At 65.0% G+C, this 226,338-nt stretch carries 198 protein-coding genes, 5 tRNA genes, 3 rRNA genes and 1 pseudogene (2 of these 207 running past the window's edge); 123 read left to right on the top strand and 84 right to left on the bottom strand.

Annotation, left to right across the window (positions count from 1 at the left end):
• On the bottom strand, positions 1-440 hold the 5' portion of the coding sequence (locus CupriaWKF_RS23055; RefSeq protein WP_276103049.1) for a DUF1772 domain-containing protein. Its footprint begins 10 nt before the window's first position; the window shows 440 of its 450 coding nt (coding positions 1-440); its start codon is at positions 438-440; the stop codon falls past the left edge of the window.
• 220 nt (positions 441-660) lie between these two features.
• On the opposite strand from CupriaWKF_RS23055, the gene CupriaWKF_RS23060 reads away from it, so the two are divergent.
• On the top strand, positions 661-1,968 hold the full coding sequence (locus CupriaWKF_RS23060; protein ID WP_276103177.1) for a cobyrinate a,c-diamide synthase: 1,308 nt from the start codon (positions 661-663) through the stop codon (positions 1,966-1,968).
• A 342-nt stretch (positions 1,969-2,310) separates the two neighbouring features.
• On the opposite strand, the gene CupriaWKF_RS23065 is transcribed toward CupriaWKF_RS23060, so the two are convergent.
• From CupriaWKF_RS23065 to CupriaWKF_RS23085, 5 genes are all read right to left on the bottom strand, one after another.
• Positions 2,311-2,598, bottom strand: a complete 288-nt coding sequence (locus CupriaWKF_RS23065; RefSeq protein WP_276103050.1) for a GYD domain-containing protein — start codon at positions 2,596-2,598, stop codon at positions 2,311-2,313.
• A gap of 153 nt (positions 2,599-2,751) precedes the next feature.
• The gene (locus CupriaWKF_RS23070) at positions 2,752-3,078 is read right to left on the bottom strand and encodes a hypothetical protein (protein ID WP_276103051.1); all 327 of its coding nucleotides are present in this window, start codon (positions 3,076-3,078) and stop codon (positions 2,752-2,754) included.
• 265 nt (positions 3,079-3,343) lie between these two features.
• Positions 3,344-3,922 (bottom strand): elongation factor P, encoded by a 579-nt coding sequence (locus CupriaWKF_RS23075; protein WP_276103052.1) that lies wholly within the window; start codon positions 3,920-3,922, stop codon positions 3,344-3,346.
• Positions 3,923-4,068: 146 nt separating this feature from the next.
• Positions 4,069-5,169, bottom strand: coding sequence for an AmmeMemoRadiSam system radical SAM enzyme (gene amrS, locus CupriaWKF_RS23080; RefSeq protein WP_276103053.1), 1,101 nt, complete (start codon positions 5,167-5,169; stop codon positions 4,069-4,071).
• A 175-nt stretch (positions 5,170-5,344) separates the two neighbouring features.
• Positions 5,345-6,418 (bottom strand): helix-turn-helix domain-containing protein, encoded by a 1,074-nt coding sequence (locus CupriaWKF_RS23085; protein WP_276103054.1) that lies wholly within the window; start codon positions 6,416-6,418, stop codon positions 5,345-5,347.
• Between the two features lie 156 nt (positions 6,419-6,574).
• Here CupriaWKF_RS23085 and CupriaWKF_RS23090 point away from each other — a divergent pair, with 156 nt between their 5' ends.
• On the top strand, positions 6,575-7,837 hold the full coding sequence (locus tag CupriaWKF_RS23090; protein ID WP_276103055.1) for a glutamate carboxypeptidase: 1,263 nt from the start codon (positions 6,575-6,577) through the stop codon (positions 7,835-7,837).
• A gap of 161 nt (positions 7,838-7,998) precedes the next feature.
• Here the strand turns inward: CupriaWKF_RS23090 and CupriaWKF_RS23095 are convergent, their stop codons facing one another.
• The 3 genes from CupriaWKF_RS23095 to CupriaWKF_RS23105 form a co-directional block, all read right to left on the bottom strand.
• The gene (locus tag CupriaWKF_RS23095) at positions 7,999-8,352 is read right to left on the bottom strand and encodes a hypothetical protein (RefSeq protein WP_276103056.1); all 354 of its coding nucleotides are present in this window, start codon (positions 8,350-8,352) and stop codon (positions 7,999-8,001) included.
• Between the two features lie 29 nt (positions 8,353-8,381).
• Positions 8,382-8,633, bottom strand: coding sequence for a DUF1488 domain-containing protein (locus CupriaWKF_RS23100; protein WP_276103057.1), 252 nt, complete (start codon positions 8,631-8,633; stop codon positions 8,382-8,384).
• A gap of 72 nt (positions 8,634-8,705) precedes the next feature.
• Complete coding sequence (locus tag CupriaWKF_RS23105; RefSeq protein ID WP_276103058.1) at positions 8,706-9,023, bottom strand: hypothetical protein; 318 nt, start codon at positions 9,021-9,023, stop codon at positions 8,706-8,708.
• Positions 9,024-9,396: 373 nt separating this feature from the next.
• Between CupriaWKF_RS23105 and CupriaWKF_RS23110 the strand changes: the two genes are divergently transcribed.
• The gene (locus tag CupriaWKF_RS23110) at positions 9,397-9,522 is read left to right on the top strand and encodes a hypothetical protein (RefSeq protein WP_276103059.1); all 126 of its coding nucleotides are present in this window, start codon (positions 9,397-9,399) and stop codon (positions 9,520-9,522) included.
• 80 nt (positions 9,523-9,602) lie between these two features.
• On the opposite strand, the gene CupriaWKF_RS23115 is transcribed toward CupriaWKF_RS23110, so the two are convergent.
• Both CupriaWKF_RS23115 and CupriaWKF_RS23120 read right to left on the bottom strand, forming a co-directional pair.
• Positions 9,603-9,794 (bottom strand): YjfB family protein, encoded by a 192-nt coding sequence (locus CupriaWKF_RS23115; RefSeq protein ID WP_276103060.1) that lies wholly within the window; start codon positions 9,792-9,794, stop codon positions 9,603-9,605.
• Positions 9,795-9,925: 131 nt separating this feature from the next.
• The gene (locus CupriaWKF_RS23120; RefSeq protein ID WP_276103061.1) at positions 9,926-10,351 is read right to left on the bottom strand and encodes a TOBE domain-containing protein; all 426 of its coding nucleotides are present in this window, start codon (positions 10,349-10,351) and stop codon (positions 9,926-9,928) included.
• Between the two features lie 203 nt (positions 10,352-10,554).
• Between CupriaWKF_RS23120 and CupriaWKF_RS23125 the strand changes: the two genes are divergently transcribed.
• Complete coding sequence (locus CupriaWKF_RS23125; RefSeq protein WP_276103062.1) at positions 10,555-10,932, top strand: cytochrome c family protein; 378 nt, start codon at positions 10,555-10,557, stop codon at positions 10,930-10,932.
• A 20-nt stretch (positions 10,933-10,952) separates the two neighbouring features.
• On the opposite strand, the gene CupriaWKF_RS23130 is transcribed toward CupriaWKF_RS23125, so the two are convergent.
• Positions 10,953-13,391: a DUF3772 domain-containing protein gene (locus CupriaWKF_RS23130; RefSeq protein WP_276103063.1), complete on the bottom strand. Its 2,439-nt coding sequence runs from the start codon at positions 13,389-13,391 to the stop codon at positions 10,953-10,955.
• 473 nt (positions 13,392-13,864) lie between these two features.
• On the opposite strand from CupriaWKF_RS23130, the gene CupriaWKF_RS23135 reads away from it, so the two are divergent.
• The gene (locus CupriaWKF_RS23135) at positions 13,865-14,227 is read left to right on the top strand and encodes a mechanosensitive ion channel protein MscS (protein ID WP_276103064.1); all 363 of its coding nucleotides are present in this window, start codon (positions 13,865-13,867) and stop codon (positions 14,225-14,227) included.
• A gap of 10 nt (positions 14,228-14,237) precedes the next feature.
• Here the strand turns inward: CupriaWKF_RS23135 and CupriaWKF_RS23140 are convergent, their stop codons facing one another.
• On the bottom strand, positions 14,238-15,215 hold the full coding sequence (locus CupriaWKF_RS23140) for an ABC transporter substrate-binding protein (protein WP_276103065.1): 978 nt from the start codon (positions 15,213-15,215) through the stop codon (positions 14,238-14,240).
• Between the two features lie 150 nt (positions 15,216-15,365).
• On the bottom strand, positions 15,366-16,109 hold the full coding sequence (locus tag CupriaWKF_RS23145) for an SDR family oxidoreductase (protein ID WP_276103066.1): 744 nt from the start codon (positions 16,107-16,109) through the stop codon (positions 15,366-15,368).
• 110 nt (positions 16,110-16,219) lie between these two features.
• On the opposite strand from CupriaWKF_RS23145, the gene CupriaWKF_RS23150 reads away from it, so the two are divergent.
• The 5 genes from CupriaWKF_RS23150 (at position 16,220) to CupriaWKF_RS23170 (ending at position 19,855) form a co-directional block, all read left to right on the top strand.
• Complete coding sequence (locus CupriaWKF_RS23150) at positions 16,220-17,143, top strand: LysR family transcriptional regulator (protein WP_276103178.1); 924 nt, start codon at positions 16,220-16,222, stop codon at positions 17,141-17,143.
• Between the two features lie 138 nt (positions 17,144-17,281).
• Positions 17,282-17,896 (top strand): TetR/AcrR family transcriptional regulator, encoded by a 615-nt coding sequence (locus CupriaWKF_RS23155; RefSeq protein WP_276103067.1) that lies wholly within the window; start codon positions 17,282-17,284, stop codon positions 17,894-17,896.
• Between the two features lie 2 nt (positions 17,897-17,898).
• Positions 17,899-18,627, top strand: coding sequence for an MBL fold metallo-hydrolase (locus CupriaWKF_RS23160; protein WP_276103068.1), 729 nt, complete (start codon positions 17,899-17,901; stop codon positions 18,625-18,627).
• Positions 18,628-18,684: 57 nt separating this feature from the next.
• Positions 18,685-19,176 carry an NAD(P)H-dependent oxidoreductase gene (locus CupriaWKF_RS23165; RefSeq protein ID WP_276103069.1) on the top strand — a complete coding sequence of 164 codons (492 nt, stop codon included), beginning with the start codon at positions 18,685-18,687 and terminating at the stop codon, positions 19,174-19,176.
• Between the two features lie 25 nt (positions 19,177-19,201).
• Positions 19,202-19,855, top strand: coding sequence for a glutathione S-transferase family protein (locus tag CupriaWKF_RS23170; protein ID WP_276103070.1), 654 nt, complete (start codon positions 19,202-19,204; stop codon positions 19,853-19,855).
• Between the two features lie 13 nt (positions 19,856-19,868).
• On the opposite strand, the gene pip is transcribed toward CupriaWKF_RS23170, so the two are convergent.
• Positions 19,869-20,822 (bottom strand): prolyl aminopeptidase, encoded by a 954-nt coding sequence (gene pip, locus CupriaWKF_RS23175; RefSeq protein ID WP_276103071.1) that lies wholly within the window; start codon positions 20,820-20,822, stop codon positions 19,869-19,871.
• A 523-nt stretch (positions 20,823-21,345) separates the two neighbouring features.
• Between pip and CupriaWKF_RS23180 the strand changes: the two genes are divergently transcribed.
• From CupriaWKF_RS23180 to CupriaWKF_RS23250, 15 genes are all read left to right on the top strand, one after another.
• A tRNA-Asn gene (locus CupriaWKF_RS23180) sits at positions 21,346-21,421 on the top strand.
• Positions 21,422-21,427: 6 nt separating this feature from the next.
• A tRNA-Gly gene (locus tag CupriaWKF_RS23185) sits at positions 21,428-21,503 on the top strand.
• A gap of 19 nt (positions 21,504-21,522) precedes the next feature.
• Positions 21,523-21,597: transfer RNA gene (locus CupriaWKF_RS23190), tRNA-Thr, on the top strand.
• 315 nt (positions 21,598-21,912) lie between these two features.
• Positions 21,913-22,617 carry a glutathione S-transferase N-terminal domain-containing protein gene (locus CupriaWKF_RS23195; protein ID WP_276103072.1) on the top strand — a complete coding sequence of 235 codons (705 nt, stop codon included), beginning with the start codon at positions 21,913-21,915 and terminating at the stop codon, positions 22,615-22,617.
• A 123-nt stretch (positions 22,618-22,740) separates the two neighbouring features.
• A complete protein-coding gene (locus CupriaWKF_RS23200; protein ID WP_276103073.1) occupies positions 22,741-24,081 on the top strand; it encodes a sorbosone dehydrogenase family protein in 1,341 nt (446 codons plus the stop codon).
• A 190-nt stretch (positions 24,082-24,271) separates the two neighbouring features.
• A complete protein-coding gene (locus tag CupriaWKF_RS23205; protein ID WP_276103074.1) occupies positions 24,272-25,099 on the top strand; it encodes a class I SAM-dependent methyltransferase in 828 nt (275 codons plus the stop codon).
• A gap of 144 nt (positions 25,100-25,243) precedes the next feature.
• Complete coding sequence (locus CupriaWKF_RS23210) at positions 25,244-26,626, top strand: DUF1214 domain-containing protein (RefSeq protein WP_276103075.1); 1,383 nt, start codon at positions 25,244-25,246, stop codon at positions 26,624-26,626.
• 204 nt (positions 26,627-26,830) lie between these two features.
• On the top strand, positions 26,831-27,199 hold the full coding sequence (locus CupriaWKF_RS23215; RefSeq protein ID WP_276103076.1) for a hypothetical protein: 369 nt from the start codon (positions 26,831-26,833) through the stop codon (positions 27,197-27,199).
• 358 nt (positions 27,200-27,557) lie between these two features.
• Complete coding sequence (locus CupriaWKF_RS23220; protein ID WP_276103077.1) at positions 27,558-28,709, top strand: acyl-CoA dehydrogenase family protein; 1,152 nt, start codon at positions 27,558-27,560, stop codon at positions 28,707-28,709.
• A 404-nt stretch (positions 28,710-29,113) separates the two neighbouring features.
• Positions 29,114-30,382, top strand: a complete 1,269-nt coding sequence (locus CupriaWKF_RS23225) for a TolC family protein (protein ID WP_276103078.1) — start codon at positions 29,114-29,116, stop codon at positions 30,380-30,382.
• Positions 30,366-31,574, top strand: a complete 1,209-nt coding sequence (locus CupriaWKF_RS23230) for an efflux RND transporter periplasmic adaptor subunit (protein ID WP_276103079.1) — start codon at positions 30,366-30,368, stop codon at positions 31,572-31,574. The genes CupriaWKF_RS23225 and CupriaWKF_RS23230 overlap by 17 nt, the downstream gene beginning before the upstream one ends.
• A 13-nt stretch (positions 31,575-31,587) precedes the next feature.
• Positions 31,588-34,707 (top strand): CusA/CzcA family heavy metal efflux RND transporter, encoded by a 3,120-nt coding sequence (locus CupriaWKF_RS23235; RefSeq protein ID WP_276103080.1) that lies wholly within the window; start codon positions 31,588-31,590, stop codon positions 34,705-34,707.
• A 276-nt stretch (positions 34,708-34,983) separates the two neighbouring features.
• Positions 34,984-35,565 carry a hypothetical protein gene (locus CupriaWKF_RS23240; protein ID WP_276103081.1) on the top strand — a complete coding sequence of 194 codons (582 nt, stop codon included), beginning with the start codon at positions 34,984-34,986 and terminating at the stop codon, positions 35,563-35,565.
• A 64-nt stretch (positions 35,566-35,629) separates the two neighbouring features.
• The gene (locus CupriaWKF_RS23245) at positions 35,630-35,833 is read left to right on the top strand and encodes a CsbD family protein (protein WP_276103082.1); all 204 of its coding nucleotides are present in this window, start codon (positions 35,630-35,632) and stop codon (positions 35,831-35,833) included.
• Between the two features lie 198 nt (positions 35,834-36,031).
• On the top strand, positions 36,032-37,450 hold the full coding sequence (locus CupriaWKF_RS23250) for a sensor histidine kinase (protein ID WP_276103083.1): 1,419 nt from the start codon (positions 36,032-36,034) through the stop codon (positions 37,448-37,450).
• 82 nt (positions 37,451-37,532) lie between these two features.
• On the opposite strand, the gene CupriaWKF_RS23255 is transcribed toward CupriaWKF_RS23250, so the two are convergent.
• Both CupriaWKF_RS23255 and CupriaWKF_RS23260 read right to left on the bottom strand, forming a co-directional pair.
• Entirely contained in the window at positions 37,533-38,030 is a 498-nt protein-coding gene (locus CupriaWKF_RS23255) for an acyl-CoA thioesterase (protein WP_276103084.1), read from the bottom strand.
• A gap of 354 nt (positions 38,031-38,384) precedes the next feature.
• Positions 38,385-39,950: a glycosyltransferase family 39 protein gene (locus CupriaWKF_RS23260; protein WP_276103085.1), complete on the bottom strand. Its 1,566-nt coding sequence runs from the start codon at positions 39,948-39,950 to the stop codon at positions 38,385-38,387.
• Between the two features lie 360 nt (positions 39,951-40,310).
• Between CupriaWKF_RS23260 and CupriaWKF_RS23265 the strand changes: the two genes are divergently transcribed.
• The 4 genes from CupriaWKF_RS23265 (at position 40,311) to CupriaWKF_RS23280 (ending at position 44,386) form a co-directional block, all read left to right on the top strand.
• Complete coding sequence (locus tag CupriaWKF_RS23265; RefSeq protein ID WP_276103086.1) at positions 40,311-41,090, top strand: GntR family transcriptional regulator; 780 nt, start codon at positions 40,311-40,313, stop codon at positions 41,088-41,090.
• 17 nt (positions 41,091-41,107) lie between these two features.
• Positions 41,108-42,670 carry an acetolactate synthase large subunit gene (locus CupriaWKF_RS23270; RefSeq protein ID WP_276103087.1) on the top strand — a complete coding sequence of 521 codons (1,563 nt, stop codon included), beginning with the start codon at positions 41,108-41,110 and terminating at the stop codon, positions 42,668-42,670.
• Between the two features lie 142 nt (positions 42,671-42,812).
• On the top strand, positions 42,813-43,217 hold the full coding sequence (locus tag CupriaWKF_RS23275; protein WP_276103088.1) for an OB-fold domain-containing protein: 405 nt from the start codon (positions 42,813-42,815) through the stop codon (positions 43,215-43,217).
• Positions 43,214-44,386, top strand: coding sequence for a thiolase (locus CupriaWKF_RS23280; RefSeq protein WP_276103089.1), 1,173 nt, complete (start codon positions 43,214-43,216; stop codon positions 44,384-44,386). Before CupriaWKF_RS23275 ends, CupriaWKF_RS23280 begins: the two co-directional genes overlap by 4 nt.
• Before the next feature lie 215 nt (positions 44,387-44,601).
• Here the strand turns inward: CupriaWKF_RS23280 and bcsS are convergent, their stop codons facing one another.
• Both bcsS and CupriaWKF_RS23290 read right to left on the bottom strand, forming a co-directional pair.
• Positions 44,602-45,270: a cellulose biosynthesis protein BcsS gene (gene bcsS, locus CupriaWKF_RS23285; protein ID WP_276103090.1), complete on the bottom strand. Its 669-nt coding sequence runs from the start codon at positions 45,268-45,270 to the stop codon at positions 44,602-44,604.
• Between the two features lie 92 nt (positions 45,271-45,362).
• Positions 45,363-47,522: a glycosyltransferase family 2 protein gene (locus CupriaWKF_RS23290; protein WP_276103091.1), complete on the bottom strand. Its 2,160-nt coding sequence runs from the start codon at positions 47,520-47,522 to the stop codon at positions 45,363-45,365.
• A 500-nt stretch (positions 47,523-48,022) separates the two neighbouring features.
• Between CupriaWKF_RS23290 and CupriaWKF_RS23295 the strand changes: the two genes are divergently transcribed.
• Together CupriaWKF_RS23295 and CupriaWKF_RS23300 are read left to right on the top strand one after the other, a co-directional pair.
• Positions 48,023-48,688 carry a TetR/AcrR family transcriptional regulator gene (locus CupriaWKF_RS23295; protein ID WP_276103092.1) on the top strand — a complete coding sequence of 222 codons (666 nt, stop codon included), beginning with the start codon at positions 48,023-48,025 and terminating at the stop codon, positions 48,686-48,688.
• A complete protein-coding gene (locus CupriaWKF_RS23300) occupies positions 48,681-49,640 on the top strand; it encodes a pirin family protein (RefSeq protein WP_276103094.1) in 960 nt (319 codons plus the stop codon). Before CupriaWKF_RS23295 ends, CupriaWKF_RS23300 begins: the two co-directional genes overlap by 8 nt.
• Positions 49,641-49,700: 60 nt before the next feature.
• On the opposite strand, the gene CupriaWKF_RS23305 is transcribed toward CupriaWKF_RS23300, so the two are convergent.
• Positions 49,701-50,834 (bottom strand): acyl-CoA dehydrogenase, encoded by a 1,134-nt coding sequence (locus CupriaWKF_RS23305; RefSeq protein ID WP_276103095.1) that lies wholly within the window; start codon positions 50,832-50,834, stop codon positions 49,701-49,703.
• Positions 50,835-50,847: 13 nt separating this feature from the next.
• The gene (locus CupriaWKF_RS23310; protein WP_276103096.1) at positions 50,848-52,041 is read right to left on the bottom strand and encodes an acyl-CoA dehydrogenase family protein; all 1,194 of its coding nucleotides are present in this window, start codon (positions 52,039-52,041) and stop codon (positions 50,848-50,850) included.
• 309 nt (positions 52,042-52,350) lie between these two features.
• Between CupriaWKF_RS23310 and CupriaWKF_RS23315 the strand changes: the two genes are divergently transcribed.
• Complete coding sequence (locus CupriaWKF_RS23315; protein WP_276103098.1) at positions 52,351-53,865, top strand: class I adenylate-forming enzyme family protein; 1,515 nt, start codon at positions 52,351-52,353, stop codon at positions 53,863-53,865.
• Between the two features lie 82 nt (positions 53,866-53,947).
• Positions 53,948-54,916, top strand: a complete 969-nt coding sequence (locus CupriaWKF_RS23320) for a tripartite tricarboxylate transporter substrate binding protein (protein WP_276103099.1) — start codon at positions 53,948-53,950, stop codon at positions 54,914-54,916.
• A gap of 765 nt (positions 54,917-55,681) precedes the next feature.
• On the opposite strand, the gene CupriaWKF_RS23325 is transcribed toward CupriaWKF_RS23320, so the two are convergent.
• From CupriaWKF_RS23325 to CupriaWKF_RS23345, 5 genes are all read right to left on the bottom strand, one after another.
• Positions 55,682-56,545 carry a MaoC family dehydratase N-terminal domain-containing protein gene (locus tag CupriaWKF_RS23325; protein WP_276103100.1) on the bottom strand — a complete coding sequence of 288 codons (864 nt, stop codon included), beginning with the start codon at positions 56,543-56,545 and terminating at the stop codon, positions 55,682-55,684.
• A gap of 17 nt (positions 56,546-56,562) precedes the next feature.
• The gene (locus CupriaWKF_RS23330; protein ID WP_276103101.1) at positions 56,563-57,399 is read right to left on the bottom strand and encodes a CoA ester lyase; all 837 of its coding nucleotides are present in this window, start codon (positions 57,397-57,399) and stop codon (positions 56,563-56,565) included.
• Between the two features lie 11 nt (positions 57,400-57,410).
• The gene (locus CupriaWKF_RS23335; RefSeq protein WP_276103102.1) at positions 57,411-58,793 is read right to left on the bottom strand and encodes an MmgE/PrpD family protein; all 1,383 of its coding nucleotides are present in this window, start codon (positions 58,791-58,793) and stop codon (positions 57,411-57,413) included.
• A 103-nt stretch (positions 58,794-58,896) separates the two neighbouring features.
• Positions 58,897-60,096: a CaiB/BaiF CoA-transferase family protein gene (locus CupriaWKF_RS23340; protein WP_276103103.1), complete on the bottom strand. Its 1,200-nt coding sequence runs from the start codon at positions 60,094-60,096 to the stop codon at positions 58,897-58,899.
• An 8-nt stretch (positions 60,097-60,104) separates the two neighbouring features.
• A complete protein-coding gene (locus CupriaWKF_RS23345) occupies positions 60,105-61,274 on the bottom strand; it encodes an acyl-CoA dehydrogenase family protein (protein WP_276103104.1) in 1,170 nt (389 codons plus the stop codon).
• A 919-nt stretch (positions 61,275-62,193) separates the two neighbouring features.
• Here CupriaWKF_RS23345 and CupriaWKF_RS23350 point away from each other — a divergent pair.
• On the top strand, positions 62,194-62,679 hold the full coding sequence (locus CupriaWKF_RS23350; protein WP_276103105.1) for a DUF2628 domain-containing protein: 486 nt from the start codon (positions 62,194-62,196) through the stop codon (positions 62,677-62,679).
• A gap of 33 nt (positions 62,680-62,712) precedes the next feature.
• Here CupriaWKF_RS23350 and CupriaWKF_RS23355 read toward each other — a convergent pair whose 3' ends face one another.
• Positions 62,713-63,615 (bottom strand): LysR family transcriptional regulator, encoded by a 903-nt coding sequence (locus tag CupriaWKF_RS23355; RefSeq protein WP_276103107.1) that lies wholly within the window; start codon positions 63,613-63,615, stop codon positions 62,713-62,715.
• Positions 63,616-63,808: 193 nt separating this feature from the next.
• Between CupriaWKF_RS23355 and CupriaWKF_RS23360 the strand changes: the two genes are divergently transcribed.
• Together CupriaWKF_RS23360 and CupriaWKF_RS23365 are read left to right on the top strand one after the other, a co-directional pair.
• Complete coding sequence (locus tag CupriaWKF_RS23360) at positions 63,809-64,723, top strand: SDR family NAD(P)-dependent oxidoreductase (RefSeq protein WP_276103108.1); 915 nt, start codon at positions 63,809-63,811, stop codon at positions 64,721-64,723.
• Between the two features lie 13 nt (positions 64,724-64,736).
• Complete coding sequence (locus CupriaWKF_RS23365) at positions 64,737-65,960, top strand: CaiB/BaiF CoA-transferase family protein (protein ID WP_276103109.1); 1,224 nt, start codon at positions 64,737-64,739, stop codon at positions 65,958-65,960.
• Between the two features lie 81 nt (positions 65,961-66,041).
• Here CupriaWKF_RS23365 and CupriaWKF_RS23370 read toward each other — a convergent pair whose 3' ends face one another.
• Positions 66,042-67,193: an AraC family transcriptional regulator gene (locus tag CupriaWKF_RS23370; RefSeq protein ID WP_276103110.1), complete on the bottom strand. Its 1,152-nt coding sequence runs from the start codon at positions 67,191-67,193 to the stop codon at positions 66,042-66,044.
• A gap of 367 nt (positions 67,194-67,560) precedes the next feature.
• On the opposite strand from CupriaWKF_RS23370, the gene CupriaWKF_RS23375 reads away from it, so the two are divergent.
• From CupriaWKF_RS23375 to CupriaWKF_RS23410, 8 genes are all read left to right on the top strand, one after another.
• The gene (locus CupriaWKF_RS23375; protein ID WP_276103111.1) at positions 67,561-68,565 is read left to right on the top strand and encodes a tripartite tricarboxylate transporter substrate binding protein; all 1,005 of its coding nucleotides are present in this window, start codon (positions 67,561-67,563) and stop codon (positions 68,563-68,565) included.
• A gap of 13 nt (positions 68,566-68,578) precedes the next feature.
• The gene (locus CupriaWKF_RS23380) at positions 68,579-70,303 is read left to right on the top strand and encodes a long-chain fatty acid--CoA ligase (protein ID WP_276103112.1); all 1,725 of its coding nucleotides are present in this window, start codon (positions 68,579-68,581) and stop codon (positions 70,301-70,303) included.
• A gap of 40 nt (positions 70,304-70,343) precedes the next feature.
• The gene (locus CupriaWKF_RS23385; protein WP_276103113.1) at positions 70,344-71,327 is read left to right on the top strand and encodes a tripartite tricarboxylate transporter substrate binding protein; all 984 of its coding nucleotides are present in this window, start codon (positions 70,344-70,346) and stop codon (positions 71,325-71,327) included.
• A 43-nt stretch (positions 71,328-71,370) separates the two neighbouring features.
• Complete coding sequence (locus CupriaWKF_RS23390; protein WP_276103114.1) at positions 71,371-72,150, top strand: enoyl-CoA hydratase/isomerase family protein; 780 nt, start codon at positions 71,371-71,373, stop codon at positions 72,148-72,150.
• A gap of 153 nt (positions 72,151-72,303) precedes the next feature.
• Positions 72,304-73,491, top strand: a complete 1,188-nt coding sequence (locus CupriaWKF_RS23395) for an acyl-CoA dehydrogenase family protein (RefSeq protein WP_276103115.1) — start codon at positions 72,304-72,306, stop codon at positions 73,489-73,491.
• Between the two features lie 401 nt (positions 73,492-73,892).
• The gene (locus CupriaWKF_RS23400; RefSeq protein WP_276103116.1) at positions 73,893-75,815 is read left to right on the top strand and encodes a PrkA family serine protein kinase; all 1,923 of its coding nucleotides are present in this window, start codon (positions 73,893-73,895) and stop codon (positions 75,813-75,815) included.
• Between the two features lie 37 nt (positions 75,816-75,852).
• Positions 75,853-77,115, top strand: a complete 1,263-nt coding sequence (locus CupriaWKF_RS23405; protein ID WP_276103117.1) for a YeaH/YhbH family protein — start codon at positions 75,853-75,855, stop codon at positions 77,113-77,115.
• A gap of 76 nt (positions 77,116-77,191) precedes the next feature.
• On the top strand, positions 77,192-78,745 hold the full coding sequence (locus tag CupriaWKF_RS23410; RefSeq protein ID WP_276103118.1) for a SpoVR family protein: 1,554 nt from the start codon (positions 77,192-77,194) through the stop codon (positions 78,743-78,745).
• Between the two features lie 66 nt (positions 78,746-78,811).
• Here the strand turns inward: CupriaWKF_RS23410 and CupriaWKF_RS23415 are convergent, their stop codons facing one another.
• The 5 genes and pseudogenes from CupriaWKF_RS23415 to CupriaWKF_RS23430 all read right to left on the bottom strand — a co-directional run bounded on the left by CupriaWKF_RS23415 (position 78,812) and on the right by CupriaWKF_RS23430 (position 82,959).
• Positions 78,812-79,804, bottom strand: a complete 993-nt coding sequence (locus CupriaWKF_RS23415; RefSeq protein ID WP_276103119.1) for an acyl-CoA dehydrogenase family protein — start codon at positions 79,802-79,804, stop codon at positions 78,812-78,814.
• A gap of 42 nt (positions 79,805-79,846) precedes the next feature.
• Positions 79,847-81,007, bottom strand: a complete 1,161-nt coding sequence (locus CupriaWKF_RS23420) for an acyl-CoA dehydrogenase family protein (RefSeq protein WP_276103121.1) — start codon at positions 81,005-81,007, stop codon at positions 79,847-79,849.
• Between the two features lie 68 nt (positions 81,008-81,075).
• Positions 81,076-81,252 (bottom strand): annotated as a pseudogene (locus tag CupriaWKF_RS34380) (tripartite tricarboxylate transporter substrate binding protein); the annotation flags it as partial.
• A 10-nt stretch (positions 81,253-81,262) separates the two neighbouring features.
• Complete coding sequence (locus CupriaWKF_RS23425; protein ID WP_276103122.1) at positions 81,263-81,730, bottom strand: MaoC family dehydratase; 468 nt, start codon at positions 81,728-81,730, stop codon at positions 81,263-81,265.
• Positions 81,727-82,959 carry a CoA transferase gene (locus CupriaWKF_RS23430; protein WP_276103123.1) on the bottom strand — a complete coding sequence of 411 codons (1,233 nt, stop codon included), beginning with the start codon at positions 82,957-82,959 and terminating at the stop codon, positions 81,727-81,729. The genes CupriaWKF_RS23425 and CupriaWKF_RS23430 overlap by 4 nt, the downstream gene beginning before the upstream one ends.
• A gap of 103 nt (positions 82,960-83,062) precedes the next feature.
• Between CupriaWKF_RS23430 and CupriaWKF_RS23435 the strand changes: the two genes are divergently transcribed.
• Positions 83,063-83,962 carry a LysR family transcriptional regulator gene (locus CupriaWKF_RS23435; RefSeq protein WP_276103124.1) on the top strand — a complete coding sequence of 300 codons (900 nt, stop codon included), beginning with the start codon at positions 83,063-83,065 and terminating at the stop codon, positions 83,960-83,962.
• A 63-nt stretch (positions 83,963-84,025) separates the two neighbouring features.
• Here CupriaWKF_RS23435 and CupriaWKF_RS23440 read toward each other — a convergent pair whose 3' ends face one another.
• The 3 genes from CupriaWKF_RS23440 to CupriaWKF_RS23450 form a co-directional block, all read right to left on the bottom strand.
• Complete coding sequence (locus CupriaWKF_RS23440) at positions 84,026-85,210, bottom strand: helix-turn-helix transcriptional regulator (protein WP_276103125.1); 1,185 nt, start codon at positions 85,208-85,210, stop codon at positions 84,026-84,028.
• A gap of 45 nt (positions 85,211-85,255) precedes the next feature.
• Entirely contained in the window at positions 85,256-85,396 is a 141-nt protein-coding gene (locus CupriaWKF_RS23445; protein WP_276103126.1) for a hypothetical protein, read from the bottom strand.
• 211 nt (positions 85,397-85,607) lie between these two features.
• Positions 85,608-87,908: a mechanosensitive ion channel family protein gene (locus CupriaWKF_RS23450; RefSeq protein ID WP_276103127.1), complete on the bottom strand. Its 2,301-nt coding sequence runs from the start codon at positions 87,906-87,908 to the stop codon at positions 85,608-85,610.
• 286 nt (positions 87,909-88,194) lie between these two features.
• Here CupriaWKF_RS23450 and CupriaWKF_RS23455 point away from each other — a divergent pair, with 286 nt between their 5' ends.
• Together CupriaWKF_RS23455 and CupriaWKF_RS23460 are read left to right on the top strand one after the other, a co-directional pair.
• Positions 88,195-88,980, top strand: a complete 786-nt coding sequence (locus CupriaWKF_RS23455; RefSeq protein ID WP_276103128.1) for an SDR family NAD(P)-dependent oxidoreductase — start codon at positions 88,195-88,197, stop codon at positions 88,978-88,980.
• Positions 88,981-89,063: 83 nt separating this feature from the next.
• Positions 89,064-90,644, top strand: a complete 1,581-nt coding sequence (locus CupriaWKF_RS23460) for a fatty acid--CoA ligase (protein WP_276103129.1) — start codon at positions 89,064-89,066, stop codon at positions 90,642-90,644.
• A 92-nt stretch (positions 90,645-90,736) separates the two neighbouring features.
• On the opposite strand, the gene CupriaWKF_RS23465 is transcribed toward CupriaWKF_RS23460, so the two are convergent.
• Together CupriaWKF_RS23465 and CupriaWKF_RS23470 are read right to left on the bottom strand one after the other, a co-directional pair.
• Positions 90,737-91,729 carry a tripartite tricarboxylate transporter substrate binding protein gene (locus CupriaWKF_RS23465; RefSeq protein ID WP_276103130.1) on the bottom strand — a complete coding sequence of 331 codons (993 nt, stop codon included), beginning with the start codon at positions 91,727-91,729 and terminating at the stop codon, positions 90,737-90,739.
• Between the two features lie 199 nt (positions 91,730-91,928).
• Positions 91,929-93,020: a porin gene (locus CupriaWKF_RS23470; protein ID WP_276103131.1), complete on the bottom strand. Its 1,092-nt coding sequence runs from the start codon at positions 93,018-93,020 to the stop codon at positions 91,929-91,931.
• Between the two features lie 548 nt (positions 93,021-93,568).
• Between CupriaWKF_RS23470 and CupriaWKF_RS23475 the strand changes: the two genes are divergently transcribed.
• The 13 genes from CupriaWKF_RS23475 to CupriaWKF_RS23535 all read left to right on the top strand — a co-directional run bounded on the left by CupriaWKF_RS23475 (position 93,569) and on the right by CupriaWKF_RS23535 (position 106,763).
• Complete coding sequence (locus CupriaWKF_RS23475) at positions 93,569-94,414, top strand: alpha/beta hydrolase (RefSeq protein WP_276103132.1); 846 nt, start codon at positions 93,569-93,571, stop codon at positions 94,412-94,414.
• Positions 94,415-94,628: 214 nt separating this feature from the next.
• On the top strand, positions 94,629-94,934 hold the full coding sequence (locus CupriaWKF_RS23480) for a recombinase-like helix-turn-helix domain-containing protein (protein WP_276103133.1): 306 nt from the start codon (positions 94,629-94,631) through the stop codon (positions 94,932-94,934).
• 46 nt (positions 94,935-94,980) lie between these two features.
• Positions 94,981-96,048 (top strand): aromatic ring-hydroxylating dioxygenase subunit alpha, encoded by a 1,068-nt coding sequence (locus tag CupriaWKF_RS23485; protein ID WP_276103134.1) that lies wholly within the window; start codon positions 94,981-94,983, stop codon positions 96,046-96,048.
• On the top strand, positions 96,041-96,811 hold the full coding sequence (locus CupriaWKF_RS23490) for an SDR family oxidoreductase (protein WP_276103135.1): 771 nt from the start codon (positions 96,041-96,043) through the stop codon (positions 96,809-96,811). Before CupriaWKF_RS23485 ends, CupriaWKF_RS23490 begins: the two co-directional genes overlap by 8 nt.
• A gap of 32 nt (positions 96,812-96,843) precedes the next feature.
• A complete protein-coding gene (locus CupriaWKF_RS23495; protein WP_276103136.1) occupies positions 96,844-97,380 on the top strand; it encodes a cupin domain-containing protein in 537 nt (178 codons plus the stop codon).
• 46 nt (positions 97,381-97,426) lie between these two features.
• Positions 97,427-98,284 (top strand): IclR family transcriptional regulator, encoded by an 858-nt coding sequence (locus CupriaWKF_RS23500; RefSeq protein ID WP_276103137.1) that lies wholly within the window; start codon positions 97,427-97,429, stop codon positions 98,282-98,284.
• A gap of 5 nt (positions 98,285-98,289) precedes the next feature.
• Positions 98,290-99,093: an SDR family oxidoreductase gene (locus CupriaWKF_RS23505; RefSeq protein ID WP_276103138.1), complete on the top strand. Its 804-nt coding sequence runs from the start codon at positions 98,290-98,292 to the stop codon at positions 99,091-99,093.
• On the top strand, positions 99,086-100,801 hold the full coding sequence (locus tag CupriaWKF_RS23510; protein WP_276103139.1) for a thiamine pyrophosphate-binding protein: 1,716 nt from the start codon (positions 99,086-99,088) through the stop codon (positions 100,799-100,801). The genes CupriaWKF_RS23505 and CupriaWKF_RS23510 overlap by 8 nt, the downstream gene beginning before the upstream one ends.
• Positions 100,802-100,813: 12 nt before the next feature.
• Positions 100,814-101,620 (top strand): aspartate dehydrogenase, encoded by an 807-nt coding sequence (locus CupriaWKF_RS23515; protein ID WP_276103140.1) that lies wholly within the window; start codon positions 100,814-100,816, stop codon positions 101,618-101,620.
• 41 nt (positions 101,621-101,661) lie between these two features.
• A complete protein-coding gene (locus tag CupriaWKF_RS23520; protein WP_276103141.1) occupies positions 101,662-103,137 on the top strand; it encodes an aldehyde dehydrogenase in 1,476 nt (491 codons plus the stop codon).
• Between the two features lie 22 nt (positions 103,138-103,159).
• Complete coding sequence (locus CupriaWKF_RS23525) at positions 103,160-104,128, top strand: VOC family protein (RefSeq protein ID WP_276103142.1); 969 nt, start codon at positions 103,160-103,162, stop codon at positions 104,126-104,128.
• A 78-nt stretch (positions 104,129-104,206) separates the two neighbouring features.
• Positions 104,207-105,163 (top strand): PDR/VanB family oxidoreductase, encoded by a 957-nt coding sequence (locus tag CupriaWKF_RS23530; RefSeq protein ID WP_276103143.1) that lies wholly within the window; start codon positions 104,207-104,209, stop codon positions 105,161-105,163.
• Positions 105,164-105,335: 172 nt separating this feature from the next.
• Positions 105,336-106,763 (top strand): MFS transporter, encoded by a 1,428-nt coding sequence (locus CupriaWKF_RS23535; RefSeq protein WP_276103179.1) that lies wholly within the window; start codon positions 105,336-105,338, stop codon positions 106,761-106,763.
• A gap of 15 nt (positions 106,764-106,778) precedes the next feature.
• Here the strand turns inward: CupriaWKF_RS23535 and CupriaWKF_RS23540 are convergent, their stop codons facing one another.
• From CupriaWKF_RS23540 to glnA, 6 genes are all read right to left on the bottom strand, one after another.
• A complete protein-coding gene (locus tag CupriaWKF_RS23540) occupies positions 106,779-106,925 on the bottom strand; it encodes a DUF3096 domain-containing protein (RefSeq protein WP_082016388.1) in 147 nt (48 codons plus the stop codon).
• A gap of 294 nt (positions 106,926-107,219) precedes the next feature.
• Complete coding sequence (locus CupriaWKF_RS23545; RefSeq protein ID WP_276103145.1) at positions 107,220-107,450, bottom strand: type II toxin-antitoxin system Phd/YefM family antitoxin; 231 nt, start codon at positions 107,448-107,450, stop codon at positions 107,220-107,222.
• Positions 107,451-107,612: 162 nt separating this feature from the next.
• Entirely contained in the window at positions 107,613-109,193 is a 1,581-nt protein-coding gene (locus CupriaWKF_RS23550) for an isocitrate lyase (RefSeq protein WP_276103146.1), read from the bottom strand.
• A gap of 723 nt (positions 109,194-109,916) precedes the next feature.
• Positions 109,917-110,207, bottom strand: coding sequence for a hypothetical protein (locus tag CupriaWKF_RS23555; protein WP_276103148.1), 291 nt, complete (start codon positions 110,205-110,207; stop codon positions 109,917-109,919).
• 420 nt (positions 110,208-110,627) lie between these two features.
• Positions 110,628-112,457, bottom strand: coding sequence for a multicopper oxidase domain-containing protein (locus CupriaWKF_RS23560; protein WP_276103149.1), 1,830 nt, complete (start codon positions 112,455-112,457; stop codon positions 110,628-110,630).
• Positions 112,458-112,635: 178 nt separating this feature from the next.
• On the bottom strand, positions 112,636-114,111 hold the full coding sequence (glnA, locus tag CupriaWKF_RS23565; RefSeq protein ID WP_276103150.1) for a type I glutamate--ammonia ligase: 1,476 nt from the start codon (positions 114,109-114,111) through the stop codon (positions 112,636-112,638).
• 166 nt (positions 114,112-114,277) lie between these two features.
• Between glnA and CupriaWKF_RS23570 the strand changes: the two genes are divergently transcribed.
• Entirely contained in the window at positions 114,278-114,544 is a 267-nt protein-coding gene (locus CupriaWKF_RS23570) for a hypothetical protein (protein WP_276103151.1), read from the top strand.
• Here CupriaWKF_RS23570 and CupriaWKF_RS23575 read toward each other — a convergent pair.
• The 4 genes from CupriaWKF_RS23575 to CupriaWKF_RS23590 form a co-directional block, all read right to left on the bottom strand.
• Positions 114,530-115,768, bottom strand: coding sequence for an MFS transporter (locus CupriaWKF_RS23575; RefSeq protein WP_276103152.1), 1,239 nt, complete (start codon positions 115,766-115,768; stop codon positions 114,530-114,532). The two genes, CupriaWKF_RS23570 and CupriaWKF_RS23575, sit on opposite strands and share 15 nt — an antisense overlap.
• A 162-nt stretch (positions 115,769-115,930) precedes the next feature.
• The gene (locus CupriaWKF_RS23580; protein WP_276103153.1) at positions 115,931-116,890 is read right to left on the bottom strand and encodes a PDR/VanB family oxidoreductase; all 960 of its coding nucleotides are present in this window, start codon (positions 116,888-116,890) and stop codon (positions 115,931-115,933) included.
• Positions 116,891-116,899: 9 nt separating this feature from the next.
• Positions 116,900-117,682 carry an SDR family NAD(P)-dependent oxidoreductase gene (locus CupriaWKF_RS23585; RefSeq protein ID WP_276103154.1) on the bottom strand — a complete coding sequence of 261 codons (783 nt, stop codon included), beginning with the start codon at positions 117,680-117,682 and terminating at the stop codon, positions 116,900-116,902.
• Between the two features lie 10 nt (positions 117,683-117,692).
• Positions 117,693-118,964 (bottom strand): aromatic ring-hydroxylating dioxygenase subunit alpha, encoded by a 1,272-nt coding sequence (locus CupriaWKF_RS23590; protein ID WP_276103155.1) that lies wholly within the window; start codon positions 118,962-118,964, stop codon positions 117,693-117,695.
• Between the two features lie 131 nt (positions 118,965-119,095).
• Here CupriaWKF_RS23590 and CupriaWKF_RS23595 point away from each other — a divergent pair, with 131 nt between their 5' ends.
• Complete coding sequence (locus CupriaWKF_RS23595; protein ID WP_276100881.1) at positions 119,096-119,821, top strand: IclR family transcriptional regulator; 726 nt, start codon at positions 119,096-119,098, stop codon at positions 119,819-119,821.
• Between the two features lie 88 nt (positions 119,822-119,909).
• On the opposite strand, the gene CupriaWKF_RS23600 is transcribed toward CupriaWKF_RS23595, so the two are convergent.
• The 3 genes from CupriaWKF_RS23600 to CupriaWKF_RS23610 form a co-directional block, all read right to left on the bottom strand.
• Positions 119,910-120,284 carry a cupin domain-containing protein gene (locus CupriaWKF_RS23600; protein ID WP_276100882.1) on the bottom strand — a complete coding sequence of 125 codons (375 nt, stop codon included), beginning with the start codon at positions 120,282-120,284 and terminating at the stop codon, positions 119,910-119,912.
• Positions 120,285-120,458: 174 nt separating this feature from the next.
• Positions 120,459-121,100, bottom strand: a complete 642-nt coding sequence (locus CupriaWKF_RS23605) for a DUF1109 domain-containing protein (protein WP_276100883.1) — start codon at positions 121,098-121,100, stop codon at positions 120,459-120,461.
• Positions 121,097-121,669: a sigma-70 family RNA polymerase sigma factor gene (locus CupriaWKF_RS23610; RefSeq protein ID WP_276100884.1), complete on the bottom strand. Its 573-nt coding sequence runs from the start codon at positions 121,667-121,669 to the stop codon at positions 121,097-121,099. Before CupriaWKF_RS23610 ends, CupriaWKF_RS23605 begins: the two co-directional genes overlap by 4 nt.
• A gap of 284 nt (positions 121,670-121,953) precedes the next feature.
• Between CupriaWKF_RS23610 and CupriaWKF_RS23615 the strand changes: the two genes are divergently transcribed.
• From CupriaWKF_RS23615 to CupriaWKF_RS23625, 3 genes are all read left to right on the top strand, one after another.
• Positions 121,954-122,253 carry a pentapeptide MXKDX repeat protein gene (locus CupriaWKF_RS23615; RefSeq protein WP_276100885.1) on the top strand — a complete coding sequence of 100 codons (300 nt, stop codon included), beginning with the start codon at positions 121,954-121,956 and terminating at the stop codon, positions 122,251-122,253.
• 76 nt (positions 122,254-122,329) lie between these two features.
• Complete coding sequence (locus CupriaWKF_RS23620) at positions 122,330-122,956, top strand: cytochrome b/b6 domain-containing protein (RefSeq protein ID WP_276100886.1); 627 nt, start codon at positions 122,330-122,332, stop codon at positions 122,954-122,956.
• Between the two features lie 44 nt (positions 122,957-123,000).
• Positions 123,001-123,753 (top strand): molybdopterin-dependent oxidoreductase, encoded by a 753-nt coding sequence (locus tag CupriaWKF_RS23625; protein WP_276103180.1) that lies wholly within the window; start codon positions 123,001-123,003, stop codon positions 123,751-123,753.
• A 42-nt stretch (positions 123,754-123,795) separates the two neighbouring features.
• Here CupriaWKF_RS23625 and CupriaWKF_RS23630 read toward each other — a convergent pair whose 3' ends face one another.
• Entirely contained in the window at positions 123,796-124,476 is a 681-nt protein-coding gene (locus CupriaWKF_RS23630; protein WP_276100887.1) for a glycine zipper 2TM domain-containing protein, read from the bottom strand.
• 403 nt (positions 124,477-124,879) lie between these two features.
• The gene (locus CupriaWKF_RS23635) at positions 124,880-125,308 is read right to left on the bottom strand and encodes a hypothetical protein (RefSeq protein ID WP_276100888.1); all 429 of its coding nucleotides are present in this window, start codon (positions 125,306-125,308) and stop codon (positions 124,880-124,882) included.
• 486 nt (positions 125,309-125,794) lie between these two features.
• On the opposite strand from CupriaWKF_RS23635, the gene CupriaWKF_RS23640 reads away from it, so the two are divergent.
• Complete coding sequence (locus CupriaWKF_RS23640; protein ID WP_276100889.1) at positions 125,795-126,289, top strand: Cache 3/Cache 2 fusion domain-containing protein; 495 nt, start codon at positions 125,795-125,797, stop codon at positions 126,287-126,289.
• Between the two features lie 17 nt (positions 126,290-126,306).
• Here the strand turns inward: CupriaWKF_RS23640 and CupriaWKF_RS23645 are convergent, their stop codons facing one another.
• Genes CupriaWKF_RS23645 through CupriaWKF_RS23655 form a run of 3 tightly spaced genes read right to left on the bottom strand, consistent with a single transcriptional unit; the run spans position 126,307 to position 128,759 of the window.
• Entirely contained in the window at positions 126,307-126,981 is a 675-nt protein-coding gene (locus tag CupriaWKF_RS23645; RefSeq protein ID WP_276100890.1) for a dihydrofolate reductase family protein, read from the bottom strand.
• 48 nt (positions 126,982-127,029) lie between these two features.
• On the bottom strand, positions 127,030-127,743 hold the full coding sequence (locus CupriaWKF_RS23650; protein ID WP_276100891.1) for a GntR family transcriptional regulator: 714 nt from the start codon (positions 127,741-127,743) through the stop codon (positions 127,030-127,032).
• A gap of 17 nt (positions 127,744-127,760) precedes the next feature.
• A complete protein-coding gene (locus tag CupriaWKF_RS23655) occupies positions 127,761-128,759 on the bottom strand; it encodes a tripartite tricarboxylate transporter substrate binding protein (protein ID WP_276100892.1) in 999 nt (332 codons plus the stop codon).
• Positions 128,760-128,884: 125 nt separating this feature from the next.
• Between CupriaWKF_RS23655 and CupriaWKF_RS23660 the strand changes: the two genes are divergently transcribed.
• From CupriaWKF_RS23660 to CupriaWKF_RS23675, 4 genes are read left to right on the top strand one after another with little or no spacing between them, the layout of a single operon-like run.
• Complete coding sequence (locus tag CupriaWKF_RS23660; RefSeq protein ID WP_276100893.1) at positions 128,885-129,778, top strand: isocitrate lyase/PEP mutase family protein; 894 nt, start codon at positions 128,885-128,887, stop codon at positions 129,776-129,778.
• Between the two features lie 10 nt (positions 129,779-129,788).
• Entirely contained in the window at positions 129,789-131,195 is a 1,407-nt protein-coding gene (locus tag CupriaWKF_RS23665; protein ID WP_276100894.1) for a 3-isopropylmalate dehydratase large subunit, read from the top strand.
• Between the two features lie 18 nt (positions 131,196-131,213).
• The gene (gene leuD, locus CupriaWKF_RS23670) at positions 131,214-131,849 is read left to right on the top strand and encodes a 3-isopropylmalate dehydratase small subunit (protein WP_276100895.1); all 636 of its coding nucleotides are present in this window, start codon (positions 131,214-131,216) and stop codon (positions 131,847-131,849) included.
• Between the two features lie 58 nt (positions 131,850-131,907).
• Complete coding sequence (locus CupriaWKF_RS23675) at positions 131,908-132,486, top strand: isochorismatase family cysteine hydrolase (RefSeq protein WP_276100896.1); 579 nt, start codon at positions 131,908-131,910, stop codon at positions 132,484-132,486.
• Positions 132,487-132,497: 11 nt separating this feature from the next.
• Here CupriaWKF_RS23675 and CupriaWKF_RS23680 read toward each other — a convergent pair whose 3' ends face one another.
• Both CupriaWKF_RS23680 and CupriaWKF_RS23685 read right to left on the bottom strand, forming a co-directional pair.
• Entirely contained in the window at positions 132,498-133,337 is an 840-nt protein-coding gene (locus CupriaWKF_RS23680; RefSeq protein WP_276100897.1) for a LysR family transcriptional regulator, read from the bottom strand.
• A 489-nt stretch (positions 133,338-133,826) separates the two neighbouring features.
• Positions 133,827-135,035, bottom strand: coding sequence for an alpha/beta fold hydrolase (locus CupriaWKF_RS23685; RefSeq protein WP_276100898.1), 1,209 nt, complete (start codon positions 135,033-135,035; stop codon positions 133,827-133,829).
• A 265-nt stretch (positions 135,036-135,300) separates the two neighbouring features.
• Here CupriaWKF_RS23685 and CupriaWKF_RS23690 point away from each other — a divergent pair, with 265 nt between their 5' ends.
• From CupriaWKF_RS23690 to CupriaWKF_RS23715, 6 genes are all read left to right on the top strand, one after another.
• Complete coding sequence (locus CupriaWKF_RS23690; protein ID WP_276100899.1) at positions 135,301-136,521, top strand: ABC transporter substrate-binding protein; 1,221 nt, start codon at positions 135,301-135,303, stop codon at positions 136,519-136,521.
• 17 nt (positions 136,522-136,538) lie between these two features.
• Positions 136,539-137,399, top strand: a complete 861-nt coding sequence (locus CupriaWKF_RS23695) for a branched-chain amino acid ABC transporter permease (protein ID WP_276100900.1) — start codon at positions 136,539-136,541, stop codon at positions 137,397-137,399.
• Positions 137,396-138,340: a branched-chain amino acid ABC transporter permease gene (locus CupriaWKF_RS23700; RefSeq protein WP_276100901.1), complete on the top strand. Its 945-nt coding sequence runs from the start codon at positions 137,396-137,398 to the stop codon at positions 138,338-138,340. The genes CupriaWKF_RS23695 and CupriaWKF_RS23700 overlap by 4 nt, the downstream gene beginning before the upstream one ends.
• Positions 138,337-139,146: an ABC transporter ATP-binding protein gene (locus CupriaWKF_RS23705; RefSeq protein WP_276100902.1), complete on the top strand. Its 810-nt coding sequence runs from the start codon at positions 138,337-138,339 to the stop codon at positions 139,144-139,146. The genes CupriaWKF_RS23700 and CupriaWKF_RS23705 overlap by 4 nt, the downstream gene beginning before the upstream one ends.
• Entirely contained in the window at positions 139,136-139,888 is a 753-nt protein-coding gene (locus tag CupriaWKF_RS23710) for an ABC transporter ATP-binding protein (RefSeq protein WP_276100903.1), read from the top strand. Before CupriaWKF_RS23705 ends, CupriaWKF_RS23710 begins: the two co-directional genes overlap by 11 nt.
• A gap of 87 nt (positions 139,889-139,975) precedes the next feature.
• Positions 139,976-141,199, top strand: coding sequence for a porin (locus CupriaWKF_RS23715; protein ID WP_276100904.1), 1,224 nt, complete (start codon positions 139,976-139,978; stop codon positions 141,197-141,199).
• An 89-nt stretch (positions 141,200-141,288) separates the two neighbouring features.
• Here CupriaWKF_RS23715 and CupriaWKF_RS23720 read toward each other — a convergent pair whose 3' ends face one another.
• Complete coding sequence (locus tag CupriaWKF_RS23720; RefSeq protein WP_276100905.1) at positions 141,289-141,765, bottom strand: Lrp/AsnC family transcriptional regulator; 477 nt, start codon at positions 141,763-141,765, stop codon at positions 141,289-141,291.
• A 142-nt stretch (positions 141,766-141,907) separates the two neighbouring features.
• Here CupriaWKF_RS23720 and CupriaWKF_RS23725 point away from each other — a divergent pair, with 142 nt between their 5' ends.
• From CupriaWKF_RS23725 to CupriaWKF_RS23735, 3 genes are all read left to right on the top strand, one after another.
• Positions 141,908-145,438 carry an indolepyruvate ferredoxin oxidoreductase family protein gene (locus tag CupriaWKF_RS23725; protein WP_276100906.1) on the top strand — a complete coding sequence of 1,177 codons (3,531 nt, stop codon included), beginning with the start codon at positions 141,908-141,910 and terminating at the stop codon, positions 145,436-145,438.
• 60 nt (positions 145,439-145,498) lie between these two features.
• A complete protein-coding gene (locus CupriaWKF_RS23730; RefSeq protein WP_276100907.1) occupies positions 145,499-146,584 on the top strand; it encodes a Glu/Leu/Phe/Val dehydrogenase dimerization domain-containing protein in 1,086 nt (361 codons plus the stop codon).
• 139 nt (positions 146,585-146,723) lie between these two features.
• Positions 146,724-147,524 carry a GntR family transcriptional regulator gene (locus CupriaWKF_RS23735; protein WP_276100908.1) on the top strand — a complete coding sequence of 267 codons (801 nt, stop codon included), beginning with the start codon at positions 146,724-146,726 and terminating at the stop codon, positions 147,522-147,524.
• A 57-nt stretch (positions 147,525-147,581) separates the two neighbouring features.
• On the opposite strand, the gene CupriaWKF_RS23740 is transcribed toward CupriaWKF_RS23735, so the two are convergent.
• The 3 genes from CupriaWKF_RS23740 to CupriaWKF_RS23750 are packed head-to-tail and all read right to left on the bottom strand — an operon-like array spanning position 147,582 to position 151,985.
• Positions 147,582-148,103, bottom strand: coding sequence for a gamma carbonic anhydrase family protein (locus tag CupriaWKF_RS23740; protein ID WP_276103182.1), 522 nt, complete (start codon positions 148,101-148,103; stop codon positions 147,582-147,584).
• Entirely contained in the window at positions 148,103-149,899 is a 1,797-nt protein-coding gene (locus CupriaWKF_RS23745) for a hydantoinase B/oxoprolinase family protein (protein WP_276100909.1), read from the bottom strand. The genes CupriaWKF_RS23740 and CupriaWKF_RS23745 overlap by 1 nt, the downstream gene beginning before the upstream one ends.
• 13 nt (positions 149,900-149,912) lie before the next feature.
• Positions 149,913-151,985, bottom strand: coding sequence for a hydantoinase/oxoprolinase family protein (locus tag CupriaWKF_RS23750; RefSeq protein ID WP_276100910.1), 2,073 nt, complete (start codon positions 151,983-151,985; stop codon positions 149,913-149,915).
• A gap of 217 nt (positions 151,986-152,202) precedes the next feature.
• Here CupriaWKF_RS23750 and CupriaWKF_RS23755 point away from each other — a divergent pair, with 217 nt between their 5' ends.
• The 3 genes from CupriaWKF_RS23755 to CupriaWKF_RS23765 all read left to right on the top strand — a co-directional run bounded on the left by CupriaWKF_RS23755 (position 152,203) and on the right by CupriaWKF_RS23765 (position 154,728).
• On the top strand, positions 152,203-153,024 hold the full coding sequence (locus CupriaWKF_RS23755) for an SDR family NAD(P)-dependent oxidoreductase (RefSeq protein WP_276100911.1): 822 nt from the start codon (positions 152,203-152,205) through the stop codon (positions 153,022-153,024).
• 64 nt (positions 153,025-153,088) lie between these two features.
• On the top strand, positions 153,089-153,832 hold the full coding sequence (locus tag CupriaWKF_RS23760; RefSeq protein WP_276100912.1) for an SDR family oxidoreductase: 744 nt from the start codon (positions 153,089-153,091) through the stop codon (positions 153,830-153,832).
• Between the two features lie 2 nt (positions 153,833-153,834).
• Positions 153,835-154,728, top strand: a complete 894-nt coding sequence (locus CupriaWKF_RS23765; protein ID WP_276100913.1) for a 3-keto-5-aminohexanoate cleavage protein — start codon at positions 153,835-153,837, stop codon at positions 154,726-154,728.
• Between the two features lie 91 nt (positions 154,729-154,819).
• Here CupriaWKF_RS23765 and hisN read toward each other — a convergent pair whose 3' ends face one another.
• A complete protein-coding gene (gene hisN / locus CupriaWKF_RS23770; RefSeq protein WP_276100914.1) occupies positions 154,820-155,611 on the bottom strand; it encodes a histidinol-phosphatase in 792 nt (263 codons plus the stop codon).
• 451 nt (positions 155,612-156,062) lie between these two features.
• A complete protein-coding gene (locus CupriaWKF_RS23775; protein WP_276100915.1) occupies positions 156,063-156,578 on the bottom strand; it encodes a MarR family transcriptional regulator in 516 nt (171 codons plus the stop codon).
• Between the two features lie 336 nt (positions 156,579-156,914).
• Here CupriaWKF_RS23775 and CupriaWKF_RS23780 point away from each other — a divergent pair, with 336 nt between their 5' ends.
• The 7 genes from CupriaWKF_RS23780 (at position 156,915) to CupriaWKF_RS23810 (ending at position 164,387) form a co-directional block, all read left to right on the top strand.
• Positions 156,915-157,901, top strand: a complete 987-nt coding sequence (locus CupriaWKF_RS23780) for a tripartite tricarboxylate transporter substrate binding protein (protein WP_276100916.1) — start codon at positions 156,915-156,917, stop codon at positions 157,899-157,901.
• 46 nt (positions 157,902-157,947) lie between these two features.
• The gene (locus CupriaWKF_RS23785) at positions 157,948-160,245 is read left to right on the top strand and encodes a xanthine dehydrogenase family protein molybdopterin-binding subunit (protein ID WP_276100917.1); all 2,298 of its coding nucleotides are present in this window, start codon (positions 157,948-157,950) and stop codon (positions 160,243-160,245) included.
• Positions 160,238-161,104 (top strand): xanthine dehydrogenase family protein subunit M, encoded by an 867-nt coding sequence (locus CupriaWKF_RS23790; protein WP_276100918.1) that lies wholly within the window; start codon positions 160,238-160,240, stop codon positions 161,102-161,104. Before CupriaWKF_RS23785 ends, CupriaWKF_RS23790 begins: the two co-directional genes overlap by 8 nt.
• Before the next feature lie 9 nt (positions 161,105-161,113).
• Positions 161,114-161,590 (top strand): (2Fe-2S)-binding protein, encoded by a 477-nt coding sequence (locus CupriaWKF_RS23795; RefSeq protein ID WP_276100919.1) that lies wholly within the window; start codon positions 161,114-161,116, stop codon positions 161,588-161,590.
• Positions 161,580-162,332, top strand: a complete 753-nt coding sequence (locus CupriaWKF_RS23800) for an SRPBCC family protein (RefSeq protein ID WP_276100920.1) — start codon at positions 161,580-161,582, stop codon at positions 162,330-162,332. Before CupriaWKF_RS23795 ends, CupriaWKF_RS23800 begins: the two co-directional genes overlap by 11 nt.
• Positions 162,333-162,519: 187 nt before the next feature.
• Positions 162,520-163,344 carry an IclR family transcriptional regulator gene (locus CupriaWKF_RS23805; protein ID WP_276100921.1) on the top strand — a complete coding sequence of 275 codons (825 nt, stop codon included), beginning with the start codon at positions 162,520-162,522 and terminating at the stop codon, positions 163,342-163,344.
• An 83-nt stretch (positions 163,345-163,427) separates the two neighbouring features.
• Positions 163,428-164,387: a tripartite tricarboxylate transporter substrate binding protein gene (locus CupriaWKF_RS23810; RefSeq protein WP_276103183.1), complete on the top strand. Its 960-nt coding sequence runs from the start codon at positions 163,428-163,430 to the stop codon at positions 164,385-164,387.
• 115 nt (positions 164,388-164,502) lie between these two features.
• Here CupriaWKF_RS23810 and CupriaWKF_RS23815 read toward each other — a convergent pair whose 3' ends face one another.
• Positions 164,503-165,264, bottom strand: coding sequence for an acyl-CoA dehydrogenase family protein (locus CupriaWKF_RS23815; RefSeq protein WP_276100922.1), 762 nt, complete (start codon positions 165,262-165,264; stop codon positions 164,503-164,505).
• A 163-nt stretch (positions 165,265-165,427) separates the two neighbouring features.
• On the opposite strand from CupriaWKF_RS23815, the gene CupriaWKF_RS23820 reads away from it, so the two are divergent.
• Both CupriaWKF_RS23820 and CupriaWKF_RS23825 read left to right on the top strand, forming a co-directional pair.
• Positions 165,428-166,972, top strand: a complete 1,545-nt coding sequence (locus CupriaWKF_RS23820) for an AMP-binding protein (RefSeq protein WP_276100923.1) — start codon at positions 165,428-165,430, stop codon at positions 166,970-166,972.
• A 165-nt stretch (positions 166,973-167,137) separates the two neighbouring features.
• Complete coding sequence (locus CupriaWKF_RS23825; RefSeq protein WP_276100924.1) at positions 167,138-169,921, top strand: LuxR C-terminal-related transcriptional regulator; 2,784 nt, start codon at positions 167,138-167,140, stop codon at positions 169,919-169,921.
• A gap of 33 nt (positions 169,922-169,954) precedes the next feature.
• On the opposite strand, the gene CupriaWKF_RS23830 is transcribed toward CupriaWKF_RS23825, so the two are convergent.
• Both CupriaWKF_RS23830 and CupriaWKF_RS23835 read right to left on the bottom strand, forming a co-directional pair.
• Complete coding sequence (locus CupriaWKF_RS23830) at positions 169,955-170,626, bottom strand: nitroreductase (protein ID WP_276100925.1); 672 nt, start codon at positions 170,624-170,626, stop codon at positions 169,955-169,957.
• A 12-nt stretch (positions 170,627-170,638) separates the two neighbouring features.
• Positions 170,639-171,514, bottom strand: coding sequence for a crotonase/enoyl-CoA hydratase family protein (locus tag CupriaWKF_RS23835; protein WP_276100926.1), 876 nt, complete (start codon positions 171,512-171,514; stop codon positions 170,639-170,641).
• Between the two features lie 165 nt (positions 171,515-171,679).
• Here CupriaWKF_RS23835 and CupriaWKF_RS23840 point away from each other — a divergent pair, with 165 nt between their 5' ends.
• The 3 genes from CupriaWKF_RS23840 to CupriaWKF_RS23850 all read left to right on the top strand — a co-directional run bounded on the left by CupriaWKF_RS23840 (position 171,680) and on the right by CupriaWKF_RS23850 (position 174,406).
• The gene (locus CupriaWKF_RS23840) at positions 171,680-172,651 is read left to right on the top strand and encodes a nitronate monooxygenase family protein (protein WP_276100927.1); all 972 of its coding nucleotides are present in this window, start codon (positions 171,680-171,682) and stop codon (positions 172,649-172,651) included.
• 4 nt (positions 172,652-172,655) lie between these two features.
• Positions 172,656-173,111, top strand: coding sequence for a PaaI family thioesterase (locus CupriaWKF_RS23845; protein ID WP_276100928.1), 456 nt, complete (start codon positions 172,656-172,658; stop codon positions 173,109-173,111).
• Positions 173,112-173,227: 116 nt separating this feature from the next.
• Entirely contained in the window at positions 173,228-174,406 is a 1,179-nt protein-coding gene (locus tag CupriaWKF_RS23850; RefSeq protein WP_276100929.1) for an acetyl-CoA C-acetyltransferase, read from the top strand.
• A gap of 169 nt (positions 174,407-174,575) precedes the next feature.
• Here CupriaWKF_RS23850 and CupriaWKF_RS23855 read toward each other — a convergent pair whose 3' ends face one another.
• The 4 genes from CupriaWKF_RS23855 to CupriaWKF_RS23870 form a co-directional block, all read right to left on the bottom strand.
• Complete coding sequence (locus CupriaWKF_RS23855; RefSeq protein ID WP_276100930.1) at positions 174,576-175,250, bottom strand: histidine phosphatase family protein; 675 nt, start codon at positions 175,248-175,250, stop codon at positions 174,576-174,578.
• A 202-nt stretch (positions 175,251-175,452) separates the two neighbouring features.
• Positions 175,453-176,139 (bottom strand): TetR/AcrR family transcriptional regulator, encoded by a 687-nt coding sequence (locus tag CupriaWKF_RS23860; protein WP_276100931.1) that lies wholly within the window; start codon positions 176,137-176,139, stop codon positions 175,453-175,455.
• 156 nt (positions 176,140-176,295) lie between these two features.
• The gene (locus CupriaWKF_RS23865; protein ID WP_276100932.1) at positions 176,296-177,024 is read right to left on the bottom strand and encodes a VIT1/CCC1 transporter family protein; all 729 of its coding nucleotides are present in this window, start codon (positions 177,022-177,024) and stop codon (positions 176,296-176,298) included.
• A 63-nt stretch (positions 177,025-177,087) separates the two neighbouring features.
• Positions 177,088-177,978 carry a LysR family transcriptional regulator gene (locus tag CupriaWKF_RS23870; RefSeq protein ID WP_276100933.1) on the bottom strand — a complete coding sequence of 297 codons (891 nt, stop codon included), beginning with the start codon at positions 177,976-177,978 and terminating at the stop codon, positions 177,088-177,090.
• Between the two features lie 112 nt (positions 177,979-178,090).
• On the opposite strand from CupriaWKF_RS23870, the gene CupriaWKF_RS23875 reads away from it, so the two are divergent.
• The 3 genes from CupriaWKF_RS23875 to CupriaWKF_RS23885 all read left to right on the top strand — a co-directional run bounded on the left by CupriaWKF_RS23875 (position 178,091) and on the right by CupriaWKF_RS23885 (position 180,941).
• On the top strand, positions 178,091-178,741 hold the full coding sequence (locus CupriaWKF_RS23875; RefSeq protein ID WP_276100934.1) for a glutathione S-transferase: 651 nt from the start codon (positions 178,091-178,093) through the stop codon (positions 178,739-178,741).
• A gap of 55 nt (positions 178,742-178,796) precedes the next feature.
• Positions 178,797-179,786, top strand: coding sequence for a pyridoxamine 5'-phosphate oxidase family protein (locus CupriaWKF_RS23880; protein ID WP_276100935.1), 990 nt, complete (start codon positions 178,797-178,799; stop codon positions 179,784-179,786).
• 147 nt (positions 179,787-179,933) lie between these two features.
• The gene (locus CupriaWKF_RS23885; protein ID WP_276100936.1) at positions 179,934-180,941 is read left to right on the top strand and encodes a tripartite tricarboxylate transporter substrate binding protein; all 1,008 of its coding nucleotides are present in this window, start codon (positions 179,934-179,936) and stop codon (positions 180,939-180,941) included.
• A gap of 36 nt (positions 180,942-180,977) precedes the next feature.
• Here CupriaWKF_RS23885 and CupriaWKF_RS23890 read toward each other — a convergent pair whose 3' ends face one another.
• Together CupriaWKF_RS23890 and CupriaWKF_RS23895 are read right to left on the bottom strand one after the other, a co-directional pair.
• A complete protein-coding gene (locus CupriaWKF_RS23890; protein ID WP_346348606.1) occupies positions 180,978-181,340 on the bottom strand; it encodes a hypothetical protein in 363 nt (120 codons plus the stop codon).
• Between the two features lie 211 nt (positions 181,341-181,551).
• Entirely contained in the window at positions 181,552-183,144 is a 1,593-nt protein-coding gene (locus tag CupriaWKF_RS23895) for a 3'-5' exonuclease family protein (protein WP_276100938.1), read from the bottom strand.
• Positions 183,145-183,627: 483 nt separating this feature from the next.
• Here CupriaWKF_RS23895 and CupriaWKF_RS23900 point away from each other — a divergent pair.
• The 9 genes from CupriaWKF_RS23900 to CupriaWKF_RS23940 all read left to right on the top strand — a co-directional run bounded on the left by CupriaWKF_RS23900 (position 183,628) and on the right by CupriaWKF_RS23940 (position 192,731).
• Positions 183,628-185,159, top strand: a 16S ribosomal RNA gene (locus CupriaWKF_RS23900).
• Between the two features lie 64 nt (positions 185,160-185,223).
• A tRNA-Ile gene (locus CupriaWKF_RS23905) sits at positions 185,224-185,300 on the top strand.
• A gap of 11 nt (positions 185,301-185,311) precedes the next feature.
• Positions 185,312-185,387: transfer RNA gene (locus CupriaWKF_RS23910), tRNA-Ala, on the top strand.
• A 304-nt stretch (positions 185,388-185,691) separates the two neighbouring features.
• Positions 185,692-188,572 (top strand): 23S ribosomal RNA (locus tag CupriaWKF_RS23915).
• A gap of 129 nt (positions 188,573-188,701) precedes the next feature.
• Positions 188,702-188,815 (top strand): 5S ribosomal RNA (gene rrf / locus CupriaWKF_RS23920).
• Together the 16S, 23S and 5S rRNA genes with 2 tRNA genes alongside form the textbook arrangement of a ribosomal RNA operon.
• Positions 188,816-189,063: 248 nt before the next feature.
• Positions 189,064-190,188 carry a diguanylate cyclase gene (locus tag CupriaWKF_RS23925; protein ID WP_276100939.1) on the top strand — a complete coding sequence of 375 codons (1,125 nt, stop codon included), beginning with the start codon at positions 189,064-189,066 and terminating at the stop codon, positions 190,186-190,188.
• 45 nt (positions 190,189-190,233) lie between these two features.
• Complete coding sequence (locus CupriaWKF_RS23930; protein ID WP_276100940.1) at positions 190,234-190,470, top strand: hypothetical protein; 237 nt, start codon at positions 190,234-190,236, stop codon at positions 190,468-190,470.
• 145 nt (positions 190,471-190,615) lie between these two features.
• On the top strand, positions 190,616-192,214 hold the full coding sequence (locus CupriaWKF_RS23935) for an MFS transporter (RefSeq protein ID WP_276100941.1): 1,599 nt from the start codon (positions 190,616-190,618) through the stop codon (positions 192,212-192,214).
• A 55-nt stretch (positions 192,215-192,269) separates the two neighbouring features.
• A complete protein-coding gene (locus CupriaWKF_RS23940) occupies positions 192,270-192,731 on the top strand; it encodes a MarR family transcriptional regulator (protein ID WP_276100942.1) in 462 nt (153 codons plus the stop codon).
• 22 nt (positions 192,732-192,753) lie between these two features.
• On the opposite strand, the gene CupriaWKF_RS23945 is transcribed toward CupriaWKF_RS23940, so the two are convergent.
• Both CupriaWKF_RS23945 and CupriaWKF_RS23950 read right to left on the bottom strand, forming a co-directional pair.
• Complete coding sequence (locus tag CupriaWKF_RS23945) at positions 192,754-193,413, bottom strand: response regulator (RefSeq protein ID WP_276100943.1); 660 nt, start codon at positions 193,411-193,413, stop codon at positions 192,754-192,756.
• Positions 193,414-193,791: 378 nt separating this feature from the next.
• Positions 193,792-194,748 (bottom strand): LysR family transcriptional regulator, encoded by a 957-nt coding sequence (locus tag CupriaWKF_RS23950; protein WP_276103184.1) that lies wholly within the window; start codon positions 194,746-194,748, stop codon positions 193,792-193,794.
• A gap of 889 nt (positions 194,749-195,637) precedes the next feature.
• Between CupriaWKF_RS23950 and CupriaWKF_RS23955 the strand changes: the two genes are divergently transcribed.
• Both CupriaWKF_RS23955 and CupriaWKF_RS23960 read left to right on the top strand, forming a co-directional pair.
• On the top strand, positions 195,638-195,925 hold the full coding sequence (locus tag CupriaWKF_RS23955; protein WP_224079167.1) for a transposase: 288 nt from the start codon (positions 195,638-195,640) through the stop codon (positions 195,923-195,925).
• A 118-nt stretch (positions 195,926-196,043) separates the two neighbouring features.
• Positions 196,044-196,379, top strand: a complete 336-nt coding sequence (locus CupriaWKF_RS23960) for a hypothetical protein (protein WP_276103186.1) — start codon at positions 196,044-196,046, stop codon at positions 196,377-196,379.
• A gap of 198 nt (positions 196,380-196,577) precedes the next feature.
• Here CupriaWKF_RS23960 and CupriaWKF_RS23965 read toward each other — a convergent pair whose 3' ends face one another.
• Entirely contained in the window at positions 196,578-197,345 is a 768-nt protein-coding gene (locus tag CupriaWKF_RS23965; RefSeq protein WP_276100944.1) for a helix-turn-helix domain-containing protein, read from the bottom strand.
• A gap of 262 nt (positions 197,346-197,607) precedes the next feature.
• Between CupriaWKF_RS23965 and CupriaWKF_RS23970 the strand changes: the two genes are divergently transcribed.
• Positions 197,608-198,696: a PHB depolymerase family esterase gene (locus CupriaWKF_RS23970; protein WP_276100946.1), complete on the top strand. Its 1,089-nt coding sequence runs from the start codon at positions 197,608-197,610 to the stop codon at positions 198,694-198,696.
• 65 nt (positions 198,697-198,761) lie between these two features.
• Here the strand turns inward: CupriaWKF_RS23970 and CupriaWKF_RS23975 are convergent, their stop codons facing one another.
• A complete protein-coding gene (locus tag CupriaWKF_RS23975) occupies positions 198,762-200,072 on the bottom strand; it encodes an MFS transporter (protein WP_276100947.1) in 1,311 nt (436 codons plus the stop codon).
• Positions 200,073-200,371: 299 nt separating this feature from the next.
• On the opposite strand from CupriaWKF_RS23975, the gene CupriaWKF_RS23980 reads away from it, so the two are divergent.
• Both CupriaWKF_RS23980 and CupriaWKF_RS23985 read left to right on the top strand, forming a co-directional pair.
• Positions 200,372-204,280, top strand: coding sequence for a DUF748 domain-containing protein (locus CupriaWKF_RS23980; RefSeq protein ID WP_276100948.1), 3,909 nt, complete (start codon positions 200,372-200,374; stop codon positions 204,278-204,280).
• A 127-nt stretch (positions 204,281-204,407) separates the two neighbouring features.
• On the top strand, positions 204,408-204,605 hold the full coding sequence (locus CupriaWKF_RS23985; protein WP_276100949.1) for a rubredoxin: 198 nt from the start codon (positions 204,408-204,410) through the stop codon (positions 204,603-204,605).
• Positions 204,606-204,841: 236 nt separating this feature from the next.
• On the opposite strand, the gene CupriaWKF_RS23990 is transcribed toward CupriaWKF_RS23985, so the two are convergent.
• The gene (locus tag CupriaWKF_RS23990) at positions 204,842-205,024 is read right to left on the bottom strand and encodes a hypothetical protein (RefSeq protein ID WP_276103187.1); all 183 of its coding nucleotides are present in this window, start codon (positions 205,022-205,024) and stop codon (positions 204,842-204,844) included.
• A 282-nt stretch (positions 205,025-205,306) separates the two neighbouring features.
• Here CupriaWKF_RS23990 and CupriaWKF_RS23995 point away from each other — a divergent pair, with 282 nt between their 5' ends.
• The 7 genes from CupriaWKF_RS23995 to CupriaWKF_RS24025 all read left to right on the top strand — a co-directional run bounded on the left by CupriaWKF_RS23995 (position 205,307) and on the right by CupriaWKF_RS24025 (position 212,178).
• The gene (locus tag CupriaWKF_RS23995) at positions 205,307-205,810 is read left to right on the top strand and encodes a hypothetical protein (RefSeq protein ID WP_276100950.1); all 504 of its coding nucleotides are present in this window, start codon (positions 205,307-205,309) and stop codon (positions 205,808-205,810) included.
• Between the two features lie 303 nt (positions 205,811-206,113).
• The gene (locus CupriaWKF_RS24000) at positions 206,114-207,439 is read left to right on the top strand and encodes a cytochrome c oxidase subunit II (RefSeq protein ID WP_276100951.1); all 1,326 of its coding nucleotides are present in this window, start codon (positions 206,114-206,116) and stop codon (positions 207,437-207,439) included.
• Between the two features lie 10 nt (positions 207,440-207,449).
• Positions 207,450-209,207: a cytochrome c oxidase subunit I gene (ctaD, locus tag CupriaWKF_RS24005; RefSeq protein ID WP_276100952.1), complete on the top strand. Its 1,758-nt coding sequence runs from the start codon at positions 207,450-207,452 to the stop codon at positions 209,205-209,207.
• Positions 209,204-209,851, top strand: a complete 648-nt coding sequence (locus CupriaWKF_RS24010) for a bb3-type cytochrome oxidase subunit III (protein WP_276100953.1) — start codon at positions 209,204-209,206, stop codon at positions 209,849-209,851. Before ctaD ends, CupriaWKF_RS24010 begins: the two co-directional genes overlap by 4 nt.
• 17 nt (positions 209,852-209,868) lie before the next feature.
• Positions 209,869-210,564 (top strand): heme-copper oxidase subunit III family protein, encoded by a 696-nt coding sequence (locus CupriaWKF_RS24015; protein WP_276100954.1) that lies wholly within the window; start codon positions 209,869-209,871, stop codon positions 210,562-210,564.
• An 8-nt stretch (positions 210,565-210,572) separates the two neighbouring features.
• Complete coding sequence (locus CupriaWKF_RS24020; RefSeq protein WP_276100955.1) at positions 210,573-210,938, top strand: cytochrome C oxidase subunit IV family protein; 366 nt, start codon at positions 210,573-210,575, stop codon at positions 210,936-210,938.
• 16 nt (positions 210,939-210,954) lie between these two features.
• Positions 210,955-212,178, top strand: coding sequence for a DUF2252 family protein (locus CupriaWKF_RS24025; protein WP_276100956.1), 1,224 nt, complete (start codon positions 210,955-210,957; stop codon positions 212,176-212,178).
• A 21-nt stretch (positions 212,179-212,199) separates the two neighbouring features.
• Here CupriaWKF_RS24025 and CupriaWKF_RS24030 read toward each other — a convergent pair whose 3' ends face one another.
• Positions 212,200-213,627 (bottom strand): NAD-dependent succinate-semialdehyde dehydrogenase, encoded by a 1,428-nt coding sequence (locus tag CupriaWKF_RS24030; protein ID WP_276100957.1) that lies wholly within the window; start codon positions 213,625-213,627, stop codon positions 212,200-212,202.
• A 312-nt stretch (positions 213,628-213,939) separates the two neighbouring features.
• Between CupriaWKF_RS24030 and CupriaWKF_RS24035 the strand changes: the two genes are divergently transcribed.
• The gene (locus CupriaWKF_RS24035) at positions 213,940-214,986 is read left to right on the top strand and encodes a patatin-like phospholipase family protein (protein WP_276100958.1); all 1,047 of its coding nucleotides are present in this window, start codon (positions 213,940-213,942) and stop codon (positions 214,984-214,986) included.
• 21 nt (positions 214,987-215,007) lie between these two features.
• On the opposite strand, the gene CupriaWKF_RS24040 is transcribed toward CupriaWKF_RS24035, so the two are convergent.
• Positions 215,008-215,622, bottom strand: a complete 615-nt coding sequence (locus CupriaWKF_RS24040) for a hypothetical protein (protein WP_276100959.1) — start codon at positions 215,620-215,622, stop codon at positions 215,008-215,010.
• A 25-nt stretch (positions 215,623-215,647) separates the two neighbouring features.
• On the bottom strand, positions 215,648-219,064 hold the full coding sequence (locus CupriaWKF_RS24045) for an adenylate/guanylate cyclase domain-containing protein (RefSeq protein ID WP_276100960.1): 3,417 nt from the start codon (positions 219,062-219,064) through the stop codon (positions 215,648-215,650).
• 173 nt (positions 219,065-219,237) lie between these two features.
• Between CupriaWKF_RS24045 and CupriaWKF_RS24050 the strand changes: the two genes are divergently transcribed.
• The 4 genes from CupriaWKF_RS24050 (at position 219,238) to CupriaWKF_RS24065 (ending at position 223,679) form a co-directional block, all read left to right on the top strand.
• Positions 219,238-220,737, top strand: coding sequence for an MATE family efflux transporter (locus tag CupriaWKF_RS24050; protein ID WP_276103188.1), 1,500 nt, complete (start codon positions 219,238-219,240; stop codon positions 220,735-220,737).
• 427 nt (positions 220,738-221,164) lie between these two features.
• Positions 221,165-221,626 carry a tripartite tricarboxylate transporter TctB family protein gene (locus tag CupriaWKF_RS24055; protein ID WP_276100961.1) on the top strand — a complete coding sequence of 154 codons (462 nt, stop codon included), beginning with the start codon at positions 221,165-221,167 and terminating at the stop codon, positions 221,624-221,626.
• A gap of 12 nt (positions 221,627-221,638) precedes the next feature.
• Positions 221,639-223,141, top strand: a complete 1,503-nt coding sequence (locus CupriaWKF_RS24060) for a tripartite tricarboxylate transporter permease (protein WP_276100962.1) — start codon at positions 221,639-221,641, stop codon at positions 223,139-223,141.
• Positions 223,142-223,382: 241 nt separating this feature from the next.
• On the top strand, positions 223,383-223,679 hold the full coding sequence (locus tag CupriaWKF_RS24065) for a helix-turn-helix transcriptional regulator (RefSeq protein ID WP_276100963.1): 297 nt from the start codon (positions 223,383-223,385) through the stop codon (positions 223,677-223,679).
• Between the two features lie 81 nt (positions 223,680-223,760).
• Here CupriaWKF_RS24065 and CupriaWKF_RS24070 read toward each other — a convergent pair whose 3' ends face one another.
• The 3 genes from CupriaWKF_RS24070 to CupriaWKF_RS24080 all read right to left on the bottom strand — a co-directional run.
• The gene (locus CupriaWKF_RS24070; RefSeq protein ID WP_276100964.1) at positions 223,761-224,549 is read right to left on the bottom strand and encodes a DUF4397 domain-containing protein; all 789 of its coding nucleotides are present in this window, start codon (positions 224,547-224,549) and stop codon (positions 223,761-223,763) included.
• A gap of 481 nt (positions 224,550-225,030) precedes the next feature.
• Positions 225,031-226,047: a PleD family two-component system response regulator gene (locus tag CupriaWKF_RS24075; RefSeq protein ID WP_276100965.1), complete on the bottom strand. Its 1,017-nt coding sequence runs from the start codon at positions 226,045-226,047 to the stop codon at positions 225,031-225,033.
• A 92-nt stretch (positions 226,048-226,139) separates the two neighbouring features.
• On the bottom strand, positions 226,140-226,338 hold the final stretch of the coding sequence (locus tag CupriaWKF_RS24080; RefSeq protein ID WP_276100966.1) for a chemotaxis response regulator protein-glutamate methylesterase. Its footprint extends 827 nt past the window's final position; the window shows 199 of its 1,026 coding nt (coding positions 828-1,026); the start codon falls outside the window, past its right edge; its stop codon occupies positions 226,140-226,142.

Raw genomic sequence — 226,338 nt, forward strand, 5'->3', positions numbered from 1 at the left:
CCATTTCCACCCAGTTGCCACACGTCGATGACGGACGCGAAAAGACTCAATGCCGTGCGCACTCCATGCAGTCTGGCCCATTTCTGCAGGAGTTCCCGTGTCTCCACCGACGACAGATCGCGATCCGGTTCAGGAATCCTGTGATTGACGGGCATGACGACGAGCAATGTATACGGCATGACAGATCCAATCAGCAGCGCGGCAGCAAGCCACAAGATATTGGCACCCAAAAGCCATGCCGTCGCTCCGCTCGGCAAGCTGAGCAGTGCCAATGGCGCCTGCATAAGCGTGGCGCGCTTGTAGCTGGGCGCCCACTGCTGCGCCGCAGACCTTGTTTCAAGCGCCATTCTGGCGGGATGCTCAGCCACATTGACATACAAGGCCGCCCCGGCGAAGAGCATCGCAGCGAATGCGGCAATCATCTGCAATGTGTGGCTCATCACATCCTCCGTGAAACCTACCTCCAATTATGGTGAAGAACTCAAGCAGTGCCCACAGGGCAGGAGGCGCTGTCGCCGCCATAGCTATAATCTGCCAGACGCGCCGCGTGCACATACGGGGCGCCTTGCTTCGCCTCATCCTGCTTCAATGCCGGTACGCCCGACTCCCTCCTCCAACACCTTGCCCGACACCTTACCCACCACCTTGCGTGTTCCGGCCCTGTTGATCGCAGCGCCCGCTTCGGGCCAGGGCAAGACCACCGTCACCGCGGGGCTGGCCCGCCTGCATAGCCGGCAGGGCCGCAAAGTACGCATCTTCAAGACGGGCCCCGATTTTCTCGATCCGGCGATCCTGGAAGCCGCCAGTGGTGCACCGGTCCATACCATCGATCTCTGGATGACTGGCGCCGACGATGCAAGCGCCCGCCTGGCCAGCGCTGCGTGCGAAGCAGACCTGATCCTGGTCGAAGGCGTGATGGGACTGCACGATGGCTCGCCGAGCAGCGCTGACTTGGCGCGCCGCTTCGGCCTGCCGGTGCTGAGTGTGATCCAGGCCGGAGCCATGGCACAGACCTTTGGCGCGCTGTCATACGGGCTGGCCAATTACGGCGGGGCACCGCTGCAAATGGATGTGCTCGCCAACGGTGTCGGCTCGGCGCGCCACGCAGGGATGCTGGAGGCGAGCCTGCCCACCGGCATTCGCTGGATGGGCGCCCTGCCAACAGATCCGTCGGTATCGCTGCCGGAACGGCATCTCGGCTTGCTCAGTGCCGACGAGTTGCCGGATTTGCCCGCACGCCTGGACCGGATCGCGGACCTGCTGGCGCCGCTGCCGGTGGCACGCCTGCCCGAGCCAATGGCCATGACCAATGCCGCAGCCGCCATCCCGCCGGCGCCGTTGCTTGCTGGCAAGACTATCGCGATCGCGCGGGACGCTGCGTTCCGCTTTATCTATCCGGCCAATCTCGAGACACTCCGCGCCATGGGCGCACAGCTCGCTTTCTTCTCGCCGCTGGCCGATACATGCCTGCCGGCCTGCGATGCCCTGTGGCTGCCTGGTGGCTATCCAGAACTGCATGCGGCCCAACTCGCCTCCAATCATGCGATGCGCACCGCATTGCGAGATGCGCATCGTGCTGGACTGCCGATTCTTGCCGAGTGTGGCGGCATGATGGCGCTGTTCGATACCCTTGTCGACAAGGGCGGCTCGGCACATGCCATGGCCGGGCTGCTGCCGGGCACGGTACTTATGCAGGGCCGCCTGGCAGCGATAGGGCATCAGGCCGTGAAACTGCCGGAAGGAGAGTTGCGAGGGCACACCTTCCACTACTCGAAGACGGAATCGCCGCTGGTGCCGCTCGACTACGCCACGTCGCCGCGGGAGGATCTCCCGGACACGGTGCGGGGCGAGGCGGTCTATCGCGAGGGCACGCTGACCGCATCCTACGTGCACCTCTACTTCCCGTCCAACCCGCGCGCGATAGCGGCAGTACTGACAACCCCGATGCAGGTGTCAGGCCGTGTCTAGTACTACATCGTCGATCACGCTCGCGAGCGTTTCGAAGGGCCGATTTCGTTCTCGGGTACGCAGGCGTTGCCAACAAACCGTCCCGAAGTGGCGAGTTCGATTACCATGCCGCACGCCGTTCCGGGAGGCTCTGCCACGAGGCCCCGGAACGCCTCGGTTGTTGGCCAGGCGCGAAGTGCGCCCGTGGCGAGCCCCCAATTGCAATTTTCTCCGGAAAGTAGATAAAGCGAACCTGGATGATGGTGGCTCCTGCGATCACTGCCAATTCGATAGGCAAGCGGCGGTGAGACGTAACAACAACCTCGCGAACTTCATTGTCTCGGGCCTATCCATCGATCTCCATTACAGCGCCGCGATGAACTCGCCCCACGGTGTGGCTTGCAGCGTTTCGGTTGCGGCGTGCCCATAGCCGCGGATGATCAACGCCGCCCGCTCGAGCTGTTTCAGATCGTTCGACTCGACAACATCCAGAACGTCGAAGCGCCCGAGTGTGAGATAGCTGTCCTTCCATGTGACGGCAGGGCATTCGGCCTTGATCTTCTCGGCCACCGTGGCGGCGAGTTGCTTGAGTTCCCCGGGATCCTTGAACGCGTCAGGGGAGAGACGACTGAGGATGACGTATGTAGCCATGGCATGTCTCCGTCGATTCAATTTGTGCTGCCACTCGGCTGCGCCAGTTACACGGGAGCGCCTGGCCGCACGCCGGAGGGAAGCGTTGCTGAGCGTCTGGCGACGCCGAAATGGAAACGGCGCCGGCGGGTTGGGCCGGCGCCGTCAGGTGGGTCAGTGCAATTGACGCTTCAGGTCGGATAGTTCCGAATGCATCGAAGTGACTGCGTCCTTGATCTTGGTGTCGAGCCCGCCGGCCTGCTGGCAAGCACGCTCGGCACGGTCGCCGATCCGTTCGAGATCATCGACGCACTGCCGGATGCGATCCTCGTCCTTGGAGGACATGGCCTTCGTTGCGGATTTGCATTCCTTATCGAGCTCGTCCATCCAGGTCATCAAATCCTTTGGAAGGGCCGAGTCGGCGTGGCACATCCGTGATGCCTCGCTGATGGTTTGCTGCAGATGAGTAAATCGCGTTTGGATTTCGCTGGCTTGTAACATGATGCCCCCTTTGAACATCAGTTCCAGATGAATTCAGGCAAAGGTGACGGTATGTTCCCGTGCTTCGTCATTCGCCTGCTTCGGTCGGCTGCCAGCGACGTTTACTTGCGTCAGAGCGGCACCCGAGCACGCGAAAGACGCCTTTTTAGTCTAGCTCATAATCTTTCGCCTGCCTCCGATGCGTCCTTGGGAAAGGTTTGCCGGGTGGGAGTGGCGACAGCAACGCGGGCCGGGCCAGCACTCTGGATTGCAAGGAACGCTGACGTCACGATTTTCGCGTCTCTCGCTTTACGCGCTCCAGGTATTTTCCTGAGGCGACCTCGATACGTACCGTGTCTCCTTCCTTGATGAATTGGGGAACCAGAACCTCCATGCCGTTCTCGAGCGTGGCAGTCTTAAAGCTGGAGGTTTGATGCTCGTGCAGGCCGGGCGGCGTGGATACGATGGTCAGTTCGACGGAAGCGGGGAAATCGATGGCTAGCGGCGCGCCCTCATAAAGCTGCATGGGAAATCGCATATTGGGCTGAAGGAATTTTTCGTATGCACCCATGGCTTCCGACGGCAGACTGATCTGTTCAAAGGTGTTGGGATCCATGAAATAGAAGGCAACACCATCCGTGTACAGGTACTCCATCTCCTTGTGATCAAGCGTGACCTCTTCGAGCTTGTCGCTCGGGTGGAACCGCAACTCCTTGACGTGACCAGTCTTCAGGTTCCTGACCTTGGCAAAGACCGCGCTCCCCTGCTGGCCCCCGCCAGCGTGGTACCCGGCGCTCGCGACACCATGAAGTTCGCCTTCAAGCATGATGACCATGCCCGACTTCAATCCGGAAGCTTCGACCATTTGCTTGCCTCCGCCTGGGTGGCAGGATGACGTCTCCAGCCTAGCACTGCCGCGGACAGCCAACAACGGTTCGGCGGCGGCCGCGCCAGATCACTTTCAGGCGAACCTGGCCAGGCCATTGCGTTGCTGTGCGGCGGACTATCGGCCTACAAGCCGATGTGTACAGGAATCCGTCGCTGCCCGAAGTGACGCTCGAAATGCCCGAAGCGACCTGCCACCGATGCAAAACAGTCGGGGCAGGCGCCGGTAGGCGTGAGGCGATAGTTTTCGATGGCGTGCCAGTCGCGCACAATCAGCGGAGTCCGGCAGGCAGGGCAGTAGGTGGTTGCGCCTGCGGTGTCGTGGACGTTGCCTGTGTACACATAGCGCAGACCCTCCTCGATTGCGAGCTTGCGGGCATGCGCAAGGGTGGAGATTGGCGTCGGTGGCACGTCGCGCATCTTGTAGTCGGGATGGAATCCCGTGAAGTGCAGCGGGATGTCGGTGCCCAGTTCTCTTGCAATCCACCGGGCTTCGGCGCGTATCTCCTCATCTGCGTCGTTCTTGCCCGGGATCAGCAGCGTCGTGATCTCGAGCCAGACATCGGTTTCGTGCTTCAGATACTGGAGCGTCTCCAGCACCGGCTGCAAGTGCGCGCCGGTGAATGCAATATAGAACGCATCGGTAAAGCCTTTCAGGTCGACATTCGCCGCGTCCATCTTGGCATAGAAATCGCGCCGGGCCTGCGCACCCATATACCCCGCGGTCACCGCCACCGCCATGATGCCGAGTTCGTGGCAGGCATCGGCAACGTCCATGGCGTACTCGGCAAAAATCACCGGGTCGTTGTAAGTGAACGCCACGCTCTTGCAGCCATGGGCTACTGCTGCATTGGCAATGGCATCGGGCATTGCCGCATCGGCGAGGGTCTCCATCTCCCGCGATTTGCTGATGTCCCAGTTCTGGCAAAACTTGCAGGCCAGGTTGCAGCCGGCCGTGCCGAACGACAGGACGGCGCTGCCCGGATAGAAGTGATTGAGCGGCTTCTTTTCGATCGGGTCGATGCAGAAGCCCGATGAGCGGCCATAGGCCGTCAGCAGCATCCGGGCGCCAAGCCGTTGGCGCACGAAGCAGGCACCGCGCTGCTCGTCATGCAGGCGGCAGTGGCGCGGGCAAAGGTCGCACTGCATGCGGCCGTCGTCCAGGAAATGCCAGTAGCGCCCAGGATACATTCCCGGATAGGGCGCTGGAGAGGGCGCATCGTTCATGGTTCCATCTCCGCACAGGGGCCATGCCCTGCATTGTCATTCCTCACCCGGCCGGGGCGCAAAATACTGCCAGCGCCACGACCGCCGGCGGGATCTTCAGTTCAAACGACTCCGTCTTGGCTGATGCGATGAGGCGGTTGGATCGGACTCGGTGATCCTCCATCATGCCTTAGTGTTATCCGATCTGCTCGGCGTTCTCTACACGCCAGTAGCGCCGCCGTGCGCGCAGCGTAAAGCGCGCGCGGTAGTCCGACATCGACATGCCCATCTTGCGCTGGAACAGGCGCCGCAATGCGGCCGCATCGCTGTAGCCACAAGCTTCGGCAATCGCCTGCGTGCCATGAAGCGTGACTTCCAGCAGCATGCGGGCGCGTTCGACGCGCAGGGTGTGCAAGTAGTCCAGTGGCGAGAGTCCGACTACCTGGCGGAAATGCCGTAGCAGCGTGCGTTCGCTGACCACGGCAGCACGGGCCACGGCGTCCAGCTGGTACGGCTCTCCCACATGGTTCTGCAGCCAGCTGATGGCGCGGTACACCGGGCTGTCGGCGGTGCCGCTCAGCCAGCGCTGCGACACCAGTTCTGGCACGCTGCGCTGGCGTTCCGGCTGGCAGAGCAACACCTGCGTGGCGGCCTGTGCGAGGTCGGGATCGTAGAGGTGGCCCAGCACGCGCAGCACGAATTCCACCTGCAGCGCGGGCGCCACGCAGGAAAAGACGCGCGCGTGCACACCCATCGGCTGCTCAGTGGCGAAATCGCAGGCCGGAAAGCGGCGTGTCATCCAGCCCTGGTAGACCCACGGCACACCCACGCGGGCCCCGTCGAGCAACCCCATCTGCAAGGGATAAGCCATGCCCGAGAACGTTGCGGCGATCCAGCCGCCGGCATCGACATGGCGCCGCAGCATGCGCAACGAAACGGCATCGCGCGAGAGTATCGCGTCCAGTTGCGGGGCGTTGCTGGCCAGGATGCCTGGAATGACCACGAGCGTGCGGGCATCGGCGGTGCGGGAGCGGGGCGGGGAGGATGCGAGGCCTGGCAAGCCCGGTGACACATTGCGTCCATTGCCGGTAATCAGCTGCCAACTCAGTGATGGCGCGTGGCCGGGCCGCTGCATCTGCGCCAGGCCGGCGACAGTGCGCAGCACGTCTAGCGTGGTGAAAAGCGTGCCGGGCATGGCTTGCGGCAGCCAGAGCAGGCGCACATGCAGCGGAGCAGGGCCGGAGGGCGCGGGTGTGGCGGGGGCTGACATGGCTTTGGGTGGGGCAGGCATCGGCTGATGGCGAAATCGTACCGGCGAATGGCGATATCGATCCGCTTCTCGGATCGCGCAAAGGCTACCATCTTCGCGATCACCCGTCTGCAAGACGTGGCCCACAACCATCACGAAGATCATCGAGGAGACATCATGCCGTTCCACCTTCGTCCGCTCGCCACGGCTGCTGCCGTTGCGCTGACGCTTGCCACATCCAGCGCGATGGCCGCCGGCACGGCGGATGCGAGCCTGCTGGCAGCCGCCCGCGCCGCACAGCCGGCGGTAGTGCAGTCGCTCAAGGAGATGGTCTCGATCGAGTCCGGCAGCACCAACGCGGCAGGCCTGGCACAGATGGCCGACTACACCGGGACGCGCCTGCAAGCGCTGGGCGCCCAGGTGGAGCGGCTGCCCGCCACGAAGGGCCCCGGTACCATCATCAAGGGCACGTTTACCGGAACGGGGAAGCGCCGCATCATGCTGATCGCTCACATGGACACGGTTTATCCGGCAAACACGCTGGCTACCCAGCCGATCCGTGAAGAAGGCAACCGGCTATATGGCCCGGGCATCGCCGATGACAAGGGGGGTATCGCGGTCATCCTGCATTCGCTGGAGATCCTGAAGGGTACGGGCTGGCGCGACTACGCGCAGGTCACCGTCCTGTTCAATCCCGACGAGGAGGTGGGCTCGGTGGGCTCCGGCGAGATCATTTCCGCGCTGGCCGACCAGCACGACGTCGTGCTGTCATGCGAGCCCACCGGCGCCAAGGCCGTGATGAAAACGGAGGCGGTGCTGCTGGGCGCGTCCGGCACGGCCACCGCCACCATGGAGGTCAAGGGCCGCTCTGCTCATGCCGGCGCGGCACCGGAACTCGGACGCAACGCTCTGCTTGAACTCGCCCACCAGTTGCAGCAGACGCGCGACGTGGCGAAACTCGTTCCGGGTTCCCAACTGAACTGGACCCAGGCCACCGCGGGGAAGGTACTTAACCAGATTCCCGAGAGCGCCGTTGCCTATGGCGACGTGCGTTTCACGGCCAACGGCACTGCCGAGAAGCTCAAGGTCGCGCTGCAGGACAAGGTCAATGCCGATCGCCTTATCCCAGACACACAGGTCACTGTCAGCCTGGGAGAGTCCCGCCCGGCATTCGTGGCGGATGCGCGCGGTCGCGCATTGGCCAGGCGCGCGCAGGAAATCTATGCAGAGCTCGAGGCACGCCAGCTGACGCTGATGGAAGGCACGGGCGGTGGCACCGACGCTGGCTTCGCTGGACGCTCGGGCAAGGCTGCGGTCCTGGAAAGCCTGGGGCTGGCCGGTTTCGGCTTTCACGCCCGTGATGAGTACATCGAACTCGATTCCATCGTGCCGCGGCTTTACCTGATGACGCGGATGCTGGGGGAAATTGCCCGCGACTGATGGGAGAGGTGCGAGACGCTCTGCGGAACCGGCTTTCAAGGAGGGCAACGCGGGCTTCGGATAAGTCATGTCGGGGCCTTCAAGGCCCCGGGGCCTCGCGTACTGCAGGTCCAAACGCTCGACTCACTCCGCAGGACAGCCGCGCGGCAAGCGTGGCGAGCCTATTGCGTACACTTTTCCTGATACACCCGCTGCAATTGCCTGCGCGTCCGGTCACGCACGACGGTGGAGATTTCATTGCCCTGGCTATTCTCGACTGGCGCGCCCGAGGGGCGGTAGCTGCGGCGCGGAGTCTCGCCGATCTGTTCGGCCAGCTGATTGCACTGCTCATCAAGGGAAGGCGGTTGCGTGGGGGTGGGCTGGAACCGGTATGACCCCTCACGCACGGCGTCAGAGATTGCGTCGTTGATCGTGGCGTCCGCCGGAGATGGCCGCTGTGTCTGCGCATGGCCATGGAACAGGGGCGTCAGACTGGCGAGTAAGGCGAGCAGGCATACATGGCGGCGCAGCAGCATGAATATCTCCCGGAGTACTGGCACACCTCCTAGTGCAGCAGGTAAAGAACCTGCGGCCCCTCGGCATAGAGGTCCATGGCCATCTTCAGGATCTCGTTGCGATGCCGGTCGAAGGAGGCCAGCACCCCGGCTTCGTCGGAACCGAGAGCCGAGTCGAATTTCATCAGTACGCGGTCGTCCACAATGAAGGCAATCTCGCGTGCGTTGTCATAGCCCCAGAACCATACGCCATGCCTGGCCCCGTCATAGCTGCGGCTGGGATTGGGAAAACTAAGTGCCATGTTTTCGTCCTACGTTCTATGCCTTTGACAGGCCGGATCGCTACGCACGCTGCCAGCGCAAAGTGCGCCCCGCTATTGCGTATCTCCTTTCATGCTCTCGGCTTCCATCGCGGCATGTAATTCCTCGTACGCCTCGATTGGCTCCATGTCCTGGTCGACGAACGCCGCGGCCCGCTCTGCGGCGGCAAACGCGTCGCGCGGGATGTCGCTCTCGCCGTCGTCCTCGGTACTGGGCGGCATCAGCATGTCCTCAAGCATCCCGCGCAGCTCTGGGGTATTCCATGGCCTGCCCAGCCTGGCCTTCCTGCGCAGGTAGTGACGAATTTCCGCGTCTTGCTCGGCGGAGAGCGGAAGTCCGCGAAAAGTTGGATCCGTATTGTGATGGATCATGATGCGCCTCCCGAAGCGGTCTGCGCTTTCAATGTAGAGATATCAGTTCCCTGAGGTGAGCGTTACAAGTTGCGTGTGATCACTGTGGCGCGTATCCGCGGCCAACCGGTTACGTCTTTTTCTTGGCGACACCTTCGTTTCCAACCCTCGAATGAACCGTGCTGAAGGGGGTTGCCGGCACTGACGGCTTCTTGGGCTGCTTGGGCTTCTTCGCTTCGCGAGTGCTGCGTAGTTGACTCTTGGCCATGGCTTGCTCCTGGTGCGTTGTTTGCCAAATGGCAACTTCAGCATACGCGCTTGGAAGCTCCAACCAAATGACTTTTCATGAGCCCGTGCGAAAAAGCGGCGCCCGCATGGTCAGTTCCCGACGCTTATGCGCTCGCGCAGCAAGGGAGAATCCGGACTGCATACGCGCTACGCCTACTTCAGCAATCCGCGCTGGCGGATGCTGCATGCGCTGCCGACCAGCGACGGGCCGGCGCCGCAATTCGATCCGTGAGACAAGCGATGAGGCCCCGCATTGGCGGGGCCTCATCATCATTGCCGCGGCGTCGCGTGCGACGCCGCGAGGCGGTCAGCTCAGACCTTCACGTCGATGTTCTGGCCAAGATGGGGTGGATTGCTGGCCACCGGTGCGGCCGCCGTGGCGGCCTGCACCAGGCTGGCCACGCCCTGGGCCTGCAGGTCCAGCGTTTTGCGCAGCATCAGCAGCGACACCGGATCTGCGCCCGTGTCCGCAGCGCTCACCGCGCTGACGAGGGAGGTACTCATATTGTTGGTCCCTGAAAGGATTGAACGGATACGGGGTCCCCGTCACGCATGGCTTCGGGGAATCCCGCATGCTGGTTGTCGTCAGAAATGGGGCAGGGCTTGAGCGGGCGGGCCATGCGCCACAGCCGGACTCAGCCCACCGCCACAATCACGCTCGAGGCCTTGAATACCGCCGCCGCGGGCTTGCCCACGGCCAGCCCGAGCCGGTCGGCGCTGCTGTTGGTGATGATGGCGGAAATCGCCAGGCCGGTGTCGTCGGTAATGGTCACGTCCGTGTTGACGGCGCCTTTCCTGATGTCCGACACCTTGCCGCTCACCGCGTTGCGGGCCGAGACCTTGCTGACATCCACGTCGACCATGACGATCACCGACGTCGCCTTGACCATCGCGGTGGCCTTCTTTCCGGCTGCCAGCCCGAGGCGCGACGCGCTCTCGCTGGTGACGGTGGCGACGATTTCCTGGCCGCCGTCCAGGCGCAGGATGACCTCGTCATTGACCGCGCCGTGGCGGGCCTGGGCGACTTCGCCGGAAAACTGGTTGCGTGCACTGGTGATCATGTTGTTCTTCTCCGATGAGCGAGCCCCGCTGTTCCGGCTCAGACGACCGCGCCGATGCGCGGCAAGCACCCTCCAAAGTATGTGCCGGCCTAGGCGGATTGCGAGTGGAATGTGGACCTGGAATGCAGCGCAAATGCCTATTGCATGGCTCGCGCTGCGCTATCATGCGGGGCTGCCCCCAGGGCGCTTTCCAAGCATGACCCATGCATCACGCTGTACCGCGCCTTGTCCTGGCGCTGACCTGCCTTGTCCTTGCCCATCCCGCCTTCGCCGCCGACGTCCAGGCTGGCAAGGAAGTGTTCTCCACCCGCTGCGCGTCCTGCCACAGCGTAGGACCGTCCGCGCGTGGCGGTTTCGGCCCGCAACTCAATGCCGTCGTCGGCCGGCGCGCGGGCAGCACTGCCGACTATCGCTATTCCCCGGAAATGACCGCTTCCGGCGTGGTGTGGACAGCCGATACCCTGCGCGCCTTCGTCAAATCGCCCGGCAAGGTCGTGCCGGGGACGCGCATGCGCTTCTGGGGCCTGGGCAATGACCAGCAGATCGACGACCTGCTGGCATACCTGCAGACCTACCGTTAGCCATAGCCGCTCGCCTTGCGCTAGGGCGCCGGCAGCAGCGTCTCCGCCGTCATCCCCGCCAGGTTTTCCACGCGCAGCGTCTGCGGCATGGTCAGCGGGATGCCGGCGGCGCGCAGCCGCTTGAGGATCTCGAACAGCAGGTCGCTCTTTGTGGATGCGGCAATGCGCGGGTTGGACACGTAGCCGGTCACGCTCAGCGTAATGCCGTTGGGCGCAAGCTGGCTGAACGTGACCGATGGCACGGGGTGGTCCAGGATCGTTTCGTTGTCGAGGTAGGCGTCGAGCAGCAGCTCGCGCACCTGCTCGGGATCGATGTTCAGCGGGAAGGTGAGCTGCAGCGTGGCCACGCCCTGCGTGCTGTGGCTCATGGTCACGTTGCGCACGTTCTGCGAGATCAGCTGCGAATTGGGCACGATCACGGTAGAGCGGTCGCCCAGCTGGATCTCGGTGGCACGCACGTTGATGCGGCGGATGTCGCCCTCCACGCCGGCGATGCTGACCATGTCGCCGACCTTCACCGGGCGTTCGGTCAGCAGGATCAGGCCCGACACGAAGTTCTTGACGATCTCCTGCAGGCCGAAGCCGATCCCCACCGACAGCGCGCTGACGATCCACGCCAGGTTCTCCCACCTCACGCCGAGCAGCGACAGCGTCAGCAGCACGATCAGCACATAGCCGACATTGCTGAATAGCGTGATGAGCGACGCGCGCAGGCCTGGCTCCATGCACATGCGCGGCAGCAGCTCGGCGTCCAGCCAGCGCCGCACCGAGCGCAGCAGCCAGATGCCGACCGACAGCGCGACCACGGCATTGACGATGCGCTCGGGCATGATGTTGTAGCTGCGCAGCTTGTCGCCGCCGAGCACGGTCAACAGGCTGTCGAGCAGTTCGGCCGGCGTGGTGCCGAAGCCGCCGGTCAGCAGCGCGATCACGGCGATGATCGTGAGCAAGCTCGTGCCGAGGCCCGACAGCAGCGTCGAAGACTGTTCCAGCCGGATGTCGTCGATGCCGAAGAGCTGCCGGATCACGCGGCCACTGGCGTGCTGCGGCGAGAGCAGGTTTTCAAACGTGTCGCGCGTGAGCTGCGTCAGCAGGTACAGCGTGCACAGCACGATGTCGAACCACACCAGCTCGTAGGTCACGAAGCGGGCAAAGCTGACATAGCCCGCGAGCAGCGCGATGAGCGCAATGATGACCGCGAGCGTGACGCCTGCGTGGATCATGCCCGCCAGCGTGGCGCGCGCCTCGGCGCGCTCGCCGGCCGCGGCCAGGCCGCTGCGCACGCGGTTGGCGCGCAGCAGCGCGGCGCCGATCGTGAACACCACCACCAGCGACACCAGGCCGCGGCCCAGCAGCGTGAAGGGCACGCTGGTGTCGGCGATGTGGTTCAGCAGTTCAAGCGTGCCCGCCAGCAGCAACAGCCCGGCCAGCGCGCGCGGGAACGGCTTGAGCGCGAGCGCGACCGGGTCGGCCAGCGCCGGCAGCCGCCACGACGGATGGTGCGTGCACAACAGCGCGCGGCCAAGCCCCGCGATCAGCGCACTGGTCAGCATCAGCCTGGCCATCTGGCTCAACAGGTCCTGCAGGTCCGCCGGTGGTTCGTAACTGCGCGTGAAGGCGTAGTAGACCAATTGCACGGCGAGCGCGGTCGTGACCACCGTGGTGAGTGCCGTGGCCAGCGCCAGCGCGCTGCGCCGCAAGCGGTTCTCGGGCAGGCAGGTCAGGCAGAACCACGCGGCGGCGCGCTCGGCCAGGCGCCGGCCCAGCGTCCAGATGGCGAGCGCCAGCACCAGCAGCAGGGCCGTGGCCGCGCGTTGCCCGGGCTCCCAGGCCGTCTCGATCAGCGGCACGACTTCATCCGCAAACGCCGCCATGCGCGCGCTGTCGTCGTCGGACGGCGTGAACAGCGGTGCCCAGAACTGCGGGTTCAGGATGCTCTCCGAGCGCAGCGCGAACTGGTCCTTCAGCCGGCTGCGCTGCAGCTTGGCGAGCTGGGCGTTCAGGTTCTCGATGTTCTCCTTGCCCTCGACCGTCTGCTTCAGCGCGTTGTCGAGCTGGATCTTGCGCGCGTTCAGCTCGGCGCGCTGCCGTGCCACCGCAGCCGTTTCAGGCGTGGTGCCGGGCGCGGGCGGCGGCCCCAGCACGTCGAGCTGCGCCTGGAGCTGCGCGCGCTGCGGTGTCAGCGCGGCCTTCAGCTTGTCGACGTCGGTCGCGAGCTGGTGCAGGGCCTCGTCCATCTCGCCGAGCCGCGTGTTGCCGTTGACGCTCGAGGCGGACTGCTTGATGCGGTCCTGCTCGGTCTGCAGGCGCTTGAGCTCGGCCATGGCCTCGGCGTGCGTCAGCGCCGGCGGCTGGTCCGCTTCTGGCGCGGACGCCGGGTCGGCGGCCATGGCGGCCGGCATCAGGTGGAACAGTGCTGTCAGCACAAGGCTCAGGGCGAGCCAGGATAGTCTGCGCATTGGCGGATTCACGTTGAGACGTGGCCGCCCGGAAATCGCTGTGAAGGCTCCGGCAAGTCCGGTATGCCGGACGGCGGGGAACAAGGGCCTGAGGGTGCGGATGGTTCCGGGGGCGCGGAAGACGAACACAGGAAGCGCTGCCGCATGGCGGGCAAGCCGCTTCCACGAAATTGACCAGCGCAGCGCGGCAAGCGCGCACGGGCCGCCGTCGGGCCTGTCTGGCGCGCGGCAAGCCGGCTGGAGCAGGGCGGCCAGTTGGCTGGGGATCTGGACGCCGAGCCGAGATTATACGAAAGCGTTCAGATCACACGGGCCCCTATGCGCAGTGCGGCGGCGAGAACAATGTAATTGTCCGTTACGAGGGGAAGCGCGCGTTACAACGCTAACAACTGCGGGCCTGCGCGGAAACACCTGAGCGCGGGTTTCCTGTGCATGATGGCATCACGACATCAGTACCTGAACAGGAGTCAGACATGCGCCCCTCAATCCGTATCGCTTCCGCTGCCGCCGTGTCTCTGGCCTTGCTGGCTGCCGGGCCGGCGTCGGCGCATGAACGCTATCACCATGGCGGCGGCTCTCAGGCCGGCGTGGCGCTGGCCCTTGGCGCGCTGGTCGGCCTGGCATTCGGCGCGGCGGTTGCCTCCGGGCCAGTCGTGGCCGCGCCGGTCGCTTATGCGCCGGCACCGGTTGCCTATGCGCCGCCGGCCCGCGTGAGCTATGCCGCGCCGGCCGTCCCGCCGGGCTACTGCTATCGCGACGATGTCGGCGGCTACGTGCCTTGCGCCCCGCAGCCGCACGGCTACTACTATGAAGCCCCGGTCAGCTACGGCTATTGACCATTGACCATCAGGCGATGGCGAAGCCCGTGTCGAAGGTTGCGCGTGCGTCGAGCCGCTGCTTGAGCAGGCCGGCCTTCAGGTAGAAGTCGGCAGTGCGCTGCTGCTCGGCGATGACGGCATCGTCGATCTTTTGCCACTGCGTCCGCCGGCGTTCGAACTGCAGGCGCGCAGCCTCCGGCGAAATGCCGATGATGCGCGCCAGCGTCGCCGAGAATTCGGGCACGTGCTGGTAGGACCAGGCCTGCGCGCGCACCACGCGCTGCAGGAAATCGGCCAGCACGGCGCGTTTTGCCGCCAGCGCAGCGTCGGTGGCGGCGAGATAGCTCAGGCCAGACCATAAGCCGCGCCCGCTGACCAGCACGCGCGCATGCCCGCTGGTTTCCGCCATGGCGGTATAGGGCTCCCACGTGGCCCACGCGTCGACGGAGCCGCTCGCCAGCGCCAGCTTGGTATCGGCGGGCGGCAGGAAGCGGATGTTGGCATCCTCCGGCCGCAGCCCGGCCGATTCCAGCGCCTTGAGCGCGACGAAATGCCCGATCGAGCCGCGGTTGGTGCCAATGCTCTTGCCCTTCAGGTCCGCCGCGGTCTTCAGCGCGGAGTCGGGCCGCACCAGGATCGCTGTGCCATAGGGGTCGGAGCGGTTGGCGCCGACCAGGCGGATGCGCGTGCCCGCGGCCAGCGCGAAAATGGCCGGCGCATCGCCGATCGGGCCGCAGTCGACCGCGCCCGCATTGAGCGCTTCAGCGAGCGGCGCGGCGGCGGGGAACTCGGTCCACTGGATGTCGTAGGACAGTCCGCGCAGGCCATCGGCGGATTCGAGCAGCGCGCGCAGGCCGCCTTTCTGGTCGCCTGCCTTCAGCAGCGGACGGCCCTGCGCGCGTGCGGACCCGGCGCCAGGGAAGGCGGCAAGCCGCAGGGTGTCGGTGGCGATGGCGGCGGTGGCCGCCGTGCCATAGCGGAGGAATTGTCGTCGGGATGCAGTCATCGGTGTGCGTGCCTGGGGATCATGGGGCTGGAGCCAGCCCGCTCAGCACGCAACCGTAACCCGGGCGCTGCCCTGCACTAACGAATATCTCCGCGCTTCCTTATGCGGCGGGCGGAGGACCCTTATCCCCGCGAAGGCAGTGGCGTGCCGTCAGGCGCTGAAGCCGCCGTCGATGTTCAGGCTGGCGCCGGTGACAAAGCCTGCTTCCGGGCTGGCGAGGTAGGCCACCATGCCGGCGATCTCGTCCGGATCCGCGTGGCGCTGCAAGGCCATCAGGCCGTGTAGCGAGCTGGCAAAGTCGGTGTGCTCGGGATTCATGTCGGTATTGGTCGGGCCGGGCTGCACGTTGTTCACGGTAATGCCCCTGGGCCCGAGATCACGCGACATGCCCTGCACCAGGCCCTTCAGTGCGGCCTTGCTCATGGCATACGCGCTGCCGCCGGCGAACGGAATCCGGTCCGCATTGCAGCTGCCGATGTTGATGATGCGGCCGCCTTCGCCCATGTGGGGCAGGGCTGCCCTGGCCGCCACGAACACCGCGCGCACGTTCACGGCCAGGGTCTTGTCGAAGTCCTCGAGCGGGAAGCTGTCGACCGGCCCCAGCAGCAGCACGCCGGCGTTGTTGACCAGGATGTCGATCTTGCCGAAATGGCTTGCCGCATCGTCGACAGCGCGCGCCAGCGAGGCCGCGTCCGCCGCGTCGGCATGGAAGGCTTTGACGCGTCCGCCGGCAGCCTGGATCGATTCCGCCAGCTCCTGCGCGCCGGCGCCCGAACTCTGATAGGTGAAGGCCACGTCCGCGCCTTCGCGTGCCAGGCGGCGAACTACCGCGGCGCCAATGCCACGTGCGCCGCCGGTAGCGAATGCAACCTTGCCGGAAAGAGGTGTGCTCATGATGTTTGTGCTCCTGAAAGGATCAAGGGGGTGGTGCACGGAAGTATGGCTAGTGCATTCCCCTACCAGTGCGGATCATGTTTTTCAACCACTGGTATAAGCTGGTGGGCATGGAAGCCCTCAACCTGCTTGAATCCTTCGTCCAGAGTGCCGAGACCGGCAGTTTTTCGGCGGCGGCGCGCCGGCTCGGGCTCACGCCGGCGGCCGTCAGCAAGAACGTGGCGCGCCTGGAGCGGCACCTGGGCCTGCGCCTGTTCCACCGCAGTACGCGGCGGCTGACGCTGACCACGGGCGGGGAGCAGTTCTTCACGCAGGTGTCCGACCCCTACTCGGCACTGCGCAATGCGTTTGCCGGAGCGGCCCAGGACGCCGGCAAGCCGGCTGGCGTGCTCAAGGTCAGCATGGCGCTGGCGTTCGGGCGCGAATACCTGGTGCCGCTGCTGGGCGAATTCCTTGCGCGGTATCCGGCCATCGTGCCCGACTGGCACTTTGAGAACCGGCCGACCGACCTGATTCGAGACGGCTTCGATGCGGCCATTGGCGGCGGCATCGAGCTGACCGAGGGCGTGGTCGCGCGCGAACTGGCGCACACCCACGTGGTAGCGGTGGCATCGCCGGCATACATGAAGGGACGGCCGTTGCCCCGGCACCCGTCCGACCTGGCCGCATTCGATGGCATTGTGCGGCGCTCGGGTGCCACCGGACGCCTGCGTGCGTGGACCTTGCGCAACCAGGTCGGCGAGCAGGCACCGGCCGAACACCGCGCGCGGCTGATCTTCGACGATCCGGAAGCCATGGCCCACGCCGCCATGCACGGGCTGGGCATTGCGCTGCTGCCCATGCCGCACGCGGCGCCGCGCCTGGAGAGCGGTGCGCTGATGCGGTTGCTGCCCGGCTGGTATGCCGACAATGGCCCGATCTCGCTCTACTATCCGAGCCGCACATTGCTGCCGGCCCGCACGCGCGTGTTCATCGAGTTCGTGGTCGACGCGTTTCGTACGAAGGGGCTGGCGGGGCGCTTCGACGGGCGCTGATGATTCACGCAAGCTGCGCGCCCATGCAATGAAGCGACACCGGGTGTCCGTGCGGCGCCCGGTGTCGTTTTTTCGCCTTGCCATTTGGGTATAGACCTTCTATATCCAATACCAGTCGAACCCGGTCAGCAAAGGCCCATGAGTCCGCGAGCCTACGACAACACTCTGCGCAAAGAGATGGAAGCCGACACTATCCGCAGGATTGTCACGGCCACGGTGGCGCTGCATGCCGAGAAGGGCGCGCTCGCGACCACGCATGCCGAGATCGCGCACGCGGCCGGCGTTTCGGTCGCTACCGTCTACAAGCACTTTCCCTCGCGCGAGGCCTTGCTGCCGCATTGCACGGGAATGGTGGCGGAGCAGGCGCCGCGCGTCGATGTGCAGGCATTGCTCGGCCTGCGCGACAGCAGCGCGCTGATGCAGGGGTTGGTCGACATGCTGCACGGCCAGTACGCGTACATGGACCCGTGGATGCGATGGATGCCGCGCGATGCGCAAATGCTGCCCGCGCTCGCGCAGATCGCGGAAGCCGGCCGCAGCCAGACCGGGGAGCTCGTGCGCCAGGTACTGGAGCGCGTTGCCGGCGCGCGCGTCGATGACAGGACGTTCGCGTTGGCCATGGTCATCCTCGACTACCCCGCGTGGCAGCGGCTGACCGGATTGCTGCATGACCCCGAGCGGGTCAGCGAAGCTGCAGGGCATGCCCTGCAATGCGTGATGGCCGGGTTGCCCCGGCGGAAAGAGCGGACGTGAACATGGAACACACCGGACCCGCCACCACCGTCGACGAGATTGCCGGCGGCATCTACCGCATCTCCACGCCCGTCCCGCCGCAGGACATGCCGGGCGGCTTTTCCTTCAACCAGTACCTGGTGGTGGATGACAGGCCATTGCTCTACCACACGGGTCCGCGCAAGCTGTTCGGGCAGGTTCGCGAGGCAATCGAACGCGTGATGCCGGTGTCGCGGCTGGCCTATGTCGGCTTCTCGCACGTCGAGTCCGACGAGTGCGGCACGCTCAACGACTTCCTGGCGCTGGCGCCGGATGCCGTGCCGCTGTGCGGGCAGATCGCCGCCATGGTGTCGGTCAACGATATCGCCATGCGGCCGGCCCGGGCCATGGCGGATGGCGAAGTCATCAGCCTGGGCTCGCACCGTATCCGCTGGCTGGCCACGCCGCATGTGCCGCATGGCTGGGAGTGCTCGATGGCTTTCGAAGAAACCACGCGCACGCTGCTGTGCGGTGACCTGTTCACGCAGCCCGGCGATGGCAACCCGCCGCTCACGGAAGAAGACATCCTCGAAGCGAGCGAGGCCTTCCGCCTGCAGATGGACTACTACGCGCACAGCCCGGACACCGGCATGCACCTGCGGCGCCTGGCCGACCTGCATCCTGCCACGCTGGCGTGCATGCATGGCAGCGCGTGGCGCGGCGATGGCGCGGCGCTGCTGGCACGCCTGTCCGAGCGGCTGGCGCAGCGGTAGGCGGCGCGCACGCGCGTGCTACAGTCGCCCCAACACGGCAAGCACGAGCGTGCACGAATGAAGACCCTGCTGATCGTCTACCACACCATGACTGGCGGCACCGGACAGATGGCCCGGGCCGCCGCCGACGCCGCGGCTCAGCAGGAGGGCGTCACGGTCAGCCTGCGGCGTGCGGTGGAGGCGGGGCCGGACGATGTGCTGGCCGCCGACGGCTACCTGTTCGCGACGCCGGAGAACCTGGCCGCCATGTCCGGCCTGATGAAGGATTTCTTCGATCGCTGCTACTACGCCGCGCTCGACCGCGTAAACGGCCGTCCTTACGCGGTCATGATCTGCGCGGGCAGCGACGGGCAGAACGCGCTGCGGCAGATCGAGCGCATCGCGACCGGCTGGCGCCTGAAAAGCGTGGTGCCGGGTTTGATCGTCTGCACGCACGCGCAGACGCCCGAACGCATCCTCGCGCCCAAGCAGATCGGCGCCGACGAGCTGGAGCGCTGCGCCGAGATGGGCGCCGGTCTCGCCGCCGGCCTTGCGCTAGGCGTGTTCTGATCGATCCATCACCCCGGAGACAACCATGCAGCTGTATGCGCACCCGTTTTCCTCGTACTGCCAGAAAGTCCTGATCGCGCTGTACGAGAACGGCATACCGTTCGAATGGCGCATGCTGTCGCCGGACCACGCCGACGTACTTGCCGAGCACGCCGAGCTCTGGCCGCTGCAGCGCATGCCCTTGCTGGTCGATGCCGGGCGCAGCGTCATGGAGTCGAGCATCATCATCGAGTATCTCGACACGCACCATCGCGGCCCCGTGCACTGGGTTCCGCAGGACCCGGATGCCGCGCTCGAAGTCCGCATGATGGACCGCTTCTTCGACAACTACGTCATGACGCCGATGCAGCGCATCGTGCTCGACTACCTCCGCGCGCCCGCGCAGCGCGATGCGTCGGGCGTCGCCGATGCCAGGAAGCTGCTCGACACCGCCTACCAGTGGCTGGACGGTGCGCTCGCGGGGCGCGAGTGGGCTGCCGGGGGCGCGTTCACGCTGGCCGATTGCGCCGCGGCGCCGTCGCTGTTTTATGCCGACTGGGTCCACCCGATCGGTCCCGCGCTCGCCAATGTGCGGGGCTATCGCAGCCGGCTGCTGGCCCGTCCGGCGTTCGCCCGCGTGGTGGACGAGGCGCGGCCCTACCGGAAGCTGTTTCCGCCGGGTGCGCCAGACCGCGACTGAGGCCGGGGGGATATCAGCACTGCGCGAAGCGGTCCGTTGCGCGGATAAGCTGGTCGAGGATGCCGGGCTCGGTCCACGCGTGCCCGGCGCCTTCGATCAGGTGAAAGTCGGCGTCGGGCCATGCCTGGTGCAGCGCAAACGCGTAGCGCGCGGGGCAGGGCATGTCGTAGCGGCCATGCACGATCGTGCCGGGGATGCCCGCCAATCGATGGGCGTCGCGCAACAGCTGTCCGTCTTCCAGCCAGGCGCGGTGCGTGAAGTAATGGTTCTCCAGCCGCGCGAACGCCAGCGCGAAATGCGCGTCGTCGTGCTTGGCGCTGTTGCCGGCGTCGGGTAGCAGGGTGATGGTCTCTCCTTCCCAGACGCTCCAGGCGCGTGCCGCCTCCAACTGCTTTTCATGGTCGTCGCCCGTCAGCAGCTTGCGATAGGCGGCCATCATGTTGCCGCGTTCCGCTTGCGGGACAGGCGCCTGGAAGCGCGCCCATTTCTCCGGGAACATCTCCGACACGCCAAACTGGTAGTACCAGTCCAGCTCGGCCTGTGACACGGTATAGACGCCGCGCAGCACCAGCTCGCTGGTGCGCTGCGGGTGCTTCTGCGCATAGGCCAGCGCCAGCGTGGAACCCCAGGACCCGCCGAACACCAGCCAGCGCCCGACGCCCGCGAGTTCGCGCAGGCGTTCGATATCGTCCACGAGATGCCATGTGGTATTCGCCTCCAGGCCAGCGTGCGGCGTGGAGCGGCCGCAGCCGCGCTGGTCGAACAGCAGTACGTCGTAGCGGGCGGGATCGAACAGCCGCCGGTGGTCGGCGCTGATGCCGCCGCCGGGGCCGCCGTGCAGGAACACCGCCGGCTTGGCGCCGGGCGTGCCGACGCGCTCGTAGTAGATGACATGGCCGTCGCCGACATCGAGCGTGCCGGTGGCGTAGGGTTCGATGGCGGGGTAGAGAGTGCGCAGGGTTGGCATGGGATGGGCTCCGGGTGCGTAGTGGGAGAGTGTAGCGCCGGATCGGGTGTGGTCATGAGGCTGCGCGGGCGCTCGTCCAAGGCCTGCGGCCTGTGTGCCCGGACCACTGAGCCGCGCGCAGCGCAGCCGAAGGCGATGATGCGATACCTGCAGCAGCAGGGGCCACGGACAGTTTCGGGGCTCGTTCAATCATTGTTCGAAAGCCTACCGACGCACGCGCACCACGCGGCAGGCAGCCAGGCACACTCTGAAGCCCATACCCGTACAGCACCGTCAGCACGCTACGATCAATATTCGCCCGTTAGGGCAAGTAAACGCGCTTCTTGCCTACTTCTTGTCGCTCGGACAAGAAGTAGGTCGCCGGCTACGCCGGCGAAACAGCAGCGCATGCCAAGCACGACAACCCCATCATTACCCATCCCCCGCAATCCGGCGAAGAACCAAAAAAATTGCGGCGCATCCCTTGACACCCTGCCGGTCCATCGTTGTACAATCCGGCCTCCTCTCAACGAGGAAGCGTTGTTCCCCGATAGCTCAGTCGGTAGAGCGCCGGACTGTTAATCCGTAGGTCCCTGGTTCGAGCCCAGGTCGGGGAGCCAAACAACGCGGGAGTAGCTCAGTTGGTAGAGCGCAACCTTGCCAAGGTTGAGGTCGCGAGTTCGAGACTCGTCTCCCGCTCCAGTGCCCTGCACCGGACGTCGCCCATGTGGCTCAGTGGTAGAGCACTCCCTTGGTAAGGGAGAGGTCGGCAGTTCGATCCTGCCCATGGGCACCACCTCCGCTATTCCGTTCGCCCGCTTTTCGTCTATTCGTCTTTCCGGTCTTCTGCCGGGTTTTCCGTTTTTCTTCTTCTGGTTTTCCTCTGACGCCTGGCGTTGACCGTTGACGCTTTCCGGCCAGCACGCCATGCCGTACGAGTCGCTGAAGTTCGTCGCGCGATGCAGCCTGACGCTGTCGTGTCGCAGAGCAAGCTCGGCAGCGGCAAGTGCAATACGATCGCGGTGCCGCCTGCACAGGCGGCAGGCGCGGTTTATCATCGGGACTTTAGGCGCGGCCGCGCACGCGGCGGCGTCATTCGCCAGGAGTCTACGTGTCCGACCTGTCCGCCTTCCCCATTACCCGCAAATGGCCCGCGCAGCATCCTGACCGCATCCAGCTCTATTCGCTGCCCACGCCCAACGGCGTGAAGGTGTCGACCATGCTGGAGGAAACCGGCCTGCCCTACGAGCCGCACCTGGTGCGCTTCGACCATAACGACCAGTTGTCGCCGGAGTTCCTTTCGCTCAATCCCAACAACAAGATCCCGGCCATCATCGATCCCGATGGCCCGGGCGGCAAGCCGCTGCCGTTGTGGGAATCGGGCGCCATCCTGCTGTACCTGGCCGACAAGTCCGGCAAGCTCATTCCCACCGATGCCGCGGGCCGGTACGAGACCATCCAGTGGGTGATGTTCCAGATGGGCGGCATCGGGCCCATGTTCGGCCAGGTGGGCTTCTTCAATCGATTTGCCGGCAAGGATTACGAGGACAAGCGCCCGCGCGACCGCTATGTGGCCGAAAGCCGCCGACTGCTCAACGTGCTGAACCAGCGGCTGGCCGACCGGCCGTGGATCATGGGCCAGGACTACACCATTGCCGATATCGCCACCTTCCCGTGGGTGCGCAACCTGCTCGGTTTCTACGAGGCCGGTGAGCTGGTGGGCATTGCCGATTTCCCGCACGTGACGCGCGCGCTGGAAGCATTCGTGGCCAGGCCGGCCGTGATCAAGGGCCTCGATACGCCGCATCGCGGCTGATGCTCGCGGTGCGCAGGCGCGCTTGTCGGGCAATGTCCTACAGCGCGATCCGCCTGCACTGACAGAGACGTTCCGGGGGCGCACCTATAGTCAAGGCAGACCGCTTTGACCGGAGGTGGCGCCATGCCGCAGCCACGCTATCCCGTGTTGCACTCACGTGCGCGCGCCATTGCCGCGTTCGCTGTTGCCGTGGTCCTTGCCGGGTGCGGTGAATCGGCGAAGCTTCCTTCGGAAGCGGGCTTCGGCCCCACGCCGCAATTGCCGCCACCGAACAAGACTGCCATTCCGACCATCCATATAGCACCGGCGAAGGGCTGGGCCGACGGCGCAAAGCCGACGGCCGCCGAGGGCCTGTCCGTGGTGGCCTTTGCCGGCAAGCTCGACCACCCGCGCTGGGTCTACGTGCTGCCCAACGGCGACGTGCTCGTCGCCGAGACCAACGCACCGCCCAAGCCCGACGACAGCAAGGGCATTCGCGGCTGGATCATGAAGAAGGTGCTGGCGCGCGCAGGGGCCGGCACGCCCAGCGCCAACCGCATCACGCTGCTGCGTGACACCAACGGCGACGGCGTGGCCGACGTGCGCTCGGTATTCCTGAAGGATCTGCACTCGCCGTTTGGCATGGTGCTGGTCGGCAATGACTTCTACGTGGCCGATACCGATGCCGTGCTGCGCTTTCCGTACCAGCCGGGGCAGACCAGCATCACGGCGCCGGCGCAGAAGGTGGTGGACTTGCCCGACGGTCCCATCAACCACCACTGGACCAAGAACATCATCGCCAGCCCTGATGGCAGCAAGCTGTATGTGACCGTGGGTTCGAACAGCAATGTTGGCGAGAACGGCATCGACAAGGAAGCGGGGCGCGCGGCCATCTGGGAAGTCGACCGCGCGACCGGGCAGCATCGCGTGTTCGCGAGCGGCCTGCGCAATCCCAGTGGCATGGCGTGGGAGCCCACGACCGGCGCGCTTTGGACCTCGGTCAACGAGCGCGACGAGATCGGCAGCGACCTGGTGCCGGACTACATCACCTCGGTCAGGGACGGCGGCTTCTATGGCTGGCCCTACAGCTACTACGGCCAGCATGTGGATGAGCGCGTCAAGCCCGCGGCGCCGGACATGGTCGCCAGGGCGATCGTGCCGGACTATGCGGTCGGCGCGCACACGGCCTCGCTGGGCATGACAGCGGCGTCTGGCAACAGCCTGCCTGCCCGGTTCCAGCACGGCATGTTCGTTAGCCAGCACGGTTCGTGGAACCGCAAGCCGCTGGCCGGCTACAAGGTGATCTTCGTGCCGTTTGACAACGGCCGTCCCAGTGGCGCGCCGTTCGACGTGCTGAGCGGCTTCATCGACCAGAGTGGCGATGCGCAGGGCCGCCCGGTCGGTGTCGCCATCGACAAGCGCGGCGGACTGCTGGTCGTGGACGATGTCGGCAATACCGTGTGGCGCGTGAGCGGAGCGCGCTGACGCTCCGTCTTGGCGTGCCATAACCAGCCCGGTGGTGTCCGCACCGGATGCCTTGCACACCCTGCTGACCGACGGGCCCGTGGTGACTATACTTCGCTTATCTGGCGATGACGCGCCCGGGAGGGCACGCGTTGCCAGAATGGGCGGCAGTCCAGCGCCCCGCAGCGACTTTTCGCCAAGGGAGGGTGCAATGGATCACACGGGGGAGAGTTTCCGTGATTTCGAGCTGGCCGGCTGGGAAGATCCCGGGGTTGTCAGCCGTTACCACGAGCAACTCACAGTCGTCACCACGCAATCGGTCGATGCCTTGCTGGACAGTGTCCAGGTTGCCAGCGGCCAGCACGTGCTGGACGTAGCCAGCGGCGCCGGCTACGTTGCGGCGGCAGCGGCGCGGCGCGGCGCGGACACCGTCGGCATTGATTTCTCCGCGGCCCAGGTGGAGCTGGCGCGCAAGACCCATCCCGGCTTGCGCTTCGAGCAAGCCGATGCACAGGACCTGCCCTTCGAGGCAGGCAGCTTCGATGCCGTAGTCAATGGCTTCGGCATGTGCCACCTCACCGATCCCGACCAGGCCCTGCGCGAAGCCTTTCGCGTGCTGCGTCCCGGCGGGCGCATTGGCTTCACGGTGTGGGACGCGCCGGAACGCGCCATTGGCTTCGGCGCGGTGTATGCCGCGATCCGGGCCTATGGTTCGATGGATGTGGGGCTGCCGGCCGGTCCCAATTTCTTCCAGTTCAGCGACCCGTCGCAATGCATCACCGCTTTGCAGGGCGCGGGCTTTACCGCGGCGGCTTGCCGCCAGGTGCCGCAGCAGTGGCGTTTCTCCACGCCGGACCAGCTCTTTGACGCGCTGGCGCAAGGCACGGTGCGCGCCGCGGCCACGCTGCGCGCGCAAAGTCCGAAGGCGCGCGACGAGATTCGCGCCGTGCTGCGCGGCACGGTAGCGGCCTATATGAAAGGCAATGACTTTGTCGTGCCCATGCCGGCCGTGCTGGCATGGGCGGTCAAGCCTGCGTAGGGCCGGGCGGCCGCACATGCGTGATGGCGGGCAGCGGCCGCGCGGTATTGTGTGTTAAGGCGCATATCCGGCGCAATCGGGCATTGCGCGGTGCCGTGAGCTGGCGCAATCTGTCGGGTTCCGAGCCATCGACCGGAGACGCGTATGCGACCTCACGCAGTCCTGTTGACCATCACGGTTGCCGCGCTGCTGTCAGCATGCGCTTGCAAGCAAGAGGCAGCACCGGTGCCCGATACCGCTGCCGCTGCCGCTGCCGCTGCCGCTGCCGCTGCCGCTGCCGCTGCCGCTGCCGACCAGGACGTGGCCGACGCCTATGTCTATCTGCTCGGACGGCTGCTGGTGCTGCGCCAGGAGCAGCTCGATTTCCAGAAGGAGGGTTTCCGCTGGAACGAGATGCTTCACCGCGACGTCGGCGGTGTGAGCTGGGCCAACCCGAACCTGGACGTGGTCTACAGCGAGGCATGGATCGGCGTGGACGAGCGTACCTGCATCGTCCTCAGCGTGCCGCTGATCAAGGGGCGCTACTACACCGTGCAGATCCTCAATGGCTGGGGCGAGACGGTTGCCAATATCAACGAGCGCAACTATCCGCAGCGGGCGGCAAGCCGTTATGGACTATGCCTGAAGGGGGCCGGCGTGCCATTGCAGCCCGACATTCGCCGCATCGACCTGCCGGGCAGGACGGCCAGGGTCCTGGCGCGTGTGGAGATCGGCAAGAACCGCAAGCAGGCAGTGCAGTTGCAGCGCCAGATCCAGATCCGCATGACGGGCACGCCGCGTATCGATCCGGTGCCGGCCACGCCGGTTTTTGCCAACACGCGGCTGCCTGGGGTGGAGGCGTTTGATGCGGCCGCCGCGGCGCTCGATTCTGAACCTGACATCAATCCCGGCATGGAACCGTTGCAGGCGCGCGTGCGGCAAATCGCGGCGGAGGTGGCAGCCGACCCGGCCGGGCGCGAACGCGTCGACCGCGTGATCCGGGACAAGGCAATCCCGCAGTTCATGCAGTCGATGACCACGGAACTCGGTGTCCGGCGCGATGGCTGGACGCGCCCGGCGGTCATCGGCCAGTATGGTGACGACTACAAGGCGAGGTCGCGCATCAACTTCGGCGGCATCTGGGCGAATACCGCGGAAGAGGTGGTGTATTTCCAGGGTGCCACGGATGGCGAGGGAAACCGCCTCAATGGCGCCAATGCCTACGCCATGACTTTCCCGAAGGCCGACCTCCCAGCTGGCCACGTTCGGTACTTCTGGTCCGTGATCGCGGTCGACGCCGTCAACTTCCGCGTGATGGAGAACCCGAAGAAGCGGTACCTGCTCAACAAGGAATCGAACCTGCAATATGGCAAGGACGGTTCGCTGACCCTGTACTTCGCGCCGACCAGGCCGGCCGGTGCGCCGGATGCCAACTGGCTGCCCACGCCGGGCGGGCAGGACTACCACCTGACCTTCCGTACCTATGGGCCGGATGCCGCCGTGGCCGGGGGCAACTGGTATCCGCCGCCCATGGTGCGCGCCCGCTAGCAGCCTCGCGTTCCGGTTGTTGGTTCAAGGCCAACACCGCAAACGGCGCCTGTTGGCGCCGTTCGTTCTTCCAGGTCCCGGCAAGTGGCGCAATGCACGCCACACGGGTGATCCGGCGCGTGGCACGGTCATTGCGGATCGAGCGTCGAGCGCAACGCCGTGCTCGATGTCCCAACCGGAGCAATGGCCCCCTGGAGAACCGTGATGACGACCCCTTCCGAATCCCGAGGCGAGCCGCCGGGCGCCCGTACTGTACTGCGCCAGGTACGGCGCGCCATCATCCTGCTGCGTGTGCTGGGGCTGTGCGCGAACAGCGTGGCGCTGGCACAAGGCACGTTGCCCGTGCCATCCGCCGTCACGCCGGAACAGAAGTTTCCGCCGGGCTACCTGGAGTCCGTGGCCACCGGCTACGACAACGGCCAGGCCCTGCATCCCGCCGAAGGCATGGCACCGATGCGGCCGTCACGCACGGGGATGACGCGAGTGGAGCTGCCAGGCACGTCGTTGCCGATGGGGCCTGTGCGTGCCGTGCCGGCAGCCATGCCCGCCGCCGCGGCGCCGAGGGGTAAGTGACGCACGCGATGCGCTGGGGCCATGGTATGGTTGGCAGCCACGCCGCCGCATGGCGCATGGCATCCCGCCGGTCCATCCCGCTTCGCTTCGCTCTTGGCTCGCGGCGGTGGATGGCCGCCGATATGGGCCGCCGCGGCGGCGCCAGTGCCAGCCCGGAGAAGGCAGCCGCCGCCAGGCGCAATGGCCGGCTGGGCGGGCGTCCGCGCAAGGTTGCCGCGCAAGCCTAGCGGTTGCAGCCTTTGCGGTTGCCGGCGCCACAACCCGCGCCAAAAATCATCCTTTCCGACGAACCTGACACCGGCCGCAAGGCCGACACTGGACCGATTCCGTCAGCAAAACCAAGAAAGGAGACAACCGCATGCAACGCCTTATCTTCGACGCCGAACACGAGAGCTTCCGCGAGTCCGCGCGCCGCTTCTACCAGCGCGAGGTCGCTCCGCACGGCGAGCGCTGGCGCGAGCAGGGCTGCGTGGATCGCGATGTGTTCCGCAAGGCCGGCGAGCAGGGCTACCTGCTGATGTGGGCGGACGAGCAGTACGGCGGCGCCGGCGTCGAGGACTTCCGCTATGAGCAGATCCTCATCGAAGAGAATGCGCGCCATGGCGACACGGGCTTCTTCGGCACGCTGCATTCGCGGCTGGTGGCGCCGTATGTCGGCCGCATCGGCAACGAAGAGCAGCGCCAGCGCTTCCTGCCCGGCGCGGCGCGCGGCGAGAAGATCTTCGCCATTGCCATGACCGAGCCCCAGACCGGTTCGGACCTGGCGGGCATCCGCACCCGCGCCGAAGACAAGGGCGACCACTGGCTGCTAAACGGCGCCAAGACCTATATCTCGAACGGGCAGCTTGCCGATTACGTGGTGGTGGTGGCGCGTACCGATCCCGAGCGCAGCCACGGGCTGGGCCTGTTCATCGTCGAGCGCGACATGCCCGGCTTCGAGCGCGGGCGCAAGCTGCGCAAGATGGGGCTGCACTCGCAGGACACCTCTGAACTCTTCTTTGACAACGTCAAGGTGCCCAAGGCCAACGTGCTGGGCGAGCCCGGCCAGGCCTTCCGCTACCTGACGCGGCACCTGGCCGAGGAACGACTGATCGGCGCCTGCGGCTACATGGCGTCGGCGCAGGTGGCGTTCGACATCACGCTGGACTACGTGAAGGAGCGCAAGGCGTTCGGTCGGGCCATCGGCACGTTCCAGGATTCGCGCTTCCGGCTGGCGGCGCTGCGTGCCCAGCTCGACGCCCTGCAGACGTTCGTCGACCAGTGCGTGCTGCAGCACAATGCCGGCACGCTGACCGTCGAGACCGCGGCTTCCGCCAAGCTGCTGACTTCCGAGTTGCAGGGTCGGGTGGTCGACGAGGGCGTGCAGTTCCACGGCGGCGCCGGCTACATGGAGGAGTACCGGATCTGCCGCATGTACACCGATGCCCGTATCTCGCGTATTTATGCCGGCAGCAGCGAGATCATGAAGGAAATTATCGGCAGAAGCCTGGGCCTGGATGATCGGGCCTAGACCTGACGATATTCCTAAGGCGAAATGCACTTATTTGGTGCATTTTGGGCACTGGGGTTTTCCCTCGATTCGGTGTTATCGCTGCAGTTAGCGCTTTTTTTTGCCAGGATGAAAGCGCTTTGTAATCCGATTCGGGTTGAATGCGGGCGGGAGATCGTGCGCAAGTACCGGACAAGGCAAAAAACGCCGCCAATGACGCGCCAGGCGACGAAATATCGTCAGTTCGGTGCACCAATCGGCGGGCACGGTCGTTTACCTCTGACTGTTGTCAAACCGAGCCAGACCGAATCGTGCATTTTCCTGCTTCAAGCGCTGCCGCCGCCGTCATCCTGGCGGCCGTAGCTGGCCTGACGGCCCCGCTGGCCCAAGCCGCCAGCCAGCCGCTTCCGCCCGACGGGCCTTGCATGCCGCCGCCTCCCAAGGCCAGCCTGACACTGGCCCAGGCGCGCCAGGACGCGTTGCGCTGCAACCGCGACATCATTGCAGCGCGCCGCGGCGAAGAAGCCAGCCAGGCGGACATCCAGATCGCATCGCAACGCCCGAACCCTGTGCTGAGCGTGGGCGTGCAGAACATCAACCCGCACGCCGGTGTCGGCTCGGGCAACTTGCGCAGCAAGACCGTCGATTCGACCTTCCGCATCGACCAGCTGGTCGAGACCGCCAACAAGGGCAATCTGCGCAAGGATGCCGCGCAGAAGGCCAGCGTGGCGGCCGGCGAGGCACTGCAGGCCGTGGTCGCGCAGCAGACCGGCGCGGTCGAGCAGGCGTTCTACGATGCCGTGGTCAGCCAGGAACGTGTCCAGGTGCTGACCGAGACGGTGGCGCTCTATACCCGCACGCAACAGGCCAACGAGACCCGGCTGAAGGCCGGTGATGTCTCGCGCGCCGACGTGACCAAGCTCCAGCTCGACAACCTGCGTGCGCAGAACGACATGCGGCAGGCCATGGCCGACCATATGCGCGACAAGGCGCAGCTGGCCCAGGCCATGGGGGTGCCGGGCACGCTGGCCGATAACCGCCTGGTGCCGGACTGGCCATCGCTCGACGAGCCGACGCCGCCGGTCGATCCGGATATCGCGCAGCGCCGTCCCGACGTGACCGCGGCCGAGGCCAGGCTGGCCGCCGCCGCCTCGGCGCGCGACCTGGCCCGCGCTGGCCGCGTGCCCGACGTGACCGTGGGCGCGCAATACGAGCACTACCCGGTTTCCGAGACCAACACGAACGGCAGCGGCAACAGCTACGGCGTCTTTGTCTCCATCCCGCTGTTCGTGCGCCACAGCAACGGCGGCGAAGCGCGCCGCGCCGAGGTCGACTACTACGCCGCGCTCGACGACCGCAACCGGGTGCTGCTCGAGGCCCAGAACGAAGTCGAGCGCCTGCGCAACCAGCTCGAAGCCGCGCGCCTGTCGCTCAGGCAGATGCGCGAATCGGTCGTGCCCGCCGCCGAATCCGTGGCCGGAAGCGCCGAGTTTTCCTATACCAAGGGCGCCACCGGCGTGCTCGACCTGCTCGATGCGCGCCGCGCGCTGCGCCAGACCCGGCTCGACGCCACCAATGCACAGGGCGACTATGCCAAAGCCTTGTCGGCATACCGCACGGCGTTGCAGTCCACCACCACTCCCGTCAGCTCCATCCCGAATTCCCAGGTCCGTACCGATGCGCCGCGTCCCTAATCTGCTGTCCGAAGTGTTCCAGTTTTCCCGCGCCGGCATGCCCGCGCGCGTGGCCGCCTTGTCCCTGTGCGCGCTCGCGCTTGCCGCGTGCGGCAAGGACGAAGCGCCCAAAGCCGATGACGAGCCCAAGGTGAGCGGCGAGACCGTCCAGTTCCCGGCCAGCGTGAAGGCGCTGCCAGGCATCGCGGGCGAGCCGGCCCATACCGGTGGCGAGCGCATGCTGAGCCTGCCGGGCCGCCTGGTCTGGAATGAGGATAAGACCGTGCGCGTGTCCACGCCGTTCGCGGGCCGCGTGACGGAAATCCTGGTGCAGCCCGGCACCACGGTGAAGGCTGGCCAGCCGCTGGCCAACCTGACTTCGTCGGACTTCGGCGTGGCCCAGGCCGACGCGCGCAAGGCCGCCGCCGACAACGCTGTGGCCTCCAAGGCGCTGGCTCGCCAACGTGAGCTGTACGCGGCCGGTGTGATCGCGCAGAAAGACCTGGAACAAGCCCAAGGTGAAGCAGCCCGCGCGACCGCCGACCTGCAGCGCACGCAGGCCGCGTTGCGCCAGTACGGTGCGATCGTGGGCGAGGGCGTCAACCGCTTTGCCCTGCGCAGCCCCATTGACGGCCTGGTGGTGGAACGCAACATCAACCCCGGCATGGAACTGCGCCCGGACCAGCCCACCACCGCGCCGCTGTTCCTGGTGACCGATCCCACCACGCTGTGGGCGCAGGTGGATGCCGCCGAGGCGGACATGGGCCTGTTCAAGGCCGGTGTGAACGTGCAACTGTCCACCGCCGCGTACCCGGGCGAAACCTTCACCGGTACCGTGGTGAAGATGGCCGACTATGTCGATCCCACCGCGCGCAGCATCAAGGTGCGCCTCACCGTTCCCAATCCCGATCGGCGCCTGAAGGCCGAGATGTTCGTCACGGCAAAACTGAAGGCCGCCTCGTTTACCGGCATCGCGGTGTCCTCCAAGGCCGTGTTCCTGGCTGATAACCGCAACTATGTGTTCGTGCGGACTGCCGCGAATACCTTCGTGCGGCGCCCGGTGAAAGTGGGCGTGTCGCTGCCCGGTATCACCGAAGTGCTCGACGGCATCAAGGACGGCGAAATCGTGGTGACCGAAGGCAACCTGTACCTGCAGGACATCCTGCGCGACGCCACCGCCGTCAACAAGGCGCGCGCTGCGGCCAAGCAATAAGGACGGCCGCCAGATGATTTCGCGTATCGTCAATTTTGCCCTGCACCAGAAGCTGTTCGTCTGGCTGGGCCTGCTGATCTTCGTGGGCGGCGGCCTGGCCGCGTTCAAGAACCTGCCGATCGAGGCCTTCCCGGATGTGTCCGACATCCAGGTCAACATCATCACGCTCTACCCCGGCCGCGCCGCGGAAGAAGTCGAGCGCCAGGTGACCATCCCGATCGAAACCGCGATGGCGGGCACGCCCAATTCGGTGCGCGTGTTCTCGCACACGCAGTTCGGCCTGTCGTTCATGATGGTGACCTTCAACGACAAGGCCACCGACGTGACCGCGCGCCAGCAGATCCTGGAGCGCCTGCGCGGCGTGGACCTGCCTGACGGCGTGCACCCGGACCTGGCGCCGCTGTCCACGGCAATCGGCGAGATCTACCGCTTCCGGCTGACGGGCAAGGGCTACACGCCGCAGGAACTGCGCACGCTGCAGGACTGGGTGGTAGAGAAGAACATGCGGCAGGTGCCCGGCGTGGCGGACGTGGTCACCATCGGCGGCACCACCAAGCAGTACGAGGTGAACCCGAACCTGGCACGCATGCGCGACGCCAAGATCTCGCTGTCGCAGCTGTTCACCGCGCTGCAGCGGGCCAATTCCAACGCCGGCGGCGGCGCCGTGGCGAACGGGCGCCAGCAGTTCCTGTTGCGCTCGCTGGGCAGCTTCCGGACTTCGGCCGACATCGCCAATGTGGTGGTGGCCGAGAACAACGGCACGCCGATCCTGGTCAAGGACATCGCCGAGGTGAAGATCGGCGCGGCGCCGCCGCAGGGCCTGATGGGACAGGACGACGAAGACGACATCGTCTCGGGCATCGTGGTGATGCGCAAGGGCGAGAACCCGTCGCTGGTGCTGGACGCGCTCAAGAAGAAGATCGATCTGCTCGACGACCAGATCCTGCCCAAGGGCGTGAAGATCGTGCCGTACTACGACCGTTCCACGCTGATCGACAAGACGCTGCACACGGTGTTCGGCAACCTGGTGGAAGGCGCGCTGCTGGTGATGGCGGTGCTCTACCTGTTCCTGGCCAACGTGCGCGCGGCGGCCATCGTGGCGCTGGTGATCCCGCTGGCGCTGCTGTCGACCTTCATCGGGCTGACCTGGGTCGGCATCCCGGCCAACCTGCTGTCTTTGGGCGCGATGGACTTCGGTATCATCGTCGACGGCGCGGTGATCGTGGTCGAGAACATCTTCAAGCGCCTGGGCGAGCTGAAGGAACAGCAGATCCAGGACAGCAAGGCGCGGCTCTACGCGATCCTGCAGGCCACCACGGAAGTCGGCCGGCCGACCGTGTTCTCGATGGTGATCATCATCGCCGCGCACATCCCGATCTTCACCTTGCAACGGCATGAAGGGAAGATCTTCGCGCCGATGGCCTATACCGTGACGGGCGCGCTGATCGGTTCGCTGATCATCTCGCTGACGCTGGTGCCGCTGCTGTGCCATCTGCTGCTGAAGAAGAACATTGCGCACGACGACAACTTCGTGGTGCGCTACTGCAAGCAGTTGTACGAGCCCATGCTGGCCTGGGCCCTCGACAACAAGAAGACGGTGGTGGGCGTGGCGCTGGGCCTGCTGGTGGCGACCGTCGGCGTGGGCAAGTTCCTGGGCAGCGAATTCCTGCCCGAACTCGACGAAGGCTCGATGTGGGTCAGCTTCGACCTGCCGGCCTCGGTTTCGATCGACGAGGCCCGCGGCCAGGCGCGCAAGCTGCGCGGCGTGATCCGCAAGACGCCGGAAGTCAACACGACCATCTCCAAGGTGGGCCGCCCCGACGACGGCACCGACCCGAAGCTGATCAACACCGTTGAAATCCTTGTCGACCTGAAGAACGACAAACAATGGCGCGCCGGCTACGACAAGCGCAAGATCATCGAGGAGATCAACCACAACCTGCGCCAGCTGCCGGGCATCGAGCCCAACTTCTCGCAGCCGGTGCGTGACAACATCCTGGAGTCGATCTCGCAGATCAAGGGCCAGATCGTCATCAAGGTGCAGAGCGACAGCCTGGAGCACAACAAGCAGGTGGCGGACCAGATCCTGGCCAATGTGCAGTCGGTCAAGGGCGTCATGCGCGCCTTTATCGACCGTGACGGCGAACTGCCGCAGTACGTGCTCGATTTCGACCGCGCCCAGGCCGCGCGCTACGGCATCAACGTGGCCGATGTGCAGGACCTGATGGAAACCGCGCTGGCCGGCAAGGCTGCCACGGAGCTGTGGGAAGGGGAAAAGCACTTCAGCGTGGCCGTGCGCCTGAAGCCGTCGGAGCGCGAGCTGCCGAACCTGCCGAACATCTTCATGCAGACCGCCGATGGCGCGCAGGTGCCGCTGTCGCAGCTGGTGACGTTCCGTGCTGCCTCGGGCGCGATGAACATCAGCCGCGAAAACGGCCAGCGCACCACCTCGATCGGCATCTTCATCCACGACCGCGACATGGGCAGCGTGGTGAAGGACATGCAGGCGCTGGTGGCGAAGAACGTGAAGGCGGACGACGTCAAGATCAGCTGGTCGGGCGAGTTCGAGAACCAGGAACGCGCCATGGCGCGGCTGTCGATCGTGGTGCCGCTGTCGGTGCTGGTGATCTTCCTGCTGCTGTTCAATGCGTTCAAGTCGTTCAAGAGCGCCACGCTGATCATCTCGAACATCCCGTTCGCACTGATCGGCGGCGTGTTCGCGCTGTTCCTGACGGGCATCCCGCTGTCGGTGTCGGCGGCCATCGGCTTCATCGCACTGTTCGGGCAGGCCGTGCTGAACGGCGTGGTGATGGTGACGTACTTCAACCAGCTGCGCGATGAAGGCATGCCGGTGCGCCAGGCCGTGCTGACCGGCTCGATGGACCGCCTGCGCACGGTGCTGATGACGGCGCTGCTGGCGATGCTGGGCCTGTTCCCGATGGCGATCTCGCGCGCCATCGGCTCCGAGACCCAGCGCCCGCTCGCCATCGTCATCATCGGCGGCCTGATCACCGCAACGATGCTGACGCTGATCGTGCTGCCCACGCTGTACGAGTGGATGGTGGGCCGCAACTGGCCCGACGAGGAAGTCGACGAGCCAAACAACCGGTTGTCGGACTCGCTGTCCTCCTGATGTAAGCCGTAACAAGGCCCGTCCCCCAGACGGGCCTTTTGTTTGCGGGGCACGGAATGGCCATGCCCGGCATCGCCCCTTCGCCTCGCAGGCGTCCCTTTTCCCTCGCCCGGCCATGGCTCTGTCGGAATCCTCTGACGCCGCTTTCGGAACGCTACTCCTGCAGGAGCGGCGGCTCAAAACCTACGCTGAACACATGCAGCAGGGCCGCCGGGGGAACCCGGCTGTCAGCTGCGACGGCAATCCCGCCAATCATTCACGTGGAAGGAGTCCGACATGATGAAGAAATGGCTGTCAGCAGCAGTGTGTTCGATGATGGTTGCCGTCCCGGCAAGCTATGTCATGGCCCAGACCCACCCAGCCGGGTCCAAGGCCGACTATGACACCGCAGTCAAGCAGGCCGACGACAATTACAAGGCAGCCAAGGGCAAGTGCGATGGCATGAGCGGGAACGCCAAGGACGTGTGCAAGGCCGAGGCCAAGCGCGACCGCGACGTCGCCAAGGCCGACGCCGAAGCCAAGCGCGACGGTACCGAAAAGGCGCGTGCCAAGGCCATGAAGACCAAGGCCGACCGCGACTACGACGTGGCCAAGGAAATGTGCGACGACAAGTCCGGCAACGACAAGGACGTGTGCAAGAAGGACGCCAAGACAGCCCATGAGAAGGCCCTGGGTGAGGCCAAGATCGAAAAGGCCGCCGCGACCGGTACGCGCACCGATGTCGCCGAAGCCCGTCGCGATGCACGCAAGGACACCATGGACGCCGCCTACAAGGCTGACAAGGAGCGTTGCGACGCGATGACAGGCGACAGCAAGGACAAGTGCGTGGCAGATGTGAAGGCCAAGTACGGCCGCTAAGCCGGCCGGTACCGAAGCCGGCATGCGCCGACCATCACGGAACATCGACGACAAGGAGCACCACATGAACTGGGAACAGATCGAAGGAAAGTGGGACCAGGCCAAGGGCAAGATCAAGGAAAAGTGGGGCAAGCTCACCGATGACGACATCACGCAGATCAAGGGCAAGCGCGACCAGCTTGCCGGTCGCATCCGCGAGCGCTACGGCTACACGAAGGAGCGTGTCGAGGAAGAAATGAAGCAGTGGGAGAACGACGCGCGCTGGTAAGCGTCGGCAGCCCGGAAGCGGGGCGGCGGCAGGGTGCGCAAGCACTCCGCCGCCGCCCTGGTGTTTCTGGAACCCCCAGCTAGTAGGGGATGCGTTAAGCGCAAGTTAGCTCAGAATGCAATCAAATGATGCACGCCGCAGGCTGCCCCGACTTAACATGTCGTGTTGCTTCGGGGACACCCACTCACCGCGCCACGCATGTACGCCGCCCTGCCAGCCTTCGTCTCGTCCACCTTTCTCGGTTACGGCCTCTATGTGCTGGTGACCAAGGGCGTGACGCGCGTGTCGGCGTCGTTCTTTCTGCTGTGCGTGACCACCTTCGCCTGGCAGGGGACGTGGGTCTTCCTGTTCCAGGCCCAGCATCCCGACGTGGCCACGCTGCTCGCGCGGCTCGGCTACCTGTTCATCCTGTTCCTGCCGACGACGTACTATCACTTCATCGCCGAGGTGACCGAGCGGCGCGATGAGCGGCCGATCCTGCTTGCCTCGTATGGCATGAGCGTGGTCCTGGCCATGCTGCTGCTGTCGAGCAACCAGGTGGTGGCGGGCTACTATACGTACTTCTTCGGTGACTACCCGAAGGCCGGCCCGCTGCATCCGCTGCATCTGTTGCAGACCGTGCTGGTGGCGATGCGCAGTGCCTGGATCCTGCTCGAAGCCCGCCGCAACGCGACCGCGGAACGCCGCAAGCGCTACAACCTGTGCCTCATGGCGGTGGTGCTGTACTCGCTGGCGGCCGTGGACTACGCGGCCAACTACGGTTATGCCTTCTACCCGCCCGGCGTGGTGTTCGTGGCCTTGAGCCTTGGCATGCTCGCGGTCAGCGTGGTGCGCTACGACCTGATGCATCCGTATTCGCTGGCCGCCACGGTGGCGCATGAAGTGCGCACGCCGCTCGCTTCCATCCGCATGCAGGCGCAGGAGATGGCGCGGACCTGGCCCGAGGTGCTGCAGGGCTACCGGCTGGCCGTGGAGCACGGGCTGTGCGAAGACCGCATGCGTCCCGGCCAGCTCGAGCGGGTGTCCAGCCTGGTGGGCGCGATTACCAGGGAGGTGGATGGCACCAGCACCGTCATCGACATGGCGCTGGCCTCGGTCACGCTGGAGCGACTGGACCGCAGCACCTTCGCGCCCCACGGCATCGGCGACTGCGTGCGCGCCGCACTCGAACGCTATCCGTTCCAGGGCGACGATCGTGCCCGCGTGCAGGTGCGCGGCATCGACGACGCCTGGCGCTTCGTGGGCTCGGACACGCTGCTGGTGTACGTGCTGTTCAACCTGCTGAAGAATGCGCTCCATGCGATCCGCGCGCGCGGCGACGGCGGTATCGACATTGTCGGCTCGGCCGAGGGCCCGTTTCACATCGTGCGCTTCCGCGACACCGGCTCCGGCATTCCGGCGAACGTCTTGCCGCGCATCTTCGATCCCTTCTTCTCCACCAAGGCGCATGGTACCGGCGCCGGGCTGGGGCTGGCGTTCTGCCGCCGGGCCATCGAGTCGTTCGGCGGGCGCATCGAGTGCGAGTCCGTGGCCGGCTCGCATACCACCTTCACGCTGCGGCTGCCGCGCTTCACGCCCATGGCGGACGGGCGCCTGCGCGCCAGCGTCGCCGGCTGACCCCGATCCGGCGGCGCCGGGCCTGCATCTCGGCCCGCGGTCTTGCCGGCCGCGGGCCGACGATTGCTAGCGCTACCTGGCCTTAGCTGGCCAGTGCCGGCAGGACCAGTTCATATTCCTTGACGCGCTCGATGATGCCGCGCGGGAAGCGGCTGATCCGCTTTTCCTTGTCGGCAAAAACGATCTGCTGGTACCCCAGCGACACCGGCTTGCCGCCGACGCAGAAGCGGAACAACAGATACGCCGAGCACTGCTTGACCTGGAACGTGTTCAGGTAGCAGTCCACGCGCTGGAATGGGAACGTCTCCTCGACATACTCCTGGTGTGCGCGCTTGGTCACGAAGACGCCGCCGGCTGCCAGCAGGTTGTCATGGATGCATTCGTGGAACCAGCGTTCCCGGCAGATGCCCTGCCATTCGAAATAGCGGGCGAAATAGGTATTCATGAAGGCATTGGAATCCTTGAGATAGATATCGATCGCGTGGTGGAACGTCTTCTGCGGGGGTGTCTCCAGCAGGTCCTGGGTCAGCATGGCAGTACCGCGGTTCAGCACTTGGGGGATCACGTCTCGCATCAACATGGATTGACTCCTGAGAATGACTGCGAAGCGGCAGTCGCGCAGGCCCCGGGGAAGTTGGGGCATAACGCATTCTGGCCGCTTGCTGCATGGCGTTGGCGCGAGGATGTGGTGCCGTTGGCACTGTGGCAACGCAGGCCGGGCGCGTGAAAGGCCTGGCCGTCGGGTGCCCGCCGACGCTGAAGCGGGCGCGAGCAGAGCGCCGCTCCCATAAGACGCGGGCGCATGATGGCGAGCAGCCGCGCTATTCGCCTTGGTCAGACGCTCGCCAACAACATCGCTGAAGGCTGGCAGCGCGCAACGGCATCCGTGCATTGTGCCTGCACCGGGAAGCCGTTGAATGACGGTGGGACTCGTTCACTCACCACGTTGGTTGGGGAAGAGTATTGCCATGCCCAGCTTATGGTCCGAAGCAGGGCCATGGAGAGTCACTGCTGACTGTATGGTTGCCCCAGGATAGTGTTCCGCAAAAAATGGCGGAATGCCTGCTCCCTCGTGTTCGGCATCCCAGACCAGCATTGCACCGGACTTGTCCAGGTCCTCAGGCGTCACCCAGGGGTTGAAGCGATAGCCGCCGTAGCCAAAAAAGGCCGTGGGGCGATCGTCAGAATAGAACGCGGCATTCCCCGCATACCATGTATCGCCAATCACGTACTTCAGCGGCTTGCCTGTCTCGGCTTGCCATCGGGTTGTCACTTCCGCGGCAAGTTCCCGACCCGGAAAATGCGTCCGGCTTTCCTTGCCGAGGAGGATTGGCCGGCCCAGTTGATCGAGCCCGAACAACAATGCGGGAAGTAGCAGGGCCACCATCCACGCGCGGCTGAAGGTACGGAGCCGCTCCGTCGTCAGCACCGGCCTGATCTCGGTAGCGATCAGCAACCCTACGAAGCACAGCAGCGGCGCCGCCCACATGACCCGCGGCGGTCTATGCGTGATGGCCGACAGGCCCAGCGAAAAGAGCAGCGGCCCCAGGGCCAGGGCGGCAAGATAGGCCCGGTCGAATTGACGCGGCTCCGAGGGCGTTGGCGCTGCGTTCTTGTCCTTCCAGCGCCACAGCATCATTGCGAGGAGCAGCATCGGAATGACCGCAGCCAGCTGCGCGCCGATAAACGAAACCAGCTTGATCAGGTAGGCGCCCCTGGCGGCCTCGGGCGCGCGCCGGGCAACATATTCGATAGACATGAAACCGGTATCGACGATCCAGAGCATATGCGGAAGGAACGTGAGCAGCGCGGTCGATACCAATACCCACGGACCCGGTTCGGCGAGACGACGGCGGGCCTGCGGGTGCGCCAGCACAAAGATGGCCATGGGGATGAGATAGGCCCCCATCGAATAGCGCGCCCATAGCCCAAGGCCGGCAACGAGTCCGCTCAGGCACCAGTCGCCGAGGCGATTGTCGGTCAGTGCGCGATGCAACAGCCAGCCAAACAGCGCGCCAAACGGCATCTGCAGGATGATGTCGTTGAACTCCGGGGTGGGGAAGTTGAAGTAATAGACGCCTTCCAGCAGAAGCACTCCGATGAGTGCTTCGCGCTTGGTTGTGATGCGGCGGCCCAACTGCCAGACCGCGACAAAGACCGTTCCGATACAGACTTGGGCGGCAAGATAGCAGGCCCAAAGATTCTTGCCTGGCCACATGGTCAGAACTTCTGTTACCCATGGCCAGAGCGGCGGATCCTTCTCATACCCGAGTTGCCATTCATGGCCCCAGCCCAGCGCCTCGATAATGTCGAGTGATGCATTCTGCAATAGCAGGCTTGGCAAAAGTGTCCAGAGAATGACATGAGCGAGGACTGCCAGGGCAAGGATCCGGCTCGCGCCCAGCCGTTGCAGGGTGCCGGACCATGTCTCTAGCGCGCCGGGAAGAATTGCGGGCGCCTGCGCTACTTCGCCACGCGAATAAGTTGATGATTTTTCCACTTTGATCTTGGAAATCCGTGCGCCGGGTCGGATGTCGGAAAAGATTTGAAAATCTTGCTCATTGAACTGCTGCGCTGGGAACCGCTAGGCGCGAACGAACGCCATTGTCGCTGTCGCAGGATTCGATTATCTCAAAGTGTTACGAAAAATTTCAAAATATGAATGTGCGAGTTGACACATTAATGGCCGGGTGATAGCGATCAAAAGAATGATGATTAATAACCACAAAGAGAGAGCCTTGATCGCGGTAAACCCTAGTAGTCTAGGTTTGTAGACCTTTATAAAGTCCGGCATGCCGTCTGATGCCGGGGTGCCCCACGCACGGTGATTGAACCGGGCAGAGCATCAGCCTGGCCAGCCATGCCGGACAAGCCATCGACAGAACTCCTTTCCCGTAGCCGCCAGCCCGTCTACCTGCAGCTCGCCACCATCTTCCGCCGCCAGATCGAAAGCGGGGCGTGGGGGCCCGGCGCGCAGATTCCGTCGCTGGAGGCGTTGTGCCGCCAGTACGGCGTGGCCCGCATGACCATGCACCAGGCCCTGTCGCTGCTGGACGAGGAAGGGTTGCTCGAGCGTTCGCGCGGACGCGGTACTTTCGTCAAGGCCGGCCAGCGGCCACAGCGGCGTGTGTCACTGTCCACGAGCTGGGACGAGGCCGTTGCCGTGGGCGATGCCATCGACACCGAGGCGCTGGTGGAGTCCGGGGGCAACGTGGCCTTGCCCGCCGACCTGGGCCTGCCGTGCAGCGGCCGGCGGGCCCCTGAATATCATTTCCTGCGCCGCCTGCACCGGGCGGAGGGGCGGCCTTTCGCCATCTGCGAGGTGTACATCGAGGCCGGCGTCTTTGCGCGCGAGCCGGAGGCCTTCCGGCATGGCGCCTCGGTTCAGGTGCTGGACCGCTTTCCCGGCCTGCAGGTCAGCGCCGCGCGCCAGCGGCTGACCATCGTCGCGGCCGGGGCGAAATCCGCTGTGGCGCTGGACCTTGCAGTCGGGGCCCCCGTGGCCGATCTGCGCCGCTACGCCTGCGTTGACGATGTGATCGTGTACTACGCCCGCATTGAATTCCCCACGGAATTCGTCTGTCTCGATTTCGACTTGCTGGCCGGGTTCCGGCCGCCGTCCGAAGCCAACCCGTCCTGAATCATGGAACCCGAACCATGGAAACCTCCCAAGCGTTGAATGGCGCTGAAAGCCTGGTCAAGACCCTGCTGGCCAGCGGTGTCGACACCTGTTTTGCCAACCCCGGCACGAGCGAGATGCACTTTGTGGCGGCGCTCGACCGCATTCCCGGCATGCGCTGCGTGCTGGGACTGTTCGAAGGTGTCGTCACCGGCGCCGCCGACGGCTACGCGCGCATGGCCGACAAGCCTGCCGCCACGCTGCTGCATTGCGGCCCCGGGTTGGCCAACGGCCTGGCCAACCTGCACAACGCGCGCCGCGCGCAGACGCCGGTGGTCAATATCATCGGCGACCAGGCCACCTACCATCGCCCGCTCGATGCGCCGCTCACCGCCGACACCGAGGGCTGGGCCCGCCCGGTGTCGGTGTGGACGCGCACGGCCACGCATGCCGCGTCGGTCAGCGCGGATGCCGCGGCGGCGGTGCAGGCCGCACGCGCCGCGCCGGGCGGCGTCGCCAGCCTGATCCTCCCTTCGGACGTTTGCTGGGATGCCGGCGGTGAAGTGGCCGCGCCACTGCCGCCGCTGTCCGTGCCCAAGGTCGCGCCGGACGCCGTGCAGAACGCCGCGCGCGTGCTGCGCTCCGGCCAGCCAACCCTGATCGTGCTGGCGGGCAGCGCGCTGCGCGAAGCGCCGCTCGCCGACGCACACCGCGTTGCCGCTACCACGCAGGCACGGCTGATCACGCCCATGTCGAACGCGCGCGTGTCGCGCGGACGCGGGCGGCTGGCGGTGGATCGCATTCCCTATTCCGGCGACGTCGCGCGTGACCGGCTGGCAGGCATCCGCAACGTGATCCTGGTCGGTGCGCAGGCGCCCGTGACGTTCTTCGCCTATCCGGGCAAGTCGCCGCGTCCGTATCCGGAAGATGCCGGGGTGCACGTGCTGGCGCGGCCCGAAGAGGATCTCGCCGATGCGCTGGCCCGGCTCGCCGACGAGGTTGGGGCAAGGAACGCGGCGCTGCCGCAATCAGCATCTGCGGCATCTGCCAACATCCCGCGCGGCGCGGTCACATCGGAAGCCGTGGCGAAGACGCTGACGGCGCTGTTGCCGGAACAGGCCATCGTCGTGGAGGAGAGCGTCAGCTTCGGGCGGGCCTTCTATCCGGGCACCGTGAACGCCGCGCCGCACGACTGGCTGCAGCTCACGGGCGGCGCCATCGGTGCCGGCCTGCCGCTGGCCACCGGCGCCGCCGTGGCCGCGCCGGGCCGCCGTGTGGTGGCCTTGCAGGCCGATGGCTCCGGCATGTACACGCTGCAGTCGCTGTGGACCATGGCACGCGAGCAACTCGACGTCACCGTGGTGCTGCTGGCCAACCGCAAATACGCCATCCTGCTGGGCGAGCTGGCCGGCGTGGGCGCCAACCCGGGCAAGACCGCGCTCGACATGCTCGACATCGGCAGCCCCGACCTGAACTGGGTGCAGATGGCCAATGGCATGGGCGTGGAGGGCGCAAGCGCGCACGACATGGAGACATTTGCCGACCTCTTCCGCATGGCCAACCAGCGCAAGGGTCCGTTCCTGATCGAGCTGGTCATCTGAGCATCGGCGTGCCCGAAGGGGGATTTCCGCATTCGGGAATCCTGCCTTTGGCAGATGCGAATTGCTGCACCGCGCATAGTGCGGCAATCTGGCAGCTGTGCCATGGAAGCCCCATGGCGGCATCATTTGTGAAGGAGACACCATGCCCCAACAAGGAGCGGCGGCGGGTCCGGACAAGGTCTACGCGGACATGCTCGCCGCCGGCCAGTTCCGCATCCAGCACTGCCAGGACTGCAAGCAGCACGTATTTTTCCCGCGCAACATCTGCCCGCACTGCGGCGGTGACGCGCTTGACTGGACCGAGCCGAAAGGCACCGGCACGGTCTACTCCACCAGCGTGATCCGCCGCAAGCCCGAAGCCGGCGGCGACTACAACATTGTGCTGGTCGACCTGGACGAAGGCGTGCGCTTGATGAGCCGGGTCGAGGGCATCGCCCCGGCGTCCGTGTGCATCGGCATGCGCGTCAAGGCGCGCGTGGCGCCTGGCAAGGCAGAAGGCGAGCCCGCTCTCGTCGTGTTCGATCCGGTGGAGGGCCAAGCAAAATGAGTCTGTCTTCTCTGCGCGGCAGCGTCGCCATCGTCGGCGTCGGCCAGGCCGGCCTGGGCGAAGCCCACGGCAAGACTGAAATGGAAATCCTGGTGGAAGCCGCCAAGGCAGCCGTGAAGGATGCCGGCATGTCGATGCGCGACATCGACGGCATCGCCACCGCCAGCGTCGGCGCCACCATGTGGGTGATGCCGGTGGCCGAGTACCTCGGCATCAAGCCGAAGTTCGTCGACAGCACCATGATCGGCGGCTCGAGCTTCGTTTCGCACATGCTGCCGGCCATGATGGCGCTTGAAGCTGGCCTGTGCGACGCGGTGCTGGTCTGCTACGGCAGCAACCAGCGCACCTCGACCGTGGGCCGCGCCGGCATCGGCAAGGTTCGCGCCGTGCTCGATCCGCAGCCGTACGAAAACCCGTACCAGCCGCTGAGCCCGATCACGTCGTACGCACTGGCCGCCGCGCGCCACATGCACCAGTACGGCACCACGCGCGAACACCTGGCCGAAGTGGCCGTGGCCGCGCGCAAGTGGGCGCAGCTCAATCCGGAAGCGCAGATGCGCGATCCGCTCAGCATCGACGACGTGCTCAATGCGCGCATGGTGTCTGACCCGCTGTCGGTGCGTGACTGCTGCCTGGTGACGGACGGTGCCGGCGCCTACGTGATGGTTCGTGCCGACCGTGCCAAGGACATGGCCAAGCCGCCGGTCTATGTGCTCGGCAACGCCACCGCGACATGGCACCGCCAGATCTCGTGCATGCCCGATCTCACCGTCACGGCAGCGAAGGAATCCGGCGAGCGCGCGTTCGCCATGGCCGGCCTCAAGCCGTCGGATGTCGACGTCGCTGAACTGTACGACGCGTTCACCATCAACACGCTGCTGTTCCTGGAAGACCTTGGCTTCTGTCCGAAGGGCGAGGGCGGTCACTTCGTCAGTGGCGGCGGGATTGCTCCGGGCGGTCGACTGCCGGTGAACACCAACGGTGGGGGGCTGTCATGCGTGCATCCGGGCATGTATGGGATGTTCATCACGATCGAAGCCGTGCGCCAGCTGCGTGGCGAATGCGGTGACCGTCAGGTCAAGGACGCGGAAGTCGCCGTGGTCCATGGCAACGGCGGTACGCTGTCCAGTCAGGCGACGGCGATCCTGGGGACGGCTGCCACGTTGTAAGGCGCTCCGGGTTTGAATGGAAGAAGGGAGGCGGCGGTGGAATCGGGATTCGGTTCCACCGCCGCTTTTTTCTTGGGCTTTGCCGGATTGCTGCTGCCGAGCGCGCCGGCACGAGCCAGGCAACGACGACGCGCCTGGTCTGTCATTGCGACGCGCGCGCGTGCGGCAACGTACGACATGACGGGTTCTGGTTTCCAGGGCGGGCGGCACGGCCTTCAGAAGGATTTGCTGATTTCCAGGCCGCCGTAAAAGGCGCGCGACACGCCGGATGTCTTCTTCACGCCGGTGAAGAAACCCAGGTTCAGGGTTTGCGTGAGCGGGATTCCCGTCAATACCAGGCCGCCTTGTGTGGAGTGGTAGAACGGGTCGCCATGCTTGATCAGTTCCACACCGGCCCAGGCCTTGCCGAACACTTTGTACATCACGCGCCCGCGTGCCCAGTAGGCCTGCGGGCCAAAGGTATATGAGGCGATGCCGTTGACAAGCCAGTGCTGTGCAAACTCCTGCTGTCCCAGCAGGGTCAGCGCCAGACCCCATTGGCCGCCGTCGTTTCTGTTGTCGGCGCCTTGCGGCGAGACACGGTTGTAGCGGTAGCGCGCGCCGGCGGTGGCTTCCAGCCAGCCGGTGTCCCATCCCTTCTGGAGCCCCAGTGCCGCCTCGGCGGCCTGGCCGTTCACCGACACGGATGTGCCGTTGGAGCCGTAGCTGTAGTGGTAATCGCTCACCACGAGCTTCTGCGTCAGGTAGGGTACGGGCAACCAGCCTGATGTCACGCCCACATATTCGCTACGCTCGCCGCCGCCGGCCAGGCTGGCGCCGCCGAACAGGGTTCCCGCCCGCGCCGGCAGCGGAGATAGCGCTGCCGCGCCGGCCAGCAGGGCCATGGCCAATGGAAGTGCCAGGGGCGCAAGAGGCGCCACTGCAGGGCGGACCTGATACGGTTTGGGCATGCACCGCGTCATGAAGCTTCCCTTTTTCAGACCGTGCTTGCGCACGGTGTAATGTTGTACAGGTGAAAATCGCCGGTGGGTGTGCTGAGCCGGCCGCTGGGCGTAAGGCTGACGGTCTGCTCGGTCAGCTTACCTGCAGTGGACTGACGCAGCGTGGTGCCGGCCCCCAGGTCCAGCTCAATGCTGCTGAACAGCAACGGTGCGGCACCTTCGATGGTGGCGATGGCAACCGGCAGCTTGCCCGGGCGCAGCGGCTGCATCAGTAGCCCGGCCGCCCAGTTCTGCGCGAACAAGGGACCGCTGCCTTGCCGGCGCAGCAGTTCGGCCAGCCGTGTCAGCGGCGGTGTCTCGGTCTCCGTCAGGTTCCCCATGTCGAGCTGCAGCCGACTGCCATACAGGAAGGTCTCCAGCGCGCCCGTATTGCCGCGGGCATCCCATTGGAAGCGCAGCCCGACCGTAGCGGCGCCGGCCGGGTCGCCGCGACGATGGCTGACAAAGGTGGCCACGGCCACGTCTTGCACGATCAGGCTGGGGAGGTGAATGAGCACGTCCACGGTACCGCCGCGCGACAGGCCGCCGACATGTTGTCCGACATAAAGCGCGCCATTCGGAGACAGGTCCGAGGTGAGCCCGAGGTAAGTCGCGCCATTCACTTCGAGCGTGATCGGCAAGCGCAGCGGAAACCTGTACTCGACGCGACGGTTGGCGGCATGGCGGCGGGCGAATGTAGCCACCGAAACGGCGGTGGCCAGCGTGACCAGCGTCCAGACCATGGTGACAACGCCCGCACCTACCGGAATACTGCCCGTGTACATGCGGTACACCCCCACGGGCACGCTGATGGCCGCGATGCCGGCAAGCACCAGCAGTGGCGACAGCCACAACCATACCTTGCCGGAATCGGACAACTGCTTATCGGTGACTGCGAAGGGGATATCGCGGCGAAACAGCCCCATGCTGGTAGACATGAAGGCGAAGAAGCGGGCCATTGCATACTGTTCGCTGAGGAACAGCGAGTTGTAGCCGCGCCCCAGTTCCAGGTGTACCAGCATGGACAGCAGGTAGTAGAGGCAGAACAGGAACAGGAATGTGTCCAGCGGAGCGACGATGGGCAATTGGCCGAACAGGAACACGGCCGGCGGCGTCAGGAAGAAAATGAGCTTCTGCCAGCCCTCGAAGAAGAACAGCGCCGAGGCGAAATAGTTCAGCCGCTGCCCCAGCGTGAGGCCGCGCCCGAACAGGATGTTCTCGCGCCGGAACACCTGCATGGAACCCATGCCCCAGCGCATGCGCTGCTTCAGGTAGGTGTCTATGCTGTGTGGCGCGAGGCCGAACGCCAGCGATTCGCCGTAATAGACCGACCGGTACCCGAGCTTGTGCAGCTTGATGGCGGTGTGCACGTCTTCGGTCACGGTTTCCGTGGCGAACCCGCCGATCTCGTTCAGCGCCGCGCGCCGGACCACTGCGCAGCTGCCGCAGAAGAAGGCGGCGTTGAGGACGTCCTTGCCGCGCTGGATGATTTTGAAAAACAGCGCCTGCTCGTCCCAGACGCGCTTCTTGCCAAGGCGGTGCCCGAATGAATCGATGTTGAAGAAATCCTGGGGTGTCTGGACGAATGCCACCTTTGGGTCGCGGAAGAACCCCAGCGTCTTCATCAGGAAATCCTTGCGCGGCGCGTGGTCGGCATCGAATATCGCGATGAATTCGCCGTCCGTGCGCGTCAGTGCCTGGTTCAGGTTGCCGGCCTTGGCGTGCAGGTTGTCTTCGCGCGACAGGTAGCGGCAGCCCAGCTCCGCGGCAAGCTTGCGCATGCTCTCGCGACGCCCGTCGTCGAGCAGCCAGGTCTCATGCGGGTAGTCCATCCATTTGGCCGCCAGCAGCGTGCGGCGCAGCAGGTCGACCGACTCGTTGTAGGTAGGAACGAAGACGTCGACCTTGAGCCCTTCCGGCGCGGGCGCCGGCTCACGCACGCTCAACCGGTACGTCATCAGAACGAACAGCAGCCCGCTCAGGTAGCCATAGATTTCGGCCGCGTAGAGCGGAAGGGAGAGCCACGCAGCTGCATGATTGATGGTACTGATGCGCCAGCCCATGTATATCAGACCGCAAAGCACATAAATCACGACAAGCCAGGTGATATAGGGCTTGGGCGGCTCGGTCTTCATGTCGTCGGCATCGGGGCGCATGGATCAAAGTCAGTTGGCAACCGCGGCAACTGCTGTCCCAAACGGCCATTGCCTGCCATCCGGAAGATGCGCGCTGCGCTCGATTCCGGTGGCACGCCAGGGCGGACAATGCCTTTGGGCTTCCTCCACCCAACTGCCGGCATCCTTCCGTTGCTTCGATCAGCCATGCCGCCCGGACCCATGGGCGTGCTGTCGCTGTCTGCAATCTGTTTTTCACGCGGCCCGACATCGTTCGCGATTGAGGGCGGATCAGGTCCGCCGCCTTTATGGCCACGATATGGGCAGAGAGAAAAGGCGCTTTGCAGTTGAGAATAGGCGACAATTTTGCCGGCCGGAAGCGATACTTTTTTTCAGCTGATCGTCTACACAATGCAGGATATTCCGCTTATCGCCTCCTTCAGTGGCTGATGCGGCATGTCAGGGTCTTGTCCGAGCCCTCGGTGGTGCGCCTGATAAGCTTGTCAACACTGGGGAAAACACGGACACGAATTCCGGCCACGATGAAACAAGCCCTGACGCCCCTGGAAGGACAGGAAGGATTCGCAGTACCGCGCTACTCGCGCGGCAAGAAGACGACGGAGCGGTTGCTGGAAGCCGGCCGCCGCCTGTTGCGCGACCGCACGCTGGACCAGGTCCCGATCCAGGACATCTGCGCCCATGCCGGCGTGACTACCGGGGCCTTCTACAGCCGCTTCGATGGCAAGGAGAGCTACTTCCGTGCCCTGCAGACCTTGCTGGTGGCGCAATTGCGCGAAGGGATGGCGCAGCGCGTCGCGCTGTTCGATGCCGGGCAGATGACCCTGCGCGAGGTGGTGGAATCGCTCGCGCGCAACAACCGCATGTGGGCGTACCGCAACGAGGGGGTGTTGCGCGCGTCGCTGATCGAGCGCGCCGTCACCGGCGAAGACCCGCTCAAGCGGATGAACCAGGACTACGTGGAGCTGGTGGTGCCGCGCCTGGCGCGGCTGCATCCGGCGGGCGCTTCGCCCGAACTGGAAACGCGTATCCGCTTTGCCTACCAGGCCATGGTGGGGACGCTGATCTATACGCTGGTCAACCGGTCCGGTACGTACCGCTTGTCAGACCGCACGCTGGAGACGGAGATGGCGCGGGCGTTTTTTCTCTACATTACGCAGGAACTTGGACAGGAGAATTCCCATGAGTGATGTCACAGCGGACCGGAGCGTGTCCCGCTCCACCGATTGCCCGCCGTGCCCTGGCAGCCCCGTGATGGAGCGCATTTCGACGCGCAAGGCCGAAGTCGGCGAACTGGCCATCCACCGCGCTCTGCCCAGTCGCCAGCGCCGCATGGTCGGCGCCTGGTGTTTCCTGGACCATGCGGGTCCCATCGTGTTCGGGCCCGGCGACGGCCTGCGCGTCGGGCCGCATCCGCATATCGGCTTGCAGACGTTCACGTGGATGATCGAAGGCGAGGTCATGCACCGGGACAGCCTGGGCTCCGAGCAGGTGATCCGGCCCGGGCAGGTCAACCTGATGACGGCGGCCCACGGCATCTCTCATGCGGAGGATTCCGTCACCCCGGAAGGCGGCGGCTTGCATGCGGCACAGCTGTGGATTGCACTGCCTGAAGCCGAACGCCATGGCAAGCCGGCGTTCAGGAACTATCCGGACCTGCCGGTCACCTCGCACGGAGGATTCCATGTCACGGTGCTGGTGGGGACGGCTTTCGGCGAAACCTCACCGGTCGAGGTGTATTCCCCGCTGATCGGGCTTGACCTCATGGCCGATCGAGCGGCGCAGGCGTCGTTGCCGCTCGATGCGGGTTTTGAGCACGCCGTGCTCGTATTGAGTGGCGAGGCGCAGATCGAAGGCGAAATGCTGGAGCCCGATACGCTGCTCTATTTGGGCACCGGGCGTTCGCAGCTCCACGTGCAATGCTCCGGGCCAGCGCGCTTGCTGGTGATCGGTGGCGCGCCGTTCGGCGAGGAGATCCTGGTGTGGTGGAACTTCGTTGCGCGCAACCAGGCGGAGATCGAGGCGGCTGCACGCGATTGGAACAGCGGCGATCAACGCTTCGGGAAGGTCTCGGGAAGTCCATCGCCGCAATTGCCGGCCCCGGACCTGACCGGTGTGCAAATCAGGCAGCCGGGTCGCTAGCGCGCGGGAGGGCGCTCCTGACGCTTTGCAGGAACGCCGCCGGCGCTGGCGACGCTGGCCTCAGGCAGCGGTTTCCATCACTTCGCCGAAGCGCTGCAGGTGGTGGTCGCTGTCGCCGAGTAGCTGGTCGAGCATGGTCAGGCGCTTGAAGTAATCGCCCACGGCAAGTTCGTCGGTCATGCCCATGCCGCCATGCAACTGAACGGCCTGCTGACCGACATAGCGGCCGGCGCGCGCCAGCGTGACCTTGGCGGCCGACAGCATGCGGCGGCGGCGTGCCGGATCGGTTTCGTCCAGCGCCTGGACTGCCACATAGGCCATCGACAGGGCCAGCTCCTTCTGCACCAGCATGTCTGCCATGCGGTGCTGCAGCGCCTGGAAGGCACCCAGCGGCTTGCCGAACTGCTGGCGCGTGCCCAGGTACTCGCCGGTGATCTCGATCAGCTTCTCCATCGCGCCCGCGCCTTCGGCGCACAGCGCGGCCACGCCGTGCTCCATGCCCAGGCCCAGCGCTGCCAGGCCGTCGGCCGGCTGGCCCACCAGGGCGTCGGCGCTCACGGTGACGTTCTGCAGCGACACGTCGGCGGCGCGCATGCCATCGATGGTCGGGTAGCCGGTCACGTTCAGGCCGGCGCTGTCACGCGGCACCAGGAACAGGGCGACGTCGTTGTTGCCGGCAATGCGTGCGCTCAGCAGGTAGGCATCGGCCGAGGCGCCGTGCCAGACCAGGCTCTTGGTGCCGTTCAGCACATAGCCGTTGCCGCTGCGTTCGGCGCTGGCGCGCGCGGTCTCGGGACGGTAGCGCGTGGTCGGCTCCAGGTACGCCAGCGTCACGATGCGCTCGCCGCTGGCAATCGCCGGCAGCCATTCTTCCTTCTGCTGCTGGCTGCCGTAGGCCGAGAGGATAGCCGCCGACATCACGCCGCTCGGCGTGACCGGTTCCAGCACCAGGCCGCGGCCCAGTTCGCGCTGCACCACGAGCTGGCTCGCGGCGCCTTCGCCGAAGCCGCCGAAGTCGGCCGGCACGGTCAGGCCCAGCACGCCCATTTCGGCCAGCTTGTTCCACACGCCGCGGTCCAGGGCCTCGCCGGCGCGCGAGCTCTTGCGGCGCGCGTCGAACGTGTATTCGGTATCGATGAAGCGGCGCAGGCTGTCCGCCAGCATCTGCTGCTCTTCGCTGTAGGTGAAGTCCATGTCTGCTATCCCTTCAGAAACCCAGGATCATCTTGGAGATGATGTTCTTCTGCACTTCGGTGGCACCACCGTAGATCGAGGTCTTGCGCATATCGTAGTAGGTCGACGACGCCGAGGCGGCCCAGTCCGGACCCGACACCGGCTGCACTGCGCCCGGTTCGAGCCAGTCCGGCGAGTACGGCCAGGCGTTGGGGCCGGCGACTTCCATCATCAGCATGGCCAGGTCCTGCTGGATCTCCGAGCCGCGGATCTTGACGATCGAGGCTTCGGGGCCGGGCTGGCCGCCCGATTGCGTGGCCACGCGCAGCAGCAGCATTTCGAGCGCCATGATGTCCATCTCGATGCGGGCGATCTTGTCACGCATGCGCACGTCTTCGATCAGCGGGCGGCCGGCGCCGTCGGTGGCCTGGCTGGCGTAGTGCTTGAGCTGGCGCAGTTCGCGGTGGCAGTGACCGATGCCGGCAATGCCGGTGCGCTCATGGCCAAGCAGGTACTTGGCGTAGGTCCAGGCCTTGTTCTCTTCGCCGAGCAGGTTTTCGACGGGCACTTCCACGTCTTCGAACCAGGTCTCGTTGACGTCGTGGCCGCCGTCCAGCGTCTTGATCGGACGCACGGTGACGCCAGGCGACTTCATGTCGATCAACAGCATCGAGATGCCTTCCTGGGCCTTGGCCTCGGGGTCGGTGCGCACCAGGCAGAAGATCCAGTCGGCGAAGTGAGCCATGGTGGTCCACGTCTTCTGGCCGTTGACGATGTACTTGTCGCCCTTGCGCACGGCGCGCGTCTTGAGCGAGGCCAGGTCCGAACCGGAGCCCGGCTCGGAATAGCCCTGGCACCAGAAGTCGTCGACGTTGGGAATGCGCGGCAGGAAGCGTTCCTTGTGCGCCTGGCTGGCGTACTTCATCAGCACCGGGCCGATCATGGTCAGGCCGAACGGCAGCATGCGCGGCGCGCCGGCGCGCAGGGTCTCGATCTCGAAGATCAGGCGCTGCAGCGCATTCCAGCCGGTGCCGCCCCATTCCTTGGGCCAGGTCGGCGCGCCCCAGCCGTGCGCGTTGAGGATACGGTGCCAGCGGACATAGTCGTCCTTCTCGACTCGCTGGTGGTTCAGCACCTTGTTGCGGATGTCCTCCGGCAGATTGGCCTGGACGAAAGTCCGGACTTCTTCGCGGAAGGCCTGTTCCTCAGCGGTAAAACGCAAATCCATCTGAATGTCCCCTGTGGTACGCGGGCCGCATGGCGTCTGCGCGGCGGCCCTTCACTGTGCCGGCCGATTGTATGAGGGGCTTGCCGTTCGGTTCTTCACCAATGGCAAAGGTGATCTTCGTACCGGCGGAACCGTTGCGCGGAGGACGTGGCGGCGCCGAACACGGCCTTAGCGAATTCGAAATGGCTTAGCCGGAATACATGGCGCAAACTCCCTGACCTGCAGCAAGTGCGTTGCCGTGCATTCTTCGACGCATCCGCCGTATTTGCCATATTCGCCGTATCCAATCCCGACCGAGCAGCGAGCATCATGTCTTCCTTCCGCCCCGAGTTTATCCATGACCTTCCACGCCACTGGGCCACGCAGACACCGCAAGCGCCGTGCCTCTATGAGAACGGCACCGTGATCCGTTACGGCGACCTGTGGCGCCGCATCGAGAGCACGCGGGACTGGCTGGCCGCGCAGGGCGTGGGCGAGGGCGACCGCGTGATCGTGGTCGGCGAGAACTGCAACGAGATGATCGTCACGATGTTTGCCTGCAGCACGCTGCACGCGTGGCCGATCCAGGTCAACGCACGCCTGTCGGCGCGCGAGATCGACAACATCCGCGACCACGCGCAGCCGCTGCTGGTCCTGTTCACGGGCCATGTTTCCGACGTCGCCGCCGCGCACGGCCGGCGGCTGGATGCCAGGGCGACAGGTTGCCCGGTCTATGCGGATGGCATGACCGTGGCGCGCGCTGCAACCACGCCGGAGCGCGTGCCGGCCGGGCAGGCGCGCAAGGTGGCCACGCTGATTTATACGTCGGGCACCACCGGTGCGCCCAAGGGCGTGATGGTGCCGCATGAAGGCCTCACGCACTTCGCCCGCATTTCCGCGACCTCGCGCAATATGGGGCCGGACGATGTCGCCTACGGTGCGCTGCCGATGTCGCACATCTTCGGCATCGCCACGGTGCTGCTGGCCACCTTGTATGGCGGTGCCAGCCTGTTCGTGCGTCCCCGCTTCGATGCGGACGAGGTCTTCGAGGCGCTGGACACTCCCGGGATCAGCATCCTGCAGGGCGTGCCGACCATGTTCACGCGCATCATGGCTGTGGCGCAGCAACGCGGGCGCAAGGCCTATCCGCGCCTGCGCTATCTCTATACCGGCGGCGCGCCGCTCGATCCGACCCTGAAGGGCGATGTGGAAGCGTATTTCGGCCAGCCGCTGCACCATGGCTACGGCATCACCGAATACGCCGGCTCGCTGTTCATCACGCGCATGGAAGCCCCGCGCGCCGATTGCTCGGCCGGCTACATCGTCGAAGGCGTGGAGATCAGCATCACCGACGGCGACGGCAATGCGCTGCCGGCCGGCGAGCGCGGGCAGATCCGCGTGCGCGGCCCGGGCGTGATGCTCGGCTACTACCGCAATCCGGAGCAGACCGCCGAGGCGCTGCTGCCCGGCGGCTGGCTCAATACCGGCGACCTTGGCTACCTGGGCGCTGACGGCGCGCTGTTCATCTCGGGTCGTTCCAAAGACCTGATTATCCGCTCCGGCTTCAACGTGTACCCGATCGAAGTGGAGTCCGTGATCAACGCGTTCCCGGGCGTGCGCCAGTCGGCCGTGGTCGGGCGCAACACCAGCGACGGCAACGAGGAGGTGGTGGCCTTCATCGAGATGCAGGACGGGGTCGAGCCCGATCGCGCCAAGCTCGATGCCTACCTGCGAGACAGCCTGGCACCGTACAAGCGCCCGGCAGAAGTGCGCGTGATCGACGTGATTCCCACGACGGCGAGCGGCAAGCTGCTCAAGCAGCCGCTGCGGGCGCTGCTGGGCTGACGGCCCGGCGCAGATTTTTCTTCCCGCCGGCCCGGCAGCCGGTGTCCGGTGGGGAACACAAAGCAATCCTGGAGGAGACAAGATGAAACGTTGGATGACCGTCGCCGCAATGATGGCGACACTGCTGCATGGGGCCGCATGGGCTGCGGAAGCGTATCCGTCGCGCCCGGTAAAGCTGATCGTAGGCTATGCGCCGGGTGGCCCGGTCGATACGGCCGCACGCATCTACGCCGAGCAGCTTGGCCGCGCGCTGCATCAGCCCGTGGTGGTGGACAACCGCGCTGGCGCGAGCGGTGCCATTGCCGCCGACCTGACGGCCAAGTCCGAGCCGGATGGCTACACCCTGTACTTCGTCGCCAGCCCGACCATGACCATGACGCCGCTGATCCAGCGCTCGGTCAAATTCAACCCGCTCAAGGACTTCACGTACATTGGCCTGATCACCGACTACACCAACGTGCTGCTGGTGAACAAGGACTTCCCGGCGAAGAACGTAGGGGAACTGGTCGATTACGCACGCAAGCATCCGGACGATGTGTCATTCGGCTCGGCGGGCGTTGGTGCGTCCAACCACCTGTCGGCCGAACTGCTCGCCCAGATGAGCCACGTCAAGATGCTGCACGTACCGTACAAGGGCAACTCGCCTGCCATGGCCGACGTGGTAAGCGGCAAGGTGACGTTCATGTTCGACATCACGGGTACGGCGATCGGCCATATCAATGGCGGCAAGGTGCGGGCGCTGGCCGTCACGTCGAAGACGCGCAATCCAGCGCTGCCGAATGTGCCGACCATGATCGAATCCGGTCTCAAGGACTATGACCTGACGGGCTGGTATGCGCTGATTGGCCCGCCGAAGCTGCCTGCCGATGTGGTCGACAAGCTGATCAAGGCACAGAAGACCATTGGCGATGATCCGGCGTTCAGGCAGCGCATGGTTGCCGGTGGCTATGACCTCAACATTTCCGGCCCCAAGCCGCTGGCTGATCGCATTCAGCGGGAGCTGACACTGTGGGGTGGGGTGGTCAGGACGGCGAAGATCCAGGCGGATTGAGGGGCCGGGGGGCTTTGTTGGCTCGTCGTTCTTGGCGGGCGCCGCTGTTTCGCCGGCGTAGCCGGCGACTTACTCTTTTGTCCGAGCGACAAAAGTAAGCAGAAAAGCGCGTCGCCTGGCGGCTGGCCATCAACGATACGCTTCTTGTGTTCAAGCGGCTTTGGTCTCGCGATGCCTGGTTGCCCGTTCGAGCATGCTACGCATAGTGATTCAGAACCAGTGCCTGCGATAACCTGCTCTTGTACGATCCCCATGTAGGGCTCGGGTACAGCGTTCCAATAGCGTCAGTGGTGGGACGCCTACGGCTGCGCTGCGCGCACGTCCTAGTCGGTATGCACGGGGCATCGTCGCTGTCTCCCCGTTCCCTTTTGGGTTTTCTCACTGAGCCGCGCGCAGCGCAGCCGTAGGCGTCCCACCGATGGCGTGGTTAGAAGGGGCCACCAAGTAATCCGGGTTCGCTCATCTGACGCGTCTATCCTGATCATCTACGCGGCAGGCAGTCTGGCTATGCCCTTTACCGTCTTCACCACCTTGGCCCGTTCGTCAGCCACGAAAACGCGTTTTTGGTTACTTTTGTCGGGAGACAAAAGTGACTCGCCGGCTACGCCGGCGAAACAGCAGCGCATGCCAAGCACGACGAGCCCCCCTCCCGCCACTCCCCCCAACCCCCAAGCAAAAAACGGCAAGCCCAAAGACTTGCCGTTCCTCAAACGCTTCGGCCGCTCCCGCGCAAAAGCCGCGGACGGGCCAGACGTCTTCCTGCAATCAGCCCTCGACCTCAGCCCATCCCTGCATAGCCTGACCACCAGCATCATCCCCGGTCCAGAGGATCAGCTTGCCGGCCTGCGCCGGATCCGCCGTGCCGCCAACGGTAATCATGTCCTGATCGAACAGCGGCGCCAGCCCGCGAAAACCGAAGCGTCGCACGCGCGCCTGCGGCTGCTCCCGCGCCACCAGGTCCAGCATCAGCATGGCCTGCATGGGCCCGTGCACCACCAGGCCCGGATAGCCCTCGACGTCGCGCGTGTAATCGCGATCGTAGTGAATCCGGTGGCCATTGAACGTCAGCGCGGAATAACGGAACAGCATCACCGGATCGGCGCGCAAGGTGCGCTGCCATTGCGCCGTGTGCTCCAGGCGCGGCCGCGGCGGCTGCGGTTTGCCCACTTCCGGCATGGCACGGTAGACGATGTCATGGCGCTCGCGCACCGCGACCTGTCCATCGACGGTCAGTTCATGGTCGACCGCCACAAACCAAAGCTCGCCGGTGCGGCCGGATTTATGCTGGACATCCTTGATGGTCGACGTGCGCGTCACCGTATCGCCGACGTGGATCGGACGCTCGAATGACAGCTCGCTGCCGGCCCACATGCGGCGCGGCAATGGCACGGGCGGCATGAAGCCGCCGAGAACCGGGTGGCCGTCGGCGCCAATGTCACGCTGCGGCGCGCGCGGCAGGAAGTAGAGCCAGTGCCACAGCGGCGGCAGCGGCCCGCGCACCACGGTTTCCGGATCCAGGTCGAAGGTGACGGCAAGGCCGGTCACGGGTTCCGGCGTCAGCGTCTCGGTGCGCGATTCGCTGCGTCCGATCCAGGTGCGCAGATGTTCGAGTTGGGAGTTCTGGGTCATGACAACTGCCTTTGTGTTCAGAGCGCCGACGGTTGCGCCAGCGCGATCAGGCGGCGGGCCAGCTCGATGACAGGGCGGTCCACCATCTTGCCATCGACTTGCACGGCGTGGCTGCCGCTGGCGGTCGCTTCCAGCACGCGCCGCGCCCAGTCGAGCTGTTCGGGCGAGGGCAGGAAGCCGGCGCGGACCGCACCGAGCTGGGCCGGGTGGATGCAAAGCTTGCCCGCAAAGCCGAGCGCGCGCGCATAGGCGACATCGTCGGCCAGTACGGACTCGTCCTTCAGCGCCGTGGTAACGCCGTCGACAGGCGGTGGCAGCCCGGCCACGCGCGATGCGAGCACGATGCGCGCTCGCGCATGCGCGAGTGCGTCGCGCGTGTGGCTGCAGCCGAGATCGACCGCACAGTCGAGCGAGCCGAACGCCAGCCGCGCAATGCCAGCGGCGGTGGCCACCGCGTCGACCTGGTGCAGGCCCAGCGCGGTCTCGATGATGGCGATCAGTTCGGCCTTCGGGTTGATGGCGCGCAGGACTTCGGCGATGGCTGCCAGCGCCGCCGGATCCTCCGCCTTGGGCACCATCAGGCCGGCCAACGGCGTTCCCTTTGGCAGAGTGCGCAGCCACGCCATGTCGGCAGCAAAGCCCGGGGCGGCGCTGTCGTTGATGCGCACATAAGCATTGGCGACGGGGCCGGCAGCGAGCCAGTCCGCGATGGCCTGGCGTGCAGCGGCTTTGGCATCCGGGTGCACGGCATCCTCGAGGTCGAGGATCATCACGTCCGGCCTGGCCGCGGCGGCCTTGTCGAAACGTTCGGGCCGGTCGCCCGGCACGAACAGGTAGGTAACAGCAGTGGACATGGTCGGATGCCTCAGCGAGCGGCCGGCAGCCAGTCGTTCACGTTCGGCGCATTTTCCAGGGCCCAGACACGCGCGATGATGGCGCGCATTTCGGCTTCGGTCGCACCGTGGCGGAAGGCACCGAGCTGCAGCGCCTTGGCTTCGAGTTCGTGGCGCGACAGCGTATTGTCCGGATCGCCCTTGGGCACGTCTACGCGCGCGGCCAGCGTGCGGCCGTCGGTGGTGCGCACCGTCACGCGGCCGATCCACTGGCGCGGGTAGGCGGCATTGATTTCGTCGTCGAGCCCCATCGCCACCTTGCCGCGGAAGTCCGCCACCTTGCCGTCTTGCAGCGCGTGCTGCTCGAACTCGGCCAGGCCGGCGTGGCCGTGCACGGCAACCAGGCCCAGCACGGTGCCCATCGAGAACTTGGCCTGGTGGATGGTGGTTGGGTTGACCACGGGGCCGAGCACGTCGATGGCGCCCTGGTGCACATGCGTGGTGACGCTGGCGATCTGGCCAGCAGTGACGCCCTCGCGCTGCATCAGCACCTTGAGCGCGTCGGCGGCCGGATGCGTGTGGCGGCACGAGGCGAAGAACTTGAACGAGGTCTCGGCGGTGGCCCAGCGCGTGCCCAGACCATCGGTCAGGCATGCCGGGTTAGCGTCGCTAGACATGCCCGCGGCCATGCCCTGGGCGCCTTCGAGGATCTGCCTGGCGCCGGTGAAGCCGGCGCGCGCCAGCCAGGCGGACTGCAGGCCGTCGGCGGCGGCCTTGGCGGTATGCAGCTGCTTGGAATCGGCAGCGTCGCGCAGGAATTCCCACAGGCCGGCGGCTTGCGTGCCGGCCGAACCCAGCGCCTGGTTGATGCCTTCGGCGTCAAGGTTGTACAGCTTGGCCACGGCGGCGGCGGCCGCCAGCGTGCCGACCGTGCCGGTGGTGTGGAAGATCCGGTAGTGCGACCGGCCCATGAATTCGCCGATGCGGATACCGGCTTCGTAACCGGCGATGGAGGCCAGCAGCACGTCGGCGCCGGTCTTGCCTTCGGCCTGCGCGGCGGCGACCACGGCCGGGAACACCACGGCGGCCGGGTGCAGCACCGAGCCGTTATGCACATCGTCCTGTTCGACCACGTGCGACGAAGCGCCGTTGATCAGTGCCGCGAAGTACGGCGAGGTGCGGCGGCGGTCCACGAGTACTTCGGCCGCGCCCTGCGTTGGCCCCATGGCCGCGGCGAACTCCTGGATGCGGCGTACGGCCGGGGCGTCCTTGCCGGCGATGGCCGAGGCGATCCAGTCGAGGAACAGGTCCTTGGTGCGCTCGATCACGGGTGCCGGCACGTCGGCCAGCGTGAAGCGGGCCAGGAATTCGCAAAGCTGGCGGGTCGGATAGGTTTGGTCTGCGGGTTGGCTCATGCCGTCTCCGGAGATGGTTGGCTTGGCCGTTCGCGGCCTCGCGGGAAATGGGTCCTCTCCCGGTATCGGGAGAGGAGGGGGAGCGGACGCCGTTCGGACGTCCTCAGACAGTCTTCCTGCTCACCAGTGCTTCGATATCGCCTTCGCCATAGCCCAGTTCCGACAGGATCTGGCGGCTGTGCGCGCCAAGCGCCGGCACGTCGCCCATCACAGGCTCGACGCCGGACAGGTTGGCGGGCGGCAGCAGCGCGTCGATCGGGCCGGCCGGCGTGGCGACTTCGCGCCAGCGCTGGCGCGCCTGCAGCTGCGGATGGTTCCACACGCCTTCGATATCGTTCATCGGGGCATTGGCGATCTGCGCCTCATCCAGCAGCGCTTCGGCCTGCGCCACCGTCAGCGACGCGAAGCGTTCCTCGATCAGCGCGGTGAGTTCGGGCCGGTTGCGCACGCGCGCGGTGTTGCTGGAGAAGCGCTCGTCCTGCGCCAGCGCGCGATTGCCGAGCACGATCTCGCAGAAGTTGGCGAATTCGCGCTCATTCTGCACGCTGAAGATCACGCTGCCATTGGCGGTGCGATGAATGCCATAGGGCGCGATGGTCGGGTGCGAGGCGCCAACGCGCGCCGGTGGCTTGCCGCCGTAGTGGCCGAAGTAGAGTACCTGGTTCATCCACTCGGCCATCGCCTCGAACATGGTCACCTGCACGCGCAGGCCCTTGCCGGTACGTCCGCGCTGCAACAGCGCCGAGAGGATGCCGCTGTAGGCGTACATGCCGGCCGAGATATCGGCGATCGAGACGCCGGCGCGCGACGGCTCGTTCGGGCCGCCGGTGAGGCCCACCAGGCCGGCGGCGGCCTGGATCAGCAGGTCGTAGGCCTTTTTGTCGCGATAGGGGCCGGAGTCGCCATAGCCCGAGATATCGCAGACGATCAGCTTCTCGTACTTGCCATGCAGGGTGTCGAAATCCAGGCCCATGCGGGCCGCGGCGCCAGGGGCGAGGTTCTGCACCAGTACGTCGGCATCGGCGAGCAAGCGGTGCAGGATGGTCTGTGCCTCTTCATCCTTCAGGTCCAGGGTCAGGCTTTCCTTGCCCCGGTTGAGCCAGACGAAGTACGAGGCCTGGCCGTGCACGGACTGGTCATAGCCGCGCGCGAAGTCGCCCACGCCCGGACGTTCGATCTTGATGACGCGGGCGCCGAGGTCGGCGAGCTGGCGGGTGGCGAAGGGCGCGGCCACCGCGTGTTCCAGCGAGACCACGCGGATGCCGTCGAGCGGGCGGATACCGTTGGACGTAGATGCAGTCATGCGCGGCCTCAGAACGAACGCGGCAGTTCGAGCACGTGCTCGGCCACGTAGGACAGGATCAGGTTGGTGGAGATCGGCGCGACCTGGTACAGGCGCGTTTCGCGGAACTTGCGCTCGATGTCGTATTCCGCCGCGAAGCCGAAGCCGCCGTGCGTCTGCAGGCAGACGTTGGCGGCTTCCCACGACGCGTCCGCGGCCAGCAGCTTGGAAATATTCGCTTCCTTGCCGCACGGCTTGCCGGCGTCGAACAGCGCGGCGGCCTTGTAGCGCATCAGGCTGGCGGCTTCGACGTTGACGTAGGAACGCGCGATCGGGAACTGGATACCCTGGTTCTGGCCGATCGGGCGGTCGAACACGATGCGCTCGCGCGCGTAATTGCTGGCGCGCTCGACGAACCAGTAGCCATCGCCGATGCACTCGGCGGCGATCAGGATACGCTCGGCGTTCATGCCGTCGAGGATGTACTTCAGGCCCTTGCCCTCTTCGCCGATCAGGTTTTCGGCCGGCACTTCCAGGTTGTCGAAGAACAGCTCGTTGGTCTCGTGGTTGACCATGTTGCGGATCGGACGGACCGTCAGGCCCTTGCCAATGGCTTCGCGCAGGTCCACGACGAATACGGACAGGCCTTCGGACTTGCGCTTGACCTGGTCCAGCGGCGTGGTGCGCGCCAGCAGCAGCATCAGATCCGAGTGCTGCACGCGCGAGATCCACACCTTCGAGCCGTTGACGACATACTTGTCGCCCTTGCGCACGGCGGTGGTCTTGAGCTTGGTGGTGTCGGTGCCGGTGGTCGGCTCGGTCACGGCCATCGACTGCATGCGCAGCTCGCCCGAGGCGATGCCCGGCAGCCAGCGCTTCTTCTGCTCGTCCGAACCATGGCGCAGCAGGCAGCCCATCACGTACATCTGTCCGTGGCAGGCGCCGGAATTGCCGCCGTTGCGGTTGATTTCTTCCATGATGACCGAGGCCGCCGTCAGCGACAGGCCCGAACCGCCGTAGGCCTCGGGAATCAGGGCCGACAGCCAGCCCGCCTGGGTCAGTGCCTGCACGAATTCCTCGGGGAAGCCGTTCTGTTCCTCTATGCGCTGCCAGTAGGCCGAATCGAAACCCGCGCAAAGGCCGCGTACGGCTTCGCGGATTTCCGGGTAAAGCTGGTCTTGATCCTGATCTGCAAACATGGGGTAGGCCCGGTCGATTTGAATGGGGCCATTATTCCCGACGGCCCATTGGGCCGAAATTCGGATTTGCGAAAGAGCGGCTTAGGTGCGGCTTAGGTACCGCCTGGATCGGCACTTGGGTGCTGCGCCCGGGCGCGCTGAAAGCCCTGAAAGCAAGACGCCCGGCGAGCCGGGCGTCCACACAGATATGGGCGAGCCGCGCTTTCGCTTTAGTGCATGAACAGCCAGATCAGGACCAGCACGAGAGCCGGGACGCCAAGAAGCCACGCAATGATGTACGGCATGATGGATGCTCCTTCCTTTTCCGCATGCCTCCAAGATATAAGGAGCGGCGGTCCGGCCCTGTCGGGACGAATCCGGTTGCACTGTAGGACGGCGCCCAATCCGGCGCCCGACAGGCTCCCTGCCCCCGGGCCATACCCAATTTTGATGATGATCCGGCATCGCCTGTCGGTCACAATGAAGACGCGGACGCAGTGGCGACGGGGAGGCGTCACACGCGATTCGCAAAAAGGGCAGGGAAGCGAAGACGGACCACGTCCCCGCCTGGCGCAAGGGGCCGACCGATGTCGGCGAGATGGGACGATGTCCGTGAGGGGCATAGACGGCGCGCCCGGCGGCACTTCGCGTGCCGCGAGGCAAAGCCGCGCAGCGTCAACCACCCTGCCGGATCCGGAGTAGCGGCCGCCAGCGCCGCGGCTGGACCGCCACGGACTTCCCGGCCGCCCATGGCCGCACGGTTCACGTCAATGATGGCTGCAATGTCCCGGTGCCGGACAATGCCCTGCCAGCTTGCTTACGCTGGTGCCTGCCACGTAAATCGCGCCATCTGCGCGCAACCGCACGCTTGCCGCGATGGCACGGGCCTATGCTCTGGGGCAGAGGTCCGACGTCGGGGCCCACCGTAGGGGAGCAATGCATGAAAGCAATCATCAGCGACGAAGCGGCGCTCGCCGTGTTCGTGGGGCCGCGGTTCGCGTACTACCGCAACAAGTGGCAGCTCGCCGCGTTGCGCAACGGCATGGCATGGAACTGGGCTGCCTTCTTCTTCGGGCCTTTCTGGATGGCCTACCGCCGCATGTATTGGCAGGTCGGCGTCTACGCCATCATCCTCTGCGCCGAACCGGTGCTGCATGCCCTGTTCCAGATCCGCATGCCGATCCTGTTCTCCAGGCCGCTGCTGTATGCCATGGAGCTGCTGCTCGGCTTCTATGGCAACCAGCTTTACCGGTGGCACGCGGAATCGACCATTCAACGGCTGCGCGAATACCACTGGTCGCCGGAGCTGGTCAACGACTCCCTGGCGCGTTGTGGCCAGACCAGCTGGCCGGGCGTGGCAGCCATGGCGTTGCTGATCGCGGTCATGGTCTTGTCGCTGCGGCCGCTCGCCGGGCTGGTGGCATAGGACCACACGGGGAGCGGTGATGCTCTGCCAACCCTACACGGGCTCGCGGGCGGCGTCGACGAGATACTGGATCAGGGTTTCGGCAAACTGCGGCAGTTCGCGGCCCGGGCGGCGGCACAGGCGCAACTCGCGGCGTGCCCACTCATCTTCCAGCGAGATAAAGCGCAGCACCTTGCGGCTGGCGTAGCGGCGCGCGCAGCTGTTGGGCACGATGGCGATGCCGGCTCCGGCCTCGACCATGCGGCAGACCGCGTCGAAACTGCCGACCTGGATGCGCAGGCTGATGCGCTTGCCCATGCCGCTGGCGATGCGGTCCAGGAACGACTGGATCGCGCTGAACTGGTTCAGGCCGACAAAGCGGCAGGTGTCCAGCAGGTCGGCGAAGTGCAGCCGCGTGAATTGCGGCAGCGGGTGGTTCACCGGCGCAATCACGATCAGTTCATCGCTGCACAAGTGCATCACATCGAGGTCCTGGGTCGCGACTTCACCCGCCACGATACCCAGGTCCGCCGCGCCGGCACTGATCGCGGAGACGATTTCCTGTGACAAGTGCTCCTCCAGCTCCACATCCACATCAGGGTTTTCACTTAGGAAGCGGGACAGCCCGGTCGCCAGGAAGGAGTTGGTGGCGGTGGTATTGGCCAGCAGGCGGACCTTGCCCTTGACGCCCTTGGCGTAGGGGCGCAGGTCGGAATGCAGGCATTCCAGCTCGCGGAACACCTCGCGCGCGTGGCGCAGCAGGGTGTCGCCGGCAGGGGTGAGCCTGACGCCCTTTACCTGGCGGATCAGCAGCTGGGTCTGGAATGCTTCTTCCAGTTGCTTGATGCGCGTGCTGGCCGCCGGCAGGGACAGGAAACTGCGTTCCGCCGCGCGTGTCAGGTTCTCCGTTTCACCGACGTTGAGGAAAAGGCGCAGGTCGGTCAGGTCGTAATGCATGGGGTTCCGTCAGGCCAAAGGCCACTTTTGCGATTCGTGAATTCCAATGTCTCAGCCGCCAATTTATCGTATCTCGCGTGGCAATAACATCTGAACATGATTGCCCGCGAGTGGCATGGCCGCCGCGGGCAAGCCGTTATTGTCGCCAGAAACGCGGTCCGGTGACCGGGAAAGCATTCAGAGGAGCAACGCAATGAGCGGTTTGATGGCAGGCAAGGTAGCGCTGGTGACGGGCGCTGGTGGTGGAATCGGGCGCGGTATCGCGCTGGCGATGGCAGCCGCCGGCGCCAAGGTCGTGGTCAACGACCTTGGCGTCTCGATGTCCGGCGAAGGCGGCGATGCCGGCCCCGCGCAGCGCGTGGTCGACGAGATCCGTGCGGCCGGCGGCCAGGCCGTGGCCAATACCGACAGCGTGTCGACCTGGAACGGCGCCAACAGCATCGTCCAGTGCGCGCTCGACAGCTTCGGCCGCATCGACGCCGTGGTCAACAACGCCGGCAACCTGCGCGACCGCATGTTCTTCAAGATGAATGAAGAAGAATGGCGTTCGGTGATCGACGTGCACCTGCATGGCACCTTCTTCGTGAGCCGTGCCGCGGCCAACTACTTCAAGGACCAGGAAGGCGGCGCCTTCGTCCACATGACGTCGACCTCGGGCCTGATCGGCAACCTGGGCCAGGCCAATTACTCGGCGGCCAAGCTGGGCATCGCCGCGCTGTCGAAGTCGATCGCGCTCGACATGCAGCGCTTCAACGTGCGCTCGAACTGCATCGCGCCGTTCGCGTGGAGCCGCATGACCAGCTCGATTCCGGCCGAGACGCCGGAAGAGAAGGCGCGCGTGGCCAAGCTGCAGAAGATGGAAGCCGGCAAGATCGGCCCGGTGGCGGTCTACCTGGCCAGCCCGGCTGCCGCCGAGGTCAACGGCCAGATCTTCGCGGTCCGCGCCAACGAGATCATCCTGATGAGCCAGCCGCGCCCGGTGCGCTCGGTGCATATGAGCGAAGGCTGGACGCCGGAAGCGATCGGCGAGATCGCCATGCCGGCCATGCGCAACAGCTTCTTCAAGCTCGAGCGCTCGCCCGACGTGATCAGCTGGGATCCGATCTGAGATGGCGGCCGCCATGCAAGGCGCGCTGGCCGGCGTCCGCGTGCTCGACCTGTCGCGCATCCTGGCGGGGCCGTGGTGCGCGCAGAACCTGGCGGACCTTGGCGCCGAAGTCATCAAGGTGGAACGTCCCCGCGTCGGCGACGACACGCGCTCCTGGGGACCGCCCTGGCTGCCGGATGCGGAAGGCCAGCCTTCGCGCGATGCCACCTACTTTGCCGGCGCCAATCGCGGCAAGCAGTCGCTCACGCTCGATATCGCCAGCCCGGCAGGGCAGGCGGTCGTGCGTGAGCTGGCAGCCAAGTCGCACATCGTCCTCGAAAACTACAAGGTCGGCGACCTCAAGCGCTACGGACTCGACTACGAGAGCCTGAAGGCGATCAATCCGGCGCTGGTCTACTGCTCGATCACGGGTTATGGGCAGACCGGCCCGTGTGCGCACAAGCCGGGCTACGACTTTATCTTCCAGGGTATCGGCGGGTTGATGAGCGTGACCGGCGAGCGCGACGACCTGCCTGGCGGCGGCCCGCAGAAGGTCGGCGTGGCGGTGGTGGACATGCTGACGGGCATGTATGCGACCGTGGCCGTGCTCGCTGCGCTGCGGCATGCCGAGCGCACCGGCGAGGGCCAGCATATCGACATGGCATTGCTCGATGCCGTGGTGGCGGTGGGCGCGACGCCGATCATCGCCCAGCGCATCACCGGCGAGGCCATGCCGCGCTTCGGCAATGCGCACGCGAACATGGTGCCGTACCACGTCTTCGCTACCGCGGACGGCTACATGATCGTCGCGGCAGGCAATGACGGCCAGTGGCAGGCCTACTGCCGCGGCATCGAGCGTCCCGACCTCGCCGCCGACGAGCGCTTTGCCACCGGCCCGGGCCGCATCATCCACCGCGAGGTGCTGGTGCCGATGCTCGAGGACCATATGCGCACCCGCGGCACTGCGCACTGGGTGGCGGCGCTGGAAGCGCAGGGCATTCCTTGCGGGCCGATCAACGACTACGCGCAGGTGCTGGAAGACCCCCAGGTCCGCCATCGCGAACTGCAGGTCGACCTGGTGCGCAAGGACGGTGCCATTTGCCCGACCGTCAAGAGTCCGCTGCGGCTTTCGGCTACACCCGTGCAGTACGACGTGCCGCCGCCGCGTCTTGGTGAACATACTGAGCGGATCCTGGCCGAGGTGCTGGGCTTGTCCGCGGAGCGGATTGCTGCGCTGCGGGAGCAGGGTGTGGTCTGAGCGCGGGGCTGCGAAATCCGGCAGCACCGACAGCAAAGCCGGCGATGATCTTGTCATCGCCGGCTATTTTCATTCCCGATATCAGCGCTCGGCGCTCGCGAGTTGCAGGCCGCGCTGCCGGTATTCCCCCGGCGCCACGCCGGTCCATTTCTTGAACGCGCGATGGAAGGTACTTGGCTCCGAAAAGCCGAGCCGCAGCGCCACCTGCTGGAGCGTAAGGCCCGAGTGCTCGAGCATGCCGATCGCGACGTCGCGCCGCAGGCTGTCCTTGATGTTCTGGTAGCCGCGTCCTTCGTCGCGCAGGCGGCGGCGCAGGGTTTGCGGCGTGAGGCGCAGCATCTGCGCCATCTGCTCCAGCGAAGGAAGCTCGTCGTCCAGGTGCGAGCGCAGGTGGAGCCGGATGCGTTCGGCCAGGCAGCTGTCGTCGCGGTAGCGCACCAGCAGCTTGTGCGGGGCTTCGCGCAGGAACTCATCCAGGCCAGTGGCGTCCTGCATCACCGGCAGCCGCAGCCACGCGGCGTCGAAGTGCAGCGCCGTGCAGGACTGCCCGTATCGGACGGTCGTATTGAAGATGCGCTCGGTGTCGGTCTGCCCGCTGGGTGGCCCCGCGCTCAGGTCGACGTGCGACAGCGGCACGCGCCGCGCCACCAGCCAGTTGATCAGGCCATACGCGTGGAACACGAAGGTCGACTCGGCGAAGACCTGGCACGGCGATGCCGGCGCATGCGGGTGCAGGCGCACGGAAACGGTCCTGCCATCGGCGCTGCGCTGCAGCCGAGGGGTGAAGTCGCCAATGTGCAGCCGGTAATGCCGCAGCCCGGCCTGGATCGCCTCGTCCAGCGTCGCGCAGTGGATCATCGCACTGGCGGCCTGGGCGAACACGCCTGGCGGCACAGGGCGGCTCAACAGGCCCCACAGTTCGTCGCGCGTGACGCGGCGCAGCGTGCGGATCAGCGCGGCGTACTGGTCCTGGGTGACCCGCGCGGAGGGCGACGCCAGCAGTGCGGGAGATATCGCTGCACGGCGCAGCAATGCCTCGATGTTGCACCCGAGCCGGCGTACGCCGAGCAGGATCTGCTGGACGTGGTGAATGGCGATGGTATGGCGGGCCGGCGCGGGTGACGCGGCCGGCGCTGCCATGACAGTGCCGGCCAGCACCGGACCCGGCGCGGCGATGCTGCGTGGCATGCCCGGCACGGGATGCCGGTGAGCGGGCGTGGCAACGATGTGCATGAGTCTCCTCGTCGTTCTGGGGCCGCGCTGGACGTTGCCCCTGGCAATGGCGGCATGGCGGCATGTCGGCCCGGATCAGACCTTATCGCGGCCGGATGGCACCGCACAATCGGGATTTGCCAAAGCCTGGCTTCCATCTGAGCAATTCGGCCAATGATTTTGGGTCGTCTGGTCATTGTCCGGACCACGCCCCATCGCGCACTCTTTCGGTGTGGAAAAGTCCGCGCCGAACGGACCACCGCCGGCACGCGGACAGGGCCGGATCGCCGGGCGAAGAACCGGCGACGGAAACGGCGATAGAAACGGCGATAGAAACGGGGACAGAACCCCGTCAGGCTCGCCAGAAAAACACAAAGGAGACAACCACATGCAGGCAGATCGTCGTAGTGCATTGCAGCGTCTTGGCGCCGGAGCGCTGGCGCTGGGCGGTATCGTCACGGGCTTGCTTGGCGCCGGCATGGCCATGGCGCAAGGGGCCTTTCCGTCGAAAACCGTGCGCCTGGTGGTCCCGTACCCGGCCGGTGGCGCGACCGACGTGCTGGCACGGGCGATCGCCGACGGCCTGGGCAAGACGTGGAAGCGTCCGGTGGTCGTCGAGAACCGTCCTGGCGCCAGCAGCATGATCGGCTCCGAAGTGGTGGCCCGTGCCGAACCGGACGGCTACACCGCGCTGCTGACGATTACGACGCTCGTGCAGGCGCCGAGCCTCTACGCCAAGGCTCCGTTCGACCCGGTGAAGGATTTCGCCCCGGTGTCCGAGCTTGGCACCACGAACTTGGTGTTCGCCATCAACAGCTCCGTGCCGGCCACGAACCTGAAGGAGTTTGTCGCGCTGGTACGCGCCAGGCCGAAGCAGTATTCGTACGGCTCGTACGGCACCGGCTCGAGCGGCCATCTCTACGGCGAGATCTTCAACGAGAGCGCCAGGCTCGACATGATCCACGTCTCCTACAAGGGCGAGGCGCCGGAACTGAACGACCTGCTGGGCGGCCAGGTGCCTTCCGCGGTGATTTCCGTGATGGGGGCCAAGCCGCACTCCGCCTCGGGGCGCCTGCGCGCGCTGGCCGTGACGGGTCCATCGCGCGCTCCGCAATTGCCTGATGTGCCCACGTTCAAGGAGGCGGGCATTGCCGGCATGGATTCGATGGGCTGGTTCGGCCTGCTGCTGCCGGCCGCCACGCCGCGGGCGATCGTCGAGAAGTTCTCCGCCGACGTCAACAAGGTGCTGGCCGATCCGGCCGTGCGTGCCCGCATGAATGACCTGGGCGTGATCCTGACCGGCAGCACGCCCGATGCCTTCGCCCAGACCGTGCAGACCGACTATGCGCGCTGGGGCAAGGTGATCCGTACCCACAATATTCGTCTTGACTGAGCCCTTGCCTGACATGAAGTCCGCCAGTACCACCCAGCCTTACCGTTCCCCCGCCTGGCCCGCCGGCTTGCCGGCCACGCTGCACGTGCCGCGCACCAGCCTGTTCTACAACCTGGAGGTGGCTGCGCGCCGCTATCCCGACAGGGCGGCGATCCAGTACTTTGGCACCGCGATTTCCTACGCGGCGCTGCTGGACGAGGTCGAGCGGATGGCCGGCTACCTGCAGCACACCTGCGCCATCGAGCCTGGGGACCGGGTGGTGCTGTTCAGCCAGAATTGCCCGCAGTACGTCGCGGCCTATTACGCCATCCTGCGCGCCGAGGGCGTGGTGGTGCCGGCCAACCCGATGTGGCTGGAAGCCGAACTCGAGCACGTGGTCGCGGACAGCGGCGCCGTGGCCGCGTTCTGCGGCAGCGAGCTGTACGAGCGCGTGGCGCCGCTGCACGGCAAGGCGCTGCGCAACGTGATCGTCCATCACTACGCGAGCATGCTGCGCGATGACGGTGGCCTGCAGGTGCCGTCCTGGCTGCGCGAACCTGCACCCGCGCTACAGTCGGCGGACGGCGCCACGCCCGCCGACTGGGATGCCGCACGCAATGCCGGCCAGCGTCCGCGTCCGCACGAGGCCGGCCATGACACGCTGTGCATGCTGGCCTACACCTCGGGCACCACGGGCAACCCGAAGGGCTGCATGCATACCCACGGCACCATGATGAGTTCCGCGGTGGGTTCGCAGGTCTGGCGCAGCAGTACGCCGGAAGCGGTGGTGCTGGCGGTGGCGCCGATGTTCCACCTGCTCGGCATGCAGAACTGCATGCATTCGCCGATCTACCTGGGCGCGACCGTGGTGCTGATGCCGCGCTGGGACCGCGCTCTGGCGGCCGACCTGATCGAGCGTTATCGCGTCTCGGTCTGGGGCGCGCCACCGGCCATGCTGGTCGATTTCTTCGCCCAGCCCGACGTGGCCCGGCGCGACCTGTCCAGCCTGGCCTTCCTGGGAGGCGGCGGTGCCGCCATGCCGGATGCGGTGGCCAACATGCTGCAGGAGCGCTTCGGCCTGCCCTACGTCGAGGCCTACGGCATGACCGAGACCGCGTCGTTCCTGCTGTCCAACCCGCGCCAGAAGCCCAAGCGCGAATGCCTGGGCATCGCCACCTTCGGCGTGGACGCACGCGTGGTGGACCCCGTAACGCTGGCGGAGCTGCCGCAAGGCGAGATCGGCGAGATCGTCGCCCACGGCGCCCAGGTGATGCAGGGCTACTGGAACAACCCGCAGGCCAACGCGGAGTCGTTCATCGAGATCGACGGCAAGCGCTTCCTGCGCACCGGCGATCTCGGCTTCATGGACGAAGAGGGCTACTTCTTCATGCGCGACCGCCTCAAGCGCATGATCAACGCCTCCGGCTTCAAGGTCTGGCCGGCCGAGGTGGAGAACCTGCTCTATGGCCACCCGGCCATCCACGAGGCCTGCGTGATCGCGGCGCGCGACGAGCATCGCGGCGAAACGGTCAAGGCCGTGGTGGCGCTGCGCCCCGAGTCGCGCGGCACGCCCGACGCCGAGCCGGAACGCATCATGGCCTGGTGCCGAGAGCGCCTGGCTGCCTACAAGGTGCCGCGCATCGTCGAGTTCGTCGACGCGCTGCCCAAGTCGGCCACCGGCAAGATCCAGTGGCGCGCGCTGCAGGAAGACGCCATGCGGCCGGCCGCACCGGCGCCAGCCAATGCGCAAAGCCGGTAAGGCCCGCATCCCGGACAGAGTTTTGGAGAGAGACCGCATCATGCACAACAGCAGACGAACCTGGCTGGCACAGGCCGGCACCCTGGCGGGCGCCGCCATGCTGGGCAGCGTGGGCCAGGTACTGGCCCAGCCGAACTACCCCAACAAGCCGATCCGGATGGTGGTGCCATATCCGGCCGGCGGCGGCACCGACACCGTGGGCCGCATGATCGGGCAGCGCCTGGCCGAGGCCTGGGGTCAGGCGGTCGTGGTCGACAACAAGCCGGGCGCCAGCGGCATGCTGGGCAACGACATCGTTGCCAAGGCGGCCCCGGACGGCTACACGGTGCTGCTGGCGATCACCGCGCTGATCCAGTCGCCGAGCCTGTACAAGCGCACGCCCTATGACGTGAACAAGGACTTCACGCCGGTTTCGCTGATCGCCAAATCGTCCGACCTGTTCGTGGTGCCCAACCGCGTGCCGGCCAATACGCTGCGTGAATTCATCGCACTGGCCAGGGCGGGCAAGCTCAGCTACGGCTCGTACGGCAACGGCACGTCGTCGCACCTGCACGGGGAGCTGTTCAGGCAGCAGGCCGGCATCGACCTGGCGCACATCCCCTACAAAGGGGCCGCGCCGCTCGTCAACGACCTGCTCGGCGGCCAGGTGGATTCGGCCTTTGTCGATGTGACCTCGGCATATCCGTACCTGAGCAGCGGCAAATTCAAGATCCTGGGCATTACCGGCACCCAGCGCTACAAGGCGATTCCGAACGTGCCGACGTTTGCCGAGCAGGGCCTGCAGGGCTTCGAGCCGAGCGGCTGGTTCGCGCTGTTCCTGCCCGCCAATACGCCGAAGGACGTGACTGCGCGCCTGGCGACCGAGGTCACGCGCATCGTCAAGCTGCCCGAAATCAGCCAGAAGCTGGCCGGCATGGGGCTGCAGCCGGTTGGTTCCGCACCGCAGGAACTGGCGGCGGTGGTCTCGGGCGATATGCCGAAGTGGGCCAAGATCGTGCGCGACGCGCATATCCAGCTGGACTGATGGCCGCACAGGCCCCGAACCTCAGCATTACCTGGAGTCATCAATGGAAACGATTCGCTATGCCGTCGAAGATGGCATTGCCACCCTCACGCTGGATTACCCGGCGCGCAAGAATGCGCTCAATGGCGTCATGCGCCGCGAGATCGGCGATGTGATTCACCAGCTGCGTCACGACACCAGCGCGCGCGCGCTGATCCTGACCGGTGCCGGTGCCGACTTTTGCTCGGGCGGCGATATCAGTTCCATGCAGGGCGAGATCAGTGCGGCGCAGGGCCGCCAGCGGCTGGGCAACATCCATCCGTGGCTGGAGGCCCTGATTCAACTCGAGATTCCGGTGATCGCCGCCGTGGACGGTGCCGCATTTGGCGCCGGTTTCAGCCTGGCGCTGACCGCCGACATCATCCTGGCCACGCCGCGGGCCCGCTTCGCGCTGCCGTTCCTGCGCCTGGGTCTGATCCCGGATTGTGGTGCGTTCTACACATTGCCGCGCATGATCGGGCTCCAGCGTGCCAAGGCGCTGATGTTCTCGATGCGCGAACTCAATGCCGAGGCCGCTCAGGAGCAGGGCATCGTCATGGAGATCGTGCCGGCCGCCAGCCTGCAGGAGCGCGCGCGATCGATGGCGCGCGCATTCACCGAGGCATCGCCGGTGGCAGTGGCCCTGACCAAGAAGGCGCTCAATGCCTCGCTGAACCAGGACCTGCACAGCATGCTGGCCATGGAAGCGGACGGCCAGGGCATTGCCTTTGCGACGGAATACCGCCAGGAGGCCGCCAACCGCTTCCTGTCCAAGCAAGCGCCGCGCTATCGCTGGCCGGACTGAGTACCGCCGGAGCAATCCGCCCTTGCATGCTGCAGTGCCACATGCCTGAGGACAGGCCTTGCCTGTCTTCAACGGGCAATCCGCCTATCTATATAGATATAGGCATGGCCGGTTGCCTTTCTTCCCCTTTGCAATTCGAAGTCGATACACATCATGGGATCTCCCGAACTGAACGCCGCCTCCACCTCCACCGAGGCACCCTGGATGACCGAAGACCTGATCCTGTTCCGGGATACGGTGCGGCGCTTTGTCGAGCGCGAGCTGGCGCCGAATGAGTCGCGCTGGGCCGAACAGGGCTACGTCGACCGCGACGTCTGGCGCCGCGCCGGCCAGATCGGCCTGCTGTGCGCGAGCATTCCCGAGGAATTCGGCGGCGGTGGCGGCAGCTTCGCCCATGAGGCCGTGATCACGCAGGAAATGGCGCGCGGCATCTGCGCGAGCCTGGGCAACAACGTGCATAGCGGCATCGTGGCCCACTACTTGCTGAACTACGGCACTCAGGCGCAGAAGGAGAAATGGCTGCCGCTGATGGCCAGCGGCGAAATGGTGGCGGCGATCGCCATGTCGGAACCGGGCGCCGGCTCCGACCTGAAATCGATACGCACCCGCGCGGTGCGCGAGCAGACCGCAAACGGTGAGTGCTATCGCATCAACGGTGCAAAGACCTTCATTACCAACGGGTATCACGCCGACCTGGTCTGCCTGGTCGCCAAGACCGATCCGGACGCCGGTTCGCGCGGGGTATCGCTGATCATGGTGGAAACCCGGGATCTGCCCGGGTTTCGCCGTGGCCGCATCCTGGAGAAGATCGGGCAGAAGGGCCAGGATACCGCCGAGCTGTTCTTCGACGACGTGCGCGTGCCGTGCGAGAACCTGCTCGGCGAGCAGGAGGGTCAGGGCTTCTACCAGCTCATGCAGCAGCTGCCGCAGGAGCGGATGATCATCGCCCTGGGCTCCGTGGCGAGCATGCAGCGCGCCATCGAGCTGACGACCGAGTACGTGCGCGAGCGCAAGGTGTTTGGCCAGCCGCTGCTCGACCTGCAGAACACGCGCTTCAAGCTGGCCGAGTGCAAGACCAACGCGACCATTGCGGCGACCTTCGTGAACGACTGCATGACGCGGCTGATGGCGGGCAAGCTCGACGCCGCGACCGCGGCGATGGCCAAGTGGTGGTGCACGCAGCGCAACTGCGAGATCATCGACGAGTGCCTGCAGTTGCACGGCGGCTACGGCTACATGCTCGAATACCCGATCGCGCGCATGTACGCCAACGCGCGTGTCGGCAAGATCTACGGCGGCTCGAACGAGATCATGAAAGAGCTGGTGGCGCGCACGCTCTGAGCGTTGTCACTAGCCGTCGGCGTGTGCTGCTGCACGTTGCGGAAAACCTTGCAAAAGGGCCGACGAAAGCGCCGGCCCTTTTGTTTCATCGTTACAAAACCGGCTGTGCAGATTCGGGCGGAAAGGTGTAAGGTGTGTCACAAGCATAGTCAATGGCCCGTCGCGCGCGGGGAGGAGCAGGGTTCAAATGTGGTGGTTGCAGGGCGGAAATGCCGTTGCGCACCTGCATAGGAATCGTCAACTCAAGCTCCACCATCGCCGTTATTTGACTATGATGAAGTAAAGACTTCGCAACATGACCAGGTCGCCAAGCCGGGGTGGTGTACCGCGAAAGCTGGCGCGAAGTCTCAGGGGAGTAGCAGTGCCTTCGCCTCGGACGGGGACTCTGACGGGAGTGAGGTATGGACATTTTCGGCCATTACGCCACGCGTTTCGAAGCTCGCAAGGAAGAGGAATACAGCATCCAGGAGTACCTGGAGATCTGCAAGAAGGATCCGACTGCCTATGCGACTGCGGCTGAGCGCATGCTCGCGGCGATCGGTCAGCCGGAGTTGGTGGATACCCACCATGATCCGCGCCTGTCCCGGTTGTTCTTCAACAAGGTGATCCGGGTTTATCCGGCGTTCCGCGACTTCTACGGCATGGAGGACACGATCGAGCAGATCGTTGCCTTCTTCAAGCATGCGGCCCAGGGGCTGGAAGAACGCAAGCAGATCCTGTATCTGCTCGGGCCTCCCGGCGGCGGCAAGTCCTCGCTGGCAGAGAAGCTGAAGTCATTGATGGAGCAAGTTCCGATCTATGCGCTGAAGGGCTCGCCTATCCATGAATCGCCGCTCGGTCTTTTCTCGCCGGAGGAAGACGGCAGGATTCTGGAAGAGGACTATGGCATCCCGATCCGGTACCTGAGCACCATTGCATCGCCGTGGGCGGTGAAGCGCCTGCACGAGTTCAATGGCGACATCACCCAGTTCCGCGTGGTCAAGCTGCGCCCGTCGGTGCTGTCGCAGATCGCGATCTCCAAGACCGAACCGGGCGACGAAAACAACCAGGACATCTCCTCGCTCGTCGGCAAGGTGGATATCCGCAAGCTGGAGGATTTCCCGCAGGACGATCCCGACGCCTATTCCTATTCCGGCGGCCTGTGCCTGGCCAACCGTGGCCTGCTCGAGTTCGTCGAGATGTTCAAGGCGCCGATCAAGGTCCTGCACCCGATGCTGACCGCTACGCAGGAAGGCAACTACAAGGGCACCGAAGGCTTCGGCGCGATTCCGTTCGATGGCATCATCCTGGCGCACTCGAACGAGGCCGAGTGGCAGACCTTCAAGCAGGACAAGAACAACGAGGCTTTCCTCGACCGTATCTACATCGTCAAGGTGCCGTATTGCCTGCGGGTGTCGGAAGAGGTGAAGATCTACGACAAGCTGCTGCGCAGCAGTTCGCTGTCGGCGGCGCCCAATGCGCCCAGCACGCTGAAGATGATGGCGCAGTTCGCGGTGCTCACGCGCATCAAGGAGCCCGAGAACTCGAACATCTTCTCGAAGATGCGCGTCTATGACGGCGAGAGCCTGAAGGACGTCGATCCGAAGGCGAAGTCGTACCAGGAGTATCGCGACTACGCCGGCGTGGACGAGGGCATGAATGGCCTGTCGACGCGCTTCGCGTTCAAGGTCCTGTCCAAGGTGTTCAACTTCGACAACACCGAAGTCGCGGCCAACCCGGTCCACCTGCTGTACGTGCTCGAACAGCAGATCGAGCGCGAGCAGTTCCCGCCGGAACAGGAAGCGAAGCTGCTGTCGTACATCAAGGAGTACCTGACCACGCCGTATGTGGAGTTCATCGGCAAGGAAATCCAGACGGCGTACCTGGAATCGTATTCCGAGTACGGGCAGAACATCTTCGACCGTTACGTGGTGTTCGCCGACCTGTGGATCCAGGACCAGGAGTACCGTGATCCGAACACCGGTGAAATCCTTGACCGCAATGCGCTGAACGACGAGCTCGAGAAGGTCGAGAAGCCCGCGGGCATCTCGAACCCGAAGGACTTCCGCAACGAGATCGTCAACTTCGTGCTGCGCGCCAGGGCCAACAACGGTGGCAAGAACCCGGTCTGGACCAGCTACGAGAAGCTCAGGATGGTGATCGAGAAGCGCATGTTCTCCACCACCGAGGATCTCCTGCCGGTCATCTCGTTCAATGCCAAGTCTTCGCGCGAAGACCAGGAGAAGCACGAGAACTTCGTCAACCGCATGACTGAGAAGGGGTATACGCCGAAGCAAGTCCGACTTTTGGTGGAGTGGTATCTGCGCGTAAGAAAATCATCGTAACGGCGCCTGAACCAGGCCTCTCTTCGAGGGCAAATACATGGCCACGGTCATTGACAGGCGTGAGAACGGCGGCAACAAAAGTGCCGTCAATAAGCAGCGCTTTATCAAGCGCTATCGCGAGCAGATACGCCAGGCGGTCGCAAAGGCGGTGTCCGGCCGGAAGATCATGGACATCGAGCAGAGCGGGCAGGTGTCCATTCCGGTCAAGGACATCTCCGAGCCGATCTTCCACCACGGCCCGGGCGGGCGGCGTGAATGGATCCATCCCGGCAACAAGAAGTTTGTCCGGGGCGATTCATTCGACCGCCAGCAGCAGGGCGGCGGCGGAACCGGGTCGCGCGCCAGCGACAGCGGCGAGGGCGAGGATGATTTCGTTTTCACGCTGTCGCGCGAGGATTTCCTGAATTTCTTCTTCGAGGACATGGCGCTGCCGGACATGGCCAAGCGCCACCTGGCCAAGATCGCCGAAGTCCGCAAGGTGCGCGCCGGCTACTCCATCGACGGCACGCCTTCCAACCTGTCGATCCTGCGCACCATGCGCAGCTCGATCGGCCGGCGCATTGCGCTGTCCAGCCCATACCAGAAACGCCTGCGCGAACTGGAGAAGGAGTACAGCGAGGCGCTGGACAAAGAGGGGCCATACAGCGAAGTGGCGCTCGAACTGATGAAGGAAATGCGGCATCTGCGCGCCTGCATCGACCGCGTTCCATTCATCGAGAAGCTCGACCTGCGCTACAACAACCGCGTGCTCAAGAAGCGGCCCCAGGCGCAGGCGGTGATGTTCTGCCTGATGGACGTGTCCGGTTCGATGGACGAGAGCCGGAAGGATCTCGCCAAGCGCTTCTTCATGCTGCTGTACCTGTTCCTGAAGCGCAATTACGAGCGCATCGACGTCGTGTTCATCCGCCATCACACCGTGGCCAAGGAAGTGGAAGAGGAGGATTTCTTCCATTCGCGCGAGTCCGGTGGTACGGTGGTGTCCAGCGCGCTGAAGCTGATGGTCGAGGTTATCCACGACCGTTATCCGCCAAGCCAGTGGAACATCTACTGCGCGCAGGCATCCGACGGCGACAACTGGGCCGGCGACTCAGAGTTGTGCGGCCGCCTGCTGCGCGAGGCGATCCTGCCGCTGGTTCAGTATTTCGCGTACGTGGAAGTGGCCTCCGAAGAACCGCAGAATCTGTGGGAAGAGTACCTGACGGTCAAGAGCCAGTTCGAGCACTTCGCGATGCAGCGCATCATCAGCGCGGACGAAATCTACCCGGTGCTGCACGACCTGTTCCAGAAGCGCGCGGCCTGAAGCGCTGGACAGGGCAGGACCTTGGCAGTGGCAACGCGGCGCGGGGGCGGACGGCCTGCGTCAGACGGAGGTGAAGATGGCTTATCTCTCCACGGGTTCGGAATGGACCTTCGAGCTGATCACCCGGTATGACCGCGAGATCGCGCGCATTGCCGGCGAGTTCGGGCTGGACACCTATCCCAACCAGATCGAGATCATCACCGCCGAGCAGATGCTCGATGCCTATGCCTCGGCAGGCCTGCCGGTGGGGTACAGCCACTGGTCATACGGCAAGCACTTCCTGGCCTCGGAGCGCAGCTACCAGCGCGGCCACATGGGGCTGGCCTATGAGATCGTGATCAACTCCAACCCCTGCATTGCCTACCTGATGGAGGAGAACACGCTGCCGATGCAGGCGCTCACGATTGCGCATGCCTGCTACGGCCACAACTCGTTCTTCAAGGGCAACTACCTGTTCCGCACCTGGACCAACGCGGACGCCATCATCGACTACCTGCTGTTCGCCAAGAACTACGTGGCCGAGTGCGAGCAGCGCTACGGCGAGCAGGAGGTGGAGTTGCTGCTCGATTCCTGCCACGCGCTGCAGAACTACGGCGTGGACCGCTACAAGCGGCCCAAGAAGCTCTCCATCAACGAAGAGCAGGCGCGCCAGGCCGAACGCGAGAACTACCTGCAGATGCAGGTCAACGACCTGTGGCGCACGCTGCCCAAGCACCGTCCCCACGCCCTGGCGACCGATGATGACGCGGTGGAGCCGGAAGCCAGCTTCCCGCCGGAGCCGCAGGAGAACCTGCTGTACTTCATCGAGAAGAACGCGCCCAAGCTGGCGCCGTGGCAGCGCGAGATCGTGCGCATCGTGCGCAAGATCGCGCAGTACTTCTATCCGCAGCGCCAGACCAAGGTGATGAACGAAGGCTGGGCCACGTTCTGGCACTACACCATCATCCACCAGCTCTACGAGGAAAAGCTGGTCAACGACGCCTTCATGCTGGAGCTGCTGCAGGCCCACACCAACGTGATCTACCAGCCGCCATACAACAGTCCGTACTACAGCGGCCTGAACCCGTACACGCTGGGTTTCCTGATGTTCCAGGACCTGCGCCGCATGTGCGAGAACCCGGAAGAGGAGGATTACCTCTGGGCACCGGAGATCGCCGGGTCGGACTGGCGCACCACGCTGGACTTCGCCATGCGCAACTTCAAGGACGAGAGCTTCCTGCTGCAGTTCCTGTCGCCGCGCGTGATCCGCGAACTGAAGCTGTTCTCGGTGCTGGACGACGACCGCGAGAACAAGCTGCGCGTGACCGCCATCCATAACGACGAAGGCTACCGTATGATCCGGCAGCTGCTGGCATCGCAATACGACCTCTCCGGCATGGAGCCCAATATCCAGGTCACCAACGTCGATGTGGGCGGCGACCGCTCGCTCACCCTGCGCCACCAGCAGAGCGACCGCCGGCCGCTGTCGCACAACTTCGACGAAGTGATCCGCCATGTGACGCGCCTGTGGGGCTTCAATGTCCGGCTGGAAGTGGCCTATGAGGATGGCCGGCGCGAGCTCAAGTACGAGTGCAAGCCGGAACGCCGCCACCGCAAGGTGCCGGGCGGCGGGCTGAGCCTGGCGGCCTGAGACTGCGGCACGTTCAATGCGCGCATTGCGGCGGCCCCTGACAGGGCCGCCGTTTCATTTTGGGCGTCAGGCTGCCGCCTCGTACCACTCGCGCACTAGTTCCACCGCGCCACGCGACGGCTCCGCGCAGACCAGCTCGCCCAGCACGCGGCTCCACCAGCGCTCCGAGCCATCCGCCACGCGCCACGCATGCAGGCGCCGCGTGTAGAGCTGCAGGTCGAATTCCTCGGTGATGCCGATGGCGCCATGCACCGCGTGCGCGATGGCAGCCACCGGCGTGACCGCGTCGCTGGCGCGCAGCTTGCCGATGGCGGCGCGGATCGGGTCGGGCCGGCTGCCCGTGCTGTCGCAGGCGATCTGCGCGGCCAGGCGCGACGCGGCGACATGCTCCGCCATCTCGCTGATCTGGTGCTGGATGGCCTGGAACTTGCCGATCGCCCGCCCGAACTGCAGGCGGTCATTGGCGTACTGCAGCGTCATGTCCATGACCTGGGACAGCGCGCCGGCCATCTGCGCGGCATGCAGGCAGGCGCCGACGGTGCGCAGTGTGCCGGCGGGCAGCTCGAAGGCCGTGCCGGCCTTGCCGTCGCAACGCGGCAGGCGCATGGTCAGGTCGGCGTGAGCCCCGGTCGGCTCGGCGCCGGCCGCGGCCGCCGGCAGCAGCACGCAGCGCGTACCGGACTGCACCAGGAACCAGCCTGCGTGGCGGGCATCGGCCACCTGCGTGGCCGGGCTGCCATCGTCGGGGCTTGCCAGCGCAATGGGCTCGGCAGGCACGTCCACGCCATGGGCTTGCAGCAGCGCCCGCGCGAACAGCGTCTGCGCGAGCGGCAATGGCACGGCATGGCGGCCCAGCACGTGCAGCACGGGCGCCAGGTCGGACAAGGACAGGCCGGCGCCACCAGCCGATTCAGGCAACAGGCAGTCGGCAAAGCCGCTGTCCAGCAGCGCCTGCCAGAGCGGCGCCGGGTCCGCGCCCTGTTCGATGGCGCGTACGACGGCGGGTTGGCATTGAGCGCGCAGCAGGGCGTCGAGCGCGTCGGAATAGGTGTTATGCATGGCGATGGACTCAGTGTTGGACGCGTGCAGTGCTTCGGCGCATCAGCGCAGCCCCAGGCCGCGCGCGATCATGCCGCGCAGGATCTCGCGGGTGCCGCCGCGCAGCGAATAGGACGGGGCGATCTGCGTGACGTAGGCCAGCGTGCGGTACAGCGCGCCGTCGGCCGCCAGCGCCGGCTCGTCGCCCAGCGCGGCTTCCACGAGTGCCGGGATCGACTGCTCGAAGGTCGTGCCCAGGTCCTTCACCAGTGCGGCTTCGACCACCGGGCTTTCGCCCGCGGCCAGGCGTGCCGTCACGGCCAGCGACATCGCGCGCAGCACCGCAAGATGGCCGACCAGCCGGCCGGCGGTGACGGTGTCGCGCCGTCCTTCGGGCAGGCGCCGCAGCGCGGCCAGCCAGGTGTCGAGCAGCACCACGCTCGAATACAGCCGCTCCGGGCCGCTGCGCTCGAACGCCAGCTCGGCGTTCACCTGTTCCCAGCCGCTGCCTTCCTGCCCGATCAGCGCGTCCGGCGCCAGCACCACGTCCTCGAAGCTGACCTCGGAGAAATGCGCGTCGCCGGTCAGGTCCTGGATCGGGCGTACCGTGACGCCGGGTGCGCAGAGGTCGACGATGACCTGCGACAGCCCGGTCTGCCGGTCCTGCGGCGTGCCCGAGGTGCGCACCAGCGCCAGCATGTAGTGGCAGTGGTTGGCGTTCGTCGTCCAGATCTTCCGGCCGTTCAGGCGCCAGCTGCCGTCCGGCTGCCGCACCGCGCGCGTGGCCACGCTCGCAAGGTCGGAGCCGGAGTTCGGCTCGCTCATGCCGATACAGAAGAAGGCGTCGCCGCGGCAGATGGCGGACAGGTACTTTGCCTTTTGCGCCTCGGTGCCATAGCGCAGGATCAGCGGGCCGCTCTGGCGGTCGGCGATCCAGTGCGCGGACACGGGCGCGCCGGCGGCGAGCAGTTCTTCCACCAGCACGAAGCGCGAGAACGGGTCCAGGCCGGCGCCGCCATGTGCGGCCGGCAAGGTGATGCCGACCCAGCCGCGCGCGGCCAGCGCGCGGCTGAAGGCGGCGTCGAAGCCCATCCAAGAGCGGGCCCGCACTTCGGGCGGCAGCGCCGGCATGTGTTCGGCCAGGAAGGCCCGGACCTGCTCGCGAAACGCCGTGGCGTGCGGCGGCAGGCTGGTGAGCTGGAAGGTGGAGAGCAATGCGGTCACGTTGAATATCCAGGTGCTTGATGGCGGATGGCGTGAAGGCCTGGGCCGGGTTGCGGCGCCGGCCAGGGTCAGTCGAGCGTGGCGCCGGAGTCCTTGACAACCTTGCGCCAGCGCGTCATCTCGGCCGAAAGGTAGCTGGCGTAGGCCTCGGGTGTCGAGCCGCGCGTGCGCCCTGGGCTGCACGCGTTTCCGGGTTGGCCAGTGCCTTCAGGTCGCGGCGTTGAGCTTGCGCACGATCTCGTGGGCGCAGCGGTTTCAGTTCGCGTGCCCGGCCAGCAGCCGGCGCGCCGTATACGTCATGACTGTCTCGTTGCGCTGGTTGAAGACTTCGATGGCCGAGTCCACTACCGCGCGGCCGCTGCGCGACGTCGGCCGGATGCCGGTCACCGTGACGGTGGCCCAGATCGTGTCGCCGACCACCACCGGGGCAAGGATCTGCTGCGTCAGCTCCAGCATCGCCAGGCCGGTGCCCTGGATCATGGTCTGCAGGATGAAGCCTTCGATCAGCGTGTAGGTCAGCGCGCCCGGGACCGGGCGGCCGCCGATCGCGCTGCCGTCGTAGCCGTCCTCGATGAAGATCGCCTCGACCATGCCGGTGACCGAAATGAAGTTGACGAGGTCGGTCTCGGTCACGGTGCGGCGGAAGGTGCGGAACGCCTGGCCTTCCTTCAGGTCCTGCCAGTAGAAGCCCTGGCCCAGGCGCGGCAAGTGGTTGTGCATCATGCTGTCTCCTTGGTGTTGTCCCCGGGGCCCGCGGGTTGCGGCGCGCAATACGCGGCGCCCGTGGCGCTGAGCCCGTCGATGTCCTGCTGCGTCAGCCCGGCCTGCGCCAGCAACCGAGCGGTGTGCTCGCCGAGGCGCGGCGGCACGCTGATCGGCGCACGCTCGCCGTCGAAGCGCACGGGTGCGCCCGGAAAGCGCAGCGCGCCCATGGCGGGGTCATCGACTGGTTCGAAGAAGCCGGTGGCGCGCAGGTGCGGATCGTCGGGCAGGTCATCGAGTTCGTTGATCCGGGCCACGGGAATCTGCAGCGCTTCGCAGACTTCCAGCCAGTGCGCGGTGCTGTGCCCGCGCACGATCTCGCCCGTGATCTCGTACAGCGTTTCGATATGGGCGGTGCGGGCCGAGATATCGGTGAAGCGCGCATCCGCGGCCAGTTCTGGCCGGCCGGCGGCGCGGAAGAAGTCGCGCCAGTGTGCGTCGGTGTACGGCATCATGCAGACATGGCCGTCGGCGCTCTGGTATGGCCGGCGCAGCGGGGCCAGCACGCGCGGGTAGCCGGTGCCGCCGCGTGGCGGCTCGAAATGCCGGCCATAGAAATGCTCGACCAGGTTGAAGGCGACCATGGACTCGAACATCGGCACCTCGACCATGGCGCCCTTGCCGTCGCCGCGGGCCCGTCCGGCCAGCGCCGCGCACACCGACATCGCCGCAACCAGTCCGCTGGTCTTGTCGGCCGCGATGGTCGGGAAATAACGGCTGCTGCCGGTCTGCGCCGCCATCAGCGCGGCGTTGCCGGAGAGACCCTGGATGATGTCGTCGTAGGCCGGGCGCCCGCCGTAAGGACCGTCCCCGGCAAAGCCGAGCAGGCTGACATAGACCAGTTGCGGATGGCGTGCCTTCACATCGTCCGGCGCCAGGCCCAGCGCGGCCAGCTTTTGCGGGCGCATGCTATGCATCAGCACGTCCGCGCCGGCCAGCATGCGGTCCAGCGCCGCCTGCGCGGCGGGCTGTTTCAGGTCCAGCACGACGCTCTTCTTGCTGCGGTTCACGCCCAGGAAAATGGCGGCCATGCCGGCTTCGGCGGCAGGGCCGGTGCGGCGTGTGGAATCGCCCCCGGGCGGCTCGACCTTGATGACCTCTGCGCCAAAGTCAGCCAGCCACTGGCTGGCATAAGGGCCCATCACGACCGTGGAAAGGTCGATCACGCGGATGCCTGCTAACGGCAGCATGCGTCTGTCTCCGGATCTTGTTCTGTGGGGTACAGCGTAGATCAGGGGTGCCTGTCTGGTCTAATATTACTTTTTTAGAAACTGATATTCGCGGAATATCGATATGGATCTGCGCCAGCTCCAGCAGTTCGTCGCCCTGGCCGAAACGGGCAACTTCCACCGCGCGGCCGAGCGCCTGCACATGGCGCAGCCGCCGCTGTCGATCTCGATCCGCAAGCTCGAGGAGCAGCTTGGCACCGCGCTGTTCGTGCGCACGCCGCGCGGCGTCAGGCTGACGCAGGCCGGCGAGGCCGCGCTGCAGGACGCACGCCGCGCGCTGTTCCATGCCGGGCAGGCACGCGCGGCGGCCATGGCGGCCGCGCAGGGCGAGCGTGGCGCCTTGCGCATCGGCTTTATCGGCTCCGCCACCTATGCCCTGCTGCCAAAGCTGATCCCGGCGTTCCGCGCCGCGCACCCGGGCATCGAGCTGGTGCTGCAGGAGTCCACCACGGCTGCCATTCTCGACCAGCTCGAGAAGCACCGCCTCGACGCCGGGCTGGTCCGCTTCCCGATCCTGAGCAGCGGCGGCTACACGCTCACGCCGCTGGAAAGCGACGTCTTCGTTGCCGCGGTGCCCGCGGACAGCCCGCATGCCGGCGAGGAGTCCATTCCGTTGAAGTCGCTGGCGGCCGAGCCGTTCATCATGCATCCGGCGGCAGCGGTGCCCAACCTGCATGCCGTCGCCATGATGCTGTGCCAGCAGGCCGGCTTCGTGCCGCGCGTCACGCAGGAAGCGGTGCAGGTGCAGACCATCGTGAGCCTGGTGGAAAGCGGGTTGGGCGTGGCGCTGGTGCCCAGTGTGGCCACGCGTTATGCGAACCGCAGGGTGAAGTTCCTCCCGCTGTCCAGTCCGCGGCCGGCGGGGCGGATTGGCATTGCGCTGGCCGCGCGGGCCGATGATGCCGACCGGCAGGTGCAGAGGTTTCTTGCGGCGGCGCTGGCGGCGGTCGAAGGTGAAGGATGAAGGGAGGCCTTGTCGTTCCTGGCGGGCGCCGGCGAATCCGCGGCGCCCGCCAATACCGTCGACTTACCCGTTCTTGCCCTGCTTTTCCCGAGGCCGGTCCGCCGGACATGCCCGCGCCCGCATCAGGTTCACGCCGGGCAACAAATGCAGCAGCCGCACCAGCTCGGACTGCCGGTGCGTGCCGGTCTTGCGCAGCGTATCCCGGATATGCACCCGCACGGTATGCGGCGAAAGGAATTCCCGCTCGGCAATCTCATTGAGCGTTTCGCCGGCCGCCAGCCGGATGGCGATGATGCTTTCCTTGCGCGACAGGCCGAACAGCGAGGTCAGCACCGCCGCATCGAGCACCGAGCGCGATTCGGAATTGCCGAACAGCATCATCGCGGCGGGCAGTTGCCAGGGACCTTCGACCGGCTGGCGCGATACCAGCGGCGTCACGATGATCGGTACGGGCTGTCCGCCGGACGTGATGTGCATCCATGAGCCCGCGGCGGCATCGGCGCCGCGGCCGCGCACGGCACCCTCCAGCAGCCGCTGCAGCACCGCCTGCAGCGAGGCGTCGCGCGCGTGCAGCACTCCCTGTTCCAGCGCAAGGTGGCTGTCGGCCTGGACCAGCGCCTCGGCCCAGCTATTGGCGTAGCGCACGCGCATATCCGCCTGCAGCACCATCACGCCGAAGTCGAGCGTGTCGAGCCCGGCGAGCCCCAGCGAGGCCAGTCCGCTCAGCTCGAAGTTGCGCTGCTGCATGCGCGCGGCGCGGACCCAGTGCGGCATGACATGGGCCAGGCGGCGCTCGCGCGCGGTGCCGTCGAGACGGCCGTGCCCGGTACGGGTGCCACTCATGAGCACGCAGATCTCGGCGGTGTCGACGAGCCGGAAGCCCTGTTCCAGTCCGCTGCCGTCAGCGGCAACGGCAACGTCAACCGCGGATGCGCCACCATCCTCCATGGCCAGAGCGGCGCCGGACGTGGCGTGCGCCGTTCCGGCATGCGCCGGCTGGCCCGGGGCGGACGGCGGAATGACCCCGTCTGGCAGGCCGATACCGCTGGTGAAACATCCATGCGGGGTCACGCCGAGCCGGGCATGGCCGGCGAGCTTGTCCCAGATCAGGTAGCGTGGGCTGCCTGTGCCTGTATAGCGGGAAAAAAGGTCCAGTGCGGCGGGCATGGCCGCCACGTCCATTGCGGACTCATAGATAGAGTCGACCAGACGATGAAAGTCCTCGTCGACACTCGGGTGTTCGCCCATATTCTGTTCCCCCGGTGGCAAACGCCTTTTACTGATCGCCATTTTCTAATGGCTGCTGTCTTTACCCGTACCGCCAATGCCCAGCCCGGGCGTTCTGTTGCGCGCCGTGGCGGCGGTGCCGTGGCTCAACGGCACCGCATGCAGTATGCCCCCAAACATCGTCCATGCCTGAATGTCGACAATCATGCCAAACAATCCTGTCGGTCTTATCCCCATTTTTGGGGGCTACATTCCCGCGAAGCGGGAATGACCGGCCGAACGGCTATATGTCGACGCCTGCATAACACGCAGGGATGTTAATGCGCCGCGCGGAGTATGAAATGGTTTTTTGAAGCCGGAGCGGCGGTGGCGTTTCGCAAAAGCGACAGCGCATTCATTCCTGCGTGATGCTCGCATCTCATTCCGAACGCGAGATGACGGCTTCTGCGCTTGCCGTGCCGGCCGTCCCGCCATCGAGCCGGATGGTCAGGCTTGGCGAGGCCAGGCGGATGCCGTTGGCGTCGAACTGCCGCTTGAGCAGCGCATTGAACGCGCGGGTGATCTCCGCCTGCATCAGCGGGCGGGTCTTGACCTGCGCCATCACCACCGGGCCGCCCGGGTCGAAGCGGTCGAGGCCCAGGATTTCCAGGCCGGACAGCAGCTTGCGCGTGTAGCGGTGATCGCGCGCGATCTGGCTGCCGGTGGACCGGATCAGGTCCAGGGCGCGGTCCAGGTCGCTCTGGTAGGCGAGGCAAATATTGAATACGGCATAGCCATATCCGCGCGACAGGTTCTTCACGGCCTTGATCTGGCTGTACGGCAGCGTATGCAGGGCACCCTTGCCGTCGCGCAGCTTGACGGTGCGGATGGTCATGGCTTCGACCACGCCGGCGTGGTCGGGCAGTTCGATGGAGTCGCCGATGGCGATCGAATCCTCGATCACGATGAAGAGCCCGGTGATCAGGTCCTGGACCAGGCTTTGCGCGCCGAAGCCGATCGCCAGGCCGACCACGCCGGCGCCCGCGAGCAGCGGCGTGACATTGACCCCCAGGTTGGCCAGCACCACCATCATGGCGATGACCAGCAGCGCGACGAACGACGCGTTGCGCACCAGCGGCAGGATGGTCTTGGCACGCAGGCTCGGCTGTGCGGCGGCACGGCCATGCGTGGGAGACAGCGCCTGCGTGATGGCCGTATCGATCACTAGCCAGGTCAGCCATGCGAGCAGCACCGTGGCGGTGACGCTCAGCAGGGACTCCGCGATGTGCCGCCTCGCCGGCGAGCTTTCCACCAGGTGCAGCACGGAGGTTCCCCAGATACGCGCGCCCAGTTCGACCACGGTGGCCCAGATCACCACGCGCACCAGCGCCATGGCGAAGCGCCCGAAGCGTTGCAGGTAGGCGGAGCGTCGCCGGTCGCGGATGCGGGGCGCGCGAACGCGCGCTTTCGGGGAGCGGCCGGCGACCAGCGTCAGCAGCAGCGCGATGACAAACAGTGCCACCGAGGCCACCGTGCGGCGCAGGAAGACGTCGGCATGGCCGGTGGCCAGTATGGTGCCGATCACGGAAGCCACCACCACGGCCAGCACGGGCAGGTGCCAGGCCTGGCCGGCCAGGCGCAGCAGGTCCGTCAGGGCCGGATGCGACTGGCGGAACTCGAGGGGCCGCTGCGCGATGAGCTGGCCGACCTGGCGCCGGAAGCGCAGCGCGAACACGCCGATCAGGATCGCCGCGGCGACGTTGGCCGCCGTGGAAAGCAGGGCGCAGAGGTTATTGCCGAGCACGGACGTGATGCGGCTGTCGGTGGCGCTGTTACCCAGCGCGGCGAGAGCACCGGTGCAGAACAGCAGCCACGGCGAGCGCGTCAGCAACTGGTGCACCGCCAACCGCCGGTGCGCGGTGCGGAACAGCGCGAAGATGACCTGGCAGGCCGCGGCCGCGATCGCACCGGCGACGATGGCGTGGGCCACCATCACGGCAGCGACGCTCGCCGGCGCTTGCGAGAAGTGCCGGTAGGCAAGCAGCACCGTAAGCCCGAATGCCGCCACCCAAGGTCCGATGCGCCGCAGCATATAGATGCCGACATCCATCCATGACGGCACGTCAGGGAGCCCGCTGCGCGGCTTGCGCAACAGCGCCACGGCGCTTTCGGCATGCTTGCGGCGCCGTACCCGGATCCGGTGGCCGATTTCCCACAAGACCCAGCCGCACAGCGCCCAGCCACCAATGACGATGACGAACTCGCGCAGCGAGTCCAGTGCCGGGCGCGTGCCGTTGAGCGTCGCGGCGGCATGCCATTCCTCGGCGGCGAATTGCGAGCGCCAGCGCCAGTAGTGCCAAGGGCCGTGGTCCGTGCGCAGTTGCGTATCGACTTCATCGAGTGCCTGGGCCACGGCGCCGATCAGCCCCGGCGACGAGGCCGGCGCAACCGGCGCCGACGCCGAGGCGGTCAGCCCGCTGCGCAGCGCCCGCAGTTGCTCGAGCAGGGCCTTGCGCTGCGTATCGTCCTGCAAGGTGCCGATCACCTGGTCGAGCGACTCGGTCAGCGGGACGCTGGCCGGCGCGGCCTTGGCATCGCCGTGCTGTATCGCGGCAACCAGCGGGTTTGCCGGCGCCGCGCCGGCGGGCGCGCGGGGCAGCAGCGTCAGCAGCAGCGCGGTCAGGAGCAGCCAGGCAAGCCGGCGCGCGCAGCCAGGGGCTTCAGGGAGAAGAGGGCGCATGGGATCCGGGGGCCGTCGCGGTCAAGCCTTCCATGCGCGACACTGTAGCGCATTGGTCCCACCGCGGTCTCGAAGTCGAGCCCCCGACAGTGGTGTTGTTCGGCCTCGAGGGCCGGGAAAGTGGCGTATCGGTGCATTCGTCGCTTCCGACGATGCGTGTCAGGGCCCGATCCACGAATCTCGAACCCGCTCCGGCGCTCCAGCGGCGCCGGTTTCTGACACCAGCATCGGGCCTGTCGCGTGGGCGGCAATGACCCGGCAAAACCAAGATGGAAGGAAGACGGTAATGGAACTCAATGCATCGGTATCGGCCATCGTGACCGGCGGCGCCTCGGGCCTGGGCGCGGCGACCGCCCGCGCGCTGGCGGCGCAGGGCGTGCGCGTGGCGCTGTTCGACCTCAACGCCGAGAAGGGCGAAGCGCTGGCACGCGAACTAGGCGGCGTGTTCTGCCAGGTCAACGTGACGTCCGAATCCGAAGTCGAGGCCGGCTTCGCCAAGGCGCGCGCCGCCATCGGCCAGGAACGCATCCTGGTCAATTGCGCCGGCACCGGTAATGCAATCAAGACCGCCTCGCGCTCGAAGGAAGACCCGTCGCAGATCAAGTTCTTCCCGACTGACGCATTCGAACGCATCATCCAGATCAACCTGATCGGGACCTTCCGCTGCATCTCGCGCTCGGCCGCCGGCATGCTGACGCTGGACCCCACCGCCAGCGGCGATCGCGGCGTGATCATCAGCACGGCATCGGTGGCGGCGCAGGACGGCCAGATTGGCCAGGCGTCCTATTCGGCATCGAAGGCCGGCGTGGTCGGCATGACGCTGCCGATCGCGCGCGACCTGTCCGGCGAAGGCGTCCGCGTCAACACCATCCTGCCGGGCATCTTCAATACGCCGCTGCTGCAGGGCGCGCCCGAGAACGTCAAGGCCGCGCTGGGCGCGTCGGTGCCGTTCCCCAAGCGCCTGGGCCAGCCGGAAGAGTTCGCCTCGCTCGCGGTGGAGATGTGCCGCAATGGCTATTTCAATGGCGAATCGGTGCGCCTGGACGGCGCCATCCGCATGGCACCGCGCTGATCCCGCAACACGGATTCCGCAGATGACCGCTGCGGCCCGGCCTGGCCGGGCCGGGCCGTCACTACATAAAGGGGGAGACGTCGATGGATTTCAGCTACCTGGCCACGCTGCCTCGGGCCGTGCGCCACTTTGCCAGCCTCAGGCCCGACGCGGTGGCCTACTCGTTCGAAGGCCGGCACACCACCTATGCTGAGTTCGAGCGCAACACCAGCCGCGTCGCGCAGGCACTGCTCGCCGCCGGCGTGCGTGCCGGCGACCATATCGGCTACATCGGCAAGAACTGCGACCACTATTTCGAGGCCTGGATCGGTGCCGCAAAGATGGGCGCGGTCATGACGCCGGCAAGCTGGCGGCTGGCACCGCCCGAGGTGGAGTTCATCGTCGGCCACAGCGATGCCGTACTGCTGCTGGTGGGGCCGGAGTCCGCGGCAATGGTGCAGGGTTTGCTGCCCGCATTGCCGATGGTGCGGCAGGTGGTTGCCATGGAGGCCGGAAGCCACGCCGACTGGCCGCTCTATACGGACTGGCGCGATGCGCATCCGGCCACACTGCCCGATCACCAGCCCGATACGCATGACGTCGTGCTGCAGCTCTACACCTCGGGTACCACCGGGCGGCCCAAGGGCGCCATGCTGACCCATCGCAACCTGACCATCGGCACCGAGGTCAGCGAGCGCGAGTCGATTCCCTGGTCGCACTGGACGGCGGACGATATCTCGCTGGTGGCGATGCCGGTCGCGCATATCGGCGGCTCCGGCTGGGGCCTGCGCAACCTGCTGTCGGGCGCCAAGGGCGTGGTGGCCAGGGAGTTCGATCCGCGCGCGGTGCTCGACTTCATCGAGCACGAGCGCATCAGCAAGCTGTTCATGGTGCCGGCCGCGATGCAGATCGTGCTGCGCGATCCGCGTGCGCGCGCGGTGGACTATTCGCGCCTGAAGTATCTGCTGTACGGCGCGGCGCCGATTCCGGCGGCGCTGCTGCGCGAGGGCATCGAGGTCTTCGGCTGTGGCTTCGTGCAGCAGTACGGCATGACGGAAACCACCGGCACGGTGGTGGCGCTGCCGCCGGAAGACCACACCATCGAGGAAGTGCCGCGCATGCGTGCGGCCGGCAAGCCGCTGCCGGGCGTGGAGCTGAAGGTGGTGGATTACGAAGGGCGCGAACTGGCATCTGGAGAAGTGGGCGAAGTGGTGGTCCGCTCGGCCCACAATATGTCCGGCTACTGGAAACAGCCCGAGGAGACCGCGCGCACGATCGACGCCGATGGCTGGCTGCGTACCGGCGATGCGGGCTACCTGGATGCGCAGGGGTATCTCTACATCCATGACCGCGTCAAGGACATGATCATCAGCGGTGGCGAAAACGTCTATCCCGCCGAGGTGGAGAGCGCCATCTACGGCCACCCGATCGTGGCGGATGTCGCCGTGATCGGCGTGCCTGATGAGAAGTGGGGCGAGGCGGTCAAGGCCATCGTCGTGCTCAAGCCGGGGCAGGGCGCGGACCTGGACAGCATCATCAGCTGGACACGGCAGCGGCTGGCCGGGTTCAAGGTGCCGAAGAGCATCGATTTCGTCGAAGCCCTGCCGCGCAACCCGTCGGGCAAGCTGCTGCGCCGCAAGCTGCGCGAGCCGTTCTGGGAAGGGATGGGGCGGCAGGTCAATTGACCATCTCTGCCGTACCGGCAGGAAGGAAGAAGGGCCCGGTTCCTCATGGAACCGGGCCCTTCGGTCTTTCGGCTACGCCTTTGTGGCGCGGCTCAGTCCGCCTGGATATTGAATTCCTTGACGATCTTCGTGTAGCGCGCCGTGTCCGTGGCCAGCAGCTTCTGCAGCACGGCAGGCTCGCCGCCCACCGGGGTGACGGCAATGGTCGCCATGCGCGCCACCACGTCGGGCATTTTCAGGATCTCGTTGATATGCCCGTTGAGCGTGCCCACGAGTTCCGGCGACATGCCCTTGGGCCCCAGCAGCGCCTGCCAGGCACCGATCTCCACATCCTTGTAGCCCTGTTCGGCCAGCGTCGGGACATTGGGCGCGAACGGCGAGCGCTTCTGGTCAGCCACGGCGATCGGGACCAGGCTGCCGTTGCCGACATACTGGGCCACCGCGCCGTAGGTGACGAAGGTCACCGGCACCTGCCCGCCCAGCACGTCGACGATCGCCGGGGCCAGGCCGCGGTAAGGCACCTGGTTGATCTTGACGCCGGCGGACTTGTTGAATAGTTCGCCCATGATGTGCATCGGCGAGCCGTTGCCCGGCGTGGCATAGGTTTCCACCTTGCCCGCCTTGGCCCGCGCGACCAGGTCGCTGACCTTGGTGATGCCGGTGCCCTTGTTCACCACTACGAACAGCGACTGCGTGCCGATCTGCGTGATCGGCGTGAAGTCGCGCTGCACATCGTAGCTGGCGCCAGTGCCCGGCTTCAGCACCAGCGCCGCGATGGCGAGGGTGTTCGGCGCCAGCAGCAGCGTGTAGCCGTCGGGGTTGGCGCGCGACACGTAGGCGCTGCCGATGGTGCCGGCCGCGCCGGTGCGGTTCTCGACCACGACCGATTGCTTCAGGCGCGGCGCCAGCTTTTCGGCGAACAGGCGGGCCAGCACGTCGACGTCGCCGCCGGCAGGGTAGGCGACCACGATCGTGATCGGCTTGTTGGGGTAGTTGCCCTGCGCCAGGGCGGAGCCGCCGGCGAGCATGGCGGCGGCGCCTGCCGCGATGACGGTGGCAAGGACTTTGCGGCGTGCAGACTTCATGGTGGACCTCTGAAAACTGGGGTCCGGCGCACCTGGCGTGCGCGCGGACGATGGCAAGTGAGTGCTTCAGGGCAGCCGCGTGCGGGTGCTGGCCGGGAGGCCAGGGCGGAAGCCGCGCGGACTATGGCGTGCCAATGGATGGTTCGCCTCGAACGCGGCGGCCGGGGATCGCGCCCGACCGCCACGTTGCGTACGTCTCTCAGAAGATGTGCTTGATGCCCAGCATCGTGCCGAACTGGTTCGCGCCCGGTTTCGGGTTGGAACCCGGCGAGCCGCCACTGACCGATGCCGCGAGTTGGCCGCCGTTGTCGATGAAGCCGGCGGTGGCATACACCGACGTGCGCTTGCTGAACGAATACGTGCCGCGCAGCGCGTACAGCCAGGCCTTGTTGTCGCTGCCGTGGTAGTTCAGGTAGTAGACCTGGCCGGCCAGGTTGACCGCGGGCGTGATGTCATAGGACGCGCCGGCGTAGTACAAGTCGCTGATGCGGGTCGCGCTGCCGTCGTTGTCGCGGCGCAGCCAGCCGGCGCCGAGCTTGGTGCGCGCCAGGATCATGTAGCCGCCCACCGACAGGCGGTCGTCCTTCAGGTTGCTGTTGGTCAGGCCGGCGAACGCGCCCGGGCCGCCGCGCAGCGAGTCATACGCGGTGTGCACGCCCCACCAGTTGGTCGCGTACTGGATCATGGCGGACCATTCGCGGCAGGCCTTCTTGTCGGCGGGGTTCTCGCCGGCGCAGTTGGTGCCGCCGGGGCTCGGGCCGGCGTTGACCGCATCGCGGCCGAAGCTGTAGGTCGCGCCGAGGGTCAGGCCGCCGAAGGTGCCCTTGTACGAGATCGCGTTATCGGCGCGCGTGTTGGGCAGGTAGCTGTCGAGCGAGCCAGAACCGTACACGTTGGGACCGAGGATATCGCTGTCGAGCGTGGCCCAGAACAGCATGGTGTACTGGCGGCCGAACGACAGCTGGCCATACTGGTTCGACAGGCCCACCAGCGCCTGGCGGCCGAACAGGCGGCCGCCCTGGTTGGCGCTGCCCGTGTCGGGCGCGAAACCCGACTCCAGCACGAAGATGCTCTTCAGTCCGCCGCCCAGGTCCTCGGTACCGCGCAGGCCCCAGCGCGAGGGGACGGTCGCGGTATTGTTGGGCACGCGCGTCAGGCCGTAGCCGTTGACGCCGACGTTGCTCACATACTCGACACCGGTATCGACCACGCCGTACAGCGTGACCGACTGGGCCGAGGCCAGCAGGGGGGAGGCTGCGAGCAGGCCCGCAGCGATTCGTGCAAGTTTCATCTACCGTTTCCTTCTTTGTTCCGTCTTCTAATCGTTCTGGCTCGTCTGTCCTGTACGGCTGCTGCAAATCTCAAAATATGCATTTTCAGACGCTTTAACGTTTCATATATAAAACTACAAACAACCTAAGAAACGTTCAGCGAAATATAGCGGGGCTTTTCGCGAGGAGTGAGGAGGGTTATCCCTAGTGAGGCGGGAGTGCGACGTAGCCGCATAGCCGCAGGCCGCACACTGCTTGTGCACGCACGCGTGCACGGCAGTGATCCGGCAGTCATGAGGCTCTCGCACTGTGCGGCCCTATGTTTGGAATGAAAGGCGCGCCAGCAAAGACTTTGCAGACTGCCAGCCCGGCCACGCTCGCCGGCAGTCGGGCGAGAGGGGCGCATGCACCAACCCAGAGCCGCCACATCCAGCAGAAGACGGCCTATCGTTAACCCTGATCCTTTTGCGGCAGCCCAGCTTCTATAGTCATAATGTTTCATTTGCAAACCTAAGTTTTATATATGGAACGAGATGACTATCAAGATTCGTGCCCGCCGGCGCAGGACATGCTGGCCGCACTAGACAGCGGGTTTGCGGAACGTGTCACGCAGGTCGGGAACGGCGCGCAGGTCGCCTATCGAAGCGGCGGCACCGCCGGCCCGGTGATCGTGCTGCTGCACGGCATCAGTTCCGGGGCAGCCTCATGGTTGCCTTGCGCCAGCCTGCTGGCCGCGCACGCGCGCGTGCTTGCATGGGATGCGCCTGGCTATGGCGATTCGACGCCGCTGGCGCAAGCGCAGCCGAAAGCCGCGGACTATGCGGCGCGCCTGCGGGAATGGCTGCGCACGCTCGGCCTGCGCCCGGACCTGATCGTCGGCCATTCGCTCGGCGCGCTGATGGCAGCTGCCTATGTGGCCGGCGCGGATGATGCCGGCCTGCCCGCGCAGCTGCTGCTGATGAGCGTGGCCCAGGGCTATGGCGGACCCGGCAAGGAAGACAAGGCGCGCGAAGTCGCGCGGCAACGGCTGGACGCGCTGGCATCGCTGGGCGTGGAAGGACTGGCCGAGCGCGGCCCGGGGCGACTGCTGAGCGAGAGCGCCGACGACGGCGCGCATGCGTGGGTGCGCTGGAACATGCGGCGCCTGCGCCCGGATGGCTATCGCCAGGCGGTGGCCATGCTGTGCGGGGACGATATCGATGCCTACCTGGCAAAGCGTCCCGCGGCAGTGCCCGTACAGATTGCCTGCGGCAGCCGGGACATCGTCACGACGCCGGTGGCCTGCGGCTTGCTGGCGGAGCGCTTCGGCCTGCCATTTACGCCGGTGCCGGATGCCGGCCACGCGTGCTACATCGACCAGGCTGCGGCGACGGCTCGTCTCATCCGCGGCGCCCTGCCCGCGGCTGCCCGCTAGTCCCTTCGTCCGCCGGGGCACGCCACCCCGGCATCACTTTCCGCGTTTCGCGGGTTAACCCTAGTCAATTTTTGAATCATCGTTGTCTATAGTCGTACCTGTGTTCAATATCTTAACCAGCGTTTCATTAGTAAAACAAAACGCAAGTGACCTGACTCAGGGCCGCAGCGTGATGAAACCGGTCCCCACGCAGGCAGACATGGAGAAAAGCGCAATGGATAGCCTCTCGTACAACCCCAACCTGGTGCCCTGGGAGCGTCCGGCCCCGAACAACGTCGCGGGCAAGGGCCACATCGAGCAGCCGGGCAAGGTTGCCAACATCGTGTGGCAGACCCGCGCCGACGCACCTTCGGCGTACGAGAACGCACTGGGCGACGCGCTTGAAGCCGCATTCGAAGGCGGCGCGCAATCGCCGGCGGACATCGTCCGTGCCTTCAATGCCACCAACTTCCTGTGCCTGGATGGCAAGACCTGGACCGAAGAGCGCTTCCTGGCCGAGATGCGCCGGCTGGGCGCCTGACCGCAGCCAGCCCGACTGAACAGCCCAGAGCCCGAGCGAGACAAACATGGAATCGAACAAGCAAGCCCGCGCCGAAGCCCGCCTGAACAGCGGCCTGCGCAACTACTGGTACCCGGTGGCCGCCTCGTGGGCGGTGACCCACGCCCCCATCGGCATCACCCGCCTGAGCCAGAACATCGTGCTGTGGCGCGACAACGCCGGCCAGGTGCACGCGCTGGAAGACCGCTGCCCGCACCGTGGCGCCCGCCTGTCGATGGGCTGGAATCTCGGCGACCGCGTCGCCTGCTGGTACCACGGCGTGGAAGTCGGCGGCGACGGCCAGGTCAAGAGCGTGCCGGCCGTGGACAGCTGCCCGCTGGAAGGCCGCACCTGCGTGCGCAGCTATCCGGTGCAGGAACAGGCTGGCGCCATCTTCCTGTGGTTCGGCGACCAGGCCCCGCAAGAGGGCGAGGGCAGCCCCGACGTGCTGCGCCTGCCCGAAGAGCTGGTCAGCGACGAGCACAGCAACTTCCTGTGCGTGGCGCACTGGGACTGCAACTACCGCTACGCCATCGACAACGTCATGGACCCGATGCACGGCGCCTACCTGCATGCCGTGTCGCACTCGATGGCATGCGGCGAGAAGTCGGCCGTGATGCAGATCCGCGAAACCGAGCATGGCCTGATCTTCGAGAAGGTCGGCCAGCGCGGCGTGAACTTCGACTGGGTGGAATTCGGCGAGACCGGCACGCTGTGGCTGCGCCTGGCGATTCCGTATCGCGACAAGGTCGGCCCCGGCGGCCCGTTCGGCATCGTCGGCATGGCCACGCCGGTCGATGAAGACCACTGCATGGTGTTCTTCTGGCGTACCCGCCACGTGCAGGGCTGGCAGCGCGACGTCTGGCGCTTCCTGTACCGCAACCGCCTGGAGCAGCTGCACTGGGACGTGCTGGAGCAGGACCGCGTGGTGCTCGAATCGCTGGCCCCGCAGGCGCGCGACCACGAGATGCTGTACCAGCATGATGCCGGCATCACGCGTGTACGCCGCCTGCTCAAGCGCCGCGCCGATCAGGAGATCGCCGACGAGCCGGTCGCCATGCTCAAGCCTGCCGGCGGGGTGGCAAGCCATGCCTGAGGCTACCAACAACGCTCTGCTGGCCGGGCGCAAGGTGCTGGTCACCGGCGCGGCGCGCGGACTGGGCCTGGCCTTCGTCAAGGCGCTGCTCGAAGCCGGCGCCACGGTGGCCTTGGCCGACATCCTGGCCGACCGCCTGCAGCAGGAAGCTGATGCGCTGCGCGCACGCGGCTTCAAGGTGGTGGCGGTGCCCGTGGACCTGTCCGATCCCGCTTCGATCCAGGCTTGCGCCGATGCCGCCGTCAAGGGCCTGGGCGGCCTGGACGGCCTGGTCAACAACGCCGCCGTGACCGACTCCGGCGGCCGTGACGCCAGCGCCATCGACATCGCCACCTGGGACCGCGTGATGAACGTCAACGTGCGCGGCACCTGGCTGATGACCACCGCCTGCCTGCCTGCCCTGAAGGCCAGCGGCCGCGGCGCGGTCATCAACCTGGCGTCCGACACGCCGCTGTGGGGCGCGCCCAACCTGCTGGCCTATGTGGCAAGCAAGAGCGCCATCATCGGCATGACCCGCTCGCTGGCGCGCGAACTCGGCCGCGACCAGATCACCGTCAACGCAGTGGCGCCGGGCCTGACGCTGGTGGAAGCCACCGAATACGTGCCGCAGCACCGGCACGACCTGTATCGCGAGCAGCGCGCCATCCAGCGCGAGCAACTGCCCGACGATGTCTGCGGCGCGGTGCTGTTTGCGCTGTCCGATCTTGCCCGCTTCGTGACTGGCCAGACCCTGGCCGTCAACGGCGGCTTTGTCATGCACTGATCCACTGATCCACTGAAACAGAAGGAATCCAAATGAGCGATCTGTCTCAAGCAGCAAACATCAAGCGTTCCTGGGACCAACCGGAAGGCGCCTCGTTCGACCAGTGGATGGAAAGCCGCGTCGCGCGCTTCTCCACGCGCAAGTACGACTGGGACGCGCTGAAGTTCCAGGCCGACTACGACCCGAAGTACCGCCGCGCGCAGATGCGTTACCTGGGCACCGGCGGCACCGGCGTGGCTGCCGACACCAACACCGTGCCGTCGGAGCACTTCACGTTCTCGACCATGATCATCCCCGCCGGCCATGAAGGCCCGTCGCACATCCATACCGACGTGGAAGAGGTGTTCTTCGTCATGCGCGGCAAGATCAAGCTGATCCTGGAAAAGGACGGCGAGCGCTTCGAGACCATCCTGACCGACCGCGACCTGGTCTCGGTGCCGCCCGGCGTGTACCGCGAGGAAATCAACATCGGCGAGGAAGACGCGCTGATGTGCGTGATGCTGGGCGCCCAGAAGCCCATCACGCCGACGTACCCGCCCGAGCACCCGCTGTCGAAGATCAAGCGCTGATGCGCGCGCCCGCCCGCACTTCGCGCCATCACCAGGTACCCAGGCCATGACCGCCCTGCCGTCCGCCAACGCCACGCAATCCGCCGCCGAGTTCCCGGACAAGTACATCGTCCCGGGCCTCGAGCGCGGCCTGCGCCTGCTCGGCGAGTTCAACAGCAAGGACCGCGCGATCTCGGCGGCCGAGCTGGCGCGTCGGCTGAAGGTGCCGCGCTCGACGGTGTTCCGCTTGCTGACCACGCTCGAGATGCTCGGCTTTGTCGAGCGCGCCGACGGCGGCCGGGACTTCCGCCTGGGCATGGCCGTGCTGCGGCTGGGCTTCGAATACCTGGCGTCGCTGGAGCTGACCGAGCTGGGCCGCCCGCTGCTGGAGCGCCTGCGCGACGAGATCGGCTATCCGACCAACCTGGTAGTGCGCGACGGCCGTTCGATCGTGTACGTGGCCAAGGCGGTGTCGCCGCGCCCGTTCGCGAGCACCGTGAATGTCGGCACGCGGCTGCCCGCGCATGCCACCGTGCTCGGCCGCGTGCTGCTCGAAGACCTGTCGCTCGACGAACTGCGCGCGCTGTACCCCGAGCCGCAGCTCGAAGCCTTCTCCGAGCGCACGCCGGTCAGCGTCGAAGCGCTGTACGAACTCGTGCAGCACGACCGCGAGCGCGGCTACGTGCTGCACGAGGGCTTCTTCGAGTCGAGCATCTCCACCATCGCCGCACCGGTGCGCGACCGCACCCGCAAGGTAGTGGCGGCGCTGGGCGCGACCATTCCGGCCGCGCACATCGATCCGGCGCAGCTCGATTCGATGTTGGAAAAAGTGCGGGACACCGCGGCCGAGCTGTCGCGCCTGCTGGACTACCGGCCGTCGCTGAAAGGCACTGGCGGCAAGGTCGTGAATCTGTATCGGGAGTGAGGACAATGTCCATGATTGAACTCGACGGCAAGGTTGCCGTCGTCACAGGCGGGTCCTCCGGCATCGGGCTGGCCACCGTCGAACTGCTGCTCGAAGCGGGCGCCGCCGTGGCCATGTGCGGCCGCGACGAAGCGCGCCTGCGCAGCGCCGAAGCGAAGCTGCGCGAGACCTTCCCCGGTTGCCGGCTCTATGCCGCCACCTGCGACGTGCTGAAGCCCGAACAGGTCGCCGCATTCGCCGCGGCCGTGCAGGCCACGCTGGGCAACGTCGCCATGCTGGTCAACAACGCCGGCCAGGGCCGCGTCTCGACCTTCGCGAACACCGAAGATGCCGCGTGGATGGAAGAGCTGCAACTCAAGTTCTTCTCGGTGATCCACCCGACGCGCGCCTTCCTGCCGCAACTCGAACAATCGGGGCAGGGCGCCATTGTCTGCGTCAACTCGCTGCTCGCGCAGCAGCCCGAGCCGCACATGGTGGCGACCTCCGCCGCGCGCGCCGGCGTGCTGAACCTGGTGCGCTCGATGGCCACCGAGTTCGCGCCCAAGGGCGTGCGCGTCAACGGCATCCTGATCGGGCTGGTCGAATCGGGCCAGTGGCGCCGCCGCTTCGAGGCGCGCCCCGAAGCAGACCAACACCTGGACTGGGCCGCGTGGACCGCGCGCCTGGCCCAGCAGAAACATATTCCACTCGGCCGCCTGGGCCTGCCCGTCGAGGCAGCCCGCGCCATCCTGTTCCTTGCCTCGCCGTTGTCTTCGTACACCACGGGCAGCCATATTGATATCTCCGGAGGACACTCCCGTCATGCCTAACCAACAACAGTACGAACAACAGCAAGTCACCGTGGGCTGCGCCATCACGGCCTTTCTCGAACAGTGCGGCGTCAAGGCTGCCTTTGGCGTGATCTCGATCCACAACATGCCGATCCTCGACGCCATGGGCGAGCGCGGCAACATCCGCTTCGTGCCGGCGCGCGGCGAAGCGGGCGGCACCAATATGGCCGACGCCTGCGCCCGCACCACGGGCGGCCTGGGCGTGTGCCTGACCAGCACCGGCACCGCCGCCGGCAATGCCGCGGGCGCCATGGTCGAAGCCCTGACCGCCGGCACGCCGATGCTGCACATCACCGGCCAGATCGAAACGCCGTACCTCGACCAGAGCCTTGCATATATCCACGAGGCCCCGGACCAGCTCACCATGCTGAAGGCCGTGTCCAAGGCCGCCTTCCGCGTGCGCAGCGCCGACACCGCGATCAGCACGATCAAGCTGGCCGTGCAGACCGCGCTGACGGCGCCGACCGGTCCCGTCAGCGTGGAGATCCCCATCGACATCCAGGCCGCGCTGATCGACATGCCGGCCGACCTCAAGCCGCTGCCGGTGCCGCAGCACCAGCCGTCGGCCCACGCGCTGGACGCGCTGGCCGAACGCCTGGCCAAGGCCAAGCGCCCGATGCTGTGGCTCGGTGGTGGCGCACGCCACGCCAGCAAGCAGGTCAAGCGCCTGCTCGACCTGGGCTTCGGCGTCGTCACCAGCACGCAAGGCCGCGGCATCGTCGCGGAAGACGATCCGCGCTCGCTGGGCGCCTACAACCTGCACAAGCCGGTGGAGTCGTTCTACCAGACGTGCGACGCGATGCTGGTGGTCGGCTCGCGCCTGCGCGGCAATGAAACGCTGAAGTACGAACTGAAGCTGCCGCGTCCGCTGCTGCGCATCGACGCCGATCCGGCCTCGGAAGGCCGCTGCTACCAGAGCGACTACTTTGTCAGCGGCGACGCCGCGCTGGCGCTGGACGCGCTGGCCGACCGCCTGGAAGGCCGCATGCAGATCGACCCGGCCTTTGCCGGCGACCTGCGCCGCGCTCACGACACCGCGGTGAACGCGCTGGTCGATGGCCTGGGCCCGTACGCGGCACTGGTGCAGGCGCTGCAGCAGGCGGTGGGCCGCAACTTCAACTGGGTGCGCGACGTGACCGTGTCGAACAGCACCTGGGGCAACCGCCACCTGCAGATTTTCGACTCGCGTGCCGGCGTGCATGCGCTCGGCGGCGGCATCGGCCAGGGCCTGGCCATGGGTATCGGCGCCGCAGTGGGCGCGGCTGCCACGGCTTCGGGCAAGAAGACCTTCACGCTGGCCGGCGACGGCGGCTTCATCCTGAACCTGGGCGAGCTGGCCACCGCCGTGCAGGAGCGCGCCGACATGGTCATCGTGCTGATGAACGACAAGGGCTATGGCGTGATCAAGAACATCCAGGACGCGCAGTACGGCGGCCGCCGCCACTATGTCGACCTGCACACGCCCGACTATGCGCAGCTGTGCCAGTCGCTGTCGCTGCGCCACCGCCGCGTCAGCAGCCTGGACGACGTCGGCGCCGCGCTGCAGGAAGCCACGGCCGAAGCCGGTCCGTTCCTGCTGGAGATCGACATGCTGTCGATCGGCAGCTTCAAGACCGTGTTCGCCGGCCCGCCGGTGAACAAGCAGGCGCCGATTGCCGCGCCGGCAACCACCGCCACGACCGCCTGAAGGGAGATGTCCATGCTGCATGTGTCCATGGTGGGATGCGGCGCGATCGGCCGCGGCGTGCTGGAACTGCTGAAGTCGGATCCGGATGTCGCGTTCGACGTGGTGATCGTGCCGGAAGGGCAGATGGCCGAGGCACGCGGCGCGCTGTCGGCGCTGGTGCCGAACGTCCGCGTGGCGACGCATCTGGTCGACGGTGACCAGCGTCCCGACCTGCTGGTCGAGTGCGCGGGCCACCAGGCGCTGGAAGAGCACGTCGTGCCGGCACTGGAACGTGGCATCCCGTGCATGGTGGTGTCGGTCGGCGCGCTGTCCGAGCCCGGCATGGCCGAGCGCCTGGAAGCTGCCGCCCGCCGCGGCAAGACGCAGGTGCAACTGCTGTCCGGCGCGATCGGCGCCATCGACGCGCTGGCCGCGGCGCGCGTGGGCGGCCTCGACGAGGTCATCTACACCGGCCGCAAGCCGGCCCGTGCCTGGACCGGCACGCCGGCTGCGGAACTGTTCGACCTCGATGCGCTGACCGAGCCCACGGTGATCTTCGAAGGCACTGCGCGCGACGCGGCCCGCCTGTACCCGAAGAACGCCAATGTGGCGGCCACGGTGTCGCTGGCCGGCCTTGGGCTGGACCGCACCTCGGTGCGGCTGCTGGCCGACCCGGACGCTGTCGAGAACGTCCACCACGTGGAAGCGCGCGGCGCGTTCGGCGGCTTCGAGCTGACCATGCGCGGCAAGCCGCTCGCGGCCAACCCCAAGACTTCGGCGCTGACGGTGTTCAGCGTGGTGCGCGCGCTGGGCAACCGGGCGCACGCGGTATCGATCTAGCAGGCAGCGGCCGGCCCCCACAGACCAAGCAGGCAACCACAATGAAGACGCAAGAAGTACTCCCCATCTGTATCGCAGGCGAATGGCGCCTGGGGACCGGCGACCGCTACGCGACGCGCTACCCGGCCACCGGCGAAGTGGTGGCCGGACTCAACGCCGCGAGCCTCGCGGACGTGGAAGAAGCGGTGCAGGGCGCGCAGCGCGCGTTCGAGACCAGCGGCTGGGCCCGGCGCAAGCCGCACGAGCGCGCCGCCGTGCTGTACCGCGTGGCCGAGCTGATCCGCGCGCAGGCTGAGCCGCTCGCGCAGCGCCAGCGCCTCGACAACGGCAAGCCCATCAGCGAAACCCGCGCGCTGGTCGCCAGCGCCGCCAGCACCTTCCAGTTCTTCGCCGCCGCCTGCGAAACGCTGGAAGAGCAGATCACCCCGCAGCGCGGCGACTGCCTGACCATGAGCGTCTACGAGCCCATGGGCGTGGTGGCCGCGATCACGCCGTGGAATTCGCCGATCGCCAGCGAAGCGCAGAAGATGGCGCCCGCCCTGGCCGCCGGCAACGCCGTGGTGGTCAAGCCCGCCGAAGTGACGCCGCTGATGGCGCTGGAACTGGCGCGCATCTGCGAGGAAGCGGGCGTGCCCAAGGGGCTGATCAGCGTGCTGCCGGGCAAGGGCTCGGTGATCGGTGACGCCATCACCAAGCATCCGCTGGTGCGCCGCGTGTCGTTCACGGGCGGCACCACCACCGGCAAGCACATCGCGCATATCGCGGCCGACAAGATGATGCCGGTGTCGCTGGAACTGGGCGGCAAGTCGCCGACCATGGTGTTCGACGACGCCGACCTGGACCACGCGGTGAACGGCGTGCTGTACGGCATCTTCAGCTCGTCGGGCGAATCGTGCATCGCGGGTTCGCGCCTGTTCGTGGCGCGCTCGCAGTACGAGCCGTTCATCGAGCGCCTGGCTGCCGGTGCCGCGCACCTGCGCGTAGGCGACCCGGCTGACGAACGCACGCAGATGGGCCCGCTGATCACTGATCGCCACCGCGACTCGATCGAGTCCTATGTCGCCATGGGCGTGCAGGACGGCGGCCAGCTTCGCACCGGCGGCCTGCGTCCGGACGTCGCGGGGCTGCCCAACGGCTACTTCTATACGCCGACCATCATCGAGGGCCTGGACAACCACGCCCGCATCGCCAAGGAAGAAATCTTCGGGCCGGTGCTGGTGGCCATCCCGTTCGATGACGAGGACGATCTGATCGAACAGGCCAACGACAGCGTCTACGCGCTGGCGGCCGGCATCTGGACGCGCGACTACAAGCGCGCCTGGCGCGTGGCACGCGCCGTGCAAGCCGGCAACGTGTGGATCAACACCTACAAGCAGTTTTCCATTTCTACCCCGTTCGGCGGCTGGCGCGACAGCGGCCTCGGGCGCGAGAAGGGAAGGCTGGGCATCCTGCAGTACATGGAGCAGAAAAGCGTGTACTGGGGCCTGAACGAACAACCGCTGCCGTGGGCCAACTGAGCCCGGCACGCTGGAGAGAACCATGATCAAGGTATTGGGAATCGACGAGATCGTCTACGGCGCGGATGACTTCGACGCCTGCCGCGGCTTTTTCGGCGACTGGGGCCTGACCATCAAGCGCGACGACGCGCAGGGCCTGGATTTCGAAACGCTCAACGGCTGCCGCGTGCTGGTGCGCCGCATCGACGACGCCACGCTGCCGCCTGCCATCGAGGCCGGCCCGACGCTGCGCGAAGTGGTGTGGGGCGTGGACAACGAAACGTCGCTGGCGGGAATTCGCGATCGCATTGGCAAGGAGCCGACGTTCGTGGCGCTGGACAACGGCGCACGAATCGGCTGCACCGACCCGAACGGCCTGGCCGTACGCTTCCAGGTGACGCGCAAGCACGACGTGCAGGTTGAATGCGCGCTGATGAACACGTGGAACGACAAGCCGCGCCTGAACCAGCCCAGCCCGATCTACGAACGCGCCATCCCCATCGAAGTGGGCCACGTCGTCTTCTTCGTCAAGGACGTGAAGGTCACCGAGCGCTTCTACGTGGAGAAGTTCGGCTTCGTGCCGTCCGACCGCTACCCGGACCGCGGCGCCTTCCTGCGCTGCGCGGCCGAGGGCGGCCACCATGACCTGTTCCTGCTGCAGTTGCCGGAGCCGAAGGCGGGCATCAACCATGTCGCCTTCACCGTGCGCGACCTGCACGAAGTCTTTGGCGGCGGCATGCATATGTCGCGCAAGGGCTGGGACACGCAGCTCGGCCCGGGCCGCCACCCGATCTCGTCGGCTTATTTCTGGTACTTCAAGAATCCGGCCGGCGGCCTGATCGAGTACTACGCCGACGAAGACCAGCTCGACGAACACTGGGAGCCGCGCGCGTTCGAGCCGGGTCCGACCGTGTTCGCCGAATGGGCGATCGAAGGCGGCATCGACGGCAATACCCGCCGCCAGAAGAATGCCGGCGGTCCGGCGGGCAAGTTCCTGACCGAGAAGCGCTGAGCCCCGGCGCACGACCACGCAAGTTCAGTACCGCGCCCGCGAAGTCCGCGGCGCGCGATGGAAACAGAAGGAAGAGACATGAGTGCCCACAAGACCCTGACGATGCGAGTCCAGGCCATGCGCTACGAAGCGCGCGGCATTGTCAGCCTCGAGCTGCAAGATCCCGACGGGGCCGCGTTGCCCGAATACGGTCCGGGCGCCCATATCGACCTGCACCTCGGCAACGGCCTGGTGCGCAGCTACTCGCTGTGCGGCGCGCCGGAAATCCGTGACCGCTATACCGTGGGCGTGCTGCTGGACCGCAACAGCCGTGGTGGCTCGCGCTACGTGCACGAACAGCTGCGCGTCGGTGCCACGCTGACCATCGGTGCGCCGCGCAACAACTTCGAGCTCGATAAAAGCGCCGCGCATACGGTGCTGGTGGCCGGCGGCATCGGCGTCACGCCGATCGTCTGCATGGCGCGCCGGCTGGCCGAGCTGGGCCGTCCATTCACGCTGCTGTACTGCGCGCGCACGCGCGCCGAGGCGGCGTTCACCGAATCGCTGTCGGCCTACGGCGACGCCGTGCGTTTCCACTTCGACGACGAGGCCGGCGCACCGCCCGACCTGAACGCCATGCTGGCCGGGCAAGACGTGCAGACGCATCTCTACTGCTGCGGCCCGGGCCCGATGCTCAATGCCTTCGAAGCCGCGTGCGAGGCGCACGGCTATCCGAACGTCCATATCGAGCGCTTCGCCGCCGATCCGTCGACCGAGGCGGTGCAGGAAGGGGAGTACGTGGTCCAGCTGTCGCGCACGGGCACGCTGGTCAAGGTGCCGTCCGGCAAGTCGCTGCTCGATGCCTTGCTCGACGCCGGTCTCGATGTCGAGCACAGCTGCCGCGAAGGCGTGTGCGGCTCCTGCGAGACCGCCGTGCTGGAAGGCTGCCCCGACCATCGCGACAGCGTGCTCAGCAACAGCGAGCGCGCGTCCAACAAGACCATGATGGTCTGTGTGTCCGGTTGCAAGGGCAGCCGGCTGGTGCTGGACCTGTAGGTCCACGCGCCCGACGGCGGGGCCTGCCGGCCTCGCCGGCGCTTCACCGTGCGCCTGCGAGCGCAACCGAAGCCCTTCGTGCCGCGGCGCGATGGCTGACTGCCCCCGAAAGCATTAGAAGAGAAGCACCGTGCTGACACAGAGACAAGACACCGCGTCCCCCGGCGCGCAGATGGCGGCCAGCGCCAGTATCGTGACTGCGGCCGAAGGGGCCGCCGGCATTGCCGACAGCCGCAGCGCCAGCGCCGCCGGCGGTATCACACGGGGCAACATCATCGCCCGTATCGAGCGCATGCCGGGCAATGCCATGCATATCCGCGCGCGGCTGCTGATCGGCCTGGCGACGTTCTTCGATGGCTTCGATGTCATCGCCATCGCCGCCACGCTGCCGCTGCTGATCGCCAAGTGGTCGCTCACGCCGGGCCAGATCGGCTTCCTGATCGCGGCACCGTCGGTGGGACAGCTTGTCGGCGCGCTGGTGTTCCCGGCGCTGGCCGAGCGCTTCGGCCGGCTGCGATCCATCGGCTGGAGCGCGGGCATCATCGGCCTGATGAGCATTGCGTGCGGCTTCGCGCCGTCGTTCGAGATCTTCGCGCTGCTGCGTATCGTGCAGGGGCTGGGCCTTGGCGGGGAGCTGCCGGTGGCGGCCACCTACATCAACGAAGTCACGCGCGCGCATGGCCGCGGCCGCTTCGTGCTGCTGTACGAGGTGGTGTTCCCGATCGGCCTGATGGTCTCCAACGGGGTGGGTGCCTGGCTGGTGCCGCACTACGGCTGGGAGGTGATGTACTTCCTCGGCGGCGTGCCGCTGGTGCTGTTCTTCATCCTGCGCCGCGTGATTCCCGAATCGCCGCGCTGGCTCGCGGAGAAGGGCCGCATGGCCGAAGCCGACAGCGCGCTGCGCGCGTTCGAAGCGCGCGCTCGTACCCCGCTGCCGCCGCCGGGGGATACCAGCGCCTATGACGCCATGACGCATCATCCGCGCCGCCGCGTGCGTGACCTGGTGAGCAAGGCCTACATCGGCCGGACGCTGGCGGTGTGGATGCTGTGGGCGACCTGCGGGTTCATCCAGTATGGGCTCTCGACCTGGCTGCCCACGGTGTACAAGACCGTGTACCACGCGCCGTTGCAGCTCGCGCTGAATCTTGCTGCGGGGGCTTCTGTCCTGGGCGTGGTGGGTTCGCTGGTCTGCGCGATGATCGTCGACAAGGTGGGCCGCAAGCCTGTGATCAACGTGTCGTTCCTGCTGTGTGCGTTGTCGCTGGTGCTGGCCGGGGTGTTCCACGCGTCGACGGTCTATGTCGTGGCGACGTTCTGTGCGCTGGCCATGGGCTTTCTGGCCAGCGGATTCATCACGGCCTACGTCTATACGCCGGAGCTGTACCCCACCAGCGTACGGGCCATGGGGTGTGGGCTTGGCGGTGCCTGGCTCAAGCTGGCTGCCATTTTTGCGCCTTCACTGATCGCCGGCACCATCGGCAGCGGCAATCTCAGCAGTGCGTTCCTTGCGCTGGCCGCGGTGCCGTTCCTGGCGGCGATCACCGTGCATTTCCTGGGGATCGAGACCAAGGGGCAGGTGTTGGAGGAGCTGGAGGTCTGAGTTCCTTGCGTCCGTTCACCGCAGATGTCCGCCGAACAGTCCAAGCAGACCGATGACGATCAGGTAGATGGCGACGATGTAATTGAGCAGTCGCGGCACGACAAGTATCAGAATGCCGGCGATCAGCGAGATGAGGGGTCCGGCACTGGTAATGATGGTCACGATGACTCCAGGTAGTTGGCATGCTCGAGCGGCACTGTCTTGCGGGCGCCTTCAGGTTCCAGTGCGCTCACTTTCTTTCTAGGACGGTGCCACCGATCCAGATGTCGGACGATCTCCTATTCTGCGCGACGAAGCATGGTCTCAACGGCCCAATGTGAGGCGGAGATGCCTCTGGCACGATGCTACGGTGCCTTTTGTGCCCTCGAAGCGATCAAGGCGATTCAGCGATGCGCGGGGTTGCGGCGTTGGTCGTCTCTTCTTACACCAGCAGGATGATTTTCTGCAGCAGGGCCGTCAGATCTCAAATTTTTCCTGGTCGATCTGCTTTTGCCCAAGGGCCAGAATCTTCAGCAGGGCCAATGTCTGCCGATCGGATTCGTAGCTGCGCACGTCCTGGACAGCGAGCTTGGCTTCGCCGTTTTGGGTGATGATCAATGGTTCACCGGATTCAGCAAGGTCCTTGACAATCTGCGCGGCTTCGCTCTTGAGATAGCTGATCGGCTTGACGTGATCGGCGATTCGCATTGCACAGTTCCTGTAGGTGGGCATGACTAGACCGAATATAGTTCCTTAACAGTCTTTGGCCAATTTCGCTGGGCTGTACGTTTCAGCGTAAGCGCAAGCGATCTGCTAAAAAAAACGCCAACCCATACACGGGTTGGCGTTTTGCTTGGGGTATTACGGGTATCAGAACTGGTTCATCGTGTTGTCCTTACCCGCCGCCTTCAGGGCCGCTTCGCCGCTGAAGTATTCCTTGTGGTCGTCACCAATGTCCGACCCCGACATGTTCTGGTGCTTGACGCAGGCGATGCCCTGACGGATTTCCTTGCGCTGCACGCCAGCCACATAACCCAGCATGCCCTGGTCGCCGAAGTATTCCTTGGCCAGGTTGTCGGTCGACAGCGCGGCGGTGTGGTAGGTCGGCAGCGTGATCAGGTGGTGGAAGATGCCAGCTTCGCGCGACGCGTCGGCCTGGAACGTGCGGATCTTTTCGTCGGCCAGCTTCGCCAGTTCGCTGTCATCGTATTCCACGCTCATCAGCTGGGTGCGGTCGTAGGCCGACACATCCTTGCCCGCGGCCTTCATCGCGTCATATGCCTGCTGGCGGAAATTCAGCGTCCAGTTGAACGACGGGCTGTTGTTGTACACCAGCTTGGCGTTCGGGATGACCTTGCGGATCTCGCTGACCATGCCGCCGATCTGGGCGATATGCGGCTTTTCGGTTTCGATCCACAGCAGGTCGGCGCCGTTTTGCAGTGCGGTGACGCAGTCCAGTACGCAGCGCGCTTCGCCCGTGCCGGCGCGGAACTGGAACAGGTTGCTGGGCAGGCGCTTCGGACGCAGCAGCTTGCCGTCGCGCTTGATGATGACGTCACCGTTGCCCAGTTGGTCGGCCGACAGCTCTTCGCAATCCAGGAACGAGTTGTACTGGTCGCCCAGGTCGCCCGGCGTATGGGTCACGGCGATCTGCTTGGTCAGGCCGGCGCCCAGCGAGTCGGTACGGGCCACGATGATGCCGTCGTCCACGCCCAGCTCCAGGAAGGCGTAGCGGATGGCGCGGATCTTGGCCAGGAAGTCCTCGTGCGGCACGGTGACCTTGCCATCCTGGTGGCCACACTGCTTCTCGTCGGACACCTGGTTTTCGATCTGGATGCAGCATGCGCCGGCTTCGATGAACTGCTTGGCCAGCAGGTACGTGGCTTCGGCATTGCCGAAACCCGCGTCGATGTCGGCGATGATGGGCACGACGTGGGTGACGTGGTTGTCGATCTTTGCCTGGATCGCGGCCTTGGCGGCGCCCTGGGCAGCGTCCAGCTCGCGGAACAGGCCGCCCAGTTCACGGGCGTCGGCCTGGCGCAGGAAGGTGTACAGCTCGCGGATCAGCGCGCTGACGGAAGTCTTCTCGTGCATCGACTGGTCCGGCAGCGGGCCGAACTCGGAGCGCAGTGCAGCCACCATCCAGCCCGACAGGTAAAGGTAGCGGCGCTCGGTGCTGTTGAAGTGCTTCTTGATGGAGATCATCTTCTGCTGGCCGATGAAACCGTGCCAGCAGCCCAGCGACTGGGTGTACTTGGACGAGTCTGCGTCGTAGGCGGCCATGTCGGCGCGCATGATCTTGGCCGTGTACTTGGCGATGTCCAGGCCCGTCTTGAACTTGTTCTGGGCGCGCATGCGGGCGGCATACTCGGGATTGATCGCGTTCCACGCGCTGCCGTGGTTCTCTTTCAAAGCCGCAACTGCCTTGATGTCGTCTTGATACTGGGCCATGTGAATTTCCTAGGGGTAGGGAGCGTTTGAAAACTGATCGAGTTTGCCGCTACGGATATCGAAGCAAGCAGCGTGGACTTATTGTAGGGCCTTCTTGATGCGTTGCGGCAAGGTCTTATATAAGACATAAGAGTTAGTTTTTCCTTATTTTTCAATGAGATAGGCATCAAGTTTTGCGATGTGGAACACGTTTTCAGCAAACGAAAAGGCTCGCTGGGAAAATTCGAAGGACATTCCGTAATGTGAAACGCGCTTTCAGTGACTGGAGGAGGAGGGAACGCGGCCGCGGCCTCCCGCACCCTGGCGAAGGGGCAAACCTTCGGCACGACGTCCGAATTCGGGAGTTCCATCGAGTGCGTGACGGGGAAGGCGTGGATCACGCATGACGGCGATCCCAAAGACATCGTGCTCGAAGCGGGACAGCGCTACTTTGTCGATCGCAGGTCGAGGATGCTTGTGCACGCGCTGAGCGATTCCTTGATCCGTCAGCGCGGAGCGAGCCAGCCTGCATTGGATCGCAAGGAACCATAAAGACAAGCGGCTTACCTGATCTTTTTTGCCTTGGCCGTCAACGACTGGAAGTCATAGGGCTTATCCGCGACTCGCCGCTCGATGGCAGGTCTGGACGAACCGGCAAGAAGTGTGCATGCGGAGCAGCCAATGAGATTGCGGGCGTCCGAATGTTCCCGAGGAACTCATGCGCTGCCCCGTCGCAAGACGAACTTACTTCAGGTGAATGAGGACTGATCCCTCCGTTAGCTCTGGCGCGCCCACGCCCGTGCTTCCGGCGTTCTTGGCTACCCATTCCCGCGCCTTTTGCACGCTTTCGTCAATGCCCGCCTTGTCCTGACATACCGTCACCGAGAATCCGCCATCGCCGCTGCGAGCGAGGGTGTAGCCGACAAAGCCTTTGACCGAGCGCATCAGTTCTTCGACCTCATCCGTACGCGTTTCCAGCAAGTCGAACAACTCTTTTGCACCCCTTCCGGAAAATCTCCTTATCACTGTTTGCATGTTCGGATCCTCCTGTTTGATGGACCGACGGACCGACGAGACGGGCATGCCGCTTGGAGCGTGTAGCTGCTCTTTCCGACAGCGGGTCGGGCGGAAAGCAACTGAGAAGGCCGCGTACCTCATAATCGCGACCCTCACCTAGTGTAGTAACTGTGCGGTCGTGGTATGCCTGCGAAGCGGCGCGAATTCCTGATGGCATCAGTCAGCGTCCGCAAGAGGGGTTGCCCACCGGACGCTTGATCAGGTGCGCGTGGTCGTCGATCCACTGCGAGTTAGATGTTGAAGGGCAGGCCTTGGAGCCAGCACATGCAAGCAATGGAAAGGAACCCCGCCCATCGGCCAGCCAGACAGCGCTTCCGGACCCGTCATTCGCGCTCCGCATTGTGAACGACTGAAGTTCGGCGTTGTCGCGGTAGGAGCTCACCGCACCACGACAGGCGCTTGCAGCACCCACTCGCCATTGCCTCGTCGTATTTCCAGCCAGAGATCCTGGGGCCGCGGCGGAGTTATCTCGAAATCGTAGGTTTCCCCGACCGAAATCAGTTGCCGAGCCGGCCGGAGATCCCTTTGCTCCGGGGGCAAGCGCGCACCGTCTTTGGCGACGGGCTTCCATGTCGCAAGATCGGACCGATCGATCAGGAAGGCCGTCAGCACGGAGTTGTTCGCGGTGATGTTGATGAGACGAAGCCGGTTCGGCACACCGGCGCGAAGCCGGATTGGCGCGGGCGTCGCGCGCCCGTTCAGGGCAAAGGGCTCGCGTTCGCCTTGTGTCAGCACACCGTTGAGTCCGATGACGATGATGTGGTCGGTAGACGGGTCATATCGTTCGCCCGGCTCCAGCACGAGCAGCGCGCCGTACAGTCCGCCTGCAAGCTGAGCCTCGTCGTGCCAATGCGTGTGGTAGATGAACGTTCCGGCGCGCGGTGGCGTGAACCTGGCCACGAAGGACCCGCCGGGAGTGATCGGCGGAGCGAGCCTGGCGCCTTGGCCGCCAAAACCGGGGACGCCATCGTAGTAACTTTCGATTTCAATGCCGTGCCAGTGCATTGCCGTGGACTCCGAAAGCCGGTTCACGATCTCGATCTCTACGGGCTCTCCCCGATACAGCACCAGGACCGGTCCGGGGACCGGCCCGGAATCGAGCCGCGGCGCATCCGCGCCAGCCAGGTCAATCCGATAGCCCGAGCGCTCGCCATAGCGATGGGGCTCCTCATGCAGGACGAGCGACAGCCTTCGCGGTGCGGCCGCAGATGCATCGGAGGCGGAGCCGTCGATCTCGATGCCCAGCACGAGCCCCGCCATCCCGGCGGCATGATCGTCGCCATGGGTCGCGTGGGCATCGAACCCGGGCTGGGTCATGTGCTCGACCATGTGACAGTGAAACAGCCAGTTCCCCGGGCGGGTCGGCGTCCACGACAGCGCAAAGGTGCGGCCCGGGCCGACGAACTCCGTGACTTCAGTGCGCCGTTGCTCTTCGGCCAAAGCCCGATCGACGCTGCCGTCGCCAACCGAGTCCAGCTTGAAATGAAAGCCATGCAGGTGCATTGCATGTCCGATATTCGACAGATTGACGATCCTCCAGCGAACCGCATCGCCTGCGTGATAGCGAAGCCTCGGCGTATGCGGCCACGACCAACCGTTTATCGCGAAGATCCGCACGTCCCGATCCGGGACCGCAACCTTGCGCGGGTCGTCGACCTCTGGCCGAGGCGCGTCGTAGCTGGAGATCACGAAGATTCCGTCGGGCGTTGCTTCACCGCGCCGTTCCACGATGATGGCGCCGCCTAGCTGCGAATCACGGCGTGTTCTCTCGGCCAAGGTGGATGGTCCGGTAGATCCCCAATAGTGGTATGTGCCTGCGCCGTTCAGGACGAACCGGATGTTACGTGACTCGCCAGGGGGAATCGCGATGGGCTCGCAGGTCCCCGGTCGTGCGCACAGGCCGAACATGCTCAACTCCCACGACAGCGCGTTGCGCAGCGTCAGCTCGACGGTTGTGCCTTCCGGTACGCGGATGAGCGGCCCCGGCACCAGGAGGTCCTTGCCTTCTTCCGCAAAGGCCGCGACCTGCAAGGAAACGCCTCGGACCCCTTGCGGCCGCCAGGTGCCGATATCCGCGACCATGTGCAAATGGAGGACGTTCGCCTCGAGTCGGCCGGCTGGATGGGTGTTGTCATGGCTGACGATGGCCGCCATTACCGTCCCGGCCGCGAGCGCGGCTAACACGAACGCAATGCAACGGGTTGGCATCACATACCCTCCTCGCCAATTGCCAGCCTGAATGCAAACAGTCATTGCCTGACTGTGCTGACCTCTCTCGGAGTTGTCGGGCCGACCGGCGCCAGGTCCGTTGAGACCAGAAAAGCGCCATTGACGCGTTCATCGTTCCAGCATCACCAGCGCTTTGCCTGGCACGGGGCGCAGCTGGTCAAATGTCGAAGTAGAGCTGGAACTCCCACGGGTGCGGCCGCAACTTCAACGTATCGATCTCGTGCGTGCGCTTGTAGTCAATCCAGGTACGGATCAGGTCTTCAGTGAAGACATCTCCCTTTCGCAGGAAAGTCGAGTCGGATTCCAGTGCGCAAAGCGACTCTTCGAGGGAGCCTGGAACCTGCCGGATACTGGCAGCTTCCTCGGGTGGCAGATCATAGATATTCCTGTCGATCGGGTCGCCGGGGTCTGTCTGGTTTTCAATGCCGTCAAGGCCGGCGAGCAGCATTGCCGAGAAGGCGAGGTAGGCATTGGCCGACGGGTCAGGACAGCGAAATTCAACGCGTCTGGCGCTTGGGGAATCCGAAACCATTGGAATCCTGGCTGCGGCAGACCGGTTGCGCTGCGACATGGCCAGATTGACAGGCGCCTCGTAGCCCGGCACCAGTCGCTTGTAGGAGTTTGTGCTCGGCGCGCAGAACGCCATCAGGGCGGGGGCGTGCCTGAGCAAGCCGCCTATGTACCACCGGCAGATCTGAGAGGTCTGAGCCCAACCGTCTTTGTCGTAGAAGAGGTTCTCGTCGCCGCGCCAGAGGCTCTGGTGGCAATGCATGCCGCTCGCGTTGTCGGCGAACAGGGGCTTGGGCATGAATGTGGCGACCTTGCCGTGGCGCCGTGCAACGTTCTTGCAGATGTATTTGTACATCATCACGTTGTCCGCCATGCGGGTCAGCGGTGCAAAGCGCATGTCGATTTCATTCTGGCCCGCGGTGGCTACCTCATGGTGATGCACCTCGACCTGGACGCCTGCCTGCATCAGCGCGAGCACGATTTCGGAGCGGATGTCCTGCAGCGTATCGCTTGGCGGCACGGGAAAGTATCCGCCCTTGTAGTGCTGCTTGTAGCCAAGATTGCCTCCGCCATAGGCGCCTTCGTCACGGCCCGAGGCCCAGTCGCCTTCGGCGGATTCGACATAGTAGTAGCCAGAGTGCTGGTCCTGCCCGAAGCGAATGGAGTCGAAAATAAAGAACTCCAGTTCGGGGCCCACGTAGCAAACCGTAGCAAGACCGGTTTGCTGGAGGTACAGCTCCGCCTTGCGTGCGATGTGGCGCGGATCGCGCGAATACGGCTGGTGCAGGACCGGGTCCAGCACGTCGCAGATCAGCGCCAGCGTTGGTGCCGTGCAAAACGGATCAATGAATGCGGTGGTCGGGTCGGGCCTGACCAGCATGTCGGACTCGTGTATTTCCTGGAACCCGCGAATGGAAGACCCGTCGAACCCGATGCCGGCCGAGAATAAATCGTCGGTGACTTCCGGCAGCGTGATCGAGAAATGCTGCCACACGCCGGGCAAGTCGGTGAACCTGAGATCCACGACCTGGATCGCATGCTTCCTGATCAGATCGACAACTTCACCGGGGTTTTGCGGCCGTGCTACGTGGTAGCTGCCGGGTTCTGTTGAGACCGTGCTCATGACTGCCTCCGTCGTCTGGCCCCGGAGAATAGTCCAACATTAGTCTGTCAAATTCCGATTGCAAAGTGCCTCGCGATGCCGTGCAGTCTTTTTTGAAACGGCTCTATATGTGAAATCCAGTTGCCATCAGGCAGTTTGCCGCAACACGGAAACCTGGAGGTAAGTGATGTACGACGATCTTTTGGGGGATCTTAGCGATTGCCTGGATCGAATTGTTGGTGGCGACATCAATCGTGAGCGCGAGGTGGCCGACCTTATCGAGCGCTGTATGGGAGCCATCGAGGCAGAAACGGGAGTGGTCGGCCCTGGCGAGCAACAGGAGCTCGTCAGGGCCCGCGCAGCCTGTGACAGCGGCTATCTCCGGCTTGCACTTTCCTCTGCCAGGAAGGCGTTGGCGGCAAGCGAGCGGAGATTCATCCTACGACCGGCGTGACAGGAACATAAGGGCGGCCACCGCAATCACCGGCCCGACAGCAAGTGTCAGCAACGCAACCGAAAACGAATGCGTCTGCCCATAGAAGTAGCCCACCACGAGCGGCGACATGGCGCTGCCGGATTGCCAGATCGCATTGGTCAGGCCGGCGGCGGCACCGGCGGAGTTGCGGCCGGAAGCGTCGCTTACCTGGGCCATGAGCACGGGCGTATAACCGAATCCGACTGCGCCCAGCAAGGGGGCAATCAAGTAGAACTGGGTGATCGTGGAGCTCTGCCCGAACACCATCAGCATGACGGCAAATGCGGACAAGCACAGGATCGAGATCCGCTTGCGGGCGTTGCTGTGCAAGTCCGAAAGCCATCCGAGCACCGGCTTGGCGATGACTGCGCCTATGCCGAAGGTGGCCGCAATAGAACCCGCCGTCACCGGCGTAATCCCGTATTGTCTGGTCATCAGCGCATTGGCCCATGCCCCGAAACCCACGGTGGCCCACAAGCCGCCGCAGCCGGCAATGGCAAGCAGGATGAGGTTTCGGTGCTTCAGCAGCACCACGACGTCGGCAGCCTTGATGCGCGACATGGGCGGTTCTCCTTCGGGGGCGTCGCGCAAGACAAACCAGGCGAGCGCCGCGCACGCCAGCGTAATCACTCCCAGCAGGCGAAAGGCGCTTTGCCAGCCATACCATTGCGAAATGGTCGGCACGGTGGCATTGGTGAGCACAATGGCCAGCGACGTGGCCGTCGTGTACAGGCCCATCGCGCGGCCGCGGTCCTTGCGGAACCACGCCGCGATGATTTTCATGCCGGCCGAATAGTCCGCGCCGGCGGCCAGTCCCATCGCGAACTGGATGGCGATGCCGGTCCACAAGGTATGCGCGAAGCCGAAGCAGAAAGTGAGCATGCCTAGCGGTACGAGTGCCAGGGTCAGCGTGGCACGGCCGCCGAGCACGTCGGTCAGGATGCCGCCCGCGATATTGGCGAGCACATAGCCGATATAGAACGCGGTAATGAATGCGCCGAGCATCGACACCGCCAGGCCCAGTGACTGACCGACCGGCGCGGCAACGCTGCTCCACGCCACGCGATCCACATAGCTGAGCAGAAATGCCGCCCACACGACCGCCAGCACCACCCAGCGGTATCGTGATGCGTCGGCCTGGGCAGGCGATGCGGCGTTGGCAGACGTCCCGGCCTTCTCCGCCATCGAAAGGCTTGTCTTCATGGTCTCCTCCATCGCGGGCGTGTGCGTGGGAGCGCTCCGCGTAGTATCAGATGTATTGGGTACAGGTGTCCGGGAAAATTTCCGTGGACGGCGGCTCGGTCGTCCGCTCTTCTTGCTGCATGGTTTCAACCGGTGGCTTTGCCTGTCGTCACCGGGTATGGCTTACAGGTCCAGTACGAGCGTCCGCGACCTGGCGCGTGAGCAGCATGGTGTGAACTGATCGTTCCTCGCCTGCTCCTCGGGAGAGAGGTAGAGGTCACGGTGGTCGGGTTCGCCCTCGAGCACGCGTACCAGGCAGGTGCCGCAGATGCCCTGGCCGCAGGACACCGGCACTTCCACGCCGGCGTTGGCCAGAGCTTCCGCCACGGTTTGCTCCGCCGGGACGGCCACGGTCTTTCCCGAACTGGCGAGCTTCACCTCGAATGCGCCGCCGGCGGTATCGACGCTGGCTGCAAAGAACTCGTAGTGCAGGCGCTCCTCTGCCCAGCCAAGCCGGCGGGCCGTGTCGAGCACCGCGTCCATGAAGCCCTTTGGGCCGCAGACATACAGATGCACCTCGGCGCTGGCCTCGGCCAGCAGGGCCTGGATGTCAAGCCTCTGCGCCGGGTCTTCGTCATCGAAGTGGAACTGCACTCGCCCGGCATACGGCGCGCGTGCTAGATGATCGATGAAGGCGGCGCACCGTCGCGAGCGGGCGCAGTAGTGCATGGCAAACGGAAGTCCCTCGTCCGCCAGGGACTCCGCCATGCACAGCATCGGCGTGATGCCGATGCCGCCGGCCAGCAGCAGGTGCCGGCCGGCTTCCGGCTTGAGCGGGAAGTGATTGCGCGGTGTACCGATCTGCAGCGTGCTGCCTTCTTGTACGGCCTCGTGCATGGCGCGGGAACCGCCGCGCGACTTTGCGTCGTTCAACACGGCAATCACATACCTGTGCTGCTCGCCAGGCGGATTGCAAAGCGAATACTGCCGTGTCATGCCGCCCGGAGTGTGCACGTCGATGTGCGAACCGGCGGAAAATGGCGGCAGCGGCGCACCGGCGAGGTCGGCCAGTTCGAAACTGCAGATGCCTTCCGCCTCCATCTGCTTGCGCACGACGCGCACGGTAAGTTGCGATGCACCCATGACGATCTCCTACATCACATGCAAGCCACCGTCCACCATCAGCGTGGTGCCGGTGATGAACGAAGCCTCGTCGCTGGCCAGCCAGAGGATCGGCCAGGCAATCTCGTCGGGCGAGGCCCAGCGCCCGAGCAGCGAGGTGTCTTGGCGCTGCCCCTTGAGCACGTCCAGGCTCTTGCCGGCAGCCTCGGCGCGGCCGATATGGAAGTCCGTCAGGGTCGAGCCCGGGCACACCGCGTTGGCCCGCACGCCATGCGCCGCTTCCTCGAAGGCGAGGGTCCGCGTCATGGCCAGCATGCCCGCCTTGGTGGCGTCATACAGGCCCATGCCCTTGCGGCCGGTCACGGCGTAACAGGACGAGACGTTGACGATGCTTCCCCGGCCGGCGGCCCGCAGCAGCGGCAGCGCGGCCTTGCAATAGTTCGAGGTGCCCACCAGGTTGACATCGACCATGGCGTGCCACGCTTGCGGCGTCGCATCCGCCATCGCCGAATAGTTGCGCATGGCGGCGTTGTTCACCAGCACGTCCAGCCCGCCGAACTTGTCCGCCGCTTGCCGCACGGCGCGCTCGGCCTGCGCCGGGTCATTCACGTTGGCCACCACGGTCTGCAGCGAGGCTTGCGGGAGCCGCGCGGCAATGGCCGCGGCGGTGCGTTCCAGTGCTTCGGCGCTGGCGTCGACCAGCATCACCGCAGCACCCGCCGCGCAGAACAGGCTGGCGGTAGCGGCACCGATGCCGCCTCCGCCGCCCGTGATCAGAGCGCGCTTGCCCTGGAGTCGGTTGCGATAATCCATCGTGGCGCTCTTATACGGAGTAGACCGGCTGGTCCTTGCCATCGTCCAGGTGCACGCGGGCCCAGTCCTGCGGCTTCTGGTCCTTGGGCAGCAGCACACCGGCGGCGCGCACGCGCTGGGCACTGGCGTCCAGCGCGGGCGGCTCGACATCGCCCTGCATGTTCGTCGCGGCCTCGTACAGCATGCGGCGGCACATCACGATCGCGCGGTCGGTGGGCAGCAGCTTCTCTTTGCTATGGTCCTGGATCGGGCCCATGCTTTCCTGCAGCGACGAATCCTGCACGGCGAAGCCGAACACGCCCGAATACGCGCGTTTCTCCTTCTGCGCCTGGCGGTCGATCAGGTAGTCGTTGTCCTTGTTGGCCTTGGTGCGCCACGTGCCTTCTTCATATTCGTTGTGGATGCCCTTGCCGGCCTTCATGTCGGCCAGCTCCTGCTCGGTGAGCGGGCGGTCGGGCCGGAAATTGATACTCCAGGCCCAGCAGTTGTGGTCGTCGATGGGCACCCACACGTGGCCGCCGAGCGCGTGCTCGCCAAATGGCGGAATCAGCGTGTACCACGGGAACAGCCACTGCGTGATGCGGTAGTAGTAGGTGTCCGCGTCGCCGTTGCGGCGGCCGAACAGCGTGAGGCCGACCGGCGTCTTCTCGATGTCAAAGATCACGTTGCCGTCGGCCTTGATGTACTTCAGCGCCTCGGTGCCCTGGTGCATGGGGTCGTCGTCGACCTCGTAGCGGTGCACGTACGACACGTGGCTGGTGTCGATGCCGCCTTCCATGGCCTGCAGGTAATTGCTTTCCTGCAGCCGCTTGGAGACGTACACGTGGCTCTCCGGCAGGTTGCACCACTCCACGTCGGGCGGGGCGGGCTGCTTGTCCTTTGGGCCCAGGTAGGCCCAGACGATGCCCGCGCGCTCGATGCATGGATACGCCTTGACGCCCATGTGCTTGCAAGCCTGAGGCGCCGAGGGCACATCCACGCAGTTGCCGTCACGGTCGAACTTGAGACCGTGGTAGGCGCAGCGAATGCCATTCTCTTCGTTGCGGCCGAAATACAGCGACACACCACGGTGCGAGCAGAACTCGTCGATCAGTGCAGCCTTGCCCTCGGTATCACGGAACGCCAGCAGCTTTTCACCCAGAAGCTGCACGCGGACGGGCGGGCAGTCCGGCTCGGCGATTTCGCTCACCAGCAGCGCCGGCACCCAGTACCGACGCATCAGCTCGCCCATTGCGGTACCGGGGCCCGTCCGCACCAAAGTTTCCGACATCTGCTTGTCCATCTCCACTTCCTCCTTGATTTGTCCATCTGGTGAGATAGAAATCCATTCTACGGACAAATTGACAAAGATCAAGATCGACTTTGAATACAATGGCGAAGATGAAGAATCTAGAAATGACGGGAACAGATCACATGGAAGTCGAAAAGAACCAGGACAGCGTGCGCGCCGTGGACCGCGCGCTGGACATCCTTCTCGCATTCCGTCCGGGCGACGAGGCCCTGACGGTGGCGGACCTGCTCAAGCGGGTCGATCTGAGCCGGCCGACGCTGTACCGCCTGCTCAATGCGCTCGAGCACAACGGATTTCTGGTGTCGTTCGGGGAGCCGCAGCGCTTCCGGCTGGGGAGTTCGGTGGCGCGATTGACCTACGTGTGGGCGGCGAGCCATCGGATTGCCGATATCGCACAAGCCCCGCTACGCCGCCTGTGGGAGGCGACGGGAGAAACCGTGGCGCTGTTCGTACCGGAGGGCGCGTACCGCGTGTGCGTGGCTGAAATCGAGAGCGTGCAACCCTTGAGCTTCCGCCGTGGCCTGGGATATCGGGAGAAGCTGGAATTAGGCGCCAGCGGGCGCGCAATCCTCGCGCATATGGACGGTGGCGCTGCAGCAGCGCTCGATGCCACGGTCGATCCGGCCGAGCTGGCCGCCATTCGCCAGCGTGGCTACGCGGTCAGCCGCAACGAGCTGATCGAAGGCGCCGTCGCGTTGGCGGCGCCGTTCTTCAACGGCGCGGATCGGGTCGCGGGCTCGCTATGCATCTTCGGCCCTGGCGTGCGGCTGACGGAGGACAAGGTGTCTGCGTTCGGCCGCTTGCTGGTCACTGAGGCGGCAACGCTTTCGAAGGCGCTCGGGCAGTGATTCGCCTGAGGCGATCCGGTAGCCAGAGCACCTTCGGTCGATCGCACAGGTCCCAGCCCTCTCCGGGTAGGGAACCTGTGTATCGCTGTCAGGCCTTGGCGAAGGTGTCAGCGGACATCACCTCAAGCGCAACGAAGGGTTGATCGCCTTCAACCCAGGCTTCGTGTTCTGGCGGGATCGTGTAGGAATCGCCAGCGCTTATCGTCTTCTCGGTCCCGTCCTTCATTCGAACCGTAAGACGGCCGGATACCGCATAGCCCACGTGGGAGGCCTGGCATTGGTCCGTCTTCACGACCGGCTTGATGCACTCCGACCACCGCCATCCGGGTTCGAAATTGAATCGTCCGATCGTGAAACCTTCGAGTTGGACAACCTCGATTCGGGTCTTCGCAGGGGCGCGAACTTCGTCGGGCGACGCGTGGGATTTCACTTCAAATCTTGTTACGGCGACTGGGGCTCCCATGTCTTCACCTCCATCTGTCCGGTATGGTCAGTTGCCACTGACCGGGATCACACCGCCAGAGAAACTGTTGCCGGTTCGACTGGCACTGCCCGGCGGTGACAATCCAAATCTAGTACAGACTGCAAGCCCGTGCGGATTCAAGAATGTCGGCGGCCGAACAGGTCGGAGCGGCAATCACCAACGGAGCATCCGTGGCCCGAGCATCGCGCCGATGGCAGTCGGGACCAGCATGCCGAGCACGTACCAGACGCCCCAGAACGCGACGCCCATCTCCGGGCAGTGAAGGCAGTACACCAGGGTCGCTACGGCACCGGAGAGCAGGCCGCCCACGGCGCCGGCCAGCCGCAATCGCGTCGGAGCCAGTCCGCGCAATGCCCAGAACACGGCAATGAATACGGGCACGGACAGCACGGCGATATTGAACGGGCAGACTCGCCAGGTCTGTCCTAACACCGCTGCGGCGCGTTCTCCAGCGGGCGTTTGCGTGATGACATGGATGGCACCGATCCAGACGGCGGCGAAGGGTACGGAAACCCCAAGCCAGCCGGCACCGATTGCCATCCCGGGACGCGCCAGCCGTGTCGCTATCCACAAGGCACCAAACAGCAGCGAGAGCGGCAGCGCCACCTTGGCCCAGAACAGCGGGGTGACGGCGACGTCGGCCAGGTCGGGGCGGATATGCAGCGTGGCGGCCATCAGCAAGGTTGCCAATGCCGCGCCCGTCGCTATCGCGATGCCAAAACGACGGCTGACCACATGCCGGTCGACTGGCGTGACGCCCGTGGCAAGCATGGAAATCAGGTCGTTCGTTCTCATCGCGTTCCTCGAATCTTCGCCGCGAGCGCCTTCAGCCCGCGATGCACGCCCACCTTCACCGCCGATTCCGACATCCCGGTCATCTGCGCGGCCTCGCTGACGGATAGTCCCTCCAGCTTGACGTACACGATCGGCAGGCGCTGACGGTCCGGCAACTGGTCAAGCAGCAGGTTCAGGTCGCGCTTCGCTTGCGCCGGCTCGAGGTCGGGCGCTGCCAGCACCTCCTCCGCCGCGTCCAGCGGCTCGCTCAGTGCATCGCGCCGCGCATGCGCGCGAAAATGGTCGGCGAGCTTGTACCGGGCGATCGCGTACACCCACGCCGTGAGCGGCTGTCCCGGCAGGTAGGTATGGCGCGCGTTGTGCACGGCCAGCAGGACTTCCTGGACCAGATCCTCGACGTCACCCGCTTGCTGCGGAAGCCGGTTGCGGAAATAGCCGCGCAGCATCGCGCCCAATTCGGTGAGGAATTGCGCATACGTCACCTGGTCGCCCGCCAACCCGCCCGTAAAGAGACCGAGCAGGCGAGACTCCCGCTTTTTCAGCGCATCCTGTTCGACAGTTCGCTCCATCGGTCGCGTTGGTTACACCGGGCCCTGTTGATTGCGTGGATTCTACGACGCGGCGGCGGTCATGTGTGTTGCAAGGCGCATTGCCGATAAGTCGGTTCCGTCACCAGAAGCGCCGCACGCCGGCAGGAAAATTCTCCGAATGCTGTAACCGGACGCGCCGCCGCGGCGAATTTCCCATCAGACGCACACATACCGTGTGAATCTGGCGCCTGCCTGGCATGGCAGGCGCGATGTTCGGTCAACCGGGACGCTCCCGGTCCATCGCAAGGCAACGAGGAGTCAAAATGAACAAGATCGCAATCGCCGTGGTTTCCGCCGCGTTCCTGATGTCTGGCACCGCATTCGCCCAGACCGGCGGATCGATGGCCAAGGATTCGATGGCCAAAGATTCAATGTCGAAGGACAGCATGTCGAAGGACAGCATGTCGAAAGATGCAATGTCGAAAGATGCAATGTCCAAGGACGCAATGTCCAAGGACAACATGTCCAAGGACGGCATGCACAAGGACAAGATGGGCAAATCGAAGTCGCACGACAAGATGGGCAAGGAAGGCGACGCCACGTCTGGCGGCATGAACAAGTAACACTGGAGCAAGCTCGACCTGGCACCATGCACGACATCCTGTTGCGCACGGTGCCAGGTTTCCGGAGGAGGCTGAAATGGGACCCTCGCAAGAAGCAGTCATGCCCCGAGCCGCGCCACGCACGATCCAGCCGCGCTGGGTGCGCATCACACACTGGCTCAATGCGCTGGCCGCCATCGTGATGATGCTGTCGGGCTGGCGCATCTACAACGCTTCACCGGTCTTCGCCGGGTTCCGCTTCCCTGGCGACATTACGCTGGGCGGATGGCTGGGCGGAGCGCTGCTATGGCATTTCGCGGCCATGTGGCTGCTGTTTTTCAATGGGCTGTTCTATCTGGCGATGAACATCGCCACGGGCCGGTTCGCCCGGAAGTTCTTTCCGCTGCGGCCGCGCGCCGTACTGGACGATCTGGTGGCCGCACTGCGAGGCCGTCTCTCTCATGCGGACCTCAGCCACTACAACGCCGTGCAGAAGCTCGCCTACCTGCTGGTGATGATCGTGCTGCTGGTGCTGGTGCTCTCCGGCATCGCCATCTGGAAGCCCGTGCAGTTCCCGCTGCTGCGCGAGATGATGGGCGGCTACGACTTCGCACGCGTGGTTCATTTCTGCGCCATGTCCCTGCTGGCCGCCTTTATCGTCGTGCATGTTGTGATGGTGGCGCTGGTGCCGCGCAGCCTGCTGACCATGATTCGCGGACGCTGACGTAACCTGGAGCCTGAATCGTGAAACCGAAACCTTCCAGACAAATGACGGTCGACCGCGAGTCGCTGATCATTGATGTGCGCCGCGAACTCGATTCACCGTCGCGGCGCCTGTTCGGCAAGCGCATCCTTACGCTCGGCGGCCTTGCCATGCTCACCGGCTGCAGCCTGAGCGACGATCCCTCGGTGGAGACCTTCCTCATGCGTGTTTCGCGCATGAACGACAAGGTACAGGCATGGCTGTTCGACCCGAACCGCCTCGCGCCGACCTATACGGAAGCGCAGATCACGCGCCCGTTTCCGTTCAACGCGTTCTACGGCATCGACGAGGTCACCGTGGTGAACGGCGACGACTTCCGGCTCAAGGTCGGTGGGCTGGTGCGGGATAAGAAGAGCTGGACCCTGGAAGAACTCTATGCCCTGCCCAAGGCCGAGCAGATCACGCGGCATATCTGCGTGGAGGGCTGGAGTGCGATCGGGCGGTGGGGCGGCACGCCGTTTGCCGGCTTCCTGCAGCGGATCGGCGCCGACACCACCGCGAAGTATGTGGGATTCCGCTGTGCCGACGACTATTACGAGAGCATCGACATGGCCACGGCGCTGCATCCGCAGACCTTGCTGACGTTCACGTATGACGGCGAGCGCCTGCCGCCCAAGTACGGCTATCCGATGAAGCTGCGGATGCCGACCAAGCTCGGCTACAAAAATCCGAAGCACATCATGGAACTGTTCGTCACCAACACTTACCCGGGCGGCTATTGGGAGGATCAGGGCTACAACTGGTTCGGCGGCTCTTGAGAAGCGCGGTGCCAGGCGAGCGCAATTGACCTGGCCACGAGCTTATACACTACCAAGTAGTGTGCCATTCCCCACCCGCACGCGCTGCCCCACGCCGACGTCAGGTTGCTGGTGGTAGGTGACGACACGACTCGATCCGTCTTCCATGCGGACGCGCACCTGGTACTCCGTGTCGGCGCGCACGCGCTGCTCTACCATGTTGCCCGCTACGCCGCCACCCAGGGCACCGAGAACCGTTGCCACGATCCGACCGTTCCCCCCGCCGATCTGGTGGCCCAGCAGGCCGCCGGCCACTGCGCCGCTGACCGCGCCTAGCCCGGTGCCCTGGCCCGGCTGCGTGATCGGCGTGATGGCTTCGACCGTGCCGACGTCTTGGCTAGCTGCCGTCCTTTGTTGCCGCTCGGGATAGTGGCGCGGCTCCGGATTGTAGTCCGGCGCGGAGGCGTAGCGCGCAGCGGTCAGACCTGGATGAGGCACTCGATAAATGTGAGGCCTGGGCGAGACGGGCGTCGCGAGCTGGGGCGCGGCTGCAGCAGCCTGAGCAGTGGGTCCTGTTGGCGCCAGCGCGGCGGTTGCCGCAGCGGGTGTGCCAGCGCTGCCGTGGGCTGGGGGCAGTACGCCGGTCATCGCTGCGACACCCACCATGCTGACGACGATGACGGCGCCCGCAGCAGTAGCAATCAGCGGATGCAAACGATTTGATTGTTGGCTCGCGTTTTCCATTTCGGCCTCCGAAGTGAGCAAGCGTTGTTCTTCGGAATCAGTGTGGCCGACCGGGGAACTCGCGTCGAATCCGGTTGTAACAAACTTCGGGAGCGCAGCGCGTCGGCGCGTGGAAAATGCCTGCAGGCTCAGCGCCCCAGAGAGTCGCCAAGGCCCGGCTGGAAAGGCTTGACTGGCGGGAAGGGGAGGCAGGAGGCCTCAGATTAGGCGGGGAAGATTTTACCGATACTTACACTCGGACGCGGCCGGCCGCGTGGCAATTTCGGCCGTATTGGCGGTGAAGAGTTTGTCTTTGCCACTGGTAGACCGCGTGCAGATTTCCCTTGTAGGAACAGTCATCACGCACGCGACCATGCGCGAAGCCCCGTGATGCCGTGTCTTATCGCGGATTGCCCGCCTGCTGTCAGGCCATTTCACTGGCAGCTTTGCCAGCCAGCGCGACTTCCGTCTCGTCGGTCACCGTGCTTTCCGCCATCGCGTTGTCGACTTCGGAAACCATGTCGCCCAGACCGATGACGACCGTGATATTCGGCGTCCAGTTCTTGCGGTCGGTGCTGACCTCGGCAAACGTGGTCACCGTTGCGGTGTAGCCCTGCGCTTTGAGGTCGTCGGCTAGTCGTTGCGCGCGCGGTTCCAGCGCTGCTTGCGGATTGTCTTCGTTGATGTCGAGTACCAGTCTGGTCTCGAATTCTTCCTTGCCCCTCTGGATTGCCGTCTGCATTGCCTTGAGCTGCTTGTTCGCGAGCGCGACGAGCTTGCTGTACCTGGATTCTTCCTGGCTGGCGCGCAGTGCCTTGGCGGCGTTGATGATTTCGGTGCGGTCCACGAACATGATTGCCTTTCGAGGTGGGGGAGAGAAAGCACGGCGCCGCGCGGGCTTGACTTCAGGAGCCAGTTCTTCCGGGATGCGACGACAACTGTATAAATATACAGTGTTTGCCGGCTAACCGGCAAGGGTTGGCGTTTTTGATTTTCAAGAAATATGAAGGCGCGCCTGACCAGAAGCGGCGCTCCTCGGAAATCATTGAGTCCGCGCATAGTGGAGGACGAGGGGCCGACCGGCGCCTTCTGGCCGGCAAGCGACCTCCCTCCGGCCGATGCGGAGCAGGGACACTGGTGCGCATCGCGACATCCACTGGTCAAGGAGTATCACCCTCGCGCAGCGCCGCGACAGCTGCCTATACTTCCAATCGGACTAGGGGACACGCCGCCCGGTCCCGGGGAAGTTGCCGCCCCGCCTCGTCGGCGACGCTGCCCAAAAGGGGACAAAATGGCAAAAGCAAGTCCCGCAGGTGCTATGGGGCGATGGGTCGCCCCTATGATCTTTGCACTCGCATTGCCCGTCTTCGCTCCCGCCATGAGCTATGCCCAGTCACCGGAAAGCGTAAAGCAGGCCATGGCATCACTGAAGGCCAAGACGGCCAAATTGGGCGTACCGGGGATTAAAGGAGAAGATGCTGTTGCAGGAAAACCCGCGCCAGCTTTGTACTTTGGCGCGACCAAGATGAACAACAACTTTGCCGTAGTCGATGAAGTCAAGAAGGAGCATGGCGGCACGGCAACATTGTTCGTCAAGAGCGGCGATGATTTCGTGCGCGTGGCGACGAATGTACAGAAGGACGATGGTTCGAGGGCGATTGGGACTGTCCTCGACCCCAAGGGCAAGGCCATGGGGGCAATACGCGGTGGTGGTGCCTACTACGGTGATGCCGACATTCTCGGCAAACCATACATCACTGGATATGAGCCGATCCGCGATGCCAGTGGGGGTGTCATCGGCATTTACTACGTAGGGTACCCGAAGACGCAATGAGCCGCTGGACTGGGCCTCTAACGAGGCTCAGTCGCATTGCGGGTGCCGTCGCGCCGCAACACGACATGCGTGGCCTTTTCCGATGCTACGGATTCGACGCATTCGTATCCCAGGGCCCGCAAATCAACCCCTTCGAACAGCGACTCTCCCCGGCCGAGCAGGACCGGCGCGATAGCAATATGCAGTTCATCAATGAGGCCCTCGCGAAGATACTGCCGGATCGTGTCCGGCCCGCCGCCGATCCGCACGTCCATTCCGGCAGCGGCCTCGCGCGCACGGTCGAGCGCTTCGCGAATGCCTCCTGTTATGAAGGTGAACGTCGTGCCGCCTTCCATCTCGATGGGGGGACGAGCATGATGGGTCAGGATGAAGACGGGAACGTGATACGGTGGATTATCTCCCCACCAGCCTTTCCAGTTGGTGTCCGGCCAGTTCCCGCGAATGGGTCCGAACATATTCCTCCCTAGAATCCAGGCCCCGACATTGCGAAAGCCACGGGCGGCGAACTCGTCGTCAACCCCGGTCGTACCCTCGTCCTTGCCGAACAAGGCCCGCTGGAACGTGCGTGTCGGGACCAGCCACTGGTGCAGTTCCGTCCCGCCAATGCCGAGCGGATTATTGATGTCTTGATTCGGGCCGGCCCCGTATCCGTCGAGCGAAATGGTGAAGCCCTCAACGCGAACTCGTGTCATCGTTTACCTCCGTCATGTCATGGGCTGCCGGGAAGGCGGGCATGCGTCCTATGCGGCGCCGTTCGCCCCCAGAGCGCGAATCAGCACATCTCGATTAGTCAGGATGTGCTCACGCATCAGCGCTTCGGCGCGGCCGACCTCGCGCAGCGCCAGCGCGTCCACGATGCGGTAGTGCTCCGCCAGCGCTTGCCGGCTGTGGTCGCGCTGGTACAGCAGCATCAGTGCGTCCTGATCATGGGGACGTGACTTGCTGTCGAAAATAATGGGCAGCTGGCGCGCGCGGTGCACGGCATCGGTCAGCCAGCTGTTGTCCGCCAGCTCAAGCAATGCAAAGTGGAAATCCAGATTCATGTCCTGCCACAGCAGGGCCTGCTGGTCGTTCCACTCCTCGTCGTGAAGCACTCGCCGCTGCGCCTCCAGCAGTTCGCTGAGCCGCTGTTGTTCGGCGTGCATCAGGCCACGCTCGCCGATCAGCCGGCAACCCAGGGCCTCCAGCGTGGCCCGCACGGTGAAGGCGTCCTTGATGTCCTTGGGCTGAAACCGCCGGACCAGGAAGCCGCGATTCGGCTGGTAGAGCAGCAGGCCCTCGTCGGCGAGCCGGGCCAGCGCATCGCGCACCGGCGTGCGGGACACACCCAACTCCTGGGCCAGCGTGACCTCCATCAGGTGGGATCCGGGCGGAATCTCTCCGTCGAAGATGCGGTTGCGCAGGGTCTCCGCGACCGAGAGCGCGCGGGTCCGGGAGGTTTCAGGTGAAGACATCTTTGTGAGTCGGGAAATCAGTCGGTGTGGATATGTCGGCTGCGGATGAGATTACCCCACATTGTCCGCTCGGCCGCAAGGAAGCGGCTGGCCTGCTCGGGCGTGGAGGGGAATTTTTCGGCGCCGCTGGCCTCGATCGCCTGGGCGAGCTGCCCGTCATCGAGCGCCTGCGCGAGCGCGCCGTGAAGCTTGCCGACGATTGCCTGCGGTGTCCCGGCACGCGTGAACAGGCAGGTCCAGCTATAGATCTCGACCGGGATGCCCGATTCCTTCAGCGTGGGTACGTCCGGCAGTGCGGCAATCCGCGCGCGCGAGGTCACCGCGAGCGGTTGCAGCGTGCCGCCGCGGATATGGGGCAGCACGGTGGCCGGATTGGAAAACATCATCTGCACCTGGCCGCCGATGGTGTCGGCGATGGCCGGCGCATTGCCGCGATAAGGGATGTGCGTGAGCACGACACCGGCGGCCTGCGCAAACAGTTCGCCAGACAGGTGAGAGGTATTGCCATTGCCGGCGCTGCCGAAATTGATCTGTCCCGGCCGCGCCCGGGCCATGCGCAGCAGGTCCGCCAGCGTCTTTGCCTTCAATCCTGGATTGACGACGAGCACATTCGGACCACGGCTGACGCAGCCCACCGGTGCGAAGTCACGGGCGGGGTCGTAGGGCGGACGCGCCATCATCAGCGGCGCATTGATCTGCTCGGCGGGCGTCCCCAGCAGCAGGGAGTAGCCGTCCGCCGGCGCGCGCAGCACTTGCGCGGCACCCAGCGTGCCGCTGGCGCCGCTCTTGTTTTCGACCACCACTGACTGGCCGAGCTGTCGGGACAGGTTCTTCGACAGCAGGCGGGCGATTGTGTCAGTGGTGCCGCCGGCGGGAAAAGGCACCACCAGCGAGAGCGGTCGCGCTGGCCATGCCGCGCTCGATTCGGCGTTTGCCCGGGGTGTCTGGCAGATGGCGCACATGAGTGCGAGAAGCAGGACTGGGCGGGCCCGGCGGGGGGATGTGAGGCTAGCCATGCGTACGTCTCCTTTTTGGTTATGTATGCATGTTAGCATCAATGATGGCGAATAATGGCCAATCGTCCTTGAAAAATCTTATTTATGAATACATAATGTTCGCATTGCGACCAAAAGGACTCGTTATGCGAAAGACAGCATTGCTCCAGAAACTGATCCATGCGCCCGAACTCCTTGTCATGCCGGGTGCCTTTGACGCCTTATCCGCCCGCATCGTGCAAGAGGCTGGCTTTCCCGCCGTGCAGTGCTCCGGCTTCGGCATTTCCGTGAGCCGGCTGGGGCTGCCGGACTACAGCTTCCTTTCGATGTCCGACATGGTTGCGGCCACGCAGCACATCGTCGATGCCGTCGACCTGCCGGTCATGGCCGACGGCGATACCGGCTTCGGCAATGCCGTCAACGCCTGGCATGCGGTCAAGGCGTTCGAGCGCATTGGCTGCGCGGGCGTCAATATCGAGGACCAGGTCATGCCCAAGCGCTGCGGACACCTGGAGGGCAAGTCCATCGTGCCGCTGGATGAGGCAGTGCAGAAGATCCGGGCCTGCGCCGAGGCGCGCACGGATCCGGATTTCGTGATCAACGCGCGTACCGATGCGCTTGCCGTGGGCGGTATCGGGGAAGTGATCCGTCGCGGCAATGCCTACCTGGAGGCCGGGGCGACCATGATCTTCGTGGACGGCATGACGTCCAGGGAGCTGGCACGGCAGGCCGTGCAGGGAATCCGCGGGCCAGTGGCGATCAATGTGGTCGAAGGCGGCAGGTCGCCAGAGGCCTTCACCTTCGAGGAGATGGAGCGCATCGGCATCGCGCGTGTGAGCGTGCCAGGCACGCTGATGCTGGCGGCCATCCAGGGCATGCGCGACGCGCTGGCGGCGCTGCGTGCCAACGGTTACGCCGGCGGCCCCGGCGCACGGCTGGCGGACTTCCGCGAGCAGCTCGAGCTGGTCGGCTTCAAGGAGGTGTTCGCGCTGGAGCAGCGCTATCTGGCCGGGCTGCAGCATCCCGGCACTGCGCGCTGAGGTGGGCAACATGCATGCATCGCCGCGCAACATCATCGAGAAGATCTGGGACCGGCACGTCGTGGCCCAGTTGGAAGGCGGGCAGGCGCTGCTCCATGTCGACAGGGTCTTCCTCCACGACCGCGCTGGCCCCCGCGTGCTGGCAGGTGTGGAAGAGGGCGGGCACCGCGTGGCCCGGCCGGGGCTGGTGTTCGGCACCATGGACCACATCGTCGACACCCAGCCGGGCCGGGGCGACGACACGCTGGTCCAGGGCGGGCGCGGCTTTATCCAGGCCTTTCGTGCCGCCACCCAGCGCTCGGGTATCCGTCTGTTCGACCTCGGCAACCCCCATCAGGGCATCGCGCATGTGATCTCGCCCGAGCTCGGCATCGCCTTGCCGGGCACTACGCTGGTCTGCTGCGACAGCCATACCTGCACGGTTGGCGGCATCGGCGCGCTGGCATGGGGCATCGGCACCACCGAAGGCGAGCACGCAGTCGCCACGCAGTGCCTGGTGCGAAGCAAGCCAAGGACCATGCGGGTGTCGTTCCACGGCAGCGTTGCGCCGGGGGTGTCGGCCAAGGACATGGTGCTGGCGCTGATCGGCAGGTTCGGCGTGAGCGGTGGCGACGGCCATGCCATCGAGTTCGCCGGAGAGGCGATACGGGGGCTCGATGTGGAAGGGCGGCTGACCCTGTGCAATATGGCTGTCGAGTTCGGTGCCTGGACCGGGCTGGTGGCCCCCGATGCGCGCACGGTCGAATGGCTGGCCGGACGGCCCTTTGCTCCCGCCGGCGCGGACTGGGAGGCCGCGGTGACGGACTGGCTGGCACTGCGCTCGGACGACGGCGCGCGCTGGGACAAGGAGCTGGAGCTGAACTGCGCGGAGCTTGCTCCGCAGGTGACCTGGGGAACCCACCCCGGCCAGGTCGTAGGTATCGACGCCACCGTTCCGGTCCCCGCCGACGCGGATGCCGGGCGCGCGCTCCGCTACATGGACCTGCACCCGGCGCAGCCGCTGCTGGGGACGCCCATCGACGCTGCCTTCATCGGCTCCTGCACCAATAGCCGCCTGCCTGACCTGCGCGCTGCCGCGCAGGTGGTGCGGGGACGACGCGTGCGCCCCGGCGTCAAGGCCATCGTGGTGCCTGGGTCGACCAGCGTGAAGCATGCCGCGGAAGCCGAGGGCCTGGATCGCGTGTTCACGGAAGCGGGCTTTGAATGGCGCGAAAGCGGATGTTCGTTGTGCTTCTTCGCCGGCGGCGACAACTTCGACCAGCCGGGCAAGCCCGGGCGCCGCGTGATCACCAGCACCAACCGCAATTTCGAGGGCAGGCAGGGTCCGGGCGTGCGCTCTCACCTGGCCAGCCCGGCCACGGTGGCCGCCTCGGCCATCGCCGGCTGCATTGCCGATCCGCGTCCGCTGCTGCGCTAGGGGGGCCAAGGAAATTCCATGGAACAGTTCATCCAACTGAAGGGGATCGCCGCGCCGCTGATGCGGGCGAACATCGATACCGACCTGCTCATTCCCTCGCGCGAGATCAACTCGCCCGAGCGCGATGGCTATGGCGAGAAGCTGCTCGCGCCATGGCGCTATGAAGGGGGAACGAACGGCAGGCGTGTCGAGCGGCCGGATTTCGTGCTCAATCGCGAACCCTACCGCCGGGCGACGATCCTGCTGGCCGGCGACAACTTCGGCAGCGGCTCCTCGCGCGAGGCAGCCGTCTGGGCCGTCCGGCAGTTCGGCTTCCGCTGTGTCATCGCGCCGTCGTTCGGCGCGATCTTCCAGAACAATTGCTACCGCAACGGCGTGCTGCCGGTGGTGCTGCCCGCGCACGAGATTGCGGCGCTGGCGGCAGAAGCCGAGCGCGAGACGCTGGAACTGACCGTCGACCTGCGGTCGTGCTCGGTGCGACACCCGAATGGCCGCAGCCTGTCGTTCACCGTGCCTCCGAGCGAACGCACCTTGCTGCTCGAAGGGCTCGATGCGATCGGCCTGACCTTGAAACGCCGGGCCGCGATCGAGGCGTACCAGGAGCTACTGCGCGAGGCACGGCCCTGGGTCCTGGCCGTGGCCGAGCCGCACTGAGATCCATGGCGGCCGCATGCCATGCCGGCCGACTCACCGCAACGTTTCGATTCAGACCATGACAAACACTGCATTCATCGGACTCGACTATATCGTCGATATCACGCATCCGGACGGAAAGATCGCGCACGCTGCCCGCCAGGTCGCCGAGCGCGACGTGATCGGCGCGGCAAACCGCGCACTGCGCTTCGCCCGCAGCCGGAACTGGCTAACGATCCTGGTCAACGTCGGCTTCGCCAGGGGCTATCCCGATCAACCCAAGCACTCGCCGCTGTTCGGGCGCGCACACGAAACCGGCGCGATCGAGCTTGGCACGCCCGGGACGGCGCTTCATCCCGGCCTGGACCAGCATCTGGCCGATCTGGTCATGGTCAAGCCACGCGTCAGTGCCTTCTATGGTACCGGCCTCGACGCGGCATTGCGGGCCCGCGGCGTGCAGCGGCTGCTGGTGGCCGGGGTCAGCAGCGCCTGGGCTGTGCAAGGCACCGTGCGCGACGCCCACGACCGCGACTATGAAGTACTCGTGCTGGAAGATGGCTGCGCCGCCGCGAATGAGGACCACCACCGTACGTCGATGGAGTTGCTCGGCACCATCGCCACGATCATCCGCATCGACGGGCTGGCTGAGCTGCATTAATGCAGTGATGCTCACGTTTCAAGCGCGGAAAGCGCCGCCTCCATAAATCTGCTGACTTTGGCCGATATGTATTGGCGGGTGGGGTAGGCAAGCCAAAGGCACATATCGGGAAGGGGCGCTGCGCTCAATACTTGAATGAGGCCTCCTTGGCGTAGATCGTCCCCGACCATGAAGTCCGGCACTAGCGCTATCCCGCAATTCTCGAGCGCGAGCATTCTCAGCATGGCGCTGCTGGTACTGGTGTCGACGCGGTTACTCGGCAATGCACGGACCTTTTCGGTAAAGCGACGCAAACATAAGACTCGATGATCAATGAGATCGTGCCACTGGGTTGGAACTGGCCTGGATCCAAGATAGGCTGGGGTGCAACATGCGATGAACCGCCCGAAGGGCACACACCTACTGACGATAGATTCGCTGGTGAGCATTGTGTCAAGTGCGATGGCCATATCGTAGCCTTCTTCTACCAGGTCGATGTGGCGGTCGACGATCGAGATGTCGAGTGATACCTCCGGAAAGTGGTAAGTAAAGTCGGAGAAAACCCTTGGCAAAAGGGTAAGCGCGAGGGTGGAAGGCAGCGCGATCCTGAGCACGCCACTGGGGCGGATGTGGTCTTTTACCGCGGCTTCATCAGCCTGCGCGACAGCATCGAGGATCGCTTGGCAGCGTTGGGCGTAGTCCAGTCCAATGTCTGTCGGCGTGACGCTACGTGTACTGCGTTGTAGCAGGCGAGTCCGGAGTCGGCTTTCCAGGCTGGCGACCGCGCGGGTCGCCATGGCAGGCGAGATGTCAAGCGCGCGAGCGGCGGCCGCGAACGAAGCATTCTCCACCACCTGCACAAAGATGCGCATGCTGAAAAGTCGATCCAATTTCGATGTCTCAGGATTGTTTCAGGGGGTGAAACGCCATATGAGCGTTCCCAATCTGGTCGCATCGCGCTCGGGTCGCTACTGTTGTGAGTATCGAAACTGCGTATTGGACCGTATTGGACTGCCAGCGACTGCTGGCGGCTAGGAAAGGAGCGAACATGAAGAATCGAACTGGCTTGCTGGGTACACTTTTGCTCGTAATCCCGGTCATATTCCCCGCCGTTGCCGCGGAGAGTCAGCCCCCATGCGGTGCAACCCAGGCCGTGACCCGGGCGCAAGTGCGGCGGGAACTCGCTGAGGCAGTGGCGCAGGGGCGCGTCGTAACGGAAAACAACTACCCGGAGATCTTCCTTAAGCCTGCCGCTGTCCGCTGAGCAGACGTGGCGTAGAGGGCGCCGGAGGATTCACCAAGGCTCACCGGGCAGCCGCTTGTGCGAAGGCCCGGTTCAGTCCGTGCTGCCGTGCGAGGAATCAGGGATGCCACCAGGGCGGCTCACCGCTGCCCTCGAGATATTCCCCTTGCTTCGTAATAAAGGTGCGAAGTTCGTGCTTCGGAGCGAACCCATTTGCCAGCGCGTGCCCAAGCCAGTCCAGTGAGGCTGTCAGCCATTCATCGGACTGTGGACCGATCGGGTGGAACTCATACTGGTAAATCCACAGTTCCTTGGGCCCGCGCAGCTTTTCATACACACCGATGCTGGAGTCCAGCGTGGTCAGCTCATCATTTTCGCCAGTGATGATCAGATACGGAATGTCGACCTTGGAGGCGATCTCGTCGAGCGTCATGGCCTTCGACAGCGCCTGAATTTCCTCTGTATTGGAAATGCCAGTCATAAACATCAGGTTTGCCATGAAACTGGGCTGTGCCTGATTAAGAAGCACGTACTTGTCGCCCAGGTTCGACATATTGGCGGCGATGGCACGAATGCGCGGTTCGACTGCGGCAGCACGAGTTGCCCACCAGGATCCCATGCTGGATCCCATGATCACGATCCGCTCGGGGTCTATGGCGGGGTGTGCGGACAGCCAATCGATCACCGCAGTAATGGCTCGATCATAGTTATCGAGCGACATTTTCAGGCCCCTGGTCAGGCTCTCGCCCTGCCCTGGGCCGTCGAGCGCAAAAGCGGCCCAACCGCGGGGAAGGATCCGCTGCTCCATCAGCTTATGCCAGTCCTCCTTAAACATGTCCATGCCGGGCAGCATGATCACGCAAGGCAGATTCTTGGCGTTGGGCGGCGTTTCCAGGATCCCATGCAGGTGGTGACCCTCGAAAGGCAGGGCGACCCGCTCGATAGGGTGGTCGGCGAACGCGATCACCTTTTCAAAGGACTGAACCACCTTCTTGAGATATCGCATGCGGCGAGGGTCGTCGCCGAGGATCGAGTAATGCGTGCGTGCATATAGCAGCGTGGCGCGCTCATATAGCCGACGCGCCGTCCGGCTGAAGCCGCGTGCATCCCAATGCCGGGCTCGATGCTCAATCTCCCTGGCGGCCGCGCTCCACGCGGAAGGGAGCATTGAGCCCGCCTTGACCGGCCCGAACACCCGCTTCAGGTCCGTCGAGTCGTAGCCAATCTGCTCGAAGATCGCGCCGGCGTCCGGGTGAAGGACATCCAGTCCACCGACAGCCAGGAACGCGTCGAGCACCCAACGCTGGCCTTTTCGCATTGCATCCATTGATTCCCTCCTATGTGTTTGGGTAGAAATATAGAGTGATATCTGTGATCACGCAATAAAAGAATGCAGCCAGCGTAAAGTTATCTATGAGGCATGTCATTCGCGCGAAACATCGCAAAATTCCGTAAGTCCGCGCTATTTGGTGGCTTGCCTCGTATACCCTAGTTGATATCTGTGATCACTAAAACGATAGTGTCAGCACGCAGGCCGTGCTTGGTGCCTGACCGCCAAAAGGGGAGAACAGATGTCACGTCTAAGGCTTCGGATGGTGCTGGCCGCGTTGGTCGCCAGCGTGTGCAACGGGTCGCTGATGGCGGCGCAACCCGCGCCACTGCGCGTGGGGTTGCTGACCGTCAAGACAGGTGTTGCCGCGGGGATCGGGCAACAGATGCAGGACGGTTTCGAATACCTGCTGCAAGAGCGGGGAGGAAAGCTTGCTGGCCGCGACGTGGAGGTAGTGGTGGCCGATACTGCGGCGTCGCCGGCGGTCGCGAAGGCTAAGTTCCTGCAACTGACTGAGCGCGACCGTGTCGATGTTGTGGTCGGCCCGCTAGCCGCCTTCGAGGCCGTTGCCATTCGCGACGATATCGCGCGCGCGAAGATCCCGGTCATTCTCAGTTCCGCCGCAGCCGAAGACCTGACCCAGCGCAAGGCGGACCCCTGGATGGTGCGAAGCTCGTCGACTTCCGCGCAGGCCATGCATCCGTTTGGCGAGTACGCCGCCAATACCCTCAAGTACCGGCGCATCGCGGTCGTTGCAGAGGACCTCTCCTTCTCCCATGAAACGGTAGCTGGATTCCAGCGGACCTTCGAGGAAGCCGGCGGGAAGATTGTCCAAAAGCTGTGGGCGCCATTCAACGGCACGGATTTCGCGACCGTGATCGCGCAGATTCGCCCGAACGTTGACGCGGTCCTGATCAATTTCTCTGGCGGCAATGCAGCGCGCTTCCTGAAGCAGTACCGCGACTATGGGCTCAAGCAGAAGACTCCCCTGCTGGCGGGGATGAATACGGTCGATGAATCCCTGCTTGAGAAGATGGGCGACGAGGCCCTCGGCATTGTCTCCGCCGGTTGGTATAGCGGTGCCATCGCCACGCCCGCCAACGACCGCTATGTCGCGGGCTTTCGCAAGCAGTACCACATCGCGCCAGGCTTCTATGCAACCGGCGGCTACAGCGCCGGGCTGATTCTCGAGCAGGCGCTGCAAGCGGGTGGCGCAACCACGCTGACGGGGCGAGCCCTTGCGGACGCGATGCATGCGGTTCGCATATCGCAAAGCCCTCGCGGTCCGCTAACGCTGGATCGCCTCGGGAACCCCGTGGTGACTGTCTACATTCGCAAGGTCGCGCGCGTCGGGGGCAAGCTGGTCAACACGGTCGTTCGTGAATACCCCGGTGTCACCCAGTTCTGGACGTATGACCCGTCTGCGTTCCTGGCCAATCCCGTCTATTCGCGGGACTACCCACCATCACGCAACCTCGACTGAGGCGGCAAGGATTCACCATGTCTACGTTTCTGATCCAGACGCTCAACGGGCTGACCTTCGCCTCAGTGCTGTTTCTGATGGCGGCGGGCTTCACGCTGATCTTCGGTTTGATGAGCATCCCCAACATGGCGCATGGCGCTTTGTTCATGCTGGGGGGATACCTCTGTGTCACGCTGGTCGATGCAGGACTGCCGTTTGTGCTTGCCGCACTGGGTTGTGCCATCGTCGTCGGCATTCTCGGGATCGTACTGGAGCGCGCGATCTTGCAGCGGATTACGCAAAACGAGCTGGCACAGGTGCTGGCGACGCTTGGGATGGCATTCGTCATTGCCGACAGCTGCAAGACCGTCTGGGGCGGCATGCCGCTGGAGGTCGCGGTGCCACCACGCTTAACGGGTGCGGTGTCCCTTGGCGAGCTGACCTTTCCCATCTATCGACTCTTCGTCATGGCACTTGCCGTGGTGACCGCGGTGGCTCTGGACCTTTCGCTGTCCCGGACGCTGATCGGCGCCCGATTGCGCGCGGCCGTTGAGGATCGGGCCATGGCCCGCGCCGTCGGTATTCGCGTCGACCGACTCTTCATGACGATCTTCTTCGCCGGCGCGGCACTCGTTGGCATGGGCGGCGCGATTGGCGCACCAATTTTGTCGGTGTTTCCCGGGCTCGATATGGAGGTGCTTCCGCTGGTGCTGATCGTCGTCGTGCTGGGGGGCACGGGGAGTATTCCCGGCGCAATGCTCGGAAGCCTGATCACAGGCCTGGTCCATAGCTTCGGACAGTCGCTTGTACCGGAGATGTCATACGTGCTCTTGTTCGTGCCGATGATCGTCGTGCTGGCGTATCGGCCCCAGGGATTATTCGGGAGGGTCGCAGCATGAAGATTCCTACTTCTTTCTTCGGCCCTTGCCTTGCTGGTGCACTGGTCCTGATGCTGCCGCTGGCGAGCGATTCGCCTTTCTACCTGGACCTGGCGATCCACATCATGCTTGCGGCCTTGGTTGCAACCAGTCTTAATCTGCTTCTTGGGCTGGGGGGACTGCTGTCGTTCGCACAATCGGCGCTAGCGGGTGCGGCCGCCTATGGGTTAGCCATCGCCGGCCAGCACGCAGGGCTGGGGCCCTGGATGCTCGCAGCCATTGCAGTGGGCGCCGCCGTAGCGCTCTCTGTAGTCGTCGGGATGCTTGCGCTGCGAACCAGTGGACTCAGTATCGGCATGATCACGCTGGCCATTGCCCAGGTGCTGTGGGGAGTAGCCATGCACTGGGGCAGCGTGACGGGCGGTGAGAATGGCATGACTGGAATTTCCAGGCCTGCGCTGCCGTGGATGGATACGGGAAATCCGATCGTCTGGTTCGAGTTCGTGGCGGTCTGCTTTCTCGCGATGCTGTGCCTGGTGCACAGGTTCATGCGCTCGCAACTCGGCCGCTGTCTGGACGGCACGAGATCGCAGCCGCGCCGGATGTCCGCCCTGGGCTTTGATGTCTGGCGTATTCGACTGCTCGCCTTCGCATTTGCCGGACTGGTAGCAGCGATTGCGGGGGTGCTGCTTGCGTTCCACCAGCAATTCATCAGTCCCCACGCGCTATCGCTTGGCGAAACCGCGGAAAGCTTGCTGATGGTCATAGTCGGCGGCCCTGCCACGCTGCTCGGACCTGTGATCGGTGCAGCGATCGTTGTCGGCTTTCGTGTACTGGTAAGCGGCTATATCGAGAGCTGGCCAACGTTCCTGGGCCTGCTGCTCATTGCTGTGGTGCTGTTTGTTCCCGCGGGGATCGTGCCCGGCCTGGCTTCTCTCTTTCGCAGCAGGAGCATTCGATGATCCACTCCGCAGTCCTACCGGTGGCCACGCGTGCCGCCGCTTCGGGGGTCTCTGTCGACGGCAGTTCGACTGCAATCGGCCTGGTTGACCTGTCTATCTCGTTCGGCGCCTTGCGCGTCGTGGATGGTGTAAGTCTGACGATACGGCGGGGGGAGCGCAGGCTACTCCTGGGGCCGAACGGCGCCGGAAAGACAACCTTGCTGAATCTGATCGCGGGAGATCTGCGTGCCACGCGCGGCCGTATCTCGTTGCTTGGACAAGATGTCACAGCCAAGCCTACGCATGCCCGGGCGCGCATGGGCCTGGGCAGGACCTATCAGATACTCACGCCCTTTCGCGACAAGACGCTGTTGCAAAACGTGCTGATGTCGCTGACTGGGAAATCAACTACACCCGACCGTTTGAGTCCTTGGAAGCGTTTCGGCGGCTCAGCGCTCGAGGCTGAGGCCCGTGCCGTGCTGGCGCGTGTGGACCTCGAGGTCCGCGCCGAAACACCCGTGCACGCCTGCTCGTACGGAGAACTGCGGCGGCTGGAGATTGCTATGGCCCTTGCACAGCAGCCCAGCATCCTGCTTCTGGACGAGCCGCTGGCGGGGTTGTCGGGAGCTGAGCGCGTGGGCGTTGCCGAACTGCTGTCGCACCTGCCGAAGGCTCTGACGATTGTGATGGTCGAGCACGACATGGATGTGGCGCTTTCCTTTGCCGAGTCCATCACGGTGCTCCAGAGCGGCCGCGTTGTCGTTGATGGGGACAAGCGCTCTGTCCTGGCCGACCCGCGCACGCAGGAGATATACCTTGGCCACTAATACCCTTCCCGCACTCGCGCTGTCCGGCGTCACCTCGGGCTACGACCAAAGTGAAATCCTGCAGGACGTTTCGCTGACCGTTCGCCCTGGTACCGTGCTTGCGCTGCTCGGCCGAAACGGCGCGGGCAAAACGACCTGCATCCATACGGTCATGGGCATGGTCCCAGCGTATCGAGGAGCCATTCAGTTGTTCGGCGAAAACATCGTCGCGCTGCCGGTTGACAGTATTGTCCGACGCGGCGTGGCACTGGTTCCGCAAGGTCGTCGCCTTTTCTCGCTCCTGTCGGTACGCGAAAACCTTACCGTTGCCAGGACCGCCGACGCTGCCCATGCAGGTCCGCCCTGGACTATCGCGCAGATTGTGGAGATGTTTCCACGACTAGGGGAACGATTCCATCAGCGTGCCGCAACGCTTTCCGGTGGTGAACAACAGATGCTGGCAATCGGACGGGCGCTGATGAGCCGCCCGCGCGTGCTGCTGATGGATGAGCCCACGGAGGGGCTTTCTCCCCAAATGATTGATGAAGTCTCGGCGATTGTTGCGCGGCTGCGGGAGGCTGGCATATCGATCCTGCTCGTCGAGCAGAACAGCAAGATTGCGCTTTCGGTCGCTGACGATGTGGCGGTTCTCGTCAGTGGACGCGTCGCATATACGGATCGCGCGACCAAACTGGCAGGCCAGCCGGTACTGATGGAGCGCTTCCTGGGCGTCGCGTCGGCAGAAGCACCGGCGCTGGCCTGATGAGTTACGCATATCGACAATGCGTTCCCGAGGCTGGTAAGGGCGGCAACCGGTATTGCATTGAAATGCTTTTCTTGGAGGAGACACATGAAGTGGAATCAAGAAGTGGCAGTCGTACAGTCAATGCGAGGCGTGGCCTGTCAGCGGCGGCGCAGGCAGGGAGTCAGGCGAGTCGGAATAGCGCTGGCTGCTATCGGTATGGGCTTTGGCGGATCCGCCCGCGCAAGCCTGAACTTATATGGCGTGCTCGACGTCGGTTTGAACTATCGATCGGTGGCCGGAGTGGATCCGTCCACGGGGCGCGCCGCTGGTGCGCTGGCACTCGCCTCCGGGAATGAGCTGACCAGTCGCTGGGGTCTCATCGGCCTTGAAGACATTGGCGAGGGGTACAAGATTGCGTTCAAGCTGGAGAGTGGCTTTGCGGCGGACACCGGCGCGGCCAATGCGTCTGTTCCATTTCCTCACGATAATGGATCGCTGTTCGACCGTGGGGCAACCATCGGTGTCGTTGCACCTTGGGGGACAGTGCGCTTAGGGCGCAACTGGTCTTCATTCTTCGATGGCATCTCGGCCGGTGATGCTACGGGGTACATGAACTTCGGGTCGCTCGCGAACGCGACCTTCCAGAATTCATCGAACCTCAAACCGGGCGAAGGGTTTCCCGGTATTGCCTCAGGTATAAACAGCGCTGTCAATGGTGGCCTGATGTACACGTGGGTCAACAAGTCGATCAAGTACATGCTGCCGGATGAGTTCTATGGATTCAGCGGTGGCGTCACCTACGGCCTTGGCGGTACCGCGGGCAGCTTCTCGAACAAGTCCACGTTGACGGCCAACCTGAACTGGACCAATGGAAAAATTGGCTTCGCGTCGGGATACTTCGATGGCAAGGATCCAACAGGGCAGACCAACGATCCCTGGATGCGCGCCTATACCATCGGCGTTACCTATACGTGGGGGGCACTTAAGACCGGGGTGAATTTTGCCAAGTTCAAGAACCCGACCACCGGAGCAGACCAGAATTACTACTACGTCGGAGCTGCCTATCAAGCGACGCCTGCCTGGCGCCTGACCGCCGACTGGCTGCACCTCCAGGACAAGCAGGTCAGTGAAGCCGGTGCAGACCTCTACAAGATCGGGGCTGGCTATGCGTTCTCGAAGCGCACCACCTTGTACGTCGACGTCGCGTACTCAAATAACAAGCCCAAGGGCATGTTGGGTGCGGGGAGTAACACAAGCATCCTCGCCAGCCCTGCGACGATCGGACACAATCAATTGGCGGTGGGCGCCGGTATCCGTACGCTGTTCTAGGTGCCGCCGCAATTCAGCCGAACCTCCCATGGTTTAGCCGGCTGAGCTGTGTATCGGATGCGCCGGAGGATTCCGGCGCATCCGCATCATTAGGAGCCATTTCGCTCCCGGACCGGCAGCGCTGTCTTGTACACCACCCGTCGCAGCGCTAGCGAGGTACTGATATCACTGACGCCTTCAAGGGTCGTCAGTTGCGTCATGACGAATCGCTCGATACCTGCGATATCGGGTGCAACGACACGGAGCATGTAGTCGAAGCTGCCTGTCATCAAATAGCACTCCATCACCTCGTCGAGTTTCGCGATGGCCGCCTCAAAGCGTGCTAGCCGCTCTTCTGTCTTCTTTTCGATTGCCACTTGCACGTATGCGCTGACGGGAAAGCCGGCTTTCTCCTGATTTAGCAGCGTGACATAGCCGTCGATGACTCCCTCTTCCTCAAGTAGCCGGATACGTCGATAGAACGGGGACGGGGAGAGGCCAACTCGCTCCGCCAGTTCATTCGCCCGTACCCGCGCATCGCGCTGAAGTTCGGCAAGGATACGCACATCGATACGGTCAAAACGCATTTGGCACACCTGGAGGTATTTCGGAAAAAAGATCAGCGGATCGTGCTAATTGGAGTCAATTATTTGAGTCAGTTTGGCACATATCAAAGGCGATGGATACCTAGAATTTTCGCACAAGCAATCAGAAGCACGGAGGCAAAGCATGAACCAGCGCGCAAACGAGAACCACTTTCTTACCGATGAAAGCTACCGACTGGAGGATCGCTATCTGCGCGCTTCCGGGCGGGTGTTTCTCACGGGGACACAGGCGCTGGTGCGTATCCTGCTCGAACAGGCCCGAGCCGACCGCGTCGCCGGGTTGCGCACCGGTGGTCTGGTGTCTGGCTATCGTGGATCACCGCTTGGCGGGCTGGATCAAGAGCTGTGGCGACAGCGCAAGATGCTCGCCGAGCACGATATTCGCTTCGAACCCGGATTGAACGAGGATCTGGGGGCAACAATGCTGTGGGGAGCACAGCAGATTGATGCCTTTCCAGGGAAGCGGGTCGAAGGGGTGTTCTCGATGTGGTACGGCAAGGGGCCAGGCGTTGATCGAACCGGTGACGTGTTCCGCAATGCCAATATCCTCGGCACGTCGCGCCACGGTGGCGTACTTGCGGTCGCGGGGGATGATCACGCGGCGCAGTCTTCGATGTTCCCGCACCAGACGGATCACGTGTTCGAGGGGGCGATGATGCCCATCCTGTTCCCGTCCTCCGTGGAGGAGTACATCGAGTTCGGCCTGTTTGGCTACGCACTCTCGCGCTTTTCCGGATTGTGGATCGCGTTCAAGGCAATTACCGAAACGGTGGAGAGTGGCAGGTCGATGACGCTATCTGGCGCAGGCTTGCATGGTGGCTTTGCTGTTCCCACGGATATCCAGATTCCCGAACGAGGTTTCGGTCTCGATATCAACATACGATGGCCGCAGCAGCGCGCCGAACTGGAGCGGCGCCTGATCGAGGAACGGCTGCCCGCAGCGCTTGCCTTTGCCCGTGCCAATCCGATCGATCGCGCGGTGGTACGGCCGGCAAACGCCAGAGTCGGGATCATCACAGTGGGCAAGGCTCATCTCGATGTGATGGCGGCGCTGCGGCGCCTTGATCTGGATACGGCCGCGCTGGAATCCATAGGTATCGGTGTCTATAAGGTCGGCATGTCCTGGCCGTTGGAGGGGCAAGGGGTGGAGCGCTTTTGCGCGGGCATGCGAGCGCTCATCGTGGTGGAAGAAAAGCGCAGTATGGTCGAGCAACAGATCCAGGCGTTGCTGTACAACCACCGGGCGGAAGTCCGTCCCGCGGTGTACGGCAAGCACGGGCCTGACGGTGAAACGTGGTTGCCTGCAACGATGGAGTTTTCTCCCGAGCAGGTAGCAGGTGTCCTTCGCTGGTTCTTCGACGCTCAGGGCGTTGTTGTCGCAGAGGCGCGCGGGACGGACCGTGCCAGCGCCGAAGCGGGTGCCCGTTCACGGGTGATCCCAATCCAGGCGGCCGAGCCGGTCCTGTCGCGCAAGCCGTTCTTCTGCTCCGGCTGCCCGCATAACAGCTCGACGCGCCTGCCAGACGGTTCGTATGCTGCGGCCGGCATCGGATGCCACATCATGGCGCTGGGGCAGCGTGAGCGAACCGCAACCTTCTGTCAGATGGGTGGCGAGGGCGTGCAGTGGGTCGGTCTTTCGAGCTTCTCCACCATGCCACATCTGTTCGTCAACCTGGGCGACGGGACCTACCAGCATTCGGGCAGCCTGGCAATTCGGCAGGCCGTGGCGGCGGGGACCGCCGTGACCTACAAGATCCTCTTCAATGATGCGGTCGCAATGACCGGCGGCCAGCCGACCGAAGGGGGCCTGACGGTATCGAAGGTCGCCGCGCAGCTCATGGCCGAAGGGGTGAGAGAAATCGTGGTGGTCTCGGAGGAACCCGCGCGGTATCACTCGACGGGCGAAATGCCCGCCAGTGTGGCTGTGGTGGAGCGCAGCGAACTTGATACCGTTCAGAAGCGCCTGCGCGAGTACCGCGGCGTTTCCGCCATCATCTATGACCAGACGTGTGCGGCCGAGAAGCGTCGCCGGCGCAAGCGCGGTTCGCTGGCGACGCCCAAACGGCACGTCGCTATCCATCCTGCCGTGTGCGAGGGCTGTGGAGACTGCTCGGCGCGCTCCGGTTGTATTGCCGTCGAGCCGCTGGAGACGGAGCTTGGCCGCAAGCGTGCTGTCAACCAGTCAGCGTGCAACAAGGACATGACCTGCGTGCAAGGCTACTGCCCAAGCTTCGTGACCATCGAGGGGGAGCGGCAAAGCGTAGTGCAATCAGGCACGCTGCAGCGTCTGGAAGCCGAGTGGCAGCTTACGTTGCCACCACCCGCCACGACTTCGCCCGAGTTACTGCAGCATTGTGGGGTACTTGTGGCAGGGATCGGCGGGACCGGGATTGTCACCGTTGGCGCAATCCTCGCCATGGCGGCTCATCTGGAAGGTCGTGGCGCCTCGACGCTCGATTTCACGGGCCTGGCCCAGAAGAATGGGGCGGTTGTCAGCCATATACAGCTGGCCCGGTCGCCTGACCACATTGCCACGGCACGCATCGAGTCGAAGAGCGCCAATCTTTTGCTTGGCTGCGATGCTGTCGTGGCGGCCTCGCCGGATGTGCTGGCAAGGCTTCATCCAGGCTCGGCGCATGCTGTGGTGGAAACCGCAATGACACCGACCGCGGATTTTGTCGGCAATGGCGATATGCAGATTTCCCTGCTGGCGCATCGGCATGCAATCGAACGTGTGCTTGGTGAGGGCAGGGCGGAATTCCATGACTGGAGCGCCGCGGCGCAAACGATATTCGGTGATACTTTTGCGGCTAACCTGATGTTGGTGGGCCATGCCTTTCAACGCGGTTGGCTCCCGGTTTCGGAGATCGCTATCCAGCGTGCCATTGAACTCAATGGCGCTGCTGTCGAGACCAACCGGCGGGCGTTCCTGTGGGGCCGGATTCTGGCCCACGACCAGACGGCGTTGCAGAAGGCGGGGCAAGCTGCCGCTGCGGCAAGCGAGCCATTCACCATCGGCGGATTCGTCAGCGCACGCGCGCAAGACCTTGGTGCCTACCAGAATGCCGCCTATGGGCGGCGGTATGCCGTCCTCGTGGACCGTGTCGCCCGTGCGGAAGGTCATATCGCGGGTACGCCAGGGGCGTTGACGGAAGCCGTCGCACGTAGCTATTTCAAGGTCCTCGCCTACAAGGATGAGTACGAAGTAGCACGTCTTCACACGGACCCTGTGACGTCGCGAGCCCTGCTGCAAGGTTTTGCACCCGGAGCGCAGCGTGTCTTTCATATGGCTCCCCCGATCCTGGCGCGAGCCCGCGGTGCCGATGGAATGCGTCGCAAGATTGCCTTGAAGGGCTGGTTCATCGTGCCGCTGATGCATATGCTGCGGCACGGCAAGGTGCTGCGTGGAACGGTGCTCGATCCTTTTGGCCTGCAGGCCGACCGTCAGCTGGAGCGTAGGCTGATTATCGAGTTCGAGCGCGATGTCGATGCGGTTCTCGAGCGATTGTCACTGAAGACCGTGGATGACGCTGTCGCGCTGGTCCGGCTATACGAGAAGGTCCGGGGATTTGGGCACGTCAAGATCCGTCATTTCGAAGAGGCGAGGCCGGAGTTCGAACGCCTTCGAGAGAAGATCGGGCGCAGTGACGGATGACGCAATCATGCGTGCCGGCTTCGGTCGGCACCATTTCTATGGCACTTACCACTTTTCCCAATGAACGCACACGAAGTTTCAGGCGCGGATCATCATTCCGTGAGCCTTTTTTGCGTGGCCGGTACCACGCCCCACGAGCGCATCACGCTGGTTACGGATGAAAAGACCGGACTACGGGCCATCATTGCCATCCATAGCACAGCGCGCGGTCCGGCCTTCGGAGGATGCCGGTACTGGAACTATGGGTCGGACCTCGCCGCCATGGAAGACGCCTTGCGCCTGTCGCGGGGAATGAGCCTGAAGAATGCAATGGCGGATCTTCCGTTTGGCGGAGGCAAGGCCGTTATCTTGCGCGGAGATGGGCAGCATGAGCGCAAGGCCATGTACCAGGCCTTCGGCCGGGCGGTGCAAGCCCTGGCCGGCAGCTATATCACTGGGGAAGATGTCGGCACATCGGTGTCGGATATGCTTTCGGTGCGCGAAGTCACGCCTTATGCGGCGGGTATTCCGCGCGCAAACGGCTTTGGTGGCAATCCCTCTCCAAAGACTGCCCTGGGGGTATTTGCCGCCATTGAGCGTGGCGCATTGCATGTATTCGGCGCTGGGCATCTGAAGGGCCTTCGCGTCGCGGTGCAGGGTCTTGGCGCAGTAGGCTGGGCGCTGGCCGAGCGCCTTCACCGCTCGGGCTGCAAGCTGGTGGTGGCCGATATTGACGCTACCCGCACCGCCGCGGCAAATCGCGCGTTCGACGCCACCGTCGTTGCGGTGGATGATATCGCCGCGCAGGATGTCGACATCCTGGCACCTTGCGCGCTGGGCGCGACGCTGGATCGGCACAGCATTCCTGCCCTGCGTGCGCGCCTGGTAGCAGGGGCGGCCAACAACCAGTTAGCCACAGATGCCGATGGCGACGCATTGCATGAGCGTGGCATCGCCTATCTGCCCGACTATCTCGTGAACGCGGGCGGAATTATCAGTTGCGTTCGTGAATACGAGGGCGGCTTTGCTGAATCGGATGTGGATGCCGAGGTGCTGCGCATCGCCGACCGGGTAGAGTCGTTGTTCATGCGCGCCCGCCAGACGGGCGAGCCCCTGTCGCGCGCAGCCGACCAGTGGGCGCTGGAGAAACTCGCTGGCGTATCCTGAGCCACTGCTCCTGTGGCGATTCGACAGTCCAATGCCGGATCGCCTATAATTGTGATCACAAATTAGCCCTAAAAGCGCATTCGAGGCGATCGATGCTGTTTTTAGGGCGCTTCTACTATCAGAGATCACAGGAGCATCCATGGACGGGCTGGGCGAACAGGGGCGCCAAGACAAGGGCGGGTTCGACGACGACAGTCCGGCGGTTTCCCGGCTGACCAATGTTGCGCTCCGTGAACGCGCCTATACCGAACTGGCCAACGCGTTGCGAGCAGGGCGTTTTTCGCCGGGGAGCTCGGTGACCATTCGCGGTCTTGCCGCCTTGCTCGGCACCAGCACAATGCCGGTCCGCGAAGCCGTAAGCCGCCTGGTAACCGAGGGCGCGCTGGAACTGCTGCCGAATCGGACGCTGCGTGTCCCGAATGTGTCGGTGGAGCGCCTGGACGATCTCATCGACACGCGTGCCACGCTCGAGGGGCGCGCTGCCTGGCTGGCCGCCGAGCGCATGACGCAGGCAGACTTCTCCCTGATCAAGGCTGCGGCGGAAGACTACAGTCACGCTGTGGACGCTGGCGACGTGCCGGCCGCGGTCGCGGCAAACGAGCAATTGCACTTTACGATCTACCGGGCCTCGCGTTCGGAGTTGCTGGTCTCGCTCATTGAAATGCTCTGGCTGCAGAGCGGGCCCTACATTGCGGCGGTCATGAAGCAGATGCAGTCGACCCGCGAGATCCTGCATGACCGGGGCATCATGCACCACTTCAATATTCTGGCCGCGCTTGCAAAGCGCGATCCGCAAGCCTCCAGCGACGCGGTGCAGTCCGATATCCTCGATGCGGCCAAGTGGTACAAGACGCAGATCTTCGCTGCGGACGGTACGCCGATTCTGGTGCCTGCCGCGGAACGAAAGCGCCGGGGCAGGGCCCCGGCGACAACGGAGTAATACGCTGGAGCTGACAGCGCATGGCAAGCGCCAGTGGCCTCCCGGCCTTCGCGGGCCCTAAAAGGCCTGTTCCGCTTCCTGCAGGTAGGCTCGGCCAAGCTTCACGTATTCATCGGCTGCCCAAGCCAGCTCGGCGACTTCCTCATCGGTCAACGTTCGCACGATACGGCCTGGCGTACCCATGACAAGGCTTCGCGGCGGGATGACTTTTCCGGGAGGAATCAGCGCACCGGCCCCGATCAGGGACTGTTCGCCGATCCGCGCCCCGTCTAGCACCGTGGCCCCGATTCCGATCAAGGACCCATCCGCGATGATGCATCCGTGCAGCCGAGCCTGATGGCCGACGCTTACGCCATCGCCGATGATGACGGGGTGCCCTGGGTCGGCATGCACGACAACGCCGTCCTGGAGGTTGGTCCGGGCGCCGATGGTAATCGGTTCCACGTCCGCACGCAGTACCGCGGAGAACCATACGGAACTGTTCTCTCCCAGTGTCACGGCGCCCACGACAGTCGCATTGTCGGCAAGGAAGCAGGACTTGCCGATCGACGGTATCGATTTGCCAAAACGTACCCGCATCACGCCGCCTTCCGTGTCGAGGCTTCGTTACGCAATCGCGCGGTCGCCGTGCTATCCATTGCGCCGTCGTAACTGACTACCACGGCATAGACGTCACGCGCACGCTCGATGCTTAAGTAACCCTCAGTCACGTCCTTTCGAACCAGCTCGGGGTCTCGGGTATGCGGGTCGCCGTAGCCTCCGCCCCCGCAGGAATAGGACAGGATGGTCTCGCCGTCGCGCAGTGTGACGACGCCGCCGGCCGGCAGGGCTTCGAGGCTGCCGGATACCAGGCGTCGCTGCTGCGCGGAGTTGGCACCGGCGAGACCGCCACGGACGCCCTTGGGGCCGTTAACAGAGCCATCGCTGACGTAGCCAATGTCCATTTCGCAACCGCGCGGGCCGAACTCGACAAACATGCTTCGCGCACCGTTGTAGCGTCCGGCTCCCTCGCTGTCGGGCACAAAGCTGCGAGAGCGAACAAACAGAGGGTGGCGCATTTCATCGAGTTCGACACTGTCCTGGAAGCACAGGCCCGCGTTACCAACGTGTCCGATCGTCTGCCATGCGTCGGCCGTCGGTCCCGCGGCGCCGCCGGTGAAGCCAAGGAACAGCTGGTTGATGAAACGGTGACCCGTAGTGGGGTCGACGCCCGAAATCACACCGATTGCCGGTGGGATCACGGCACCGCATTCCGCCAGTCCGGCGCCATCCGCCATCTCTGCCACGGCGGTCTGCACGGCATTGGCGACGCGGTCGGCCATATTCGTGGTGGCGACGGAACACGAGGTGGGATGCAGCGGGATGCCAACCACGCAGCCTTCGCGCAAGCGAATATCGATACGGCGGAAGGACCCTGAGTTCTTGGGCACGGTGTGCTCGATACTGTTGAAGACGCCGACCATCGCGGCCGTGCGTGCGCACGCTTCGCTGAGATTGAGACCACACGGCAGGCAATCCGGGTTGTCACGCAGATCCACCGTCACCTTGCCATTGACGGCATCGACTTCGATCTCGGCGCGGATTGTTACGCCTTCCTCCGGCATGCCGGGGAATAGCGCGTCATGGGTGCTGGTGCCCGTCCCGCGCCCGGGAGTCAGGGACTGAATGGCGCTGATCATGCGCTGCTCGGAGTAATCCAGGTAATCGACTGCATACTGCTCCAGTCGGTCCCATCCGAGTTCTTCACCCAGCGCCAGCAGTTCGCGCTCTCCAATGCGGGCGGCACCAACCATCGCGAGATAGTCACCCCACCATTGTTCGGGCACGCGAATGCGCATTTTGCACATGCGCACAATATCGTCGATATTGCTGTAGTCCTGCTGCACCTTGACCGCGGGGAAGATCAGGGCTCCCTCATGGTAGATGTCGCGGGCCCCGCCCATATAAGTGGTTGGCTCCGAGTTGCCGCAGTCGGCCTGGTGCGCCTTGGCCACCACCGTGAAGCGGTGAACGCCCTGGTCATCGATCACCGGCACCAGGATTGTGTGGTCGGCCGGGTGAGAGCAGCCGTGATAGGGCGAATTGTGGAGGAACGCATCGCCACGGCGCAGTTCAGGGTGGAACTGCTTCATGGTCGCGCTCATCATGTCCGGACCGCTCAGCACATGGATGGGAAGGCTTTCGGCCGCTGCCAGCAGCTGGCAATCCGCGGTGACGATGCAGCAGGAGAAGTCCCGTGCGATATTGAGCACGCCCGACCGACCACTACGAAGCAGTGTATTGGCCATCTTGCGGGCGACGCCTTCAAGCCGGTTGGTAATCAATGCGAGCTGGACGCCATCCGTGGCGGGACGCTCGATCTGGTCTCGTTGCATGAGTGGCTCCTGATTAATCGCGGCCGGGAAGAATAGAAAGACTGCCGCTTGCCCGGCGCGTGGCGCTCGCCCCAGGGTTCAGCACGACAGTGGTGAATGACGACTCGATGATTGCTGGTCCCTGGACGGTTTCCGAGGAATCGAGTGCTTCGAAGCGGACCACCGCAGTGTCGACATAGCCCGCGCCCTCGAAATAGGCTTTGCGAACGGGGTTTGCGATCGGGCGCGCGATCGAGTTGGCAAGCGTGCCGCCCTCCTGCGTGCGGATGCGGCAGGCAACCGTCGCTCGCCAGCCCACGATCTCGATGGGCGAGTCTGCATCGCGGATCGCAAAGACTTCTTCGTGGGCGCGGTGAAAGCCTTCGACCAGCGCGGCAATATCCGCTTCTGTGTGGAGTCCATCTGGAGGCAGCTGCACCTCAAGTTCCCATACCTGCTCCGGATAGCGTGCCTCTGCCCAGAGTGTTACGGTCTGAGCCAGGGAGCCCTTGCCTGGCCCATCGATGAATTCCTGGCAACGACCCGTGAGGTCGTTCAGGACTTCCCGCACTCCCGTGAAGTCAAAGGCGTCGCTTCGCGTGAAGAAGGTGGCGTGGTAATGAGAGGTCAGGTCGGACATCATGGCGCCGGCAGCGCTCATGGTGGCACCGACTTGCGGAATGACCAGGCGCGGCGAACTCAGGCGACGTGCAATCAGTACGGAATTCAGTCCGGCCGCGCCACCGCCGCCGATGAGGACGGCCTCGCTTGGGTCGATGCCCTGGTTGATGGTGATGTCGCAGATGGCCTGAACCATGTTCTCGGTGGCAATGCTGATGATCGAGGCCGCGGCTGCTTCCACGGACATAGCCAGCGGAGTGGCGATATGGGCCTGAATTGCCTCACGCGCAGCGACGGCGTCCAGTTTCATGGTGCCGCCGAGGAAGAAGTCGGGGTCGATATAGCCCAACGCGAGCGAGGCGTCCGTGACAGTCGGGAACGTTCCGCCTCGGCCATAGCAAACGGGCCCTGGCACCGCGCCGGCACTGCTAGGGCCAACGTGGAGCATGCCGCCACTGTCTACCCAGGCGATGGAGCCACCCCCTGCACCCACGCTTTTCACGTCCACCGAAGGGAAGCCGGTCATGACGCCGCGGTAGGGCGCGCCGATCCAGGTTTCCTGGGACCACGGCACGCGGCCGCGGCGCACCAGGCTGACATCGTAGGTCGTGCCGCCGGTGTCGGCCACGATTGCCGTTCCTGTGTCTTCGTCGGCCCGCGCGAAGTAGCGGCCGGAAACGGGGGCCATCGAAGGGCCGGAATTGATGAGATGAATGGGGGCGTCCGCGACATGGTCTGCATCCATGACGCCGCCCTGCGAGGTGACCACCACGACGCGTCCCGGGAAGCCCGCTGACTTGAGCCGATCCACCAGCGTATGCATGTAGGCCCGCATCATCGGCTTCAGGGAAGCATCGATGCAGCTGGACGAGGTCCGACGGAATTCTCGCGGAATCGGGTTGAGGCGGTGCGACAGCGTAAACGGCACGCCGGGAAGGTGGGTTTGAATTAACTCCGCGATCCGCAGCTCGTGTGCAGGATTCACGATCGACCACAGAAGGCATACCGCAACGGCCTCGATCCCCGCGCGTCGCATCTCATCCAGGGACCGGATGAGGGCGGCCTCGTCCAGTGGCTCCAGCTCGGTTCCGTCAGCCAGGATGCGGCCAGGGACTTCCCAGGTGAGTGCCCTTGGCACAAAGGGATCGGGGTACGCCACCGTGAAGTTGAACGGCTCCAGGCGCCCTCCCTCCCGCAAGGTAAGGATATCGCGGTGGCCAGACGGCACGATCAAGGCCGTACGCGCCGTGTTGCCAGTGATGATGGCGTTGATCGCGTGAGTGGTCCCGTAGATGAACATCTCGCCGAGCGACAACATGGTGTCGCGCGCAAGCCCAAGGCCGTCGGCGGCGACCTGCAGGGCATCCAGGACTCCGCTGATTGGATCCGACGGAGTCGTGGGCGACTTGAACATATGCAAGTTACCGACCTCATCTTCAACGATGAGGTCGGTAAAGGTACCGCCTGTGTCTACTGCAAAACGCATGAACTGTCTCCTGTGAGCCAACCCGGTGGGGCGTCGCATCATGACGCCGTCAGCGAGGGCAGTATATTTACCGATGTTTGTGATCACAAGAATATTGAGCGCAAAATAGGATAAATACGGGTAAACCACTACTTTACGGCTGGTTACGCCGAGTAATTTCGGTGCCAATGAAAAATATGTTTGATTTGTGATCACAAAAGAGCTACCTTTGCCCCTGATGCAGAACCCCGCCCGAAAGGCGGTCGACGAGTTCAGAACAGAGGAGCAGGAAATGCACGACACAACGAAAGTCGCCATCGTCACCGGCGGTTCACAAGGGATTGGCGAAGCCGCCGCAACGAAGCTCGCGGCCGAGGGCTTCCGCGTCGCCGTAGTTGCCAGCGCGGACCGGGCGAAGGCCGGCAGGGTCGCGCAAGCCATCCATGCCAAAGGGGGCGATGCGGCGGGTTTTGCATGCGACGTCCGTAATCCCGACGCGGCCCGCCGGCTTATCGCGGAGGTTCACGACGCGTTCGGCCGTATCGACGTCCTGGTGAATGCTGCGGGAATCTTCAAGCCGACACCGGCTGGCAGTTCCGACGCCACGCATGTCAACCAGATGATTGATACGAACCTGAAGGGCACATGGAACACCATTGACGCGGTGGTGCCGGTGCTGAGGGCCAATGGTGGAGGGCGAATCGTCAATGTGGCGTCGGTCGCCGGGCTGACCGGCTTTGGCTCCTATGCGATCTATTGCGCGACGAAGGCCGGCATCATCCTCGCGACGCGTGCCCTGGCCTGCGAACTGGGCCGTGAAAACATCAACGTCAATTGCGTGGCGCCCGGCAATACGGCCACCGCCATGAACGACGACATTCGCAATGAGGCTGCCATGCAGGGGCTGCGTGATTTCATGGCGGCACGTACGCCCAGCACGCGAACGTTCTCCGAGCCCGAGGACATCGCAGGCGCCATCGCGTTCCTAGCCTCCGACGCCGCGCGCGCCATGCATGGCAGTTGCCTGTTGATGGACGAGGGCATATCCGCCGGGCTGTGAAAGCGTGACCGGGTGTTCGAATCAACGATAAGAAGGCATTTCCAAGATGAAAGAAAGAGTCCTGGTGACGGGTGGCGCCGATAGTGTCGGCCGCGTTATTGCGGAGCAGTTCCGCGCTGGCGGCGCGCTGGTGCATATCTGCGACGTACGTGCCGACGCGCTGGCCGAGACCCTGCGCGCCAACCCCGGCATGACCGGAACGGTCGCCAATGTGGGTAAGCCCGATGACGTTGGCAGAGTCGTGCGGGAGGCCGAGCGCCAATTTGGCGACATCTCGGTCCTCGTGAACAACGTCGGCATCGCGGGCCCTCGAGCGGCGATCGAAGATATCCCCGACGAGGCATGGCGAGAGACACTCGACGTCAATGTTGGCGCGATGTTCCAGTTCATGAAGCGTGTCGTCCCAGCCATGAAGCGGCACCGTCATGGCGCAATCATCAATTTCTCGACCGGGTCCACGCGCACCCGCCTGCCAATGCGCACGCCCTATGTGGTGTCAAAAGCCGCAGTCGAGTCGCTCACCTTGAATGCAGCCCGCGAGCTGGGTCCGTTCAATGTTCGTTGCAACGCGATCCTGCCGGGCATGATCGATAACGACAGGATGCGGCGAATCGTCGCCAACATCGCGCAGGAATCGGGGCGCGCCGCCGAAGAGGTGGAATCGGACTACCTGAAGTACATATCGTTGCGCAGCAAGGTTCAGCCAGAAGACCTTGCGCAGACCGTTCTCTTTCTCGCGTCGGATGCCGCGGCGAAGATTACCGGCGAGCTACTGGCCGTCAGCGGAAACGTCGAGTGGGAGATCTGACAATGTCACGCAAAGTTATCCTTACCTGTGCCGTAACAGGAAACGCTCCGTTTAATCCCAAGCATCCTTCGATGCCGATTACGCCGGCACAGATTGCTGATGCCTGCGTGGAGGCGGCGAAGGCCGGTGCATCTGTCGCGCACATTCACGTGCGCGACCCCAAGACGGGCGGAGGCAGCCGCGATCCATTGCTATTCAAGGAGGTGGTCGACCGGGTACGCTCTTCGGGTACGGACATCGTGCTGAATCTCACTTGTGGCTTGGGTGCGTTCCTGCTGCCGGATCCCGAAGACGAATCGAAGGCGCTACCGGAAAGTGACGTCATCCCCGTGGCTGAGCGGGTCAGGCATCTCGAAGATTGTTTGCCGGAAATTGCCTCACTCGATATTACGACTGGAAACCAGGTGGAAGGCAAACTCGAGTTTGTCTACCTGAATACCACTCGAACCCTGCGTGCGATGGCTCGGCGTTTCCAGGAGCTCGGCGTCAAGCCGGAGTTGGAGGTATTCAGTCCCGGAGACATTCTGTTTGGCAAATCGCTAATCGAAGAGGGCCTGATTGACGGAGTGCCCCTCTTCCAGATGGTACTGGGCGTCTTGTGGGGGGCGCCCGCGAGCACGGAGACAATGCTTTATCAACGCAACCTCATTCCACCGAATGCCCAATGGGCCGCGTTCGGTATTGGACGAGACCAAATGCCCATGATGGCGCAGGCAGCCTTGCTTGGCGGCAATGTGCGTGTTGGCTTGGAGGACAATCTGTACCTGAGCCGTGGCGTCTTTGCCACCAACGGCCAGCTTGTCGAGCGTGCTCGCAACGTGATTGAGCACCTGGGCATGTCCGTGGCCACGCCGGCCGAAGCCCGTGACATCATGGGCTTGTCTCGACCCGCCTAGCGGGCTAAGGGGCAGGGGTCGTACAACGACCCCTGCGCCCCAAGCGTCATGCCATTCCCCTGCGCGCAGAGCGAATGGCATCGCATATCACTCATCCTCGCGCATTCAGTAGACGCAGAATCTCTTCATGCACGCGAGCGTCGCCACATGCGACCACTGCACCGCCATTCTGAGGGTCGTCGCCCGTCCAACTCGTCATGACGCCGCCGGCACCCTCGATGATTGGGATCAGGGCCTGCACGTCATAAGGCTGTAGTCCCGCCTCGACCACGGCGTCGATCTGGCCTGCGGCGACCATGCAATATCCGTAACAATCCCCGCCGTATCGCTGCATTCGCGCGGAACGTGCCACACGCTGGAAAGCTTCCCATTGTTCACCCGCTTCAAACATGTCGGGAGTCGTGCAGAGCAGCTTGGCGTCTGACAGGGCTTTGCAAGGCTGAACCCTTAATAGCTTGCCATTGAGCCAGGCGTGGTTGCCGTCACCGGAGAAGCGCTCGCGCGTGAACGGCTGATCCATGACCCCGAGTACCGGGTGCTGGCCATCGTTGAGCGCAATCAGCGTTCCCCAAAGTGGCAGTCCTGTGATAAACGCACGTGTCCCGTCAATGGGATCCAGTACCCACGTGAACGGCTCGGTCCCGACAATTCGCTGCTCCTCTTCGCCGAGAATGCCGTGGGTGGGATAGGTACTCCGGATCAGCTCGCGCATGGCCCGCTCGGCTTCCCGGTCGGCCACGGTAACGGGATCAAAGCGTGTGGCGCCTTTGTCCACCACATCGATCACTGCACGAAAATAGGCGAGTGTGACAGCGCTTGCTGCATCGGCCATGCGACCGGCAAAGGTGAGAAATTCGGCTTGCTGATCTGCGTGCAGTGGCATAGTGAATTAAAGCATGATTCATAGAGAAATCGTGCTCGCTATTGTAGCCCTCTCGTGTCGCAGCTGATCGACTGCGCGGCGCAGGCGCCGAACCCTCAATGCCCTTCGTCTGAATCTCCCAGCATTCTGCGATTGACTGGCCGCATCAATCTTTCACAATGCGCTACTTGAGTGTGAACGGCAGCGCTCTTTAGACTGGTCGGGCTCCTGAAACAGCAGGGGTCGGGTGTGAGAGCCCGGTTCACGTCGAGGCGAATGATGGCTCGCGCCATCATTCGTCCTCCCGATGCGCTTGTGCACGCAATGACTTTACGGCGGGCCGGGCGGGGCCAGCTTCGGCTGGACCGGTTTCCATGAACCCCGGCTCTCACCCCCGCTGTCAGGCCCGCCACCTCACGTAAGAATGAGTGGCGCCCTCTTGTTCATACGTTATGGAGGTCGAGTGCCGGCCTTATCCTTGGCCCTTCAATAACTTCTTCAGCCCGAGATAGACCGCCCGCCTTTCATCCGGCTCCAACTGCCGGATCACGTCGGCCTGCCCGCGCCGCGCCAGCGGCATGACCTCGTCATGCAGCGCGATCCCGGCCTCCGTCACGCTGCAGATGAGCTTCTTGCGCGGGGTGTTCCCCTCCGTCTCCAGCAGGACAAGCCCCCGTTCCTCCAGTAGCCGCAGCGTGCGGCTGACCAGCGCCTTGTCCGACGTGGACTGGATCACCAGTTCCGAGAAGGGCAGCTGCTTCGCATGCGCGAGCAGCGCCAGGATGCGCCATTCCGGAACGGTCAGCCCGAACTGTTCGGCATAGGGCTGGGTCACCGTGCTGCGCAGCCTCGTGATGAGCTGGCTCAGCATGGTGGTCAGGAAGTTGTCCACCGTCAGGCCGCTGCCGGCCTCGTCCAGGTTCGTCCAGGGAGTGTCTTCCGTGCTGGGCGCCGACTGGCCTGTTGCAGGCCCGGTGCTTCGGGTCATCGCGTTCTTTCCGGTTGAGACGTATTCAGCACGTATATCGGGCCGAGAAGGCGCGAAAGCGGCGTGCAGGGCGCCAGATTGTCTCACAGGCGAAGGCTTTGCCCCTCAAAGGCAAAAGTGTGAACGGAAAACATATCAGTCAATTTGTCAATTGGGAATAAACGTAAGTTGAGTAGTCAATATGCGCGCCCTACGATGGTGGTTGTGTTCCTGCAGTGAACATGCGTTTTACCAATAAAACATACGCAGATATGTTTTCCATCGAGCCAACCCTGTCTTCGCGTTGAGCACAACCGACCCGCCTCCCGCCGCGAAGCGCCCCCACAGGAGCTGTTGATGAAACGAGACCGCCGACTTTTCCTTGCCGCCACTGCCATGGCGGCGCTGGCGCTTGCCGCGGGCAGCGCGGCCGCTGCCGCTGCCTATCCGACCAAGACCGTGACCATGGTGGTCGCCTATCCGCCGGGCGGCGACACGGATGCCATGGCGCGCCTGTATGCCGACAAGCTGTCGGCGCGCCTCAAGCAGCCCGTGATCGTGGAGAACCGCCCCGGCGCCGCGGGCGTGGTCGGTACCGCCTTCGTCAGCCGCGCGCAGCCGGATGGCTACACGCTGCTCTATACGCCGAACCCGTTCACGCTCGCGCCGATGGTGCTCAAGCTAGCGCCGGCAGCCAGCTATGACCCGCTGCACAGCTTCACGCCCGTGATTCAGACCGCGGTGCAGGCGGTGCTGCTGGTGGCCAACCCGGCGGCCGGCGTCAAGACGGTCCCGGAGATGATCGCCGCGGCGAAGGCGGGCAAGAGCTTCACCTATGCCAGCCCGGGCGCCGGCTCGCCGATGCACATTGCCGGCGAGATGCTGAACCGCGCCGCGGGCGTGAAGATCCAGCACGTGCCATACAAGGGCGTGGCGCCGGCCGTCAACGACGTGGTGGCCGGTCACGTGAACTTTGCCTACGTCACGCTGGGCCCGGTCGCGCAGTACATCAACACGGGCAAACTGATCGCCCTGGCCATCACCGATGCGAAGCGCTCCGCGCTGCTGCCGAACGTGCCGACACTGGCCGAACTTGGCTACAAGGACGTGGTGGTCGGCGCATGGCACGGCGTGATGGCGCCCAAGGGCACGCCCGCCGAGGTGGTGAAGGTCCTCAACGAGCAGCTCAACGAGGTGATCAGGCTGCCGGACGTCGCCGAGAAGATGGCCACGTTCGGCGCTTTGCCGATCGGCGGCACGCCCGCGGCGCTCGAAAAGGTCAACGCTTCCGACTACGAGCGCCTTGGCAAGGTCATCCGCGACATGGGCATTTCCGCGGAATGACGCAGCACCCAGCAGATCGATGCAATACCAGACGCAGGAGGCGGGCATGAGCCAGTCCATCGTGGGAGCGTCCACGCCGCAGGTGACCGCGCGGGAGAAGGTCATGGGACGCGCGCAATATGCCGGCGACATCAAGCTGCCCGGCATGCTGCACGCGAAGGTGCTGCGCAGCCCGCACCCGCATGCGCGCATCGCCGCCATCGACACCTCGGCGGCGAAGGCGCTGCCCGGTGTCAAGCTGGTGGTGACCGGGCGCGATACGCCCACGCGCCTGTGGGGGCCGCACCGCAAGGAGCAGCGCATCCTGGCCGCCGGCATGGTGCGCCACGTCGGCGAGGAAGTCGCGGCCGTGGTGGCGGTGAGCGAGGAAATCGCCCGCGATGCGCTGGACCTGATACGCGTCGAGTACGAGCCGTTGCCGGCGCTGCTGAGCCCCGAGGCCGCTTTGGCCGACGGGGCGCCGGAGATCCATGCCGGCACGCGCAATATCGGCCATGAGATGCATATCGAGCGCGGCGACGTGGAAGCCGGCTTTGCCGAGGCCGCTGCGGTGTACGAGGCGACCTACGACATGCACTCGCAGTATCCGGGCTACCTGGAGCCGATGGCGTCCGTCGCGGCGCAGGATGGCAACGGGCGGCTGACGGTGTATGCGTCGACGCAGTCGGTGTTCCTCGCGCGCAGCCGCATGGCCGAGGCGCTCGATCGTCCGGCATCGACCATCCGCGTGGTGCAGGCCACCACGGGCGGGGGCTTTGGCGCCAAGATCGTCGAGGAGAACAACAGCCTGATCTGCGCATTCCTGGCGACCAGGCTCGATCGCCCGGTGCGGCTCGTCAACAACCGCCTTGAAGATTTCCAGGGCGCGCGCGCGAGTGTGCCCGCGAAGGTCTGGTTGCGCATGGGCCTGTCGGCGCACGGCATGATCGTGGCCAAGGACGTGCGCATCACGGCCGAGTGCGGCGCCTTTTCCGGTCTGGCCGGCGATGTCATGCACGTCAGCGCGATGCGCAGCGACAATATGCACCGCATCACCAACGTGCGCGCGCACGCGGTGCTGGCCTATACCAACAACCCGCCGCGCGGCGCCTTCCGCGGCTTTGGCGGGCAGCAGATGCAGTTCCCGCTGAACTGCCACCTGACGGTGCTGGCCGAGATGATCGGCATGGATCCGATCGAGGTGCACAAGCGCAATGCCATCGGCCGTGGCGAGACCAGCGTGCATGGCTGGCAGATCGGCAGCACGGGCATGCAGGAGTGCCTGGAGATGACGCGCCAGGCGATCGGCTGGGACGCCAAGCGCGCCGCGCCGCGCGGCACCGGCATGCGCCGGCGCGGCGTGGGCATTGCGGCGGCGATGCACGTCAGCGGCAACCGCACGCTTGGCAACTGGGACGGCTCGACCATCCTGCTCAAGCTCAATGAAGACGGCCGCGTGATGCTGCAGACCAGCGAATGCGACATGGGGCAGGGCGCCAACACCATGCTCAGCCAGATCTGCGCCCAGGAGATGGGGATCCCGCTGTCGCACGTGACCGTGACGGCGCCCGATACCGATACCTCGCCGTTCTGCCTGGGCTCGCTGGCCTCGCGCGTGACCATCATCTCGGGCAATGCCGTGCTGCGCGCCGCGCGCGAAGCGAAGCAGAAGGTGCTGGCGCTGGCGGCGGAGAAATTCGGCGTGGACGCGGACAGCCTGTCGTATGCCGATGGCCGCATCAGCGTGCCGGGCCAGGCGGACAAGTCGGCAACGCTGGCCGAGATCGCTCGGCTGCATATCTTCCGCCACGGCGGCGAGGGCATCCATGTGCGCGCTACCTATGACGCGCCCACCGTGATGCATGACGCCAACTACTACGGCAATGTCGCGCCCGCCTATTCGTTCGCGGCGCAGGCGGTGGAGGTCGAGGTCGATACCTGCACGGGCCGCGTGACCGTGATCGACAGCTTTGTTGCCGACGACTGCGGCAAGGCGATCAACCCGCTCGCGGTGCATGGCCAGACCCACGGCGCGACGGTGCAGGCGATCGGCTGGACGCTCTACGAACACTTGCGCTACGAAGACGGCCGCCTGCAGAACGGCAACTTTGCCGACTACACCATGGCCACGGCCGATGCGCTGCCGATGCTGCGCACCGACCTGGTGGAGTCCAACGATCCCAATGGCCCGTTCGGTGCCAAGGGCGCAAGCGAAACCGCGATCCTGCCCGGCGCGGCGGCGATTGCCAACGCGGTGCATCACGCCATTGGCGTGCGTATCCACTCGCTGCCGATCACGCCGGAGAAGGTGCTGGCGGCGCTGCGCGAGCGCAATGAGACGGAGAAGGAGGCCGCCCATGCGTGATTTCGAATTCCTGGAGCCGGCCACGGTCGGTGAGGCGAGCCGCATGCTGGTGGACCTCGGCGACAACTGCCGCGCCTACGCGGGCGGCACCGCATTGATACTCGGCATGCGTCAGCGCATGTTGACGCCGAGCCATGTGGTCTACCTCGGCAAGCTGGATGCGCTGCGCGGCATCGCGTTCGACCCGCGTCAGGGCCTGCGCGTCGGCGCGCTGAGCTTGCATGCCGAGGTGGCGCGCTCGCCCGTCGTGCAGGCGCACTATCCAATGCTGGCCAGCATGGCCGCGCGCGTGGCCAATCCGCAGGTGCGCAACCAGGGCACCATCGGCGGCAACCTTTGCTATGCCGATCCGGCCACCGATCCGCCGGGCTGCCTGATGGCCCTTGGTGCGCAGGTCGTGCTGAGCGGTCCGGGTGGAGAGCGCGTGCTGGCGATCGAAGATTTTCTCGTCGACTACTACGTCACGGCCCTGATGCCGGGTGAGATCGTTACCGAGATCCGGTTGCCGGCGCCGGCAGCGGGTGCGGACGGGCGCTACGCGCGGTTCCTGCGTACAGCGGCCGAGCACCGCCCGCTCGCCAGCGTGGCGCTGTCGGTACGCCGCGAGGGCGATTTCTGCGTGGAGGCCCGGCTGGCCGTCGGCGCTTCCACGCCGATCCCGGCCCGCCTGCATCGTGCCGAAGCGCTGCTGATCGGCCAGGCCGTGACGGCGGAACTCGCGGCCGAGGCCGCGGAGATCGTGGCCGCCGACATCAACGCGGTATCGGACATGCGCGGTTCGGCGGACTTCCGCCGCCACATCGTGCGCACGGTCGCACGCCGCACCATCGCCGAGCTGTTCGGCGTGGCCGCGGACTGAGGAGTTGCCATGAGCAAAATCACCATCGATGTCACCGTCAACGGAGAAGAACATAGCGTCGAAGTTCCGGCGCGGCGCATGCTGTCCGACCTGCTGCGCGACGACCTGAACCTGACCGGCACCAAGCGCGGCTGCGAAACGGGCATTTGCGGCGCCTGCACGGTGCTGGTCGACGGCGAGGCCGTCAAGTCCTGCCTGATGCTGGCCGCGCAGGTGCGCGGGCGCCACGTGATGACCGTAGAAGGCCTGGCGGCCGATGGCGAACTGCACCCACTGCAGCAAAGCGTCATGGAATGCGGCGGCCTGCAGTGCGGCTACTGCACGCCGGGCTTTCTGATGACGTCGTGCGCGCTGCTGGCCGACAACCCCAACCCAACGGAAGAGGAGGTCCGTCACGGGCTGAACGGGAACCTGTGCCGCTGCACGGGCTACGTCGGCATCGTCGAATCCATCCTGTCCGCCGCGGAGAAAATGCGTGGAAATTGAAAAGACCCTGGTCACCGCGGCGCCGCCGGCGCGCGTGTGGGAACTGCTGCTCGACCCGAACGTGATGGGCGCCTGCGTGCCTGGCATGGAATCGATCGAGGTCATCAGCGATGTGGAATACATCGCGCACATGACGGTGAAGATCGCGTTCATCAATGCACGCTTCCGCCTGCATACGAAGATCGTCGAGACGCGCGCGCCGCATTACTTGCGCACCGAGGGCACGGGCGAGGATGCGTCGGTCGCCAGTTCGCTGCGCCAGGCGAGCGAGATCTTCCTGACGGAGCAGGAGGACGGCTCGACCCAGTTGCGCATCCGGGTCCAGGTCGACGTGCTGGGTCGGCTCGGCACCTTTGGCCTGAGCGTGATGAAGACCAAGGCCGACCGGATGTGGGACGAGTTCGGCGCCAACCTGCTGGCGCGGCTGTCGCCGCAGGCCGGCCAGGCCGCAGCGGTGCCGGCTGCTGCATCGACCGCGGCGCCACCGGTTGCCATGCCGGCGATGGCAGCGCCGGCACCGCTCGCCGCGCACAACGGCCATGCAGCCAGCGCTCCGGCCTGGAACGGCCACAGTGACAACGGTGGCCTGCTGTCCAGGCTGTTCGGGCGTGCGCCGGCGCAGCGCGGGCCGCTCTCGGACATCTGCGTGGAATTGCGCCGGCGTGACGAGACCATCGTCGTGCGCTGGCCGGCCCAGCATGGCGAGCAGTGCGCGGCCTGGTTGCGCGACTATCTGAAGTAGGGCGGGGGACGTGGCGTGGCGGGGGAACAACCCGCCGCCGCGCGAGGTTTGTCGGCGCGACGGGTACCCTATGGGGCTCAGGCGTGATATATGGGAACGTTGCCGGTGTACGCAGGGGTGGAAAACGGCCCCGCAAGGCACCCGAAGCATGTCCGGAACGCCATAACACGCATAGCAGAGACAAACCATGACCACCGAATCGCCGCCCGAAGACGCCCAGGACAAGTACATCGTGCCGGGGCTGGAGCGCGGCCTGCGCTTGCTGGGCGAGTTCAGCAGCCGCGAGCGCACCCTGTCGGCCGCCGAGCTGGCGCGGCGCCTGAAGGTGCCGCGCTCGACCGTTTTCCGCCTGCTGGCCACGCTGGAGATGATGGGCTTCGTCGAGCGCACCGATGGCGGCCGCGAGTTCCGGCTCGGCATGGCGGTGCTGCGGCTAGGCTTTGACTACCTGGCCTCGCTGGAACTGACCGAGCTGGGCCGCCCGCTGCTGGACCGGCTGCGCGACGAGATCCATTACCCGTGCAACCTCGTGGTGCGCGACGGGCGCTCGATCGTCTACGTGGCCAAGTCCGTGTCGCCGCGCCCGTTTGCCAGCACGGTCAACGTCGGCACGCGGCTGCCGGCGCACGCCACGGTGCTCGGGCGCGTGCTGCTCGAAGACCTGTCGCTGGACGAGTTGCGGGCGCTGTATCCCGAAGCGCGGCTGGAGGTGTTTTCGGAAAGCACGCCACGCACGGTCGAGGAACTCTACGAGATGGTGCAGCGCGACCGTGAACGCGGCTACGTGCTGCATGAAGGCTTCTTCGAGGCCAGCATCTCGACGATCGCGGCGCCCGTGCGCGACCGTACCGGCAAGGTCGTGGCGGCACTGGGGGCAACCATCCCGGCTTCGCGTATCGACCCGGATCAACTGGACAATATGGTGGAAATGGTCAGGGGCGCCGGCGCGGAACTGTCGCGGCTGCTCGACTACCGTCCGCCCGAACCGCCCCGGCCGTTCGGCCTGGGCTGAACCTTCAACCGATGCAACAAAGTCATATCAGTTACGACGGCAAGCAGGCCGGATTCCCTACCCGACGCCGTTGGCTCGTTGCCATGGCGGCGGGTCTGCTGGTGACAGCCGGCCTCGCCACGCAGAATGCCTGGGCCGCCTGTGCCAACGTGCGCATCGTGGTGCCGTTCCCGGCCGGCGGGCCGGCCGACCAGCTCGCACGCACGCTCTCGCACGGGCTGCAGCAACGGCATGCGAACGTTCCGTATATCGTCGACAACAAGCCCGGCGCCAACGGCAATATCGGCATCGACGCCGTGCGCCGTGCCGCGGGCGATGGCTGCACGCTGCTGGTGGTGCCGGCCGGCAACCTGACCATCAACCCGACGCTGTTCCCGGCGCTGTCCTACCAGGTGGAGCGTGATTTCCGGCCGGTGTCGCTGCTGGCCAGTTCGCCCAACGTGCTGGCCGTGCATCCGTCGGTCAAGGCGAATTCCGTGCAGGAGCTGATCCGGCTCGCGCGGCAGTCGGCGCAGGCCGGCACGCCGCTTGGCTACGCCAGTCCAGGCGTCGGCAGCGGGCTGCACCTGGCCGGCGAGCTGTTCCGGCACAAGGCAGGCGTGACGCTGATGCACGTACCCTACAAAGGCACGACGCAGGCGCTCAATGACGTGGTGGGCGGCCAGGTACCGGTGCTGCTGGGCACATGGCCGACGCTGGCGCCGTTCATCCAGTCGGGCAAGCTGCGCGCGCTGGCGGTGACGCAGTCGAAGCGTTCGCCTGCCGCGCCCGGCGTGCCGTCGCTGGCCGAGCAGGGCGTGGCCGGCATCGACGTCAGTTCCTGGTATGCGCTGCTGGTGCCGCGCGCCACGCCGGCGGCGGCCGTCGACGGACTGGCGGCCGAGGTGCGTGCCTTGCTGGGGACGGCCGCGGTCCGGACCGAGCTGCAGCGCCAGGGCATGGAGCCGGTGGCCAGTACGCCCGAGGCGCTGGCCGCGCGCATCCGCGAGGAAACCGCCGCATGGGCGAAGCTGATTCGCGAGTACGACATCAAGGCCGAGTAGCGGCGGGATCTGACGGAGGCGGCTGGTACAAACAGAAACCCGCTTCGGCGGGCTTCTGTCTTCCACCAGCCGCCGCCGCATCCGGCATGCGGCAGTTCGGCCGGTATCGGTAGCGCTAGAGTCCGAGCATCAGCTTGGCGATGATATTGCGCTGAATCTCGTTGGAGCCGCCGTAGATCGAAGCCTTGCGGTAATTGAAATAGCGCGGCGCCAGCACGGCGGCATAGTCGGGCCCGACGCGCGGCGGCGCCTCCCGGCCCTGGATCTCCGCCCAGGTGTCCTGCACGAAGGGCAGCGCCGCCGGACCCGCCGCATCCACGGCCAGTTCGCTGATGGCCTGCATGGCCTCCGTCCCCAGCAGCTTGAGCATGCTCGACGCGGCGCCGATCGATTTGCCCGATTCCACGCCGCTGAACAGCTTCAGTTCCACCGCCTGCAGCCCGGCCGCGCGCAGGTGAAGCTGGGCCAGCTTGCGGCGGAAGCACGCGTCCGCGAGTAGCGGCCGGCCATCGTCGCCGGGCTGGTCCGCGGCGATCGCCGCGACTTTGGCCAGCTGTTTGCGCAAGGTCGGGCCATAGGTGCCGCCGCGCTCGAACTCGAGCAGGTACTTGGCGTAGGTCCAGCCCATGCCTTCTTCGCCAATGCGGTTCTCGACCGGCACGCGCACATTGTCGAAGAACACCTGGTTGACTTCCTGCTGCCCGGGCATCGGGCCATCGAGGGTGGGTAGCGCGGCCACCGTGATGCCAGGCGTGCGCATGTCCACCAGCACGAACGAGATGCCTTCCTGGCGCCGTGCGTCGCGGCTGGTACGCACCAGGCAGAACATCCAGTCGGCCATCTTCGGCGCAAGCCAGTCGCGCGCGCATCGTCGCATCGGACGAAGCCCCGGGCCCGGCGCTTGCCGCAGTGCCGCATGCCGGGCCTCGTCCCGTTCGTCGTTTCCGACGATGCCCGAGTCTGGCCGGGCTCATGAGAATGCATCCACCCCAACCGCCGCCGATGCGGCGGACCCTATTCGAATTCCAGGAGACCACGCCATGCACCCGTATGTCCACGCGCAGCGCACCCCAGAGAAGCCGGCGGTCATCATGGGCGACGGCACCGTGGTGACATACCGCGAACTGGACGAGCGCTCCAACCAGGCGGCCCGTCTCTATCGCGGCCACGGCCTGCAGCGCGGCGATCGCGTGGCGTTCCTGATCGAGAACCATCCGCGGCTGTTCGAGCTGTGCTGGGGCGCGCAGCGCAGCGGCATTACCTTTATCTGCCTGAGCACACGCCTGAACGCGGCCGATGCCGCCTACATCATCCGCGACAGCGGCGCGCAGATGCTGGTTTCCTCCCGGGCGCAGGGAGAGGTCGCCGAGGCGCTGATGGAACAGGTGCCGGGCCTGAAGGGCTACCTGATGCTGGACGGCGCCTTGCCCGGCTACATGTCGTACGAAACCACGCTTGCACGGTATCCGGCCCAACGCATCGAGGACGAAACCACGGGCGGCGACATGCTGTATTCATCGGGCACCACCGGACGCCCGAAGGGCGTCTACGCGCCGCCGGGCAGCCCGGACATCGACACACCGACTTCGCTGACCGCGCTCACGCAGAGGCTGTATGGCTTCGGTCCTGACATGCGCTATCTGTCGCCAGCGCCGCTGTACCACGCCGCGCCGCTGCGCTACAACATGTCGGTGCAGGCGCTGGGCGGTACCTCGGTGGTGATGGAGCATTTCGATGCGGAGCAGTTCCTGCGGCTCGTGCAGGAGCATGGCATCACGCATACGCAAGTGGTGCCGACTATGTTCTCGCGCATGCTGAAGCTGCCCGCGGAGACGCGCGCCCGCCATGACGTGTCGTCGCTGCGCGTGGCCATCCACGCCGCGGCACCATGTCCGGTGCAGGTCAAGGAGCAGATGATCGAATGGTGGGGGCCGGTCGTGTGGGAGTACTACGCCGGCACCGAGGGCAATGGCGTGACGGTGGTCAGCTCGTCCGAGTGGCTGCAGCGCAAGGGCACGGTCGGGCGCGCCATGATCGGCAAGCTGCGCATCTGCGATGCGGACGGTGCGTTGATGCCGCCCGGGCAGCCGGGCACGATTTATTTTGCCGAGGGGCGCCAGTTCGTGTACCACAACGACCCGGCCAAGACCGAGGAATCGCGCCATCCCGAACATGCGGACTGGAGCACCATCGGCGACATCGGCTACGTGGACGAGGACGGCTACCTCTACCTCACTGACCGCAAGGCCAACATGATCATCTCGGGCGGCGTGAACATTTACCCGCAGGAGGCCGAGAACCTGCTGATGACTCATCCGAAGGTCATGGACGTGGCCGTGATCGGCGTGCCGAACGAAGATTTCGGCGAGGAGGTCAAGGCCGTGGTGCAGCCGGCCAGCATGGCGGAAGCGGGGCCCGAGCTGGCCGCCGAGCTGATCGCGTTCTGCCGCGAGAACCTGTCCGGCATCAAATGCCCGCGCACCGTGGACTTCGCGGCCGAACTGCCGCGCCTGCCGACCGGCAAGCTGCTCAAGCGGGTGCTGCGCGACCGCTACTGGGCCGGCCACGGCAGCAAGCTGGTTTGATATCCAACGGCGCCGCGATTGGCAGTCGCGGCCTTGCTCGCCGACGCCCGGGCCGGTTTACGCCATAATTCCCTGTTCATTCACGGGCACGGCCGCGCTGTCACACCGGCTGGCCTGCAGTACAAAGGGCAAGGCTGAACCCGGATGCGGAGCACAAACTAGCCAATGGCGAGCAATGAGGAGACTGCCCGGCGCCCGGCGCCGGGCGCGGGCACTGGCGCCCTGGCGGCGAAACTGCGGCCGCCCCTGCTGACCCCTTACCAGGTGGAGCGCTCAGCCATCTGCGATACCGTCTGCGCGGCCGGCTTCGTGCGGCTCGTCCTGGTGCGCGCGCCGGCCGGCTTCGGCAAGACCACGGCCATGCTGCAATGCCGGGCGCGGCTGGAAGCGGCTGGCGTGCCGACGGTCTGGCTGACCCTGGACCGCGCCGATAACGACGCCACGCGCTTCCTCGGATCGCTGGAGGTGGCGCTGTCGCAGGTACTGGAGGGCGGCCCGAAGCGTCCCGCCGATCATGCCGGAGCGGATGCCGGCGAGCAGGCGCTCGCGCTGATGGACCGCGTGGCGCGGCATCATGGCGCCTTTACGCTGTTCCTCGACGATTTCGAAGCGCTCCAGAACCCGGCCGTGGTGGGGCTGGTCTGGCAGCTCGTGGAAAGCCTGCCGCCGGGCGCGCGCGTCGTGGTCGGCACGCGCTGGGTACCGGAGACCGGCCTTGGCCGGCTGCGCGCGCGTGGCGAACTGCTCGAGATCGAGCCCGCCCAACTGCGCTTCAGTGCCAGCGAAACAGAATCGTTCCTGCGCCAGGCACGCGGCCTGAAGCTGGAACAGGCCGCCATCAGCGTCCTGCACCGGCGTACCGAGGGGTGGCCCACCGCGCTGTGGCTGGCCTCGGTCTCCATGGAGCGTCGTGCGCAGCCAGAAACCTTTATCGCGGGTTTCTCTGGCTCGAACGCGGCCATTGCCGATTACCTGGTCGAGGACGTCTTTCACCACTTGCCAGAGCCCGTGCGCGACTTCCTGTTGCGCACGTCGATCCTCGACCAGTTGTGCGGACCGCTGTGCGACGCGCTGTACCAGTCAGCCGCGCAGGCCGGCGCGCCTGCCGAAGGCGAAGCGGCAGCCGGCAACAGCGCCGACATCCTGGCCTGGCTCGAGCGTGCCAACCTGTTCCTGCTGCCGCTGGAGAGCGAGCGCTACGGCGAGCGCGGCACCGGAGAGCAGCCGCAGCAGTGGTATCGCTATCACAGCCTCTTTTCCAGCTTCCTGCGCGGACAGCTCGCGCAGACCCTGCCGCAGGCAGTGCCCGCGCTGCACATGGCGGCCTCGCGCTGGTATGAAGGCCAGGGGCGCCCGGTGCCGGCCATCGAGCATGCCTTTGCCGCCGGGGCGGTGGCCCATGCGCTGCAATTGCTGGACAGCGCGGCGGGCGAGCTGCTGGCGCAGGGGCGCATGCGGTTGCTGACGCGCTGGCTCGAAGTGGTACCGCCAGACGAACTGGCGCGCTGGCCCAAGCTGCAAATCGCGCGCGCGTGGGCGGTGTCGTTCACGCGCGGGCCGGCCGAAGCCATTGCACTGCTGCAGGCTGCTTCCACCGAAGGTGCGGCAGGCGAGCTGCTGGCACATGTGCGCGCGCTGCGGCACATGCTGCTCAATATGATGGACCGCTTCGACGATGCCCGCGCCTTTGCCCGCAACGAGTTGCCGCCGCTGCCGATGGGCTATGCCTTTCCCGATGCCATCCTGGCCACGTCGATGGCGCGGCTCGCGGCCGTCAGTGGCGACTACGGCGAGGCGCGCCGCCTGCTGGCCGTGGCGCGGCAGGCCGTGCGCGGTTCGGACAGCAACTTCAACAAGATCTTCTCGGAGTCGGTGGAAGGGCTGATCGACCTGCGCCAGGGACGGCTGCAGCAGGCGCTGGGGCGCTTCCGCATTGCCGCGCGCACCATGTTGCCGAACCGGTTCGGACCGACCAATGGCAATGCCATGGCCTGCATCCTGCTGGCCGAAGGGCTCTATGAGAGCGGCGATTCCGACCGTGCCGGCCGCTTGCTGAATGTGTACCTGCCGCTGTCACGCGACCTGGGCTTGCCGGACCAGATCATTACCGGCCATCTGGTGCTGGCGCGCATTGCCTTCGAGCGTGGCGAAGCCGACCAGGCCCATGAATGGCTGGCCGCGCTGGAGCATCTTGGGCACCATCGCGGCCTGACGCGCCTGGTCATGTCCGCGATGCTCGAGCGCGCGCGCCTGGCCTTGCGCCAGGGCAACCGGCACGCTGCCGAAGAAGCCCTGCTGCGCGCGTCCGAGCCTGCGCTATGGCGTACGCGGCCGGGCGTCAGCTCGTTCGCGAACGATGTCGAAGACATCACGGTAGGCCGCCTGCGCCTGGCTTTGCATGTCGAACCCACCGCGCAGGTGCGCGAGGCACTGGAGCGCGAACTGGCGGCCGCGGTGTCCAACCAGCTCATGCGGCGCGCGCTGAAGCTGCGCATCCTGCTGGCCCAGGCATACCAGCGCACGGGGGATGGCGCACAGGCGCTCGTGGTCATGGGTGAGGCGTTGCGCTTCGGCGCGGCGGAAGGGTTTGTCCGCATCTTTGCCGATGAGGGGGACGAGGTGCGCCGCCTCGTGGCGCAGGCCTGTGCAAGGCAAGGCGGCAACCTGCCGTCGGCGTATGTGGAAAAGCTGCTTGCAGCGTGCGGCATGGGACCGGACGCGGCGCCGGCTAACCAGGCCGCGCCCGCGCCGCTGGTGGAGCCGCTGACCCCGAAGGAGCAGAAGGTGCTGCAACTGCTGGCCGAAGGGTTCTCCAACGTCGCCATGGCCCAGCGGCTGTTCGTGTCGGAAACCACGGTGCGCACGCACTTGCGCAATATCAGCGCCAAGCTTCACGCCAGCAACCGCACGCAGGCCGTGGCCATCGCGAGGCAGCTCGGACTGCTGTGAAAGGCGCGCCCGTCGGGCGCGCCTTCCTCCCGTTCAGATGCCCATGAACTCGGAGAACGCCTCCAGCGCTGCGCGCGGCGCGCGCAACTGGTTGGCGGGCGCCTCGGGATCTTCGTAGCCGATTGCCATGCCCGTGAACAGCATCCGCTCCGGCGGCAGCGACAGGAAGCTGCCGAGCGTCTGCGGATAGATCGCCCAGCATTCCTGCGCGCAACTGTCCAGGCCTTCCTCGCGCAGCAGCAGCATCACCGTCTGCAGGTACATGCCAAGGTCCGACCATTGCGGCGGCCCCATGCGCCGGTCGACGCTGCAGAACAGCGCCAGCGGCGCGCCGAAGAACGCGAAGTTGTTGGCGAACTGCGCCAGGCGGCGCTGCTTGTCTTCGCGCGGGATATCGAGGCAGCGATACAGCGCCTCGCCGACCTCGAAGCGCCGGTCGCGATAGGGGGAGGCGAGCTCGCGCGGATAGATGTCGTACTCGCGGTCTTCGCCACCGGGCGCTTGCGCCACGCGCTGGCGCATGATGCCTTTCAGCCGATCCATCTCATCGCCGCCGACCACGTGAATGTGCCACGGCTGCAGGTTGCCGCCCGAGGGCGCGCGTGCCGCGGCGGCCAGCACGCGGCGGATGGTATCGGGAGCGACGGGCTTCGGCAGAAAACCACGCACGGATTTGCGGCTGTCCACCGCCTGGCTGACTTTCATGTCCACTCCTGCTCAGGCGAACGGCGGCTCGCCGCTCCAGTCGAAGAAGTCCGGCAGGTCCTGCGACACGCGATCCGGGAAGGCGGCGGGGCGCTTTTCGAGGAAGGCGCTGACGCCTTCCTTGACATCGGCCGAACGGCCGCGCGACAGGATCGCCCGGCTGTCGAGCTTGTGCGCCTCCATCGGGTGGCTGGCCCCGGCCATGCGCCAGATCAGCTGGCGCGAGATCGCGACGGACACCGGCGCCGCGTTGTCGGCGATTTCCCGCGCAATGGCGCGCGCGGCCGGCAACAGGTCCTCGGGCGCATGGAGCGAGCGGACCAGGCCGCGCTCGAACGCTTCCTGGGCCGAGAACACGCGGCCGGTGTAGCACCATTCGAGCGCGGTCGAGATACCGACCACGCGCGACAGGAACCACGAAGACGCGGCTTCCGGCGTAATGCCGCGCCGTGCGAACACAAAGCCGAACTTGGCATCGGTGGACGCCAGCCGGATGTCCATGGGCAGCTGCATGGTCACGCCGACGCCGACCGCCGCGCCGTTCACCGCGCCGATGACCGGCTTGAGGCTGCGGAAGATGCGCAGCGACACGCGGCCGCCGCCGTCGCGGTGGGCCGTGTCGGGCTTTGCGCCATAGCGCTTCTCGTAGTCGAAGGTGGAGCTGCCGCCCGACAGGTCCGCGCCCGCGCAGAAGGCGCGGCCGGAACCCGTGACGATGACGGCGCGCACGTTGTCATCGGCATCGGTGGCGTCGAAGGCGGCGATCAGGTCCTGCATCATCTGGCCGGTGAAGGCGTTGAGCTGCTCGGGCCGGTGCAGGGTGATGGTCGCTATGCCGTCTTCCACGGCATAGCGCAGGGTCTCGAAGGTCGGGGTGGGTTGGTTCATGACGGTCCAGGCGGCGTGGGTGGGTCTGGCCCACACTAGTGCAGAATGCGTCTCCTGCAATCGTCGCTTCCGACGAAGCTAAGGCGCGCGCGGGCACCTTAGACTGCCCTGCGTGGCGCAGGCTGCCCGGGACGGCAGGCCGCGCGGCTGAAACCAAGGACAACCATGAAGACACGTATCACCGAAATGCTGGGAATCCGCTACCCGATCATCCAGGGCGGCATGCAATGGGTGGGTTATGCCGAGATGGCGGCTGCTGTTTCCAATGCCGGCGGGCTGGGCATCCTGACCGCGCTGACGCAGCCGACGCCCGAGGCGCTGGCCGAGGAAATCCGCCGCTGCCGTGAAATGACCGATCGTCCCTTCGGTGTCAATCTCACGCTGCTGCCGTCGATCAACCCGCCGCCGTATGCGCGCTATCTCGATGCCATCATCGAAAGCGGCGTCAAGGTGCTGGAAACGGCAGGCAACAATCCCAAGGAACACATCGCGCGCGCCAAGGCCGCCGGCCTGAAGGTGATCCACAAGTGCGTGGCGATCCGACACGCGCTGTCGGCCGAGCGCCTGGGTGTCGACGCGGTGTCGATCGACGGTTTCGAGTGCGCGGGCCATCCCGGCGAAGACGATGTGCCGGGCATGGTGCTGATTCCGCTGGCGGCGCGCCGGCTGAAGATTCCCGTCATCGCGTCGGGTGGCATCGCCGACGGCCGCGGCATGGCAGCGGCCCTGGTGCTGGGCGCCGAGGGCGTGAACATGGGCACGCGCTTCTGCGCCACGCGCGAGGCGCCCATCCACGACAACATCAAGCAAGCGCTGGTTGCCGCCAGCGAGCGCGACACCAACCTGATCTTCCGCACCATGCACAACACCGCGCGCGTGCTGAAGAACGCCGTGTCGGATGAGGTGGTCAGCATCGAACGCCGCCCGGGCGGGGCCGAGTTCGAGGAAGTGCGGCACCTGGTCGCCGGTCAGCGTGGCAAGGCGGCGCTGGTATCGGGCGAGCCCGATGGCGGCATCGTGAGCGCGGGCCAGTGCGTGGGCCTGATCGACGATGTGCCGAGCTGCGAGGAACTGGTCGCGCGCATGGTGGCGGAGTGCCGCGAGCAACTCGGCGTCGCTTCGCGCTATTTCGGCTGAGGCCATGGCGGAAGCGGAGATTGCCGCCATGGCGGCCGGCGACGAGGCCTCGGCCGGGGGCGTGCCCGAGGGCTTCGTGGCCTTGCGCAAGCTGGACGGCTACATGGGCCACTTCGGCCAGCTGTACGTCAATTTGCAGCGCCGGACCCTGGCCGTGCGCGTCGGCGAGCACCATCTGAACAATCTCGGCATTCCGCACGGCGGCATGCTGGCCACGCTGGCCGATACGGCGATCGGGATGATGATGCAGATCGAGACCAAGCGGAAGAACAACGCCGTCACGGTCAACCTGAGCCTGGACTACCTCGATGCCGCGCGCGTCGGCGACTGGCTCGAGGCACGCGTGGAATTCGACAAGCTCGGGGCGCGCCTGCGCTATGGCACATGCCGCGTGATGAGCGGCGAGCGCTGCCTGCTGCGCGCGACCGCCATTTTCGCCGTGCTCGCGCCGCGGACCTGATCGGCGGCGCTCGTTTCGTCGCTTCCGACGACGCGCGCGCCGCACGGCATCCCCAGAATGCGTGCATCTAGGCTATACGGCTGGCCATTGTCGCCGGCATCGTTCAAGGAGATCACATGGCAGAGGCATATATCGTTGGTGCGGTACGTACCGCGGGTGGACGCAAAGGCGGCAGGCTGGCCGGCTGGCATCCGGCCGACCTGGCTGCTGAAGTACTCAACGCGCTGCTCGACCGCACCGGTGCCGATCCCGCGCTGGTCGAAGACGTCATCATGGGTTGCGTGAGCCAGGTCGGCGAACAGGCCGGCAACGTGGCGCGCAACGCCATCCTGGCGTCCCGCCTGCCCGAAAGCGTCCCGGGCACCTCGGTCGACCGCCAGTGCGGTTCGTCGCAACAGGCGCTGCACTTTGCGGCGCAGGCGGTGATGTCGGGTGCGATGGACATCGTCATCGCCGCTGGCGTGGAAAGCATGACGCGCGTGCCGATGGGACTGTCGTCGCAACTGCCGGCCAAGAATGGCTTTGGCGTGCCGAAGAGCCCGAACATCGAGCAGCGTTACCCGGGCGTGCAGTTCAGCCAGTTCACGGGCGCGGAAATGATCGCGCGCAACTACGGCTTTTCGCGCGAGGACCTGGACCGTTACGCATTGCTGAGCCACCAGCGCGCCGCCGCTGCGACCCGCGCGGGCCGCTTCAACGCCGAGATCGTGCCGGTAGAAGTCCGCCTGGCCGATGGCACCCGTAACGGCGAGCTGCATACCGCCGACGAAGGCATTCGCGCGGATGCGACGCTGGAATCGATCGGCAGCGTCAAGCTGATCGCCGAAGGCGGGCGCGTGACCGCAGCCACGGCCAGCCAGATCTGCGACGGCGCGGCAGGCCTGATGGTGGTCAACGAAGCCGGCCTGAAGAAGCTGGGCGTCAAGCCGCTGGCGCGCGTGCACCACATGACCGTGATCGGCCATGATCCGGTGATCATGCTGGAGGCGCCGCTGCCGGCAACGCAGCACGCGCTCAAGAAGGCAGGCATGAGCATCAACGACATCGACCTGTACGAAGTGAACGAGGCCTTTGCGCCTGTGCCGCTCGCATGGCTCAAGGCGACGGGTGCGGATCCGGAACGACTGAATGTCCATGGCGGCGCCATCGCGCTGGGCCATCCGCTGGGCGGCTCGGGCGCCAAGCTGATGACCACGCTGATCCATTCGCTCCATACGCATGGCAAGCGCTACGGCCTGCAGACCATGTGCGAAGGCGGCGGGCTGGCCAACGTCACCATTATCGAGCGCCTGTAAGCGCTGCATTCGCCCGGTACGGCGGTGGGCAAGGTGTAAAGGGGGCAGTACCGGCGGCGCGGGCATGTCAAAGTGCCCGCGCCAGTTGCCGGGGCCACGCTCCATTCCGAGCCCGGATCCCCGGGAATCCATCCGGCAGGACCCATTGGCGGCGCCAGGCGCCGCGGACTCAGGCGAACGTCTGCGCGCTGCGGCGGTCCGGCAGCTCCAGGTGCGGCACGCTGTTGAAACTCAGCAAGCGCCGCGTGCCGCGGCCGACGATGATTTCGCAGAACCCTGTATTGCGGAACTGAAGGTTCAGCTCGATGGCCGTTTGCGCAGGAGCGCCCAGCAGGTCGGCGGCTGCGCGGCCGATGGCGCCACCCGAGCTGACCACCAGGATGGCATCTTCACGCGAGGCACCTTCGCATGCCTGCATCAGCGCCGCGTCGATGCGTGCACCGAACTCGGCCCATGATTCCGGCATATCGGCCAGGGTGTCCTGGGTCCATGCCTGGTAGGCCGCCCTGAACGTACGCCAGTAGTCCTGGTAGTCGCCGTTCTGGTGGGCTCGATGGTCTGCGCCGCCGGTATAGGACCGGTACAGCGCTTCGCCGTCGTATTCGTTCAGGCCCGGATGCGATTCAATCGAGGATCCGCAGGTGCCCATGGCTGAGAGAATCTCGGCGGCCGTGTCCCGCTGGCGCACCAGCGTGCCGGCCACGACGCGCTTCAGGCCGATGCCCCGATCACGGAAATACTCGCCGAGCCAGCGCGCCTGCCGCCGGCCGGTTTCGGAAAGGCAATCGTAATTGGCCGCGCCGAACGAGGCCTGTCCGTGCCGTACGAGGAAGAGGGTTGCCATGAATGATTTCTAGGTTCGATTTGCCACGAATCAGCGGAGCGGTGGCAGGAACGGCCGGATGCACCGAAGGACACATCCAGTGTGTAAGCGGATTCTAGGGGGCTTGCATGCGCCGTCAAAGCAAGGCGCATGCAAATTCATAGCGGCTATCGCCGGCCTGCATTACCTTCGGCCGGCAACAGGCAGGCACCCGTAACGGGAGTCAGGCCGGCGCCACTTCCACGCCCAGGTAGGCGGTCAGCATGCGAGTCATCTCGACTGGCAGCCGTTCGTCGTCCAGATGGAACGGCCCGGAATCGTTGAGCACCGCGTTGACAAGCATGCTGAATACCGCCTGCATGGCAAAGCGCACTCGCTGCTCAGCCTCGGTGGCGGGCAAGGGCAGGCGCGGCACCAGCAGCAGCACCATGCACTCGACCACCGCGTCGCCGTTCTGGCGATGTGGCAGCCATTCCTCAGGGCGAGTCGAAGCATGCCGTAGTGAAGCGCGGATGACGCCACGGTTGGCAATGACGCCGAGCACGAGGAAGCGCATGGTCTTCTCAAGCACCGTGTGCGTTGCGACATCCTCCCACCGCTGCTGGGCCAGGTAGCGTTCGACTGACTCGGCCGTTTCCTGGATCACCAGGGCGCGCAAGGCCTCGAAGTAGGCCATCTTGTCGCGGAAGCGGCCATAGAAGGCCCCCACCGACACCTGGCAGGCCGCAGCGATCTGGGCCACGGATACTGCGGCAAAGTCCCGTTGCGCCAGCAGTTCGCGTCCCGCGCCGAGCAGTGCCTGTTCGGTTTCGCGTGCGCGGCGCTGGCGCGGTGGCTGCAGGATCGAGGGGGTCTCCACGCGCGGAAAGGCGGAAGACGGGAAGGTGCCTCCTGTTGTAGTGTCTCGCATTTTTTATTTAGATAATTCGAATTACGATTCGGTTTTGAACCATACGGGCAGGGTGGTGGGGACGTCAAGCACGTTTTCACATTTCCGTCTGGTACGTCACTTGATATCGCGACGGTCTTACGGGGCGCGGGACGCCCACTCCTCATGTGCCGCGATCTACAGCGAACCAAACAGGGCACCGAGTCCATAGGTGAATGCCGCGGCCATGGCGCCAATCAGGATCTGCCTGGCGGCGGAGAACCAGCCATTGCGGCCATTGAAGGTTGACGTGCCCCACCCGACCAGACCCAGGGCTCCAAGGCAGGCCAGGATGCTCGACAGCTTTGCCGAAGGGCCGCTAGTGACCAGGAAGGGCAGCAGGGGCACCAGCGCGCCGCTGCCATACAAGACGAACGAGATCACTGCCGCCTGCACCGGATTGCCGCCGCGCTCCTTGGGGTTGATGCCAAGGACATCGCGCGCGAAGGTGTCGACCGCTGCCTTCGGGTTGCGCATGATTTCCGCCGCTTCACGCTCGGCGTCTGCGCGCGTGACGCCTTTGGCGGCAAGCACCGATACCAGCCTGTGCATGGCTGTGTCCGGCGCGTGCGCAATTTCGTGGGCCATGTCGCTCAGTCGCTTGGTGTTCATCTCGCGGCTGTTGGTGACCGACAGCCACTCGCCCAGCGCCATCGAGCACGCGCCAGCGATCAGGCCGGCGAGGCCTGCCAGAACCACGGCTTCACGCGTGGCCGCCGCGCCTTCCATGCCCATGACCAGGCAAAAGCTGGAGACCAGGCCATCGTTGACGCCGAGCACCGCGGCGCGCAGGGCGTTGCCGGTGGGGCGGTGGATCAGCCTGCGCACACGGGAGGCGAGACCGGCATGAGGTGGGGCATCGGACAAGGGCATGTCGCGTGGGGGGCACAGGTTGGTTCTCTGTGTAACGAACTTAGCAGCGGCCGGGCTTCAGCGAAAGCGCGGCTCGAGGTCCTCGCGCATCCATGCAAGGAAGGCGCGAGTGCGGGCCGGCAGCAGGCGCGCGTGCGGATAGATCAGCGATAGTGGCCAGGCGGGCAGTTCGAAAGGCTCGAGCACAATGCGCAACTGCCGGTGCCGGACCAGTTCGTCGACCTGGTAGGACAGGAAATGCCCGAAGCCCGCGCCGGCCGCGCACGCGGCCACCGCGGGAGCGGTCTGGTTGAATTCCAGGTTGCCCGTGACCGGTACCTGGAATTCCTTGCCTTGCTGCTGGAAGGTCCACCAGTGTGCGCTGGAGCCTGTCACGCGGATGCACGCAGCATGGGCCAGTTCATCTGGGTGCCCTGGCACGCCATGGCGGCGCAGTAGCGCCGGCGTGGCCACAACGACTCGGCGGATGTGGCCGACAGTCTGCGCGACCAGCGTGGAATCGGCCAGCGGACCGATGCGCACGCCGACATCCAGGTCCTCTTCGAGCAGGTTGACGACACGGTCGGTGAATGACATGCGGCATTGCACCTTCGGGTAGCGCTGTGCGAAGCGTGTCACGGCGGGGGCTACGTACATCTGGCCAAACAGCATCGGTGCGGTCAGGTGGAGCTGGCCGGTTGGCTCGACGTGGCGTTCGGTCAGACCGGCTTCCACTTCGTCGATGGTGGCAAGGATGCGTCTGCAGCTGTCGAGATAACGCCGGCCCTCGTCAGTGAGCGACAGGCGCCGGGTGGTGCGGTTGAGCAGGCGGACCTGCAGCGCCGACTCCAGTGCGGCCAACGAACGTACCACGGCTGGCAGCGAGGAATCGAGCGACGCGGCGGCGGCGGTCAGGCTGCCGTCGTCGACGATGCGCACGAAAGTCTGCATGGCTCTCAGCTTGTCCATGTCGGCACATTACTCCGATTTCCGGAGTAGTCAAATACGATCGGTCATCTTTATTGCGAGCCTGGCCAATCCCACAATGACCTCATTCCATCCCCAGCCAACGGAGTCTGCCATGCCCAATCCGACCGCGCCGTCCGCTCCCCCGACACCGCTGATCCTGTATCGCTTTCCGCTGTCCGGCCACGCGCACCGCGCGGAACTGATGCTTTCCTTGCTGGGCCTGCCATACCGGCTGGTCGACGTCGACCTGCGTGGCGGCGAGCACAAGCGCGAGGCGTTCCTGCGTCTCAATCCGTTCGGGCAGGTGCCGGTGCTCGATGACGCCGGCACGATCGTCAGCGACTCGAATGCCATCCTGGTGTACCTTGCCATGCGCTATGACGACGGCAACTGGCTGCCGCGCGATCCGGCCGGGGCCGCGGCGGTGCAGCGCTGGCTGTCGGTCGCGGCGGGAGAGATCGCGTTCGGTCCCGCCGCGGCGCGCCTTTCCGTGCTGTTCGGTGCCGCGCTGCCGGTTGAGGATGCGCGCGCCCGTGCCAACCGCCTGTTTGCGCTGATGGAGCCGATCCTGGCCGGCCAGCCGTTCCTGGCGGCCAGCCACGCCACGTTGGCCGATGTGGCCGCATACAGCTACATCGCGCGGGCGGAAGAGGGCGGCGTCGACCTGTCGCCATACCCGGCGCTCAATGCCTGGCTTCGGCGCATCGAGACACTGCCCGGATTCGTCCCGATGCCGGTGTCGCACGCAGGGCTCGCCGCTTGAGCGAACGCTCGCGAGCCAGCTGGCCGCGCGCGCTTTGACCATCCAGGAGTTCATCATGGAACTGCCCGAACGACCCGATCGCGATTCCCCCTTTCATGCCGGCGAGCTTGCCGCTCAGGAGCGTGCAGGCGTGCGCGAGCGGATGGATGCCGCTGGCTGGCGAATGATCCGTGCCGAGATGCCCGAGCAGCACCGGACGTTCTTTGGTCAGCTGCCGTTCCTGGTTGCCGGTGCGGTCGACGACAGTGGGCTGCCGTGGGCGACACTGCTGACGGGGGAGCCGGGCTTTGCCTATTCGCCTGACCCGGGCCATCTGCGCGTGGATGCCTTGCCAACGGCCGGCGACCCGCTCCAGCCATGGCTGAAGGAGGGAAGGCGCATTGGTCTGCTCGGCATCGAGCTGCCAACGCGGCGCCGCAATCGCATGAACGGCACGATCGCCATGCGTGATGACGGCGGCATCACCGTGGCGGTCGAACAGAGCTTCGGTAACTGCCCGCGCTATATCCAGTTGCGCCAACTGGACCACGCCCGGTCTTCGGAGCCGTCGGCCGTTGCATGGCAGGGAAGTGAACTGGATACGGCCGCCATGGCCCTGCTGCGCAGTGCGGACACCCTGTTCGTCGCCAGCCACTACAAGGCGAAGCAAGGCGAGGTTAGCGGCGATGGCGAAGGCGTCGATGTGTCTCACCGCGGCGGCAAGCCAGGCTTCATTCGCGTGGACGACGCGCGCACGCTGACCTTTCCAGATTTCAGCGGCAACAATCTCTTCAATACCATTGGCAACCTGCTGGTCAATGCGCGTGCCGGGATCGTCGTGCCGGACTTCTGCAACGGTTCCCTGCTGCATCTCAGTGGCGAAGCCGAAGTGATCTGGGATGGCGCCGAGGTCCGTGCTTTTGCGGGCGCGGAGCGGCTGGTGCGCGTGCATGTGGCTTCCGTTGTGTGCCGCGAACATGCGCTGCCATGGCGTGGGCAACTTCATGAGTACTCCCCGTGGCTGGCAGACACCGGCTCCTGGGCGGAAGGCTGGCGCGGGGCTTGAACGATTAGCACCAGACCTTGTTTGCATGGAAAGCCAATGTGAGGGCTACAAAAATGTCATAAAAACGTCACAATAGCGGCTGGCCGTCGCCGGACGTCTGCCGCTACCGCTGGTATCCGCGGTGGCCCATACAAGGAGAAATAAGACATGAAGACGTCGAAGAACGAGCCGCGGTCCCGTCCGAACCCTTTCCGGCGTGCCCTGCTTGCCTTGGCCGCGGCACCGCTCGCCATCGCGGCGGGTACCGCGCAAGCGGCGTGGCCTGAGAAGCCGATCAGGCTGGTGGTGGCCTTCCCGCCGGGCGGGCCGGTCGATACCCACGCGCGGCTGCTGGCGGAAAAGCTGCAGCCGCTGCTTGGCCAGTCGATCGTGCTGGACTACAAGGCTGGTGCCGCGGGCAATATCGGCTCCGACAACGTCGCCAAGTCGGCCCCGGACGGCTACACCTTGCTACTGGCCAATACCGGACAGATGGCCATCAACAATTCGCTGTATCCGAAGCTGCCATACAGCATGCCGAAGGATTTCGCACCGGTCGCGCGTACCGCGCTCATTCCGCTTGTGATGGTGGTGAACAACAACGTGCCGGCGCGCAACCTCAAGGAGTTCATCGCTTACGCCAAGGCCAACCCCGGGAAGCTGAATTTTGCGTCGGGCGGCAACGGCGGCATCTCCCACCTGATGCCCGAACTGTTCAAGCAGGCATCGGGCACGTTCATCGTGCACATCCCCTACAAGGGCAGCGCACCGGCATTGACCGACGTGATGGGCGGCCAGGCGCAGATGATGGCCGATTCGATCCCGCTGTTCACGCAATACATCAAGGCTGGCAAAGTGCGCGCACTAGGCGTGACATCGAAGCAGCGCTCGCCGGCCTTGCCCGACGTGCCGACCCTGGAAGAGGGCGGCCTGAAGGGATTCGAAGTGGTGGGCTTCTACGGCATGCTCGCGCCGGCGGGCACGCCGAAGGAAATCGTGGCGCGCCTCTCGAACGCTTTGCATACGGTACTGGCCGACCCGGATACCAAGTCCAGGCTGGAGCAGCAGGGCGCCGAGCCTGCCTGGCAGTCGCCGGAGGCTTTTACGGCCACCATCGTGGCAGAGCAGAAGCGCTGGGGGCAGGCTGTAAAAGTGTCGGGCGCCAAGATCGACTGAGTCCGGCAGCGCCGGAAGCTGCGCGTACGCCGGCCCTTATTGGAGGGTGCGGTGTTTGAGTGCGCCGCAATTCCCGACGAGCGTGGTGACGCAGCAAGCGTCGCCGCGCCATTCTCCCCACATGACCGCGTCGTCCGGCCCCGCTACCAGCCGGCGTTCGCAGCGGCCAGGCGGGCGCGATGCATCCGCGCCGGCGTCGTGGGCTTCAGTGCCCGGTGGCCTGGCGGGTGGCGGCACAATATCTTGCCAAACGTAGGCCGTGCCGCCGGGTACCGCCTGCACGGTCTGCGGTGGCCCCCACTGAGCCTTGGCCTCGTCGATGGGTACCCCCTTCCAGGAGTCGAGCAAGTCCTGCATCGTACGGTTTTCCATGCTGGCGCAAGCACTGGTCAGTGTCATTGCGAATGCTGCTGCCGCTGCGGGGGCAGTACAAACGATCGCGGCCCGGCGGGCGCGCCGGGCGAGGAGAAGGAAACATGAGGCCGGCATGGGGCGACTCCGCGGCTGCACATCAGGGAGCCAGGCCCCTCAATGAAGGCTAGCGGAGCCGCTCCGAGCGGTGCAAGCGGGCTATGCGTGCTGGCGCACGGAGGCTCGGAACTTTGACGCGTCAGACGTCGAACAGACCTGGCGATGGTTGATGCCGGGCCCGAGCCTTGCCTGATACCTGCCTGCGTGGTGCTGTCGAAATGGCACCGTCGTTGGAAACGGGGGGCTCGCAAAGGGCAAGCTCGAAGCTGCGCGTAGAGGCAAGGTGCACGACGTGCGGCATCCACTGCGGCAGCCGTGAAACCAGGATCTGGTAGGTATCCAGTTCGAATCGCGCAGGCGCTGCAAGCAGGGCCGCGGCATCATCTTGGGTTGGTGCCGAGCCCAAATAGCACCAGTCCTCCACGACATGCCACCAGTTTTGCGTTCCCGAAGCTTCGGACCAGGCGACCGGGCCACTGAAGGGCCAGGGTTTGAGTTCCGATCCCGCCATGGCCTTGGCGATTCTCGCGCGGTGGCTGCGTGAATCCTCTTCACCGACGCAGGCACCCTCACATCGGTGAAGCTGTCGCGCGAAACAGGGACTACCTGCGCGTGTCGTCTTCTCCAGCAAAAGCGTTGCGTGGCAGAGTTGATGATCATCGGCCAGCCGGCGAAGCCAGGCTTGCGCTGCGCCTCGGCTCGGGAACGTGCCATACAGATGGCCGCGGCGGCTGAAGTCGGTGTCGTCGTCCGAACGCAGGCGCGGCACGGGCAGTTCCGGAGCCAGCTCCCACGTGTACAGCCGGTTGTTCCGGCGCAGCATCTGATTGTGGATGGGCTGCATGGACTTGACCAGGCTTGCTTCGAGCAGCAGGGCGCCGATTTCCCCGCCGGTCTCGCGCCATTCCACGCGCCGGACTAGCCGGGCCAGGCGCATGTCCTTGCCGACGCGGTGGTCGCCGGAGAAATGCGCGCCGATCCGTTGCCGCAGATGCACGCTCTTGCCTATATAGAGTGGCGCATCGTTGTCGCCGTAGAACAGATAGACTCCCGCGGTATCTGGCACGTCGTCCAGCGCCGTTTCTTCAAGGCCGGCGGGCAGGCTGGCGCGGCGGACCAGCGCTTGCGTGGCGGCAGCGATGAGCTCCACGGAATAAAGCGCATGGATCTTCTGCCAGAACTGCCAGAGCAGTTCGGCATCGGCCAGCGCCCGGTGGCGTGCGCGGGGCTCGAGCCCGAAGCGGGCAACAAGCGCGTCAAGCCCGTGCTTTGCCGCCGACGGGAACAGGGAGCGCGACAGCCTGACCGTGCACAGGACATCCGCACGGAAGGTGAGCCCGGCGCGGCGGAATTCGTTCTTCAGGAATCCGTAGTCGAAGCGCGCGTTGTGGGCGACGAAAAGCCGGCCTTGCAGCCGCTCGGCCAATGTCTCGGCGATCGACGCGAACGTGGGCTGACCTCGGACCATCTCATCCGTGATGCCGGTCAGGCGCTGGATGAACGGTGGAATGCTTGCGCCGGGGTCTAGCAGCGTGTCCCACTCCTGGATTCCATCCGGGCCGACCTCCACGACACCGATCTCGGTGATCCGGTCATGCTGGGCATCGGCGCCGGTGGTTTCCAGGTCCACGAACACGATTGGACGCAATAGCGCCGCCGCGAGGGATTGCGCGTCGGCGTAGGTCGCTTTTGCTGGCGGCTGGCCTGCGAGAGAGGGAGGAGTGTCCTGCATGAGCAGATTCTAAGGGGGCTGGGCCGGCGTCAGAGTGTGATTAAAAAACGCTTGCCAAGGCTGCCCTGGTCCCGTAGTATTCGCCCCCTCGCAACACGACGCGGCGCTGCAAAGCAGACGCAGCAAGGGTTGCGGGTCGATCGGGTGGTTCGGCAGCGCGCAGTTGGCGCAGCCAACCGAAGCAAAAAAGATTGCTGACCCTGGTTGACGAAGCGAAGAAAGTTCTGCATAATCTTCCTTCTCTGCTGCTGACAACGCAGCGCGCTGAACGGCAAAGCCGGCGGCGAAGTTCTTTAACAATCAAACAACCGATAAGTGTGGGCGCTGGGTAGCGGACGCACGAGGTCTTCGGACTTCGGAGCTTCAAAAGTTATCAGTGCTCGCACAGCAAAGCGTGACTGGATTTTCGGATCTGGTCAGTCAGTTTTCTGAGAGTGAGCGACCGCTCGAAAGAGCGAGGACCTTCGGGTCCACACAGAGATTGAACTGAAGAGTTTGATCCTGGCTCAGATTGAACGCTGGCGGCATGCCTTACACATGCAAGTCGAACGGCAGCGCGGGCTTCGGCCTGGCGGCGAGTGGCGAACGGGTGAGTAATACATCGGAACGTGCCCTGTCGTGGGGGATAACTAGTCGAAAGATTAGCTAATACCGCATACGACCCGAGGGTGAAAGCGGGGGACCGTAAGGCCTCGCGCGATAGGAGCGGCCGATGTCTGATTAGCTAGTTGGTGGGGTAAAGGCCCACCAAGGCGACGATCAGTAGCTGGTCTGAGAGGACGATCAGCCACACTGGGACTGAGACACGGCCCAGACTCCTACGGGAGGCAGCAGTGGGGAATTTTGGACAATGGGGGCAACCCTGATCCAGCAATGCCGCGTGTGTGAAGAAGGCCTTCGGGTTGTAAAGCACTTTTGTCCGGAAAGAAATCCTCTGGGTTAATACCTCGGGGGGATGACGGTACCGGAAGAATAAGCACCGGCTAACTACGTGCCAGCAGCCGCGGTAATACGTAGGGTGCGAGCGTTAATCGGAATTACTGGGCGTAAAGCGTGCGCAGGCGGTTTGATAAGACAGGCGTGAAATCCCCGGGCTTAACCTGGGAATGGCGCTTGTGACTGTCAGGCTAGAGTGCGTCAGAGGGGGGTAGAATTCCACGTGTAGCAGTGAAATGCGTAGAGATGTGGAGGAATACCGATGGCGAAGGCAGCCCCCTGGGACGTGACTGACGCTCATGCACGAAAGCGTGGGGAGCAAACAGGATTAGATACCCTGGTAGTCCACGCCCTAAACGATGTCAACTAGTTGTTGGGGATTCATTTCTTCAGTAACGTAGCTAACGCGTGAAGTTGACCGCCTGGGGAGTACGGTCGCAAGATTAAAACTCAAAGGAATTGACGGGGACCCGCACAAGCGGTGGATGATGTGGATTAATTCGATGCAACGCGAAAAACCTTACCTACCCTTGACATGCCACTAACGAAGCAGAGATGCATTAGGTGCCCGAAAGGGAAAGTGGACACAGGTGCTGCATGGCTGTCGTCAGCTCGTGTCGTGAGATGTTGGGTTAAGTCCCGCAACGAGCGCAACCCTTGTCTCTAGTTGCTACGAAAGGGCACTCTAGAGAGACTGCCGGTGACAAACCGGAGGAAGGTGGGGATGACGTCAAGTCCTCATGGCCCTTATGGGTAGGGCTTCACACGTCATACAATGGTGCGTACAGAGGGTTGCCAACCCGCGAGGGGGAGCTAATCCCAGAAAACGCATCGTAGTCCGGATCGTAGTCTGCAACTCGACTACGTGAAGCTGGAATCGCTAGTAATCGCGGATCAGCATGCCGCGGTGAATACGTTCCCGGGTCTTGTACACACCGCCCGTCACACCATGGGAGTGGGTTTTGCCAGAAGTAGTTAGCCTAACCGCAAGGAGGGCGATTACCACGGCAGGGTTCATGACTGGGGTGAAGTCGTAACAAGGTAGCCGTATCGGAAGGTGCGGCTGGATCACCTCCTTTCCAGAGGCGCGCGTTCTGCGTGTCCAGTGTCCACACTTATCGGTTTGTTTGCTGTTACAGCCAAGGGTCTGTAGCTCAGGTGGTTAGAGCACCGTCTTGATAAGGCGGGGGTCGTAGGTTCAAGTCCTACCAGACCCACCAAGTTATCCGAGGGGGGATTAGCTCAGCTGGGAGAGCACCTGCTTTGCAAGCAGGGGGTCGTCGGTTCGATCCCGTCATCCTCCACCATCACTCTGCCGAGTGAGCACGGATACCCTGGAATTGGTGGTCAAAGGAAAGCATTCACTGAGTGCTTCCCTTTGGCATTGCCAAGCGATCGCGGGTCTGACCTGCGGATCGGCTGTTCTTTAACAATATGGGATGTAGTAAAGGTGTCGCGCGAGCGTTGATGAGACGCTGCAGTACCAACGCGATACCGGGTTGTGATTGTATCAACCAAAGTATTTAAGTGATCGAAAGATGACTTGGAATACGGCACAAATGCGAGAACTCACCTGTAGCGAAGGGTCTCACTGAGACACACTCGTTATAGGGTCAAGCGAACAAGTGCATGTGGTGGATGCCTTGGCGATCACAGGCGATGAAGGACGCGGTAGCCTGCGAAAAGCTTCGGGGAGCTGGCAAACGAGCTTTGATCCGGAGATGTCCGAATGGGGAAACCCGGCCCGTATGGGTCATCGCTGACTGAATACATAGGTCAGCGAAGCGAACGCGGCGAACTGAAACATCTAAGTAGCTGCAGGAACAGAAATCAATCGAGATTCCCAAAGTAGTGGCGAACGAAATGGGAAGAGCCTTGTACTCTTTAGCAGTGTTGTTAGCAGAACGGGATGGAAAGCCCGGCCATAGCAGGTGATAGCCCTGTATGCGAAAACAGCGTTGTGGAACTAGGTGTACGACAAGTAGGGCGGGACACGTGAAATCCTGTCTGAAGATGGGGGGACCATCCTCCAAGGCTAAATACTCGTGATCGACCGATAGTGAACCAGTACCGTGAGGGAAAGGCGAAAAGAACCCCGGGAGGGGAGTGAAATAGATCCTGAAACCGCATGCATACAAACAGTCGGAGCCTGGAAACGGGTGACGGCGTACCTTTTGTATAATGGGTCAGCGACTTACATTCAGTGGCGAGCTTAACCGATTAGGGCAGGCGTAGCGAAAGCGAGTCCGAACAGGGCGATGAGTCGCTGGGTGTAGACCCGAAACCAGATGATCTATCCATGGCCAGGTTGAAGGTGCGGTAACACGTACTGGAGGACCGAACCCACTAACGTTGAAAAGTTAGGGGATGAGCTGTGGATAGGGGTGAAAGGCTAAACAAATCTGGAAATAGCTGGTTCTCTCCGAAAACTATTTAGGTAGTGCCTCGTGTGTCACCTTCGGGGGTAGAGCACTGTCATGGTTGGGGGGTCTATTGCTGATTACCCCGCCATAGCAAACTCCGAATACCGAAGAGTGCAATCACGGGAGACAGACATCGGGTGCTAACGTCCGGTGTCAAGAGGGAAACAACCCAGACCGCCAGCTAAGGTCCCCAAGATTGGCTAAGTGGGAAACGAAGTGGGAAGGCTAAAACAGTCAGGAGGTTGGCTTAGAAGCAGCCACCCTTTAAAGAAAGCGTAATAGCTCACTGATCGAGTCGTCCTGCGCGGAAGATGTAACGGGGCTAAGCCAGTCACCGAAGCTGCGGACGCACAGCAATGTGCGTGGTAGGAGAGCGTTCCGTAAGCCTGTGAAGGTGTCTTGTAAAGGATGCTGGAGGTATCGGAAGTGCGAATGCTGACATGAGTAGCGATAAAGGGGGTGAAAGGCCCCCTCGCCGTAAGCCCAAGGTTTCCTACGCAACGTTCATCGGCGTAGGGTGAGTCGGCCCCTAAGGCGAGGCAGAGATGCGTAGCTGATGGGAAGCAGGTTAATATTCCTGCACCGTCGTATGATGCGATGGGGGGACGGATCGCGGAAGGTTGTCCGGGTGTTGGAAGTCCCGGTCCCTGTAGTGGAGAAGGCGCTTAGGCAAATCCGGGCGCGCAATTCAAGGCTATGGGGCGAGCGGCTTTATGCTGCGAAGCAATTGGAAGTGGTTCCAAGAAAAGCCTCTAAGCTTCAGTCATACGAGACCGTACCGCAAACCGACACAGGTGGGCGAGATGAGTATTCTAAGGCGCTTGAGAGAACTCGGGAGAAGGAACTCGGCAAATTGGTACCGTAACTTCGGGATAAGGTACGCCCTGGTAGCTTGACTGGCCTGCGCCAGAAGGGTGAAGGGGTTGCAATAAAATGGTGGCTGCGACTGTTTAATAAAAACACAGCACTCTGCAAACACGAAAGTGGACGTATAGGGTGTGACGCCTGCCCGGTGCCGGAAGATTAAATGATGGGGTGCAAGCTCTTGATTGAAGTCCCGGTAAACGGCGGCCGTAACTATAACGGTCCTAAGGTAGCGAAATTCCTTGTCGGGTAAGTTCCGACCTGCACGAATGGCGTAACGATGGCCACACTGTCTCCTCCCGAGACTCAGCGAAGTTGAAGTGTTTGTGATGATGCAATCTCCCCGCGGCTAGACGGAAAGACCCCATGAACCTTTACTGTAGCTTTGCATTGGACTTTGAACCGATCTGTGTAGGATAGGTGGGAGGCTTTGAAGCGTGGACGCTAGTTCACGTGGAGCCGTCCTTGAAATACCACCCTGGTTTGTTTGAGGTTCTAACCTTGGCCCGTGAATCCGGGTCGGGGACAGTGCATGGTAGGCAGTTTGACTGGGGCGGTCTCCTCCCAAAGTGTAACGGAGGAGTTCGAAGGTACGCTTGGTACGGTCGGACATCGTACCTAAAGTGCAATGGCAAAAGCGTGCTTAACTGCGAGACCGACAAGTCGAGCAGGTGCGAAAGCAGGACATAGTGATCCGGTGGTTCTGAATGGAAGGGCCATCGCTCAACGGATAAAAGGTACTCTGGGGATAACAGGCTGATACCGCCCAAGAGTTCATATCGACGGCGGTGTTTGGCACCTCGATGTCGGCTCATCTCATCCTGGGGCTGTAGCCGGTCCCAAGGGTATGGCTGTTCGCCATTTAAAGAGGTACGTGAGCTGGGTTTAAAACGTCGTGAGACAGTTTGGTCCCTATCTGCCGTGGGCGTTGGAATCTTGACGGGGGCTGCTCCTAGTACGAGAGGACCGGAGTGGACGTACCGCTGGTGTACCTGTTGTCTCGCCAGAGGCATCGCAGGGTAGCTATGTACGGAAGAGATAACCGCTGAAAGCATCTAAGCGGGAAACTCGCCTGAAGATGAGGATTCCCTGGCGGCTTGACCGCCTTGAAGGGTCGTTCGAGACCAGGACGTTGATAGGCTGGGTGTGGAAGCGCAGTAATGCGTTAAGCTAACCAGTACTAATTGCCCGTAAGGCTTGATCCTATAACCAGTGTGTTTTAGCCTGGTGAGTGGAAAATCGCCTTGTGCCGATACAGCACAACCCGAAGACTACAAAGACTACATCCCGAATTGGTGACGCTGACCCACCTGTCAGCGCCACAACCCCTTATGCCTGGTGACCATAGCGAGTTGGAACCACCCCTTCCCATCCCGAACAGGTCCGTGAAACGACTCCGCGCCGATGATAGTGCGGATTACCCGTGTGAAAGTAGGTCATCGCCAGGCTCTTACAATGCAAAACCCCTCGACAGCGTGTGCTGCGAGGGGTTTTTGCTTTGGGGCGGCGGCGAGCGAAGAGATCGTATCGATGGCGTTTTGTTATCGGCTGACGGCAAGCCCCCTAAACTCTCTCTGACCTGGGTCAATCTGCCTTATCGATAAGGCGTTACGTTGCCGGTAACTTGCGGGGATGGATGTACCTGGAAACCCCTCGGGGTGGTTCTGGTGCGATCCGACGCTTACCCAGGATTCCGATGACGCATGTCCGCACGGCTCGCTACGGTGTCATTCGCGCGATGGCATTTGCCGCGCTCGTCGCAGCGTTGCTTGTCGGAGGCGGCGTGTACCTGACGGCGGAGTTCGACAAGCAGGTCCTCAACGGCATCATCTACATTCAGACGGCCGTCATATCCGGTATGGGACTGATCGTCTTCCTTGGAACGTCGGTCTATCTCATTCGCAAGCACGATGACGCATTGCGGAAGTCACGAACCAGCCAATGGCTTGTGGAACAGGCGTTTGAGCTGACGCAGGACGGCCTGATGATCACGGACGCAAGCGGAGTCATCGAGAAGGTCAATCCTGCCTTCTCCAGGTTGACCGGTTTCGGCGTGAACGAACTGGTGGGAAGCACCCCGCGCTTGTTCAGTTCCGGACGCCAGCCCCCGGAGTTCTATCGCGACATGTGGCGAGCGCTCAAGGAAGACGGCCAGTGGCGCGGGGAGTTGTGGAACCGGCGCAAGGATGGCGCGATTTATCGGGAATCCTTGTCCATCAGCGGCATTCGCGGTGTGGGCGGTTCGTATTCCAATTTTGTCGCGGTATGTTCGGACATCACGCAACGCCAGCAGGAGGAGGAACGTCTCGGTTTCCTTGCCACGCACGATACGTTGACTGGCTTGCCAAATCGCATGCTGTTGGGCGAGCGCCTGGCGCGAACCATTGCTCGTGCCCGGCGTGCATCGAGCCTTGCTGCAGTGATGTTTCTCGATCTCGACGGATTCAAGGCGATCAACGATACGCTGGGGCACGGCGTTGGCGATGAAACGCTGATTGCCGTCGCGCAGCGCTTGAGGGAAGCGGTGCGTGAGTCCGATACTGTCGCGCGTCTGGGTGGCGACGAATTTGCGATTGTGCTCGAGGATATTGCCGATCGGCACTGGGTGGCCGCATTTGCGGAATTGCTGCTGCACGTAGTCGCTGATCTGAAGCAGGTGCAAGGCCAAACGGTGTCCGTGACCCCGAGTATTGGCATCAGCGTGTTTCCCGACGATGCAACGGAGCCGGCGGAGCTGCTGGCATGTGCGGACCACGGCATGTACGCGGCCAAGCATGCGGGCAAGAATGCGTTCCGCTTCTATTGTGGAAACCGGGTCTGAGTGATTGGCGCATGTGAGCGCCGGGCCCTACCAAGAGGATGCTTCATGTACATGGTCTACTGGTCCGAAGCGCATGAGACCGGACTCACGCCGCACGCACAGTCGTTCCCGGGCGATGCAATGCGCGAAGCGCTGCGCCTGACTGAAACGCTGCGCCAGCGCCAGCACGCGGGCGAGCCGGTGAGCTTTGTGACACTGTGCTCGGAAAACCCGAACTCGGTTGGACGAGCGGGGGTTGCGGATCCGCCGGCCGATTATGAGTGGAGAAAGCGGCGGCCGTGAGAAACGGCGAATTCGTTGTATGGCAGCCGTAATCCTTTTCTAAGGCTGCGTGTTGCGGAACCCACTGGCTGTGTGATCCTTCCCCACAAAATTCGCCAACTCATCCTATAATAATTGACATTACAACGATTGACTGGGCAATAAAATGACGTCAAGTGCACAACCAGGACATGGTGGCGGGCAGGTTCTCCCGTTTCGCGAGTCGCTGCTCGCGATGCTGGGAGTCGCTTTCGTGTCGATGCTGGTGGCACTGGACCAGACGGTGGTCGGGACGGCCTTGCCGACGGTCGTCGCCGAGCTGCAGGGATTCGAGTACTACGCCTGGGTCGCGACGTCGTATCTGCTGTTGTCCGTCATCACCGTGCCGATCTTCGGGCGCCTTGGCGACTACTACGGCCGCAAGCCCTTCGTGCTGGCGTCCATCGTCGTGTTCTCGGTGGCCTCCGCCTTGTGCGGCATGGCGACGAGCATGCCGTTCCTGGTGGCGGCGCGCGGCTTGCAGGGCATCGGCGGCGGCATGCTGGTGGGCACCGCCTTCGCGTGCATTCCGGATCTGTTCCCGGACTCGCATGTCAGGCTGCGCTGGCAGGTGCTGATGAGCGCGGCGTTTGGCGTGGCCAATGCGATCGGGCCGTCTTTGGGCGGCGTGCTCACCGAGTTGTACGGCTGGCGCAGCGTGTTCTACGTGAATCTGCCGGTGGGGGCGCTGAGCCTCTGGTTCGTCTGGCGCTACTTGCCGCATCTGCGCCAGCAGTCGCACAGCGAGCCGATCCGGGTCGACTGGCTCGGTGCCGTGCTGATCGGCGTGGGGCTGGGGTGCATGCAGATGAGTGTTGAACTGTTGCCGCAACGCGGCGTCGACTGGCTGACCGCAGGGCTGCTGGTCGCAGCCGTCGCGGCGCTGATCGGGTTGTGGCAATGGGAGCGCCGCTGCGCCAATCCCATCCTGCCGCTGGACATGTTCCGGCACCCGGGCGTGGCGCCGCTATTCCAGCTTGCAGTGCTGGTGGGCTTTACTATGTTCGCGCTGCTGATCTACGCGCCGCTGCTGCTGCAGGGCGGGTTCGGATACTCGCCCCGCGACGCCGGTCTGCTGGTGACGCCGCTGGTGGTTTGCATCATGGCTGGCAGCATCGTAAACGGCCGCATCATTACGCGTATCCGCCATCCGAACGCCATGCTGTTCGCCGGCTTCGGCATGCTGGCCGCCGGCTGCCTAGCGCTGTCACAGGCCACGCGCAGCATGTCGCATCCGGTGCTGCTGGCGATCATGCTGATGGCGGGGTTCGGGCTGGGTTTCATCATGCCGAACCTGACGGTGTTCGCGCAGCAGACGGTCGGCCGGGAGCACCTCGGCATCGCCACGGCGATGCTGCAGTCGTTGCGCATGGTCGGTGGCATGATCGGTACTGCGATCGTCGGCACGATAGTGACGCGCTCCTATACCGCTGGCGTGGAACAGTCGCTGGCATCGGCCAATGCCCTGGGCTGGCTCAGCCGAATGTCGGATCCGCAGATACTGATCGACAAGGCTGCGCAGGCAGGCTTGCTGACCGAACTGCAGCAGGCAGGGCACAATGGCGCCTTGCTGCTGGAGCAGTCGCGTGTTTCCCTCGTGACGGCGATCCACCTGGGGCTTGTCATTGCCGCGGTTGCCGCGCTGGTGGGCCTGTGGCGTGCGCGACGCGTGCCGCCGGTCAGGCTGGCGCGTGCCGGCCAGCAACCGGCCATGGCGGCTGACTGAGACTACCGTGGCGCGGCATGAATGACCTGCCGCGGCCTTGAATTCGGGAGAATGGATGGAACTGGAGCGACAAAGCCTGGCGGTACTGCAGCAGTTCGGGCGGACCTACCGCGCCTATGCGTCTGCTTTCGAGCAGCGCATCGGGCTGCCGTTGCCGCGCTGGCGCATCCTGTTTGCGCTGCACACGCAGGAAGATGCCATCGCGCAGAAGGCCCTGGCTGAGCGCGTGAGCATGGACCCGGGCGCACTGACACGGCAACTCAAGGCGATGGAGGAGTTGGGCTGGGTCTTGCGCAATACCTCGGAGCGCGACAACCGCGTCACGCATGTCACGCTGTCCGCGTCAGGAAGGACCATGGTGGAAGGCAAGCTTCCCCTGCGCTCGGCTTTTCTCCAGGATGTTCTGGAGAACGTCCCCGAGTCGACCATGATCGAACTTTCGAGAGGCCTGGCCCAGCTGGAGGCAGGCATTGCCGATGCCGTGGCCCGCGCCGCGGAGCTGGCCGACGCCCAGTGAGGGGCCGGCGCAATACGCTTTGCTAGCTCGGCAGCAGGATGCCCTGGCGTGCCGCGCATTCGAAGAGCTCGCGATCATTGCTGGCCCCCAGCTTCTGCATGGCGCAGTTCTTCTGGCGGCTGATGGTCTTGACGCTGCGGCACAGGATGGCGGCAATCTCGCTGACCGAGCGCCCGCTCAGATAGAGCCGGATGACTTCCGTTTCACGCACCGACAGGCGCTGCGCAACCTGCTGTCCGGGTTCGAGCAGGCTGTCCGGATTGGTTTGCGCCAGGATCTCGAGCGCCGATTTGCCAATGTAGTTGAAGCCCCGCTGGATGCGTGCGACGACGGTGACCAGTTCGCACAGCGGCGCGTCCTTCAGCATCAGCCCATGGACGCGCGCATTGAGAATCGAACGCAGGATCATGGGATTGGTGATCATGGTGAGCACAATCACGCCAACCGTCGGATGGCGCCGCCGCAGCGTGGAGATCAGCCGGATGCCATCCGAGTCCCTGGGGCCGGGCATGTGATAGTCGGTGATCACGATGTCCGGGTGTAGTGCCTCGACGCTACTCAGCAACTCGGTGGCGCTGGTGGCCACGCCGCACACCACCCAGCCGGGCTGCGTCTGCAATTGGTCCCGGACAGCAGCGCAGACGACCGGATGGTCGTCGGCCAGCAGGATTTTCAGTGTCATGGCGCGGGCTCCTTGTCGTGGGAATGGCAGACTGCATTGCGCCCAAAAAATCGCCGCACGTCATGACGGCGTGCGGCGTGAAGGACGCATCAACATCTGCGCACGTGCCGGAGTCTCGAGCCAAACGGGAGGCGGCCGCGACACGGCAGTGCGGGCCCAGAATACTGGCCCCACCGCTACGGCGGACTAGGAAATTTCGCAAATACTGGCACCGAAAAGTCGCGGTGCTGACGAGGGAGCTGCCGCCCGCAATGCCGGTGTGGCGTGCGGCAGCGGGCAGCCGGTACTGCGCAAGGCTGGCTGCGCGACGCAGGGGGCTTGCGCTACCGCAAACGGCTGGAAGCGCAGCGGATCCCGGAACGTCCGTCCGGCCGCTGTTCAGGCCGCGGCAGCGTGCCGAGGCGAGTCTTGCCGGCCTTTGCGCCGGCTGTCGATGGCTTTGAGCGGGTCGCGCAGGACTGCACTGCCCACATCCATGATGTCGCGCAGGGCGCTCTTGTCGTGCGCGCGTTCGGGGGCCCAGAAATGCAGCGCGGCCCATTCCGGGAAGCTGCTCGGCGGTGCCAGCAGGCGCGTCTTGCGATCACGCGTGACCAGTGGCACGTTGAAATCCAGCACGGGGCAGATACCGCCGGCCGAATGCAGCAGCGTGATCTGCGTGTGCCAGGAGGGCACAACCGTTTCACGGTGGCCGGGTGTGCTGGCCTGGCGCGCGAGGAAGCTGCGCAGCGGGCTGCCCGCTTCGCAGTCTTCCTGCAGCAGGATCCAGTCGCTTTCGCTGTCGTCGGCGCTGCCGGAGCGCATCGCGCTGACCAGCCTGCGCGGCGTGGCCAGAATGTTGTGCGGCAACACCTTTTCCGGGTTGTGTCCGCCGTCGACCACGAAAGCGCAGTCGAGCGCTCCATTGTCCAGGCTCTCGGCGAGCGTGGCATCGGCAATGACTGGTCTCGTTACGAAACTGTCATGCGGAAACTGCTCGCACAGCGTGGTCAGGATCTCGGTGATCACCGGGTCCCCAATGGACGAGGAAAAGCCGATCGACAGGCGCCGGCCATGGCGGCTCTTTTCCGTGGCCACTTCGTTTGGCCGTACCAGCTGGCTCCATTTGGCCAGGATCTGCCTGGCGGTCTGTTCCAGGCGCAGCGCGTGCGGCGTTGGCTCCAGCGTGCCGTTGCGCTTGACGAAGAGCGGGTCGCCGGTGATCTCGCGCAGCCGTGCCAGGCTGTAAGCGACGGTTGGTACGCGGCCTTGCGTGCAGGCCGCCACTGCGCTCAGGTCACGGTACTCCATGACAAGAACAAAGACGTGCAACAACTTCGTGCTGACATGACGCATGCTGACTTCTCCCGATCCATGGATTTTTTCTTTTATTTTTTTGCTCGGCAATGTGACAGCCGTGCGCGGCGCAGGCATGCCGCGCCCGCGAACCTCAGCGGTCGGGTTCGCGGGCGGAAACAGGGCTTACCGTGGCTGCGGGAACGGGAACCGGCGAGCGCTGGCTGCGGCGGATCTGGCTTCCAAGAAGCATGACACAACTCCTAAATGTGCGACTGACGTCGACAAATGGCGCAGTGACTCCTCAATCCTTCAGGCCCATGCTTGCCGGCAGTTCTGCAGTGTCACCGGGCGTGTACATGCCGGTGGAGAACTGGCGGGCCGCCCATCTTTGCGTGCTCCATGGAGCGCCGTCTGCGGGCGTACGAAATTTAGTTGATGCCGAGGAATCTTAATACAACATTCGGAAAGTTCCTAGAAAGCGATGGACATTCCGTTATGCAGTGCACGCTTCCTCAGGAGCGCTTGTTCGAACATGAACACATGGCTGAAACCTGCTGGGCACAAGGGAAGATAGCCGGGAGATAGCCTGTGCACCTTCGCGTCTGGCTCCCGCCCGGCGGGTTGCACGCCATTAGAAAACCGTACTGAAATTCCAGCGCCGTCCTTTGCGGAATATTTGGATTCCAAATTGGACAAGACAGACCGGCATGGCTGATGGCGCGCGTGCTTCCGATCGCTGCAATCATCCGGTGCATCACACCGCCGGCTTTGCCCGATGCTCCTGGCTTGACGATGCCGCGCTCATACGAGCGCCGGCTCGCACAATTTGCTTAACTCGCCCAGCAAAGACGTTGAATTGCCTTTTGACTCGACGGTGGGCTAACGTACGGGCAGGGTCGGGCACAGTTACCGGCGCGCGTGGGATGTTGCGTAGCGGAGAGAATCGGTGAACAGACGGTATTCGGAAGAGCAGATCCGCACCTATCTGGCCGAGGCCGCCAGCGGCGTGCCGGTGCGCGAATTGTGCGCGCGGTACGGCTTCAGCGATGCTTCCTTTTATGGCTGGCGCGCACGCTATGGCCAACCTGGTCAGGGGGATGCGCGCGAGGGGCGCAAACTGCGCGAGTTGCAGGAGGAGAACGCCCGGCTCAAGAGCATGCTGGCGGATGCGCTGCTCAAGCTCGAGCTGCTGCGCAACCGTACTGGCCGCAGCGGCAGCGGGAAGGACCGCTGACCGTCCATCCATCTCGGATCCGATACGGATCCGGCACGCGTCCGCGCGTCGCCCCACGCAAGCGGTACGCTTGTCCCGGAGTCTCAAATTGAACAAGGTGATTTGTCGCAAGGTATGCATGATGGCCTGCACAGGACTGCTTGCCGCGCGGGCCTGGGCTGCGCCGGATGCGCCACCTCCGGCGCCAATGGTCGCGCCGCCACCGCCCCGCATGGTCGACAGCGCTACAGCACCGGCGGCATCCACTGACGGCACCTTGTCGGTATCGCAGCGCCAGCGCTGCCAGTCCCTGCTTGATCAGATCAACGCGCTGCCCGCGGGGCAGCAGTGGTCGACCGGCAAGTCGTCGGTCACCACGGCTGACGGGCGCACGTATCCGACGCTGGAGCGCCAGGCGGACCGCAAGCGCCTGGAAGAGGCATACCGCCAGGAATGCGCACAGCAGCCCCGATGATGCTGGGACGGGCTGCGCAAGCCGGTACAAGGGCAGGGCTGCCAAGGCGGCCATGGCTGCGCGCGGTCGGTGGACTGCATTCTTGTGGCAAGCGAACAAGCACCGCTTATGTTGCGGCGGCCGCGCAATGGTCGAATTCCAACCCGAGTCTGCGTGTGGCCGATCGCTGAGGCGCGGTGGCCGGCGCCACGCAGTGAACTAGAACCGATGGGGCTCGTCGCCTACGGCCTGCGCGGCCATGGCGACCGGCCCGTGCCGCGGCATCGGATCGAGCTCCGCATAGACCGCGGCCAGGCCATCGCGGTCGATCAGCCGCAGGCGTCGTTGCCGTACCGAGATCAGGCCCACCGAGGCAAAGCGCGACAGCAGGCGCGACACCGTTTCCAGCGTCAGGCCGAGCAGGCTGGCAATGTCGGTTCGTGACATCGTCAGCGTAAGCGGGCTGTCGGCGCCGCCGCGGCGCCGATGTTCGGCGTCCAGGTCCAGCAGCAGCATGGCCAGCCGCTGTGCGGCCTTCATCGAGCCCACCGCGACGAGCAGGATGCGCTCGCGTTCGGCCTGATGGCGCATCACGTCCAGCACGGCATTGCGGAAGGCAGGGTCGGCCATATGCGAGCGCAGCGCTTCGATCGATACGACGCAGCACAAGGTGTCCTGCAAGGCGATGCTGCTGACGCTGTAGGCCGGCGCCTCGTTCGGCTCGAGGCCCAGGACATCTCCGGACAGGGAAAATCCCGTGACCTGGCGCCAGCCCAGCGGTGATTCATAGACCTGCTTGGCGCTGCCTTCCCGCAGCGGATATACCGCCGCTATCGGGCGGCCCTGGCGGAAGAATGCGTCGCCCGCGGTCACGGTTGCATGTGCTGGCTGCAGGGGCTTCTGCGCATTTGGCGACAGATCCGCCGCGGGTGCGTCACGGCAGACATGGCGAAAGAGGCAAAGCGAGCAGGTAGGCGAGCCGGACATGGGAAGGGGCGGCTGTGGAGGCGATACGAGACCTAGTATAAATGCACCACAACAGCTGCTATCTACCCGCGATCTGTATTCTTTCGTTGTGCCGCTTGAATCTTTTCGATCTGGTGAGATGCCGTTTGCCGCACTTCGCCACTTTTCAAGGAGTGCGAAAAAGCCACGCTCGGGGCCGACCTGGCGGTCCGTGTGCTATGCTGCGTCGCAACAATATGCAGAACACCGGGGGAGATTACGTCTCACGCGACCAGGAGTTCTCATGGCCAAAAGCCTCGCCATGGACTGGCAGGCGCAATTCCGGCGATTCAGCCGGGCGCAGGCCCAGACCGAAGCACAAGTGAAATCGTGGCTGGAACGTATTGAATCGTTGAGCCCGCTGGCGCCCCGGCGCCGTATCCGGACGCCGCATGGTGCGCCGCTTTCTCCGCGGCATCCCGTGCCGCAACTGCCAGGCAGCTGGGAATCACACCGTCTGCGCCTGGCGCCGCTGCCCGGTGAGCTGGTGCCGCAGCTTTCCTATCACCTCTATGTGCCGGCCAGCGCGAAGCGACGCTTTCGCGGTCCACTGCCGGTGGTGGTGATGCTGCATGGCTGCCGGCAGACCCCGGACGACCTCGCCGCCGGCACGCGCATGAACGCGCTGGCCGAGCATGAAGGCTTTATCGTGGCGTATCCCCAGCAGCCGTTGCGGCGCCAGCTCCAGCGCTGCTGGCAATGGTTCGACCTTGCCGCCGGCGAGGGCGGCCGGGAAGCGCAGGCGGTAGCGACACTGATCGAAACGCTGGCGCGACGCCACGACGTGTGCGACGACCAGGTCTACGTTGCCGGGATGTCGGCTGGCGCGGCCATGGCGGCGGTGGTGGCCCTGCGCTACCCGGAGCGCGTGGCGGCGGTAGGCCTGCATTCCGGAGTCGTGGTGGGCGCGGCCGATAACCCGCGCGCGGGCCTCAAGGCCATGCTGCACGGGTCGGCAACCGATCCGGCGATCCTGCTCGACGCAGTCGGTGCCACGCCAGGTGGCCCCGAGTTGCCGGCGATGGTGATACACGGCCTCGACGACGATGCTGTCCATCCGGTCAACGGCCGTCTGCTGGCGCGCCAGTTCCTGGCCTACAACCGCCTGGAAGACCGTCTGGGCGGCATTCCCGAGGCGCAGGTGCGCATGCCGGCCGGGCATTTCCATGAAGCGCGCGTCGGGCGCTGGAGCCACGACCTGGTCACGCTGGTGGAAGTGGAAGGGCTGGGCCACGCCTGGAGCGGTGGCGACGGCGACTACCACTACCACAGCGCCATTGGCCCGGATGCCAGCGCGATGATGTGGGAGTTCTTTCGCGAGCACCGGCGCTAGCGGAACGCCCATGAAAGAAGGAGGGCGCCAGGCCCTCCTTCATTGCAGCCACGCAAGGGCCGGCGTCAGCTTCGCGCGGGGTCCTTGACGAACAGTGCAGTGACCATGCCCAGCGCGCACACCGCGACCACGTAGTGGGCGGGAGCCAGCGGATCGCTCTTGAGCATCAGCGTAACGACCATCGGCGTCAGGCCGCCGAAGATCGCATACGACAGGTTGTACGAGAACGACAAGCCCGAAAAGCGCACCTGCGCCGGGAAGGCGTTGACCAGCACGAACGGCACCGCGCCGATGGTGCCCACCAGGAAGCCCGCCAGCGCATAAAGCGGCACCAGCAAGTCCGGCCGCGTGTGGATGGTGGTGTAGAGCGCGTAGGCGCTTGCGGCCAGCAGCAGGCCACCGAAGAACAGCGTCCGGCGCGCGCCGATGCGGTCGGCCAGCGCGCCCGAGATCACGCAGCCGAAGGTCAGGCACAGCGTGGCCACGCTGTTGGCCACCAGGGCCGTGCGCGCGTCGAAGCCGTACAGCTTCTGCAGGAATGTCGGGGTCATCAGGATCACCACGACGATGCCAGCGGACAACATCCACGTCAGCAGCATCGACACGGCTACTGCGCCGCGGTGGTCGCGTACCACCGACTTCAGGGGCATTTCCGCCGCCAGTGCCTTGCGCTTCTGGAGTTCGGCGAAGACCGGCGTTTCATGCAGCCAGCGGCGCAGGTACATCGAGGCAATGCCGAACACGCCGCCAATCAGGAACGGCACGCGCCAGCCCCAGTCAGCCAGCTCGGCCGGCGTGAATACCGAATTGATGCCGGTGGCCACCAGCGAACCCAGCAGGATGCCCGCGGTCAGCCCGCACGTCAGCGTGCCGCACGCGTAACCCACGTGGCGCGCGGGCACGTGTTCCGACACGAACACCCATGCGCCGGGCACTTCGCCGCCCACGGCCGCGCCCTGCAGGATGCGCAGCACCAGCAGCAGCACCGGGGCCAGCAGGCCGATGGTGTGGTAGGTCGGCATCAGGCCCATCAGCAGCGTGGGCACCGACATCAGCAGGATCGACAGCGTGAACATCTTCTTGCGGCCCAGCAGGTCGCCGAAGTGCGCCATGATGATGCCGCCCAGCGGGCGGGCCAGGTAGCCCGCGGCGAAGATGCCGAAGGTCTGCAGCTGCCGCAGCCAGTCGGGCACCGACGGCGGGAAGAACAACTGTCCGATCACCGTCGCGAAGAACACGAAGATGATGAAGTCATAGAATTCGAGGGCGCCGCCCAGTGCGGCGAGGGAGAGGGTCTTGTAATCCTGCCCCGTCAGGGGTCGCGCGGGCCGGGCTTGCGCGCCTGCGATCGGAGCGGTACTGCTGGTGGTAGACATGAATGGACTCGCATGAAAGGCATCTCATGCGAAGCGCACAACACGGGTTGCGTGGAGGGTGTGGCCGGGGGTTACAGCGCGGGAGAAGCAGGCACTACGTGGCGGGTAAGCCGCAGGCTTGCGACGAGACGCTTCGCAAAGGCGTAAAGATATCAGATCGGCGCTTGTCTTGTTGATAAGACAAAAGTTGATAGCTTTGCTTTGCGTGGAAGCATTGCGATAATGTCAAAAAAATGTGAAATCCGGGGCACAAAAGTGCGGTGCGTCACCGGAGCGGGGTCAGATTCATCGGGAATGACATGGAAATCAAGAGTTCCATCCAGTTCGCCACGGCTACGCCGCGGCGAAAGCTGGCCGCGCGCGTGGCCGGCGGCGTGGTGGCCGCGTTGGCGGTGTTTGGGCTTGCGGGCTACTTCGGCGGTCCGCCACTGATCAAGTCGCTGATCGAGAAGAACGCCACCGAGGCGCTCGGCCGCAAAGTGACGCTGGGCAGAGCGCACGTGCGTCCGTTCGAACTGGGCGCGACGCTGAACGACCTCACCATCTACGAACGCGACGGGAAGACCGCCGCGGTGACGCTGGGCGAGCTGGAGGCGAACACGTCGCTGGCCTCGGTCTGGCACCTCGCTCCGGTGGTGGATTCGCTGCATATCGACCGGCTGGCCGTGCATGTGATGCGCGAGGCCAACGGCAGCATGAGCTTTGCCGATATCCAGGACAAGCTGGCCGCCCGGCCGCCGAAGCCGCCCGATGCCAAGCCGGCCCGCTTCTCGGTCAACAACATTGCGCTGACCGGCAGCACGCTGGCCTATGAGGACAAGGTGGCCGGCTCGGCCGTGCGCGTCGACAACCTGACGCTGACGCTGCCGTTCCTGTCGAACCTGCCGCACGATGTGGAGATCGTCACGCGGCCCACGCTCAGCGCGCACATCAACGGCACGCCGCTGGCGTTGGATGGCACGGTCCTGCCGTTTGCCGATTCGCGCGAGACGCATCTGAACGTCAATCTCGACGGGCTCGATGTCGCACGCTTCATGCCGTTCGTGCCGAAACTCAAGGATGCGGAGGTCAGGCACGGCCTGCTCGACACGCGCCTGACACTGGGCTTCCGCCAGCAAAAGGACAAGCAGGACATCTTCGTGTCGGGCACCGCGGCGCTGCGCGAGCTGGACGTGCGCACGCTGGCGGGCGCGCCGCTGCTCAGCAATGGCAAGCTGGCGCTGGACATCGACCGCGTGGAACCACTGGCGCGGCGCGCGCATCTGCGCAGTGTCGATGTCGAAGGGCTGAACGTGGCCGCGGCGCGCCGCACGGACGGTTCGCTGAACCTGGCGACGGCCTTCCTGCCACAGGCTGCTCCCGCCGCCGAGGCCACGCCCCAGCCGGCGGCGCCCGCATCGGCGCCGGCCGCGGCAAAGCCGCAAGCGGAGGCCTGGCGCTACGCGGTCGACCGCGTCAGGCTCAAGCAGGCTCGCATCGGCTTCGAAGACGACCTGGCGCCGTCCGGGCCGGGCAAGCTGGCGCTGGGTCCCATCGATGCCGAAGTGAATGGCCTGGCCAGTGCCGAGGCCGACCAGGCGACCAGGCTGCAGGCCACGATCATCGTAGCCGACGGCCAGACGCTTACGCATAGGGGCGAACTGTCAATGCGGCAGGGCACGCTGGCCGGCACGCTGGAAACCACGGGGCTGCAGCCGCAGGGGTTTGCGTCCTGGTGGCCGCGCGAGTTGCGCGCCCAGTTCGGCAACACCGCGGTCAACGCGGAGCTTCATTACCGGATGTCGTGGGCGCAGCCCGTGTTCCAGTTCGTGCTCGAGAAGTCGCGGCTGGAACTGGCGCCGCTGCATGTCGCGACGCGCGAGCCGGTAGCCATGCCGGCGGCCGCCGCTTCGTCCAGCGAGCCGGCGGCGCGCCAGGCGCGTGCTGAACGGGCCGAGCGCGCCAGCCGCGCCCGTCGTGCGCGCGAGACCGACAGCGAAGGTGCGAACCTGCCCTTGCTGCAGGCCGACAAGGTGGTGCTGGACGACATCGGCCTGGACCTGGCCAAACAGACTTTCGAGGCGGGCCAGCTCGCGCTCACCAAGCCGCAGATCGCGGCGACGCGCGACTACCAGGGGCAGCTGCTGGAAATGGCGCGTATCTGGGCGAGCGAATCGGCGCGCCAGACCCGGGCCGAACGCAGGCAGCCGCCCGTTTCGTCCACCACGGCGAACGGCGCGGCACCGCCCGCCGGCGGTGGCTGGAAGGTGCGGCTCGGCAAGGTGGGGCTCGACGGCGGCGCGGCCCGGCTAGCTGACTACGCGCCGGCCGAGATCAACCGGGGCCGGCCAGTCATCCTCGAGTACCGCAATATCGGCCTGACCACTGGTGCCATCGCGTGGCCGCTGGCGGCCGCGGCGGTGCCCGTCAAGTTGCATGCCGAAACGGGCAAGCGCGGCATGATCAGCATGGAAGGCAATGTGCTGCCGGCCGCCCCGGCCAGCCAGTTGCAGCTTGACCTGCGCGAGATCGACCTGGCGCCGGTGCAGCCCTACGTGGGCGATCGCCTGAACGCGGCGCTGCGCAGCGGCACGCTGACTGTCAAGGGCAGGCTGGCTCTCAGCACGCCACCAGGCAAGCCGATTGCCGCGCGCTTTGCCGGCAACGCGCAGGTGGCCAACGTGCGCACCGTGGACCGCGTGACCGGCGATGACTTCCTGCGCTGGCGCTCGCTGGCCGTGTCGGGCATCGACTTCAACATGGACGACGGCAAGGGCCCGATGCGCGTGACGCTGAACAATATCGCGCTGTCGGATTTTTATGCGCGCGTGATCCTGAACGCCAACGGCCGCCTGAACCTGCAGGACGTGATGGCGGGCGGCGCGGCCAAGGGCGAGGCGCAGCCGGCCACGAGCCTGACGCAGGCGAACCCGGCCTCGGCGCCAGCGGCCTCCGCGCCGGCAGCGACGCCGCCCGCACAGGCTGCCGCGGGTCCGAAGCCGCAGGTGCTGATCGGCGGTGTGTCGGTGGACAAGGGCAACATCAATTTCTCGGACTTCTTCGTCAAGCCGAACTACAGCGCCAACCTGACGGGCATGAAGGGCTCGGTGTCGAAGGTGTCGTCGGGCGACCCGACGCCGGCCGACCTCGTGCTCAATGGCCGGCTCGATGACGATGCGCCGGTCAGCATCAGCGGCAAGATCAACCCGCTCGGCGAGCAGCTCTTCCTGGACATCGCCGCCAAGGCGTCCGGCGTGGAACTCACGCGCCTGACGCCGTATGCGGCCAAGTACGCCGGCTACCCGATCACCAAGGGCAAGCTGACCGTGGACGTGGCCTACAAGATCGACCAGGGCAAGCTCGACGCGAGCAACCACCTGTACCTCGACCAGCTCACCTTCGGCGACAAGGTCGACAGCCCGGACGCGACCAAGCTGCCTGTGCTGCTGGCGGTGTCGCTGCTAAAGGACCGCCACGGGGTGATCGACGTCAACCTGCCCGTCTCCGGTTCGCTGTCGGACCCGCAGTTCAGCATCGGCGGCGTGATCGTGCGCGTGATCGTGAACCTGCTGGCCAAGGCGATTACGTCGCCGTTCGCGCTGATCGGGTCGGCGTTCGGTGGCGGCAGTGGCGAGGAGCTTGGCTATGTGGAATTCGCCCCCGGCACGGCAACGCTTACGCCTGCGGCGAAGGACAAGGTGGCCACGGTTGCCAAGGCGCTCAATGACCGGCCGTCGCTGAAGCTGGAAATCAGCGGCCGCATCGACCCGGCCACCGACGAAGCCGGTGCCCGCCGCGCATGGCTCGACGCCCGCGTGGCCGAGCAGAAGCGGCGCGACCTGCGCAAGAGCGCGCAGGACGGCGAAGAAGCCGGCGACAACGAAGCGGGCGAGCAGGGCGCCGACGTGAAGGTGTCGAAGCAGGAGTATCCGAAGTATCTCGAAGAGGTCTACAAGCGCACCTCGATGAAGAAGCCGCGCAATTTCGTGGGCTTTGCCAAGTCGCTGCCGCCCGAGGAAATGGAGAAGCTGCTGATGGCGAATGCCACGGTGTCGGATACCGACCTGAGGCACCTTGCCGACCAGCGCGCGCTGGTCGTCAAGCAGGCGCTGGAGCGTGACGGCAAGGTGCCGGAAGACCGGCTGTTCCTGACCGCGCCGCACCTGAGCGCGGAGGGGATCAAGGACAAGGGCACGCCGAACCGGGTGGATTTCTCGGTCCGCCAGTAAGCGCACCCGTGGCCGGCGTCGTGCGGCGCCGGCCCCCACCGCGCGCTCGTGCATCGCAAAAACCGCGTATGATTCGGCCCGGAAAATGTATCAGGCCGCCAGTGGGCGGCTGCTCTGGGAGAAAGTTTTGCAGCAGGATCAGCTGGAAGCGGCAGTCGCCTACAAGACCTGGGTTTGCGTGATCTGCGGTTGGGTGTACGACGAGGAACTGGGCTGCCCGGAAGACGGCATTGCCGCGGGCACGCGCTGGGAGGATATTCCCGATGACTGGCGCTGCCCCGAATGTGACGTCGGCAAGGGCGAATTCGCCATGATCGAACTGTGACGTTGCGGGCATGTGCCGGCAACGCGCCTGGCGGCAGCGATGCCTAGTGCCTGGCAGCGTGCCGGCAGATGCCGGCGCGTTGCCGCGCGCAGCGGCGATAGTGCATGCGATAAGGGTGGCTGCACCGCCACACTGCGATCGCGACGGTCATGCAGAGCAGTACCGCCATGACGGCGGCAAGCAGGCCGATGGACATGGCCGCCCCTCTCTCCAGAAAAGTGCCCGAGCCTTGCGGCTCAGATCAGCAGCGGTAGTGCCTCCAGTACCAGCACAGCGACTAGTGCTCCGATGAGCGCACCCATGGTGCGGCAGCTGATACGCAGGAATTTGGCGGTCACCGGGATCGAGCCCATGGCGATCACGCCCACCAGTGCCATCGGGATCAGGAATACAAGATCGTGCGCCTGAAAATGCCACATCATGGCGGTCTCCTGTCTCTCTGTCTTGTGGCTCCAGTATAGACAGTGTGTGGCGAAAGAACGGCCGCAGGCATTGGTACTGACCCGGACGCCGGGTCGTGCTGCATCGCACTGCAGCGTCATATGCGCGTACCGTCCATGCCACCTGGCGGGGTGATCGGTGTGGCGCCGCGCGGACTCCCGCATCTTTTTCGCCTCATCGGGTCTAACTGTGCAGCCCGCGTGTCCTATCCTGAGCGAATACACGGGCTTGTCCCGTGACTCAGAGAGGCGGAGGTGGCTATGGAACTTCACATGCATTCGCACCATTACGTGCGGCGTTCGCCGGACTGGACCGCGGCGGCGGTGTCCGGGCTGGCCGCCGGCGCGTTGCTGCTGGTGCTGGAGCTGTTCTGGTCCACGATGGTGTCGGGCGTGAATCCGTGGGGCACCACGCGCATGATCGCGGCGATCCTGATGGGCCGGGACGTATTGCAGACCTCGCTGTTCAGCGTGGGCACCGTGGCGGCCGCCCTGGTCATCCACTTCGTGCTGGGCGCCGTGCTGGGGATGGTGCTGGCCGTGATCATCGCGCCGTTCCAGCTGGATTCGAGCATCCGCATGATCCTGCTCGCGGGCGCCGTGTTCGGCCTTGCGGTCTATCTCTTCGACTTCCATGTCATGACCCGCTTCTTCACGTGGTTTGCCGATGCCCGCGGCTGGCACACGCTGGTGGGTCACATGATCTTCGGCATGGTGGCGGCTGTGACCTACTGGAAGCTCGAAAGCAAGGATGTATCGCATTGAGCGCTGTATGCGCTGACGCATAAAGAGCGGCGCCTGATGTGCGCCGCACCGCAAGATCGCTGATTTTGCCGCGCGCATTTGCTACTACACGGGCGGCGCGACGACGACGGCGGATGGGCGACGATTTCCCATCCGCCGTTTTTTCCTTGCCTGCCGCGCACGCGCCAGGCCGGGCGGCCCTTGTGCAATGCGGCAAGCGTACGCGCCCGTGTCGCCTTGCAGTGACCTGACGGCATGCACTAGTCTTATCTCAACCCTGCGTGACTTCCGCATCCCTCGCCATGCGCGAGGAGGAGGTTGGATATGGCGATGGCCATCGCAATCGTAGTCATCGTCGTCGCTTCGGTGCTCTTTCATTTCCTGAGCCCGTGGTGGGCGACCCCGCTGGCGTCCAACTGGAGGCAGATGGACGACACGCTCACCATTACCCTGGTCATTACGGGGATCTTTTTCATCGGCATCAACCTGTTCATTGGTTACAGCGTCTGGCGCTTTCGTCATGATGCGCCGCGGCACGACGGACAGCGCGGGCACCGTGCCGACTACCATCCCGAGAACAAGAAGCTCGAAATCTGGCTGACGGTGGGTACGGCGCTTGGCGTCATGGCGCTGCTCGCACCGGGTCTGTTCGTCTACGCCGACTACGTCCGGCCACCGCGAGAGGCCATGGTGATGGAAGTGGTCGGCCAGCAGTGGCAATGGGCGTTCCGCTTCCCGGGCAAGAGCGGCCAGCTTGGCACGTCCGACCCGCGCTTCATCAGCGGCACCAACCCGCTTGGCCTCAACCCGGAGGATCCGCGCGGCCAGGACAACGTCGTCATCAGCGGGCCGGAAGTGCACCTGCCGCTGAACCGGCCGGTCAAGGTGCTGCTGCGTTCGCGCGACGTACTGCACGACTTCTACGTGCCGCCGTTCCGCGCGCGCATGAATATGGTGCCGGGCATGGTGACGTCGTTCTGGTTCACGCCGACGCAGGCCGGCCGCTTCGAGATCCTGTGCGCGCAGCTCTGCGGCGTGGGGCACTACAACATGCGCGGCATGGTGGTGGTGGAAGAGCAGGCCGCCTTCGACGCCTGGCTGGCAAAGCAGCCGACCTTTGCGATGACGCTTGCCAGGGCAGCGGCACCTCCGCCGCCCGCGCCCGCCGGGGCAGCCAGTGGCGTAGACGCCGTGCTGATCGAAAAGGGCCACGCGCTGGCGCAGAGCAAGGGATGCGCGGGATGCCACAGCGTTGACGGCAACCCGGGCGTAGGACCGACATGGAAGGGCCTGTTCGGCAGGACCGAGACCTTTGCCGACGGCAGCAGCGCGCCGGTCGACGACGCCTTCCTGAAAGAGGAGATCACCGATCCGCAGGCCCGCCTGGTGAAGGGGTTCGGCCCGGTCATGCCCAAGATACCGCTGACCGACGATGAAATCGGTGCCCTGATGGCGTATATCCGCGCCCAGGGCAGCGGCGAGGGCGCGGGCGTTGCGCCGCCGGAGCCGGCGTCGGCAGGGGCGCCGGCTGGGGCCACCACCGCGGCCGAGGTCAGTTCCCAGGCGGCGTCAGCGGCTTCCGGCACCTACACGACATCCAATGCCGCCGTAGTGCCGCCGACCGCCTCGCCCAAGGCGGCGACGAAGTGAGGAGAGACGCATGGCTTACGCCGACGATGCAGACCACCACGCACCGTACAGTTTCTGGACCCGCTATGTCTGGAGCCAGGACCACAAGGTGATCGCCGTGCAGTACACCATCACTGCCATCGTGGTGGGGCTGGTGGGCGTGGCGCTGTCGAACCTGATGCGCATGCAGCTTGGGTTCCCCGGCAAGTTCGATTTCATCGACGCCAACCGCTACTACCAGTTCGTCACCATGCACGGCATGATCATGGTGATCTACCTGCTGACTGCACTATTCCTCGGCGGCTTTGGCAACTACCTGATTCCGCTGATGGTGGGCGCGCGCGACATGGTGTTCCCGTTCCTCAACATGCTCAGCTACTGGGTCTACCTATTGTCGGTGATCGTGCTGCTGGCCAGCTTCTTCGTGCCGGGCGGCCCGACCGGCGCAGGCTGGACGCTGTATCCGCCGCAGGCCATCCTGCCCGGCACGCCAGGCTATGAGTGGGGCATCATCCTGATGCTGGTGTCGCTGGCGATCTTTATCGTCGCGGCCACCATGGGCGGCCTGAACTACGTCACCACGGTGCTGCAGGCACGGACAGAGGGCATGACGCTGCTGCGCATGCCGTTGTCGGTATGGGGCATCTTCATGGCGACCATCCTGGCGTTGCTGGCGTTCCCGGCGCTGTTCGTCTCGGCCGTGATGATGCTGCTCGACCGCACGCTCGGTACCAGCTTCTTCATGCCGGCGATGGTGTCGATGGGCCAGCAGCTCAACTACAAGGGCGGCAGCCCGCTACTGTTCCAGCACCTGTTCTGGTTTTTCGGACACCCGGAGGTGTACATCGTCGCGCTGCCGGCCTTCGGCATTGTCTCGGACCTGGTCAGCGTGCATTCGCGCAAGAGCATTTTTGGCTACCGCACCATGGTGTGGGCCATCCTGGCCATCGGCGTGCTGTCGGTGGTGGTGTGGGCGCACCACATGTTCGTGAGCGGCATGAACCCGTACTTCGGTTTCTTCTTCGCCACCACCACGCTGATCATCGCCATACCGACGGCCATCAAGGTCTACAACTGGGTCATCACGCTGTGGCGCGGCGATATCCACTTCACGGTGCCGATGCTGTTCGCCATCGCGTTCATCAGCACCTTCGTCATCGGCGGGTTGACGGGGCTGTTCCTTGGCAACGTGAGTGTGGACATCCCGCTGTCGAACACGTACTTCGTGGTCGCGCATTTCCACATGGTGATGGGCGTATCGCCGATCCTGGTGGTGTTCGGCGGCATCTACCACTGGTATCCCAAGGTGACGGGCCGCATGCTGGACGACCACCTGGGCCGCGTGCATTTCTGGGTCACCTTCATCGGCACCTACGCCATCTTCTTCCCGATGCACTACCTGGGTGTGCTGGGCATGCCGCGGCGCTACTACGCGTACGAGAACTACGCGTTCATTCCGGAATCCGCGCACGTGATGAACATGTACATCTCGATCGCGGCCTTCATCGTCGCAGCGGCCCAACTGCTGTTCGTCTTCAACCTGGCCTGGAGCGTCAGGCACGGACGCAAGGCCGACAGCAACCCGTGGCGCGCGGCGTCACTGGAATGGCAGACACCGCAGACGCCGCCCGCGCACGGCAACTGGGGCCCGCACCTGCCGGTGGCCTACCGCTGGGCCTATGCCTACAGCGTGCCCGGCGCGAAGGAGGACTTCATCGCGCAGAACGCGCCGCCCGAGGCCGGCGGCGCCGAGCCCGAACCTCACCCCAGCCGTGGAGCCGTGGCATGAACGCCGAAGCTCTCTACAAGGTCAGCCGCGACGAGTTCGGCGGCAGTCCGTCGGGCGGTGGCCAGACCCGCAATGAGAACGCCGGCGGCGCGCCCGCCTCCATCGGGCTGTGGGTCTTCATGGGCGTGGTCACGGTGCTGTTCGCGCTGTTCCTGACGGCGTATGCCATGCGCATGGACAGCCCCGACTGGCAGCGCATTGCGCTGCCGTGGCAGGTATGGCTGTCCACCGCGCTGCTGGCGGCAGGCAGCGTGGCCATGCAGGCGGCGGTGCGCCTGGCACGTGCGGGCCGCATGGCCGGGGCGCGGCGGGCGCTGCGCCTGGGCGGGCTGGGCGCGGCGGCCTTTGTCGCGTCGCAGCTATGGGCCTGGCTGGCGCTGCAAGCCGCTCATGTCGGTCCGGCGAGCAACCCGGCCGGCAGCTTCTTCTACCTGCTGACTGCCACGCACGGGTTGCACGTGCTCGGCGGCCTCGCGGGCTGGGCCTTCGCGGCGGGATTCCGGGGCAGCGGTGAAGGCGCCGTGCTGCGCATGGTGCTGTGCGCCCGGTACTGGCATTTCCTGCTCGCGGTGTGGGTGGTGCTGCTGGCCGCGCTGGGCTGGCTCACGCCCGAGATCGTGCGCTACATCTGCGGCACTGCGTAGCGCTGAGGAGAGAGCCCATGTCTTCGAACGTCTCGTCGCAGCCCGCCGCGCCGGGGGCCATCGCCACGGGCCTGCGCGGCCTGGTGGCGGACTGGTCTTCCGACCAGCGCGCCTTCAAGGTGTCGTGGGGCAAGGCGATGATGTGGATCTTCCTGCTGTCCGACACCTTCGTGTTCAGCTGCTTCCTGACGGGCTACATGACGGTGCGTATGGCCACCACGGTGCCCTGGCCCAACCCGAGCGAGGTCTTCGCCCTCAATATCGGCGGCCGCGACGTGCCGCTGATCCTGATCGCCATCATGACCTTTGTGCTCATCACCAGCAGCGGCACCATGGCGATGGCCGTCAACTTCGCCTACCGGCGCGCGCGGAAGCAGTGCGCTCTGCTGATGATGGTGACCGCGCTGTTCGGTGCGACCTTTGTCGGCATGCAAGCCTTCGAGTGGACCAAGCTGATTGTCGAGGAAGGTGTGCGTCCCTGGGGCAACCCGATGGGCGCGGCCCAGTTCGGCTCGACCTTCTTCATGATCACGGGCTTTCACGGCTTTCACGTGACCTGCGGCGTGATCTACCTGCTGGTCGTGGCGACCAAGGTCCTGCGAGGCCGGTACGAGGCGAGCGGCAACTACCAGATCGTGGAGATCGCGGGCCTGTACTGGCACTTCGTGGACCTGGTCTGGGTCTTCATCTTTGCATTGTTCTACCTCTGGTGAGGCTTGCCATGGCTTCGACTCCGACTCCCGCCTCGCCCGGCGCTGCGCACGGCCAGGACGACACCGCGCACACTGGCCAGCAGCATCCGATCAGCCTCTACCTGAAGATCTGGCTGCTGCTGTTCGTGCTGTCCACGCTGTCATACATGGTGGACTACGTCGGCTTCACCGGCTACCTGCGCTGGACGCTGATCCTGCTGCTGATGGTGATGAAGGCCGGCCTGATCGTCGCTGTCTTCATGCACATGGCCTGGGAGCGCATGGCGCTGATCTGCGCGATCCTGGTGCCGCCACTGTGCCTGCTGGTGCTTGTCGGGCTGATGGCGGAAGAGGCAAACTACACGTTCCTGACGCGCGGCATCTTCTTCCACTGAACCGACCCCCGCACGCATGCATCCTGCCACCGAAGCCATCCTGCGTTTCAACCAGGGCCGCGACCCCGAGCGCTTCACGCGCAAGCTCGCTGCCATCGCCGCCGACCCGTTCGCCTTCTTTCGTGGCACCAATCACCTGTACGTGGCATCGCTCAGCCATGCAGACGCGCTGCTGGACGCGCCGTCCACCTATGTCTGCGGCGACCTGCACCTGGAGAATTTCGGCAGCTTCAAGGGCGACAACGGCCTGGTCTACTTCGACCTGAACGACTTCGACGACGCGCTGGTCGCGCCGCTGACGGTGGATGTGGTCCGCGTGCTGTCCAGCGTGCTGGTGGCGGCGGGCCAGATCGGCCTGTCCGACGAGGACGCGGATCGCGCCAGCGAGGCGATGCTGGCCGAATATGCGGGGGTACTGGAGGGCGGCAAGCCGCGCTGGCTCGAGCGCGCCACCGCCACCGGCATGGTGGCCATGCTGCTGAGGCGGGTCAAGCGGCGCCGGCGCGGCGAACTGGTCGCGGAACGCACCCAGACGCGCAAGGGGCGGCAGCGGCTGGTTTGCGATGGCAGTCACGCCTTACCCGCCGACGCCGACGCCCGCAAGCGGGCCGTGGAGATCCTGAACGCCTATTCGGGCCAGCCGCACGGCCATCGCTTCCGCGCCGAGGATGTTGCGCGGCGCGTGGCCGGCATCGGCAGCCTGGGACTGGAGCGCTACGTAGTGCTGGCGCGCGACGAGCGCGCGGGCGGCATGCCGCGCCTGGTCGACATCAAGCGCGCGGCGCCTTCCGCCTGGCAGGACCTGCCGAACCGCTCGCAGCCGCGCTGGGGCAGCGATGGCAGGCGCGTGGCGACCATACAGAAAATCATGCAGGCGGCATCGCCCGCGCTGCTCTCGTCCGTGGACAAGGGCCGTGCGTCATACCTGGTGAAAAGCCTGCAGCCCACCGCGGACCGGGTCAACCTGGCGCACTGCGACAGCGCCGCGTCGCTGCGCGAAGTGCTCGCGACCATGGCCCATGCCGCGGCCTGGGCGCACCTGCGCGGCTGCGGGCACCATGCCGCGGACCGTATCGAGCAACTGCAGGAATTTGCCGCCGGCACGCGCTGGCGCAAGGCAGTGCTGCGCCTGGCACGGCATGGCCATGCGGTGTCGCTGGCGCAGTGGAAGGTCTATGCGGAGGACTACCGCAAGGCCAGGGGCAGAGCCGTCAGCCTGCCTGCCGACGGCGCCCGGTAGTGCAACGCAGGCGGCAGGACGTCAGACCTGCGTGATGAACTTGGTCACCAGGTAGCCATCGAAGGTTTCCATGCCGCCTTCGCTGCCGATGCCGGAGTCCTTGATGCCGCCGAACGGCGTTTCGGACAGTGCCATGCCGAAATGGTTGATGTTGACCATGCCGGCTTCCAGGCCGTTGGACACCTCGTGCGCGGTCTTCAGCGAATTGGTGAAGACATACGAGGCCAGCCCGTAGGGCAGGCTGTTGGCGCGGCGCAGCACCTCGGCCGTGTCCTTGAAGCGCGTGACGGGGGCCACCGGGCCGAACGGCTCGTCGACCATCAGTTTGGCGTCGTCGGGCAGGTCGGTCACCACGGTCGGGGCGAAGAAGTAGCCCTTGTCGCCGATGCGCGAACCGCCGGCCACGACCTTGCCGCCACGCTGGCTGGCATCGTCCAGGAATTGCTCCATCGAGAACACGCGGCGCTCATGGGCCAGCGGGCCCATCTGCGTGCCTTCTTCGAGCCCGTTGCCGACCTTGATCGAGCCGATCACCTCGGTGAAGCGGGCCAGGAACTTGTCATAGGCCTTTTCCTGCACGTAGAAGCGCGTTGGGGAGACGCACACCTGGCCCGCGTTGCGCAGCTTGAAGCGCGCCAGCATCTCGGCGGCGGGCTCGATATCGGCGTCGTCGAACACCAGCACCGGCGAATGCCCGCCGAGTTCCATGGTCACGCGCTTCATGTGCGCGCCGGCCAGCGCGGCCAGCTGCTTGCCCACCGGCACCGAGCCCGTGAAAGAGATCTTGCGCACAATCGGCGATTCGATCAGGTAGGTAGAGACCTCGCCCGGCACGCCCCAGACGATGTTGAGCACGCCCGGGGGCAGGCCGGCATCATGGAACAGCTGCGCCAGCGCGACCACGGCGCTGGGCGAGTCTTCCGGTCCCTTCAGGATCAGCGTGCAGCCCGCGCCCACGGCCGCCACGATCTTGCGGATGGCCTGGTTGAACGGGAAATTCCACGGCGTGAAGGCCGCGCAGACGCCGATCGGCTCGCGCACCACGATCTGGCGCACATTGGGCTGGCGCGGCGGGATCACACGGCCGTAGATGCGGCGGCATTCCTCGGCGTGCCAGTCGGCATGCTCGGCGCAGACCAGGACTTCGCCGACCGCCTCGGCCAGCGGCTTGCCCTGGTCCAGCGTGATATTGCGGCCGATGTCCTTGGCGCGTTCGCGAGCCAGTTCGCCCACGCGGCGCAGGATCCGGGAGCGCTCGAGCGGCGAAGTTTTCTTCCAGCTTTCAAAGGCACGCTGGGCGGCGGCCAGGGCGCGGTCCAGGTCGGCGCGGCTGGCGTGCGGCAGCTTGCCCAGGACTTCCTGGGTGGCGGGGTTGAGCACATCCTGCTCGCGCCGGTCGCCGCCCTTGATGAATTCCCCGTCGATATAGAGGGCAAGATCCTGGTACATGCGTGTTCTCCTGGTGGTCGTGTCGGGTCAGACGTGTCGGCGGCGCGACGGTGCGCGCTGCCAGGTCCGCTAGCTTAACGCCTCGGCGCGGATCGTGCTGGCGATGCGGCCGGCGCAGATGGGGGGCAGGAGACCGATAAAGCCGCACGTGCGCAAAGCGGCCGCGACGACGCCGCATCTTCACTACACTCTACGAAAAAGGGTCGCAACGGGTCGCGTCCCCGGCGCCCCGCCGGAACGCGGGGCAGGTCAGGGATGCAGAACCTCCGCGCTCACGCCCCAGTGCCCGGGCCGCATACCAGGAGCCACGCCATGGATGGAAATTCGGGCAATCGTGCCGGCGGCGAACGCAAGCCCATCGCGCTGGCGCTGCAGGGCGGCGGCATGCACGGAGCCTTCACGTGGGGCGTCATCGACCGGCTGCTCGAGGACGGCAGGCTCGACATCGAAGGCATCAGCGCCACCAGCGCCGGCGCCATGAATGCCGCCGTGCTGGCTTACGGGATGCTCAAGGGCGGCCCCGATGGCGGGCGCCAGGCGCTGCATGACTTCTGGCTGGCGATTGCGCGCTCGGCCGAGCGCTACAGCCCGTTCCGCTGGATGCCGTGGATGAAGGGCGGCCACAGCTTCGGCCTGGACAACTCGCCTCTGTATGCGATGGCCGACATGGTGCTGCGCATCCTGTCGCCGTACCAGTTCAATCCGCACAACATGAACCCGCTGCGGGACGTGCTGGCCAGCCAGGTGGATTTCGAGGCCTTGCGCCGCGAGTGCCCGTGCCATCTGTTCCTGTGCGCCACCAACGTGGAAACCGGGAAGATACGCATCTTTTCGGGAGCGGACATGTCGATCGAGGCCGTGCTGGCCTCCGCCTGCCTGCCGACGCTGTTCCAGGCCGTGGCCGTCGATGGCCAGCACTACTGGGACGGCGGCTACGTCGGCAATCCGGCCATCTTCCCGCTGATCTACCAGTGCAAGACGCACGATGTCGTGATCGTCCACATCAACCCGATCGTGCGCCCGGGCGTGCCAAGGACTGCTGCCGAAATCCTCAACAGGGTGAACGAGGTCAGCTTCAACTCGTCGCTGATGCGCGAGATGCGCGCCATTGCCTTCGTGACCTCGCTGATCCAGCAGGGCAAGGTCGACAAGAAGGAGATGAAGGAGATGCGCATCCATTCGATCCGCAACGACGAGACCATGGCCGCGCTCGGCGTATCGAGCAAGTACAACGCGGACTGGAAGTTCCTGTGCTTCCTGCGCGACAAGGGCCGCGACCATGCCGGTACCTGGCTGGAGCGCAATTATGACCACGTCGGGCAGCGCTCCAGCGTGGATATCAGCGGCGAATTCCTGTGAGCCCGGCCCTGCCCGGCACCGTCAGCCACGCACCGGCTCGGCGAGCCGCAGCGCGAGGTTGCGTCTGGCCAGCGCCTCGTAGCGGTCGTGGAACAGGTCGGTCAGGTAGAGGCGCTGGCGCGCCAGCAGCCGGCCCAGGTACTTGCGCTCGGCCGCATCATAGGCAGCATCGTCCAGGTCCGGACGCTCGGCGCGCAGCAGCATTCCATTGCGGCGGAACCGCACGCCGGGGCTGCCGAGCGTCGCCAGGTCGATATCGACCGCATAGCAGGCGGCCAACCCGTCGGGTACGCCGGTGTGCGTGGTGTCCAGGATCATGGCGGCAATGTCGTCGGCGCGGGCAATGCGTCCGTCGGCCCGGCGCAGGAACCAGTCCGCGCTGCGTGCCTCGTTGTCGCGCGCGCCCGGCACGTAGATGACGTCGTGGCACCAGAGTGCGAGCTCCACGGCGTCGGCGTCGGGAACCTGGGCGTGGGCCCAGTCCAGGTCGCGCAGGCAGCGGCGCACGTGGAACAGCGTGTGGTAGTAGCGGCCCGGCCCCGAGTAGTGCCCGGACAGTTCGGCATAGGTGTCCTGCGCGCGCTGGCCGCCGCAGCGCGACCACAGGGACTCGAAGCGGGCCTGGAACCGGTTCATGGGCCTCCTTCGCGGCTGCGCCGGTTCAGCCGACCTCGTCGAGCAGGGCCCGCGCCTGTTGCAGGTCGGCCGTGTCGAAGCCTTCGCGGAAGGCGCCATAGATGCCGGCCAGTACCTCGCGTGCGGCATCGGGCTTGCCTTTGCGGCAAAACAGCCGCGCCAGGCTCAGCGCCGCGCGCAGCTCCAGCGACCTCGCTCCCTGCTCGCGTGCAATGGCAACGGCCTTGCGGAAGCAGGCTTCCGCTTCGTCCCGGGCCAGCCGGCCGTCCTCGGACCCGGCGAGGATAAGTTCTCCCTTCAGGCGGAGCAGCGTTGACGCGTCCAGCCGTTCGCCGGTCTTCTCGGCAAGCGGCATGGCCTCGTCGAGCAGCGCCAGGCCGGCGCGGTACTCGCCGGCCTGGCCGTGCGCATCGGCCAGCAGGCCCAGCAGGCTCGGCCTCGCCAGTGACGCGCCGGTCGCAGCGTAGGCGTCGAGGCCTTGCTGTATCTGCGCGATGCCCGCCTGATGGTCGCCGCGCTCGGCCACCGTCCAGCCCTGCAGCACCACGCCCCATGCCAGGTAGATCGGAAAGCCCTGTTCGCCGGATATGGCGATGGCTGCCTCGGCAAACTCGCGTACCTGCTGCACTTCGCGCCGGCACAGGTGCACTTCCGCGGCGAAGATCAGGCACAGGGCGAGATTGAATGCGTCGGGACGCTGCCTGGCCAGCGCCAGCGCTTCAAGCGAGCGCGCACGCGCGAGGTCCGGCAAGCCCTGGTACCACAGGATCCAGCCCAGCGTGGCCATGGCATGCACGGCCGGGTCGCGCCCGTAGCCAAGCAGGAATTCGTAGGAGGACTGGTCCGGCCGCTGCACGGCCAGCACCTGCTCCATGTGGTCGCGTGCGACGCTGATCTGGCCCAGGCGGAACGTGGTGGAGCCCAGCACGCGATGTCCTTCGGCGAGCTGGTCGGGCTTGTGCGAGCGCAGGGCCATGCCAAGCAGCCGCTTGCCGAGCGGCAGCGCCACGTTGTACTGCGCGCGCAGCTGGTAGAACGCCCACAGCCCGAGCTGCGCGGAAAACACCTGCGGCGTAGGCTCGCCCTGTTCGCACAGCGCGAGCGCGCGCCGGTAGTTGGCTTCCACCTCGGTGGCGGCCTGGCCGCGCGTGGCGATCAGGGCGGGTCCCAGCGTCAACAACAGCGACAGCTCCTGACGCACGCGTTCCGGTGTGTCCGGCAACTGCTTGAGCAGCGCAATGGCCTTGCTCAGGTGGCCGATCGCCTCGGGCAGGGCAGAGCGTTGCACGGCTTGCTGGCCCGCGGAGTGCAGGTATTCGATCGCCTTCGGCACATTGCCGCTGAGGCTGTAGTGGTGGGCGAGTTCGCCGCAGTAGTCTTTCAGCCGCCCAGGGAACAGCGACTCGATCGCCAGCGCGGCACGTTCATGCAGCGCGCTGCGCCGCTCGGTCAGCAGGCCGTGGCCCGCGACTTCCTGGGTCAGCGCGTGCTTGAATACGTACTCCCCGTCGGGAAAGGCGGGCTGCTCGTAGATGAAGTCCGCAGCCTGCAGCGCGGCGAGCAGCGGGCGCAAGGTGTCGTCATCCTGCCTGGTGACGTGGCGGATAAGGCTCAGCGAAAACTCCTTGCCGATCACCGCCAGCGTTTGCAGCAATTCCTTCTGTGCCACGGGCAGCCGGTCGATACGCGCGGCCAGCACGCCCTGCACCGTCGTCGGGATGTGCAGCAGGGCCGGTGCCCGTTCGATGCGGAAGTTGCCCGGCGGCCCGAGCAGTACGCCTTCCTCGGTCAGCGTCTGGACCACTTCTTCCATGAAGAACGGGTTGCCCTCGGTCTTGTCGAGGATCAGCCGCTTCAGCGGCACCAGGCTGCGATCGTCGCCCAGCAGCGCGGTGAGCAGGCCCTGGGCCTCGGCAGGGCCCAGCGGTTCGAGCTGGAGTTGCGTGTAGGCGCCGCGGGCATGCCAGTCGTGCGAATACTCGGGGCGGTAGTTGACCAGCAACAGGATGCTGGCGTCCGGCACATGGTCGACGAGGATGCCGAGAAAGCCCTCGGTCTCGCTGTCCAGCCACTGCAGGTCCTCGAAGATCAGCGCGAGTGGCTGGTTCTGGCTTTCGCGCACCAGCAACTGGGCAATGGCCTCGAAGGTCCGCTGGCGCCGGATCGTGGCATCCATGGCCGGCAAGGTCGATCCTGGCTCGCTGTTGCCGAGCAGATAGAGCAGGTAGGGCAGGTGCACCTCCAGCGAGCGGTCGAGCGTCAGCAGCTTGCCGGTCACCTTCTCGCGGCAGGTCCGGTCGTTGTCCTGCGCGGCCACCTGGAAGTAGTTTTTCAGCAGTTCGATCAGCGGCAGGTAGGCAAAGGCCTTGCCGTGCGATACGGAAAAGGTTTCCAGCACCAGGCAGCCTTGCCGCGACCTGGCCTTGAACTCGTGAAACAGGCGGGACTTGCCGACGCCGGCCTCGCCGACCACGCCGACGATCTGGCCCTTGCCGGCCCGGGCCAGTTCCAGTGCCGCGTGCAGCCGCTCCAGTTCGGCCTGGCGGCCGACGAAGCGAGCCAGCCCGCGGTGCGCCGCAACCTGCAGGCGCGTGCGCAGCGCGCCGAGGCCCAGCACCTCGTAGACGGCCAGTGGATCGCGCACGCCTTTGACATGCGTGGTGCCGAGCGCCTTGAACTCGAAATAGCCTTCGGTGAGCTTGTGGGTCGACTCGCTGATCAGGATCGAGGCCGGCGTCGCCACGCCTTCCATGCGCGAGGCGATGTGGATCGTGTGTCCCACGGGATCGTAGTCCGTGTGCAGGTCGTCCTTGCGGATCGAGCGCACCACGACCTCGCCGGTATGGATGCCGACGCGGATCTGCAGCGGGATGCCCAGCTCCAGGCGGACCCTGTCGCTGTGGCGGCGCATCGCGTCCTGCATGCGCAGCGCCGCGTACAGCGCGCGCAGGGCGTGGTCCTCGTGCGCGATGGGCGCGCCGAACAGGGCCAGGATGCCGTCGCCGAGGAACTTGGCGACGTAGCCTTCGTAGTGGTGCACGGCCTCCATCATCAGCGTGGCGACCGGGTCGATCAGGCGGCGGGCCTCCTCGGGGTCCAGGTCCTGCGTCAGCGCGGTCGAGCCGGCCATGTCGGCGAACAGCGCGGTAATGGTCTTGCGTTCGCCCGCGGCTTCGCCGCGCGCTTCCATGGCCGCGCGTTCGGCCAGGATGCGCTCGGCCAGGTGCGGCGGGGTGTACTGGACGGGGGGCGTGGCCGATGCCGGGGCGGACGCCTGAGCGGCTGCCAGGCCGGCGAGAGGGGCGCCGCATCCACGGCAGAACTTGGCCGTGGGGCCAGCCGGCTCGCCGCACTGCGGGCAGGCCCGTGGCAGTCCGGCACCGCACTCCTCGCAGAAGTTGGCCTTTGCGAGGTTCTCGAACCCGCAATTTGTGCAGCGCATATCGCCTCCCGCCCACCCTGGCCCGCGTAATTCCGGCTTCAGTCCATTAGACGCGCGATCGGGGCGGTTGGCAAGGCGCGCCAACGGCCGCCGGCGGGATCGCGTATTCTGGCAGGCCGACCGCCTCGCGCAGGGACCATGCAGGGCCCATGCAGGGGCGAAACAAGGACGACATGAAGCCTGACGCCAGACTCACCACCGGCCCCATCGGCCGCACGCTGCTGACGTTCTCGCTGCCGGTGCTCGGCAGCAACATCCTGCAGTCCCTCAATGCCTCGATCAACTCGGTCTGGGTCGGGCGCTTCCTGGGCGAAGCGGCGCTGACCGCGACCTCGAACGCCAACATCATCCTGTTCTTCCTGCTGGGCGTGGTGTTCGGCATCAGCATGGCCAACACCATCATGATCGGGCAGGCCGTCGGCGCGCGCGACCTGGACGAGGCGCGCAAGGTCGTCGGCACCAGCACCACGTTCTTCGTGCTGCTGTCCGTGGCCGCGTCGGTCTTCGGCTACATCTTCACGCCAGACATCCTTGCGGCCATGCAGACCCCGCAAGACGCTGCGCCGCTGGCGGTGACCTATCTGCGCATCATCTTCGTTGCGCTGCCGTTCATGTACTTCTACAACTTCGTGATGATGACGCTGCGCGGCGCCGGCGATTCGCGCACGCCGTTCTACTTCATGCTGTTGTCGGCGGTGCTCGACGTGGTGCTCAATCCGGTGCTGATCTTTGGCGTGGGCCCGCTGCCGGCGCTGGGCATCGCCGGCTCGGCGCTGGCCACGCTGATCGCGCAGCTCACCAGCCTTGCCGCCATGATCGCGCTGCTCTATCGCCGCCGCCATTTCCTGCTGCTGCACCGCGAGCAACTGGCGCTGCTGTGGCCGGACCCGGCCATCATCCGCGCGCTGGTGGCCAAGGGGTTGCCGATGGGCCTGCAGATGGTGGTGATCTCGTCGTCGGCGATCGTGATGATGTCGCTGGTCAATGCCTACGGCTCGCAGACCACTGCCGCCTACGGCGTGGCCTCGCAGCTCTGGACCTATGTGCAGATGCCGGCGCTGGCGGTTGGCGCGAGCGTGTCGTCGATGGTGGCGCAGAACGTCGGGGCCGGGCTCTGGCACCGCGTCACGCGCATCACCCGCGTGGGCATGCTGTTCAACGTGGCGATGACCGGCGCGCTGGTCGCGCTGGTCTACCTGTTCGACCGCCATTCGCTCGGCCTCTTCCTCGGCACCGACGGCGTGGCCATCGGCATCGCACAGCATATCAACCTCGTGGTGCTGTGGTCGTTCATCCTGTTCGGCTTCACCATCGTGATCTTCGGCACGGTGCGTGCTACGGGCGCGGTGATGGCGCCGCTGGTCATCCTGTTCCTGTCGATGTGGGTGATCCGGCTGCCGTTTGCATGGGGCCTGGGCAAGAGCTGGGGCGCGGAAGCAATCTGGTGGAGTTTCCCGCTGGGATCGGTGGTGTCGGTTGCGCTGGCCGCGGGCTACTACCGTTTCGGCAACTGGCGTGCGAGCCATATCCTGCCGGTACCGCCGCATGCGCCAGAAGCGCTGGGCCAGGCACCCGACACGAGCATGGGCACGCCGTGCGAAGACGCCGGCCCGGTTGCCGAAGCGGATGAGACGGGCGAGGCGCCGTCCCGTACGGTGGAAACCGTACGTTGAAAGCCAATCGAAAGATCCGCGTGGCATTGTTGCGTCCGCTGCTGGTTTTCGCGGCAGCGGATGCGTTCGCCCGCGTGCGAGCGGACGACGTCCGCGCATGCCACAGTTCCTCTCCCATACCGCGTCGTTGCCGCATGGCAACGGCGCGTCCGGCCTTCCTAGTCCCACCTTCCCGCTCGCTCCGGCATCGCATCAATACATCATGTGGTGATGTATTGGCGCGGATGCGCAGCTGCGGGTCTGTCGCGCGCGCAGCGCATTGGTGAATACCCGTAAGCGAAGACAAATGAAAGGCGGCTGAAAGATCGCGTCTCTAACGTTCCGATCTACCGTCGGGGCATGCGCATGCATGCAGCAGTTCGCGCGACAGAGCCAGCGCACGAAACCGGCACGGCATTAGTGAAAGTGAACTTTGAGGAGAATCGTTTTGCGCATACGTAGCCAAAAGGACTTTGCCTCCGGCCTGATGTTTGTTCTGGTCGGTCTGGGCTTTTCCTGGGTCGCACGCGGCTATTCCATGGGAACCGCCGCGAAGATGGGCCCCGGATATTTTCCGTTCCTGCTCGGGCTGGTGCTTGCCGTGCTGGGCGGCCTGGTGCTGATCTCGTCGTTGTCCAGCAAGGGCGAGCAAGACCATCTCGCACGCTGGGACCTGAAGACGCTGCTGTGGATCCTCGGTTCGGTGGTGCTGTTCGGCCTCCTGCTCAAGCCGCTGGGCATGGTGCTTTCCGTGTTCGTACTGGTGCTGGTGTCGTCGATGGCCAGCCACGAGTTCAGCTGGAAGGGCGCATTGCTCAACAGCGTGGTGCTGGTGCTGATCAGCCTGGGCGCCTTCGTGTACGGCATCAACCTGCAGATGCCGGTGTGGCCTGCATTCATCACCGGTTAAGGGAGCGCCGAGATGGAATTGATTGAACACCTTTCACTGGGATTCTCGACGGCAATGTCGCTGCAGAATCTCGCGTACGCGTTCCTGGGCTGCGTGCTCGGTACGCTGATCGGCGTGCTGCCGGGGCTGGGGCCGCTGGCCACCATCGCCATGCTGCTGCCGGTGACCTACACGCTGCCGCCGGTGGCCGCGCTGATCATGCTGGCCGGCATCTACTACGGTGCGCAGTACGGCGGCTCGACCACCGCGATCCTGGTGAACCTGCCGGGTGAATCGTCGTCGGTGGTGACGACCATTGACGGCTACCAGATGGCACGGCGCGGACGCGCCGGCGTGGCGCTTGCCACGTCTGGCCTGGGCTCGTTCTTCGCGGGTTGCGTGGCCACGCTGATCCTGGCCGCGTTTGCCACGCCGCTGTCGGAACTGGCGTTCAAGTTCGGCCCTGCCGAGTACTTCTCGCTGATGGTGCTGGGCCTGATCGGTGCCGTGGTGCTGGCCTCGGGCTCGCTGCCCAAGGCGGTCGCCATGATCGTGCTGGGCCTGCTGATGGGCCTGATCGGCACCGACGTGAACTCGGGCGCCGCGCGCTTCTCCTTCGACGTGCCAGAACTGACCGACGGTATCGACTTCGTCGCGCTGGCGATGGGCATGTTCGGCTTCGCGGAAATCATCGCGAACCTCGAACAGAAGGAATCCCGCGAAACCTTCACCGACGCGGTCACCAATCTCTGGCCGACCAGGGACGACTTCAAGCGCATGGCGCCTGCCGTGCTGCGCGGCACGGTGCTGGGCTCGGCCCTGGGCATCCTGCCGGGCGGTGGTGCGGCGCTGGCCTCGTTCGCGGCCTACTCGCTGGAGAAGAAGACCTCGAAGTACTCGCACGAGTTCGGCAAGGGCGCGATCGAAGGCGTGGCCGGTCCGGAATCGGCCAACAACGCCGCGGCACAGACCTCGTTCATCCCGCTGCTGACGCTGGGCATTCCGCCCAACGCGGTGATGGCGCTGATGGTGGGTGCGATGACCATCCACAACATCCAGCCCGGCCCGCAGGTCATGACCAGCAACCCGGCGCTGTTCTGGGGCCTGATCGCGTCGATGTGGATCGGCAACCTGATGCTCATCATCCTGAACCTGCCGATGATCGGCATCTGGGTGAAGCTGCTGACCGTGCCGTACCGCTTCCTGTACCCGGCCATCCTGGTGTTCTGCGGCATTGGCGTGTACTCGGTCAACAACCAGACCTTCGACGTCTTCATGGCGGCTGGCTTCGGCGTGATCGGCTATCTGTTCCTGAAGCTCAAGTGCGAACCGGCTCCGCTGCTGCTGGGCTTCGTGCTGGGGCCGATGATGGAAGAAAACTTCCGCCGCTCGCTGCTGCTGTCGCGTGGTGACTTCAGCGTGTTCGTGACCCGTCCGCTGTCGATGGGCCTGCTGATCGCGGCTGCGGCGCTGGTGGCGGTGGTGGCCCTGCCGTCGATCAAGGCCAAGCGCGAGGAAGCGTTCCAGGAGGAGTAGCCCCCGGCGCTCCGGAACCGCGCCGCCCCAGGGCGGCGTGTGCAACGCAAGCATTCGGGGTGCCTTCGCGCACCCCGTATTTTCTTGCGGCGGGGCATGGCCGCGCGACGATCGTTGAAGCAGAGCCTGCCCGGCTGCGGCAGCAGTCATGGGCCGCGAAAAGATGAACAGGAACTCCGCTCCGGCCCTTCACCGGATCCCAGCATTCCGGTGTCGTGGGGCGGGAGCTTCGCCGGCGCCGATGAAACCGCCTTCCCTTGATCGGGTCTTTTCCCGGATCTTCATCCTCAAGCTCGTGCGCGCGAGCCCGTCGACCGTGATGAATCTGGTCGACCAGCTGCGCGAGTACGGCATCGAACTGAACATTCGCTCGTTGCGCCCGATCCTGCGCAGCCTGATGATCGCGCGTGCGATCACGGCCGAGCTGGTCGAAGGCAGCGGCCGGGTGTACTGCATCACCGATAGCGGCCGCGACGAACTCGAGCGCTATCTGTCCCATCTCGATATCCTCAAGCGAGGTGGCAATGCCGATGGCTGACGCTGTCGCACGCAGAAACAGAAATGGGCCCGCTTGCGCGGGCCCATTGCATTCCGGGATGGCGTTGCCGGATTACTGGCTCTACTGGGTCACGAGTTCCAGGCCAGCCTGCGATTCATCATTGCCGCGCGCGACCAGCACCTTGATGCGGTTCGGCAACGTAGCCTTGATGCCGTCCACGGGAATCGTGGTGATCAGCCAGTCGGCATTGTTGTCCAGCGTCAGCGGGCCGGAATCGAAGATCACGGTCTTGCTGCCGGCGGTCGTGATGCGCAGCCGGTAGGTGCCACCATTCAGGTTGATCGAATCCTTGCCCGAGGCAGGCACCGCGGACTTGAACGTCACGGCCGAGAATGTCGGTGTGACGGAGTTCAGGTCAACGGCCGGCACGGTCACGTAGATGTCCACGTTCTGCGCGTTGAACGATGCGTTCAGTGCCCTGACGCGTGCCTTGTCGGAGAACAGGCCGACTTCGAACGGATCATCGATCTGGATCACATCCGCGGCGGTGTCGCTGCCCGGCATGGCCACCACCGTGTACTTGTGGCCCGTGTGGGTGTTCACGGTCGTGTGGCCGAGCTCCGTGGTCGTGCCGGCCACGTCAAAGGCGAAGAGCTGGTTCCCCTCGTCGACGTCGCGGTAGGTCGACACGAACTTGTAGGGCTCGTTCAACAGATTGGTCTTCGCTCCGTTCTGCAATATGTCGACGTTCGGCCCACCTGGTATGGCATGGATCAAGCGTACGGTCGGCTTGCTGAGGCCGACGCGTGCGGCAATGCTGTCGTCACCGCCTCCGCCGCAAGCGGAAAGGACTGCTGCGGCTGCAATGGCGAGGCCGAGGATAAGACTGGTCTTCTTTGAGCGGATCATAGTGCCACCTTTCTCCGATGCGTTGGTTTTGGGGCGAGCGCCGGCACGGCCGCGGCTGGGGCGGCTGCATGGGCGAGGCGTGTCATCAGGCCGGTGACGTCGTTTCTGGAGTCGGGTGGCCTTATTGCAACGATAGGAAGGAACTTTGGGGGGAGGCAGGCGCGGGTATCCGATATCGGTGTCGGAGGATTCCCACAGGGGGATTGTTGGCGGACGGGGAGGGTAGTTATGTGGGGCGCCGTTTTTCTTGGCATGCCAAGCACGTCAGCGCATCATCATCAATCAACCCAAGCCATTTGGGCATCAACGTCGCAGGCGCGAGCGCTTCCCTTCTTCGTTTTTTTTGCTCGGCCGCTCGCAGCGGGGGCCACTATGGATGTAGCGATTTCGAAGGAGGTGGGCCCGGCGAGCTTGGGCTTGTGCACGCAGGAAGGCGCGCTTTCCGGTTCTTCTGCCGCTCGGACAGAAAGTGATTCGCGGGCTATGACGCCACCACCACCCGATTCCTCCCATTGCGCTTCGCCTCATACAATCCTGCATCAGCAACCTCGACCAGCCGGCTGCTCGCTTGCCCCTCTTCAGGCACGATCACAGCCGCACCGATGCTGACGGTAACGCAGCCGCCCGTGCCCGCCTCGCTGTGGGCGATGCCGAGCGCTTCAATGTCGCGCCGGGCCTTTTCCGCGAGGAGCCGGGCGCCACCGGGCGAAGTCGAGGGAAGAATCATCGAGAACTCTTCACCGCCAAAGCGCGCGGGCAGGTCGGCCGGGCGCGAGCAGTTGTCGCGCAGTACCGCGGCCACGCGCCGCAATACCTCGTCGCCGGCCACGTGCCCATACGTGTCGTTGTAGGCCTTGAACGCATCGACATCGATCATCAGCAGAGCGAGCTGGCTCTTGTCACGCTGCGCGCGCTTCCACTCTGCGTTCAGGTATTCGTCAAAGTAGCGGCGGTTGGACAGCCCCGTGAGCCCGTCCGAATTGGTGAGCCGCTGCAATTCAAGATTGGTCTCCAGGAGCTGCTGTTGGCTTTGGCGCAGCGCGCGATAGGCTTCGTCGCGCTGCAGCAGGTTGAGGTACGAGCGCGAGTGGTAGCGGATGCGCGCGATCAGCTCGATGCTGTCCGGCAGCTTCACAAGATAGTCGTTGGCGCCTGCAGCGAAGGCCGCGCTTTTCATCGCCGCCTCTTCCTTGGTGGACAGCACGATGATCGGGATATCGCGCGTGGCGGCGTGGTCGCGGTAGCGGCGCACCAGCGTCAGGCCATCGACGCCAGGCATGACCAGGTCCTGCAGGATCACCGTAGGGCGGGTGCGCTCCGCCACCACCACGGCGTCGTCCGGTGTCGCGCAGTAGTGGAAATCGATGTCGGGCTCGGTGGCCAGGGCGCGGCGTACGGCTTCGCCGATCATGGCCTGGTCGTCCACCAGCAGCACCATGGCGGGATAGCTGTTCGCTGCGGCAGTGGCGGTAAGAGCGTGGTTCTCGGGTTGTTGCATGCTGGCTTCCTGGATGGCTCGACCCCAAATCGTTCCTGGTTGAGGCATCGGCGATCTTTTGTCGTTCTGGTATGTTCTGTTGGCTGCAGCGGTCAGCCCGGTGCGGGCCGCAAGCCGCTGCAGGCCTGCACCAGACGCGGTGCAATGGCCGCGAGCGGCAGGATCTCGGTGGCGGCGCCAATCGCCGCGGCCGCCTTGGGCATGCCATAGACCGCGCTGGTGGTCTGGTCCTGGGCAATGGTCAGGCAACCATGGCCGCGCATGGCTTTCAGCCCGCTGGCGCCGTCGCGG

This window comes from Cupriavidus sp. WKF15 (genome assembly GCF_029278605.1).
Taxonomy (GTDB): domain Bacteria; phylum Pseudomonadota; class Gammaproteobacteria; order Burkholderiales; family Burkholderiaceae; genus Cupriavidus.

Coding starts and splice junctions, on each gene's coding strand:
- CupriaWKF_RS23065 (WP_276103050.1), bottom strand. CDS start 2,598: ATGGCTACATACGTCATCCTCAGTCGTCTCTCCCCTGACGCGTTCAAG.
- CupriaWKF_RS23070 (WP_276103051.1), bottom strand. CDS start 3,078: ATGTTACAAGCCAGCGAAATCCAAACGCGATTTACTCATCTGCAGCAA.
- CupriaWKF_RS23075 (WP_276103052.1), bottom strand. CDS start 3,922: ATGGTCGAAGCTTCCGGATTGAAGTCGGGCATGGTCATCATGCTTGAA.
- amrS (WP_276103053.1), bottom strand. CDS start 5,169: ATGAACGATGCGCCCTCTCCAGCGCCCTATCCGGGAATGTATCCTGGG.
- CupriaWKF_RS23085 (WP_276103054.1), bottom strand. CDS start 6,418: ATGTCAGCCCCCGCCACACCCGCGCCCTCCGGCCCTGCTCCGCTGCAT.
- CupriaWKF_RS23090 (WP_276103055.1), top strand. CDS start 6,575: ATGCCGTTCCACCTTCGTCCGCTCGCCACGGCTGCTGCCGTTGCGCTG.
- CupriaWKF_RS23095 (WP_276103056.1), bottom strand. CDS start 8,352: ATGCTGCTGCGCCGCCATGTATGCCTGCTCGCCTTACTCGCCAGTCTG.
- CupriaWKF_RS23100 (WP_276103057.1), bottom strand. CDS start 8,633: ATGGCACTTAGTTTTCCCAATCCCAGCCGCAGCTATGACGGGGCCAGG.
- CupriaWKF_RS23105 (WP_276103058.1), bottom strand. CDS start 9,023: ATGATCCATCACAATACGGATCCAACTTTTCGCGGACTTCCGCTCTCC.
- CupriaWKF_RS23110 (WP_276103059.1), top strand. CDS start 9,397: ATGCGCTCGCGCAGCAAGGGAGAATCCGGACTGCATACGCGCTACGCC.
- CupriaWKF_RS23115 (WP_276103060.1), bottom strand. CDS start 9,794: ATGAGTACCTCCCTCGTCAGCGCGGTGAGCGCTGCGGACACGGGCGCA.
- CupriaWKF_RS23120 (WP_276103061.1), bottom strand. CDS start 10,351: ATGATCACCAGTGCACGCAACCAGTTTTCCGGCGAAGTCGCCCAGGCC.
- CupriaWKF_RS23125 (WP_276103062.1), top strand. CDS start 10,555: ATGCATCACGCTGTACCGCGCCTTGTCCTGGCGCTGACCTGCCTTGTC.
- CupriaWKF_RS23130 (WP_276103063.1), bottom strand. CDS start 13,391: ATGCGCAGACTATCCTGGCTCGCCCTGAGCCTTGTGCTGACAGCACTG.
- CupriaWKF_RS23135 (WP_276103064.1), top strand. CDS start 13,865: ATGCGCCCCTCAATCCGTATCGCTTCCGCTGCCGCCGTGTCTCTGGCC.
- CupriaWKF_RS23140 (WP_276103065.1), bottom strand. CDS start 15,215: ATGACTGCATCCCGACGACAATTCCTCCGCTATGGCACGGCGGCCACC.
- CupriaWKF_RS23145 (WP_276103066.1), bottom strand. CDS start 16,109: ATGAGCACACCTCTTTCCGGCAAGGTTGCATTCGCTACCGGCGGCGCA.
- CupriaWKF_RS23150 (WP_276103178.1), top strand. CDS start 16,220: ATGGAAGCCCTCAACCTGCTTGAATCCTTCGTCCAGAGTGCCGAGACC.
- CupriaWKF_RS23155 (WP_276103067.1), top strand. CDS start 17,282: ATGAGTCCGCGAGCCTACGACAACACTCTGCGCAAAGAGATGGAAGCC.
- CupriaWKF_RS23160 (WP_276103068.1), top strand. CDS start 17,899: ATGGAACACACCGGACCCGCCACCACCGTCGACGAGATTGCCGGCGGC.
- CupriaWKF_RS23165 (WP_276103069.1), top strand. CDS start 18,685: ATGAAGACCCTGCTGATCGTCTACCACACCATGACTGGCGGCACCGGA.
- CupriaWKF_RS23170 (WP_276103070.1), top strand. CDS start 19,202: ATGCAGCTGTATGCGCACCCGTTTTCCTCGTACTGCCAGAAAGTCCTG.
- pip (WP_276103071.1), bottom strand. CDS start 20,822: ATGCCAACCCTGCGCACTCTCTACCCCGCCATCGAACCCTACGCCACC.
- CupriaWKF_RS23200 (WP_276103073.1), top strand. CDS start 22,741: ATGCCGCAGCCACGCTATCCCGTGTTGCACTCACGTGCGCGCGCCATT.
- CupriaWKF_RS23205 (WP_276103074.1), top strand. CDS start 24,272: ATGGATCACACGGGGGAGAGTTTCCGTGATTTCGAGCTGGCCGGCTGG.
- CupriaWKF_RS23210 (WP_276103075.1), top strand. CDS start 25,244: ATGCGACCTCACGCAGTCCTGTTGACCATCACGGTTGCCGCGCTGCTG.
- CupriaWKF_RS23215 (WP_276103076.1), top strand. CDS start 26,831: ATGACGACCCCTTCCGAATCCCGAGGCGAGCCGCCGGGCGCCCGTACT.
- CupriaWKF_RS23220 (WP_276103077.1), top strand. CDS start 27,558: ATGCAACGCCTTATCTTCGACGCCGAACACGAGAGCTTCCGCGAGTCC.
- CupriaWKF_RS23225 (WP_276103078.1), top strand. CDS start 29,114: ATGCCGCCGCCTCCCAAGGCCAGCCTGACACTGGCCCAGGCGCGCCAG.
- CupriaWKF_RS23230 (WP_276103079.1), top strand. CDS start 30,366: ATGCGCCGCGTCCCTAATCTGCTGTCCGAAGTGTTCCAGTTTTCCCGC.
- CupriaWKF_RS23235 (WP_276103080.1), top strand. CDS start 31,588: ATGATTTCGCGTATCGTCAATTTTGCCCTGCACCAGAAGCTGTTCGTC.
- CupriaWKF_RS23240 (WP_276103081.1), top strand. CDS start 34,984: ATGATGAAGAAATGGCTGTCAGCAGCAGTGTGTTCGATGATGGTTGCC.
- CupriaWKF_RS23245 (WP_276103082.1), top strand. CDS start 35,630: ATGAACTGGGAACAGATCGAAGGAAAGTGGGACCAGGCCAAGGGCAAG.
- CupriaWKF_RS23250 (WP_276103083.1), top strand. CDS start 36,032: ATGTACGCCGCCCTGCCAGCCTTCGTCTCGTCCACCTTTCTCGGTTAC.
- CupriaWKF_RS23255 (WP_276103084.1), bottom strand. CDS start 38,030: ATGTTGATGCGAGACGTGATCCCCCAAGTGCTGAACCGCGGTACTGCC.
- CupriaWKF_RS23265 (WP_276103086.1), top strand. CDS start 40,311: ATGCCGGACAAGCCATCGACAGAACTCCTTTCCCGTAGCCGCCAGCCC.
- CupriaWKF_RS23270 (WP_276103087.1), top strand. CDS start 41,108: ATGGAAACCTCCCAAGCGTTGAATGGCGCTGAAAGCCTGGTCAAGACC.
- CupriaWKF_RS23275 (WP_276103088.1), top strand. CDS start 42,813: ATGCCCCAACAAGGAGCGGCGGCGGGTCCGGACAAGGTCTACGCGGAC.
- CupriaWKF_RS23280 (WP_276103089.1), top strand. CDS start 43,214: ATGAGTCTGTCTTCTCTGCGCGGCAGCGTCGCCATCGTCGGCGTCGGC.
- bcsS (WP_276103090.1), bottom strand. CDS start 45,270: ATGGCCCTGCTGGCCGGCGCGGCAGCGCTATCTCCGCTGCCGGCGCGG.
- CupriaWKF_RS23290 (WP_276103091.1), bottom strand. CDS start 47,522: ATGCGCCCCGATGCCGACGACATGAAGACCGAGCCGCCCAAGCCCTAT.
- CupriaWKF_RS23295 (WP_276103092.1), top strand. CDS start 48,023: ATGAAACAAGCCCTGACGCCCCTGGAAGGACAGGAAGGATTCGCAGTA.
- CupriaWKF_RS23300 (WP_276103094.1), top strand. CDS start 48,681: ATGAGTGATGTCACAGCGGACCGGAGCGTGTCCCGCTCCACCGATTGC.
- CupriaWKF_RS23305 (WP_276103095.1), bottom strand. CDS start 50,834: ATGGACTTCACCTACAGCGAAGAGCAGCAGATGCTGGCGGACAGCCTG.
- CupriaWKF_RS23310 (WP_276103096.1), bottom strand. CDS start 52,041: ATGGATTTGCGTTTTACCGCTGAGGAACAGGCCTTCCGCGAAGAAGTC.
- CupriaWKF_RS23315 (WP_276103098.1), top strand. CDS start 52,351: ATGTCTTCCTTCCGCCCCGAGTTTATCCATGACCTTCCACGCCACTGG.
- CupriaWKF_RS23320 (WP_276103099.1), top strand. CDS start 53,948: ATGAAACGTTGGATGACCGTCGCCGCAATGATGGCGACACTGCTGCAT.
- CupriaWKF_RS23325 (WP_276103100.1), bottom strand. CDS start 56,545: ATGACCCAGAACTCCCAACTCGAACATCTGCGCACCTGGATCGGACGC.
- CupriaWKF_RS23330 (WP_276103101.1), bottom strand. CDS start 57,399: ATGTCCACTGCTGTTACCTACCTGTTCGTGCCGGGCGACCGGCCCGAA.
- CupriaWKF_RS23335 (WP_276103102.1), bottom strand. CDS start 58,793: ATGAGCCAACCCGCAGACCAAACCTATCCGACCCGCCAGCTTTGCGAA.
- CupriaWKF_RS23340 (WP_276103103.1), bottom strand. CDS start 60,096: ATGACTGCATCTACGTCCAACGGTATCCGCCCGCTCGACGGCATCCGC.
- CupriaWKF_RS23345 (WP_276103104.1), bottom strand. CDS start 61,274: ATGTTTGCAGATCAGGATCAAGACCAGCTTTACCCGGAAATCCGCGAA.
- CupriaWKF_RS23350 (WP_276103105.1), top strand. CDS start 62,194: ATGAAAGCAATCATCAGCGACGAAGCGGCGCTCGCCGTGTTCGTGGGG.
- CupriaWKF_RS23355 (WP_276103107.1), bottom strand. CDS start 63,615: ATGCATTACGACCTGACCGACCTGCGCCTTTTCCTCAACGTCGGTGAA.
- CupriaWKF_RS23360 (WP_276103108.1), top strand. CDS start 63,809: ATGAGCGGTTTGATGGCAGGCAAGGTAGCGCTGGTGACGGGCGCTGGT.
- CupriaWKF_RS23365 (WP_276103109.1), top strand. CDS start 64,737: ATGCAAGGCGCGCTGGCCGGCGTCCGCGTGCTCGACCTGTCGCGCATC.
- CupriaWKF_RS23370 (WP_276103110.1), bottom strand. CDS start 67,193: ATGCACATCGTTGCCACGCCCGCTCACCGGCATCCCGTGCCGGGCATG.
- CupriaWKF_RS23375 (WP_276103111.1), top strand. CDS start 67,561: ATGCAGGCAGATCGTCGTAGTGCATTGCAGCGTCTTGGCGCCGGAGCG.
- CupriaWKF_RS23380 (WP_276103112.1), top strand. CDS start 68,579: ATGAAGTCCGCCAGTACCACCCAGCCTTACCGTTCCCCCGCCTGGCCC.
- CupriaWKF_RS23385 (WP_276103113.1), top strand. CDS start 70,344: ATGCACAACAGCAGACGAACCTGGCTGGCACAGGCCGGCACCCTGGCG.
- CupriaWKF_RS23390 (WP_276103114.1), top strand. CDS start 71,371: ATGGAAACGATTCGCTATGCCGTCGAAGATGGCATTGCCACCCTCACG.
- CupriaWKF_RS23395 (WP_276103115.1), top strand. CDS start 72,304: ATGGGATCTCCCGAACTGAACGCCGCCTCCACCTCCACCGAGGCACCC.
- CupriaWKF_RS23400 (WP_276103116.1), top strand. CDS start 73,893: ATGGACATTTTCGGCCATTACGCCACGCGTTTCGAAGCTCGCAAGGAA.
- CupriaWKF_RS23405 (WP_276103117.1), top strand. CDS start 75,853: ATGGCCACGGTCATTGACAGGCGTGAGAACGGCGGCAACAAAAGTGCC.
- CupriaWKF_RS23410 (WP_276103118.1), top strand. CDS start 77,192: ATGGCTTATCTCTCCACGGGTTCGGAATGGACCTTCGAGCTGATCACC.
- CupriaWKF_RS23415 (WP_276103119.1), bottom strand. CDS start 79,804: ATGCATAACACCTATTCCGACGCGCTCGACGCCCTGCTGCGCGCTCAA.
- CupriaWKF_RS23425 (WP_276103122.1), bottom strand. CDS start 81,730: ATGATGCACAACCACTTGCCGCGCCTGGGCCAGGGCTTCTACTGGCAG.
- CupriaWKF_RS23430 (WP_276103123.1), bottom strand. CDS start 82,959: ATGCTGCCGTTAGCAGGCATCCGCGTGATCGACCTTTCCACGGTCGTG.
- CupriaWKF_RS23435 (WP_276103124.1), top strand. CDS start 83,063: ATGGATCTGCGCCAGCTCCAGCAGTTCGTCGCCCTGGCCGAAACGGGC.
- CupriaWKF_RS23440 (WP_276103125.1), bottom strand. CDS start 85,210: ATGGGCGAACACCCGAGTGTCGACGAGGACTTTCATCGTCTGGTCGAC.
- CupriaWKF_RS23445 (WP_276103126.1), bottom strand. CDS start 85,396: ATGATTGTCGACATTCAGGCATGGACGATGTTTGGGGGCATACTGCAT.
- CupriaWKF_RS23450 (WP_276103127.1), bottom strand. CDS start 87,908: ATGCGCCCTCTTCTCCCTGAAGCCCCTGGCTGCGCGCGCCGGCTTGCC.
- CupriaWKF_RS23455 (WP_276103128.1), top strand. CDS start 88,195: ATGGAACTCAATGCATCGGTATCGGCCATCGTGACCGGCGGCGCCTCG.
- CupriaWKF_RS23460 (WP_276103129.1), top strand. CDS start 89,064: ATGGATTTCAGCTACCTGGCCACGCTGCCTCGGGCCGTGCGCCACTTT.
- CupriaWKF_RS23465 (WP_276103130.1), bottom strand. CDS start 91,729: ATGAAGTCTGCACGCCGCAAAGTCCTTGCCACCGTCATCGCGGCAGGC.
- CupriaWKF_RS23470 (WP_276103131.1), bottom strand. CDS start 93,020: ATGAAACTTGCACGAATCGCTGCGGGCCTGCTCGCAGCCTCCCCCCTG.
- CupriaWKF_RS23475 (WP_276103132.1), top strand. CDS start 93,569: ATGCTGGCCGCACTAGACAGCGGGTTTGCGGAACGTGTCACGCAGGTC.
- CupriaWKF_RS23480 (WP_276103133.1), top strand. CDS start 94,629: ATGGATAGCCTCTCGTACAACCCCAACCTGGTGCCCTGGGAGCGTCCG.
- CupriaWKF_RS23485 (WP_276103134.1), top strand. CDS start 94,981: ATGGAATCGAACAAGCAAGCCCGCGCCGAAGCCCGCCTGAACAGCGGC.
- CupriaWKF_RS23490 (WP_276103135.1), top strand. CDS start 96,041: ATGCCTGAGGCTACCAACAACGCTCTGCTGGCCGGGCGCAAGGTGCTG.
- CupriaWKF_RS23495 (WP_276103136.1), top strand. CDS start 96,844: ATGAGCGATCTGTCTCAAGCAGCAAACATCAAGCGTTCCTGGGACCAA.
- CupriaWKF_RS23500 (WP_276103137.1), top strand. CDS start 97,427: ATGACCGCCCTGCCGTCCGCCAACGCCACGCAATCCGCCGCCGAGTTC.
- CupriaWKF_RS23505 (WP_276103138.1), top strand. CDS start 98,290: ATGTCCATGATTGAACTCGACGGCAAGGTTGCCGTCGTCACAGGCGGG.
- CupriaWKF_RS23510 (WP_276103139.1), top strand. CDS start 99,086: ATGCCTAACCAACAACAGTACGAACAACAGCAAGTCACCGTGGGCTGC.
- CupriaWKF_RS23515 (WP_276103140.1), top strand. CDS start 100,814: ATGCTGCATGTGTCCATGGTGGGATGCGGCGCGATCGGCCGCGGCGTG.
- CupriaWKF_RS23520 (WP_276103141.1), top strand. CDS start 101,662: ATGAAGACGCAAGAAGTACTCCCCATCTGTATCGCAGGCGAATGGCGC.
- CupriaWKF_RS23525 (WP_276103142.1), top strand. CDS start 103,160: ATGATCAAGGTATTGGGAATCGACGAGATCGTCTACGGCGCGGATGAC.
- CupriaWKF_RS23530 (WP_276103143.1), top strand. CDS start 104,207: ATGAGTGCCCACAAGACCCTGACGATGCGAGTCCAGGCCATGCGCTAC.
- CupriaWKF_RS23535 (WP_276103179.1), top strand. CDS start 105,336: ATGGCGGCCAGCGCCAGTATCGTGACTGCGGCCGAAGGGGCCGCCGGC.
- CupriaWKF_RS23545 (WP_276103145.1), bottom strand. CDS start 107,450: ATGCGAATCGCCGATCACGTCAAGCCGATCAGCTATCTCAAGAGCGAA.
- CupriaWKF_RS23550 (WP_276103146.1), bottom strand. CDS start 109,193: ATGGCCCAGTATCAAGACGACATCAAGGCAGTTGCGGCTTTGAAAGAG.
- CupriaWKF_RS23555 (WP_276103148.1), bottom strand. CDS start 110,207: ATGCAAACAGTGATAAGGAGATTTTCCGGAAGGGGTGCAAAAGAGTTG.
- CupriaWKF_RS23560 (WP_276103149.1), bottom strand. CDS start 112,457: ATGCCAACCCGTTGCATTGCGTTCGTGTTAGCCGCGCTCGCGGCCGGG.
- glnA (WP_276103150.1), bottom strand. CDS start 114,111: ATGAGCACGGTCTCAACAGAACCCGGCAGCTACCACGTAGCACGGCCG.
- CupriaWKF_RS23570 (WP_276103151.1), top strand. CDS start 114,278: ATGTACGACGATCTTTTGGGGGATCTTAGCGATTGCCTGGATCGAATT.
- CupriaWKF_RS23575 (WP_276103152.1), bottom strand. CDS start 115,768: ATGAAGACAAGCCTTTCGATGGCGGAGAAGGCCGGGACGTCTGCCAAC.
- CupriaWKF_RS23580 (WP_276103153.1), bottom strand. CDS start 116,890: ATGGGTGCATCGCAACTTACCGTGCGCGTCGTGCGCAAGCAGATGGAG.
- CupriaWKF_RS23585 (WP_276103154.1), bottom strand. CDS start 117,682: ATGGATTATCGCAACCGACTCCAGGGCAAGCGCGCTCTGATCACGGGC.
- CupriaWKF_RS23590 (WP_276103155.1), bottom strand. CDS start 118,964: ATGGACAAGCAGATGTCGGAAACTTTGGTGCGGACGGGCCCCGGTACC.
- CupriaWKF_RS23595 (WP_276100881.1), top strand. CDS start 119,096: ATGGAAGTCGAAAAGAACCAGGACAGCGTGCGCGCCGTGGACCGCGCG.
- CupriaWKF_RS23600 (WP_276100882.1), bottom strand. CDS start 120,284: ATGGGAGCCCCAGTCGCCGTAACAAGATTTGAAGTGAAATCCCACGCG.
- CupriaWKF_RS23605 (WP_276100883.1), bottom strand. CDS start 121,100: ATGAGAACGAACGACCTGATTTCCATGCTTGCCACGGGCGTCACGCCA.
- CupriaWKF_RS23610 (WP_276100884.1), bottom strand. CDS start 121,669: ATGGAGCGAACTGTCGAACAGGATGCGCTGAAAAAGCGGGAGTCTCGC.
- CupriaWKF_RS23615 (WP_276100885.1), top strand. CDS start 121,954: ATGAACAAGATCGCAATCGCCGTGGTTTCCGCCGCGTTCCTGATGTCT.
- CupriaWKF_RS23620 (WP_276100886.1), top strand. CDS start 122,330: ATGGGACCCTCGCAAGAAGCAGTCATGCCCCGAGCCGCGCCACGCACG.
- CupriaWKF_RS23625 (WP_276103180.1), top strand. CDS start 123,001: ATGACGGTCGACCGCGAGTCGCTGATCATTGATGTGCGCCGCGAACTC.
- CupriaWKF_RS23630 (WP_276100887.1), bottom strand. CDS start 124,476: ATGGAAAACGCGAGCCAACAATCAAATCGTTTGCATCCGCTGATTGCT.
- CupriaWKF_RS23635 (WP_276100888.1), bottom strand. CDS start 125,308: ATGTTCGTGGACCGCACCGAAATCATCAACGCCGCCAAGGCACTGCGC.
- CupriaWKF_RS23640 (WP_276100889.1), top strand. CDS start 125,795: ATGATCTTTGCACTCGCATTGCCCGTCTTCGCTCCCGCCATGAGCTAT.
- CupriaWKF_RS23645 (WP_276100890.1), bottom strand. CDS start 126,981: ATGACACGAGTTCGCGTTGAGGGCTTCACCATTTCGCTCGACGGATAC.
- CupriaWKF_RS23650 (WP_276100891.1), bottom strand. CDS start 127,743: ATGTCTTCACCTGAAACCTCCCGGACCCGCGCGCTCTCGGTCGCGGAG.
- CupriaWKF_RS23655 (WP_276100892.1), bottom strand. CDS start 128,759: ATGGCTAGCCTCACATCCCCCCGCCGGGCCCGCCCAGTCCTGCTTCTC.
- CupriaWKF_RS23660 (WP_276100893.1), top strand. CDS start 128,885: ATGCGAAAGACAGCATTGCTCCAGAAACTGATCCATGCGCCCGAACTC.
- CupriaWKF_RS23665 (WP_276100894.1), top strand. CDS start 129,789: ATGCATGCATCGCCGCGCAACATCATCGAGAAGATCTGGGACCGGCAC.
- leuD (WP_276100895.1), top strand. CDS start 131,214: ATGGAACAGTTCATCCAACTGAAGGGGATCGCCGCGCCGCTGATGCGG.
- CupriaWKF_RS23675 (WP_276100896.1), top strand. CDS start 131,908: ATGACAAACACTGCATTCATCGGACTCGACTATATCGTCGATATCACG.
- CupriaWKF_RS23680 (WP_276100897.1), bottom strand. CDS start 133,337: ATGCGCATCTTTGTGCAGGTGGTGGAGAATGCTTCGTTCGCGGCCGCC.
- CupriaWKF_RS23685 (WP_276100898.1), bottom strand. CDS start 135,035: ATGGATGCAATGCGAAAAGGCCAGCGTTGGGTGCTCGACGCGTTCCTG.
- CupriaWKF_RS23690 (WP_276100899.1), top strand. CDS start 135,301: ATGGTGCTGGCCGCGTTGGTCGCCAGCGTGTGCAACGGGTCGCTGATG.
- CupriaWKF_RS23695 (WP_276100900.1), top strand. CDS start 136,539: ATGTCTACGTTTCTGATCCAGACGCTCAACGGGCTGACCTTCGCCTCA.
- CupriaWKF_RS23700 (WP_276100901.1), top strand. CDS start 137,396: ATGAAGATTCCTACTTCTTTCTTCGGCCCTTGCCTTGCTGGTGCACTG.
- CupriaWKF_RS23705 (WP_276100902.1), top strand. CDS start 138,337: ATGATCCACTCCGCAGTCCTACCGGTGGCCACGCGTGCCGCCGCTTCG.
- CupriaWKF_RS23715 (WP_276100904.1), top strand. CDS start 139,976: ATGAAGTGGAATCAAGAAGTGGCAGTCGTACAGTCAATGCGAGGCGTG.
- CupriaWKF_RS23720 (WP_276100905.1), bottom strand. CDS start 141,765: ATGCGTTTTGACCGTATCGATGTGCGTATCCTTGCCGAACTTCAGCGC.
- CupriaWKF_RS23725 (WP_276100906.1), top strand. CDS start 141,908: ATGAACCAGCGCGCAAACGAGAACCACTTTCTTACCGATGAAAGCTAC.
- CupriaWKF_RS23730 (WP_276100907.1), top strand. CDS start 145,499: ATGAACGCACACGAAGTTTCAGGCGCGGATCATCATTCCGTGAGCCTT.
- CupriaWKF_RS23735 (WP_276100908.1), top strand. CDS start 146,724: ATGGACGGGCTGGGCGAACAGGGGCGCCAAGACAAGGGCGGGTTCGAC.
- CupriaWKF_RS23740 (WP_276103182.1), bottom strand. CDS start 148,103: ATGCGGGTACGTTTTGGCAAATCGATACCGTCGATCGGCAAGTCCTGC.
- CupriaWKF_RS23745 (WP_276100909.1), bottom strand. CDS start 149,899: ATGCAACGAGACCAGATCGAGCGTCCCGCCACGGATGGCGTCCAGCTC.
- CupriaWKF_RS23750 (WP_276100910.1), bottom strand. CDS start 151,985: ATGCGTTTTGCAGTAGACACAGGCGGTACCTTTACCGACCTCATCGTT.
- CupriaWKF_RS23755 (WP_276100911.1), top strand. CDS start 152,203: ATGCAGAACCCCGCCCGAAAGGCGGTCGACGAGTTCAGAACAGAGGAG.
- CupriaWKF_RS23765 (WP_276100913.1), top strand. CDS start 153,835: ATGTCACGCAAAGTTATCCTTACCTGTGCCGTAACAGGAAACGCTCCG.
- hisN (WP_276100914.1), bottom strand. CDS start 155,611: ATGCCACTGCACGCAGATCAGCAAGCCGAATTTCTCACCTTTGCCGGT.
- CupriaWKF_RS23775 (WP_276100915.1), bottom strand. CDS start 156,578: ATGACCCGAAGCACCGGGCCTGCAACAGGCCAGTCGGCGCCCAGCACG.
- CupriaWKF_RS23780 (WP_276100916.1), top strand. CDS start 156,915: ATGAAACGAGACCGCCGACTTTTCCTTGCCGCCACTGCCATGGCGGCG.
- CupriaWKF_RS23785 (WP_276100917.1), top strand. CDS start 157,948: ATGAGCCAGTCCATCGTGGGAGCGTCCACGCCGCAGGTGACCGCGCGG.
- CupriaWKF_RS23790 (WP_276100918.1), top strand. CDS start 160,238: ATGCGTGATTTCGAATTCCTGGAGCCGGCCACGGTCGGTGAGGCGAGC.
- CupriaWKF_RS23795 (WP_276100919.1), top strand. CDS start 161,114: ATGAGCAAAATCACCATCGATGTCACCGTCAACGGAGAAGAACATAGC.
- CupriaWKF_RS23805 (WP_276100921.1), top strand. CDS start 162,520: ATGACCACCGAATCGCCGCCCGAAGACGCCCAGGACAAGTACATCGTG.
- CupriaWKF_RS23810 (WP_276103183.1), top strand. CDS start 163,428: ATGGCGGCGGGTCTGCTGGTGACAGCCGGCCTCGCCACGCAGAATGCC.
- CupriaWKF_RS23815 (WP_276100922.1), bottom strand. CDS start 165,264: ATGCGACGATGCGCGCGCGACTGGCTTGCGCCGAAGATGGCCGACTGG.
- CupriaWKF_RS23820 (WP_276100923.1), top strand. CDS start 165,428: ATGCACCCGTATGTCCACGCGCAGCGCACCCCAGAGAAGCCGGCGGTC.
- CupriaWKF_RS23825 (WP_276100924.1), top strand. CDS start 167,138: ATGGCGAGCAATGAGGAGACTGCCCGGCGCCCGGCGCCGGGCGCGGGC.
- CupriaWKF_RS23830 (WP_276100925.1), bottom strand. CDS start 170,626: ATGAAAGTCAGCCAGGCGGTGGACAGCCGCAAATCCGTGCGTGGTTTT.
- CupriaWKF_RS23835 (WP_276100926.1), bottom strand. CDS start 171,514: ATGAACCAACCCACCCCGACCTTCGAGACCCTGCGCTATGCCGTGGAA.
- CupriaWKF_RS23840 (WP_276100927.1), top strand. CDS start 171,680: ATGAAGACACGTATCACCGAAATGCTGGGAATCCGCTACCCGATCATC.
- CupriaWKF_RS23845 (WP_276100928.1), top strand. CDS start 172,656: ATGGCGGAAGCGGAGATTGCCGCCATGGCGGCCGGCGACGAGGCCTCG.
- CupriaWKF_RS23850 (WP_276100929.1), top strand. CDS start 173,228: ATGGCAGAGGCATATATCGTTGGTGCGGTACGTACCGCGGGTGGACGC.
- CupriaWKF_RS23855 (WP_276100930.1), bottom strand. CDS start 175,250: ATGGCAACCCTCTTCCTCGTACGGCACGGACAGGCCTCGTTCGGCGCG.
- CupriaWKF_RS23860 (WP_276100931.1), bottom strand. CDS start 176,139: ATGCGAGACACTACAACAGGAGGCACCTTCCCGTCTTCCGCCTTTCCG.
- CupriaWKF_RS23870 (WP_276100933.1), bottom strand. CDS start 177,978: ATGGACAAGCTGAGAGCCATGCAGACTTTCGTGCGCATCGTCGACGAC.
- CupriaWKF_RS23875 (WP_276100934.1), top strand. CDS start 178,091: ATGCCCAATCCGACCGCGCCGTCCGCTCCCCCGACACCGCTGATCCTG.
- CupriaWKF_RS23880 (WP_276100935.1), top strand. CDS start 178,797: ATGGAACTGCCCGAACGACCCGATCGCGATTCCCCCTTTCATGCCGGC.
- CupriaWKF_RS23885 (WP_276100936.1), top strand. CDS start 179,934: ATGAAGACGTCGAAGAACGAGCCGCGGTCCCGTCCGAACCCTTTCCGG.
- CupriaWKF_RS23890 (WP_346348606.1), bottom strand. CDS start 181,340: ATGACACTGACCAGTGCTTGCGCCAGCATGGAAAACCGTACGATGCAG.
- CupriaWKF_RS23895 (WP_276100938.1), bottom strand. CDS start 183,144: ATGCAGGACACTCCTCCCTCTCTCGCAGGCCAGCCGCCAGCAAAAGCG.
- CupriaWKF_RS23925 (WP_276100939.1), top strand. CDS start 189,064: ATGACGCATGTCCGCACGGCTCGCTACGGTGTCATTCGCGCGATGGCA.
- CupriaWKF_RS23930 (WP_276100940.1), top strand. CDS start 190,234: ATGTACATGGTCTACTGGTCCGAAGCGCATGAGACCGGACTCACGCCG.
- CupriaWKF_RS23935 (WP_276100941.1), top strand. CDS start 190,616: ATGACGTCAAGTGCACAACCAGGACATGGTGGCGGGCAGGTTCTCCCG.
- CupriaWKF_RS23940 (WP_276100942.1), top strand. CDS start 192,270: ATGGAACTGGAGCGACAAAGCCTGGCGGTACTGCAGCAGTTCGGGCGG.
- CupriaWKF_RS23945 (WP_276100943.1), bottom strand. CDS start 193,413: ATGACACTGAAAATCCTGCTGGCCGACGACCATCCGGTCGTCTGCGCT.
- CupriaWKF_RS23950 (WP_276103184.1), bottom strand. CDS start 194,748: ATGCGTCATGTCAGCACGAAGTTGTTGCACGTCTTTGTTCTTGTCATG.
- CupriaWKF_RS23960 (WP_276103186.1), top strand. CDS start 196,044: ATGATGGCCTGCACAGGACTGCTTGCCGCGCGGGCCTGGGCTGCGCCG.
- CupriaWKF_RS23965 (WP_276100944.1), bottom strand. CDS start 197,345: ATGTCCGGCTCGCCTACCTGCTCGCTTTGCCTCTTTCGCCATGTCTGC.
- CupriaWKF_RS23970 (WP_276100946.1), top strand. CDS start 197,608: ATGGCCAAAAGCCTCGCCATGGACTGGCAGGCGCAATTCCGGCGATTC.
- CupriaWKF_RS23975 (WP_276100947.1), bottom strand. CDS start 200,072: ATGTCTACCACCAGCAGTACCGCTCCGATCGCAGGCGCGCAAGCCCGG.
- CupriaWKF_RS23980 (WP_276100948.1), top strand. CDS start 200,372: ATGGAAATCAAGAGTTCCATCCAGTTCGCCACGGCTACGCCGCGGCGA.
- CupriaWKF_RS23990 (WP_276103187.1), bottom strand. CDS start 205,024: ATGTGGCATTTTCAGGCGCACGATCTTGTATTCCTGATCCCGATGGCA.
- CupriaWKF_RS23995 (WP_276100950.1), top strand. CDS start 205,307: ATGGAACTTCACATGCATTCGCACCATTACGTGCGGCGTTCGCCGGAC.
- CupriaWKF_RS24000 (WP_276100951.1), top strand. CDS start 206,114: ATGGCGATGGCCATCGCAATCGTAGTCATCGTCGTCGCTTCGGTGCTC.
- ctaD (WP_276100952.1), top strand. CDS start 207,450: ATGGCTTACGCCGACGATGCAGACCACCACGCACCGTACAGTTTCTGG.
- CupriaWKF_RS24010 (WP_276100953.1), top strand. CDS start 209,204: ATGAACGCCGAAGCTCTCTACAAGGTCAGCCGCGACGAGTTCGGCGGC.
- CupriaWKF_RS24015 (WP_276100954.1), top strand. CDS start 209,869: ATGTCTTCGAACGTCTCGTCGCAGCCCGCCGCGCCGGGGGCCATCGCC.
- CupriaWKF_RS24020 (WP_276100955.1), top strand. CDS start 210,573: ATGGCTTCGACTCCGACTCCCGCCTCGCCCGGCGCTGCGCACGGCCAG.
- CupriaWKF_RS24025 (WP_276100956.1), top strand. CDS start 210,955: ATGCATCCTGCCACCGAAGCCATCCTGCGTTTCAACCAGGGCCGCGAC.
- CupriaWKF_RS24030 (WP_276100957.1), bottom strand. CDS start 213,627: ATGTACCAGGATCTTGCCCTCTATATCGACGGGGAATTCATCAAGGGC.
- CupriaWKF_RS24035 (WP_276100958.1), top strand. CDS start 213,940: ATGGATGGAAATTCGGGCAATCGTGCCGGCGGCGAACGCAAGCCCATC.
- CupriaWKF_RS24040 (WP_276100959.1), bottom strand. CDS start 215,622: ATGAACCGGTTCCAGGCCCGCTTCGAGTCCCTGTGGTCGCGCTGCGGC.
- CupriaWKF_RS24045 (WP_276100960.1), bottom strand. CDS start 219,064: ATGCGCTGCACAAATTGCGGGTTCGAGAACCTCGCAAAGGCCAACTTC.
- CupriaWKF_RS24050 (WP_276103188.1), top strand. CDS start 219,238: ATGAAGCCTGACGCCAGACTCACCACCGGCCCCATCGGCCGCACGCTG.
- CupriaWKF_RS24060 (WP_276100962.1), top strand. CDS start 221,639: ATGGAATTGATTGAACACCTTTCACTGGGATTCTCGACGGCAATGTCG.
- CupriaWKF_RS24065 (WP_276100963.1), top strand. CDS start 223,383: ATGAAACCGCCTTCCCTTGATCGGGTCTTTTCCCGGATCTTCATCCTC.
- CupriaWKF_RS24070 (WP_276100964.1), bottom strand. CDS start 224,549: ATGATCCGCTCAAAGAAGACCAGTCTTATCCTCGGCCTCGCCATTGCA.
- CupriaWKF_RS24075 (WP_276100965.1), bottom strand. CDS start 226,047: ATGCAACAACCCGAGAACCACGCTCTTACCGCCACTGCCGCAGCGAAC.